Origin of the sequence: Rhodococcus sp. 05-2254-5 (genome assembly GCF_002258575.1) — a bacterium.
Classification (GTDB): Bacteria; Actinomycetota; Actinomycetes; order Mycobacteriales; family Mycobacteriaceae; genus Rhodococcoides; species Rhodococcoides fascians.
This window is the reverse complement of record NZ_NOZG01000032.1, coordinates 57,288-238,724: the sequence shown is the minus strand read 5'-3', so window position 1 is coordinate 238,724 and position 181,437 is coordinate 57,288. Positions and strand designations below refer to the sequence as shown.

Genomic DNA, 181,437 nt, shown 5'->3' with positions numbered 1-181,437 from the left:
GGCATCCCCGACACCGCCGCACCCGATCACGGCGACGGAATCCCCGCGGGAGACGTTCCCGGTGTTCATCGCCGCACCGAGTCCGGCCATCACCCCGCAGCCGAGCAACCCGACGACCGCCGGATCGGAGTCCGGGTCGACTTTGGTGCACTGGCCTTCGTGGACGAGGGTCTTGTCGGCGAACGCCCCGATCCCCAACGCGGGAGAGAGTTCGGTGCCGTCGGCGAGGGTCATCTTCTGCGACGCATTGTGGGTGTCGAAGCAGTACCAGGGGGTGCCTTTCTTGCAGGCTCGGCATTCCCCGCACACCGCCCGCCAGTTCAGCACCACGAAGTCGCCGACCTCGACATGAGTGACAGCATCGCCGATCGCTTCGACGGTGCCTGCGGCTTCGTGGCCGAGCAGGAACGGGAACTCGTCGTTGATGCCGCCCTCGCGGTAATGCAGATCGGTATGACACACCCCGCACGCGGCGATGGTGACCACGACATCGTTCGGGCCGGGATCGGGAATGGTGATCGTCTCGATCGAGACGGGCTCACCTTTGCTCTTGGCGACGACGGCGCGGACCTGCTGCGGCATGACTGGTACTCCTGGGTGAGGTGAAGGAGCGGCGTTCGAGGCCGCGACGGTGGTGGAATTGGCTTAATATATCAGTTACCGGGCAGTATCGAATGTTAAAAGCGAGTATCGAATTTGGACAACTTTCGGCATATGTACTCGCATAGTTGCTGTTCAGGGACGTTGTCCGTTTCGAAAAACCGTGATGAACGCGTCGAAATGACCAGCCATCTATTGACATAGCCCCTGGGTCGGCTCAGTCTTGTTCGAGTCCAAACAAATCGTAGTTGCGCAGAGAGCAACGAGTCGCGCACCTATCCGACCACCCACGCTGCGTGCACGGGCGACACACCTATTCGGCGAGAGCCGGAGGGAGAACGATGTGACAACGAACAGCAAACCCCGGGGCGACAAAACTCGCGTCGCTGCACCCGAGAAACATGCCCCTCATCATTACGGCCCCCTCGAGGTCTACCACCACGGAGAGGAGGGCAAGCCGCGCACCGACAAGGTGGTGTTCGGTATCACCGCCGCCATCGTCATCGCGATTCTGGCATGGGGCATCCTCGGCACCGAGAACATGAAGTCCGTCAACGCGTCGGTACTCGACTGGGTCGTGACCAACGTCGGCTGGCTGTTCATCTTCTCGGCCACCGGGTTCGTGATCTTCGCGCTGTGGCTCGCACTCAGTCGCTACGGAAAGATTCCGCTCGGCAAAGACGGTGAGAAGCCCGAATTCAACACCGTCAGCTGGATCGCGATGATGTTCAGCGCCGGCATGGGAATCGGCTTGATCTTCTGGGGAGTGGCCGAGCCCCTCACCCACTTCGTCACCCCGCCGCCCGGAATCACCGATTCCACTGTGGGAACGGCACTGTCGACGGCCATCTTCCACTGGGGACTGCACCCCTGGTCGATGTACGCGGTGGTCGGATTGTCCATCGCCTACGGCACCTACCGGATGGGCCGCAAGCAGCTCATCAGCTCCTCGTTCATTCCGCTGATCGGTCGCCGCGCCGAAGGCCCCATCGGCAAGGTCATCGACATTCTGGCGATCTTCGCCACGATGTTCGGCACCGCGGCATCCCTCGGCCTCGGCGCACTCCAGATCGGTTCCGGTATCGAGGTTCTCGGCTGGGTCAACCAAGCGGGGACGCTTCTGCTCGTGGCTGTCGTCGCCATCCTGACACTTGCATTCGTGGCCTCGGCAGTGTCCGGGGTTTCCAAAGGAATTCAGTGGCTGTCGAACATCAATATGGTGCTGGCTCTCGTGCTTGCGATCTTCGTGTTCGTCGCGGGCCCCACGGTCCTGATCCTGAATCTGCTGCCCACCACTCTCGGTGACTACGCCGCGCACATCGCCGGCATGTCGGCGCGCTCGGCGGCATCCGGTGGTCCCGAGACCGAGTCCTGGCTCTCGTCCTGGACGATCTTCTACTGGGCCTGGTGGATCTCGTGGACCCCCTTCGTCGGTATGTTCCTCGCTCGCATCAGTCGTGGCCGTACCATCCGCCAGTTCGTCATCGGCGTCATTCTCATCCCTACGTCGGTGAGCTTGGTCTGGTTCTCGATCTTCGGTGGAGCGGCAATCGGCGAGCAGCAGAAGGGAACCGAGGATCTGGTGGCCCTCGGTAAGCCGGAATCGCAGCTGTTCGCGGTTCTCGACCACTTCCCGTTGGCCGGCATCTCGTCGGTGTTGGTGATGGTCTTGGTGGGCATCTTCTTCGTCAGTGGTGCCGACGCTGCCTCGATCGTGATGGGCACCCTGTCGCAACGCGGCACCCTGGATCCGTCGCGTGGGGTCGTCGCCTTCTGGGGTGTCGTCACCGGCGGCATCGCGATCCTGATGCTGTGGACGGGAGGTTCGGACGCCCTCAACGGGTTGCAGACGATGACCATCATCGTGGCGGCACCGTTCGTACTGGTGATGATCGGTACGTGTGTCTCGCTGTACAAGGACGTCACGAACGATCCGTTCATCGTCAAGAACCCCAAGGCCCCGCCGAAAGTCAAGGCCGGCAAGTGAAGTGAGCGATGGTGCGGGATGCGAAACTCTGCGTCCCGCACCATCGGTATTTCGGGGGTTGACCACAACCATCCCTGCCCATACTCTTGATATATCAATCTCTGGTTAGTTGTCGTGCAGGCCGTGGACCGCTTCGGCCGAGCTCCATCTCTCCACCCCGATACGGAAGGACCACCATGGGTTCACCGAGAGTTGTCATCATCGGCGCCGGCATAGTCGGTACCAACGTGGCCGACGAGCTCACCGCACGCGGTTGGGATCGCATCACCGTGCTGGATCAGGGGCCGCTCCCTCTCACGGGTGGATCCACCTCGCACGCACCGGGTCTGGTGTTCCAGACCAATGCATCCAAGACCATGACCGAACTCGCCCGATACACGGTCGAGAAGTTCATGGGCCTCGAGGTGGACGGGCAGTGGTGCTTCAATCAGCTCGGCGGCCTCGAAGTGGCCACCACCGAGGAGCGACTGGCCGACCTGCATCGCAAGCAGGGCTGGGCCACGTCCTGGGGCATCGAAGGATCGGTCATCGACCCGTCCGAATGCGCCAAACTGCATCCGCTGATCGATCGTTCGCGGGTCCTCGGCGGTCTGTACGTCGAGACCGACGGTCTTGCCAAAGCGTCCCGTGCCGTCGTGGCACTCACCCGTCGCGCAGAATCGCGCGGAGCCGTGTTCCGTGGTTCCACCAAGGTCATCGGTATCGAACAGACGGGTGGCCGCGTCACCGGTGTGGCAACCGACAACGGCGTCATCGAGGCCGACATCGTGGTGTCCTGCGCCGGCTTCTGGGGCCCCGATGTGGGCGAACTGGTCGGCATGAAGGTGCCGCTGCTGCCCTTGGCGCACCAGTACGCCAAGACCGATCAGATCCCGGAACTGGTGGGACGCAACACCGAAGCGGCCGAGGCCGGCATGCCCATTCTTCGTCATCAGGATCAGGACCTGTACTTCCGCGAGCACGTCGACCGTCTCGGCATCGGAACCTACGCGCACCGCCCGATGCCCGTCGACACCAAGACCCTGCCCGGCGGAGACGGTGTGTCCGACGAGGCGATGCCGTCCATGCTCGACTTCACGCAGGAGGATTTCGCCCCGTCGTGGGAGCAGTCCAAGCTGCTGTTGCCCTGCCTCGAAACCGCCAAGATCGACCACGGCTTCAACGGAGTCTTCTCGTTCACCCCCGACGGCGGACCGCTGCTCGGTGAATCCCCGGACGTCAAGGGCTTCTGGATCGCCGAGGCCGTGTGGGTGACGCACTCGGCCGGAGTCGGCCGGGCCATCGCACAGTTGCTGGTCGACGGACGCTCCGAGGTCGAACTGCACGGATGCGACGTCAACCGCTTCGAGGATTTCCAGCTCGATCCCTCGTACGTCAGCGAAACCTCGCAGCAGAACTTCGTCGAGATCTACGACGTGCTGCATCCCTCGCAGCCGCGGTTGTCCCCGCGTGACGTTCGGGTCAGTCCCTTCAATGCGCGGCAGCATCAACTCGGTGCCGTGTTCCTCGAAGGCGGCGGGTGGGAACGCCCGCACTGGTACGAGGCCAATGCCGATCTGGTGCACCAGCTTCCCGTCGAGTGGCAGCCGCCCGAGCGCGACGAGTGGGCGTCGATGTTCCATTCGCCCATTGCCGCGGCCGAGGCGTGGAAGACCCGTACGTCCGTCGCCATGTACGACATGACCCCGCTCAAGCGTCTGCGCGTACGCGGACCCGGTGCGCTGGCACTGTTGGAGGGATTGACGTCCGGCAAGATGGACAAGACCGTCGGGGCCGTCACGTACACCCTTGCTCTCGATGAGAAGGGCGGCGTCCGAAGCGATCTCACCGTGGCGCGGTTGTCCGCCGACGAGTTCCAGGTCGGAGCCAACGGCAATCTCGACTTCGATTACCTCCGCCGCGAAGCGCCGAGTGACGGCAGCGTCACCGTCGACGACATCACCGGATCCACGTGCTGCATCGGCCTATGGGGTCCCCACGCCCGCGAGGTCGTGGAGAAGCTCACCCAGGACGACTTCTCGAACGAGAACTTCAAGTACTTCCGCTGCAAGCAGGTTCGTATCGGGGGAGTACCCGTTACGGCGATGCGATTGTCGTACGTGGGCGAGCTCGGGTGGGAGCTGTACACCACCGCCGATTACGGCCAGCGACTGTGGGACATGTTGTGGCAGACCGGTTCCGAGTTCGGGATCATCGCCGGCGGGCGCGCTGCGTTCAACAGCCTGCGCATGGAGAAGGGCTACCGGTCGTGGGGTTCGGACATGACCACCGAGCACAACCCCTACGAGGCAGGCCTCGGCTTCGCGGTACGCCCACAGAAGGGCGAATTCCGCGGCCGCGACGCCGTACTCGAGATGTCCGACGACACCGTCTCGAAGAAGTTGGTCTGCTTGAAGATCGACGACGGCACGTCGGTGGTACTCGGCCACGAGCCCGTCCTGGTGGACGGTGAACCCGCCGGCTACGTCACCAGCGCCGCGTTCGGTCACACCGTCGGTGCGCCGATCGCCTACGCCTGGGTTCCTGCCGGTAGCGCAGAACCCGGTGCAGCAGTACAGATTCGATACTTCGATCGGCTCGTGTCCGCCACCGTCGTGGCCGAGCCCCTCGTCGACCCCGAGATGGCCAAGATCCGCAGCTGACGACCCACCAGTACCAGGAGATTCGATGACCGAGAACTTCACCCTCACGCTCAGCTGCGGCCAGCGGCCGGGCATCGTCCGGGCCGTCAGTGCGTTCCTCTTCGACAACGACTGCGACATCGCCGAACACCAACAGTTCGACGACTCCACGGACGGCTCGTTCTTCCTTCGCACCTCGTTCGTGGCCAGCGGCACCACCGACATCGAGAAGCTGACCGAGAGCTTCCGCGAGGTGGCCGATCGATTCGCGATGACGTACACCTTCAACGGCTGCAGCCAGCCGCGCGTGCTCGTCATGGTGTCCAAGATGGGGCACTGCCTCAACGACCTCATCTTCCGTTGGCGCTCACAGAATCTCGGCGGCGAACTGGTGGCCGTGGTGAGCAATCACGAGGTGCTGCGGCCGATGGCCGAGGCTGCCGGGCTGCCGTTCGTCCACGTTCCCGTCACCCCGGGAACCAAGGCCGAGGCCGAGCAACGCCTGCTCGACCTCGTCGCCGAGTACGAGGTCGACCTGGTGGTGCTGGCCCGCTACATGCAGGTGCTCTCCGACGAGACGTGTCGAGCGCTGCACGGCAAGGCGATCAACATCCATCACTCGTTCCTGCCCGGCTTCAAGGGCGCGAAGCCCTACCACCAGGCATTCGACCGGGGCGTCAAGCAGGTCGGAGCGACGGCGCACTACGTCACCCCCGACCTGGACGAGGGCCCGATCATCGAGCAGCAGGTCATTCGTATCGACCACACTCACGACCCGTCTCGTCTGGCCACCGTCGGACAGGACGCAGAGGCACTCGCACTCTCGCGAGCGGTCCGCTGGCACTGCGAGAATCGCGTCCTGCTGCACGGACACCGGACGGTCATCTTCAGCTGAGCCGACACGCACGAGGGGCCCGTACCGAATCGGTACGGGCCCCTCGACGTTGTGTGGCGGTGGAGAAAGTTCTCGGCCTCTAGCACTCCACGAAGTTCACCGGCACGTTGATCGCGAGGCCGCCGCTGGAGGTCTCCTTGTACTTCGAGTGCATGTCGGCCCCGGTGGACCGCATTGTCTCGATCACCTGGTCCAGGCTGACGCGGTGGGTGCCGTTGCCGCGCAATGCCATCCGAGCCGCATTGATGGCCTTGCCTGCCGAGATCGCGTTGCGTTCGATGCACGGAATCTGCACCAGCCCGCCGATGGGGTCGCACGTGAGACCGAGGCTGTGTTCCATGGCGATCTCGGCGGCGTTCTCCACTTGTTCGGGTGTGCCGCCCAGTACCTCGGCCAGACCGGCGGCCGCCATCGATGCTGCCGAACCCACCTCGCCCTGGCAGCCCACTTCGGCACCGGAGATCGAGGCCATCTCCTTGTAGAGCGATCCGATCGCGCCGGCGGTGAGCAGAAAACGCACCGTGCTGCCGTCGGGATCGGCGACCCCCGCGGCGGTGTAGCGAGTGGCGTAGTGCAGCACGGCCGGGATGATGCCGGCCGCGCCGTTGGTGGGTGCCGTGACGATTCGTCCGCCGGAGGCGTTCTCCTCGTTGACTGCGAGGGCGACGAGATTGACCCAGTCCTCGGCGAATTCGCTCGAACGGTTCGGATCCTCGGCATCGAGCCGCAGGAACCAGTCCCGTGCTCGACGCCGCACTCCCAGCGCGCCGGGAAGGTAGCCGTCGCGGGAGATGCCGCGAACCTCGCACTCGACCATGACGTCACGGATGTGCAGCAACGCGTCCCGAATCTCCTCGTGTGTGCGGCGTTCGAGCTCGACCTCGGTCATGACGTCACTGATGCTGCAGCGCCGACGTTCACAGAGCTGAAGTAGTTCCTTGGCCGACGCGAATCCGTTCGCGGAGGCGAGGGGTGCGACGGCCTCGACGCTTTCGGCCTCGGTCACCACGAAGCCGCCACCGACGGAGAAGTACACTTCGCTGTGCAGTTCGGTCGAATCCGCCCTGCGCGCAGTCAGTTTCATCCCGTTGGGGTGGAACGGCAGTACCGTCAACGGACGCAGCACGATGTCGTCGACCGCTAGGTCGATCTCTCGGTGACCACCGAAGACGATTCGGCCGGTGGCCGCCATCGATGCCTGCCGTTCTTCCATGACCTCGGTCGTGATGGTCTCGGGCGCATGGCCTTCCAGCCCCAGCAGTACGGCGGTCATGGTGCCGTGGCCGGCTCCGGTCGCGGCCAACGAGCCGTACAGATCGACCGCCAGCTCTCGAACGTCGTCGAACGCAGACATGGTCCGCAGATCGTCGACGAATCGGGCGGCCGCGCGCATCGGTCCGACGGTGTGCGAACTCGAGGGGCCGACTCCGACGGAGAAGAGGTCGAACACACTGATGGTCATGAGGTCGTCCGCACTGCGCCGGTCGGCTCGCGCATGGTCAGGTCGTCGAACGACGAGGCCGCGGGAGTCAGGACGGCGAACAGCCAGCCGGCACCGAGCGGATCGGCAGCGACGAGCGACGGGTCCTCGCGCACAGCGGGGTTGACGATCGTGACCATGCCGCTCGCCGGGGCGTACACCGTGACCGAGCCGGCGGAGGTGTGGATGGTGCCGCACGCATCACCGGCGGTGAGCACGGTACGTACCGACGGAAGATCGACGCCGACGATGTCGGCGGCGTCGGCCAACGCTGCCGGCGTCACCCCCACACGGCTCGGAGTCTGGGCCGGTGAGCCGAACGGGTCGACGGCCATCCAACCGTGCTCGGCGCTGAAGAGCCGACGGGCGGAGGAGAGGGATGCGGTCATGAGGTGGCCTCGGCATTCGTCGTGGATTGACCTGGGTGTGAGGGCAGTACGTCGAGCGACCGCACTGCCCGCATCACGGCCAGTGCGTCGATGGTGGCGGCGACGTCGTGAACCCGCAGGAGTGACGCCCCGTTCTGGGCCGCGAAGATCGCGGCGGCGAGTGATCCGGCGAGTCGGCCGTCGACCTCTCGGCCGGTGATGGCACCGATCATTCCCTTCCGCGACAGACCCGCCATGATCGGTCGCCCGGCCGCGGTGAGCGTCCGAAGGCCCTGCAGCAGTTGCAGATTGTGCTCGAGCGTTTTCCCGAACCCGAATCCGGGATCGACCAGGATGCGGTACGCCGGGATTCCGGCCCGGAGGCATTCGGCGGCCCGGTCGTCGAGGAACTCGCGGACCTCTGCCGTGACATCGCCGTACCGAGGGGAATTCTGCATCGTCGACGGCTCGCCCAGCATGTGCGTCAGGCATACCGCAACGTCCAGTTCGGCAGCTGCGGCGAGTGCGCCCGGAAGACGAAGAGCACGAACGTCATTGATGACGCTCGCCCCGGCGCGTACCGCCTCTCGCATCACCTCTGGCCGTGAGGTGTCGACCGACAGCGGTGTCGAGGTGAGCCTGGACAGGGCGTCGATCACCGGTACGACTCGGGCGATCTCCTCGTCGACGGTGGGCGGGGTTGCCCCCGGCCGGGTCGACTCACCGCCGATGTCGAGCAGTTCGGCACCCTCGTCGACCATCGACAGAGCATGCGCCACAGCACGATCCGAGTCCAGGAAGCGGCCGCCATCGGAGAACGAATCCGGGGTGACGTTGACGATCCCGCAGACGACCGGATGCGAGGTCGTCAACCGGGTCAGCAGCCGGTCGCGGGCATCGGCTGCCCGGGTTGCCGTGGAGACGGTCGTGAGCACTGCGGTCACCTTTTCTCTCGCGTCGGGTTCGGTGGTCCGACTCAGCCGGCGTCGGTGTATTCCTCGGCCGCGTCGGTCAGCCAGGCAGCGAGATAGCGTGCGAACGACGAGCGCACCAGGATTCGATAGTCCGTTCCGGTGTCGTCACAGGCAATGAGGATCATGCCTGCCATCGCCAGCATCGTCTGTACCGTCGACCCGGCCGGGAAGACGCGAGGGTGCAGATCGATCGAGCACCCCTTCGCCAACACGTCGCGGGCCCGGGAACCGCTCAGCCGCAGACTGGTTCGCTGTGCGGACACATCGGTTGCCGCACCGCGATGCTCACGAACGGCCGAGCCGAGACGGTGTTCGAGTTCGACCGGATCGAGGCCCGCCCCGATCACCAGCCACTCCTCCGGGCCGAGCCAGATCGCGGTGGTGTTCGTGCCCTCGGCAACGCGTCCGGGGCCGGGCAGCTCGGTGCCGAGCTCGGCCGAGGCAGCGGCACCGCCCGGCCCGCTCGGGTCGACCCACAGGTCGATCCCGGCCAGGAACGGCTCCTCCACGATGCGGACAGCAGACGAGTCCGGCAGAACTGTTTCTGCGAGTGGGCTTCTGGCGGCGAGTCGGTCAGCCATCACGGCGGTTACCTTCCGGGTCGACGAGTACGGAGCCGGTGACTTCCACGGCGACGAGGGTGTCGCCCACCGGGACGTGCAGGATGTCGCCGAGTCGGTCACGCCCGGCCTCGAGCAGGGCCAGCCCGAACGGCCTGCCCAATTCTGCGCTGGCGTAACTCGACGTGACGTGGCCGAGCATCGGAACCGGAAGCTCGGGGAGGACGCCGCTCTCGGAGTGCTCGATGATCTGCGAGCCCTCGGGGAGGACGGTCTCCCGATCGACGGGCAGGAGCCCGACGAATTGCTTGCGCAACGGGTTCCGGTTCTCGGCACGGTCGAACGAGCGCTTTCCGATGAAGTCGAGCTTCTTCTTCGATACCGCCCAGCTCATACCGAGGTCCTGTGGGGTGACGGTCCCGTCGGTGTCCTGGCCGACGATCGGGTAGCCCTTCTCGGCCCGCAGCACGTGCATGGTCTCGGTGCCGTAGGGGGTGATGCCGTACTTCTCGCCCGCATCGATCAGCCGCGACCACAGTGCGTGGGCGTGCCAAGAATCGATGTTCACTTCGAAGGCCAGTTCACCGGAGAAGCTGATGCGCGCCACGCGTACCGGCACACCGTCGACCGAGGCGTCACGCCAGGCCATGAACGGGAACGCCTCGTTGGAGACGTCGAGCTCGGGGAAGATCTCGCCGACGAGGTCGCGGGAGCGCGGTCCGACGACGGGGAACGTGGCCCACTGCTCGGTCACCGACGTCAGCCGAACCGCCAGGTGCGGCCATTCGGTCTGCAGCCATTCCTCCATCCAGTCGAGCATTCCTGCTGCGCCGCCCGTGGTGGTGAACACCTGGAATCGGTCGTCCGCCAACCGCATCACGGTGCCGTCGTCGATCACCATGCCGTCGGCACCGCACATCACGCCGTAGCGAACCATGCCGACCTTCAAGTTGCTCATCATGTTCGTGTAGAACATGTCCAGCACCACACCGGCGTCGGGGCCCTGCACGTCGATCTTGCCCAGTGTCGAACCGTCGAGCATGCCAACGCTTGCACGCACGGCCGCGCACTCGCGGAGCACGGCGTCGTGCATCTCCTCGCCGGGCAGTGGATAGTAGCGGGGCCGCTTCCACTGTCCGACGTCCTCGAAGACCGCGCCGCGGGCGACGTGCCAATCATGAACTGCAGTAACCCGTTCCGGGTCGAAGGCCATGCCGCGGTTGCGGCCGGCCAACGCCGCGAACGCCACCGGGGTGTACGGCGGTCGGAAGGTGGTGGTGCCCAGGTTCTCCACCGGCTTGTCGAGCAGCTCCGCCACGATGCCCGAGGACACCACACCGGAGGTCTTGCCCTGATCGTGCGCGGTGCCGATCGTGGTGTAGCGCTTGATGTGTTCCATCGACGACATGCCTGCACCGACGGCGCGGACCAGATCGGCCACCGTCGCGTCACGCTGCACGTCGACGAACTGGCTGTCGGCTCCTAAGTCGTCGCGCACCCGCCACAGCACCAGCGACTCGCTGCTGGGCACGGATTCGACTGCTGGTGGCGACGTTTCGGTGACGTCGAAGCCGAGACGGGTCAGCGCACCTGCCGCGGCCGAGTTACCGTCGCGGAGGCATCCTGCCAGATCGAACACTCCCGAGGCCGACCCGGCGACACTGATGCCCTCGACGTCGTCCGCGGGAACGAACGCACCGAGTTCGCCGTCGTAGCGGAGCTTTCCGCGGGCCTGACTGAACAGGTGGACGGCGGGGTTCCAGCCACCGCTGACGAGCAGTACGTCGCACGCCACGGTGTCGGTGGCACCGTCGGCACCGGTCACCAATGCATGAGTGACGCGGGTGTCGCCGCGGGTGCCGGATACGACGCTGCCGGTGCGCACTTCGATACCGCGCTCGCGGCACGGGCCGAGCCAGTGTTCCGGTGCCTCGGAGCGGGCATCGACGATGCGCGCGATGCGGACCCCGGCGTCGTGCACATCGACGGCTGCCTTGTACGCGCTGTCGTTGGTGGTGAACACCACGGCCTCGGTTCCTACCGTCACGCCGTAGCGATGCAGGAACGTACGTGCACTGTGCGCCAACATGATTCCGGGTCGGTCGTTGTCGGTGAAGACGACGGGCCGCTCGTGGGCGCCGGTGGCCACCAGGATGTGACGCGAGCGAATACGCCAGACTCGCTGACGGCTCAGCGCTGCAGGAGCTTCCAAGCCCAGGTGATCGGTGCGACGCTCGAGGGCGAGCACGAAGCCGTCGTCGTAGGAACCGAACGCGGTGGTGCGGCGCAGCAACGTCACGTCGGGGAAGGTCGACAAGTCGGCCACCGCGTCGGCAACCCAGTCCAGGGCCGGCCGTCCGTCGATGACGTCGTCGGAGCCGAGCAGGGAGCCGCCGAATTCACTCTGATCGTCGACGACGACCACGCGAGCGCCACTGCGGGCGGCGACCAGAGCGGCCGTCAGACCGGCCGGGCCGGCGCCGACGACCAACAGGTCGGCGTGGGCGTGCATGGCGTCGTACTTGGCGGAGTCGGAGATCTCGGCGAGACGCCCCTGTCCGGGGATGCCCCGAGCGACCAGGCCGTCGTACAGCTCGATCGTCGTGGCGAGCAGCATCGGCTCGGGGAACGGCTCCTCGATCTGTACGAGTCCGCCGGTGTCCTCGGCCCATGCAGCGGTGAATCCACGGGGCCTGCCGAGCTTGATGCTGGTGGTCACCTGATGAATACCGTTGGCGAGCAACGCAGATGCCAGCGTGTCGCCCGGGTGGCCCTGCAGGGCCGAGCCGCCGAACGTGAAGTCGAAGGTGCTCGTGCGGTCGATGCGGCCGCCGGATGCGGTGCGGAATGCGGTCATGGGTTCACCGGCTTCGGGTCGTCGAGGCGATAGACACTGTGGATTCGATAGGTGGCGGTGTCCCGCACGGCGTTGAACCAACGCCGACAGCCCGCGCTGTGGCTCCACCGTTCCGCAAAGAGCCCCTTGGGGTTGTCGCGGAAGAACACGAAGTGCGCCCACTGTTCGTCGGTCAGAGCCGAGGGATCCTCGGGGTAGGCGATGTGCGCCTGGCCGCCGTAGTGGAACTCGGTCTCTTCTCGACTCCCGCACCACGGGCATTCGATCAATTGCATTGCCACTCCAAGATTTCTCGTTCGGGTGCTGCGTGTGTCGGGGCGGAGAAACTAGTGAGCCACGCCTGCGGCACCGTGCTCGTCCACCAGCGCGCCGGTGACGAATCGGTCCAGACTGAACGGTGCGATGTACTCGTGGACCTCGTCGTTGGCGATGGTGTCGGCCAGGCACCAACCGGCACCGGGGGTGGCCTTGAATCCGCCTGTACCCCAACCGCAATTGAGGAACACGTTGTCGAACGGCGTGCGTCCGACGATGGGGGAGGCATCGGGGCAGACGTCCACGATGCCGGCCCAGGTGCGCAGCAGGTGCGCGCGAGCGAAGACGGGGAACAACTCGACTGCAGCTGCCATCTGCCGTTCGATGATGTGGAACGCACCGCGCTGGCCGTAGCCGTTGTAGGAGTCGACGCCCGCACCCATCACCAGTTCGCCCTTGTGGGCCTGAGAGACGTACACGTGCACGGCATTCGACATGACGACCGTGGGATGCACGGGCTCGAGCAACTCCGAGACGAGGGCCTGCAGCGGATGGCTCTGCAGCGGAGTCTTGATGCCGAGCATGTCCGTCAGCGTCGAGGTGTGCCCGGCTGCGCACAGCGCGACCTGGCCGGTGGCGATGTCGCCACGCGTGGTCTTGACCCCGGTGACGCGGTTGCCGTCGGTGGTGAAGCCGGTGACCTCACAGTTCTGGATGATGTCGATACCGGCCGCGTCGGCGCGTCGGGCAAATCCCCAGGCGACGTAGTCGTGCTTGGCGATGCCGGCGCGTGGCTGGTACGTCGCACCGAGCACCGGGTAGCGAATGTCGCTGGAGATGTTGACGATCGGGCACAGCTTCTTGACCTCGTCGGGGTCGACCCACTGAGCGTCGATGCCGTTGAGTCGGTTGGCCTCGACGCGTCGCACGCTGTCGCGCACGTCCTGCAGACTGTGCGCGAGGTTGAGGACGCCGCGCTGGCTGAACAGGATGGGGTAGTCGAGGTCGTCGGCGAGCCCTTCCCACAGCTTCAGCGAGTGCTCGTAGATGCGCGCGCTCTCGTCCCACAGGTAGTTGGACCGGATGAGGGTGGTGTTGCGCGCCATGTTTCCGCCGGCGAGCCACCCCTTCTCCAGCACAGCCACATTGGTGATGCCGTGGTTCTTGGCGAGGTAGTGCGCGGTGGCCAGGCCGTGTCCGCCGCCGCCGATGATCACGACGTCGTACGACTTCTTCGGCTCGGGGTTGCGCCACAGGAAGTCCGGGTGGTCGGGCAGATGTGCGCCCGGAGGGGTTACGGGGGCGGTCATCGGTAGCCTTCCGTCAGGTCGGAGTAGAGGGGGAACTGCGCGGCGACGGCTTCGACCCGGATTCGCAGTGCATCGAGTCCGCGGTCGTCGGTGTCGGGACGCAACGCGTGGGCGATGACGTCGGAGACCTCGGCGAAGGCCGTGGCGTCCAGGCCGCGGGTCGCGAGGGCCGGGGTGCCGATGCGGACTCCGGAGCTCACCATGGGTGGCCGTGGATCGAACGGAACTGCGTTGCGGTTCACGGTGATTCCGACGTGATGGAGTCTGTCCTCGGCCTGCTTGCCGTCCAGTTCGGACTTGCGCAGGTCCACGAGAACGAGGTGGACGTCGGTGCCGCCCGAGACCACGTCGATGCCTGCGGCTGCTGCGTCGTCGGTCAACAGTCGATCGGCCAAGATCTTCGCGCCTTCGAGGGTGCGCTGCTGCCGTTCCCGAAAGTCCTCTTCTGCAGCAAGTTTGAAGGCGACGGCCTTGCCGGCGATGACGTGTTCGAGGGGCCCGCCCTGCTGACCGGGAAAGACCGAGGAGTTGAACTTCTTCGCCAGCGCGGCGTCGTTGGTGATGATGACGCCGCCGCGCGGTCCGCCGAGCGTCTTGTGCGTCGTCGAGGTGACCACGTGCGCGTGCGGTACCGGTGACGGGTGCAGTCCGGCGGCGACCAGGCCGGCGAAGTGCGCCATGTCCACCATCAGGTAGGCACCGACTTCGTCTGCGATGCGGCGGAATTCGGCGAAGTCGAGGTGGCGCGGGTAGGCGGACCAACCGGCCATGATCAGCTTGGGACGGTGCTCGTGGGCGAGGCGCTCCACCTCTGCCATGTCGACGAGATGGTCGTCTTCGCGGACGTGGTAGGCCGAGACGTCGTACAGCTTGCCGGAGAAGTTCAGCTTCATGCCGTGCGTGAGGTGTCCGCCGTGGGCGAGTGCGAGACCGAGAATCGAATCGCCCGGCTGCAGCAGTGCCGCCATGGCAGCGGCATTGGCCTGCGCACCGGAGTGCGGCTGCACGTTGGCGAACGACGATCCGAACAAGGCGTTGAGCCGGTCGATCGCGAGTTGCTCGATGACGTCGACGTTTTCGCATCCGCCGTAGTAGCGCCGGCCGGGGTAGCCCTCGGCGTACTTGTTCGTCAGTACCGAACCCTGCGCCTGCATGACGGCCAAGGGTGCGAAGTTCTCGCTCGCGATCATTTCGAGGGTGTTCTGCTGGCGGCCGAGCTCGGCACTGATCGCGCGGTGCACCTCGGGGTCGAGATCGGCGAGTACTCGGTTCGTCACGCCTCTCGGGTGCGGTGCCGTCGCTGTCGGTGCGAAGTCCTGCGTCAAGATGGCCGCCCTTCTGGAAGATCAATGATCTGGAACTGATATATCAAGATGCCAATAGAGTAAGATCACAAAGCAGAGCCGTCAAGGGCGGGGCGTCGACCGGGAGTGAGCAGACAAGATGACGATCGAAATTCAGCCGGTGATGGATGCAACGCAGTTTGTCGGAACCAACGCCGATCGAGCCTACGAAATAGTGCGTGAGCAGCTGATCATGTTGGAAATTCGTCCCGGTGAACCGATCAACGACGACCGCCTGGCCGAGCAATTGGGGCTGGGGCGCACACCGATTCGTGAGGGTCTGAAACGACTCGAACGTGAGCGCCTCGTCGTCGCGTATCCCCGACGCGGAACCTTCGCGACCGCCGTCGACATGACCGACCTGGCCAACATCTCGGAGATCCGCAAGCAGCTCGAGCCGGCGGCCTCGGCTCGTGCGGCGCGGACCGCGACACGGGCGGCTCGAGACCGGCTGGCCGAGCTCGCGGCCTCCATCGCGAGCATCGACGACACCGACGATTCACGCGAGGTGCTGCGCAAAGATGTTGCGGTGCATCGAGAGATCTATCGGGCGTCGGGCAATCCTCACCTCGAAGACATTCTGGTCAGCCTCGACGCGCACGCCACGCGCATCTGGTGCCTGTTTCTCGACCGACTGCCTAACGTGGCCGGCCATGTCCGTGAGCACGTCGTGTTGCTGCAGGCGATCATCGACGGCGATGCGGACACCGCGGCCGAACTGACCCTCGAACACGTCACCGGCTTCGAGAACGCCATCAGGGAACTGCTGTAGTCGCAGCTGCGATGCGCTCGGCCGCACCGCGCAATGCGGTCGAGATGGCATACATCGCCGGGGTGTACTGACGCCTGGCGAGTGACGCGATGTAGATGACGCGCGTCGGTACCCGATCCGTGTCGGGGAAGTCGATGGTGGTGACGTCGGGTCGATGGTGAATGACCGACAACCCGGGCACCATTGCGATGCCGACACCGGCAGCCACCATGGCCTCGATCTCCTGATAGTCGTGTGCCTCGTAGACGACGTCGGGCTCGAATCCTGCTACGCGACAACTGCGATAGAGAACTTCGGCAGCCGGGTGGTCGTTGCTGCGGATGATCCATCGCGCGTCACGAAGATCGTGCAGCGATACATCGTGCTGCACCCGATCGTCGTCGATCGGCAGCAGCAGCACGGTCGGGTCTTCCATCAGCGGCTCGAGTGACAGCGATCGTTCGGCCTCTTCCGTCCAGGCGTAGCTCCACAGCAGCGCCAGGTCGATTTCGCTCGAATGCAGCATGTCGAGCAACTGCGGGCGGACCGCCGATCGCACGCGGACGTCGACGCCGGGCCACCGCGAGTGGTAGTCCTTCAACGCGTCGGAGAGCAGCGACGCGCTGACCGTGGGAAACGAGCCGAGCCGCACCGAACCGCGTTCGAGCCCTCGGATCGCTTCGAGGTCGCCGCTCGCGGCGCGCATCTCCCGTCTGAACAAGCGGGCGCGGCTGGTGAGGATTTCGCCGGCTTCGGTGAGTTGTACGCCGCGTGGCAGGCGGGTCAACACCGGTTGTTTGATGCCGTGTTCGAGTTTGCTGATGCGCTGCGACGCCGCGGAGGGGGTCATGTTCGCCCGCTCGGCACCGGCCGTCAGCGATCCGGCCTCGGCGATGTCGAGAAGAAGAAACAACGTCACGACGTCGAAGGTGTGGTTCATGCGTCTATCTTTCAGCTGAGCTAAACGGCCAGGTAGCAAAACGATATTGTCCTAAAAGGCGGACGTCAATAATGTGACTGGGACAACGTTCGAGTGCGGATGTAACCGAGCACCTACCAGCCACCTGAAAGACGCCCATGACCTCCATCGAGATCCTCCCGCTCATCGCATTGGTTGCGATGTTCGTGATCGCAACCTTCTTTCCGATCAACATCGGCATCCTCGGCTTCATCGGTGCCTTCGTGGTCGGATACTTCGCGCTGGGATTCGACGACAAGGAAATTCTGAACGAGTTCCCCAGCTCGATCGTGTTGACCATCGTCGGAGTCACCTACTTCTTCGGCATGGCCAAACGCAACGGCACCATCGATCTTCTGGTCAACAGCTGCATCCGAGCGGTGCACGGTCGAGTGACGGTGGTTCCGTGGGTGTTCTTCTTCGTCGCCTCGGTCCTGACTGCACTCGGTACCTTCAGCCCCGCCGCGGTGGCGCTCATCGTGCCTGCAGCCATGGCTTTCGCAGCTCGAACCGGCATGAGCCCGCTGGTCATGGGCATCATGGTCATCAACGGTGCCCATGCAGGCGCGTTCTCCCCGATCTCCGTCTCCGGTGTACTGGTTCGCGACATCGTCGAGAACAACGGCCTCGCCCTGAACCCGTGGACGCTGTTCTTCGCCAGCTACGGCATCAACCTGCTGCTCTCGGTGCTGACGGTTGTCGGCTACGCGGCCCTGGCCCGCATGAAGGGCTTCGAGTACACCGCAACGGGGTCCACCGATCCCGCTCCCGGCAGTGGCCCCGTCGGCGGAACGCCGGTCAAGACGTCCGTCCCCACCGGCGGCGGCACCGGCGGCGGCAGCTCGGCAGGAGGCAGCACCCAGGTGCTCACTCGTCCGACCACAACCACACTGGTCGACGCCCCGGCCCCGGTCACGTTCGTCCAGAAGCTCACGCTCTTCCTCATCGGCGCACTCCTGGTACTCGTTCTCGTATTGCACCTGCCGATCAGCTTCATCGCCATCGGAGCCGGAGCGGTCCTGGCGTTCACGGATCTGAAGAAGCAGAACGAAGCCATCGCAGACATCAGTTGGTCGACGGTTCTGCTGGTCGCCGGCATGGTCACCTACATCTCGATCCTGCAAGAAGTGGGCACCATCGATCACCTGGCCGAAATGGCGATCACCATCGGTGCTCCGATCATCGTGGCCATCGTGCTCTGCTACGTCATCGGCATCACCTCGGCGTTCGCGTCCTCCACCGCTCTGCTGGCCGCCGTCATTCCGCTGGCCATGCCGCTGCTGGGAACCGGTGCACTGCCGGTCGTCGGAGTCGTCGCTGCTCTGGCCATCTCGGCCACCGTCGTCGATGTCTCGCCCTTCTCCACCAACGGTGCGCTCGTGCTGGCCAACGCGCAGAACATCGAGCGCCCGCGTTTCTACCGTCAACTGCTGCTCAATGCAGGGATCGTCGTCGCCATCGCGCCGGCCCTGTGCTGGTTGATCCTGGTGGTCGTGCCCGAGCTGTTCTGACCGGGACGCATGCGTTAAGCGCTCCTGCACGGCCTGAACATATTTCGTAATTGTGCTTGACCATCCTCTGTCGCAGGGTGGAAGCATCGGATCCTGATCGGAAGGCACACCAGATGTTCACTCTTCGTGGAACGTGGATGCGTGGAGGCACCAGCAAGTGCTGGCTGTTCAACGCGGTCGACATCGACCCGTACATCGCCGACGCCGGCGGTCTCGACAACATCCTGACCGCGGCCTTCGGATCGGGTGACCCGCGTCAGCTCGACGGTGTCGGGGGAGGCAGCTCCACCACCTCCAAGGCCGCCATCGTTCGACGCTCCAGCGCACCCGGTATCGATGTCGACTACCTCTTCGCTCAGGTCGCCATCGAGAACCGCACCGTGGAGTGGGGCAGCAACTGCGGAAACTGTGCGACGGCAATCGGCCTCTACGCCGTGCAGACCGGTCTCGTCGCCGTGGACGACCACGTCACCGTGGTCCGGATGCGCAACGAGAACACCGGTGCAATTCTGGCGGCGGAGATCGCGACTCCCGGCGGACGTATTCCTGCCGAGGGTGACGCGTCCGTCCCCGGCACCACGGCTCTCGGCGTCCCGGTGGGGTTGACCTTCACCGATCCGGCCTCGGACCGAGTGACGATGCTTCCCACCGGCGCAGAGGTCGATCGAGTCGCTCTCGGCGGCAACGAGTTCCGCGGAACGTTCGTTCGGGCGGGCGCACCCGCCGCATTGTTCGACGCCGCCGATTTCGGATTGACCGGGTCGGAGCCCAACGATGTCGTCGCCGCTCACGTCCCCACTCTGATCGCGCTACGCCGACAGGCCGCTCTGCGGATGGGGCTGAGCAAGCCCGAAGAACCTGTTTCGCATGCCATTCCGAAGGTCGGGATCGTCGGCCCGCCGCGGGAGTACGTGACGACGACGGGTGAGCACGTTGCCTCCGCCGACTACGACATCTCGGTACGCATGCTCTCGATGATGGCCCCGCACCCGGCGATCGGACTGACCTCCGCGGTGGCTGTGGCCGCAGCGGCAACGGTCATCGGTGGGGTCGTCACTGCCAACGCAGGGTCCGGCCGTCCGGGAACCATCCGAATCGGTACCGCCGCGGGAGTGCTCGAGGTCGACTACACGGTGGACGCCAACGGGTTACTGGAGTCGGTCACCCTGCACCGCGCAGTGCGACGCATCGCCACCGCAGACCTCTTCGTGGTGCCGATGCCGGCTCTGGTCGGTGCCCACGCGTTCTGAGCAGCTTCCCACGTGCGCGTTTTGCGTACCTGGAGGCGCGCAAAACGCGCACGACCGGAGCTACACACCACCGAGGACCGCGTCGACCAGACTTTCTGCGTAGACGCGGTCCTCGGTGTCGCCTCGATCGGCATCGGTGTGATGCGAGAAGATGACATGGCTGAGAACCGCTCCTGTCACGAGTTCGAGAATCCTGGTGGTATCGGCCGACTCGGGTAATTCGCCCCGTTTCTGGGCTCGGTGCACGATCAGCCGGGCCGCAACCAGTCGGCTTCGGTTGAGTGTGTCGATCATGTGCCCGAGTAGATCGGGGTGCACCCGCGCATCGAGGGCGACGCGCAGGCTGACGAGACCGGCCGTTCCTCGGTAGCCCTGCAAAAGCTGCACCGCCAATTCGACGAGATCCGCCCGCAGGTTGCCGAGGTCGATCGGTGTCGCGAGCGGACTTCGAGCTTCCAGCGCATCGACGACTAAGGCCCCCTTCGATTCCCAGCGTCGGTAGAGCGCCGCCCTGCCGACGGACGCGCGGCGAGCAACGGCGTCGAGCGTGAAACCCGACCAGCCTTTCTCCCAGTAGACCTCGAGCACTGCGTCGTAGACGCGGTCCTCCAGATCGGGATCACGCGGCCTGCCCCGTCGGCTCGTGGTTTTGTCGGTCACCCAGGGATTGTGGCACCTACCCGGCATTGCGGACAATCTGTGTCTGTAATAGGTTCCCGGTCATGAGTTCTGTACGCCACGAGGCGTCGACGGTGGATCCGAGACGTGTTCCGGTGATCGTGGCTATCGGTGAGACAAGCGGCCGCGGCGAACCCATGGGCGTCGAACCCATGGAACTGATCACGCGCGCTGCCACCGAGGCACTCCAGGATTCGCCGACGTCGGAGCCGTGGATTCGCAGAGCGGACAGCATCACGTTCTGCCATATCGCCAGCTGGGCTTACGCCAGTCCCGCCGCTGCGCTGGCCCGTAGATTCGGTGCCACCCCCACAGATGTGTTCGACGCGCCGATCGGTGGTCAGTGGCCCGCGCGCCTTCTCGACCGCGCAGCCTCGCGCATTGCGTCCGGGGAGTCGACGGTAGCGGTGATCGCGGGCGGTGAAGCGCAGGCCTCGATGGGCGCCTTGGTCAAGGCCGGGCGAGAGCCCGTGCGGGATGGGGGATGGAGCGCGGACCCGGGAGGTCCGCCCACCTTCGACCTCGATCAACTCGGAAGTGCCGCAATGCAAGAGGCCGGCCTCATCACTCCGGTTCGGATCTATCCGTTGTTCGAGAGCCGCTTCAGATTCGAGGCCGGACTGGATCCGGAGTCTCGACTGGTCGAGTGCAGCGACCTTTATGCGGAGTTTTCCGTTGTCGCCCAGAAGAACCCGTACTCGTGGAACGGGCGAGTGCGGACGGCTGCCGACATCGGCACGCCGTCGCCGAAGAACCGCATCGTGTGCGAGCCGTATCCGTTGTCGATGAACGCCATGCCCTTCGTCGACCAGGCGGCGTGCATCGTGGTGACCAGCTTGGCCGAAGCCCGAGATCGCGGTGTCCCCGAGGGCGACCTCGTGTTCGTCTGGGGCGGTGCGGGTGCCGAGGATTCGGTCGACATTCTCGACCGCAGCGATTTCGGCCGGTCTCCAGCGATGGAGGATGCGATGGACCGAGCCTTGCGCGCCGCAGAGATCGGAGTCGAACAACTCGACGCGGTCGACGTGTACAGCTGCTTCCCGATCGTGCCGACCCTCGCCACCCGACACCTCGGAACGCCGAAATCATTGGTACCCAGTGTGACCGGTGGTCATTCGTCCTTCGGTGGTCCCCTCAGTAGTCATTCGCTGCATTCGATCACCGCATCCGTCCGCGAGATTCGCGGCGGCAAGAACTGCGCACTGGTGCACGCGAACGGTGGCTATATGACGTATCACCACTCGGTGCTGCTCGGTGGCGACCAGCACCCACAGGGCTACGTAGGAAATCCCGAACCCGCAGTGCTGACGCCGGATTCACCGCCTCGTGCACCTGTACAGGACGGGACTCTCGTGGTGGAGACAGTGTCCGTCGAGCATTCTCGGCAGCAGGAACCGAACCAGGCGTTCCTCGTCGCGAGAGACGAACGCGGACGACGCGTCGCCGCACAGACGGCACCCGGGGACACGGCCAGCGCCCGTGCGCTGTCCCTGTATCGAACCGACCCGGCACGCGAAATCATTGGGACCACAGTCACTGTCGACACCATCGAGGGGAACATCCGTGTCCGAAGCAGCTAGCACCGAACCTGTCGTACTGACCAGGCGGGAAGGTCACGTACTCGTCGTCACCATCAACCGACCGCGAGCTGCCAACAGCATCGACGCCCGCGTGCACACGTTGCTCGGGGAGGCGTGGGAGTCCGCCGAGGCAGATCGAGACATCCGAGCCATCGTCCTGACCGGCGCGGGATCGGCGACTTTCTGTGGCGGTGCCGATCTGAAGGCCCTCGGCACCGGAGGACCCGGCGCGGTGACCCCGCCCGAGACCGAGCACTGGGGGTTCGCCGGCATTGTGCAACACCCGATCTCGGTCCCGGTCATCGCGGCCGTGAACGGGTCGGCGATGGGCGGCGGAACCGAGATCGCGCTGGTCTCGGACATGGTCGTCGCGTCGGACACGGCAGTGTTCGGCCTGCCCGAGATCCGGCGTGGTCTCATCGCTGGTGCAGGTGGCGCTTTTCGGCTGATGTCCGCGGTGCCGGAACACATTGCTCTGGAGATGATCTTGACCGGACAGCCGATCTCCGCGCAGGAAGCCGCACGGTGGGGATTGGTCAACAGAGTTGTGGCCCCGAGCGAGGTCCTCGACACCGCCCTCGAACTCGCTCGGCTCTGTGCTGAAGGCGCTCCGCTGGCGGTGCGCGCATCCAAGCGTCTGGCCCGACGTATCACCGACGGTGCCATCGCGCACGAGAAAGATTCGTGGGCACAGAACCGTCAGGAATTGGATCGACTCACCACCACGCAGGACGTCGTCGAAGGAATCACCGCATTCCTACAGAAACGCGATCCGACATGGACCGCGCAGTGAACGCACGGCCGTGAGCGTGGGAAATCCAAGCTTTACTCAGGCGGTTGCAGTGCGGGAGGCACCGTCGAAAGCCGAGTGATCCTCCCGCAGTGTTCCTCTATCGGGCAGTGACCTGCTCGTGCTCGTCGCTTGTGGGATTCTCGGTCCAGGGATTGGCTTCCCAGGCGAAATTCAGTCCGAAGACGACGCCCGCACCGACCAGAACCATCGATGCGGCTCGCCAGAGCGGGATGTCCCCGCCGACGCCCCAGAGAATTGCCAGCGCGACGATGGCACCCACGACCGGGCTCAATATCGCGCGTGTGGTGGCGTTCATGAAGTGCCTCCTGATTGTAGTCGTCCGGGCGGCTCGTTCGAGGTCGATTGAGCTCTCCGTTACGTACCAGAAGTAACGATAATGGAGCCGAAGGTTCCACGCACCCGCGTGGTCGGCTTTCGCAACCAGGCGCTCGAGCCCGCGAACAGCTGCTGGGCCGAAAGCGGAATGGAAGGCCGAGGGGCCAGTAGTTACGTACCCAGGTTCTGTGATCGCATGACCCCATGCGTACCTCGACAACCACCCGACTGATCACCGTGATCGCGGCAGCAACGTTGACGGCAGGCGTCGCGTGCTCCTCGACGGCCACTACCGAACCACCGCAATCCGCAGCGAGTACATCTCGGACCACGACTGATCAGGCGATGGCCGAACAGCCATATTCTCAGCTCGAGGCGAGGGACAGCGCTCGGCTCGGCGTCAGCGCACTCGATCTCACGTCCGGATCCATCCAGAGTTATCGCGGTGACGAACGTTTCGCGTTCTGCTCGACGTTCAAGGTGTACGCCGTCGGGGCCGTACTCGCTGCCGTCGACGCAGGCAGGCTGCAGCTGACCGACACCAGAACAATCGCCGCAGAGGACAAGGTGCCCGAGTCGGCCGTCGATTGGGCACCCGGCTCGGTCGTCACCATCGCAGATCTCGCCTCCGCAGCGTTGACGAAGAGCGACAACACATCCGGCAATCTGCTGATACGTGAAGCAGGTGGCACAGCGGCGCTCACCGACTTCGCGCGATCGCTCGGCGACACCGAATTCCGCCTCGATCGCATCGAGCCGGAGTTGAACACGGCCATCCCCGACGACCCTCGGGACACCACAACTCCGAATTCGATGGCCGCCGGCTATCGGACCCTGCTCGACGGCGACGTACTGACGCAGGCATCACGACAGCAGTTGCTGGACTGGATGGCGGGCACCCAAACCTCCACGGCTCGCTTCCGCGCGGGCATTCCCCCGCAGTGGACGTCGGCCGACAAGACCGGAACCGGTAGCTACGGTGTCTCCAACGACGCGGGCCTCATGCTCGGACCCGAAGGTCAGAGGATCCTGCTCGTCGTCCTCAGTGCTACGACGTCGGGCGCGGAGGACTCACCGGCCATGAACGCCCTTGTCGCCGATACGACTCGGACGGTCGTCGAACAGCTGGATTGACGTCAGTTCGCGGATCGGCGGACGGCGTCGACGAGGGGTACGAGGTCCGGTTCGCGTGCTGCTTCGTCGAGGGCCTCACGCAGGGCCGCGTCGTTGGTCGGCCGCGCTGCCTCGAGCAGAGCCAGGCCTTCGTCACTGACGTCGGTGTAGATGCCGCGGCGGTCGGTGGGGCAGAGGTACCGGGTGAGCAGGCCGCGGTCCTCGAGGCGGGTGACCAGACGGGTCGTTGCACTCTGGCTCAGGACGACGGCGTCGGCCACCTGCTTCATCTGCAGGTGTCCGCCCACCCCGTCGTGCTGACGTGCCAGGACGTCGAGCAGCCAATACTCGCGAGCGCTGAGGTTGTGGCCGGCCTGCAGAGCCTTCTCGATGCGGCTCTCGATGCGACCGTGCAGGACCGACAACGCCAGCCAGTTCTGGGCCAGCGCCGTCAGGGCGGGGTCCTTCGCCGTCATTGCTGCGCCTTCCGTGCCGATGCTCGTACAGCCACCGTACAGCGCCTGCCGTTAATCGGCGTCTGCAACTACATCGGTCGGCGGGCGACGATGCGTCGAGCATGGGCCAGCACCGGTGCGTCCACCATCTGACCTCGGAAGGCGAACACCCCGCGATTGTGCTCGACGGCGTCGAGTACGGCTGTGGCCCAATCGATTTCCTCGACCGTGGGCGCATAGGCCTCGCGAATGACGGGGATGTGACTGGGGTGGATGGCCACTTTGCCGTCGAAGCCCACGGCTACAGCGTCGTCGGCCTCGGCGCGGACGCCGTCGAGATCGGGAATGTCGAGGTAGACCGAATCGAGCGCGAACAGTCCCCGCGCCTTGGCGGCCAGCAATGTCTGCGACCGAACATGCTGTGCGACATCGCGGTACTGCCCACCGGTGTGTCGACTCGAATTCCCGCCCATCGCAGCGACCAGATCCTCGGCGCCCCACATGGCACCGATGGCATTGTCGGCTGCGAGTGCGTCGAACACCGTCATCGCCCCGAGGGGGGATTCGATCAGTGCGACGACATTCAGTGGGGCCAGAGCTGTTATCTGACCGGCAGATTCACACTTGGGCAACATGACGGTCGTGTACTCGGTGCGCTGCAACGCGTCGAGGTCGGCAGCCTGGTCCTCGGTGCCGTGCGCATTGACTCGAACGATGGTGCGCGACGGGTCCAGCGGTGTCGACACCACGGACTCGCGAGCGCCGGCTTTGTCCGCGGCACCGACAGCGTCCTCGAGATCCAGAATGACGACATCGGCTCGGGCCGCTGCCTTCTCGTATCGCTCGGGTCGATCAGCGGGACAGAACAGCCACGCCGGGCCAGGGGGAATCCAGGTCACGACGCGTCGTCCTCGGGCCGCATCCGGACGAGAGTCTTGCGGACGGCAATCGCTACGACGTCACCGTGCTGATTTCGACCGGTGTGGGTGAACGTCACGATTCCCTCGCCGGGGCGGGACTTGGATTCGCGCTTGTCCGAGATCACCGTCTCCGCGTAGAGGGTGTCGCCGTGAAACAGCGGCTTCGGGAAGGAGACCTCGGAGAAGCCGAGGTTGGCGACAATCGTGCCCTGGGTCAGCTGCGTCACCGACAATCCGACGAGGGTGGACACGGTGAACATCGAATTCACCAGCCGTTGACCGAAAGATGTTGTCTCACTGTAGGCGGCATCGAGATGCAGGGCCTGGGTGTTCATCGTCTGTGTGGTGAAAGATGTGTTGTCGGCCTCGGTGATGGTGCGGCCGGGGCGATGTTCGTAGACGGTACCGAGCTCCATCTCCTCGAACCACAGGCCGCGTTGCCGAATGCGCTTGTCGCTCACAGCCCCAAGCTCCGGGCGATGAGCATCAGCTGAACCTCGGTGGTGCCTTCACCGATTTCGAGGATCTTGCTGTCGCGGTAGTGACGGGCGACGACGTACTCGTTCATGAATCCGTAGCCGCCGTGAATCTGCGTCGCGTCGCGGGCGTTGTCCATCGCAGCCTCGGAGGCCACGAGCTTGGCGATGGACGCGGCCTTCTTGAACGGCTTGCCCGCCAACATCAGTGCCGCCGCGTCGTAATACGCCGTCCGTGCGGTGTGTGCGCGTGCCTCCATGCGGGCGATCTTGAACGAGATCGCCTGATTGCGGGCAATCGGAGCGCCGAATGCCTCGCGCTCCTTGGCGTACTTGACGCTCTCGTCGACGCAACCCTGAGCCGCACCGACCGATACGGCAGCGATCGCGATCCGGCCCTCGTCGAGGATGTGCAGGAAGTTCGCGTACCCGCGGCCTTCCTGGCCGAGCAGGTTCTCCTGCGGGACTCGTACATCGGTGAAGCTGAGCGGGTGTGTGTCCGAGGCATTCCAGCCGACCTTGTTGTACGCCGCTTCGGCCACGAACCCGGGAGTGTCGGTGGGCACGAGGATCGACGAAATCTGCTTGCGTCCTGTTGTCTCGTCGACGCCGGTCACAGCGGTGACGGTCACCAGTTCGGTGATGTCGGTTCCGGAGTTGGTGATGAACTGCTTGCTGCCGTTGATGATCCAGTCACCGCCGTCGCGCTTGGCGGTGGTCTTGGTGCCGCCCGCGTCGCTACCGGCACCCGGCTCGGTCAAACCGAAGGCAGCCAGTGCCTTGCCCGCGGTGAGCTTGGGTAGCCACTGCTGCTTCTGCTCGTCGTTGCCGAAACGGTAGACGGGCATGGCACCGAGCGAGACGCCTGCCTCGAGCGTCATCGCGACGCTCTGGTCGACCTTGCCGAGCTCTTCGAGTGCCAGGCACAGGGCGAAGTAGTCTCCGCCCATGCCGCCGTACTCCTCGGGGAAGGGCAGACCGAAGAGGCCCATCTCGGCCATCCCTGCGACCACCTCGTACGGAAAGGAGTGCTCGGCATCGTGTTTCGCCGAGACCGGCGCGACGACGGTGCGGGTGAAGTCCGCCACGGATTTGACCAGTTGCTGGTATTCGTCGGGCAGATTGGACGACGACAGATGTTCGGTCATGACTTGTCCTCTTCGGTGTCGGTGGGAACGATGCGGGCGAGGACCTGGTCGACGCGGACCTGATCTCCTACTGCGACTGTGAGTTCGACGGTGCCGTCGATGGGCGTGGTCAAGGTGTGTTCCATCTTCATCGCCTCGACGACGACGATGGCCGTGCCTGCGGTGACGGCGCTACCGGAGGTCGTTCCGATCGCGATGATCGAACCCGGCATCGGCGAGAGGATCTCTGCGTCGCCGGACTGCGTGTCGTCCTCGCGCACATTGGGTTCGGCGATTCGATCGATTCTCCAGGTGCCGCGTGAGCTGGATACCCAGGTGGACGATTCGTTTCGGGCTACGGTCATCGAATCGCGTCGATCATCGAGTACGAGGTCGATGGAATCCTCGGTAGCGGAGGCCCGCAGTCGGCGCGGTTCTTCGTCGTCGACGACGACCGTCGCCGCATCGAGGGTCCCGGTGATGGACACGTGCGCGGTCCGAGTGCCGGATGTCAGCCGGAGCTGGAACGGTGCGTGCGCTCCCACCCGCCAGCCCGACGGCGTTGCCCAGATGTCCTGGCCCGCCTCCTGCCACGTATCGAGCCAGGCGACGGTGGCTGCGGCGATCATCGCCTCGTCGGGGGCGTCGGCGGCAACGAAATCCTCGACGCGGCGGTCCAGTAGGCCGGTGTCGAGATTGCCGGCACGGACCTCGGTGTCGGCGAGCAGGAATCGAGCGAACTCGATGTTGGTGACGACGCCGAGTACCGAGGTATCGGCCAGCGCACGATCCAGGCTGCGCAGCGCTGTAGTCCGATCGGGGCCGTGCGCGATGACCTTCGAGAGCATGGGGTCGTAATTGCTGCCCACCTCGGTGCCGATGGCGAGACCGGAGTCGACGCGGATGCCCGTGCCGGTGGGCTCGCGTAACCCGACGACGGGGCCGCCGGTCGGAAGGAATCCGCGGCCGGGATCCTCGGCGTAGACGCGGGCTTCGATGGCGTGTCCGGTCAGTCGAATATCGTGCTGACTCAGCGTGAGTGGCTCGCCGGCGGCGATCCTGACCTGCCACTCCACGAGGTCGATGCCGGTGACCATCTCGGTCACCGGGTGTTCCACCTGTAGTCGAGTGTTCATCTCCATGAAAAAGAAGTCGTCGGGATGGTCGGCGGAGACGATGAACTCGACGGTGCCGGCACCGGAGTAGTCGACGCTGCGGGCGGTGTTGCAGGCAGCCTCGCCGATACGCGCTCGGGTCTGCGCGTCGAGCAGAGGGGACGGCGCTTCTTCGATGACCTTCTGGTGACGTCGCTGCAGGCTGCATTCGCGCTCACCGAGGTGGATGACGTTGCCGTGACCGTCGGCGAGGATCTGCACCTCGATGTGCCGGGGCCGCAACACGAATCGCTCGAGGAACAGCGTGTCGTCGCCGAACGACGAGGCAGCCTCGCGGCGGGCACTGGCCAGCGCGGCAGGCAGATCCTCGGCGCGCTCGACCAGACGCATGCCCTTGCCGCCGCCACCTGCGGACGGTTTGACCAGCACCGGGAATCCGACGTCGGGGGCACCGGCGACGAGGTCGTCGTCGGACAGTCCCGGTCGGGAGATGCCGGGTACCACCGGGACACCGAAGGCGCTGACCGCGGCCTTGGCGGCGATCTTGTCGCCCATCACCTCGATGGCCTTCTCCGGCGGCCCGAGGAAGGCGATTCCGGCTTCGGCGCAGGCCGCAGCGAAGTGGGAGTTCTCCGAGAGGAAGCCGTAGCCGGGGTGAATTCCCTGTGCGCCGGTGGCTTTCGCGGCGGCGATCACCTTGTCGATGTCGAGGTAGCTCTCACGTGCGCTGGCAGGGCCGAGTCGTACCGCGGTATCGGCTTCGCGGACGTGCCGGGCGTCGGCGTCCGCATCGCTGTAGACGGCGACGGTCCGAATGCCCATGCGGCGCAACGTTCGAGCGACGCGTACCGCGATCTCACCGCGGTTGGCGATCAGAATGGTGTCCAACATCGTGGTCATCTCTCTCACATCCGGAAAACGCCGTAGGAGACCGGCTCGAGCGGCGCATTGGCGCACGCCGAGAGTGCCAGTCCGAGAACAGTTCTGGTGTCGGCGGGGTCGATGATGCCGTCGTCCCACAGCCGGGCCGTCGAATAGTAGGGGTTGCCCTGACTCTCGTACTGGTCGCGAATCGGAGCTTTGAACGCCTCCTGGTCTTGCTCCGACCACGGATTACCCGACGCATCCAGTTGGTCACCTCGGACGGTGGCAAGGACGGACGCTGCCTGTTCGCCGCCCATCACCGAGATCCGCGCATTCGGCCACATGAACAGGAAGCGCGGGGAATACGCTCTGCCGCACATGGAGTAGTTGCCTGCACCGTACGAGCCGCCGATGACGACGGTGATCTTCGGAACGCGGGCGCAGGCCACTGCGGTGACCATCTTCGCGCCGTGCTTGGCGATGCCGCCGGCTTCGTAGTCTCGGCCGACCATGAAGCCGGTGATGTTCTGCAAGAACACCAGTGGGATGCTGCGCTTGTCGCAGAGTTCGATGAAATGCGCGCCCTTCATCGCAGATTCGGCGAACAGCACACCGTTGTTGGCGATGATTCCGACGGGATGGCCGTGGAGGTGGGCGAATCCGGTGACGAGTGTCTTGCCGTATTCGGCTTTGAACTCGTCGAATTCGCCTGCGTCGACCACCCGGGTGATCACCTCTCGCACGTCGTACGGGGTGCGTGGGTCGGTGGGGACTACGTCGTAGATCTCGCTCTGGTCGACGATCGGGTCGCGGGTGGGAACGGCATCCCATGGCCGCGGCGTGCGGGGCCCGAGGGTGGAGACGATCTTCCGGACGCGGCGCAATGCGTCGCGGTCGTCGTCTGCCAGATGGTCGGTGACTCCGGAGACCTTGGAGTGCAGGTCTCCGCCACCGAGTTCCTCGGCGGTGACGACCTCGCCGGTCGCGGCTTTCACCAGGGGCGGGCCGCCGAGGAAGATGGTGCCCTGATTCTTGACGATGATGGCCTCGTCGCTCATCGCCGGCACGTATGCCCCACCCGCAGTGCACGAGCCCATCACGGCGGCGATCTGCGCAATGCCCTTGGCGCTCATGGTCGCCTGGTTGAAGAAGATGCGCCCGAAGTGGTCGCGGTCAGGAAATACCTCGTCCTGGCGCGGCAGGAATGCGCCGCCGGAGTCGACGAGGTAGATGCACGGCAGTGTGTTCTGCAGGGCGATCTCCTGCGCGCGCAGGTGCTTCTTCACCGTCATCGGGTAGTAGGTGCCGCCTTTGACGGTGGCGTCGTTGGCAATGATGATGCACTCTCGACCGGCCACGCGACCGATGCCGGCGATCACGCCTGCCCCGGGGCACTCGTCGCCGTAGAGGCCGTTGGCCGCCAGCGGTGCGATCTCGAGGAACGGGCTACCCGGATCCAACAGCTCGTCGACCCGGTCGCGGGGGAGCAGCTTGCCGCGGGCGATGTGCCGTTCCCGGGACTTCTCGCTACCGCCGAGTGCTGCCACGGCGAGCTTCTGGGAGAGCTGCTGCGTGAGTAGCTGATGATCTGCGCGGTTGGCAGCGGTATCGATCGCCATGAGATGCACGCCTTCAGGGGTTGGACGTCGGTGTCACACAGGGTTCAGTTAATGGTTGATAACTGACATGATAGTAAACTACGATTAACCGAGAGTCCAGGTTCGAGGGGGTGGCTGTGCAGGAGATCGAGGTCAAGCCGGCCACGGTGCGTGAGCAACGCAAAGCCGAACGTCGGCAGCAACTGCTCGATGCCGCGGCCTCGCTGTTCGCCGAACGCGGGTTCACGTCGGTGCGGCTCGAGGATCTGGGTGCAGCCGTCGGCATCAGTGGACCGGCCGTCTATCGCCACTTCCCGAACAAGGAGGCGGTGCTCGTCGAACTGATGGTCGGAATCTCGGAGTATCTGCTCGACGGCGGTCGCGAGGTGGTCGGCTCGCGGAAGGTCGATGAGGAGACGGTGTCGGCCCTGGTGGACTTCCACCTCGACTTCGCTTTCGAGACACCGGCTTTCATTCGAATTCAGGATCGCGACCTGCAGAGCCTCCCTGAGGGAGCGCGACGCAAGGTGCGCCGCATGCAGCGCGAGTACGTGGAACTGTGGGTGGCGACCTTGTGTGCCGTCGACCCGGAATTGAACGAGGCCGATGCGCGCACCACGGCGCACGCGGTATTCGGACTCATCAACTCCACGCCCTACAGCGCGGGCCGCACTCCGTCGCGCAATGCTCGGCCGGTGTTGCGAACAATGGCACTGGCGGCACTGGGCGTATCGCACTGATCTGAGCGTCCACAATGGGCGTCGACGATCGCGATCCCGCCTGCAGACACGAATTGTGGACACTCAGCACACCTACTGTGCCGTCACACAGGAAGAGCAAATCGTCGTTATCGGAGACAATGATCGACATGACGACCCAACTTTCGCCCGTCGAGATCGGCCGACGGCAGAGTCGATTCACTCGTGACGAGGTGCCGCGACTGCTGGCGATGGCCGGCTTCATCGCCGCTCTGCATGTAATCGGTTGGGGCTTGTTCACCCACTACGACTCGATTCCCAGCATCCACGGCCTCACCGGAGCCGACGGCACTCTGGTTTACGCCGGAGCCGGCGTGCTGGCGTACACCCTCGGTCTCAGGCATGCGTTCGACGCCGATCACATTGCCGCCATCGACGACACCACCCGCTTTCTGCTGCAGAAGGGGAAGCGGCCGTTGGCAGTCGGGCTGTTCTTCTCGCTCGGGCACTCGACGGTCGTGTTCGTCTTCGTCGCCGCGATTGCCTTCGTCGCGTCGCAGGCGACGGCGTTTCAGGACGCGTTCGCCGGGGTCGGCGGCATCATCGGCACGTTGGTTTCGGGAACCTTCCTGTACCTCATCGCCGCGCTGAACATCGCGGTCCTCGCCGGCATCGTCGGAGTCTGGCGGCGCGCGAAACGCGGTGACGTCACCGAGGCCGGGCTCGACGAGCTGTTGGCCAAGCGCGGCTTGATGAATCGACTGTTCCGGGGCCGCTACGACAAGATGATCAACCATTCGTGGCAGATGTACCCGCTCGGCTTGCTGTTCGGACTCGGTTTCGACACCGCGACTCAGGTCGGTCTACTCGCGATCGCCGGCACCACCGCTATCGCCGGCGGGCTCCCGCCGATGGCCATCATCGCGCTGCCGGTCCTGTTCGCCGCGGGCATGACCACGATGGACACGATCGACGGCATCTTCATGTCCAAGGCGTACGGCTGGGCGTTCGTAACTCCGGTCCGCAAGATCTACTACAACATGACGATGACGGGCCTGTCGGTCTTCGTTGCGTTGGTGATCGGGACGGTCCAGCTGCTGACCCTGCTTGCCGAGCAGTTCGAGCTGACCGGTGGCTTGTGGGACGCACTGGCCGTCATCGACCTCAACCTCGCGGGCCAACTCGTCGTCGGCACGTTTTTCGTTGTCTGGATCGGCGCGGTCGTGTATTACAAGGTGGCGCGCATCGACGAACGCGGTGGCGCACACTCGAACGCAACGGAGACCCAGTGATTGCTCGTCGTCGGATCGGTGCCCTTGCAGTAGTTACGGCGCTGGCGTCGAGCATGGCTTCTGGCCTGCTGACCGCCCCTGCCTCCGCAGCGCCGACGATCACCCAGAACATCGGCGATGTCGTCTCCAGTCGCGCTCTACCGCAAGAATTCTGGATTCCCGGCTCGTCCTCGGCCGAGGTGCTCACCTACGTCACCACCGACACGTTCGGCGAGAAGGCCCTGAGCACCGGCACCGTCTTCCTTCCGCAGGGCACTGCGCCCGAGGGCGGTTGGCCGGTGATCTCGTGGGCTCACGGCACCTCCGGGCTCGGTGACTCGTGCGCGCCCTCGGTCGCGGGACCGGCGCTGGCCGAACGAGATCTGCCGTACCTCGGCAACTGGCTCGCGCAGGGGTACGCCGTTGTGGCCAGTGACTATGCCGGCCTCGGCACCGAAGGATTGCAGGCATATCTGGACGGGCGGACCACGGCGCACAACGTGGTCGACATGGTGAAGGCAGGCCGCAACTACAGCGATCAACTCTCGCGCAAGTGGGTGACGGTCGGTCAGTCCCAGGGCGGCGGCGCAGCGATCTACACCGCGCGCTACGCAACCGAATTCGGTGGATCGGATCTGGACTATCGCGGCGCAGTGGGCACCGGGACTCCCGCGTACATCGAGAAGCTCGTCTCGATCGGTGGACCGGGGATGCCGCCGGTGGCGCTCCCGGCCGGTCTGACCGCGTACGTCGCGTACATCGCTGCGGCTCTACGCTATTCGCACCCCGAGCTGGGCCTGGACGACATCCTCACTCCCGTAGGAAAGAAATACGTGGATCTGGCCGAGACGGCCTGTGTCGCGGACCTCGAGGAGCAGCTCGAGGGTGTCAAGGTCGGTGATTTCTTCACTGCGCCGTTGACCAGCCTGCTGAATTTCACCGCAGTTCTCGACGACTACATGGCCATGCCCGAGGCCGGCTTCGACAAGCCGTTCTTCATGGGCCACGGACTGCGGGACACCGATGTCCCGTTCCCGACGACCGCCGCGTACGTCGCCAGGCTCACCGCCAACGGTCAGCCGGTGACCTTCCGGCCCTACGACGCCGATCACAGCGGAGCGCTCGTGCAATCACAGGCCGACACGATCCCGTTCGTCGCAGGGCTGTTCCGTTAGGTCACCGGTCGCTTGGTGGGCAGTCCGTACGCCCGGGCGGTGAACTTCTCGAGCACGGTGCGCGGCAGCAGTCGCTGCGCCATGAACACCGCGGGAGCGTTGCTGCCGACGGCATAGAGGGGTCGAGTCTTCTTGTCCTCGACGGCTTTCAGGACCGTCTCGGCCACGGTGTCCGCGGAGATACCCTGTGCCTCTTTGGCGTCGAGGTGCGAGATCACTGTCGTGAAATCGCGGAGATACGGAGAATGCGGTCCGCAGTACTTGGTGCGGCGGGCGGAGAGTCCGGTGGCGATGGAGCCGGGTTCGACGGTGGTGATGTCCACCCCGTAGGGCGCGAGCTCGAAGCGGGCCGCCGTCGAGAAGCCCTTGATCGCTGCCTTGGTCGCGGCGTACGACGAGCGATAGGCCAACGGGAAGCTGGCCAGCATCGAGCCGATGTTGACGACCTTGCCCCGACGGCGTTCGCGCATCCCCGGCAGCACGGCTTGCATGAGCTCGACGGCACCGAACACGTTGAGCTGGAACAGCCGGGTGACCGCCTCGATCGGGAGTTCCTCGACGGGGCCGCACTGGCTTTCGCCCGCATTGTTGATCAGAACATCGATCTCCACGCCGGCAAGTCCGTCGACGAACGTCCGGATGGAGTCCGGGTCGGTCAGATCGAGATCTCGGTACTCGACCCCGGGGATGGGGTCGACCACGGTGGAACAACTGCGGCTCGTGCCGATGACGCGGTAGCCGCGAGCGAGCAGTAGTTCGGCGACGGCTTGGCCGATACCGGACGTGGCTCCGGTGACAAGTGCGGTGTTCATCTACGCCTCTTCGTTGCGGTGTTTCCGGTTCTCGGGGTGGCTACTGCCGCCGTGGGAGTGGTTCGATCGATTCGTCGCAACCTGGTGCTCGGAACTCGGGTGTGCAAGGCCGGCACCGACTTACCCGCCGCCATGACGGTTCGGTCCGGTCGTACGACAGCCGCTACCGCGTGACCGCGCCGCAACCACAGTCCGAGCTCGGAGGAGGCCGCGACCTCGACGACGACAGCGCCGCGACGATCGACCTCGCGTCGCTGTTCGACGGTCAACGGGGTCGTCGAGACGAAGAGAAACTGTCCCGGCGCGATGCTGTCCAGTCGGGTGCCGTTGTCCAGGGAGCTGTTGGGGCACAGCGCGCCTACCACCGAACGGATCTGCGCTGCCGGACGCTGGACGAAATCGGAACGGGTGAGCGGAGGAGTGGCGCTGTCGGACACCTTCGCTCCGATGAGGGGCAGGTGGCCGAGAGCCGGTGCGAGCGTGGTGCGCAGAATTCCGGTCAGTCGGCTGCCACCGGTCATTGTCCAGCCCATGGCGACGGCCATCCGAATCATGGCCGTGGCATGAGTCTTTCGCTCGATTTCGTAACTGTCGAGTGCCGAATCGGAGACGTGCCCATCCAGGGCCCCGACGATCTTCCAGACGAGGTTGCGCGCATCACGCAGACCCGCGCCCATTCCCTGTCCGATGAACGGTGGAGTCAAGTGCGCCGCGTCGCCGAGGACGAACACGCGTCGATCACGCCATCGGCCGGCGACCTGCGCCCGAAATGTGTACTCGGCGCTCCGAATCAGCTCCATGGCGGGGTCGTCGACGTGCCGCAGCCACGGCGCAATGAGCGGCCGGACGGCGGCGAGATCCTCGAACTCGTCGAGGGTTTCGCCGTCGAGCATCCGAAATTCCCAGCGGTAGCGGGTGGAGCCGATCCGCATGTACGTGGCGGATCGTTCGGAGTCGCACACCTGGTGAACGCCGTCCCACTGATCGAGTTCGGCATCGGTGGCGATATCGATCACCAACCACCGTTGCGCGAACCCGAGGTCCTCCATCTTCGACCCGATGGACCGGCGCACGATGCTGTTGGCACCGTCGCAGCCCAGTACGTAATCCGCGGTCACCCAGTGTGGGGTTCCGTCCTCGGTGGATGTGTACGACACTCGGGCGGCATCTTTCAGGTTCTGCACGTCGGTGATCTCGCACCCGCCGCGCATCTCGATCGTGTCGTATCGGGCGACGTGCGTGCGCATGAGGCGCTCGAGGTCCGGTTGATCGAACATGTTCGCCTGGGGGTAGCCGTGCGGTCTGTCGTCGGGATCGCGCTCGAACTCGGCCAGGGTGAGCAGATCTTTGGTGCACAGTCGCAGCCCGCGGCCGGGACGTGAGATGCCGGCGAAATCCTCCGCGACACCGATGTCGTGCAGAATTCGGTACACCTCGTCGTCGAGATGTACTGCGCGCGGCTGCGGATAGACGTCGGCCCAGCGATCGAGCACCAGGCAGGGGATGCCGTACTGCGCCAACAGCAGAGCGGCCGTCATGCCCGTCGGGCCGGATCCGACGATGACCACCGGGTGGTGGGTGCCGTCGGATTCGCGTTCGGTCATCGGTACGAGACCCGGGTGCGCTGCACTCCCAGGTCGAGGGATCCGTCGGGGGTGGAGCACGTCAGTTCGAGAACGTCGCCGTCCTGCAGGAAGTCGGGATTCTTGGCCTGCTTCTTGAAGAACACCTTCCACTTGAGCGCCGGCGGGATCAGAGATCCGATCATCTCGATCGGCTTGGCCGGAGCCTTCAGCGCAGTACCACCGGGAGTGCCGGTGAGCAGCAGATCGCCCGCGTCGAGCCGCTGGAAATTGCTCAGCGCCTTCAGCGATTCGACCGGCCGGTAAATCATGTCGGCCACGGTACTGTCCTGTCGCACAGTCCCGTTGACGCGCAGTGTCAGAGTCAGCTCGCCGAACCGGTCGAATTCTCCGGCCTCGAGAAGGAGCAGTCGTGGGCCGACCGGCGTGAACGTGGGGTACGACTTGCCCTCGTAGAACTGGGTTTTCGGTAGTTGGACGTCTCGCGCAGACACGTCGTTGGTGATGACGAGTCCGGCGACGTACTCGGCCACGTTGCTGGCGTCGATCTTGGTGCCGACGGTCAGCGTCTTGCCGAATACCAGGCCGATCTCGATTTCGTAGTCGAGGAGTTTCACGTGCGTCGGCTTGACGATGTCGTCGGTGGGGCCGCTGATCGAACCGGACGTCTTCCGAAAGAACGTCAGTGGCACCGTGTCGGGGTTCATACCCGAGTCCTTGACGTGTGAGACGAAATTGGTCATGTTCGCCACTACCCGGCATGGTGCGGTGACCGGGGAGACGAGCGAAAGCGTCTCCACTGCAACCACATCGGTGCCGGTACGCGCTGCGTCCACAGCGGCGCGATCGGCGAGAAGCTCGGCGGTCGTGGTTGCCGACGTGTCGATGCGCGACGCCCCGGCCGGGGTCTCGACCCACCAGGCGTCGGCGGTGCGTAGTACAGCGATGCTCATGAGGAAGCCACTTTCATCAGGCCACGAAGGCGTTCGGTGTCGAACTCGTTGTCGGTGCGTAGGGAGGACAGGATCGATTTGAGCTCGTGCAGAGAGGCTTTGCTCGGGGCGATACCGAGAAAGTCCTTCGATGCCGGTGGGCCCCACTGGGCGAGGCCGGATGCCGTCATCGGTGCCCAGCCAGGTTCGAGCGAGTTGTCGAACATGTCGCCGTCGCTGAAATGCTCCACCAGGAAACCGTCGGGATCACGCCAGTAGTCGAAGATCTGACTGCCCTGGATGTGTCTGCCGATGCCCCAGGAGTGCTTGTACCCACGCTCGGTGAGGAATTCGCCACCGGCGGCGATGGCGTCGATGTCGGTCACCTGGTACGCCGAGTGCACGTAGCGATTCGACGGGCCGAGAGTCATGGCGAGAGTGTGGTGATCGGACGGGATGCTGCCCCGATCGCAGCGGATGAAGCTCATCACCGGTCCGCGGTCGCGTTGGCCGTCGTAGTAGAGGAAATCGCTGACGATCAGACCCAGGTGGTGCAGGTACCAGTTCAGGTTCTCCAGGTAGTCCACTCGCTGCAGCACCACGTGCCCGAGCCGTTGGACGCGCGCGGGCTGACGCGGGGGCCTCTGGGTGGCGTTGATCCGGTTGCGTGGATCGCCGAAGTTGTAGGTGTGCGCGTCCTGGCCCGGGAGTTCGGGATGTTCGGTGTAGCCCGACACGATCTGCACAGGCTGTCCGCCCGGATCGGTCAGAGTGACGGCGATGCCGCCGAGTGTGTCGGGTAGCCGGTGCACCTGCTGCCCGGTGGCATCGGCGAGGCGGACGACGTCGGCGTCCTCGGCGGCAGCGAACGCCGCGCCGACGAACCGTGTTCGTCTGCCGCGTCGGATGATCACGCACGGCGACCCGACGTGCGTGCCGCGCAGGTGAATCTCCTCGGACGTGCGCAGTGAGACGGTGAAACCGAACGCCACCGCGAATGCCTCGGCCTTGGCCAGGTCGGGTTTGCGGAACTCGAGCCACGCGATGTCGCGCACCTTGATGATCGGGTCGGCGGCTTTTCCCGGGTGTTCGCCTGGAAGCGCGCCCTGATCCACATGCATGTTCTTGTGGCCGTCGACGTCGTGTCCCATCAGCCCTCCCTCGTTGGTGACACTATCGTCACCTATGACTAATCGGTCAGTCAAGAGTGTTGACAAATTCGTCAGCGGTGAGGAAGGGTCAAGGCGGCGACAAATGCACTCAGGAGTAGGGACCATGACCGAAACCCCGAATCGCCTCGAGCGACGCAAAGCGCGCACGCGCGGTGCCCTGATCTCTGCCGCGCAGAGCTTCATCGCCCGCGGCGAATTGCACGTGCCGATTGCCGAGATCACTCAGGCCGCAGACGTCGGCATGGGGTCGTTCTACAACCATTTCGAGAGCCGAGAGCAGCTGTTCCAGGCTGCGGTCGACGGTGCCCTCGAGCTGTTGGGCATCTACCTGGACTCGTTGAGCGACGACGAGGACGATCCCGCAGAAGCGTTCACCCGGTCGTTCCGCATCGCAGGCCGACTGTTCCGGCAACAACCGGATCTGAGCCGAGTGCTCATCCACTCCGGGCCCGAGTTGATCACCTCGAAGCACGGTCTCGGTCCGCGGGCCTCGCGCGACATCGAAGCCGGAGTACTGACCGGGCACTTCCGCGTGCAGGACACCCAGCTGGCTCTGGCCCTGGCAGCGGGGGCACTGCTGGGCATGGGGCAACTACTGCTCGAACAGCCGGAACGTAGCGACGTCGATGCCGTCGACAACATGGCGCACAGCGTGCTGCTCGCCCTCGGAATGTCCGATGCGGATGCGCGCGAGCTGTGTTCGCGAACCCTGCCTCCGCTGGACGCGGTTCCCAGCGTCGACGCGTAAGGGGCCCGTCCGGGTGTCAGTGCGCCCGGCTGTGTTCGAGGTCGCGAATGATATCGCCGACTGCGTTGTCACGCAGTAGCTTCCACTCCAGGATCGGGTTGAGGATCCCACGGAACCAGAAGTACGGTGCCCACACTGCAGGGGCGATCAGCCGTGCTCGACGCGTACGGACCGCGTCGACCAGGAGGTCCGCCGCCCGTGGGGACGGGAGTCGACGGCTCAACGGCCAGGGGAGAAATGCACCGATCCGCTGCCCCATCGGATCGTTGTCGAGGGTGTGGCGCGCCAGATCGGTGTCGACCACCCCGAAGTACGCCAGACCGGCCGATGCACCGACCGCTGCGAGTTCGATGCGTAGCGCGCGGCCCAGCTGTTCCACGGCTGCCTTGCTGACCATGTAGGCAGACCCGCCCATGCCGGGAGTGAATGCAGCACAGGACGATACGAGCAGAATGTGCCCACCACTGGTCACGATCTCGTCCGCCGCGGCGCGGACGATGGTGAGCACACCGCCGAAGTTGACCGCCATGACGGAGTCGAACACCGCGCGGTCGACGGTCCTGATGGTGGCAGGCGGCGGTGTGATGCCGGCGTTGGCGATCACGATGTCGATCCCGCCGAAGGCGCGCACCGTCGCCTGCACGCACTCCGTCATCGCCTCCGGATCCGTGACGTCCCCGGTCAACAGCAACACCCGTGCAGCGCCCGCCGCGTCGGTCGGGAAGCGAAGATCCACCACTGCCACGGATGCACCGGCGGCCACCAGTTTTGCTACGGTCGCGGCACCGATGCCGCGTGCACCGCCGGTCACCAGTGCGACCTTGCCGGTGAGGTCCATGTGGTTCCTCATGCGGACTCCTCGGTGACGGCGAGTGTGCCCGGCACATCGACAGTGGCACTGCGGCAGGAATAGTGGTCGAGTTCGATGGCCGACATACGACGGGTGAAGTTGCGTACCGAACCCGGCCAGTAGGTGACGTTGCGGCCCGATGGGCTCAGGTAGTAGCTGCTGCACCCACCCGAGTTCCACACCGAACCGGCCAACCGTTCGTCCGTGTAGTCCGCGAATTCCGTCTGTGCAGTGCGGGTGACGTCGATTGCGGCCAAGCTTTTGTCGTCCATCGCCCGCAGTGCTGCGAGAACGTAGTTCACCTGTGCTTCGATGGTGACGACCTGCGAGGTGTACACCACCGAGTTGGGGCCGAGCACCATGAAGAAGTTCGGAAAGCCGTGCACCGTCGTCCCTCGATACGACGACATCTCTCCGTCGGGCCAGGTCTGCGCCAACGACCGACCGCCACGACCGACGATGCGCCGAAAGCCTGAATGCCCGGCGACGGTGAAACCTGTTCCGAGAACGATGGTGTCGACCTCGTGGACCGTTCCGTCGGTCGTGACGACGCCCTCGGGCACGACGCGGGAGATGGCGGTGGTCTCGACGGTGACGTTGTCGCGGCACAGGGCGGGGTAGAACTTGTTCGAGAACGTCGGCCGCTTGCAGCCGAATGTGTAGGTGGGAGTCAGCTTCTCGCGGAGTACGGGATCCTTCACCTGTCTGCGTAGGTGAGCCCGGCCCAGTGCGGTCAACGGCGTCAGCAGGGCGCGGTGCCGAATCAGGCCGGGTACCAGAGCTTCCTGGAACAGATCGAACGTACGACGCATGGCGCGCTGAGCCGCCGGAAACTTCCTCAGCGCGGATCTGCCGGACTCGGAGATGGGACGGTCCGGGTGGGGAAGGATCCACGTGGGCGTGCGTTGAAAGAGCGTCAGATGTGCGGCCGACGGAGCGAGTCGGGGTACGAACTGCACCGCCGATGCGCCGGTGCCGATGACGGCGAGACGCTTACCCTCGGCCGAATGGTCATGGTTCCAGCGGGCCGAATGAAAGACGTTGCCTCCGAACGATTCCAGACCGTCGATACTGGGAGTGGCGGGTTCACTGAACGGGCCGAGGGCTCCGATCAGAATCCGAGAAGTCCATGTTCCGCCGCTCGTTCGCACGATCCAACGCGCCCGGTCGTCGTCCCACGTCGCGTCGAGCACCTCGTGTCCGAACCGGATTCGATTCCGGATACCGAACCGGTCGGTGCAGTCGTTGAGGTACTGCTCGATCTCGGGCTGCAGTGGATACAGGCGGGTCCAGTCCGGGTTGGGTGCGAACGAGAACGAATACAGCGCCGAGGGAATGTCGCACTGGGCGCCGGGATAGGTGTTCACGTGCCACGTCCCGCCGACCGCACTGTCACGCTCGAAGATCAAGAAGTCGCCGCGGCCTTCCTGTTCGAGCCTGATCGCAGCTCCGAGACCGCCGAAGCCGGCACCGATGATGGCGACGTCGATGTGCGCCGCGGCAGAGTCGTTGTCGGTCATGATGTGTGGCTCCTTCTACAGATCGAGAACGACGACGTCGCCGTCGACCGCGGCGCGTGACACGCACAGGGTGAGTGAGTTCTCGCGTTCGATGCTGCTCAGCACGCGATCGCGATGGTCGACGCGTCCGCCGGTGAGGCCGACGACGCAGGCACCGCAGAAACCTTGGCGGCACGAGAACGGCTGATCGGCACGGACTCGTCGGAGGGCGTCGAGGGCGGTCTCTTGTGCGCCGACTTCGACGGTGTCGCCGGACCGTGCGAGCTTCAGCACGAACGGACGGCCGTCGACCACGGGGGCGGGCGCGAACAGCTCGGTGTGGAACTCCCGAACCGCGGTACTTCGGGTGGCCTCCTCGCGCAGCCGGCGCGAGAGTGCCGCGGGGCCGCAGACGTACAGGGCCGAGGATCCCGTCCCGAGATCCACGATGTCCGAGGGACTCGGAAGTCCGTCCACGTCATCGGTTTTGACGATCATGTGACCGCGGGAGGTGAGCGCCAGATGCTGCAGTTCGGCGACGAACGGCAGGCTCGCGCGAGATCTCCCGTGGTAGTAGAGGGTCCACCGTGTGCGGTCGGCGACGGCTCGCTCGATCATGGACCGAATGGGCGTGATGCCGATGCCGGCCGCGACGAACAAGTAGTGCTCGGCGGCGGCCATGGGAAATGCGTTGCGGGGTCCACGGACTCGGAGGGTGTCTCCTGGAACGAGACCGTGTATCTCGGTGGAGGCCGCGCCGCCGGGGATCCTGCGGACACCGATGCGATATCGATCGCCTCCTGCCGGCCGACCTGCGAGCGAGTACTGCCGAACCGAGCCTGCCGGTGTGGTCACGTCGATGTGTGCACCGGGCAACCAGGTCGGCATTGCGCTTCCGTCGCTGCGACGCAGTAGAAGTGAGCGCACGTCCTCGGCCTCGTCGACGCTCTCGTCGATGGTGGTCTCGAATTCGTAGCCGACGCATCGGCGCGGTCGCGCCGGGGAGAGGGCGGTCACGACGGACGAGTCGGTGACCAGTCTTGCGTACACCCGAGACGCCGCAGCGATGGCTCGGAGACCACGGCCGGGGTCGGTCACCGTGATCTCACCCAGATGGCTGTGCCTCGAGGCTGTTTCGGTGGTCACTGCTGGGCCGCCAGTGCTGCAGGTGACGTCGCCAGGTATCGCACGGCCTTGTCGATGTCGCCCATCTTCGATGGGTGAAAACCCGGTCGGATGTACAGGGCGAGTTGGACGAACAGAAACGACAGGCCAGGTATCAGTTGCTTGCGGGATGCTCGTGCGAAGGCGAGAGGCCAGGGGGTGCGAAGTCGGCGCTTCCCGGTGCGCGGGGTGGCCACCGAGTTCTTGTACAGGTACGCGGCGGTGCTGAACCAGAGCACGGCCAACCCCGCGCTGGCTATCACCGCGGTGCGGGCGCGGCGAAACGCACCCCCGTCGACGTACTGGAATGCGTCGAAGGCAACGTTGCGGTGTTCGAGTTCCTCGGCCCCGTGCCAGCGAAGCAGGTCCAGCATCGTCGGATCGACACCGAGGCGATCGAATTCGGTGTTGTCCAACAGCCATTCGCCCACTACTGCGGTGAAATGTTCGGCTGCGGCGTAGATCCCGAGGCGCTCGTTCAGCCACGCTTTGCCTGCGCGGCCGGTGAGTCCGTGATCGCCGAACACGACGCCCACCGCGAATCGAATGCGCTGCAGGATCGGCTCGATGTCGACGCCGTGCGCGACGAGGTACGTACGAAAGCTCTCGTGCGAGGACGCGTGCGTGGCTTCTTGTCCGACGAAACCGACGACTTCCTCGTGCAGTCTGCGGTCGTCGATGTACGGAAGTGCGAGGGCGAACACGTCGGCCATCGCCCGTTCGCCCTCGGGCAGCACCAGGTGCATCACGTTCCAGAAGTGCGTGGCGTACCACTCGTGCGGAATGTACTGCAGCGGAACGCCGGTCCAGTCGAACGTCACTGCGCGGGCCACGATCGCGTAGGACTCGTCCAGGTGGCGCGCGTTCGGGTCGATCGCTCGGTCACGAGACATTCGAGCTCCATTCGTCGAGATGCTGATGAGCTGATGCTACATAGCAACAGGTAGTGTTGCAATGTTGCATTCAATCATCGAGGGTGCCGTTAAGATCGGACGATGCATCCAGACGGTGACGACGGGCCGATCCTCGATGCCGCGTTGGAGTTGTTCGGTGAGGTCGGCATCCCCAGAACGACCATCGGGGACGTGGCCAAGCGCGCCAAGATCAACCGGGTGACGGTCTATCGCCGCATCGGATCCAAGGACGAGCTGGTGCGCGCGGTCATGGCACGTGAGTCGACGAGACTGTTCGTCGCGGTGGCGGCAGCGGCCGCCGAACAATCGTCACGGGCGGATCGTGCCGCGCACGGATTCGCGACGACGATCGAGTCGGTGCGAACCAACCCCGTCCTGCTCAAGATGTTCGACTCCGAGAGTGCGCTGGTACTCGAACAGTTGACGACCAATGCATCGACCCTGCTCGCGTCCGCAATAGACGCTGCCGCCCAGATCGCCCGGGGAGGGCTGGACTCGGACAGTTTCGCAGTACCCGACGCCCCGGAAATCGTGGTCCGCGTCGTGCATTCGATTCTGCTGACTCCGGCAGCGGGCGCTGCACTCGAGACGTACGACGATCTGCTGGCCTTCGCGCACCGGAGCATCGTGCCGTTGCTTGTCGGCGGTGACCACCGCGGCTAGAAGTTAGGCTAGGCTGCCCAGTCATGCCTCGATTCTTCGTGTTCCACCGCCGTGCAACCGGCCGGATGAGACGTTCCGCCTCTGCCGGGCTGTACACGCTCGTCGGCGCACTCTCTCTGGCTCTGGTCGGATGCTCGAGCGCCACGTCGGAACCGTCCGGTCCAGCCGAGGCCGCCGGCACCAGGACGGTGCAGGACTACTTCGGCCCGGTCGAGGTTCCCGAGCGACCCGCCCGGGTCGTCGCCGCCGACCCCATCTCACTGGCACTGATGCTGTCGCTCGAGGTGAATCCCGTGGCCGCGTCCTTCAACCCGCTGGCGCTACCCGCGCACGTCGACGAGCGCATCGGCGACATCGCGAACATTGCGGGTGAGGGTGGCGGCTTCGATCCCAACGTCGAGGGAATTCTGGCTCAGGACCCCGACCTGATCGTGGTGGTCGCCGGGTACGACGGCGAAGGCGAGAAGGCCTGGAACAAGGAGATCTACGACAAGCTCGCGGCCAGCGGAGTGCCGACCTACGGCTTCGCCTACAACGACGGGGTGTCGCTCGAGGATGTCTCGCACGGGGTAGCGGCCGTAGGGGATGCGCTCGGAAAGCAGAGCCAGGCAACGGACCTCATGCAGGGGCTGACCGATCGCATGGCCGCGCTGAAACAGCGGGTTGCCGACGCGGGCCTGGCCGACAAGCCGGTCTCCGCTGTTCGATTGAGCGAGCGTGGGGAGTACTCGATTCGCGTCGGCACGGGTGAGAGCATCGCCTTCCGCGGTGTGGGCATGGCGCAGCCCGAGGGCCAGCAGGATCCCAGTGTGTTCCGTATCGACATCACCGACGAGACGCTGAACATTCTGAACTCCGCCGACACCCTGTTCGTGTACACCGACCAGGGTGCCGACAGTGAACGGGACGCGATCAGTGCTGCACCGCTGTGGTCGACACTGCCTGCGGTGCAGCAGAATCGGGTGCACTGGGTCTCGGCGAGCGTGTGGAATTCATCGGACCCGATCGGCCTGGGCAAAATCATGGACGACATCGAAAAGATGTTCATCGAGCCGGCAGAGCAGAGCTGAAGGCCTCGTCATGGCCGGCCGACGTGACGAGGGCGGTTACCTCACAGCGCGAGTAATCGAAGCGAACCGCTTGTCACCGTCGCTGATTCGCGTCGTGTTCGATGCTTCCGCTGCACGCGGGTTCGAGTCGAGCGGAGTGCCCGACGAAATCGTGCACCTGTACTTTCGGGCCGACGGAGAGGACGTACCGCCCGAGATGACCCGACGCGACGGCGTTCTCGCGCACCATGACGACGTGGTTCGTGAATGCCGCAACTACACCGTCCGGTGCTGGGACGAGAACCGGATCACGATCGACTTCGTGGACCACGTCGGCGGCGTGGCCGCGGACTGGGCTCGCTCGGCCGAGCCGGGTACGGCGCTGGGGATGTGGGGAACACGGTCGTGGTACGAGCCGCCCGCCGACACGGAGTGGATGTTGTTGATCGCCGATCTACCGGGGCTACCCGCTCTGTGCCGTGCTCTGGAGCAGCTGCCTGCCGGACTCCGCGCGCATGCGATCGTCGAGGTGGCTCACGACGACGACGTGTTGGACGTTCGATCGGCGGCCTCGGTGACCATCGACTGGCGGGTGGCCGGAAACGGGCGCGCACCATCGCAACTCGTCGATGCTGTGCGCACGTTTCGAGTCCCGACCGGAAACGGGTACGTCTGGTTCGGTGGTGAGGCGTCGGCGGGTCGAGGCGTACGTAAGTACTTCCGCAGTGAGATCGCATTCCCTGCCCGCCGCATGGCCGTCGTCGGATACTGGCGAGACGACAAGGAAGCATGGATCGAACGCTATGAGCGGGTCGCCGATTCACTGATCGACGACTACGAGCGCATCGCGTCCGCTGGCATGGGTGAGGCCGAGGCCGAGATCCACTGGGACGAGATTCTCGAGCGAGCCGGACTGTGACTCAGGGACTCGTCGGACAGCATTCACCGTCGCGTGATCACAGAACTGCGTCGGCCGCTTCCTTGGCGACGTAGGCGTCACGCAAGTCGCGCTTGAGGATCTTGCCTGCTCCGCTCATGGGTAGCGCCGTCACGAACTCGATGGTGCGGGGAGTCTTGTACCCGGCAACGTAGGTGCGAGTGTGCTCGCGTAACTCGGCTGTCGTGGGTGAGAGTCCCTCGGCCAGAACGACACACGCATGAACTCGTTCACCCCACTCCTCGTCCGGAACGCCGATCACGGCGCAGGCCAGAACGGCGGGATGACGACTGAGCGCACTCTCCACCTCGGCGCTGTAGACGTTCTCGCCGCCGGTGATGATCATGTCCTTCAAGCGGTCGACGACGAACAGGAATCCGTCGGAGTCGAGGTAGCCCACGTCGCCGGTGTGCATCCAGCCGTCTCGAACGGCGGCCGCGGTCTCCTCCGGCTTGTTCCAGTACCCCAGCATCACATGACCGCCGCGGACGCAGATTTCGCCGACGTCACCGGTGGCGAGCTGCTCGTCGTCCGGGCCGAGGATGCAGATCTCCGAGTGAGGGGCCGCGCGTCCCGCCGAGCCGATACGTTGTCCAACATGATGTTCCGGCCACAGCAGAGATGCGACCGGCGCGAGTTCTGTCATGCCGTAGGCCTGCGTGAGGCGGGCCTGTGGAAGCCTGGCGAGGGTCCGCTCGAGAACACCGGCGGAGATGGGCGATCCTCCGTAGAGCACACGGCTCAGTGACGAGGTGTCGAACTGGCTCAACGTGGGGTGGTCGACGAGCAGCTGAATCATGGTGGGAACCAGCAACACATCGGTGACGGAGTGCTGTGCGATCGCGCCCAGTACCGCTGTCGGTTCGAAGAACGGAACCATGACATGGGTGCCACCGAGCATGACCTGCCCTACCCATGCAGCCAGATCGGCGAGGTGGAACATCGGTGCGGCGTGGAGCAATACCGACGCGTCGTCGAGCAGCTGTCCGGTGGCCACCGTCCCCAGGCCGGAGGTCACCAGATTCGCGTGGGAGAGCATGACGCCCTTGGGGAATCCGGTGGTGCCGCCGGTGTAGAAGAGGCCGGCCAGGGCGTCGCCACTGCGTCGCACATCGGGGACGGGATCGTGGGATGCCACCAGATCCTCGTACGACACCATGCCGTCAGGGGTGGAGCCGTCCCCGCAGTAGACGACGGTGGCCAGGTCGGGACACGACGCGCGTAGAGCCGGAACCATCGCCCCGAAGGTGTCGTCGACGATGAGTACCTTGGTCCCGGAGTCGTTGAGTGCATACGCAACTTCGACGGGTGACCACCGAATGTTGACGGGATTGAGCACGGCATCGGCCCACGGGACCGCAAGCAGGTACTCGGAGTAGCGGTCACTGTTGAACGCCAGCATTGCCACTCGATCGCCGCTCTCGACTCCGACGGAATGCAGACCGGCCGCGAACCTCGCCACACGATCGATCTGTTCCGAGAAGGTGCGCACGCGATCGCCGAACACCGTTGCAGCGCGATCGGGCGTGGTGACTGCGGAGCGATGGAGGCCTTGAGTGAGATACATGGCGAGGTCCCTTGTGCGAGAGGGGGCGCGGTACGCCCGAGTGAATACGGTCACAGTTCCACCTTGTTGGCGTGGTGTCAATAGCGAAGCCGTGGGTGATCGACGGGATGTGAACCGTGAAAAGGATTGCCCAGCTACCGTTCTGGGGCGTTGTCGAGAGAGCGTGCGGTGGAGAGAACGGTGACGAGCACGTCTGTCAGAAGTGTTTCCACCTGGTCCCGGGTCAGCGTGCCGCGCACCAGCCACTCGCGACCTGCCGCCTTCACCATGCCGCCGAACGCCCGCACTGCCGACGTTGCGATGCGTCTGTCGCCGCGGTGTGTCTCGAAAGCCGTTGCGTCCAAGACGCGCTCGGCGGCAAGGTCGTCCGCCTCGTCCAAAATCTGCGCCACCTGCTGGTCCACGCCCGAGCCGCTCGCCACCGACACCCACGCCGTTCCGTGTGCCTCGATGACGCCCACCAGCCAGTGCACACTCCCGCGAGCCCTCTCCTCGACCGAGCCCGTGGGCAAGTGCACGTCCTCGATCGGCGGCACGGTGACCAGGAAACGAACACACTCGAGGTACAGATCCCGTTTGCTGCCGATGTAGTGATGAATGAGCCCGCGTGCAACACCCGCAGCCGCAGCCACGTCGGCCATGGAGACCTCGGCGTACGGCTTGTCGCCGAACAAGCGAACGGCGGCGGCCAGGATCTGGGTCCGTCGCTCGTCCGGTTCCAGTCGATTCCACTTGGGTGTGCTTGCAGCCGGCATGGTTGTCATGATCGCACCGAACCGAGCGAGCGCGATCTCAGAGGTACCGCTCGGTGCGCGCTCGCAGCGATGCCGGTACGACGAACCTGTCGCCGTATCGCGCCCGCAACTCGTCGGCTCGGCGCACGAATCCCGGGAGACCGCCGTCGAACTGATTGACGAACTGCAGCACACCGCCGGTCCAGGCGGGGAAGCCGATACCCAGAATGGAACCGACATTGGCGTCGGCGACGGTTCGGAGAACGCCCTCGTCGAGGCATGCGACCGAATCCAGTGATTGGGCGACGAGCATGCGATCCATCATGTCCTCGAACGGAATTCCGTGATCGGGGCGGTGGTAGTGCTCCACCAGGCCCGGCCAGAGCCGGACCTTGCTGCCGTCCTCGGCGTACTCGTAGAACCCGCGCCCCGCCTTGCGGCCCGGACGGTCGAACTCGTCGACGAGGCGATCGACCAGGGCGTACGAATTCGAGACGATCCAGGGGCGACCGTCGGCGCGAGCGGCCTCGGCCATGCCCTCGCGGATGTGCCGCGACAGGGTCAACGAAATCTCGTCCATCAGAGCCAGTGCGCCGGACGGGTAGCCGGCCTGGAGTGCGGCCTGCTCGACGGTGGCCGGATGCACGCCCTCCGCGACCAGCGAGATCGCCTCGTCCATGAATCGGCCGATGACGCGGGTGGTGAAGAAGCCGTGACTGTCGCCGACGACGATGGGTGTCTTGCCGATCAGGCGGACGAAGTCGAATGCGCGGGCAAGAGCGGAATCGCTGGTGTGTTCTCCCACCACTATCTCCACCAACGGCATCTTGTCGACGGGGGAGAAGAAGTGCGTGCCGATGAAGTCGCCGGTCCGCGAAACAGACTGCGAGAGTGCGGTGATGGGGAGGGTGGAGGTGTTCGAGCACAGCAGTGCGTCGGCGGTCAGATACTTGTCGACGGCCTCGAAGGCACCCTGCTTGACGGCGGGATCCTCGAACACTGCCTCGACGACCAAGTCGCAACCCTCGGCGTCGGCCGCGTCGGAGCTGGGGGTGATGAGCGCGAGCACCGCATCGGCATCGGCCTGGCTTGCGCGGCCTTTCGCGACAGCTTTACCGAGAACCGAACGTGCATAACTCTTCCCGCGCTCGGCGGATTCGATCGAGACATCACGGAGGATCACCGGAACCCCGGCCGAGGCGACGACGTAGGCGATGGCGGCACCCATCATTCCGGCCCCGATCACCAGCACTTTCTCGGGAACTCGATGTGGTTCGGCCGGAGGGCGGGAAGCGCCTTTGGTGATGGAGCCGAGATCGAAGAACATCGACTGGATCAGGTTGCTCGAGATCGGCCCGCAGGCGAGCGACGTGCAGTAGCGGGTTTCGACGAGCGAGGCGGCGTCGAAGTCGAGTACCGATCCTTCCACTGCCGCGGCAACCACTGCGATGGGGGCAGGCATCGGCGCGCCCTTGACCTGTTTACGCACTGTTGCCGTGAGTGCCGGCAGCTGCGCGGCCACAGCCGGTGCTGCCGCCGAACCGCCGGGGATCGTGAATCCCGCTCTGTCCCAGGGCTGGAGGGCCCCGGGATTGGCGCTGATCCAGGAACGTGCCAGCGCCATCATCTGCTCGTGGGTGTCGACGACCTCGTCGATGAGTCCGAGTTCGAGGGCCTGCGCCGGCCGATACCGCTGGCCCTGGCCCACCACCTGTGTCAGAGCCTTGACGATGCCGAACATGCGGACCGTCCTGGTGACGCCACCGGCCCCGGGGAGAAGCCCGAGGGTCACCTCGGGCAGCCCGAAGCGAGCCTTGCTGTTGTTCAGCGCAATTCGATGGTGGCAGGCCAGGGCGATTTCGAAGCCGCCGCCGAGTGCGGTGCCGCCCAGTGCGGCCACCACTGGCTTGCCGAGCGTCTCGAGCCGCCGAAACTTGTCCTTCGTGAAATCGAGCGCACCCGCGATGGCTGCATGGTCGGACGGACCGGCGTCGCGCAGCAATTCGAGGTCGCCACCGGAGAAGAACGAATCCTTGCCCGACGTGACGATGATGCCGTCGTACGCATCGAGTTCGGTCTCGAGCCAGTCGACGGTCTGCTCGAGCGATTCACCGAATGCCGCGTTCATGGTGTTCGTGGAATGCGCAGGATCGTCGATCGTCAGAACTACGATACGATCGGTACCGATCTCGCCGGTGATGGTGGAAGTGTGCAGTGCGGCTGGGTTGTTCATCGGATCCTCGGGTCGGTGCGGGTTCTACAGAGAGCGAGAGATGAGGTCTTTCATGACTTCGTTGGCACCGGCGTAGATGCGGGCGATGCGACCGTCGACGAACATGCGGGCGATGGGGTATTCCTCCATGTAGCCGTAGCCGCCGAAGAGTTGCAGGCAGCGGTCGACCACCTCGAATTGTCGATCGGTGGTCCAGTACTTGACCATCGCAGCCGTCGTCACGTCCAGTGATCCCGAAATATGTTGGGCCACTGCGTCGTCGACGAAGGTGCGGACGACGCGTCCGATGGTGGCGCATTCGGCGAGCTCGAACTTGGTGTTCTGCAGGTCGAACAGTGTCTTGCCGAACGCGTTTCGTGTCTTGGTGTAGTCGACGGTCTGCTGGACGGCGGCCTCGATCATCGCGGCGGCGGCAATACCGCAGATCAGCCGTTCCTGGGGAAGCTGCTGCATCAACTGCGCGAAGCCGCGACCTTCTTCACCCAGGAGGTTGGCAGCCGGAATACGTAGACCGTCGAAGCTGAGTTCTGCTGTGTCCTGGCCTTTCTGGCCGATCTTGTGCAGTACCCGGCCGCGGTGGAAGCCTTCGGTGTCGTCGGAGACCTCGGCCACGAGCAGCGATAGCCCACGGGCTCCGGCGGCCGGATCGGTCTTGGCGGCGATGATGATCAGATCGCAGTGAGCTCCGTTGGAGATGAACGTCTTTCCGCCCGTGACCACGTAGTCGTCCCCGTCGCGCACCGCGCGGGTGGTGATGCCCTGGAGGTCGGATCCGGTGCCCGGTTCGGTCATCGCGATCGCGCCGATCCACTCGCCGGAGCACAGCTTCGGAAGCCAGCGCTGCTTCTTCTCCTCGGGCGCGTACGCAAGGATGTAATGCGGAACGATGCCGCTGTGCACACCCAACTGCATGGCCGAGTCGCCTGCGCGGACCTGCTCCTCGAACAGCACCGCCTCGTGGCGGAAGTCGCCGCCGCCTCCGCCGTACCGCTGGGGTATCGACATTCCCAGGAGTCCATGGTTGCCCGCACTCCGGTAGACCTCGCGGCTGGGGCGTCCGGCCGTCGCGAATTCCTCGCGGTGCGGCGCGACCTCCTTCTCGAAGAAGCTGCGGGCGAGCTGTCGGACGTCGGCGAGCTCGGTGGTGACGTCGTCGGTGCGGTCTGCGAGTGCAGTCATGGAGGGTCCTCGGGTCGGAGCGTACGACGCGTTGTTGGCGCTGTGCCAATAACGATGCACCGACGTGGCCACGGATGTCAACCATGTGCTGCGACGGGTGAGTTCTCTAGCTGTCTGCGGAGCGGAGTAGTGCAACGTCCGAGACGAGGCGGATGTGCTCGGCCATCGCGCGTCCGGCCTCGACCGAATTCTGTTGTCGCACAGCGTCGGCGATGCGGCGGTGGTGTTCCAGTGAAGTCTGCGGACGGTTCGACTGCGACAATGATTCGATTCGAGTTTCGCGAATCAGGCCGGCGATTTCACCCATCAGTCGGGCGAGTAGCGGCGAGTGTGCGGCTTCGGTGATGGCGTGATGGAACAGCTCGTCGCCGGAGTCGCCGCGATTTCCGTCGGTGATTTCCGACGCCATCACCGACAGGGCGTGGTCGATCGCCGCCATTTCGGCGTCGCTGCGGCGGGTTGCGGCGAGCTCGGCGAGCTTGACCTCGAGTGCCTCGCGGGCTTCGATCACCTCGGGCAGTCGATCGGCGTGCTCGCGCAGGGCGCGAATGGCCATGTCTCCCACAGGCCGTCGCACCAGTACCGCTCCGTCGCCGTGGCGGACGGCCAGTATGCCCTGTACCTCGAGTGCAACGAGGGCCTGGCTCAGCGAGGCTCTACTGACGCCGAGGTGACCCGCCAGTTCACGCTCGGGCGGGAGGCGATCGCCGGGCTTCATGTCGCGATCGGCGATGTGTTTGCACAGCTGCTCCACGATGACCTCGTACAGCCGTGGTCGGGTCACCGGGCGAATTTGCTCAGCCACTGTGTCACTCGCTCTCTGCTCCTCTGGACCCCCACCTTAACCGTCGGGTAGGTAGTGGCTCGGGTCATAGCAACTGTTGACAAGTGATCCACTTCACTGGTTCAGTCTGTAAAGACTCAGTGGCTAGTCCAATTGGCCACGGAACCCGAGCGCCCGCTCGGGGGACAACCTCAGACGAACCGGAGACCTTCGATGTCGACCGAGTTGATACCCATCATTGCGCTCGTCGTCATGTTCCTCGCTGCGACCGTGTTCCCGGTGAACATGGGCGCGCTGGGGTTCGTGGCGGCGTTCTTCGTCGGAACCATTGCCGTGGGCATGGGCACCGACGACATCATCGCCGGCTTCCCGAGCAGCTTGTTCCTGACGCTGGTCGGTATCACCTACCTCTTCGCGATCGCCCAGAACAACGGCACTGTCGACCTCCTGGTCCGCGGTGCGGTGCGGCTGGTCGGTGGCCGGGTCGCCCTGATTCCGTGGGTCATGTTCGGTATCACCGGCGTGTTGACCTCCATCGGAGCGCTGGGACCGGCAGCCGTGGCGATCGTCGCACCGATCGCACTCGGCTTCGCGGCGCGGTACAAGATCAATGCCCTGCTCATGGGCATGATGGTCATTCACGGCGCACAGGCGGGCGGGTTCTCGCCGATCAGCATCTACGGCGTCACGGTCAACAACATCGCTCAGAAGGCGGGTCTGGTCAACAGCCCACTCACCTTGTTCCTGGGCAGCATGCTGTTCAACGCGGCAATCGGTGCGTTGCTGTTCATGTTCCTGGGCGGACGCGCACTTCTCGGACGTAGCGTGCACGACGAGGACGGCACCCGCCCCGAGGGAGATTCGGGCGGAGTAGGCGGGGGCGGCTCGAGGACTGTGATGCGCGGCTTCGGATCGTCGACGCCCAAGCCGTCCGGTCAGACGGTCACGGTCGAGAACGCGCCACCTTTGGCCACCGCCGTCAAGGCCATCACGTTCGATCAGATCCTCACGCTCGTGGGGCTGGCCTCGCTGGCGTTGTTCTCACTCGTCCTCGATCTCGATGTCGGCTTCGTGTCGATGACGGTCGCCGTGGTCGTCGCCCTGGCGTCGCCCAAGGCGCAGAAGGGTGCGATCAACCAGATCAGCTGGTCGACGGTATTGCTCATCGGCGGCGTGCTGACGTTCGTCGGCGTGCTGCAGGAAGCCGGCACGGTCGAGTACGTCGGTGATGCGGTTGCCGGCATCGGTATTCCGCTGCTCGTGGCTCTGTTGCTGTGCTACATCGGTGCCATCGTCTCGGCGTTCGCGTCGTCGACCGCCATCCTCGGCGTCACCATCCCACTGGCCGTCCCGTTCCTGCTCGCCGGCGAGGTCGGTGCCATCGGCGTCATCGTGGCCCTGTCCATCGCTTCGACGATCGTCGATGTCAGTCCCTTCTCCACCAACGGCGCCCTGGTTCTGGCCAACGCCCAGGACATCGATCGGGACGTCTTCTACAAGCAGATCCTGAAATACAGCGCGTTGGTCGTCGTCATCGGCCCGTTGATCGCCTGGGCGGTACTGGTCGTGCCCGGCTGGCTCTAGCTCTCGAGCTGCGCGGACGTCCGAGAACTCGATCTTGACTTCCCCTCGGATCGCTGGTCCAATAAAATTGGCTAGGCCACTGACCCAATGGGCCACACTGGCGATTCACCCCCTCATCGCTTTCGACGTAAGGATCAATTCGATGCCCCTCAACACGACAGGCAGAACCGGACCGCTCGACGGCACCGTGGTGGTGGATCTGACGCGCGCCCTGGCCGGCCCGCACGCGGCGATGATGCTCGGAGATCTCGGCGCGGACATCATCAAGGTCGAGACCCCCAAGGGCGGCGACGACACCCGGGTGTGGGGCCCGCCTTTCGTCACCCCGCGTGACGCGGAGCGCGAATCGACGTACTTCCTTTCGGCTAACCGCAACAAGCGGTCCATCGCGCTCGACCTCAAGACCGACGACGGCCGAGAAGCGTTGGAGCGCATGATCGAGCGAGCGGACGTTCTACTCGAGAACTTCCGCACGGGAGTGCTCGATCGGCTCGGCTTCTCGCCCGAGCGCATCGCTGAGATCAACCCGCGCACGGTCGTGCTGTCGATCAGTGGATTCGGACACGACGGCCCCGAGGGTGGCCGATCCGGCTACGACCAGATCGCTCAGGGCGAGGCCGGGTTGATGTCGTTCACCGGCTCCGGTCCCGACGATGTTCAGCGCGTGGGGGTTCCGATCGCGGACCTGCTGGCCGGAATGTACGGAGCGTTCGGCGTTCTCGCTGCGCTGCGCGAGCGCGACCGCACGGGCCGCGGCAAGGTGGTTCGAACGTCGTTGCTGGCCAGCGTCGTCGGGGTGCACGCCTTCCAAGGCACCAAATGGACCGTGGCAGGCGAGATCGGTGAGGCGCAGGGCAATCATCACCCGTCGATCTGCCCGTACGGCCTCTTTCCCACTTCCGATGGAGCCGTGCAGATCTCGGTGGGCAGCGAAGGACTGTGGCACCGCTTCTGTGAGGGCTTCGGTATTGATCCCGACCTCGAGGGGATGGCGACGAACCCGCAACGCGTCGACAGTCGCGACGACGTCGTCGAGCTCGTGTCCAAGATCTTCCGCACCTACGAGACCGAGCCGTTGTTGGCGCTCCTCGACGAAATAGGCGTTCCCGCAGGCAAAGTGCGCAACGTGCAAGAAGTGTACGAGTGGGAGCAGACCAAGTCTCAGGGACTGCTCATCGACGTCGAACACGAGACGCTGGGCACGGTGACCCTGCCCGGGCCGCCGCTGCGATTCTTCGAATCCGACGGCACGGAGGTCACCGAGAACCGGCATCTGGCACCGCCGGTTCTCGGAGCCGACGACGAACTCGTCCGCGACTGGTTGAAAGAAGCGATCCGATGACGAGGATGACCGCGCTCGAACTCCTCGATCTGGTGATCGATCCCGGAAGTTTCGAGTCGTGGGACAGCCCGGCTGCCGATTACGTCATCGACGACGAGTACGCGAACGAATTGGCTGCGGCGCGTGAGAAGACGGGTCTCGACGAATCCGTTCTCACCGGATCCGCTACCGTGCGCGGCCGCAAGGTGGCAATCTTGTTGGGCGAGTTCGCTTTTCTTGCCGGGTCCATCGGGGTGGTCGCGGGTGAACGCTTGGTCAGTGCGGTGCACCGATCCACCGATGAGCGGCTTCCGTTGCTCGCGTTGCCGACCTCGGGTGGAACGCGCATGCAGGAGGGCACTGTCGCGTTTCTGCAGATGGTCAAGATCACCGCGGCGATCACCGCACACAAGGCGGCGAATCTGCCGTACATCGTCTATCTGCGGCACCCCACCACCGGCGGCGTCTTCGCATCCTGGGGATCGCTCGGTCACGTCACCGTTGCCGAGCCCGGTGCGCTCGTCGGGTTCCTCGGCCCCCGTGTCTACGAGGCGTTGTACGACGCGAAATTCCCCGCCGGCGTGCAGACCTCGGAGAACCTGCAGGCGCACGGACTCATCGACGCCATCCGTCCGCCCGAGCAACTCGGTGAGATCGTCGACCGTGCACTACGCATCATGACCGATGTGCCGTCGTGTCGCGTCCGGCATTCCGATGCCCTCGAGTGGGAGATCGAGGACGTGCCGGCATGGACCTCGATTCTGGCCTCGCGCAGGAGCGATCGGCCGGGGGTGCGCGAATTGCTGTTCAACACAGCGGCAGACGTGTTACCGCTCAACGGAACCGGTCAGGGCGAGTCCGATCCGGGCCTCATTCTGGCGCTCGTCCGGTTCGGCGACATGCCGTGCGTTCTGCTCGGCCAGGACCGGAGGAGCCAGACGACGAAGACGCCACTCGGCCCCGCGGCTCTGCGTGAGGCCCGACGCGGCATGCGGCTGGCGCAGGATTTGAAGCTTCCCCTCGTCACCGTCATCGATACTGCAGGCGCAGCGCTCTCCAAGGAGGCGGAGGAAGGCGGCCTGGCCGGCGCGATAGCACGGTGCATCGCAGATATGGTCGACCTCGAAACCCCTACGCTCTCCTTGCTGTTGGGGCAGGGAACAGGCGGCGGTGCCCTTGCGTTGGTGCCCGCGGATCGAGTTCTCGCTGCTCAGCACGCCTGGCTCTCGCCGTTGCCGCCCGAGGGTGCCTCGGCCATCGTGCATCGCGACACCACCCACGCCGCCGAGATGGCGACCAAGCAGGGAGTGCGCTCGCTCGATCTCTTCCGGGCCGGTGTCGTCGACATCATCGTTCCCGAGTTGCCCGACGCCGCAGACGAATCACAGCAATTCTGTGATCGAGTGGGCGCGGTACTGCACCGAGAACTTGCCGAGCTGATCGCTCAGGACCCCTCGATGCGGATGATCGCGCGCGAAAAGCGTTTCAATCGAATCGGTTTTGCGGCTGCCGCTGTGTGATATCCGCCGAGCTCGAAGTTATGGACGGATTTCAGGCCGAATGTGTCCATAACTTCGAGTTCGGCGAGAATCAGGACTCGAGCCAGGCGGCGAAAGTAGTAGTGGACAGTTCGGCCCCATCGCCTGGAACCAGTTCACGGCCGTGCAACAGTGCGCCGAAGTACGGAGCCTGGTCGTCGGCGACGACGGTTCTGCTGTCGCCGCGTGCCTTCAGACCTCTTTCAACGAACTCGTTGAGCCCGAACGCTTCCGGGCCTCCGATATCGATCGTCTCGTTACGCGGTGCCTCGAGAGCGACACGAGCGACAACGGTCGAAACGTCGTGTGCCGCGATCGGCTGGACGAGACCCGAGCTCAACCGGACTTCGTCGCCCGTCGTCGCGCCCTGTGCGATGGCGGAGAAGAACTCGAAGAACTGCGTTGCGCGCACGAGGGTGTACGGAATCGACGATGCGCGAATCAGTTTCTCTTGAGCCACCTTTGCGCGCAAGTAGCCGCTGGCGGGCAGTCGGTCGTTGCCGACCACGGACAGTGCAACGTGGTGCTGCACGCCCGCACTCGCTTCGGCTGCGAGGATGTTGGTCGTCGCGCGTGTGAAGAAGTCCAACACGGCCGCGTCCTCGAACGACGGTGAATTCGAGACGTCGACAACGATATTCGCACTGACGAGAGCATCGGCCAGGCCCTCGCCGGTCAGAGTATTCACACCGGACTTGGGCGACGCCGCTATCGCATCGTGACCGTGCTCGGTCAACATGCTCACAACTGCAGAACCTATGAGGCCGGTTCCGCCGATGACAACGATCTTCATGAGAATCCTCTCTTCGCCGCAGGAGGGGTGCCTGCGAGACGAGCCGGTCAACTCTTGTCTGCTGCCGGTCGCAGTGTTGACAGGGCAGCGCTCCGATCTGTGACACCTAGCGCGGCAGCGCGTGCAGCTTGTCCGGATTCATCACCCACAGGACGGTCCCGATTCCGTCCTCGGTGGCATCGATCGTCAGCAGCGTGGTCACCGTCGACTCACGAACGATCAGTACGGCAGCCCTTCCGTTGACCTGGATGAACGACGTCGTGGTTCCTATCCAGAAATGCGAGGAGAACGCCGCAACGAATGCGGCGACTCGGCTGCGTCCGACAATGGGTATTCGGGCTGCAGCCTTCACCTTGCCGCCGCCGTCGGACAGGCTCACTACGTCCTGCGCAAGAATCTTTTCCAGAGCGGCCAGATCGCCCCCCTTGGCTGCGGCGAGAAAGGCGTCGAGCAGTCGATGATGGCGGTCGGAATCGACAGGGGTCGGACGAGCGTCGGCCACATGTCTGCGGGCGCGCGTCACCAGTTGACGCGCGTTGGCTTCGGTTGTCTCCACTATGTCGGCGATCTGGCCGTACGGATAGTCGAATGCTTCCCGGAGAACGTACGCGGCTCGCTCACGAGCCGGAAGTCGTTCCAGCACAACAAGAACGGCAAGCTCGACCGTGGCGTCGTTGTCTGCCACCGTCGCCGGATCGGCTCGGGTGTCGATCGGTTCGGGCAGCCACGGGCCGACGTACGACTCCCGCCGCACCCGCGCCGACTGCGTGACGTTGATGGCCAGGCGTGTCGTGACGGTGGTGAGGAAGGCGAGTGAATTACGGACGGTGGTGCGGTCGGTGGCGTGCCACTTCAGCCAGACATCCTGCACCACATCTTCGGCCTCGGCGGCGCTGCCCAGCATGCGATAGGCAATCCCGAACAATCGCGGGCGTGCCAGCTCGAATGCGGCGGTGCCGTCGTCGGTCATCGGCGTGGTCTCACTCTCTGTCTCGTGGGGACACTATCGTCCTTGGGGTGGCTGGCAATGCTCGGGACCCCGGAGTCTCGGTGGCTGCGCGCCTGCTGGCCCTGCTCGGTGTGTTCGACGAGAAAGCTCCGTCGCTGACCTTGACCGACCTGGCCGCCGGTGCCGACCTACCCATCGCCACTGCGCATCGGCTGGTGCGAGAACTGGTGGAGTGGGGCGCGTTGGTCCGGGGCGACGACGGGCGCTACGTCGTCGGTAGGCGGTTGTGGAAACTGGGCTTGCTCGCACCCGATCAGTCCGATCTTCGCGACATCGCATCACCGTTTCTGCACGACATCTACGGAGCGACCCTTGCGACGGTGCACCTGGCCATCCGCGACGGGTGCGAAGTGCTCTATCTCGACAGGTTGGCCGGCCACGCATCGGTTCCCGCGGTCAGTCGCGTCGGCGCTCGGCTGCCGCTGCACGCCACCGGCGTCGGCAAGGTGCTGCTGGCGTACGCGCCGCGGGAGGTGCAGGAGCAGGTGATGCGGTCCCTGGATCGCCTCACCCCGTACACGGTGACGCATCCTGGCCAGCTGGAGAGCGAGTTGTGTCGAGTGCGTCGCGAGGGCTTCGCGCAGACGGTCGAGGAGATGACACTCGGTGCGTGTTCGGTGGCTGTGCCGGTCCATGCCGGCGACGGTGTGGTCGCCGCATTGGGAATCGTGGTTCCCAAGCTGGGCCGCGATCGAGTGAGACTGGTTGCCGCGCTTCAGGTTGCGGCTCAGGGGATCGGACGAAGTCTCGGCGGGTAGTCGGCCGTTTTCACTCAGTGGAAGTGCGGTCTTGTTTGGGTCGAGATCCCGGGGTCTACTGCTTGCATGCGTACACAGGTTGCCATCATCGGTGCAGGGCCCGCGGGTCTGCTGCTGTCCCACCTGCTCGACGAGCAGGGGATCGACTCCATTCTGATCGAGTCACGTACTCAGGAATACGTGCTCTCCCGAATCCGGGCCGGAGTCCTCGAACACTCGACGGTCCAGTTGCTCGACGAACACGGACTCGGTGAGCGTCTGCACCGCGAGGGCGACGAGCATCGAGGCATCTACCTGCAGTGGCCGGAAGAGCGGCACCACATCGACTTTCGTGATCTCGTCGACCGGGGTGTATGGGTGTACGGGCAGACGGAGGTCACCAAGGACCTCGTCGTGGCACGCGAGAAGGCAGGCCAACAGATCTACTACGACGTCTCCGATACCGCGTTGCATGACGTCGAGTCCGACGCACCGTTCGTCACCTTCACCGATGCGTCGGGCAGCCCGGTGCGGATCGATGCCGACGTCATCGCCGGCTGCGACGGTTCCTTCGGGCCGAGCCGGGCGGCCATGCCCGATTCGGTGCGCAACACCTGGGAAAGGGTCTATCCCTACTCCTGGCTCGGGGTGCTCGCCGATGTCGCCCCCTCGACCGACGAACTGATCTATGCCTGGCACCAGGACGGCTTCGCGATGCACTCGATGCGGTCGTCGACGGTCAGCCGGCTGTATCTGCAGGTACCGAACGGAACCGATATCGACACGTGGTCCGACGACCGCATCTGGGATGCGTTGGCGTCCAGGCTCGGTCACGGTCAGGACGGGTGGACTCTGAACCCCGGACCCATCACCGAGAAGAGCGTGTTGCCGATGCGCAGCTACGTGCAGACACCGATGAGACACGGCAACCTGTACCTGGCCGGCGACGCCGCACACATCGTGCCGCCCACCGGGGCGAAGGGTCTCAATCTCGCGGTAGCCGACGTGGCTCTGCTCGCGCCTGCCCTGGCGCAGAAGCTGAAGGGGAACGATTCGCGGGCCGCAGACAGCTACAGCGACGACGCCCTTCGACGCGTCTGGCGCTGCACGCATTTCTCGTGGTGGATGACGACGATGCTGCATACCGGCGACGACCCCTTCGACGCGCAATTACAACTCTCGCAACTGAAATGGGTGGCGTCCAGCGAGGCGGGTGCCATGGGACTGGCGGAGAACTACGCCGGATTGCCGATCGGATTCTGATCGGCGGGCGGCGTGTGTACCGCAATGATTTGATCGCTCCGACTTATCAATGAGCTGCAAATAGGTCTTTGTCATCAATGGATTGCGGGCTTACTGTGGGCAGGGTCACGCCTGAGCGTGATACGAACCGACAGGAGGCAATCGATGGAACTGAGGCATCTTCATCAGTTCGTCGCCGTGGCCGAGACCTGTCACTTCGGTCAGGCAGCCAAACGCCTGCATCTGGCGCAGCCGGCATTGTCTCAGTCGGTCCGACAGCTCGAGGCCGAACTGGGCGTCACCCTGCTCACCCGAACCACGCGTCAAGTGAGCCTGACTCCGGCGGGGGAGTTCTTCTACCGCGAGACCGTCCGCAACCTCGACAATCTCGAACGCAGCAACCGCGGTGTCCGACGCATCGCCGATGGCCGGTACGGGTTGGTACGTATCGGCTTCACCGGCACGGCGGCATTCGATCAGTTGCCGCCGATCGCCCGTGCGATCAAGCAGCGCCTTCCCGGGATCGCGCTCGAAATTCACGGGGATCTGTTGACCCCCGCTCAGGTGGAGGGATTGCGGTCGGAGCAGCTCGACGTCGCGGTTCTGCGGCCACCCGTGGCAGGTGACGACCTCGTCGTACGCACCATCACCACCGAGTCGCTGCTGCTTGCGGTGCCCGTAGATCACCGGTACGCCGCCGAGGCAGCGCTCGGCATGGCCGACCTCATGTACGAGGACTTCGTGATGTATGCGGACACGCACTCGGTGATGAACGACGCCGTGGTGCGTAGTTGTCGCGCAGGGGGTTTCAGACCTCGTCGTGAACACGAAGCCCCGGACACCTCGGTTCTGCTGGCCCTCGTCGCGGCCGGGTTGGGTGTGGCATTGGTTCCCGAATCCGTCCGCGCTCTGCAGTTGAACGGCGTCGTGTTCCGCGAGATCGCCGGAGCGAGCACGATCGACCTGGCATTGGCGTGGCACCGCGACCGACCGTCGGCACTCGTCGATGCGCTGGTCGCAGCGTTGGAGGACGCGGGAGTGCTCCCTCCGCTCGAACTATCCGTACCGCCTGCTCAGTCGAAGGACGCGTTGTGAAAATCGTTGCTGTGGAGGCTATCCCGTACTCGATTCCGTATCGAAAGCCGCTGAAGTTCGCCAGCGGCGAGGTCGATGCCGCCGACCACGTTCTCGTACGCGTTCATACCGACGACGGTGTCGTCGGAGTCGCCGACGCTCCGCCTCGGCCGTTCACGTACGGCGAGACCCAGCGCGGGGTGGTGGCGGTAATCGAGACCCTGTTCGCGCCGGCCGTCGTGGGACTGCCGCTCACCTCGAGGGAGGTGGTCAATGCCAAACTTGCTCGTACAGTGGGTAACCCGGTTGCCAAATCTGCCGTGGACATGGCCATCTGGGATGCGCTCGGGCAGACACTCGACCTACCCGTCACCGAACTCCTCGGCGGCTACACCGACCGTATGCGGGTGAGCCACATGCTCGGATTCGACACGCCTGCAGCGATGGTCGACGAGGCGAGTCGGATGCGAGAGACATACGGCATCGGAGTCTTCAAGGTCAAAGTCGGGCGAAGGCCCGTAGAGCTCGACACCGCCGTGGTCCGCGCACTGCGAGAGGGGCTCGGTGAGACGGTCGAACTGTACGTCGACGGCAATCGCGGATGGACCGCTGCCGAATCTGCGCGTGCCATGAAAGAGATGTCGGATCTGGGGCTCACTCTTGCCGAGGAACTGTGCCCGGCCGACGACGTCCTCGGGCGTCGTTGGCTGGTACAGCAACTCGATGTTCCATTCGTTGCCGACGAATCGGCGACGACCCCGGCGGAGGTCACTCGCGAGATCCTCGGTGGGTCCGCAACGGCCGTCAGTATCAAGACCGCTCGCACCGGATTCACCCGCTCGCTCCGCACTCATCACCTGTGCGAAGGGCTCGGTGTCGACGTGGTGATGGGAAACCAGATCGACGGCCAGCTCGGCACAGCCTGCACCGTCGCCTTCGGCGCGGCCTTCGACCTCACCTCACGCCGAGCAGGCGAGCTGTCGAACTTCCTCGATATGAGCGACGACCTGCTGACCGAAAGCCTCGTCATCCGCGACGGCGAACTGCACGTCCTGCCGGGCTCGGGCCTCGGCGTGCGTATCGACCCCGACAAACTCGCGAAATACCGCACCGACCACTGATCTTCAGCCCCGAAGAACGCAACTGTGAGCCAAGGAGTTCTCCATGAGCATCGACCACGCACCCTCGACGGAATCCGCTACCGAGGTGGCCACCGCAGCCGCGTCGGGGGCGAACGCCACCGAGCGTTTCACCTCCGACAAGCAGGCAGCCGCCGACACCCCGCCGGAGCGAGTCAGTCTGCTTGCTCGACAGGTCATTTCGGCAGTCCATGACACGATTCGCGAACACAAGGTCACTTACGACGAGTACAACGCACTCAAGGCCTGGCTGATCAACGTCGGTCAGACCGGTGAATGGCCGCTGTTCCTCGACGTCTGGGTAGAGCACGTCGTCGAAGAAGTTGCCGGCGAAACCCGTGAAGGCAGCAAGGGCACCATCGAAGGTCCGTACTACGTTCCGAATGCCCCGGAGCTCGGGTCGGCCGCGATCCTGCCCACTCGCGACGGCGAACAGGGCACACCGCTGCTGTTCCAAGGTCAGGTCACGAGCGTCGACGGTAGCCCACTGCCGCATGCGGTCATCGAGATCTGGCACGCCGATTCCGACGGCTTCTACTCGCAGTTCGCGCCCGGAATCCCGGAGTGGAATCTGCGCGGCACGGTCACGGCAGACGATCAGGGCAACTTCTGGATCCACACGATGAAACCCGCCCCGTACCAGATCCCGACCGACGGGGCCTGCGGCAAGCTGATCTCCGCGGCCGGCTGGCACCCGTGGCGTCCTGCACACCTGCACCTCAAAGTTGCGGCTGCCGGGCATCAGCAGATCACCACCCAGCTCTATTTCCCTGGCGACGCACACAACGACGACGACGTCGCCAACGCCGTCAAGCCCGAACTGATCCTCGATCCTCGGGAAGTCGACGGCGGCCAAGAAGTGACGTACGACTTCGTACTCGACAAGGGCTGAGCCACATGCTTTTTGCCGTGAAGATGCACGTCGCACTGCCGCAGGACCTCGATGCGGACGTACGAGCGGACACCCTCTCCAGGGAGAAGGCGTACTCGCAGCGACTGCAGCGGGACGGGGAGTGGGTGAGCATCTGGCGCATCGTCGGCCAGTACTCCAACCTCAGCATCTTCGATGTCCGGGACAACGAGCGGCTACACGAAATCCTGTGGAATCTCCCACTGTTCCCGTACATGACGATCGAGGTGTCCCCGCTCGCGCAACACCCGTCGGACATTTCCGCGGGGTGATCGACCCCGCCGAACTCGAAGTTGGGGACGGAATATCCGCGGGATCCGTCCCTAACTTCGAGTTCGCGGGAAGATCCGGTCGACGACGCGTTCGGCGATCAGCTCATGCGTCGACTGGTCGGGGTGCAGCCTATCCGGCAACGGGTGGTCCTCGACATCGTTGTCTCCGTACAGTTCTCGGCCGTCGAGGTAATGAAGGTGGGGGTCCTCGGTGGCGCGCTCGGACACGATACGGGCGAGTTCCTCGCGGATCACGGTCAGAGTCAGCTTTCCGGCACGCACCTCGGCGGGATCACCCGTCGCCGCGAATTTCACGGTACCCGACGCCAATGCCGCCGGATCGAATGCACCTGGGCCGGGGGTGTTCTCGTGGATGGGGCACAGCAGCGCGGAGATCACGAACAGTGGGGTGTGGGGGTGACCGTCGCGGATGGTGTCGAGAAATCCGTGCACCGCGGAGGTGAATGCGCGTAGCCGCATCACGTCGGAGTTGACGAGGTTGATTCCGATCTCGAGGCTGATGAGGTCGGCGGGCGCGTCCCGAATGGCCTTCGCTACGAAGTGATCGAGCAGTGCGCTTCCGCCGAAACCCAGATTGCGCAGTTGCACATCGGCGGCCGTCGCGGCGAGTGCCGTCCAGGTGGTGCTGGGTCCTGTGGCGTTGGATCCCTGGCTGATGGAGCTGCCGTAGTCGATCCAGATCGGTCGGGTGTCGACGACGGGTGAGACAGCGGCGTCGGTACGCAGCGCGACCAGTTCGATGATTTCGTTGTGCGGCAACCAGATTTCGACGTGTTTGTCGGTTGCGGACAGCCCGGAGAACCGCGCGACACCAGTCGGCTCGACCTGATCGGTGACCGACCCCGTCGCCATGTCGATGGTCGTGGTGATGCCACCCGTCGTCGAAACGCGCTCGATGAGGACGCCGTCGATTCGCAGGTCGAACAGCCCGGCCGGCCGCGGCGGGAGGCCCAGGAATGTGCGACGGGTCGCCACCGCCTCGATCTCGATGATGGTGGCGGTCGTGGTGAAGACCAACCGAACTCCGGACGGCTGAGATTCCGCCATCGTGAGCTGGGGGTCGGTGAAGCGCTGACGAGCTGCGCGTGGCAGGCGATGAGGAAGCACGCCGTTGTCGGTTCGTTCCAGCTCGGCCGCGCCGTGCAGAAGTGTGTCGGAGATGTCGGTAGTGATCATGGTGGTCTCGATCTGTGGAGTGTCGGGCTGAGGTAAGGGCAGCTGGCGCACCTGCCTTCCTATATGAACCGTATATTTGCCTAATGCATTTAGGCAAACCGTTTCGCACACGGATTGGCCGCACGTAATTAAGGTGGCCACATGCGCATCGACGAGTATCGGACGTACGACGGCCTCGGGCTGGCCGAGTTGGTCTCCACAGGCGATGTCACCCCGCGTGAACTTCTCGATTGCGCACTGGAGCAGGCGAAGTCGGTGAACCCGGGTCTCAACGCGATCGTGCGCCCGATGCGCGAGGAGGCCGAGCAGCGGCTGGCCGGAACGCTGGAAGGCCCGTTCGCCGGGGTGCCGTTTCTGATCAAGGACCTGTCGCAGGATTACGCGGGGCTGCCCACGTCCAGTGGTTCGCGCGCACTCACCGAGCTGCCGATGCCCGAACACGCGACGGTGGTTCAGCGCTGGCTCGACGCCGGCCTGGTCATCTTCGGTAAGACGAACACCCCGGAGTTCGGTGCCAAGGGAATCACCGAGCCGGCAGTGTTCGGCCCGGCTCGAAACCCGTGGGACCGCAGCAGAACTCCCGGTGGTTCGTCGGGTGGCTCCGCCGCGGCGGTCGCGGCCGGGATCGCGCCGGTGGCGGGAGCGAACGACGGCGGCGGCTCGATCCGCATTCCGGCGGCCTGCTGTGGACTCGTCGGGCTCAAGCCCGGCCGCGGGCTGGTGCCGTCGGGACCGACGTTCGGCGAGCCGATGCACGGGGCCGCAGTACAGGGCGTGGTGTCGAGATCGGTCCGCGACACCGCCGCGATGCTCGATGTACTCGCCGGTGGTGAGCCGACGTCGGGATACTCGTCGACGCCGCCGCCCGACGGGTTCCTGTCTCGGATGGACACCGACCCGCGGCCGTTACGGATCGGCATGTACGCCGCGACCTCGGTGAATCCGTCTCCGGCCCCGGAGGCGATCGCTGCGATGGAATCGGCGGCAACGACGCTCGGCGAACTGGGCCATACCGTCGAACTCCTCGAGGCCCCGCCGTTCGACGACGCGGCGCTCAACCGCGAATTCCTGCTCGCCTGGTTCACGTACCTGGCGTGGGAAATGGAAGAGGTCAAGCGCAGAACCGGGTGCGGTGACGACGCATTCGAGCGGGACACCCGAATCATGGCCGCGCTCGGCCGATCCGCGAGCGGAGTCGACTACCTCGATGCGGTGGAGGGACGACACGTGCACGTGCGGGCCCTGGCCACCTACTTCGAGACGTACGACCTGCTGCTGACCCCGACTCTGGCCGAGCTTCCCCCGAAGATCGGGGCGTTCGAGCTCGCGAAGCCGCTGCAGTTGGCATCGGACTTGCTGTTGCGCAGCCGAACTGCGGGAATGCTCAAGTACACCGGCATCGTGGATCAAATGATCGACGAGAACATCTCGTGGATCCCGTACACCCAGACCGCCAACGTCACCGGGCGTCCCGCCCTGTCCGTTCCGCTGCACTGGACGAGCTCAGGTCTGCCCATGGGCGCACACTTTCTCGCCCCGCTGGGCGGGGAGGGGCTGCTCGTCCAACTCGCAGCGCAGTTGGAACGAGCAGTGCCCTGGGCTCATCGCTACAGCGACATCGGCTGACAGCTACATCAGCTGACAGACATCGACACCGGCTAGCGGGTCGCTCCGAGCTGGACCTTGCCTGCGATGCCGGACGGACGCTGTCGCACGGTGCCGTCGACGATGTCGACGACTCCGCCTGCCCAGTCGGGATCGGTGTCGGCTGCGGCCTGAGGATCGGCGTGTGCGTCCGTACCTTCCTCGGCTGCCACCGTGATGGAGCGTTCCAAGGCCTCCCGCACACTGAGCAACGTCGTATCCGGTTCTGCGAACACGTCCGTCGCGGCATTACCGCGTCGCACGACCATGTCGTGGGTCAGGCTCTCCACCAAAGAGATCACGGTGCCGGGCGGCATCGCGGTGATGACTGCGACCGCGCGGCCGACCAGCCCCGTCGGCAGCAGTGGCACCGGAATCTGTGCTCGGCGCAGACCGGCGACGCTGCCGTACGCCTGCAGGAGTTCCGGGTAGCTCATCGTCTCGGTGCCGCCGATGTCGAACGATCCGGGACGGGCTGTATCGCCGAGGGCGCGGGCGATGATGGCGACGACGTCCACGACGGCGATCGGCTGCACCTGCCTCCGCATCCACGTCGGAATCGGCGTCACCGGCAGTCGCTCGGTCATGCGTCGCACCAACTCGAACGACGTCGATCCGGAACCGAGGATGATGGCGGCCCGGAGGACGGTGGCATCGACGGAACTGTCGAGGAACGCCTCCTCGACCTGCAGCCGTGAGCGCAGGTGATCCGACAGTGGAGTGCCGTCGTCGGGAATCAGACCGGACAGGTAGACGATTCGTTGGAGCCCGTTGCGTTCCGCGGCAGCGGCCATCGACTGCGCGGCGTGGCGATCCTTCTCGACGAAATCGCCCTCGTCCATCGAGTGGACCAGGTAGACCACCGCGTCGACATTCTCGGTAGCGGAGTCGAAGCTGTCGTGGTCGTCGAGGTCGAAGTGCACAGCCGTCACGTGCGCACCCCAGGCGAAGCGCGACTTCTTCTTGGGGTCACGCATCGCGGCGTGTACCTCGTGGCCCTGTTCGAGAAGCACGGGGATCAGCCGAGATCCGATGTATCCGGTTGCGCCGGTGACCAGCACTCGCATGAGATTCTCGTTTCTGTAGACAGGGGTCATACCCTGTCCGGGCAGTCTCACTCCCCGCTTCCGGTGCCGGATGACACACTGTGCAGGTGAGTGCGCGTATCAGGAACAACGTGAAAGTCGTCGGAGCTGCCGACGGCCCGGTCGTGATGCTGGCGCACGGCTTCGGCTGCGACCAGACGTTGTGGCGAGGCGTCACCGAAATCCTTGCTTCGCGATTCCGGATCGTCCTGTTCGACCACGTGGGGGCCGGGGCAGCGGACCCGGCGGCCTGGGACGCCGAGAGATACGCCCACATGAGCACGTACGCCGCCGACATCGTGGAGATAGCGCAGGAACTGGACCTGACCGACGTCACGTTGGTCGGTCACTCGGTGGCGTCGATGATGGGGGTGCTGGCCGCCACCGCTGCGCCCGATCGATTCACCAAGCTGATTCTGCTGACTCCGTCCCCCCGGTACATCGACGACGGCGACTACCGCGGCGGCTTCAGTGCAGAGGACATCGACGAACTGCTCGAATCGCTGGACAGCAACTACCTCGGTTGGTCTGCATCGATGGCATCGGTGGTCGTGAACGCACCCGATCGACCGGAACTCGAGAACATGTGGACCGCGAGCGTGTGCCGAACCGATCCGGCGTGCGCACGGGTGTTCGCCCGCACCACCTTTCTGTCCGACAATCGGGCGGATCTGCCTGCAGTACCGGTGCCGACGTTGATCATCGACAGTGCGCGCGACTCGCTCGCTCCGCCTCAGGTCGGCCGGTTCGTGCACGAACAGATCCCGGGGAGCGTCCGCATCACGCTCGACGTCAGTGGCCATTGCCCGCAGATCACCGCACCCGAACTGACGGCCGAGACCATCGCGGACTTCGTGAGACCGTCGTGATCGATGACCTCGACGTCGAGGACCTGTACGAGAATGCGCCATGCGGGTACTTGTCCGTGCGCCCCGACATGCGGATCGCGCGACTGAACTCGACGCTGGCAACCTGGCTGGGCTTCGAGGTCGACGCGCTGGTCGGCACCGATTTCGGGGAGCTGCTCACCGTCGGTGGACGGATTCACTACGAGACCCACTTCGGGCCGATGCTGTTGATGAACGGCAAGCTCGACGGCATTGCGCTGGACCTGGTGACGGCAGATCGTCGACGGCTGCCGGTGTTCATCACGGCGAACGTCAAGATCGACGCAGCGGGCCGGCCGGTACTGATCCGCATCACGGCGCTCGACGCGCGCGATCGCCGCACCTACGAGCGCGAATTGCTGCAATCACGCACGCGTGCAGAACTGTTGGCCAAGACGCTGCAGCGGTCGCTGTTGCCGCCTGCACTGCTACCGCCGTCGGGGATGACCGCCGCGGCGCACTACCGGGCAGCGTCCCGCGACGAGGTGGGTGGCGACTTCTACGACCTGTTTCCGTTGTCCGACGACTGCTGGGGATTCTTTCTCGGCGACGTTTGTGGCAAGGGTGCATCGGCAGCCGCTGTGACGTCGCTGACGCGGTACACCCTGCGCGCGGCAGCGGTGTACGACGAGAACCCCGTCGCGGTGCTGCAGAATCTGGATTCTGTTCTGCGACAAGAGTTTCGGGACGCCAATGCGCAGTTCTGCACCGCAGTCTTCGGCATTCTGAGCCGAACGGACACCGGATTCGAGGTATCGATGGCCAGTGGCGGGCACCCCCCACCGCTGGTCCTTCGTGCCGACGGCACCGCCCACTACGTGACCATGACGGGCGGCCAGCTGATCGGGATACTTCGGCACGCTCGCTTCGTTCCGGCGACCGTCACGCTCGAAGCAGGGGACACCCTGATGCTCTACAGCGACGGTCTCACCGAAGCGCGAGTCGGCCGGGGCCGATACGACGACGACGGTGCCCTGCTGGAATTCGCGACGGCGCACGCTCCGGCGACTCCGGCAGCGATCGTCGACGATCTGCGGTTGCTACTGCGCAGCTTCGGCGACGGGCTGGCCGACGATGCCGCCGTGATGGCACTGGGCGTATCCCCGGCCCCCGACTCAGCCGAGGGCAGCGAGGGCTGACGCCAGGTCGGCGTGCAGGGTGAATTCCTGATCCAAGCCCATCAGCTTGATCGGCCGGCTGGTGGTCGGTCCGTCTGCGACGACCGAGAACGACAGGGACTCTCCGTGATCCTGTTGCGCCGTCGCGAGAACGGTCATGGCCGCCGAGGCCAGGAACGACACTCCGCTCAGGTCGACGATCAGTGCAGCCGGGCCGGTCGCGGTCTGTGCGGTGATGGCCTCGGACAGTGCCGGAGCGGTGGTGACGTCGAGCTCGCCCGCTACCGAGATGACGGCCGCGCGCCCGTCGTTGGAGGACTGGATCGAGAATCCTGCGGCGTTCGTGTCGACTGGCATCTGTACTCCTGAATCGTTACCCGCCGTGCTCGTCGACGGGGGATGCGGACCATTCAATCAGGCGGTGTCAGCGGAGCGTGACCTGAGTTCCTCGAAGCGCAGGCGCGCCCACCGTCGTGGTCCAGGAGGGGACGGCCTCCGGTGCGATTCCGGTGGCACCGCCGTAGATGACGGCCAGGGTCTGCTGCTCGGTGACCGAGCCCGCGTACGACGCGGGAACAGGAGAGAGCTGCGGAGCCGAGAGCACCGGGATGTTCTGTTCGCCCGGGTTTCTGGTCGGTACCTGGTACGAGCCGTCGTTGGGTGACCCACCCGGGTACTGCGGGAAGTAGTCGCCCGCATTGCGGTCGAGCGGGGTGTAGCAGCTCGGTCCGCGGGTCTGCTCGAACAGCCGTGGCTCGTCCTGGTTCGGCAGGTATCGACCCTTCGGATTGACGAACGGCATCGAGACGTTGATGCCGGGATACTCGTCGCCGACGCCGGTGACGATCCTGCCGCGTCGGGCCCCTTCGGCGAACTGCGCGACCGTGCAACCCAGGGCGGGGGAGAACTCGGCCAGCACTTCGAGTGCCTCGCGCGAATTCGCGGCGAGACCGATCAGCTGCGTCGAGTTCGCCTCGAGAAAGCCCGCCGTCGTGTTCGAGGCGGATGACACCGACGTGTACAGCGTCGCGAGCGCGGATTGCTTCTCGACGACGGTGTTGCCGGTGGTCCGCAGATTGTCGAGAGCGCTGACCAACTCGGGAGCTGCATCGGCGTAGGTCTGGGAGAAGTCCGCCAATCCGCGTAGGTCCTGCTGGATGGCGGGGAGTTCGGTGTTCAGTCCGGAGAAGATGTTCTCCAGCCGATCGATCGTCAGGCCCAGCTGTTCTCCGCGGCCGCTGAGCCCCTGTGCCAGTGCGCCGAGGGTGTTCGAGAGATCCTGTGGCGGCACGGCTTGGAGCAACGGCAGCAGGCCGTCGAGCAATTGCCCCACCTCGATGGCATTTCCGCTGCGATCCTGCTTCAGCACGGTGCCCTCGGTGATGGGCGAACCGGGCTTGCCGTCCGGCGGAATCAACGCGACGTACCGCTCACCGAAGAGAGTCTTGGGCAGCAGGCGAGCCGTGACGTTCGAGGGGATCATCGGCGCTTTGTCCGGCTCGATCGCCAGTTCCGAGGTGACGACGCCGTCGGTGGTCGTAGCCGATCGGACCTCGCCGACGATCATGCCGCGCACCTTGACGTCGGCATTGCGGGGCAGCGCGTTGCCGACGCTGTCGGTCTCGAGGGAGACGGTCACGACGTCGACGAACGTCTTGTTGTACGAGGTGACACTCCACCCGACGAACACCACGATGAGCACGACCAGTCCGATTCCGAGGAGACGGTTCTGCACCGGCGAAGGGGCGCCGGTCATGCGACGGTCTGTGCGACAACAGCAGTCATGACGCGAACCTTAGTGCTACATAGAGTCACACTTACTGCTCCGACGCCCCTTCTGAGATGCACCTATCAGTGCCCGGGTGATGCGATGCAGATCACACGCAGTCGGTGTGTCAGTCCGCGATCAGTTGCGTCGACGAGAACCAGCCGTCTCCGCCGCGTTCGCGCTGACGACCGATGACGTATCGGCCGGGTGCAATTCCGGTGGCTCCGTGTTCGGGGTGAATGAGGTAGGCGGTCTCCGAATTGCTCAGGATGCCCAGAGCGAGGCGTCGAACGTCGTGCACCGGACTCGACCACGTGCACCCGCGGCCGTCGGCGACGAGGCTGTGCGGATTGCCGCCCGCCGCACTACGGAGTAGTTCGATGCCGGACAACGGCACGGTCTCGTGTCGTGTCCGTTCGGTGGTGACGACGATGCCGTCGAGTACGGCGAGTGGGACGACGATCAGATCTCCCTGGGCCTGCGACCCGTTGACGACGGGCACCGATATCTCCTTGTCGAGGTAGTCGAAGACATCCAGACCGGTGCGGTCGGTGAGAGTGGACAGCGTGATGTTCGAGTTCATGGGGTCACCTGTGGGTAGTTGTGGGGTGGGTAGTTGTGGGGTGGTGCCGAATGGGGGTGCAGAGAGTCAGGTACGCCGGAGGAGCCGGGCGTAGTCGGCTCCGGCCAGACCGTAGGTCCAGCCTGCCGCGTCGACGGCGGAGGTGAAGGCGGCGGGGACCCGCAGCCCGTAGCGGCGCCGTCGACCGTCGCGTTCACGAGAACCGTTGACGGCGAGCAGAATTCGTCCCCCGTCCTGCCAGCCCTCCGGTGCTGCGTACAGCTCCAGGGTGCAGCCCGGGTTCCCCGGATCCTGACCGGTGTCGACGAGGCGTAGGCCCGCCTGCTCCAGATAGGTGTCCCAGCCGATCCGTTCGATGGCGCTTCGTCGCACTTCGACATTGCGTTCGACGGTGATGCGGTCGACCGTGGGATTGTCGATCACCCAGCTCGGAACGACGGTGCCGCTCAGTACGTGGACTGCGCTGCCGTCGGCGAACTGCACGGCCGGGCCCTTCGAATTGTGCAGCCGCACTTCACCGTGCGGTGAATCGGGTAGCGGTTCGACGTGTACGGAGGTGGGCCGTTCTGCCATCACTGCGATGTTCTCGAACGCCCACCACCAGCCCGTCGACTCGATGAGGGCGGTTTGGACGTCGAGTAGTTCGACGTCTTCGAAGGAGAACCGGGCGAGGCCGTGGCGACGGAAAGCGTCGTAGTAGGCGACGCGATGGGCTTCCTGTTGGCCGTACCAGGTGATGGAGCCGAACGGGCGGGGAGTGGTCGTGCGGATGGCAGTGGCAATTCCGTCGAACAGGCTGGTGTGCAACGACGTACGGACGGTCCGGTCGATGATGGGATCCGGGCTGACACCGGCGAGGGCCGCCTCGATCGGGGTACCGCGGGCGACGATGCCGCGGGCTCGAAAGTCGTTAGTGCCGTTGACCGTCGACCACCGGTTTTCCCGCGGCCATTCGATGTGGCGGCGCTCGATGATGCGGTCCATACGGTGCCGGGAGTCGGACAACATGGTCGCGATCGCGGCGTCCACCTCGGTACCGGCGGTGGATATCGACGGTGTTCTCGCCAAGTGTCTGCCGGCGATGAAGGTCGCTGCAGCCTGTGGTGACGGTACCCAATGGAATTTGGGCTCGTCGAACCCGGCTGATCGATACAGTTGTGCCACAGCAAGTTCCGCGACGGATCTGTCGGCTGGGCCGGCTTTCAGTCCGTAATCGAGCCACCGGTCGCGTTGTGCACAGACCGCGCGAATGTCTTCGGCGTAGGAATCGGGATCTTCGGAGAATGTGCCTCGACGGGGGAATGTCGACGGCATCGGCACGGCGCTCACTTCGGTGAGGCGGTGTCCGCCTTTCCTGTTGTCATGAACCAAGAGTGACACGAGAATCGGCCGAGCGCAAGGGTTGCCCACGTGCGCGGAAGTTCGTAGCAGGGGTCGAGTTTCCACTCACATGGGTCAGCGCGAGCGCAACACCAATTTCGCGGCGCTGATGTCGTCGATCACCAGATCGGTGATCAGGCCACCGCGCAGTGCGGCGGTAAGGGCGTCGAGTTTGGACTCTCCCGCCACGATGGCGACTCTGCGCGGGACGGCCTTGAGCCGATCGAGGCTCGGACCACTCGATCTGTCGTTCAACGCAATTCGGTTGTAGCTGCCGTCGGATCGGAGGAACACCGTGGCGATGTCGCCGACGACGCCGTCACGTTGCAGCTCGGCTCTGTCCTCGCGTTCGAGATAGCCGGCGCTGTAGACGTGACTCGGAACGGCTCCACTCATGACGCCGATGCTGAAGACGGCGAGGTTCATGCGATCCTGAAGTTCGAGCACGCGCCTGATGCTGCGCTCGCGCCACAGGTGCTGCCTCGTTTCCGGATAGTCGAAGAATGCGGGGACCGGAAATCCCTGTGCCGCAGCCCCGTACGCGTCGGCGAACGTCCGGATGATGTCGGTGGCATACGAGACCCCCGTGGTGCGCATGTTGGCTGCCCCGTTCAGTTGCACCACGCTCGAGTTGTGGGTTCGTTTGGGGGCGAGCTTGCGGCTGACGGCGCTGACGGTGGTTCCCCAGGCGACGCCCATCACCATGTCCGACTCGAAGAACGACGTGAGTAGTCGGCCGGCGAAGGTCGCGACCCGATCGAGACGCTGCAGTTCGTCGACCGTCTCCGCGACCGGCACCACGTGTGCACGAATGTCGTACAGATCGGCGAATGCACGCTCGATCCGTGGTGCCTGACCGAGTGGGGTGGAGATCTTGATTTCCACCAGTCCCGACGCCCGCGCGAACGTGATGAGTCGTGAGACTGTCGAACGAGATACGCCCAGCTCACGGCCGATGGCCGCCATCGTCATGTCCTGGAAGTAGTAGAGCCGCGCCGCCTGGGTGGCATGGCCGGTCCGCAGGTCGGATTCGGGAGTGATACTGGGGTCCGTCACCGGCACCAGTGTACGACCGAATTGCACATATGTGCATCAGCTGTGAAACGCAGTGCAGGCCGTCTACCGTGGCAAATGGCACGCAATGTGGCGTGTATCACTGACTGTGTGGAGGCTGAAAGATGGCACGTAAGGAACCGGAATGGGGGCTACCGGCGCACATGGCCGCGGAGTTCGCCGGAACCATGATTCTCATTCTGTTCGGTGTCGGCGTCGTCGCTCAGGTGGTCTCGGGTGGTGAGTCCGGCAGCCTCGGCGGTCACGACTCGATCGCCTGGGCGTGGGGGCTGGGCGTGATGTTCGGTATCTATGTCGCGGGCCGTATCACCGGCGCGCACCTCAATCCCGCGGTGACCATCACGTTCGCACTCTTCCGCGGATTCAGCTGGAAGATGGTTGCGCCGTACATTCTCGCGCAGACCGCAGGTGCCTTCGTGGCCGCCCTGCTGGTGCGCTGGAACTACAACGACATGATCAACGCGGTCGACCCCGGGCACACCACCGCCACCCAGACCATCTTCTCGACACTGCCCGGTAACGGGACACTGCCGGTGAGTGTGTCCTCGGCGCTGATCGACCAGATCATCGGTACCGCCATTCTGCTGTTCCTCATCGTGGCCGTGACCGATTCGCTCGGCACCGCACCGATGGCCAACATGGCTCCCCTGATCGTGGGCCTCATCGTCGTCGCCATCGGATTCGCCTGGGCCACCAACGCCGGCTACGCGATCAACCCGGCTCGAGATTTCGGACCTCGCCTGGCGTCGTACATCACGGGCTACGGTGGAGCGTGGCGAGATCAATACGGCGGCCTGTACTTCTGGGTGCCGATCGTCGGACCTCTCGTAGGTGGACCGATAGGAGTGTTCCTGTACGACCTGTTGATCGGGAAGAACCTACGCAAACAAGAAGGTTCGACGCCCGAGCCGCCATCACGACTCCCAGCAGACACCCAGACCACAGGAGAGAAGCCATGACCGAGTTCGCAGGAAAGTACGTCGCCGCGATCGATCAGGGAACCACGTCTTCACGCTGCATGATCTTCGATCACGCGGGCACCGTCGTCGCCGTCGATCAGAAGGAACACCAGCAGATCTTCCCGCAGGCCGGTTGGGTCGAGCACGACGCGTCGGAGATCTGGGATAACGTGCGCGCCGTCGCGGCCGGTGCCATGGCCGCAGCGGATCTGACGCGTGAGGACATCGCCGCAGTAGGTATCACCAACCAGCGTGAGACGGCGCTGGTGTGGGACCGCGAGACGGGCAAGCCGATCTACAACGCCATCGTCTGGCAGGACACCCGTACCGATCGCATCGCGACCGCACTCGGCGGCGGCGATGCCAACAAGTACACCGCCAAGACCGGTCTGCCGTTGGCCACCTACTTCTCCGGGCCGAAGATCAAGTGGATTCTCGACAACGTCGACGGTGCACGGGCCAAAGCCGAAGCGGGAGAGCTGTGTTTCGGCAACATGGACACCTGGGTGCTGTGGAACATGACCGGCGGAACCGACGGCGGATTGCACTACACCGATCCGACCAACGCCTCGCGCACGCTGTTGATGGATCTCGACACCCTGCAGTGGGACGAGGGCATCTGCGCCGACATGGGCATTCCGATGTCGATGCTGCCCGAGATCAGGTCGAGTTCCGAGGTGTACGGCACCGGCCGTGAACGCGGACCGTTCCGCGGTGTGCCGATCTCCGGCATCCTGGGAGACCAGCAGGCCGCCACCTTCGGGCAGGCCTGCTTGTCTCCCGGTGAGGCCAAGAACACCTACGGCACAGGCAATTTCGTGCTGCTCAACACCGGCACCGAGAAGGTCATGAGCAAGAACGGCCTGCTCACCACCGTCTGCTACAAGATCGGCGACCAGCCGACGGTGTACGCGCTCGAAGGCTCGATCGCGGTGACGGGTTCGCTCGTGCAGTGGCTGCGGGACAACCTCGGCATGATCTCCTCGGCTGCGGACATCGAGACCGACGCGCGTTCGGTGGACGACAACGGCGGCGCGTATTTCGTGCCCGCGTTCTCGGGTCTGTTCGCTCCGCACTGGCGTGCCGATGCGCGCGGTGCCATCGTGGGATTGACGCGGTTCGTCAACAAGGGCCACCTGGCCCGTGCCGTGCTCGAAGCCACTGCGTACCAGACGCGTGAGGTCATCGAGGCCATGAACGCCGACTCCGGCGTCGACCTCGAGGTGCTCAAGGTCGACGGCGGAATGGTCGTCAACGAACTGTTGATGCAGTTCCAGTCCGACATCCTGAACGTCGACGTGGTGCGGCCCGTCGTAGCCGAAACCACCGCTCTCGGAGCGGCATACGCGGCAGGCCTCGCCGTCGGGTACTGGGCGAGCGAGGACGACATTCGCCAGAACTGGGCCGAGGACAAGACATGGACACCGTCCATGGACGAAGACCAGCGGGCAAAGCTGTACGCCGGCTGGAAGAAGGCAGTGACACGTACTCTCGATTGGGTTGATGAAGAATGAGTTCCACCACAACGGCTTTGAGTCCAACCGCGCGCGCCGAGGCGATCGCACGGATGGAAGCCGAAGAGCTGGACATCCTGGTGATCGGCGGCGGCGTCGTCGGCGCGGGAACGGCTCTCGACGCGGTGACGCGTGGTCTGAAGGTCGGACTGCTCGAAGCTCGCGACTATGCGGCCGGTACGTCCAGTCGCTCGAGCAAGCTGTTCCACGGCGGTCTGCGGTACCTCGAACAGTTCAACTTCTCGCTGGTGTTCGAGGCCCTCAAAGAGCGTTCGCTCGTGCTGAACACGTTGTGCCCGCACCTCGCTCGTCCGGTGCCGTTCATCTATCCGCTCGAAAAGGTGATCGACCGTCCGTACGTAGGGCTCGGCATCGGCGTGTACGACGTCATGGGTGCCGGACGCGGCGTACCGAGTCATCACAAGCATCTCGGTAAGAAGAAGACGCTCGAATCCTTCCCTTCCGGTAAGCGGTCGGCTATTCGCGGTGCGGTGAAGTTCTACGAGGGCCAGGTCGACGACGCTCGGCACACGATGATGATTGCGCGGACCTCAGCGGCCTATGGGGCGTTGTGCGCCAACAGCACTCGCGTCACGGGCTTCCTTCGCGAGGACGACAAGGTCGTCGGAGTCGTGGCGAGCGATCTGGAAACGGGTCGTTCGTTCGAGGTGCGTGCCAAGCAGGTCATCAACGCCGCGGGTGTCTGGACCGACGAGGTCCAGCAGATGGTCGGCGGGCGTGGACAGTTCCAGGTTCGCGCATCCAAGGGCGTGCACCTGGTGGTGCCCCGCAACCGCATCAACAGCGCCACGGGCATCATCACGCGCACCGAGAAGAGCCTGCTCTTCGTCATCCCGTGGGGAAGCCACTGGATCATCGGCACCACCGATACCGACTGGAAGCTCGATCTCGCCCACCCGGCCGCGAGCCAGAGCGACATCGACTACATCCTGGGGCACGTGAACAAGCTGCTGGCCGATCCACTGGACCGCGCCGATGTCGTCGGGGTCTACGCGGGTCTGCGGCCGTTGCTGTTCGGAGAATCCGACTCCACCAGCACGCTCTCCCGCGAGCATGCGGTGTCCAGCCCGGTGCGAGGACTGACCGTCATCGCCGGTGGCAAGTACACCACCTACCGCGTGATGGCCAAGGACGCAGTGGATGCCGCGGTGCACGGGCTCGAACGGACCGTGCCCAAGTGCGTCACCGAGAACATCCCACTCGTCGGGGCCGACGGCTACCTCGGGGCGTACAACTCCCGCAATCTGACGGCCGAACGTACCGGCATGCGGGTCTCACGCGTCGAGCATCTGTTGGGTCGGTACGGCACCCTGATGGGTGAGGTGCTGGATCTGATCGACGCCGATCCCGAACTCGGGAAGCCTCTCGACAGCGCACCGGAGTACCTCAAGGCAGAGGTCGTCTATGCCGCGAGTCACGAAGGCGCGCAGCATCTCGAGGACATCCTCACCCGGCGCACCCGCATCTCCATCGAGGTTCCCGATCGTGGTGAAGCAGCAGCCGAGGAAGTAGCTCGGCTGGTGGCTCCTATTCTCGGATGGGACGATCAGCACCGGACGGAAGAGATCGAGCACTACCGTCTTCGTGTTCTGGCAGAACGGGATTCACAGCAACAGCCCGATGACGAGACCGCCGACGCGGCCAGGCTCGGGGCACCGGACGTGCGCGCCGGGGTGAGCTGACCCTCACAGCGGTTCGGTGAGGTAGCGCCGCAGGGTCGGGATCGGTGGTTGTGTTTTCCGATCCTGCGGCCGCGTTCCTCGTCGCACGGTACGACGCGCTTGTGGCGGAAATCGTCTGTCTTCCTGGGCGCTACGAGCCGTTCATGTCGATGCTGGACGGTGAAGGGCATGCAGCTCACCCGTCGATCCCTCCTCCGATATGCCGCTCTCGGTGCCGCTGCCACGCCTGTGCTGGCATGCAGCCCGGCGTTGGTTCGCACCCGGCCGGTGCTGACACACGGTGTCGCCAGCGGTGATGTGCGTGCCGACGGAGCGCTGGTGTGGGCACGTTCGGATACTCCGGCGACGATGATCGTCGACACGTCCGCGACGGACTCGTTCTCCTCTGTGACTACGATGCGGGGGCCACTGCTGACTCCGCAGTCGGACGGAACGGGAGTGCTGCGCCTGACCGGATTGCCTGCGGGACAGAAGGTTCATTATCGGGTCACGCTCGAGGGCGAGGACGGCGCGACGTCGGAACCCGTCACCGGAATGTTCTCCACAGCTCCTGACGGCCCATCCGACATCCGCCTGTTGTGGGGTGGCGACACCGCAGGCCAGGGCTACGGTATCAACCCCGACATCGGTGGTATGACCATCTTCTCGGCGATGGCCGACAGGCAACCGGATCTGTTCCTGCACAGCGGCGATGTGATCTATGCGGACGGCCCGCTCGAGGAGCGCGTGACACTTCCCGACGGTCGAATCTGGCGAAACACCATGAGCGAGGCCAAGTCCAAGGTCGCCGAGACGCTCGACGAGTACCGCGGCCAGTACGCCTACAATCTCACCGACGACAACTACCGCCGCTTCAATTCGTCTGTCGCCCAGATGGTCCAGTGGGACGATCACGAAACCGTCAACAACTGGTACCCCGGTGAGATCCTCGACCTGGAGCAATACACGGTGAAGGATGTGGACCTGCTGTCGCAGAGAGCGTTGCAGGCGTTTCACGAGTGGTTGCCCATCGCGCCCACAGAAGCCGTCGACGGCCGGGTGTACCGCAAGATTGCCTACGGGCCGCTGCTCGACGTCTTCGTCTTGGACATGCGCACGTACAAGGATGCGAACGGTGCGAACACCGCTGCGTCAGGGGAGATCCTCGGCTCGGCGCAGCGTCAGTGGTTGATCGAGGAGCTGTCCCGCTCCACCGCGACGTGGAAGATCATCGCGAACGACCTGCCCCTCGGACTCGTCGTTCCTGATGGGAAGGACGCGCAGGAAGGCGTCGGCAACGGCGACCCCGGTGCGCCGTTGGGCCGTGAGACCGACATTGCGCAGGTGCTCACCGCGATCGATCGGAACGACGTCACCGGCACCGTCTGGCTCACCGCTGACGTGCATTACACAGCAGCGCATCACTATTCGCCGGAGCGCGCGGCCTACCAGGAATTTCGCGAGTTCTGGGAATTTGTCAGCGGGCCGCTCAACGCCGGCGCGTTCGGCCCCAACGACTTGGACGGCACCTTCGGCCCGGAGGCAGTGTTCGTGCACGCGCCACCGGAGCCGAACGCGTCGCCACTCGACGCGTTTCAGCATTTCGGTGAGGTGCTCATCGACGGGGACTCGCGCGATCTGACCGTCAACCTCTGCGATGCGACCGGGGCCGTGCTGTTCACGAAGGTACTGCCTGCCGCCTGATCGCTCGGGTCCGTCGGGGTCAGGTCGGCGAGAGCGACTGCACTCGAACGGACATCGTCCGCCGTACCGACAGCGGCCCCGCCGTCCTCGTCCGGCCCGACGGATACATCGCGTGGGCCGGACGCTCCGAATCGGAGGAGTGGCTACAGATTCTCGAACGGTGGACCGATCAGCCTTGCAGCAACGTGAACGAATGCTCGCGAATCAGAATGGACGGTCCGCCCGCCTCGTACGCCTGATCCGGATCACTCGACGTCGACTGACTCCACTTGCCCTCCGGCAGCGTGAATTCGACTGTCGCAGGTGAGGCGTTGACCATCCAGGCGAACGCCGCGTCTCCCTCGCCCGCACGCATCAGGATGAGAATGCTGTGCGCGTTTCCGTCCGACCAATCCTCGTCGACCAGTTTCTGACCGTCGGCGCGGTAGAAGTCGACCGTATCGGGTCCTGCCCCGTCTTCCTCGGAATCGCTGTCGTGCCGGAACCAGGTGGGACGCAACGCCGGATGCTCGTCGCGCAGCGAGATCAGGTGGGTGGTGAAGTCGACGAGATCCTGATCGACCGTGCTCCAGTCGAACCAGGAGACCTCGTTGTCCTGGCAGTACGCGTTGTTGTTGCCGTTCTGCGTTCGGCCCAGTTCGTCGCCGCCGAGGATCATCGGGACGCCGGCCGCAAGGAGCAGTGTGGCAAGGTGATTACGCTGCTGGCGGGCGCGGAGTGCGTTGACGCCCTCGTCGTCGGTCGGGCCCTCGGCACCACATCCCCACGAACGGTTGTCGGATTCGCCGTCCTGGCTGTCCTCGCCGTTCTCCTCGTTGTGCTTCTCGTCGTAGGAATTGAGGTCGGCCAGGGTGAAGCCGTCGTGGGCGGTGATGAAGTTGACACTCGCCAAGGTTGGGCGCCGGGTGCTCTCGTACACGTCGGGGCTGCCGGTGACACGTTGCGCAAGAGCGGACAACGCGCCGTCCTCGCCGCGCCAGAAGTCACGAACGTCGTCGCGGAACTTACCGTTCCACTCCGACCACCTGGCCGGGAACCCGCCCACCTGGTAGCCCTGGGTGTCCCAGGGCTCGGCGATGAGTTTGACCGGCGCGAGCGTCGGATCCTGGTGTACGAGATCGAGGAACGCGCTGTGGACGTCGAGGCCGGAGTCCTGACGGGTCAGGGTGCTCGCGAGATCGAAACGGAATCCGTCGACGTGCATCTCCGTGACCCAGTACCGCAGCGAGTCCATGATCAGGCCCAGCGCCGCGGGATGTCCGACGTTGAGGCTGTTGCCGGTGCCCGTGGTGTCGTAGTAGGCGCTGCGGTCGTCGTCGACGAGTCGGTAGTGCGAGCCGTTGTCGATTCCTTTGAGCGACAACGTCGGTCCCAGGTGGTTGCCCTCGGCTGTGTGGTTGTAGACGACGTCGAGGATGACCTCGATACCGGCCTCGTGCATCGCCTTGACCAGTGCCTTGAATTCGTCCACCTGACCGCCGGTGTCGCCGGTGCTGGCGTACTCGTTGTGCGGGGCGAAGAAGCCGATGGAGTTGTAGCCCCAGTAGTTTCGGCGGCCCTCTTCGAGCAGGTGTGAGTCCTGGACGAACTGATGAATGGGCAACAGCTCCACTGCGGTGACGCCGATACGCTTCAGGTGCGCGATCGCGGCGGGGTGGGCCAGTCCGGCGTATGTCCCTCGAATGTCCTCGGGAACATCGGGATTGGTGGCGGTGAAGCCCTTCACGTGGACCTCGTAGACGACGGTTCGGTCCAGCGGAGTGCGCGGTGCCTCGTCGCCGGTCCAATCGAAGTTCGATTGCACCGCAACGGAATACGGCATGTGCGGCGCGGAGTCCTCGTCGTTGCGGGTCTCCGGCTCTGCATGCAGATGCGAGAACACCGACTCGTTCCAGTCGACCTGGCCGGTGACGGCCGTGGCGTATGGGTCGAGCAGTAGCTTCGCCGGGTTGTGGCGCAGTCCCGAGGCGGGATCCCACGGGCCGTCGACGCGGAGACCGTATCGCGTTCCCGGGGTGACGTCGGGCACCAGATCGTGGAAGACGTGACCGGTGCGAAGCGTCAACGGTGTTGTACTGCGCTCTGTTCCGTCGTCGTTCATCACGACGACGGACACCGAGTCGGCTGTTTCGGAGTAGACGGCGAGGTTGGCACCGTCGTCGGACAGACGCGAGACGCCCAGGGGATACGGGAGACTGGATGAGGTGGGCATGAGCCGCCGATTACCCCCGGCGCAGGTGAGCGAAACGCTTGTCCACCTGGCGCTCGGATAGAATCGACGAGGAGATTGCGCCCGTCCTTGACCTACGGCCGCATGTGACTAAGGACGAGGCCATGAATCCCGCAGTACCCGATCCCGGTTCGGCTCGGCTCGACGAGCTGTTTCCCGGTGACAATGCCACCGAGGCTCGGTTTCGCGAGCTGGATTGGAGCTCCACGGAGCTGGGACCGGTGGAGCAATGGCCGTACGAATTGATCGCGGCCATCCGCACGGTCATGCCGTCGACCATCCCGATGTTGATCTGGTGGGGGCCGCACCTGGTCCAGATCTTCAACCACTCGTACACCGATTTTCTCGGTGACAAGTTTCCCGCCGCCGCAGCGCAGCCGGCCAGGGACTGCTGGGCAGAGATCTGGGACGAGATCGGCGCATTGGCCCATCAGGTCGTCGACGGCGGCACTGCGGTGCACGGTGCTCGCCAACGGTTCATGATGAATCGGTACGGGTTCCTCGAAGAGACGTACTGGACCTTCTCGTACAGTCCGATTCACGGTCCCGAGCGCGCGGTCCTCGGCGTGTTCGTCGCGACGTCGGAGGTCACCCAACAGCTGCTCGGCGAACGCCGCATGCAGGCGTTGCTGAGTCTGGGCACGCTGACGGGCAACGACACCGACGGTGCCGTGGACATCTGCCGTGCGGCAGTGGGCGTGCTCGCGGCCGAAGCGTCGGAGTTCCCCCTCGTCGCCGGTTACCTCCGCGAAGATCTGAATGCGGACGGCCCGGTGGAGTGTGTCGTGACCGGCGGCGACGCCGGGTACGACGCTGCGACGTGGGAGTGCGCCGACATCTCTCGCGTTGCCGACGGCACGGTCGCCTGCGCGACCGTGCAGGTGGACGGCAACGTTCCGCAGGCCGTCGTCGTGCCGTTGACGATGGCCGGTCGGGTACAGCCGGTCGGGGCGCTGTTGATCGGAGTGAGCAGCCATCGGGTGATCGACGATGCCTTCACCTCGTTCTGCGTCGTCGTCGCCGAACGCCTGTCCACCGCACTGACGGCCTCGCACGCGTTCGAGATGGAGCGCAGCCGGGTGGCGGCCTTGGCCGACGCCGATGCTGCGAAGACTCGGCTGCTCGAGAACGTCGGGCACGAATTCCGCACCCCGCTGACGTTGCTGACGGGCCCGCTCGATTCGGTACGCGAGAACGCTGCTTCGGTGCTGGACGCGAACGACCGCGAATCACTCGACGTCGTTCATCGCGCGTCGATGCGGCTGCGCAGGTTGGTGGACGACCTGCTCGACATCGTCAATGCCGAGGCCGGCCGACTCGTCTCTCGACCCGAGCCGGTGAACCTCGGCTCGGTGACACGCGATTGCGCGACGATGTTCTCGGCCGTCGCGTCGGCGCAGGGGCTCGAGCTCGTCGTGGATGCGGCCGAGGACGTCGTGGTCCTGACCGACGCCGAAATGTGGTCGAAGGTGGTATTCAACCTCGTCGCCAACGCCGTCAAGTACACCCCGGCCGGACGGGTGTCGGTTCGTCTGGTCGCGGACGAGACCACCGTTCGGCTCGTGGTCGCAGACACCGGACTGGGAATTCCGGCCGAGGACCTGCCTCGAATCTTCGACCGGTTCCACCGCGTCGAACGAGAAGGCGCGCACAGCATCGAAGGGTCCGGAATCGGGCTTGCCCTGGTGACGGACTTGCTGACCGCCTTGAACGGGCGGATCGACGTCGACAGCGACGTGGGCCGGGGGACTACCTTCACCGTGCAGGTGCCGCGGTTGCCCGCAGAAGCTGCCGCTGTCGATCGACCCGGCGCTCCGGCCGATCCGATCTCGGCGATCTTCCCCTCGATCGAGCCCGTTCCCGAGACGACCGATCGCGCCGACGTCCTGCTCGTCGAGGACAACGTCGACATGCGCAACTACCTCGCGCGCCTGCTGACCGACGAAGGGTGGTCCGTCTCGACAGCGGGGGACATCGAGACCGCTCTCGATCGTGCCCGAGCGATGCTGCCGGGGCTCGTGCTCTCCGACGTCATGCTGCCGGGGCGCAGTGGTCTGGATCTGGTGGACGACATCCGCGGCGACGCCGACTTGAGACGAGTACCGGTCATCTTGCTGACCGCTCGTGCGGGAACCGACTTTGTGCTCGACGGACTCGGACGCGGTGCCGACGATTACATCGTCAAGCCGTTCCACGACCGAGAACTCGTCGCGCGCGTTCGCGTGCACCTCGAACTGTCACGGATGCGCGAGCAGCTGATCGCCGAGAGCGGCAATCAGGCCGCGACACTGCGTACGGCGCTCGAGACCCGCGGCACGATCGGCCGAGCCGTCGGCATCCTCATGTCGGTGTACCGCATCGACGCCGACGCCGCGTTCACGCAATTGACCGAACTCTCACAGAACACCAACCGCAAGACGCGGGATCTGGCCGTCATGATCGCCGACGACTTCACCGCAGGCCTCGCCCGCGAGCACTGACCGGGCGGTCAGTGGTTGCGGCGGTAGTTCTCGCGTTCGCGTTCGAGTTCCGCCGTTTTCTTCTCGCTTTTCAGGTCGGCGGGCAGTCCGTGAATCTCGAGACGACGGGCGCGGTTCTGGTCCATGTATGCGGCGGTGTAGAACAGCGCGAGCAGCAGGGCCAACAGGACCATCGAGGCACGTAACCAGATCGCGCCGGGAAAGAGCACGAAGAACCCGATGAAGATGGGAAGGAACGGGATCATCGAGCGCAGGATGTGACGCGGTGTCGCGCCGGGGCCGACGAGGTCGCGTCGAACCCAATCCTGCATGGGGTCGGGGAGTTTGCGGCCCAGGACGGCGTAGCCCAACCATTGGCCGGCGTTCGGACGGGTGCGCTGGGGTCGTGCGCTCATGTCAGTGCTCCTGCTGCGATCGCCGCGTCGTTGACGCGAGTGAGGACGCGGCGCAACTGCTCCAGTTCGTCGAGTGACGCACCGAGTCTCGCCACGACCGCGGATGGAATCTTTTCTGCCTCGGCGCGGAGAGCGGCTCCGGCGGGGGTGAGGGATACGAGCAGAATGCGCTCGTCTTCCGTGCTGCGTGTGCGAGTGAGCAGGCCCATCGATTCCAGACGCTTCAGCAGGGGAGACAGGGTGGGCGAGTCGAGTTGCAGCGCTGAGCCGATCGCTTTGACCGACATCGGCGACTCGCCCCACAAGGCCAACATCACCAGATACTGCGGATGGGTCAGGCCCATCGGTTCGAGCAAAGGCCGATACACCGACAGCACAGCCCGGTTGGTGACGGCCAGGGCGAAGCAGACCTGGCGATCGAGCGCGAGTGGATCCTCGGTGGTGGTCACGCTGGCCAGAGTATCAGAATTGATTAGTGCACGAATTGTTCGTGTGCGACTCAAAGGGCGAAAAAGGGCGGAGGTACAGGTTCGCCACCTCGATCGGGTATCGAGTCTGCGTCAGTGGTGAAAGTTTGCGCACAACGTGTTACCGGGCGCGCAATTGTGCAATGCTGCACCTCGATTCACCCTTACCGTGATAATCCCGAGAGGATCGCCATGCGTCGCCGACGCATCTCCACCACTGTCTTCGTCGCAGCGTTGTCCCTGTCGATCGCCTCGGGAGGTATCGCATCCGCCGAGCCGGCTGCCCCTTCCGCCCGCATCGTCGACACCGTCCTGACATCCGACACGCTGCGCACGCTGAAGGTCGACTCACCCGCTATGGGGGCCGTCGTCGAAGTGCAGGTGCTCACACCCGCGGCGAAAAGCGGACCGCGTCCGACGCTGTACATGCTCAGCGGCATCGGCGAAGAGGATCCGCACAACAGCATGTGGTTGCGGAAGGGGCAGGCAGCGGAGTTCTTCGCCGACAAGAACGTCAACGTCGTCCTGCCGTTGGCCGGGCCAGGAAGCTTCTACACCGACTGGCAGCGCGACGACCCGAAACTCGGCCGCTACCAGTGGGAAACGTTTCTCACCGAGGAACTGCCTCCGCTGATCGATGCGGCCGTGGACGGCAACGGCCGCAACGCGATAGCGGGACTGTCGATGGGCGCACAATCGGCGATGATGCTCGCCGCACGTAACCCGGATGTGTACTCCGGCGTGGCGTCGTACAGCGGCTGCTTCGCGTCCGCCGAGCCGTTGGGCCAGGCCAGTATTCGAGCCATCGTCGGGGCATTCGGCGGCAATGCCGACAACATGTGGGGCGGACCCTTCGATCCTGCGTGGGCCGAACATGATTCGGTGGCCAACGCCGAAAGTCTGCGCGGTACCGATGTCTACGTGTCGGTGGGAACCGGAGCACCCGGACGACACGAAAGCTTCGACACGGCAGCGGGATGGGACAGGGTGGTGGTCGGTGGCCTCATCGAGGTCGGGTCGAACTACTGCACACACCGACTTGCGGATCGGCTCGGCCAGTTGAACATTCCTGCAACGTTCGACTTCACCGAGACCGGAACGCACTCGTGGCCGTACTGGGTGGAGCAGCTACCGAAGAGTTGGCCGACCCTCGCCGGATCCCTCGGTATCTCGGGCTGACACTCGGTATCTCGGGCCGATTGCTCAGTGGGTCCATGGGCAGTCGAGAGGCTTCGTCAGGCCGAGGTGCTTCTCGACTCGCGTCACCGACTCGTCTCGGAGACGGCCGTAGATCCGGTACGGGTCGTGCAGGGTCCGTCCCAGAACGCTTTCCATCGCCTCCGCATCGAAGGCTGCCGCGGTGTTGTCGGAATTGCGGGTGCCGTCGGATTCGAGATTGGACCTGAAGATGCCCGCCGCCGACTTGGGCAGGAAGTCCTCGTACACGATCGGGTCGGCCGCGAGAACACCCGACCTGACCAGATCGACGAGGCCACCGTCCCGGTCTGCAGCGGACGGGTTGGTCCCGGTGACTCGAAAGGTGAAGTAGGCGAGGTCTTCTGCCATCCACTGTGTCTCGTCGTCCGGCACCAGCGACGACCACAGTGCGGACGCGTCCTCAGGTTCCTCGGTATCGAGTCGATCCAGATACTCGTCGTAGCGACGTCGTCCGAGTGCGGTAGCTGCCGCGCCCCTGGCTTCGACCTCGCCGAACCGCACCCGCAGATGGCCGGGTTCGACGTTGCCGTTCTCGTCGAGAAACATCCGCTGCTCGTCCAGCGCTCGGAACGACGTCTGGCGCAACAACAATCCAGGACCGGACGTACGAGGAGGCCCCTGGATGGTGTCGATCATTGCCACCCCGCGCTCTCCCATACGGCGATGCAGAAGATCGATGTCCAGAACCCTCGGTGTCAGATGATTGATGTGGGTGGAGGAGACACCACCGATGTCGGCGGCCACCGCCGAGACTGCCTCGAGTTCGCGATACCACGCTCTGTCGACAGGGTCGGTCGACAACGCGAACGCCGCCGTCGCGAGGTCCAGAAAGGTAGCGGACTCCTCCGCTGCGAGGCCGTTGCCCCTCTCGCACGTGGCTGCCAGCTCGAGCAGTAGCGGAGGGAACAGTGTTCTGCGGTCGAGGAATTCCGTCAGGCGACGGCCGAGATCCGGGTCGAAGAACCGTCGATCCGACGCCACCAGCATCGAGGTGAAGATCCGGAACGGGTTGATCGCCAGCTCGGCCGGATCGATCGGCCGGAACGCTGTCGACACCACCGGAATCGAACTCGACGCAGTGTCACGCAGATCGTAGAAACCCACCGGATACATTCCCATGGCACCGAATATCAGTGCCACCTGCGACATCTCACGTGCATTGCCGACACGAATCGCCCCGTGTCGCTCGGCGGTGACGCGATCGATGGAGCCGAAACGTTCCGCATCGGCACCGCTGGTGCGCATCGTGTCGGCATTGATCGACGCGGTGACATCCAACAGCGTCGTGTACGCGGGAACCTCCCGCCCGTACAGAGCCGACAGACGAAGGGCGAACTGCGCTCGCAATTGCGTCGGTGTCACGTTCACCACCTCATACTGCGCCTTTCCGTGCCGGCACGGAACCCGTTCGGCTGTCTGCTGCCTTCTCGCGACTGTGCGCATCTACCGCACAATGTGTGCGCGATCACACAAGACCGGCACGTTCGGTCGGGCGCAGTCTGGACCAGACATGCGAGAGGTGCCTGCACACGGCACCGTGAAGGAGCGAAAACACATGACCGCAGTACAGGAATCGGCCGCACCGTCGCTGCCGACCGGCACCGCCACCGAGCTCTACATCGCGGGGCAGTGGCACGGTGCATCCGACGGAGGAACCTTCACCGACCTGAACCCGACCACCGAGCAACCCCTGGCGGAGATTGCTGCAGCCACCGCGTCGGATGTCGATGCGGCGGTGCGTGCGGCCCGTGCCCAGCTCGGTGGCGAGTGGGGCGCAACGCCCGGAGCGGTCCGGGGCCAGCTGCTCAATCGGGTGGCCGATCTGATCGAGCGGGACGGTGACCTTCTCGCTCGACTCGAAGCTCTCGACGTCGGCAAGCCGGTCGGTCAACCGGCAATGCTCGACATACCCAATGCCGCAGCCACGTTCCGGCACTTCGCGGGCTGGGCCGACAAGATCACCGGCAGCTCCATTCCCACTGCGGGCTACTTCGGGCAGCCGACGCACTCGTACACCGTCCGTGAGCCCGTGGGCGTCATCGGCATGATCGTTCCCTGGAACACCCCGCTGATGATCGCGGCGTGGAAGCTCGCTCCCGCTCTGGCCGCGGGGAACACCGTCGTCGTCAAGCCGCCGGAGGATGCGCCACTGTCCATCCTGCATCTGGCTCGCCTGATCGACGAGGCGGGCGTACCTGCCGGAGTGGTCAATGTTGTTCCAGGACTGGGCGAAGTGACCGGCGATGCCTTGGTCGGCCATCCGGACGTCGACAAGATCAGCTTCACCGGCAGCCCTCGGGTCGGCAGAATCATCGCCAAGAAGGCAGCCGACACATTCAAGCGGACGACGCTCGAGCTCGGCGGCAAGTCCCCGCAGATCATCCTCGAGGATGCGGACCTGGAGGCGGCGATCAACGGAACCGCGATGGGACTGTTCTTCAATCAGGGCCAGGTGTGTGCCGCGGGGACGCGAGTGCTGGTGCACCGCTCGCTGTACTCGCAGGTGGTCGACGGATTGGCCGCTGCGGCCTCGGCTCAGGTGCTGGGCGATCCGTTCGATCCGTCGACGACCATGGGTGCCCTCGTCAACGCGACGCAGCGAGACAGCGTGTTGGGGTACATCGAGGCCGGACGCGACGGTGGGGCCCGAGTCGCAGCCGGTGGCGGACGTCCCGACGGTGCCGGCTATTTCGTCCAGCCGACGATCTTCGCCGATGCCGACAACGACATGAAGATCGCCCAGGAGGAGATTTTCGGACCAGTCGGAACGGTGATTCCGTTCGATACGGCCGACGAGGCGATCTCCATTGCCAACGACACCGTGTACGGGTTGGCCGCCTCGATCTGGACCCGCGACGTGTCGAGGGCGCACATACTGGCCGGGCAGGTCCGTTCCGGCGCGGTGTGGGTGAACGGCTGGGCTGCAATCGATCCCGCTCTCCCCTGGGGCGGCATGAAGTCCAGTGGCACGGGCCGGGAACTCGGGTGGGCCGGTATCGAGGCCAACACCGAGGAGAAGGTCGTCACCGTAGTTCTGTAGCCCGACTCCCTCGTGCAGCAACGAAACAGCAAGGACTGACATGCCGAAGAAATCGACCGACTACGTCGTCGTCGGAGCAGGATCAGCAGGAAGCGTCATCGCGAGGAGGCTCCTCGACGCAGGCCACACCGTCCATGTCATCGAGGCCGGTCCCGTGGACACCGATCCGGCGATCCACTCACCGCAGGGCTGGCCGACGCTGTTGGGCGGACCGCAGGACTGGGGACTGTTCACCACCCCGCAGAAGCACGCCAACGATCGGCGAATCTTCTGGCCACGCGGACGCGTCCTCGGTGGCAGCTCGTCACTCAACGGAATGATCTACGTACGTGGGCATTCCAGCGATTACGACGGGTGGGCATCGGCCAGCGGTGATGCCGGATGGTCGTGGGAGAACGTGCTGCCACTGTTCAAGCGTTCGGAGTCACACGAGCTCGGTGCCAACGAGTTCCACGGCGGCGACGGGCCACTGCCGGTGTCCATCATGGGTACCCCGCATCCACTGGCGGCAGCCTTCGTCGACGCAGCCGTCGAGCACGGGCACAAGCGCATCGACGACTTCAACGCCGACGAGATGGTCGGTGCCGGCTACAACCACACCACCACACGCGACGGTGAGCGGATGAGCGCCTGGAAGAGCTTCGTCGGCCCGGTGCTCGACAATCCCGACCTGACGTTGACCACCGGTGCTCTCGTGCACCGAGTGGTGCTCGAGAACGGCCGAGCGGTGGGCATCGAATACAGCCGCGGAGATGGCGAGCTGGAGCGAGCGTTCGCCGATCACGAGGTCATCCTGTGCGGCGGCGCTCTCGGATCTCCGAAGACTCTGCTGCTCAGTGGAATCGGACCGTCCACACATTTGGCCGAACTGGGAATCGACACCGTCGTCGACCTGCCCGGGGTGGGCGAAAACCTGCACGATCACCTGCTGCTCAGCAACATCTACGAGTCCCTCGAGCCGCTCGCAGCCGGTACGAACAACCTGCTCGAAGCGCAGCTGTACGCCCGCAGTACCGGATGGGCCGGTGCCGCACCCGATCTGCAGCCCCTGTTCATGCACATCCCCTACCCCGCCGACGGATACCCGGTGCCGGAGAACGGTTACACGATCGCACCGGGAATCGTGGCTCCGCGCTCGCGTGGCACGCTGCGACTGGCGTCCTCGGATCCTAATGAACTGCCGCTGGCGGATCCGAACATCCTGGCCGATCCGTACGACCTCGAGGCGATGGTCGACGCGGTGGAGATCTGCCGGGAGATCGGTGCCTCCGATGCCTTCGCGCCGTGGCGCAAGGCGGAGGTGGTTCCGGGACCGAGCGCCCGCACCCGCGACGACCTGCGGGCATACGTCCGACAGACTGCCGGTACGTACCACCACCAGGTCGGCACCTGCAAGATGGGAGCCGAGTCGGACTCCGATGCCGTTGTCGGAGCGGACCTTCGGGTCCGCGGGGTCGATGGATTGCGCGTGGCGGACGCGTCGATCATGCCCACGGTGCCGTCGGGCAACACCAACGCGCCGTCCATCATGGTCGGTGAGCGGGCCTCGGATCTGATCCTCGGAAAGTAGTTCGTGGTCGGGTGAGGGCGGCGTGCGCTCTCACCCGGCGCGATACTCCCGCGGCGACATACCGTACGTCTCCTTGAACAGCTTCGAGAAGTTCGAGGAATCGATCAAACCGTGACGCGCACAGACGGTTCCGATACTGTCTGCGGCGAAACGAGGGTCACGCAGATCGCGGTGGCACCTCTCCAGTCGCCTGGATCTGATCCAGCCGGCCACCGTGCGACCGTCCTGCTCGAAGAGCTTCTGCAAGTAGCGCGTCGAGATATGCAGGTGCGCAGCGAGAGACGCCGTGGACAGTGTCGGATCGGACAGCTGAGATTCGACGAGACTCTTGGCCTCGATCAGGAGTGTGGATCCCGGCGCATCGTGGGGAGCCGCGTCGTCGAGAGCGGCGCAGAGCAAATCGAGGACGGCGTTCTCGAGCATCGGTGTCGTCGGCAATGTGCCGTCGGCGGCGTTGCGACGCAAATTGAACAGGAACGGCGACACCAGCGCACCGACGCCGTGATCGCCCTCGATGCGACGCGCGGCAACGGTCGTCAAGTCACGGGAATCGATGCGGAGCGCGTCGCGTGGAAACATCACCACGAACATCTCGAAGTCCCCGGCGAAGTGCAGATCGTAAGGGGCACTGGTGTCGTAGACCGCGAAGTCGCCAGGATGGAGCACGGCCTCGCGCTCGTTCTGGACGATCGTGCCGCACCCCGTCAGTTGCAGACCCACCTTGATCAATCCCGGGTCGGACCGCCGGATGGTCGCGCGTGTGCGCCTGACGTCGACCTCCCGGCCGGTCACCTCGCTCAGTTGCAGCGCCCCGAGCGTCGACGACACCAGCGTGCCCTGGAACGACGACGGCCCGGTGGACACAGCGTCGAGAGGCACGAACGCCGTGGAGACGTTCTCGCGCCATTGCTCGAAATCCTGTGCCACCGGGCTCATGTCATACGGTCGGACGGTTGTCGATCAGACGGCGGGCCTTACCGATGGAACGCTCGAGGGCCGCCGGTGCAACGACGTCGACCGCGACGCTGACGCCGATCCGGTCCTTGACCAGCTTCTTCAGCGTTGCTGCGGCAATCGGATGCGTGTCGAGCGCGGCATCGGGTCGGGCTTCGACGAGGACGGTCAGTGAGTCCATGCGTCCGGCACGCTCGAGCACACACTGGAACTGCGGTGCCAGAACGGGAACCGTCAAGATCAGCTCCTCGATCTGCGTCGGGAAGAGATTGACCCCGCGCAGAATGATCATGTCGTCGGTGCGGCCGGTGACCTTCTGCATCCGACGCATCGTGCGAGCCGTGCCCGGCAACAGTCGCGTCAGATCGCGGGTGCGGTAGCGGATGATCGGCATCGCTTCCTTGGACAAGGACGTGAACACCAATTCACCCTCCTCGCCGTCGGGCAGAACCTCGCCGGTCACCGGGTCGATGACCTCCGGGTAGAAATGATCCTCCCAGATGTGGAGTCCGTCCTTGGTTTCGACGCATTCCATCGCGACACCCGGTCCCATGACCTCGGACAGGCCGTAGATGTCGACGGCGTCCATGTCGAGAGTCTTCTCGATCTCCTTGCGCATCTCCTCGGTCCAGGGCTCCGCGCCGAAGACACCGGTTTTCAGCGAGGTCTTCGCCGGATCGATGCCCTTCTTGACCATCGCGTCGACGATCGTGAGCATGTACGACGGCGTGACCATGATGGCGTCGGGCTCGAAGTCCTCGATGAGCTGGATCTGACGATCGGTCATACCGCCCGACATTGGAATCACCGTGCAGCCCAGACGTTCTGCGCCGTAGTGCGCGCCGAGTCCGCCGGTGAAGAGGCCGTACCCGTAGGCCACGTGCACCTTGTCCGACGGCTTGACGCCACCGGCGCGGAGGCTGCGGGCGATGAGGTCGGCCCAGTTACTGATGTCGTTCGCGGTGTAACCGACGACAGTGGGACGTCCGGTGGTGCCCGAGGACGCGTGGATGCGCGAGACCTTGTCCTGCGGCACCGCGAACATGCCGAACGGGTAGTTCTCCCGCAGGTCCTTCTTGGCGGTGAACGGGAACTTCGCCAGATCCGACAGATCTTTCAGATCGGTCGGATGCACCCCGGCGTCGTCGAATGCCTTCGTGTAGTGCGGAACGTTGTCGTACGCGTGCTGCAGCGACCATCGCAGGCGCTCCAACTGCAGCGTGGAAATGCGGTCCCGAGAGGCGAACTCGATGTCGGGGGTATCGGTGGGGGCGGACAGCACACTGGTCATGATCGGTCTCTCGTGGTCTCAGGCGTCGAAGTCGACGGTGACGGTGTCGCTGAGTGGGAAGGTTTGGCAGGTGAGCACGAAGCCGGCATCGACCTCGTTGTCTTCCAATGCATAGTTACGACGCATGTCGACCTCTCCGAAGGTCACCTTCGCGCGGCAGGTGCCGCACACTCCGCCCTTGCATGCGAAGGGGAGATCCGAGCGCAGCTGCTCGGCCGAATCGAGAATCGACTCGTCCTGCGGCAGAGCGCCTTTCACCTCGCGGCCATCGAGGATGATCGTGACCTCACTGCTGGGGCCGGTAATACCGGGCTCGCGGTGCTGCTCCTGCGGCGGCGGTACGTCGTCGACGTAGAACAGTTCGTGGTGAATGCTGCTCTTCGCGACGCCGAGTTCCTTCAGAACGTCCTGGGCATCGTTCACCATCCCGAACGGACCGCATAACCAGAAGTGGTCGATGTCCGGTGTTGCGACGACGGTGTCGAGTATCTCGCGAAGCCGGTCGGCATCGAGCCTGCCGCTGAACAATTCGACTTCCCGTGGTTCGCGAGACAGCACGTGAATGACGTCGAATCGACTGCCGTACTGATCCTTCAGGTCGGCGATCTCCTCGGCGAACATCACCGTTCGCGTCCGGCGATTGCCGTACAGCAGAACCACTTCGGAGTCGGGATTCGCCAGAACGGATGCCGCAATCGACAACATCGGGGTGATACCGGAACCGGCGGCGATGAGCACGTGCCTGCCGGCCTGGGCCGGATCAGCGTGGAAGGTGCCGCTCGGGCCCTGCACGTCGATGCGGTCGCCTGCTTTGACGTCGTGAACGAGCCAGGAGGAGAACAGACCGTCGGACACCTCGCGGACACCGACGCGGGGACGCGCACCGGCCGGGGCGCAGATGGAGTAGGAGCGGCGGTGCTCGACGCCGTCGACGGTGCGGCTGAGCATCAGTGACTGGCCCGGTCGAAAGTCGAACTCTTCGCGCAATTCTTCCGGGACGTCGAACGTGACAGCAACGGCGTCGTCGCAGAGGGATTCCACGTCGGCAACGGTCAATGAATGAAAAGGCTTGTTGCGTAGATTCTTCTGAACGGGCTCGGCGGTGACGGTCATCAGATTTCCTTCACGTGGTCGAAGGGCTCGAGGCAGTCGTCGCACCGGTACTGGGCTTTGCAGAGGGTGGCGCCGAACTCGGACGTGAGCCGGGTGTTGCGCGAGCTGCATTGCGGGCAGGTGAGCTGACGGGGTTTGACGGTCAAGGTCAGCGGAACCGGGCCGGATGTACGTTCCGGGGCCGGACCCGGAGTGGAGTAGCCGGTCTCGCGCAGCTTGCGCAGGCCCTCCTCGGAGATCCAGTCGGTACTCCATGCCGGCGTCAGGCTGGTGACGATCTCGACATCCGCGTAGCCGTGGTCCTGAAGCGTGTGAGCGATGTCGTCCCGCATCGTCGCCATGGCGGGGCAGCCGGAGTACGTCGGAGTGATCGTGACGAGCACGCTGCCGTTCTCGCGTACCTCGACGTCGCGCAGGACGCCGAGGTCGTCGAGGGTGAGCAGCGGCATCTCCGGATCCATGACGGTAGCTGCGATGTCGCGAGCCGAAAGTTCCATCGTTGTCACCAGACTCCCTCCGGATGTGCCCTCGCCACGACCTGCATCTCGGCGATCAACGGGCCGAAGGCCTCGGTGTGAATGCCGCGACGGCCACCGCGGCCGCCGATGGTGCCCACGGACTTGCCCTCGGGGGCGTCCAGCTCCGCGGCGTGCAGCACCTGTGCAAGAACCGAATCGAACTCGTCGCGAACATCGCGAGGGTCGACGGCGACACCGACCTTCGCGAGTGCGATCTCCTCGTCCGTCGGGATGAACAATTCCGAGACGTACGGCCAGATCCGGGTCACGGCGTCGCGGACGCGTCGCTTCGATTCGTCGGTTCCGCAGCCCAGGGTGACGACCCAGCGTGCCGCGTAATCGCGGTGGTACGTCAGCTCTTTGACGCCCTTGTTCGCGACCGCGGCAAGGACGGGATCACGGGATTCCTGCAGGCGGGTGAAGACGGCGAGACGCCACGTCGAGAACACCAGCAGCCGAACCAGCGACTTCGCGAAGTCGCCGTTGTCGAGCTCGGTGAGTCTGAGGTTGCGGAAGTCGGCCTCGTCGCGAAAGAACGCCAGCGCATCCTCGGCGGGTGCGGGTGAGGTGTCCGAAATGAACGGCACCACCGTCGGATCGGCTTTGGCGGCGCGGGCCAGCAGCAGCCGGGCCTGGCCGAGGAGGTCGAGGCCGACGTTCGCCAGCGCCACCTCTTCTTCCAGTTCCGGTGCGCGAGTGCTCCATTCGGCGAGGCGCTGCGAGCTGATCAGCGCGTCGTCGCCGAGCATGAGGCAGTATGCGGCAAGCGAGTTCAGGTCGACGTCGTCGGGAACGGTGGTATCGACGCCGGCGAGCGGGTCGTCGAAACTCGTCCCGAATGCCCACTGCCCGTGCGAGTCCTCGTCGACGAGGCCCTCGTAGGCGCTGTCGTGATCAGTCATGGGTGCTTGTCCTCTGGGAGTATGGGTCTCACATGTGGGGAACGTTGTCGGGGATCTCGTAGAACGTCGGGTGGCGGTACACCTTGTCGCCACTCGGTGCGAAGAACGGATCCTTCTCCGACGGCGACGACGCGACGATCGAGTTGGACGGAACCACCCAGATGCTGACGCCTTCGTTGCGGCGGGTGTAGACGTCGCGAGCATGCCGCAGGGCCATGTGGTCGTCGGCAGCGTGGAGCGATCCGACATGCACGTGGTTCAGGCCGCGCTTGCCGCGAAGGAACACCTCGTACAGCGGCCAATCAGCCTTGACTGCTTCCCGTTTCGGCTCGACCGGAACACCCTCGGTGGGCACGGCTCCGTGGCCGCCCTCGGCCGTGAATTCTGTCATGATGCTGCGTTCCTTTCGGCGAATGCGGTTGCGGCCTCACGGACCCAGGCTCCGCCGTCGTGAGCTGCGCGCCGGTTCGCGATGCGCTCGACGTTGGAGGCACCGTTGCCCTTGATCACCTGCATGAACTCGGACCAGTCGGGCTCGCCGAAATCGTGCGACTTTCGCTCCTCGTTCCACTTCAGGTCCGGGTCGGGGAACGTGACTCCGAGTGCCTTCGCCTGTGGGATCGACATGTCGACGAAGCGTTGGCGCAGTTCGTCGTTGGTGTGGCGCTTGATGCCCCACTTCATGGACTGCTCGGTGTTGGGGGACTCGTCGTCCGGCGGGCCGAACATCATCAGAGCCGGCCACCACCATCGGTTGACGGACTCCTGAACCATGGCGCGCTGTTCGTCGGTGCCGCGCATCATCGTGGCCAGCAGCTCGTAGCCCTGGCGCTGGTGGAAGGACTCTTCTTTGCAGACGCGGATCATCGCGCGTGCGTACGGCCCGAAGCTGCTGCGGCACAGGGGAACTTGGTTGCAGATCGCTGCACCGTCGACGAGCCAGCCGATGGTGCCCACGTCGGCGTACGTCAGGGTGGGGTAGTTGAAGATCGAGGAGTACTTCTGCTTGCCCTCGATGAGCTTGACCGTCAGGTCTGCACGATCTGCTCCGAGGGTTTCGGCAGCAGAGTAGAGGTAGAGGCCGTGGCCGGCTTCGTCCTGCACCTTGGCCATCAGAATCGCCTTGCGGCGCAACGACGGTGCGCGGGTGAGCCAGTTGCCCTCCGGCTGCATGCCGATGATCTCGGAGTGCGCGTGCTGGGCGATCTGGCGGATGAGCGACTTGCGGTAGCCGTCCGGCATCCAGTCGCGGGGCTCGACGCGATGTTCACGGGCGACGGTGTCGTCGAACCCGTCCTGCAGCGTCTCGGCGGACAAGGTGTTTGACGTGGTCATAAGTCCTACTTTCATTACCGAATGATCGGTTGGTAACCAGTATGCCTGGAAGTGACCCCGGGCACAAGAGCGGCGAGAGCGGCTTCGCCGCACGTGCGCGGAACTTCGTAGCAGGGGTCGAGTTTCCACTCACATGCCGACGAAGGAGGCTCTCGTCTTGTTCAGGAACGCGTCGACGGCGGCCCTATGGTCTGCGGTCTGTCCCAGAGCGGTCTGTGCCTGCGCCTCGCGGTCCAGGGCGTCGGACAGTCCGGACCGCGCGATCAGTGATTTGACCTGCTTGTACGCCAGGGTGGGTCCCGCAGCGAGCGTTGTGGCCAGCGTGCGCGCGGTCTCGAGAACGTCGGCATCGTCGACGACGCGATGCACCAGACCCCAGTCGAGGGCCTGCGCGGCGGTGACCTTGTCGCCGAGCAGCATCAGTCCCGCGGCCCGGCTCGCGCCCAGTGCGTCGACCAGCGTGTAGCTCAACCCCGAGTCGCTGGCCAATCCGATGCCGGTGAACGCCGTCGCGAACGACGACTTGGTGCCGGCCACTCGGATGTCTCCGGCGAGTGCAATTCCGAGACCCGCGCCGACGCACGCGCCGGGGATGGCCACGACTATCGGCACCTCGAGCGCTTCGAGCCCTCGGATGACCGGGTTGTAATGCTCGCCGACGGTATCCATCGCCGTGGCCGGGTCGGCTTCGAGCGCGGTGACGTGCTCGCCGAGGTCCTGGCCGACGCAGAAGTTCTTGCCCTCCGCGGTGATGAGCACCGCGCGCACGCTGGGTGCGGCGGCGTTCTGCACTGCAGACATCAGGCCGATTTTCGTCATGACGTCGAGGGCGTTGTGTGCTTCGGAGCGCGCGAGGGTGATGGTCGCCAGGCCGTCGGTGACATCGAACCGTACCGTCATGCGTTCGTCCAATCGTGAAAGCCGCGACCGGACTTGCGTCCGATGTCGCCGCGAGCAACCATGTCTCGCAACAACTGCGGGGGAGTGAACCTGTCGCCGAGGGTCGACGCCAGGTGTTCTGCGATGGCGAGCCGAACGTCCAACCCGACGAGGTCGGTGGACCGCAACGGACCCATCGGATGCTTGTAGCCGAGTTCCATGGCGCGGTCGATCGATTCGGCGTCGGCGACGCCTTCCTCCAGCATCCGGATGGCCTCGAGTCCGAGGCACACGCCGAGCCGGGAGGTAGCGAACCCGGGGGAGTCGTTGACGAGCACCTCGGTTTTGCCGAGCAGTGACACCCACTGCTGCACTCGCTGCACGACGTCTAGGGAAGTGGCCGGAGCGCGCACGATCTCGACGAGAGTCGACGCCGGAACCGGGTTGAAGAAGTGCATCCCGATGAAGCGGCTCGGATCACTCAGTGCTGCACCGAGTTCCGCGATGGAGATCGAGCTCGTGTTCGACGCGATGACCGTGTCGGGCCCGGCGATCTTGTCGACGAGAGCCAGTACCTCGACCTTGAGCGACGGGATCTCGGGTACCGCTTCGACAACCACGTCCAGGTCGGCAGCAAGATCCGCGGGGCCGGCGACGGTGGAGACCCGGGCGAGAATCGCAGCGGGGTCCTCGCTGAGCTTGCCGCGCTCGTGCGCCCGGTCCAGCCCGGTCGAGACTCGTCCGAGGGCTGCAGTCTGGTCGGCTGCTTCGGCGATGACGACGCTCGAGCCGAGGGCCGCGAACACCTGGGCAATACCCGCGCCCATCCGTCCGCCACCGACGACACCAACTGAGCGGGGAGCTGTCATTTCTTCTTCTCCAGAAATGCCGTCATGCGGCGTTGTTTGTCTTCGGTCTCGAACAGGACGGCCTGCGCGATGTCGTCGGCCCACGGGTGCGAACCGGGCGCATCGAGGATCTTCTTGGTGAGTTTCAGTGCCAGTGGTGCTTGCTTGGCAATGCGATCCGCGAGTGAATGCGCTGCGGCCAAGGGCTCGTCGACGACGTCCAGCACCAGGCCGGATCGGAGTGCCGCCTCTGCGTCGAGTGTCCGGCCACCGAGAAGCACCTGCTTCGCTACGGACACGCCCACCAGCGTCGGTAACCGGTAGCTGGCCCCGGCGGCAGCCATGATGCCCAGTCCCGGTTCGGGATTACCGAACACGGCCGTCGGCGACGCGATACGGATGTCGCAGGCGTAGGACAGTTCGGCTCCACCGCCGAGCGCGTATCCGTGCACGGCTGCGATCGTCGGCAGGGGCAAAGCTGCAATGCGATCGAACAGGTTTCGGTTGATGCCGCGCAGTGCGTCGTCGCGAGTGCGGGCCCGCAACTGGTTGATGTCGGCACCCCCGGCAAAATGCTCGCCCGCTCCGGTCAGGATCACGATCCTGGGATCCTGCTCCACGAGCGCGCACACCTCGTGCAACTCGCCGATCATGTCGGAATCGATTGCGTTGCGCTGCTTCTCGCGACTCAGGGTGACGACAACGCGGTCCGTCGACTCCTCCACGATGAGTGTGTTCACGGTGCCTCGATCAACATCGACACGCCTTGCCCGACGCCGACGCACAGTGTCGCGAGCCCACGGGAGGCCTTCTCGCGTTCCATCCGGCCCAAAAGCGTCAACAGAATTCGAGCACCCGACGAGCCGAGAGGGTGGCCGAGGGCGATGGCCCCGCCGTCGGCGTTGACGATGTCCTCGTCGAGCTTCAGCTGGCGGATGACGCCGAGGGACTGTGCCGCGAAGGCCTCGTTGAGTTCGACGGCACCGAGGTCGTCGATCGACCATCCCGCGCGCGTGAGCGCCTTCTGCGTGGACGGGACCGGCCCGAGTCCCATGATGTGGGGCGCGATGCCGGCGCTCGCGCTGGTGACGATGCGGCCGCGAACCTCGAGGCCGTACGTGCGCACGGCTTCTTCCGAGGCCACCACCAATGCCGATGCCCCGTCGGTGAACGGTGACGACGTGCCGGCGGTGACGATTCCGCCCTTTCGGAACACGGTCTTCAGGGTGCCGAGCTTGTCCAACGTGGTTCCGCGGCGCGGCGTCTCGTCCTCGGTGACCTCGCCGTTCTTGGTGCTGACGGGCACGATCTCGTCGGCGAAGCGCCCGGCATCCTGGGCGGCGATGGCACGCTGCTGACTGCGGAAAGCGAAGGCGTCGGACTCTTCACGGGTGATGCCTTCGCTGAGCGCGACCTCTTCGGCGGTCTCACCCATCGACAATGTGATCTTGGGGTCGGTCCCCGCGTCGTGCGCTGCGAAGGTCGGGTTGGTGAATCGCCAGCCGAGGGAGGTATCGAAGATCTCGCCGGGCTTGGCCCACGCCGTCCCGGGCTTGGCCATGACCCATGGCGCGCGCGTCATGGACTCGACGCCACCGGCGACGATGATGTCGGCCTCACCGCTGCGAATGGTGCTCGCGGCGTTGGCTACTGCGGTCAGTCCGCTCGCGCACAGGCGATTGACGGTATATCCCGGCACCGACTGGGGCAGACCTGCGAGCAGAACCGCCATTCTGGCCACATCGCGATTGTCCTCGCCTGCCTGGTTGGCCGCACCCAGAATCACCTCGTCGATTCGGTCGACGGGTACGCCCGCTCTGCGGACCGCCTCGGCCACGACCAGTCCGGCGAGATCGTCGGGGCGCACCGAGGCCAGGGCACTGCCGTAGCGCCCGTGCGGGGTACGTGCGCCGGCCACGAGAAATACTTCGCCCACTTCGAAAACTCCTTCGTCGGTTGCGTCATTAATAACCGAACATTCGGTCGTTTGGCAAGGTCTGCTGCCCGTGGTGCTGTGGAATCGTCCGCCGACTGCGAAGATGTGGCAATGACAACCGCACGCGCGCCGCGCAAGACCGGACAGCCAGGGCGGCCGGGATACGACCTGGATTCCCTCTTGGCCGTGGCGGTCAAGGTCTTCAACGACCGTGGGTACGACGGCACCAGCATGGAGATTCTGGCGAAGCGGCTCGGTATCACCAAGTCGTCGATCTACCACCACGTATCGGGCAAGTCCGAGTTGCTCGAACTCGCGCTGTCGAGGGCTCTCAATGCGCTGTTCGCCGTGACGACCGAGGATCGGGCGACCACCGGGCGGTACATCGATCGCCTCGAATACCTGGTGCGTCGCAGCGTCGACATCCTGTGCGCGGAACTGCCCTACGTGACGCTGCTGCTGCGGGTGCGGGGCAACACCGACGTCGAGCGGCGCGCTCTCGCCCGCAGGCGCGAATTCGACACGTTCGTCACCGGGCTCGTCGTCGCCGCCGCCGAGGAGGGCGACCTGCGTCCCGGTGTCGACCCGGCTCTGGCGTCCAAGCTCGTCTTCGGCACGGTCAACTCGCTCATCGAGTGGTACCGCCCGCGCACCGGCGGATCCGTCGAGGAATTGGCCGACGCCGTCGTGGCTCTGACCTTCGACGGCCTGCGCCGCACGTAGCGAGGGCATGCTCAGCCGGGTCGTTCCGCAGGCTCCACTCCTGGTCTTGACTTCTCGGCGTTCGGCGGCGATGGTAATTACCGACCGAACGTACGGTGAGATGGAGGCGTTGTGAGCAGACTTCTGGAAAGCTATGCCCAGGGCACGTGGTATTCCGCGACCGACGAGGGAACGCCGCTGCTGAGCGCCGTCGACGGCAGTGAGATCGCCCGGGTGTCATCCAGTGGTCTCGACGTCGCAGGCATGGTCGACTACGCCCGGACCGTCGGCGGCCCCGCGCTCGCAGCCCTGACGTTCCACGAGCGTGCAGCCCTGCTCAAGCAACTGGGCCTGACGCTGCTGGCCGGCAAAGAGGAGTTCTACCAACTCTCCCGGCACACCGGAGCCACCACCCGCGATTCCGGCGTCGACATCGACGGCGGTTTCGGCACCGTGCTGAGCTACGCGAGCAAGGCTCGACGTGAACTCCCCAACGAGACGGTCTACCTCGACGGCGCCATCGAGCAGCTCGGCAAGAAGGGCACCTTCCTCGGTCAGCACATCTACACCTCCCGGCGCGGCGTCGCCGTGCAGATCAACGCGTACAACTTCCCCGTCTGGGGCTTCCTCGAAAAGCTGGCACCCGCGTTCATCGCGGGCGTGCCCTCGATCGTCAAGCCCGCCAGTCAAACTGCGTACCTGACCGAGCTTGTCTTCCGTCGGATCATCGAGTCTGGGTTGCTGCCCGAGGGTTCGATTCAGTTGCTGTGCGGCAGTGCCCGCGGTGTCCTCGACCACCTCGGCGGCCAGGACTCGGTGGCCTTCACCGGATCGGCCGATACCGCTGCGACCCTGCGCTCACACCCCAACGTCGTCGGCGAGGGACTCCATTTCACGGCGGAAGCCGATTCTCTCAACGCGTCCATCCTGGGTTCCGATGTGTCACAGAGTGATCCGGAGTTCGATCTGTTCGTCAAAGGTGTCTTCACCGAGATGGCATCCAAAGCCGGCCAGAAGTGCACGGCCATCCGCCGCGTGCTGGTGCCGCAGGACTCGGTCGAACCCGTCATCGAGGCGCTGAAGGCCAAGCTCGACAAGGTCGTCGTCGGTGACCCGCAGGACGACGGCGTCACCATGGGTGCACTCGCCAGCATCGACCAGCGTGACGAGGTCCTCAAATCCATTCGTGGACTGATCAAGTCGGCCACCGTCGTCTTCGGTGATCCCGACTCCGTGGATTCACGGCCCGGTGCCTTCATGGCACCGGTCCTGTTGAAGGCCGGCGACAAGGGCGCACCCGAACCGCACGAGATCGAGGCATTCGGGCCCGTCTCCACCGTCATCGGTTACGACAGCACCGCAGACCTGCTCGACCTCGTCGCGCGCGGAAAGGGCTCTCTGGTCGTATCTCTGGTGACCAAAGATTCGGCCATCGCGCGCGAGATCGTGCTGGGCACCGCTCCGTATCACGGGCGCATCCTGGTCCTGAACTCCGAGGACGCCAAGGAATCGACCGGTCACGGTTCGCCGCTACCGGTACTGGTGCACGGCGGACCCGGCCGCGCAGGCGGTGGTGAAGAACTCGGCGGTATCCGCGGCGTCCTGCACCACATGCAGCGCACCGCAATCCAGGGAACCCCGGACGTTCTGACGGCCATCGGCAACAAGTGGGTCACCGGAGCGAAGCAGACGACCGGCGACGTTCACCCGTTCCGCAAGAACCTCGGCGAACTGCGACTGGGAGATACCATCGTCGGTGGCCCACGACAGGTCACCCGCGCCGACATCGATCACTTCGCCGAATTCACCGGCGACACGTTCTACGCGCACACCGATCCTGAAGCGGCAGCGGCAAATCCGTTGTTCGGCGGCATCGTGGCGCACGGCTACCTGGTGGTCTCGCTGGCCGCAGGGCTGTTCGTCGACCCGGCACCGGGCCCAGTCCTGGCGAACTTCGGCGTCGACAGCCTGCGCTTCCTGACGCCGGTCAAGGCCGAGGATTCGCTGACGGTCACGTTGACGGCCAAGCTCATCACACCGCGCCAAAGTGCCGATTACGGCGAGGTGCGGTGGGACGCAGTGGTCGTCAACCACGACGGTGACGCCGTCGCCACCTACGACGTACTCACTCTGGTCGCGAAGCCCGAGGTCGCGTCATGAGCGTGCGAGTAGCCGTCTGTTACGGAATGCCAGAGGACCCTGCCGCCTTCGATCGGCACTACACCGAGGTGCACGTGCCCCTCGCTCGCGCAGTTCCCGGCCTGGTCGACTTCACCTGGGGCACGCTCGACTCGCTCGACGAGTCCCCGCCGCCCTACTACGCAATCGCAAGTCTGTACTTCGCGGACGAGGCGTCGCTGAAGGCAGGATTGGGTTCGCCCGAGATGACAGCGGCAGGCAAGGATCTGCGGAACTTCGCAAGCGGTGGCGTCACGATGTTCACCCAGAACGAGCGTTCGGTGTTGCAGCCGTGACCGATTCGCCTATTGCGCGGGAGATGTTCGAGGTCGACGCCGCGTCCCGCAAGCTCGGTATCGAACTGATCGAGCTGTCACCCGGTCACGCGAGAATGTCGATGGTCGTGACCGAGGACATGGTCAACGGTTACGCCATCACACACGGCGGATACGTCTTCCTGCTTGCGGATACGACGTTCGCTATGGCCTGCAACTCGCACGAGGACTCGGCCGTCGCTGCCCGATGCGACATCCGGTACCTCCGTCCGACGAAGGCCGGTGACGTTCTCGTCGCCGACGCCGTCGAGCGTGCGAGGTTCGGCCGCAACGGTATCTACGACGTGTCGGTGACGTGCCGAGACGAGCTGATCGCCGAATTCCGAGGCGACAGTCGCACGATAGCGCGCTAGCGATCCGGCGCGTGGAAGTACTGTGAGTCGGTGACCACTGCAGACCTGTCGGCGCTGGCAGACGCCACCGCCACTGCGGTGGGTGGTGCTGTGTCGGTGATGGATCCGCAGGGCTATGTGGTGGCGTATTCGTCGGTGCCGGGGCAGCCGATCGACGACGTGCGACGCGACGGCATTCTGGGCAAGCAGGTCCCGGCTCGATACATGGTGCATCACATCGATCCGGACTTCCGGCGCAGCTCGACCGTGCACGTCGTCGATGTGGCCGGTGCGCTACCCCGTCTGGCAGTAGCAGTTTCGGTCGACGGTGAGTACCTCGGCTCCATCTGGTGCATTGCGTCCGGTGCCGGCATCCGTCCGCCGGCCCCTGCGGCAGTGGCTGCATTGACGCGTGCGGCCGCAGCTGCAGTGCCGTTGTTGTCGGCCCGACATCATCCGGCCGATGCCGACAACCCCAGGGTGCGTGCGTTACTGACCGATCCCGAGGTCGTCACTACGCCGGGAAAGCGCTACGCCGTTCTGGCCGCAGAAGTGGAGTCGCCGCGAGCGCAGAAAATGTTGGTGCAGCTCGCTGGTCTGCTGCAGCTCACGTTCGGCAACGCGGGCGACTCCGGATGCATCGTCGACGGGAACATCGTCCTGCTGGTGGTGGAGTCCGACGACGAACGCGCATTCGCTGCGGAGGCAGAGGAGGTTCGACGACGCGCAGAGGCGGCCTTCGGTGCTGCGGTGAGCTTCGCGATCGGTGGCCCGGACGCCCGTCCCGCGATGGCGCTCAGACATGCTCACTGGGTACTCGACGCGATCGAAACAGGCTCACAAACAACCACATTCGAGCAGAATCGGGTATCGGTCACTCTTCGGAGAGCGGGGGAGGCGCTGTCGGAGGTGTCGCTCGCGTTGCCTGCCGTCGAGCGGATGCTGTCCTGCGATGCCTCGGAAGGTACGGAATACGCCGCGACGGTGCTGGCGTTGTTGGCACACGAATCCAACGTCGCTGCCGCGTCTGCGTCGCTGTACCTGCACCCCAATACCTTTCGCTACCGACTCCGGCGTACCAAGGAGTTGTTCGGTCTCGATCTCGATGACGTGGACACCCGGTTGCTGGTGTGGATGTCGCTGCGGCTCACGACCGGGCGGTGAGGACCTTCCCTGGGTTGAGCAGGTAGTGCGGGTCGAGCAGCTCCTTGATGCCGCGCTGCAGTTCCGCTGCAACAGAATCGAGTTCGGTCTCGAGTAGATCGCGTTTGAGCAGGCCGACGCCGTGTTCACCGGTAATGGTCCCGCCCAGCGAGAGTGCGAATGCCGCGATCTCGTCGAACGCGCGGTGCGCGGCCGTCAAGGAGCTCGGGTCCATCGGGTCGACGATGACTGTCGGATGAATGTTGCCGTCCCCTGCGTGGCCGACGACGCCGATGACGATGCCGATGCGCTCGGCGATGCGTCCGACCTCGTCGATCATCGCGGCGAGCTGCGAAATAGGAACGGACACATCGTCGACCAACGGTGAGCCGAGACGCTCGAGTGCCGGGTACGCCAGTCGACGGGCCTGCACGAGCTGTTCCGATTCGACCTCGTCCTCGGCAACCGCCACATCGGTTGCCCCGGCTGCGGTGCACAGTGCGGCGATGGCTTCGAGCTCCTGCACAGAGCCTGCGCCGATATCGGATTGAGCGATCAGCACGGCCGCGGCGTCGGTGCCGAAGTCCATCCGGGCGTACGCGTCGATCGCGGCGATGGTGGTGCGGTCCAGCAACTCGAACAGGCTCGGAGTGATACCGGCGGCCCGGATCTGCGTCACCGCTTCACCGGCCGCGACAGTCGACGGGAAGGTCGCGGCCATGGTCAGCGGAGTGGCAGCCGGAAAGTCGAGACCTACGGTTGCCTCGGTGATGATTCCGAGTGTGCCTTCGGATCCGACGAACAGTTCGGCCAGGGAAAGCCCGGCCACGCCTTTGACAGTGCGTCGACCGACGAACGTGGCGCGCCCGTCGGCGAGTACGACGCGCAGACCACGGACGAACCGTGCTGTGACGCCGTATTTCACGCAGCACAGACCGCCGGCGTTGGTGGCGATGTTGCCGCCGATGGTCGACGCCTCCCAGCTGGACGGGTCGGGGATGTACGTCAATCCCTGCTGCAGGGCAGCATCTTTCAGCTCTTTGTTCGTGACACCGGGTTGCACGACGGCGGTGCGGTTGACGACGTCCAACTCGACGATCTTGTTCATCCGCCGGGTGTTGAGGGCAATGGCTCCGACGCTGGCGTTCGCGGCTCCCGCCAGGCCGGTCAATGCACCCTGCGGCACCACGGGAATGCGATGTGCCGATGCGATTTTCATGATCGCCTGTACGTCCGATTCGGTGCTCGGTAGCACTGCCGCCAGGGGTATGGCGGATTCGCACAGAGCGGCGGCGTCGTGCCGGAAGCTCTGCAGGATGTCCGGGTCGGTCACCACCGCGTCGGCACCGAGGGCGCGCATCAGTTCGTCGATGACCGGCGAATGGAGAACGAGGGTGGTCGGAGCAGCCATGGATTCGAGTATGTCGGGCGGCGCTGTCGATGTCTGCGTCGTTTCGGACGAAGCACGAGGTCTCGATCGGTAGTTTCCGACGAAGTGTGGGCAGGGCCTTGTTATGCACGCGACCACCTTGACAAACTACGGTGGCGCCGGTCACAGTAATTACCGACCGAATGGACGGTGAGTTTTATCCGGTTCGTCGGTTACCTGAATCCGCCGCTGTTCATACCCCACGTCACTCCGAACTGTCGCTCGCTCTCACGAGCGCCGGAGCCCGAACGAAACGAGATCGTCGATGACAACACAGGTCGAGACGCCCACCGGGGTGTCGCGTGAGCATCGCCGCGCCGCGATGGCCAGCATGGTCGGAACCACCGTCGAGTGGTACGACTTCTTCATCTACGCGCAGGCCGCGTCGTTGATCTTCGCTCAGCTGTTCTTCGCGCCCATGGGCTCGTCCGGACAGCTGGTCGCCTACGTGACCATCGGTATCAGCTTCGTGTTCCGTCCTCTCGGGGCCATCGTCGCGGGGTACTTCGGCGACAAGATCGGTCGCAAGAAGGTCCTCATCGCGACCCTCACCCTCATGGGCGCGGCCACCGTCGGAATGGGACTGCTGCCCACGTACGCGACCATCGGCATCTGGGCTCCGATCATCCTGATCGTGTTGCGCATCCTGCAGGGATTCTCGACCGGCGGCGAATGGGGCGGCGCGGCATTGATGGCCGTCGAGCACGCCCCGAAGGGCAAGCGCGGAACCTACGGTGCCGCAACTCAGATGGGTGTTCCGCTCGGCATGCTCATCGCGGTGGGAACGTTGGCACTGTGCACCGGTTTGCTCAGCGAAGAGCAGTTCGAGGCCTGGGGCTGGCGTATTCCGTTCCTCATCAGCTTCGTGCTGATCCTCGTCGGCTTCTACATCCGACGCCGCGTCGAAGAGACCCCGGTGTTCAAGGAGCTCGCAGAACGCAAGGAGCGCAACCACACTCCCGTTCGTGCACTGTGGCGCACCAACAAGAAGCAGGTCATGCTCGCCGCGCTGTCGTTCGTGGGTAACAACGGCAACGGTTACATCATCGTCGGTGGCTTCATCGTCGCGTACTCGACGAGGGAGCACGGGCTCGCCCGTGTGGACGTGTTGGTGGCCAGTTTGTTCGCCGCTCTCGTGTGGGGTGTGTTCACCCTGCTCGGTGCGTATCTGTCCGACCGCTACTCCCGGACCGCCATCATGAACCTGGGCAACGCATCGATGGTGTTGTGCGCCATCCCGTTCTTCCTGCTCGTCGATACCGGTGAGCTGCAGTGGATCTACGTGGCCCTTGGACTCTTCGCCGTCGGACTCGGCCTCGCCTACGGACCACAGCCGGCGCTGTACGCCGAAATGTTCCCCGCAGCAGTCCGATTCAGTGGAGCATCCATCGGCTACGCGATCGGTACGGTACTCGGTGGGGCCTTCGTCCCGACGATCTCCGAGGCACTGTTCAAGGGAACCGGTACCTCGATGTCGATCTCGATCTACCTGATGATCCTGGCCGCAATCTCTTTCGTTGCTACCTCGCGAATCAAGAACCGTAAAGACGAGGATCTGAACGTCTGAGTTATCTCGCTCCGAGGGCCCCGGAACCGCTCAGGTTCTGGGGTTTTCGCTGATTCTGAGCCTCACTGGCGATAGATTTCCACGTGGGCACCGGTGACCCCGCCGACGTTCGATGTGGGCATACCCCAACTCGAGCTGCAAGTGCCCGATGCCTGATCCGTCGGCACGAATGAGCGAGTCGAGGAGGTGTAAGGCCCCACCGCGTAGAACGGGAAGCGGTTGGGGATGCCGTGAAGACCCCAGCACTCGACAGCGAGGGTGTACTCAACAATCTAAGTCGTGGATTCATCTACCGCTGGACGCGAGCACGAGTCACGAACAATCTTGGCGGGCCGTATGAAACCCAGCCTGTTGCAGCACTTCTCGAACCGAGATTCGGGCAGATCGATCGGATTGTGTCCTGGCCCGAGATACCCTCCCCGTCACCTGCGCTGACAGTTGCCTCCTATGGAGACCGTCTCTGAACGTCCCGGACGCTGCGAGGGTCCACCCCGGCGGAACATGATCGGTCGGCGGACGATACGCGAGGTCGATGCTCACCGCGGCCAGGCCTGGACGCGCAGCACTGACATTGACACCGATATCCGACGCCGCAACCACCGACGCTGGATCGGGAACCGCATGCACGTGGTGTCCAGTCGGCACCAGCGAGTACTAACCATCGGGGACATCAACGTTCGCCGTGTTCACACTGTCCAAATCTACTGTGCACCGACTGACTCACTCAGTGAGTAGACCCGCAGGCGTCCTCTTCGACCTCAGCGGGTCAAAATCCTCACGACTTGCCCAGCGGCCACAGACCGGCTGTCTGCATGAAGGTCAGATCTGTCTAGACGGAGTACCGATGCGAACGGTTCCGTACAAGTTCTTACTGAAAACTGTTGCAGCACAGTATATGTAGACGTTTACCTGACATAGCCTCTATTGTCGGCGATAAATATTGTGTGCGTACACGGGGCTGACAGTGTGTCGACACTACTGTCCCGTGACAGAGGCTAGACATAGTCCAGCTTGCCGAGCTGCGGAACCACTAGAGCAGGTTCCTCGATGTTCCCATGGCCCGAACATCGCCCGCCGCGCACTGGCGTTGGATACCGCCACTGGTAGTGGTTGAGAGTGTTTCACCGTTCCAGTGCCACCGTTCCGGGATACTCGCAACTAGGACGAAAGGCAGTCGGCCTGAGAGACGGGTGCGGGCCACAACATGGGGGCGTCTGTGACTAATCGGGGTAAACCGCGCGTGGGTAAGTCGACAAAAGACCGGCGCCGAGACGCGCGGTCTGCGAAAGCACCGCATCGCGCGCCGCGGGCTAGTGGTCTGACTATCGAACATGGACCCACCCACATGTCTCCCGTGATCTCGGATCACGCCGGACTGTCGGCGATGAATTATGTGGATCGCCTTGAGTACCTCAGGCAATTCGACTCCAGCTCACTGCTTCGTACTCTGGCCAATATTCAGTCTCGGCTCGACGTCGCGTCGACCACTGACCAGTCAGAGGGCCGCGTGGAACGCAGCCTCCTCTCGGAGTCGCACGCCACCTGGGCTGGCCGTCTCACGATAATGGCCGGGGTCCCCCATCGCCTCATTCCGCCGCGGTCCATGACTCAATTGTTCCGCGAGGCTCTAGAGCGGGGCAGCAGCGATGTCGACTCCACGGTCCGAGATATCGAGATCGCCGACATACTCGAGTTGGTCATGTCCATCTCGACGGAGCACGCCGCCGCGGTAAATCCTCTTGATGCCGTCGCCAATCCAGACCCTGCCCAGCGCAGGGCGCAGATGGCTGTCGTCCAGGCCTATACCCCGGAAGAGAATGTGGCCGCCGTCCGCAGGGAGGCTCTCGAAGAGACCGTGAACCTGCAGAGCAACGAGCCTCTCAAGCTCGAACTCATCAAAGCCTCGACCTACGATCTCTGGTTCCGGCCCTGGCCGGGCCGAGTGACCGATACCCGTATAGGCACAACACCCGCAGACGCCTTCGAGATCGCAAATCATGTACCACTACTCGATGTCATGGTGGTAGGACAGATCATCACCGAGGCCATGATCGCGGGGCGGTTCGATTGGACCCGCGAACAGCTGATCCAGGCGGGAGCCACTACGGACGCAGTGCAGTTCGTGATCGACAACATGGCTTTCGACGCAGCCCGTTTCGAGCGGAGACTCCGTCGTGACCGCGCGAACGGCCCCGTTGCAGACCAGCGGTACGTCTTTACCGAACGACCCTTCCTCCTACCGGAACCCGACACACTGCTTGGACTGCGCTACCAGTGGGTCATCGACCGGTTCTTCGGCTCGCAGCTCTACTGGCAGACATTTTTTCCCTTCGGCGCAGTGGAACCAGGATCGACGGCGGAGGCGTTCAGCCAGGCCATCAACTACGCCTTCGAGCGGGTAGCCGGCGATATCCTCGAACGGATCACCTCTCACAGCTCCAAGATCACCCGGCTGGTCACCGAGACCGAGATGCAAGCCGAATGGACTCAGAGCAGAAATCACACACCGTCCGTCTGCGACTTCATGCTGGTAGCCGGTCGCGCCTGCTTTGTCATCGATGCAACGAACCACCATCTGAGCGCGAACTTGGCGCAGGGACTCGGCGACGTCGACACTTTCAACGCCGATGTCGAGGCGTCCTTTGTGACGACAAAATTCAAGCAGATTGCTTCCACGGCGAAGCGGGTCAGAGAGACGCTCCCCTTCGGTATCGAGGCCAATCCAGTCTTCTACCCCTACGTCGTGGTCCCGAACAATGGCCTGTCGAATACCACCGCTGTGCAGCTCGACTGGATGACCAGATCGAGACCGTCCTTCGAGGAGCTTCGGGGGTCGACCCGCACCCCTGTCCCCCTTCGGATCGGCGACCTTGCGCTCTTCGAGGGGATAGCAGAACGCTTCTCGCGCCCCGACAGAGACATAGCCGATCTGTTCGGTGGCTGGACAGGCCAGCAGCCGTTTCCAGTTTCGGTGCGCGAACTTCTTCACCAGGCCGGGATTCCCGCCGCCATCCCGCAGCGGATGATCGATGACCAGAAAGCCCTGGACCGGCTCATCCTCGACCGTCGCAGACGGTGACTGCGATCGAGCTCGAACTCTAGGACCTGATCGTCTGGTGATCCGCACGCCGTGCGGATCCACAGAGACGAGGAAGTCAGAAGATGGTCAATTGGTTTCCGTTGACACGCCGCACCCGCCGCGTGCGCATCCTGGGCGCGACCGGCGGCGCAAGCTCGTCCTGTTCCGCGGGCTTACGCAGGCGCACTCCTGCTTTGGTCGCGATCACCGCACGCACGTAGAGGCGATACGAATGCCGTTCGCGGCCGGCATCGCTGGTGCGGTCGTGCCACTGCGATCTCCAGGCCGAGCTTCCCGCGTCGGGAACGGCGACTGCTCGATCGGCTAACCGGTCAAGCAAGATGTCGAGCTTCTCGACGAGTATCTGTGCGAGTTCGTCGAGGATGCACTCAGGAACGCCTGCTACTCCCCCGGTCTCGTTCTCTCCCACGTGTGCAATGTAGTGGGCTCCACCGACACCACGGATGTCTGGCGCTCTTCGACGACGGCAAGAAGGATCAGGATGAAGATGACGATGAATTGCCGAACACCGACGAGCGGCTAGCGCTCGTGTCCGTAGTCCCGATTGACCGTGAACGTTGCACACGTGCTGCACTGAGCCCACACTGCTGATGCTCTCTACATCTACTGGCTTCGAAAATCAAACAAACGATTTCAATAAAACTCAGTTATGTTTGTACTCGCACTTCAGAGGTCAACCGAACAGGAGGTGGCATCATCGAGAAGATCTACGAACTGCACTCGACGGCGCTTCAAGTGCTGAGAAGCTGCGGCGTTCGGGTGGCAGCGGGAAATCCCACCGAACTAACTCTCGTTCTACCCGACGGGCGGTCCCGCACGGTGGCGGTCACCGTACGACGGAGCCCACCGCCCCCCAGCACAGTCGATCACATACGGCACCGTAGTCGCGGCACTCAAGCACTGATCATCACGCATCATATGACCCAGTACTTGCGCGATTGTGCGTTGGGAGGGTTGGTGGATGTCATCGCTGTGGACAACGAGATCGCCATCATTGCAGGCATCACGTTCACTCCACCTGCATTGCCCAGTTCGGCGGCCACGACTCCAGCACGACGCGGACCGAAACCATGGACGCGGTGGGCTGTCGAAAGGCTGCTTCTACTGACTGACGTGCCCAAGCCTCAGGCTCACCTGGCAGAAGAGTTGGCGGTGACCCAGCAGTCCATCTCACATGTACTGCGACGCCATCCTTTTGCCAGCCGACAAGGAAGTGGATGGGTGATCGACAGAAAGAACGACCTACTCGACCAATATTTGCTGGAGTATCCGGGTGCTGGGGGGCCGTCCACCTACTGGTTCGGCCTCGAACAGACGGTCCAGCAAGTAATGGATGCTCGGACCCTCACATCGGAACTGGCGGTAACTGCGCTGACGAGCGGAGACGTCGCTGCCGACACCTATGCGCCGTGGAGATTGCCCGCATACGCTGCCATCTACACCGCTGAAATACTCGACTTCACACCCGCGGGATTTACTCCCGCTCGCCCAGGCGAGCACACTTTACAGGTGACGGTGCCCGATGATTCGACTATTTGGAGAACAGCTGCAGCGCTCTTTCCGTCCAGGCACGGACAGGGGCTCGCTGACCCGATCATCACGCTGACCGACCTGCGCCGTAGTCCGGGCCCGGACGCAGACGAGGCATCCGAACATCTACGTCAGGCAATCGTGAGCGGTGAATGGCGTGTCTGATTCGATCGCTATAGAGATCTTTGCGGCGTCGAACGCCGCGGATCTTGGTTTGCGAGCCCTCGCCGACCTCGCGGCCGCGTCCGAGGGTCATCCGTATCGAGTGATCGGTGGACATATGGTTCACATCCTCACCCATGTGTATCCGACTCCGGACGCGGTCGCCCGTGTCACTGCCGATGCCGACGCGGGGATCGAGACGGTCGTCGCCGCTGGCGATGGATTGCACGAGAACCTCCTCGAGCGTGGCTACACCAGGGTCGAGGGGAACCATTACGAAGCTCCGTCCGGCGACGACCGAAAACCTCTGGAGATCGATCTGTTGGTGCCCTCGATGACGGGGAAGTCTCTGACCACTGTTGTGTTGGGAGAGCGTGGTTTCGACGCTATCCCCGGGTTGAGTTTGGCATTGGCGGCTCCTGCACTCGATGTCGCCGTGCAGGCCCAGCTATACAGCGGAGACGAACTGACCTTCTCGGTGCTGATACCCGATGTCGAGTCGGCCGTGGTACTCAAGGCACTCGCGTGGCGGAGTCGCATGGCAGACAAAGACGTCAGCGATCTCTGTTCGCTGTTCGCCATCACCCACCAGCACAAGGACCAATTGAAGAACGGTTGGAAGCTCGATACAGCGACAGGTGGGACGCGCCTCGACGCAAATCGAGCACTCCACGATCTCCTCGGAATCATCGACCGGTCCCAACCGCTCGGAGGTTTGACGATGGTCGCGCCACGCTTCGGTGCCCTGATTCGAGCCTATGCAGGCTCGCCTCATCCTTGAGCCAACACGCCGGCCCCGGCCTGTCGTACCACCAATGAGAAGGATGGCCGTGCAACTCGAACATCTGACCGCGACTACCTTCAGTCAGCACACGTGGAATCGAATGGTGTCCGCCGCGGCTGAGCGCGCACGCGTCCAGGAACGCGCGGTGATCTTGTCCGGCGATTTCGCCTTGTCGGTCGCCGAGCGCCTGGGTAATCCCCACTACGACGTGAGCCATCGTGTCAATGCACTGACCGTCGCGAAAACATTTTGCGGTGAAGACGGCAACGCTGAGATCGTTCTCAACTATCGACTCCTCAGCCGCGATGGACGTCGGATCGAAAGCCAAGGGTCGGCCGGGAGCTCATCGCGGTACCTCGCACACGAGTTTTACCACGCTGCAGTGCATTCCAGAGGAGAGCCCTCCGTGCGGCCTACACGCCCCTTGGCTACCGACGCTGCTTTCTGGCTGTCCAATGCGTGGAAGCTACTCGACGAACTACGAGTCGAGCGCGCACTCTATGCGGTCGACTGGCCGCAGGACATTGACTTCGTGGGCGAGCTCGAGTGCACTCTGGACGACTTCATGTCTGTGGTCCAGGACCCATCGGCGGACGTCGCTGGCTTCACGACGCGCCGAATGAACGGGTTGTGCGACCGTCTCGGCCACGCCGCTGCCACCTCACGACTCGGCTGTAGCCCCGTGTGGAACCGACACGGAGGCACCTGCCGCCACGAATTCCTCGAAGTCCTACGAGAAGTCCCCCATGCAGGGACAAGGAGCACGACGGGAGAACTCGTCGACCACGCGGACCGCATCGCACACTGCCTCAAGCACTGGTACGGCGAAGCGACCGGCTACAGAATCGAGTCCCCTGCGCCCGGATCTCTACTGTTCGTAAAAGATTGGGCTGCAACGAAAAGGTGACCGTACGGGAAGACTCGGTGCGTATGCACCCCAAGGCTGGTCGGACCACCACGATCGTCGTACGTGGCGGTTCTGCACATCCGAACTGACCCGGTGCGTGGTCACCTGCGGGCCTCGATGACGCACATGTAGCCTGCCGAAATGGAAGACGACGCCCAGTTCGACACCGCAGTCATTCACAACATGATCGAGATGTTCGTTGCTCCAGTATTCCGCAGCAGAGGCCTTCCAGACGACCCTCATACCGTCAGCCGATTTCTGGTCGAGCTACCAGCGAATGGTGACACTCCAGCGATCTACATAGACGAGGAGGTCGACGGCAAACTCCTAGTTACGATCTCGCGAGAGGACGACGGCCACCAGTATCTGGACCGCGTCGAGCCGCAAGAAGGCGTAGTGCAGCCCAGTAGCGGCTGGGTGGCGTACTGGCGGTCCGGTGCTGCCGGAGTCCTCGGGTTCGACTTTCGTAAAAATCTGGACCAGGTTGAAGAATTGGCTCTCAAGGCCGAAAAATATCTGACTGCAGCCAAATCTGTTGGCAAGGAAAACGTTTCTCCTGCACTGGAAATGCTCTTCGCGGCAGCCGAGCTGACAGTGCAGGCCTTGATGTTGCTCCAATCGCAGCCCACCCAGGATCACGGCGCGCGGCGTCGATGGTTACGGCAGTGGGCGGCTGCGCAGAACAGCCCCGCCTCTCATTCTCAGGTCCTCGATGATCTCGCATCGAAACGGTCTATAGCGCGATACTCACCGACGGATCCGAAACTCAAGATCGGACGCTTCGAGGGAATCGTGAACACAGTGCAGGCGATGATCGATCAGACTCGCACACATGCCGGTGACAATGCCCCGGCGGTGAACGTCGAGATTGCAAGTCAGTTCTACCGACACGAGGAACGGACCGGAAACCGTCCGACAACCACGTAGCCACCGGCCGGACCATCAAGACCAACGTCCACCAACAGTGAATTGTTCTACGGGCTATATAACTGCTAGCTCGATACCGTTTACTCCCCGGATCTCGCGATGTAACAGCTCTGCTTCGGTGTGAGGTTCGGCCCACCGTCGGAGCTACGGCCTCGGGCCGCGCCGCTGGTGTCCATGTTCGATGTTCTGCTGCGCGATGGTGTGGTGGTGCTCGATGTTCTCGGCCTCGCGCCGTAGTTGCTGCTGTTCTTCATGCTCGTCGCGTCGTTGCTGCTCGATGTGTTCGTGCAGGGTGTCGATGCTCGTGTGGACGGTCTTGTACGGCGCGTGCTCGGCCCGGTTCTCGGGTCGGTCGCCGGCGATCGAGGTGGTGTCGGTGACCTGGTAGCGGTCGCGGTAGGCGGCGATCTCAGCGGCGGTGCGATTCCATTCGGCTGCGAGAGCGTCGTTGTCAGGCCGCTGCTCGAGGTAGCGGGTGAACTCGAGCATGGCCTACATCGGTGCCCTCAACCTGTGGGACATGGCCAGGCCACACCTCGAGGAGTTGGTGGCCTTCACCGGCGAATCGTCGTCGATGGCCCAGCTCGACGGCTCCGACATCGTCTACGTCGCTCGCGTGGCATTGCCCAAGCATCGCGCTGCGAGTAGACATCGGAACCCGATTTCCTGCCATGGTGACGTCCCAAGGTCGGGCCCTTCTCTCGGCGATGGACCGGGGCGCGGTACACGAGCGCCTGTCCGCGCCGAGTCACTCGGGTGCACCTCAAATCCAGTTCCGTCGCAGATTCGCTGGATCGGTCATTTGGAAAGCGGCGTCGCTTCCCTGTCCGGACAATTAGTTCCGGCCCTGACGTGCGAGATCTCCGAGCCGGCGGGTATGTAGACATACTCGTCTTCGGAAACGTCGCCCTCTTGGGGGGTCGAATGAAAGTGCGCCAGGATTCGGTCCGGGTCTACATCGGAGACTTGCCATATACACGCAGGCCGCACACGGTCGGCAAAATGGAACTCAAAGTTAGCCGCTTCCTCTAGCCCGACTGTCCACGCCCAGCTGATCTCGCCATCGTGTTCGGCATACCGAAACAGAACTGTGGGTGTCTCGCACGCTGCTTGGGACTCGCCTTCATAGGACAGGTAGCCGACACGATCGAAAAGCTCCATCCATTCTGCAGGTGTCAAGCGATCAGGTGTTCGTCCGTCGTAACTCGGCAATTTCTCAATGGGCAGCGCGACGAGGCCCTCGTTCACATGAGTCCAGACGTCCTGGATTGCGTCGCTCAGAACTTCTACCGACATCTGGTCTCGTACATCCCACAGCAGGATCCGTGGCCAATCCGCCTCGCCAATGTCTGCCTGCTGCATCACCAAGTCTTTCCGCATCAGCCACCGATCCCATGTCATAGGAGTCGAAGCGGCGGCAAGGTGATCATTCATCCACGCAACGCTATTCGACGCTCGCCTGTATGGCGACAGCCGCGACCCCTACGATCTGGCTCAGATAGTCACGTCGCCACGCTCTGCCAGGTGACAGTCCGTGGATCGAGAACGAGCCGGGTGCTTGACGTTTGTGCACCGTCATCGGCACATTCCTCGTTGCTCACGAACAGCACACAACAGTCGACGTCGTCGACCACCGTCGACCGCCAGATGATGCCGTCGACCGGGCCACCGGGCAACGTGTACCTCAAGAACTCCGCGATGATCTGGGTCGGAATGTAGGCCAATTCATCGGTCGACGAGCCTCCGGGGAGAGTGGGTTCGCTGATGGACTCCACGAAGTCCCGCAGAAAGATCGTCGCGAGCCTCAGCTGACGCTGGCCTGTGTCGAACAGCGATGGCACCATCGGCGGCGTACGCAGGTCCACGACCCGTAGGCGCTCCACCGCCGAGAATTCTCCGATGCTGAGCATTCCGCCGGTGGCGTACTTACTTACCTCTCCGACCGCGCCATCGAAGGTAGAGGCCCCATAGAACGCTCCGATACCCGCTGGCGTCATTCGGTTACTCCGCGAGTACTGCACGGGCGGGGAACCGATGTGGGTCGCCGAGCTGACCTTTGCCCCGCCCTCGTTGTAACGAGCTCGGAACCAGCTACGAGAGGCAGGAAGGTCGATCACAAGCCGGGCCAAATGCACCGCATCGACAATCGCTGCAGGAACCTCGTGCACCTCGAACATGCCGACGTCGGTCTCGGCGGCCGGATCGGGTCGCAGGAATGTGAACCGTCGTTTGAGGAGAACCTCTTCACGGAACCGCTTCCAGCTCCAGGCCAGACCCATACCGGGTGGTGGCGCTGCCAAGTCTCGCTGGCACCAGAGTCCGTTGCGAACAGCACGGTCGATGGCGTCCAGCACGGCGGGGCTGCTGCTGACCTCGTTCTCCTCCAGCAGGTCTCGGGTGTCGACCGTGTCCGTCTGATACCCACCGTCGCGGGTGCTGTAGCTCGCTTCGTTGGCCGGGTCGTCGTACTCGGCCGAAAGCCCCTCGACTACCCGCTCGACCACACAATCGAGTCGCGCACGCTGAGCGGTCGACACCCCACAGAACGAACAGGGCCCCAATGAAGGGCCTGTGTTGTCAGCGACTACCTGTACCAGAGCTCGATCATCCAGACAGCGAACACAGACGATCTCGGTCGAGTCGTTCCAGCCGCGTGACTCCATGTCCTCCAGGCATCTCTTCGTGAACCCCATGTCATGACTATCCTCCATAGGAATAGACACGCGGCACGGACGTACCCGCCGGAAGGAACCCCACGATGCTGCGAATCTATCTCGATCAAGCCGAGTGGATCGACATGTCGAAATGCCGTACCGGGCACCGTGAGGGCGGTCGATTCCAGGACGCTTACGACCTGTCCACACGACTCGTAGAACAAGGCGATATCTCTTTCGTCATCTCTACTGCTCACTACTACGAAACGCAGCGCCGCCCGAACCCCAAAAGCCGCCGCGATCTCGGCCAAACGATCGCAGATCTGACGAAATTCCACTCGATTGCACCAAGCAGCGCGATCGTTCCTGCCGAGATACGGGCCTACCTCACCGGACAACCCCTGGCTTCGCAGATCCAGGTCTTCGGCGTCGGCTTCCGGCATGCATTCCACACCAGAATGACGTTGCCTGAACCTGATCCAGCGCTTTCGCGCCTGATGCCTCCAACGGAGTTCGCTCAGCTGGAGGAACGTGCCCGCTACGCGTCCGAGTTGTTCGTGCTTGCGGCTCCCCCAGAAGCGGAGGCAGCAGCCCATCTGATGTTAGAGACTGCCAACAAAATTCATGACTCCGCTCAACGGTTCGCAGATGGCCAGACCGCCCTCGGGGAGCAGATCAACGAACTCAAGGTACGCCACAAGCTGGCCGATGTCGTTGCGGTGAACGAGATCTCGAACTTCATGGAGTCGCTCATCATCGAGTGTGAGCAGCTGGGCGTCGACGTCGAGGACTTGCTTCGAACGCGGGAGACGATCCTCGATTTGTTGAAGAATCTGCCCAGTCGGTGGGTAGAGAGCGAACTTCGGCGAATACGTCTGCGTAATCCACAGCAGCCGTGGGTCAAGAACGATCTCAACGACATTCTCGTCCTGGCCATTGCCGTGCCTTACTGCGACATCGTGGTCACCGAGAAACAGTGGGCGAGGCGTCTGAACGACCTCGGGATCGCGCAGCGCTACAACACCGTTGTGCTGCACGATCTCGCAGATCTCCCAGAGGCGATCGTTACGGCGACTCGCACGGAGTAGGGGAGGCAGGGACGTTGGGTCGTGTCGTCTGATCGACCGACAAGCATCGGTGCACGCGATTGGCTGGCCGCAGCGGCCGCCTGGCAAGGTGCGCGGATCAGGCTTCAGTCTGGCGGCGGAGAAGACCTGACCAGAGCTCTTTACCGCAACTCACGGTACTCGACCGCAGAGATCGCGTGACCTACTATTCGGAATGTCGAACTAGTGGGCGTGTTCACGTAGCGCGTCGTCAAACGCACGTCATCGAACAAGGAGAAGAATAATGAGCCAGCCCATCGACTCAGACGCCCTGAGGGTTCAGATCGAGGCCATTATCGATGAGCGGCTCTACCCAGTCGACAACGCTAGCAAGCGCAAAATCATCTTGTCATTGGTGTGGGTCTTAGCCGGGCTGGCAGCAATCTCGATCATTGGAACCATCGTGCTGGCTGGAATGGGCGAAGACCTTGCTGTCGTCTCGTCGCTCGCGACCCTCATCATTGGTGGACTCATCGGCCTATTCGCGCCGAGTCCAACGGGCTCGTAGCGGTCCGGCTTTGGGGATACGACGAGCGCGACTCTGAGCCAAACAGTCGGATTCTTAGCGAAACCCAGCTCAACTAAAGCCAGCCGCGAGACGCCAGGCTGCCGTTGGCCACCACCCAGCGATCGGCACCCAACTGTCGTCGGGCATCAAATGCGGAAACAGCACTGTACTCAACAGCGAACCAACCACAGCTGTTAGGCCTCAACCTCCTCACATTTCTGAGGGTAAATAGACCGTAGTCGTTTCACGACTCCGGTCGGTCTTGATCAATACCTCGTGCGATTGACACCTATAATACGAATAAATGGCCCCACGTCGTTTGGCCTCGTCTTCTGGCAGATCTTCGAATTCGCGCCACAGTGCGTGCGAGTTGGCGTCTGCATCCTCAGGGTAAACGTCACCCCAGTCTCCCCGCTGGTGCCGTCCGATTGCGCATTCAACCTCGTGAACAAACTCGCCACTTTCCCTGGCGAGGCGGTCAACGCCAACAGTGGTCCGCACCACACCTAACCAAAAAAGCCATCCCTGCTGATGATTCGAGCTTGGTCGTTCGAAGGCAAACCCAGATAGCTCCAGCAATCCGGGAGGGACATCGAAGGAGAATCGCTTTTCCGTCTCGAATTGACGCAACCGGCCTACTATAGGAAAGTAAATATCACTAGCGCATTCGCCGGCCAAGCGCATTACCTCCTGATAGTCTCCGACGTTGGTCGCAGTCGAAGCATCTTGGCCCAAAATCTGGTCAATTTCAGTGAGCTTCGACGCCAGGATGATTGGAAGAAAGAGTTCAAGGCACTTTCCGCGTAATTCGAGGGCCTCGGCCGACCGGGCAGACGATTCAGATGTCAGACCCAGATCCGCATCGGTTTTCGCTATCATTGCGCGCGCGGACAATGCGAGGCGAGCGCCCACCACTCCCGCCACGGCACTCCATCCCCGTTTTCGTACGTGAGCATCGACGCATACTGTCAGTGCTCCAAATATGTCGCAAGCGACTTCGGCGAATAGCTCATCGCTCTTCTCCAAGTCGGACCGCACCACGGCGTGAGTAAGTACCCAATGGTCCAGGCTTTTTCTGAACGCAAGGCCCGAAATCCAAGGCCTCAAATACCAGGCGTATTCATCCAGAGAGCGTTCAGCCAACCTCGGATCGATTGGATCGCGATTCTCTCCCTCGTACAGGCCGGCAAAATCTCGGAGCGGCGAAGGTTTCGAAAGACCAAGAATTTCTACCCTCTCCATCATCTCCCGAAGAAGAGAAGTGAGCCGTTGAAATCCATTGATGTCATTGTGCTGAACGTAGTGCATCTGTTCGTGAGCGAGGATGAATCGTTCTTGCATTTCGGTTGTGAGCCAGACGTCGAACTGAGTCTCGGCATCAGCCATGTATTCGTGCCACCGGTCTATCTTGTTGTCACGCAGGACATCGTCAGCGTAGGTTGCGTGCGCGGTCGCTTCATCGACCCTTCCGGCCGTGAGAAGGCGAAGGGCGCACACTTGATGAAGATATGCGTCCTTGATCTCCTCTGATTGCGGATACTGCAGAAAGGACGAGAATTTGCTGAGTACTGTGCCAAGCCCAGCGTCCCACACGATTGTCGTGCTGCCACTGTGGATCAAGCAAGCCGGCAGTATTCGCGCACTGTGCACACCAACAATATTGGGTTCAGCGATGTCGGTACCGACCAGTTGTCGCAGCCACTGCCAGAGCGAACGATTCCGTTTACGAATCCGTTCTATCTCGTCGTCGTCGAGCGGTATCCCTATCGACGAGCGCCATCGGGCAGCGATAACCGCCTCGACGTTGTCCGTCACTACTTCTTCTTGGTGTTTTTGGTTTGTGCCTTCTGATGCTCCTCATCAAGGAGTGCGATGATCTTCATCGTATCTTTCGGCCCCATGCCCTCAATCTCGACTCCTTTGTACGTGACCCGGGTATGTCGGAGACGCTCTGCCCGCAGTTGGAGCCACGTTCGGAGAGTGTGCCAGCCTGCCGCAGAAAAGAACGAGTACTTCGCCAGCTCTATCCAAGGCTCACCATCGAAGTAGTGCTGCTCGGACAGCTCGCCCGCCAATCCCACCTCGGCAGCTAGTCGTTCGAGGTCGGCACCATCTACGCGCGGCACGCCAATGACTAGAAAGTCCTCCATGTGGCAATTCTACGCAGCACCCCCTGGCGGCGGGGAGTATTCATACGTTCGGACTACGCGCGTAGCCGTTGCGACGGCACAAACTGCTCCCGGGTCGCAGTAGCGCTGTCGGCGGGTCCACGTATACATGTATTTGAGATGCGTCGCGTCCCGACTTGCTCGCGTCGCGAGCTACCCGACACAGACCCTGCAGACCTGGATAACCGAGGCCGAGAAGGCGGCCTCACGAGCCGTAGCCGGCCCACTTGGCGCCGGCTCACCGGCCAACGCCTTGAAAACGGTTTTGGACGGTCACAGCAATTATGGGTGGGACGTGTTTGTAACTCCCGAGGTCGCCATGCAGTCTCCGCTTCCAGTGACGGGAGCAGCACGCGTCTGGGGCCTGAGGACTGGTCTGCTGCGAGTTTCGTATCATCGGAAGATGCTAACCGGATCAGCGCACTGCCCTCTGGCCGTGCCAGTTCGGGGCAACCTGCGGGCGTCCGGGCTCGCTTCCCCAGAAGTATGCGAGAGCACGCGGCTATGAGCTAGTCTGATGAAGTTCTATCGTCGATGAGGGTCACGGTCGAGCGTCCATCCAGCAACAGCGCTGCGCCACACCATTGTTCGGGTGTTGGTGCAATTATGCTGTGGGCTGGCCTACGCTCTGAGTGAAGGCCCTTCATGTCGATTCCTCACTCGCTCTCCCCCAACACTGACCACATCTCGTTCACCATCAACGGTGGTGAACGTCGATGACCACTCGATCTGCCTGGACCGCGGAGCTGCAGCGCCGCTCCCAGATCGCTGCCGCCGCCTACGAACGCGGTCGCCGCGCCACCTTGGCTGCCGAACGCCGCCGTAGCCTGCCCGACCGGGCGCATACCCGGCGCGAGGAGATCCGCACTCGGTCGCCCTCCTACGAGCCGCGCAGCGACAGTCGCGCATTCGGTCTGCTCGACAGCGACGTGTCGCTGGTGAGGGCGGCGGCATATCTCGCCGCGACCGGTGTCGCACAGGAGCTGATCACCGCACAGACCTTCACCGATCCCACCCAGCAGGAGTGGGCGAACGCCACCGTCAATCGCACGGCTGTGCACGAGCATGCGTGGCGGGAACGATTGGTCGACAACGGTATCAACGACGCAGTGCTCCGTCCTGGTCTGTCGATGATTGCTCTGGAGTTGCCCGCCGAGCTCGATGGCCTCGACTTCGACGACATCGCCGAACACACCCTTGTCGTGTCCTCCACCTCGCCCCACGTCGAGCCGATCCGTCTGGTTGATCTGATGCTTGAGACACCGCGCCAGGAGCGTTCGTCGGGCTCGGTCGTCGACATCACCGACTGGGTCGCGCAGGTCATCGAGATCGACCGCGGCGTCGACGCGGGCGTCGAGAGTGGTGTGGAGGCATGGTGACCAAGAAGGCGACCTCGAAGGGTGGAGGCACTTCCTCGTCGATGCTGCCTCTCATCGCAGTCCTGCTCGCGATCGCGGCTATCGCCCTGGCCTACGGGTCGCTGTGGCTCGGGCACGCGGCCAGCGACACCGGCCAGCAGATCCCCGCCAATCCGTTCGTTGCCTAGTTCTCCGTGGCCGGCGGACAGCTCACCTGGCCGGCCGTCTCGACATAGATCTTCGTGATCACGGTGATCATCGCCTCCGGTCTCACCGGGGTCGCCGCAGCGGCACGCGCGTCCGGAAGTGGCAAGAAAGACGATGCCGACGCCAAGGCCCGACTGATGGGTCCCACGTCCAAGCTCAGCGGGGTGACGGGCAAGCAGGCACGGCAACGGGCGAAGAAGCTGAGACCGCACCTCGTCGACCGGGACAAGCTGGACGACGCCGACATCGGGATCATCGTCGGCCGCACCGTCTAGGGCAATCAAAAAGTGTTCGTTCCCTGGGAAGACATGCTCTTCGCTCTCGCCGGGCCACGGATGGGCAATACCGCGGCGTTGGCAATCGACGCACTGTGCACCGCACTCGCGAACACTCCATACCTGGAGAATTAGGCGTGATCAGCCGAAAGTTGGGCGCAGGTGACGGAACTTGTTATCGCTGTTGAGATCTCCGGCCAACAGCTAGGTGAGATCGTGGCTTGCGCGGCGGATCAGGAGCCCAAAACGAAGCGGTGCCCGGAACTAGGTCTACAAAAACGAACCGGAACGGTGGCGCGACCCACTCGAAACTCTTTCAGCTGTGCGCGTGCAACGGCCGCCCCGACAACGTCATCACCGCTTCACCCAGTGCCTCGTTCTGAGTGGGGTGGGCGTGCACGAAGCTACCGACCTCGGACGGCAGTGCTTCCCATGCCACCGCGAGTTGTGCCTCGCCGATCAGCTCGCCCACGCGGTCACCGACGAGGTGGACACCCACAACAGGGCCGTCCTCACGTGCGCGAATAACCTTGACTCCGCCCGCGGTGGCCAAGATGCGACTCTTGCCGTTGCCGCCGAGGTCGTAGACCACCGAGGTCACGTTGCCGTACTTCTGCTCCGCGGCCTTCTCTGTGAGACCGACCGACGCGATCTCCGGATGCGAATAGGTCACGCGCGGAACGAGATCGCCGTCGATACGTGCCGGCGCGAGTCCGGCAATGTGTTCGGCAACGAACATGCCGTGCTGGAAACCGCGGTGAGCCAACTGATATCCCGCCACGATGTCGCCGACGGCATAGACGCCGTCTGCGGTGGTGAGCAGATTGTCGTCGACAGTGACGAAGCCACGTTCGGTGGCGATGCCCTGCTCGGCCAGACCAAGGTCATCGGTGCGGGGGCCGCGTCCGACGGAGACGAGCACGAGATCCGTCGAGAGGGTGTCGCAGGAGGACAGCGCCACCGCGACGTCGTCGGACGACTCGGTGACTGTCTCGACCTTGGTGCCGGTACGAATGTCGATGCCGCGTTTGCGCAATGCCTTGGTCAGCTGCTTCGAGGACCATTCGTCCTCACCCGGAACGATGCGATCGAGTGCCTCGACGACGGTGACCTTGGCTCCGAAAGAGGCCCAGATGCTGGCGAATTCGATACCGATGACCCCGCCGCCCAGTACGACGACGGACTCCGGTACTCGGTCGAGCGCCAACGCGCCGTCGCTGGTGAGTACGCGGGGTCCCACTTCGATACCGGGGATGGTGCGCGAATACGACCCGGTGGCGAGAACCAGCGAAGCCCCGGTGATGCGTCGACCCTCCACCTCAACGGTGCGAGGACCGACCACCTGACCACGGCCCGAGACGATCTCGATTCCCGGACGTTTCAACAAGCCCTTGAGTCCGGAGTACAGGCCGGCGACCACGCTGAGCTGATACTTCAGTGCCGCAGGCATATCCACACCCGTCAACGATGCCGTGACGCCGACGTGCGCCGCACCGCGGACCGCATCGGCAACCTCCGCCGTGTGCAGCAGAGCCTTGGTGGGGATACATCCACGGTGCAGGCAAGTGCCGCCGAGCTTGTCCTCCTCGACCAATGCGACCGTCAGGCCGAGTTGCTCGGCGCGCAGGGCACAGGAGTACCCACCCGATCCACCGCCGAGGATGAGGACGTCCACGTTGCTCATCGGACGGATCCCAATGCAACGACGGGGTTCTCGACGAAATCGGCCACGGTGCGCAAGAACCCGCCGGCCACTCCGCCGTCGCACACGCGGTGATCGAACGCCAATGACAGCTGCGCAACCTTGCGGACGGCCAATTGGCCGTCGACCACCCACGGGCGGTCGGTGATGCGTCCGATGCCCAGGATCGCGGCTTCGGGATGGTTGATGATCGCGGCCGAGCCGTCGACCCCGAACACTCCGTAGTTGTTGAGGGTGAACGTTCCGCCGCTCAGTCGAGCTGCGGGGAGGGAGCCGGTTCGCGCGAGTTCGGTCAGCTCGGCCAGCCGCTCGGAGAGTTCCTTCAGGTCGGCCTTGTCTGCCTGCGGCACAACGGGAACCATGAGTCCACGATCGGTCTGCGCGGCAATGCCGAGTCCGACGTTCTCGTACCGCAGGATCTCGCCCGCGGCGGTGTCGACGGTGCTGTTGAGCTCGGGGAACTTGGCCAGCGCGATCATGGTGAGTTTGGCGAGAACTGCCAGCAGTGTCACCTTCACTCCGTCGATCGAGGCATCGAGGTCACGTCGGGCTTGCAGCAGAGCCGTCGCGTCGACGTCGACCCAGACGGTCGCCTCGGGAATTTCCGCGCGACTGCGAGAGAGTTTGTCGGCGATGGTCTTACGAATCCCGGTGATGGGTATTCGCGTGACGCCCTCGGTGCTGGGAGTGCTTGAGGACAGTGCCCGTTCCACGTCCGCGCGGGTGATGACTCCATGACTGCCGGCGACATCGATAGACGCCAGATCCAGCCCACCCTGCAGTGCCATGCTCCGAACAATGGGGGAGAGCACCTTCGGTGCATGTGAGTGGCTCTGTTCGCTGGTCGCTCCGCTGGCTCCGCTCCTATTCGCAGCCTGGGTCGAGTTTCCACTCACGTGCGAAGCTCTTCTTCGACGGCCGGTCGGGCCGTGTCCCGTGCCATAGCCGATCAGCACATTTCCTGAGCCGGCGCGTTCTTCTTCGCGGTATCGCTCATGGGCCGCAGGGGTATCGGCGACGGCACCGCCGGTGATGCTGATGAGCGGCGCGCCGACGGCGAGTGAGGTGCCCTCGGCCGCATGCAGTTCGCCGACGACACCCTCGAACGGGCAGGGCACCTCCACGGAGGCTTTCGCTGTCTCGACTTCGACGACGACCTGATCGATGGTGACGGTGTCACCGGGCTTGACCTTCCACTCCACGATCTCGGCCTCGGTCAGTCCTTCACCGAGATCAGGGAGCAGGAACACCTGCATGCTCATACCGTGACCGCCTTGCTGAGGTCGGGAGCATCGTTCCACTGCAGTCGGTCCATGGCGTCGAGAACGCGGTCGGCGGACGGCAGGTGTAAGTGCTCGAGTTTCGGTGCCGGGTAGGGAATGTCGAGTCCGGTCACTCGGAGTACCGGAGCGTGCAGGTGATGGAAGCAACGCTCGGATACCCGCGAGGCGATCTCCGCGGCGACACCGGAGAAGCCCTGCGCCTCCTGAATCACGATGCAGCGTCCGGTCTTTCGTACCGAGACCGCGACAGTCTCGTCGTCGAACGGATTGATCGACCGCAGATCGACCACCTCGACGCTCCGGCCGTCCTCGGCCGCGAACTCAGCGGCCTGCATAGCCACCGACACGGTGGGGCCGTAGGCGAGAAGCGTGACGTCGGCACCGGCACGACGCACGACGGCGGTGCCGATCGGCTCGGTCTTGGTCAGCTCGATGTCGTCCTTGGAGAAGTACAGCCGCTTCGGTTCGAGAAAGATCACCGGATCCGGATCGGCGATGGCATCACGCATCAGCGAGTACGCGTCGGCGACGGTGGACGGCGAGACGACTTTCAGGCCCGGGGTGTGGGCGTAGTACGCCTCGGACGAGTCGCAGTGATGTTCGACGCCGCCGATACCTCCCGCGAACGGGATGCGGATGACCATCGGCGCGGTGAGTGATCCGCGAGTTCTGTTGCGCAGCTTGGCAACATGGGACACGATCTGCTCGAAAGCCGGGTAGGCAAAGGCGTCGAACTGCATCTCTACGACGGGCTTGTAGCCCGACATCGCCATCCCGATCGCGAATCCGACGATGCCCGACTCCGCGAGCGGGGTGTCGAAGCAGCGATCGTCACCGAAGTCTCGGGTCAGTCCGTCGGTGACGCGGAAGACGCCGCCGAGCGTGCCGACATCCTCGCCGAAGACAACGACCTTCTCGTCCTCGGTCAACGCGTCGCGCAGGGCGGCGTTGAGGGCTCCGGCCATGGTCATCGTGGTCATGACAGTTCTCCTGCTGCGATCTCGGCGGCGACCTGGTTTCGCTGTTCGATCATGTCGGGGGTGGGGGAGGAGTAGACGAACCGGAACAGATCCTCGGGGTCGACGTCCTGCTCGACGTTCATGCCCGCGCGAAGTGCCGCGGCATCGGCGTCGGCCGATACCGTCATCTGTTCGCGCAGATCGTCGGTGAGCAGACCCTGGGCTTCGAGGTAGGAATCGAGGCGCGAGAGCGGATCTCGGGCCAGCCAGCCTTCCACCTCGTCTGCCTTGCGGTAGCGCGTGGCGTCGTCGGCATTGGTGTGGGCGTCCATGCGGTAGGTGTGCGCCTCGACGACCACCGGTCCCTTGCCTGCTCGGACGTACTTCACGGCCTCGTCCATCACGGCCATCATCGCGATCGGGTCGTTGCCGTCGACCTGCTCGCTGCCGATGCCGTAGCCGACACCCTTGTGCGACAACGACGGAGCTGCAGTCTGACGCGCGAGGGGAACGCTAATGGCGAATCCGTTGTTCTGGACCAGGAAAATCACCGGTGCGCGGAACACCGCGGCAAAGTTCAGGGCCTCGTGGAAGTCGCCCTCACTGGTTGCTCCGTCACCGCAGAACGCGAGGGCGATGGTGTCTCGTCCCTGCTTGGCCTCGGCGTAGGCGAAACCGGTCGCGTGCAGCAATTGTGTTGCCAGAGGAGTGCATTGGGGAGCGACCTTGTAGGCGGTGGGAGCGTAGCCGCAGTGCCAGTACCCGGCGAGCATGCCGAGCAGCTCCACCTGGTCGACGCCTCGCGCCGCGAGAGCCATCGAGTCACGGTACGTCGGGAACATCCAGTCCTGCTCACCCAGGCACAGGGCTGCGGCGATCTGGCAGGCCTCCTGGCCGCGGGAGGACGGGTAGACCGCAAGCCGACCCTGTTTGGTCAATGCTGTTGCCTGCTGGTCGAATCGGCGGCCGTGGACCATCGAGCGGTACATCTCGAGCAGGCGCTCGTTCGACGGGTGTGCGTAGCGGGCTGCACTGTCCACGCCCGTCCCATCGGGTGCGAGGTACTGCACGGGACGGTCGGCAGGCATGAACTGTTGGTAGGACGTTGCCGGAACCTTCTCGACGGTCGTCATGGGGCACTCTCCTGAGATCGGCTTGTAGGGCGATTCTGGCCGATTCGGTGAGGAAGAAGTCCTATGGTCGTAGGATTGCAGACGTATTGCTGACATTCCCGGCGCGAACTGACTATCTGTCGGATCGGCGTAACGAACCACCAGGTAGGAGCGGACGAATGGACGACGTCTCGAGACGTGTGGAATTGGACGACACGGATCGTCGCATCCTCGCCGAGCTGACTGCCGACGGGCGGGTCTCGATGCGGGTGCTGGCCGATCGATTGAATCTCTCTCGGGCACATACCTATACACGGGTAGACAGGCTCAAGGATGCGGGTGTCATCGAACGGTTCACCGTGCAGGTGGATCACGGGGCGTCCGGGCTAGGGACCTCGGCGTTCATCGCGTTGTCGATCCGTCAGGATTCGTGGCGCAGTGTGTCCGAGGGGTTGCGGTCGATGGAGTTCGTCGACCACTTCAGTTTGCTCGGAGGGGATTTCGACGTGCTGGTACTCATCAGGACTCCCGACAACGAGAGCCTGCGGCAAGTCGTGCTGGAGGGCCTGCAATCGCTCGACGGCGTCCGGGCGACGCGCACGTGGTTGATCTTCGACGAGGACCGAGGTGGTCTGGGACGAACTGCGCCGCCCACCGAACGCTGACAGTGGGCGGCGTCGTTCGGGGTACGGGTCAGAAGTTGCCGCGAGCGTCCTGTTCACGTTCGATGGCCTCGAACAGTGCCTTGAAGTTGCCGATGCCGAAGCCGAGCGAGCCGTGGCGTTCGATCATCTCGAAGAACACCGTCGGGCGATCGACCAGCGGCTTGGTGAAGATCTGCAGTAGGTACCCGTCCTCGTCTCGGTCGACGAGAATTCCGCGCTTCTGCAACTCTTCGATCGGCACTCGGACCTTACCGATACGGGCTCGCAGTGCGGGATCCTCGTAGTACGAATCAGGAGTGGCGAGAAATTCGACGCCCGCCGCGCGGAGCGCATCGACCGAAGACAGGATGTCGTTGGTCGCCAGCGCCAGATGCTGTGCGCCCGGGCCGCGGTAGAAATCCAGGTACTCGTCGATCTGTGAGCGCTTCTTCGCGATGGCCGGCTCGTTCAGCGGGAACTTCACTCGGTGGTTGCCGTTGGAGACGACCTTGCTCATCAAGGCCGAGTAATCGGTGGCGATGTCGGCCCCGACGAACTCGGCCATGTTCGTGAAGCCCATGACGCGGTGGTAGAAGTCGACCCACTCGTCCATCTTGCCGAGCTCGACATTGCCGACCACGTGATCGAGAGCCTGGAAGATGCGCTTGGGAGCGCCCTCCGGTCGCTGCAACGTCGACGTGCGTGGCACATAACCGGGGAGGTAGGTGCCGGTGTAGCGGGATCGGTCGACGAGCGTGTGTCGGGTGTCGCCGTAGGTCGCGATGGCCGCGGTGCGGACCGTGCCGTGCTCGTCGGACATGTCGGTCGGCTCTTGTAGTACGCGCGCGCCCTGGGCTCGCGCATGCTCGATGCATCGGTCGACATCGGGTACGGCCAGCGCAATGTCGACGACGCCGTCGCCGTGGCGCGTGTGGTGTGCCACCAGTTCGCTGTCGGGGTCGACGGCTCCCTTGATGACGAAGCGCACTGCGCCGGACTTGAGCACGTACGCGTGGTGGTCGCGTTGGCCGGTGGTCGGGCCCGAGTACGCAACGAGCTCCATGCCGAACGCGGACTGGAAGAAGTGCGCGGTCTGCGTCGCGTTGCCGACCACCCACACGATGGCGTCCCAGCCACTGACGGGAAAGGGATCTCGCTTGTCGTCGTACTCCACGAGTCCGACGAGCTGCCGCAGCTGATCGGCGTCGAGATCGGCGAGCTTCTCGTCGTCGTTGAGGATGTTGTCGAGGCTCATGAAAGCTCCTGGTTGGTCCGAGTGAGGCACACTGTTCCGCCCAGCCCAACATCGCGGTGCAGGGGAGTCAATCGACGCCTGAATAGCTGTCCGTGCTGTGCAGATAGGGCAGGTTGTTCCGCACTTTGCTATACGATTCGTATAGCAAAGTGGAGGTGCGTTATGGAATCGACGTTGGACGAATTGGACCGGGCGATGCTCGCTGCGCTGCATGACAATTCGCGGATCGGCGTGCTCGAGCTGTCGCGAACGCTCGGTGTTGCACGTGCGACTGTGTCGGCCCGCCTGCAGCGATTGGAGGACAGCGGTGTCATCACCGGCTATCAGCCTCGAATCGGTTTGGCAGCAGCCGGTTACGGCGTGCGGGCGTTCGTCACATTGGAGATTGCCCAGGGTGCACTCGGTGACGTCGTCGCCGTCCTGGAGCAGATACCCGGAGTGTTGGAGGCATTCGCGACAACCGGCGTCGGCGATGTGTTGTGCCGGGTCGCCGCGGCGTCTCATGACGATCTGCAGCGGACGTTGATCGCGCTCAATCAATCTCGCACGATCGCGCGGTCGACCAGTGTTGTCGTACTCTCGGAATTGGTCGAGTTCCGGGCACTGCCACTGCTCAACAGCGCCGAGTCCGATCGAACCCCCAGAGCCCCCGCATACAGACGGACGCGCGAGTGATAGGCCTCAGGCCGGAACGATCCGGCCACGTACGTCGCCGAACCCGATGCGCGCACCGTTCGGCCCCGGAGCGCTGGCGGCGATAATGACGTCGTCGCCGTCCTCGAGGAACGTCCGGGTCTCCGATCCGAGTGACACCGGTTCCTTACCACCCCAGGTGAGTTCGATGAAGGCACCGCGCTGATTCTTCTCGGGTCCCGAGATGGTGCCCGACGCGAACAGGTCACCGGTTCGGGATGTCGCGCCGTTGCTGGTCTCGTGAGCCAGCATCTGGGCCGGCGACCAATGCATCGAACTGTACGGCGGACGGGAGACGACGTGGCCGTTCCACGTGACGGACAGATCGATATCGAGTGCCCAGGAACGGGATTCGCGGAGGTGTTCGAGCGGCGCGGGCTCCTGCGCCGGTGTCGACACCCGCGCCTGATCCAACGCGAGCAAGGGGACCACCCAGGGCGAGATGGACGTCGCGAAACTCTTGCCGAGGTTCGGCCCCAGCGGCACGTACTCCCAGGCTTGGATGTCGCGAGCAGACCAGTCGTTGACGATGACGGCACCGAACACGTGCTCGGAGAACTGATCCGGCGAGATGGGGCCATCCGCCGGAACGCCGACGACGAAGCCCATCTCTGCCTCGATGTCCAGTCGACGAGATGGGCCGAACGTGGGTGACGCCTCGTCGGGTGCCTTGCGTTGACCGTTCGGACGCTTGACATCGGTACCGGACACGACAACCGTCCCTGCCCGGCCGTGATACGCCACGGGCAGGTGCTTCCAATTCGGTAGCAGCGGTTCGGCATCGGGCCGGAAGAGTCGGCCGAGATTGGACGCGTGGTGCTCGGACGCGTAGAAGTCCACGTAGTCCGCAACTTCGAACGGCAGATGCATCGTGACGTCGGAAACCGAGACGATCGCTTCCGCGGGGGTCGTGCCACTGACGATCATGGCGGTGACGGACTCGCGGACCTCGACCCACCGACTGCGGCCGCGCGCCATGAAAGCATTGAGGCTGGGGGAGGCGAAAACCGAATTGTTGAGAGCAGCAGAAAGATCGATCACATTGTCGCCGTACCGGACTCCGACTCGAGCGTCCGAACCAGGAGTACTGAAAATGCCGTAAGGCAGGTTGTCGATTCCGAACTCGGAGTCGGCGGGGATGTCGATGTGCGTCATGAACGGCGCGCTCCTTGGTTCACTGAGGTGGGACGAGTCCGAGGCGGACGAGGTCGTCCAGGGGTTCGCGGATGCTGCAGGTGCCGAACGATGCGAAGGCGCGTTGACCCTCGATCCCGGCGACGAGACCGGCGAGGACGTCGGCGTCCCGGATTGCCAGGATCTTCTCGAGCTCACCGACGCGTGCGCCGCTGTGTGCGGCCTGCGCGGCGAGGATCACGTTGAGGAAACCGTGTTGCTCGAAACCGTTGTGGGGATCGGTGTTACGGGCGGCATGGTGCAGACCCGCGGTGGTTTTGAAGTGGACCTCGCGTTGTGCCGCCTCGTAGATGGACGCGGCAAGCTCCCGCTCGTCCGGGTACTCGTCGGCCGTGACGCCGCCGGTCCTGAATTTTGCACGATACCCGAACTCGTCGACTGCGTCGAAGATGTCGTCTCGTCGGGAGTCGCGGGGAATTTCGACATAGATGTCGATGTCCTGAGTGATGTTGCGCAAGGCGTCGATGCTCGTGCCCTCGGGTACGGCCACTTCGACGGCAACGACCGTCACGCCGGCGGTGCGGTCGGCGGCGCGTAGGCCTGCCTCCACGCTGCCCGGGCCGGCAGATGCGATCAGCGCGACCTCCATCCGAGCGCCCAGGACGAGCTCGTTCACCCGGTCCATCGGAACGACCAACGGGCCGACGAGGTCTGCGAAAGAACTCGCCCGGTACTCGAGATGTTGTGCTGCAGCAACATCGAGTGGTGTATTGCCGGGAGGAAAGACAGCGGCGTCGTCGCACAGGCGATGGAAGAACTTCGGGATCATCGGTTCGGCCCCCGGCCTGCCCACGTCCACGCATACCCGGTGTCCTCGCACGCGAGCGCTCCTTCGCCGAGTTCGAGGGGGCGGAAGGTATCGACCATGACGGCCAGTTCGTCGAAGAACTCGGCGCCGATACTGCGTTCGTAGGCACCGGGTTGCGGCCCGTGAGCATGCCCGCCCGGATGCACCGAGATCGATCCCTGGCCGATTCCGGAACCCTTGCGGGCCTCGTAGTCGCCGCCGACGTAGAACATGATCTCGTCGGAGTCGACGTTGGAGTGGTAGTACGGCACCGGAATTGCGAGCGGGTGGTAGTCGACCTTGCGCGGAACGAAATTACAGATCACGAAGTTGGCCCCCTCGAATGCCTGATGCGCAGGCGGCGGTTGATGCACACGGCCGGTGATCGGTTCGTAGTCGGAGATGTTGAACGTGTACGGATACAGGCAGCCGTCCCACCCCACTACGTCGAACGGGTGTTGCGGGTAGACGTAGCGGGTTCCGACGATGCCCGTCGAACCACGGTGCTTGACAAGTACTTCGATGTCTTCGCCGTCGGCGAGTAGAGGCTCGGTGGGGCCGTGCAGATCGCGTTCGCAGTAGGGAGCGTTCTCGAGCAACTGGCCGTACTTCGACAGGAACCGCTTCGGTGGTGCGATGTGGCTGTTGGCCTCGATGGCGTAGGCGCGCAGGGGGCCGTCGGGAATCCAACGGTGCGTCGTCGCACGCGGAATGAGCACGTAGTCACCCTGCTGCGCGTGGAGAGTACCGAACACCGTTTCGACGGTGGCAGAACCGGATTCGATATAGACCATCTCGTCGCCGATGGAATTGCGATACAGCGGTGAAGTTTTCGATGCGACGACGTAGGACAGTCTGACGTAGGCGTTGCCGAGAACGAGGCGTCGTCCGGTGATGACGTCGGTGTCCGCCACCGTGGATTCGGGAAACAGCTCGTGCAACTTCAGGTGCCGCGGCACGAGCGGATGGTTGGGCGTCGTCGATTGATCGGGCAGGTCCCAGACCGTGGCATCGACGATGGCCGACGGTATGTTGCGGTGGTACAGCAGAGACGAGTCCGAGGAGAAGCCCTCTTCGCCCATCAGCTCCTCGTAATAGAGGTTGCCGTCGGGAGTTCGGTGCTGGGTGTGCCGCTTCGGCGGAACCGATCCGAGCTGCCGGTAGTAGGCCACGTGCTCTCTCCTGAGTTCTGTCACCGCTTGTAGTAAAGACATTAACTACTTTGACGTGATCTACGCAACCTTCAGTTTCGCCCCCGGACGTCGAACTGGCTGCGGTTGGTGATCAGTTTGGTCAACAGCATCACCAGGATTCGCTGTTCGGGTTCGGTGAGCGCGCTGGCCCATGCGTTCTCCCGTTCGTTCTGTTCGGCGAACGCCTCGACCATCTCGTCGTGCCCCAGTGCGGTCAGGGCGAGGCGCACCGAACGCCCGTCCTTCTCGTCGGGCGTACTGGCGAGCAGGCCGCCGGAGATGAGTGTCTTGGACAGGTTCGACACGGCGGCGCGGCTCATGCCGGTCAATTCGGCTGCTCGTCGCGGCTCAATCGGGCCTGCCAGCCACGTGACGAACATCAGCCGAAACGACGACCACGACCAGCCTCGCGGGCGATGAACCGTCGACTCGAGGTCGTACGTGACGATGTTCGACGCTCGGTTCAATGTCAGCAGAACCTCGGTGGCCAGCTGATGCTCGAACCCGTACTCCCGGGCCAGTGTGGTGTTGGCGGTGTCGATGAACGACCAGAAATCGGGCTCGGGTGCGTCGGTCACGGATTCACTGTAGCCACGAACTCATCTGATCAACACCTTTACTACTCACGCAGCGAGATTCGTGTCCCACCGAGGAGGGGCCATGATGGACCCATGAGCTCGAAGAACCTGTTCGGTGGCCCCCGCACCCTGCTGATCGTGGCAGCAGTGGTCATCGTGATCGCACTCGTCGCTGCCGCCGCGACCCTGATCGTCCGCGCCGTGCTCGGACCGCCCGAGGGGGAGAACAAGTTCGAGATCCAGGGCTACTCCGTCGTACAGGTCGATCCGCAGGTCAGCGACCTCGCGCTCGCCACACAGTAGCCGACTCTGCACCGACCTTCGGGTCGTGTGTCTGCTGAAAGTTTCGTCCTCCGCGCGCGAATGTGCGTAGCGTCGCGGCGGGTACCTCGTGTTCGGGAACAGGCTCGCCGATCCACTCGCAGTCACGGACGAAGATCATGTTCGACGCCACCGCGTCGGCGCTGTGATCTTCCCGCAGTGGGCCGGAAATTCGGCCGAGGAAGTACTCGCCGTGCTCGGTTCGTGTCCAAACGAAAGATCGGTCCGCGACCTGCTCGAAACGCTCGACCCGTCGTAGCGAGCGTTCGTCGTCGGCCGACATGCCGCAGAGTCCGTAGGTGAGGGCACGCTCGACGCCATTCGGCATCGGGGCGCGATAGACATCCGGCATACAGCCGAGCCTAGGGCCCGAGGGGACTACATACCGCTTGGTCCGTTGCAGGATGTTCTCGAACAGCGGACGAATTCGACGAAATGGGGAGCATCGTGTTTTCGAGAAATAGAGTCCTTCGCCTCGTGGCGGCACCATTGGTGGCGGGAGCCCTGACGCTGGGGTCGGCGGGCATCGCGTCGGCCGCAACCACCACGGAGCTCAGGCCGGTACAGGCATTCGTCTTCTTGCAACACGGCGTCAGTTTCGGGTCGGGGCCGGTCGAGGCAACGGCGACGGTGATCGAGGCAGGGGAGGTCACGGTGACGACAGTGAGCAAGATTTCTGGTGCGGGTGACATGGGCTCGTCAGCGGTCGGCCTGCTGCCGGTTCCGGTGACCGTGGTGTGGACGAACATCGACAACGGCCGATCCGGTTCGGCGGGTGGGATATCGACCGAGCCGATCACTCTCGCTACCGGTGCGGGCCGTGTCGATCTCACGATCACGACGGACACGCCCAACCTTCCCGGTGGTGGCCGCGTCGTCGTGGAGTAGCCGTGTCCTCGGCGTGGAGCACTGACGTGAGCGTCCACAATTCGCTCTCACGAACGGGAAAAGGTATTTCAGCACTAATAGTGGGCGCTGAGGTCACCCACAGTGCGGTTCGGTCCAGACCGGCTGGTCCGATGTAGTCGTGATTGGACTCGAGTGGTAGGTTGAAGATTCAACTTAGGTACTTCGAAGGACCCGCCATGACTTCTGTGATGAACCCGCCCGTCGCGGGTGCCGCATTCGATGCGTTTCTCGCCGACGCAGCACCCGCGAGCCGGTCGCAGCAGATGTGGACCCCGCACGACGGGCCGATGCCCGCGCTGTACATCAGTCACGGTGCGCCCCCGGTGTTCGACGACGCGCTCTGGATGAACGAGCTATTCACCTGGTCGCAGTCGATGCCCAAGCCGAAGGCGATCCTGATCGTCAGCGCGCACTGGGAAGAGGCCCCGTTGAGCCTGTCCGCGACGGCGGCGGCGACGCCACTCGTCTACGACTTCGGTGGATTTGCGCAGCGTTACTACTCGATGGAATACCGGACTCCCGACGCTCAGGCGCTGGCCGCACGGGTGGCCGCGGCCATTCCGGCGTCGGAGAACCTGCATCGGCACACCGCGCGCGGACTCGATCACGGTGCCTGGGTCCCGCTGAAGGTCATGTATCCCTACGCCGATGTCCCGGTTCTGCAATTGAGCCTGCCGACGCACGCGCCCGATCGGCTGATGTCGATAGGCGCTGCGCTGAAGGAACTTCGGGCCGAGGGTGTGTTGGTCATCGGTTCCGGGTTCATGACCCACGGACTGCCGTTCCTGTCCCGCGAGAATTTCGCTACGAACACCGTGCCGACGTGGTCCGAGGACTTCGACCTCTGGGCTGCCGACGCCTTGTCTCGCGGTGACGTCGGGACTCTCGCCGACTTCCGCAGTGCCGCACCGGGAATGCCGTACGCGCACCCCACCGTCGAACATTTCACGCCGTTGTTCGTCACCCTCGGTGCCGCCGAGAATCCGGAAGCTCCGGTGACGACGGCCATCACCGGCTTCCAGTTCGGTTTGGCGAAGCGGTCTTTCGCCGTCGCGTGACGAACGGGAACTACTCCGTGCAATTGGGCTCGATTCAGTTCTGAATCATTTTCGGTTCGGGGATTGTTATCCACGCCACTTCGCTCTACAGTTCTGAGCACCATCTCGGACATCGGTGTCCAAGATCGTCGGATGCGCTGTACGAAATGTCGCCGGGCGCGCGTCCTGTGGACCCCGTTGTCCGGCGCGAAGGAGTACAGCTGTGTCTTCTGCCCGATCTTGGACGCTGCGGGTAGCGATCGGTGTGGCGACCGTAGCCGCCGCCGTTGCCGCTACGACCAGCCCCGCTTCCGCTGAACCCGAATCCAGCGGTCCGGCCGGTGTGGAGGTTCAGCCGCCTCTGCCGCCGCTCACGTGGCCGAAGATTCCCGAGTTCGACACCGACTTCTACCTTCCTCCCGCCGACGTGGTGGCAGCGGCCGCGCCGGGCCAGATCATCGCCGCACGGCCCGTCGAGCTCGCTACTCTCAACGTCATTCCCACACAGGTCGACGCGTGGCAGTTGTCGTTCCGGTCCAACAACGGGCGCGACGAGCCGATCGCCGCCGTGACCACGGTCATCAAGCCGCGTGGAGTGCCTGCGGCACCGCGTCCGTTGATCTCCATCCAGGTGGCCGAGGATTCTCTCGCGGCCTACTGCGCTCCGTCGTACGCGATGCGAGCGGGTGCCATCCCCTGGCCGGTGACCGGCGCGGTGACGTCGGGCGCTCAATTCCTCGAAGTGCAGGCAGCGTTGGCGCAAGGATGGGCGGTGTCGGTACCCGATCATCAGGGCCCGAACAATTCGTTCGCCGCCGGGCCGGTCGCCGGCCGGATCACACTCGACGGCATCCGAGCTGCCGAGAATTTCGCGCCGATGCAGTTGGCCGGGGAGGCCACCAAGGTGGGGATGAGCGGCTACTCCGGTGGCGCGATCGCCACCGGGCACGCAGCAGAACTGGCCGAAAACTACGCCCCTGAGCTCGATATCGTCGGAGTCACCGAGGGCGGCACCCCGGCCGAACTCGGGGCATTGGTCGACAACGCGAACAACACCCTGGGATCGGGCATCGTGGCCGCCGGCATCATCGGTGCCAGCCGCGAGAGTCCCGAGCTGGCCGCCTTCATCGACGAACACGTCGACCCGTTCGGTAGAACGTTGTTCGCGGCCAAGGACAACCTCTGTGTCGGCTACTCGTCGGCGCTGCTGCCGTTCGTCAACCTGAAAGGCTTGCTGCACACCGACGGCGACCCGATCCAGCAACCGGTGGTGAAGAAGGCCCTGTCTGCGATGCAGCTCGGCCGTACCACTCCGAACATGCCGCTCTACGTCTACCATTCCAACCCGGACTGGCTGGTGCCGATCGGGCCGGTCAACGCGATGGTCGAGTCGTACTGCAGCCGTCCGGGTGCCGACGTCACCTACACCCGCGATCATTTCAGTGAGCACATCAGCTTGGAGCTGATCGCGTTTCCGAGTGCGGTGTTGTGGATGCGCGACCGATTTGCCGGTGTTCCGGTGGAACCGGGTTGCCGGACGAACGATGTCGGCTCGATGGCGCTCGACACGCGTGCACACCCGACGTTCGTCGCGGCCGTCGGCGAGATAATCGCCGGATTGTTCGGGAAGCCGATCGGGTCGTGATGGAACCGATCAGCGGGGCTGCGAGCGGTGCGTCGCCTGTAGACTCCCTCGGTGACTGTCGCCGATGATCAGGGCCGCATCTACGCCGGACGATCCTCCGCTGTTCGGAAAGCCGATCGACGAGCTCGGTTCTTGCACGCGGCTATCGAGGTCATCGGGGGACGCGGGTACGCCGCCACCTCGGTGGCGGATATCTGCTCCGCGGCAGGCCTCGCGCGCAGTCAGTTCTACAGTGAGTTCGCCAACCGTGAGGCGCTGCTCGTGGACGTCTACGACCTGATCCAAGACGACGCGCTGGCCGCCGTCGTCGCCGCACTCGACGAGCAGGTCGACCGTGATCGTCGCTCTCTGGTCGTCGCAGCGATGACGGCCCTGGTCGGATCGATCGGAGGTGACCCACGTCGGGCGCGCATCTCCTATCTGGAGATGCTGGGTGTCAGCGATGCCGTCGAACAGCATCGGACGCGCCGTCGTGCGCAGTGGGTGGAGTTCTTCGAGAACACCCTGCGCTCGGAAGTCGGTTCCGATTTCGTTCCCCCGGGTGGATACCGCTTGGCCGCAACGGCATTCCTCGGTGCGCTCACCGAGATCGTCTCCGACTGGTCCCGCACTGCTCCGCCTCGTCCACCCATCGAGCAGATCGTGGACACGATGGTTGCTGTCCTGGCAGCGTTCGTTCCGGACCTGAACTGAACTGCAGCCGGCCGCGCAATACAGTGGACCGATGACAGACGCCACCGGTCCGCTCGCAGGCCTCGTGGTCGCGGACTTCTCTCGTGTGCTCGCCGGACCGTACGCGACGATGATGCTCGGCGACATGGGCGCAGACGTGATCAAGATCGAGCGGCCCGGCAGCGGCGACGACACCCGATTGTGGGGTCCGCCGTACGATTCTGCCGGTACCGCAACGTATTTCAACTCGGTCAATCGGAACAAGACGTCTCGGTTCATCGACCTGCAGTCCGAGAGCGGTGTGGCCGAGGCCTGTGAGATCGTCGCGGGCGCAGACATCGTGATCGAGAACTTCCGCGCCGGAACGATGGACCGGCTCGGTCTCGGCTATTCGGCTGTCGCGCAGACGAACCCTGGCCTGATCTACTGCTCGATCACCGGTTTCGGTACCGGCGGCGGTGCTGCTCTTCCTGGATACGATCTGGTGGTCCAAGCCGTCGGCGGGCTGATGAGCGTCACCGGGCCCGACGCATCCACGCCGACGAAAGTGGGCGTGGCGATGGTCGATATCGTCACCGGTCTGCACGCGCTGAGCGGAATCCTTGCCGCACTGCATCATCGATCGAACACCGGTGCGGGTCAGCGGGTGCACACCTCGCTGATGGCGTCGGTACTGTCCGCACTCAGCAACCAGTCGGCGGCATACCTCGGGGCCGGGGTCGTACCGGTTCCCATGGGCAACAAGCATCCGTCGTTGGTGCCGTACGAGGTGTTCGAGACCGCCGATCGACCGCTCGCGTTGGCCGTGGGCAACGATCGGCAATTTCAGGCGCTGGTCGACGTGCTGGGTACCCCGGATCTGGCTGCGATTCAACGCTTCTCGTCCAATTCTGCTCGCGTCGAACATCGAGATCAGTTGGTCGACCTGCTCAACACGGCGTTGCAGACGCGTACTGCGGACGACTGGTATCGAGAACTGATGGCGCGGCACGTTCCCGCCGGGCCGGTCAATTCCATCGAGGAGGCATTCGCGTTCGCGCAGTCGTTGGGTCTCGAACCACGCATCGAGGTTCCAGGGGCAGCGGCCGAGGGCGTCCGAAATCCGGTGGATTTCTCGGCGACCCCGGTGAACTACCGGCTGCCGCCCCCGCCGGCCGGCTGAGCCCGTGCGTGGTGGTCCTGCAACTTGTGCTCCACTCCCGGGCTCGAGTCGGCGAATCCCCGGTATGCAACCTCTTCAGTGGAGCAATAGTTGCAGCGGCAGTAACTCGCTGCGCTAGTTCAGCGCCCACTTCACCGACACGGACACGCTGACGGTCTGCTGTCCCGGTTCGATGGGCACTGCCGTGTCGAACGAAGCGGAGTCGCGAAAGCTCGTCGGCTGCTCCTGACCGGTGATCGATTCGGTGATCGACAGAACGTCACCGAGTTCGCCGCCTGCGAGCGACGCATACTGCTCGGCGCGATCGCGGGCGTCGGCGAACGCCCTGGACCTGGCATCGGTGATCAGTTCGGAATCGTCGTCGATCTTGAACGAGACCCCGGAGATTCGGGTCGCGTTGCCACCGGCGGAGGTGGCGTCGCCGAGGACTGCAGACGCCTTCGACAGGTCGCGCACCGTGACCTGCAACGTGTTGGTGGCCTGATATCCGGAGATGGCCGAGGTGCCGCCCGGCAGTGCTCCGGAGTACTGCGGATCGATCGAGACCTGCTGCGTCTGAATGTCCTCGCGCGCGACGCCGGCAGCAATCACTGCGTCGGTCACCTCGGTAACCGCAGCATTGGCCTGTTCGATGGCGGCAGTGACGTCCTCGGCTGTGGCCTGAACGCCGATCTGGGTCGTCAACGTGTCCGGTGCACCCTGGACTTCGCCCACTCCGTTGACGTTCACTCCGGGAGGTCCGTCCGGGGACGAGGTCGCCGGACTGCTGCAGCCTGCGGTCAGGGCTGCAGCCAACACCAAGGCCGATGCGCACGATCCGATCGTCCATCGATTTCGGTTCACCGCCGTAGTGTCCACCATTGCAGGTGAATTGGGAAGGCTCAGGGCTTGAGATACTCGGCGTCGAACGTGACGGTCACGTCGTCCGCCACCTTCATGGCTCCGAACATCTGCGAATACGGCGTGATCTTGTAATCCGTTTGACGCACGGTAGTTTCGGAACCGATCTGCCATCTGTCGCCGGAGTCGGTGACGTCCACGTCCACGGTGATTTCCTTCGAGACACCGTGTATTTCGACTGTTCCGGCCAACCGATATCCGGAGGCGACGGCAGTGATCTCCTCCGAACGAAATCGAATTGTCGGGTATCGGTTGGCGTCGAAGATCCTGAGTGCGTTAGCTTTTGCCACGATCTTCTCCGGCCCGATCAGCGGTGTCAGTCCGCCCTCACCGTGGATCACCTCGAGTGAGCCGACCTCGGCGGTCAGTGACACCGCGGTGGGGGCGTCCCCGGACCACCCGACCGTTGCGGTCCAGGAGGTCACCGCAATCGTGAGTCGATGCCCCATCTTGGATGCCCTTCCGGTGACATCCGTCCGAACAGCCAACTGCCCGCCGTCCGATGCGTCGAAAGCCCAGGTCTCGGTGGTCATCTTCGCGACTGTAGACGCGCGGCGGCCCGGCAGCTCACCGAAGCCGACAATAGAGGCTTAGTGTGAAGGAATGTTCTCCAATTCTCCTCGAACATTCGTCGCCGACGCCCTCCGCGGCTTCGTGGCCGCCACCGATGACGTCACCTGGCACGCCGATCCCGGATTCCTCACCCGTCGCTATCGCATCTCCGACGGTCAAGTCGCGCTGCTGTCCGGTGGCGGATCGGGCCACGAGCCGATGCATGCCGGATTCATCGGTCGCGGCATGCTCACCGGCGCGTGCCCCGGCCTGGTGTTCACGTCACCGAACGCCCTCCAAGTACACGAGGCATCCAAGGCCGTGGACTCCGGCGGCGGAGTGGTGCACATCGTGAAGAACTACACCGGCGACGTGATGAACTTCAAGATCGCCCGAGAGTTGTTGCAGGAAGACGGTATTGCGGCCGATGTCGTTCTCGTCGACGACGACGTGGCCAGCGAGAGCGAGGACGGCCCGGGTCGCCGTGGCACTGCCGCGACCATCGTCGTCGAAAAGGTGTGCGGCGCAGCGGCAGAACGTGGCGACAGCCTGCAGGCGGTGGTCACGCTGGGGCGTCGAACAGCGGAGAACGCACGCAGCATGGCGGTCGCACTGAACCCGCCGACGCTACCGGGTGCCGACGGCCCGTCGTTCGAATTGCCCAAGGAGGAAATCGAACTCGGCATCGGTATCCACGGTGAGCGCGGCACCGACCGGGTGTCCCGGCTGCCTGCTCAGGAGGTCGTCGAGAAGCTGACCGAGCCCATCGTGAGCTCGCTCGGCCTGAACTCGGGCGAATCGGTGATCGCCATCGTCAACGGGCTCGGCGCAACGCACCCGCTCGAACTGCATCTGCTGTTCGGGGAACTCTCGGAGTACCTCGCGGGTAAGGGCATCGAGATAACCCGCTCACTCGTCGGAAGTTTTGTCACCGCACTCAACATGGGTGGAGCGTCCATCACTCTGGTGCGCGCCGACGACGAGATGCTCGAGCTCTGGGATGCCCCCACCGATGCGCCCGGTTGGCCCAATGCCTCCAGTCGTGGAGCGAAGGAGGTGGGAGAACGCGGTGCTTTCGGCCCGTCCTACGAGCCCTCCGATTCAGGCGAGAAGTCGGCATTCGTGTCCGAGTGGATCGGGTCGTGGGCCCAGCGGGTACTCGACGAGGAGCCCGCTCTGACCGAATTGGATCGCAAGGCGGGTGACGGCGACTTCGGTACCAACATGGTGGCCGCACTGGAACAACTCGACCTCGACGCGATCAAGGAAACCTATTCGGCAGCAACGGTATTCGAAGCCGTGAGCGAGGCCTACCTCGGCCACGCAGGCGGTACGTCCGGCGCACTGTTCGGTATCTGGTTCCGCCAGTTCTACCGAACGATGCTCGAATCCGAGCCATCTGCCGCGGCTGTCGCAGCGGCCGCGCGGGCCGGACTGGACAGCATCACCGAACTCGGTGGAGCCCGCGTGGGCGACAAGACGATGATCGACGCCATTGCCCCGGCTGTCGACGCGCTCGAGAAAGACGGCGGCACCCTGCAGGATGCCGCCGACGCCGCGAAGACCGGAGCCGAATCGACCAAGGACATCACCGCCAACCGCGGCCGCGCCAGCTATGTCGGTGAGGCCGCGCGAGGCGTCGTCGACCCCGGTGCGTTGGTCATGGCCTGGTTCTTCGAGGCAGCAGCGTCTAGCTGATCGAACCGAGGAACACCGCCGCGATCGCTTCGAGGCCGGCCTGATCGTCGGCGTCGAAGCGATCGGGTATCGGGCTGTCCAGATCGAATACACCGATCAGCTTCTCGCCCTGGTACAGCGGAACGACGACCTCGGAGCGAGTGTTGGCATCGCACGCGATGTGGCCGGGGAAGGCATGAACGTCGGCCACTCGTTGTGTCTCGCGGGTGGTCGCGGCAGCGCCGCAGACCCCTTTGCTCAGCGCGATACGAACACAGGCAGGCTGGCCCTGGAACGGACCGACTACCAGTTCGGTGCCGTCGAACAGGTAGAAGCCGACCCAATTGACCTCGGGCAGAGCGTGATAGACCAACGCGGAAAGATTGGCGGCGTTGGCGATCAGGTTCGATTCCTCGTAGACGAGGCCCCTGGCCTGCTCGGCGAGCTGCTGGTACTGCTCTGCCTTGGACCCGTTCAGTGCTGTCGCGGTGAAGGACATGCGCCGAGTCTAAGCGCACACCCCAGCACCACCAGATACGCCGACATCCCGCCCACCTGCACCCGCTGAGCGATGCCGAGGCCGTGATCGCCGGGAAGGTTGTCGGCGATCAACAGCCACGCCGTGGCCAGGGCCGTGATGGCCAGCACCGCGACACCGAGCGTCCGAAGCAGGGGATAGGCCCGATAGCGGAATGCGGCGAGCGTGAACGCGATCATGACCGTGAAGATCGCGAACACCGCGATGGTGCTCGTCAGAGCATGAAGATGATGAAGCTGTGGGAACAACCCGCTGGGCTCGATCGGGCAGCTCGGATCGTCGGCGGCCACACACTCGAGTGGCAGTTTCGCGTCGGCGATGGTGGCGACACCGAAGATGCCCGACGCCACCCAGCCGGTGACGACGAGCCGTCGGCGAGGGCTGACGAGGAAACCGAGCACGGCGGCGAGAATCATCAGCGAACCCGTGACCACGTCTGCGGTGGAGAAGAATTCGCGGTACGGCTGATCGCGGGCATCGAGTTCGCTGAGGAACGACCGGGCCGGGTCGAGCCCGGTGTCGAGGAAGAATTCGGCCACCCACGCGGAGTACAGCAACCCGGCGAGGATCAGAAACACCACCGCGATTACTCGGCGGATATCCACACCTTCGGTTTTCGAGCGCACCGACCAAGGCTAACCAGTGAGCTCGTCGGCAGCTGCCACCGCCAGCGCGACGGCGGAGTCGCAGTCGTCCGCCATGACGGACAGCTCGGGAACCGTGCGGGCGTAATGCGCGGCCGAGTCCTCGTTACCGGGCAGGCCGAGAACGGGATTGCCCAATACGATGTCGGCCGAACACACCGAATCCGAGTCGCGGGTCTCGACGGTATAACCGCCCTGCCGGATCTTCTCGCGATCTGTCGAACGCAAGTCGCTGTCGTCGTAGGTGAGCGCGACGTCGAGCAGAACCAGGTTGTCCTCGAACGTCGCCGACGACGCCTCGAAGTGGCAGCCGTACGGATCCGCGGCAGGGTTCCATCGGTCGACCGTCCAGGTCTCGGGCAGATGCTCCAGAACGCTGCACGGATCCTTCGTGGCCAACGGCAGGTTGTACCTGGAATCGGCACGTAGTGGTGGATCGCTCACGAGGCCGAGTGCGGTCTCGGTGACGGATTTCGCTGCACTGCAGGCGTCTCCGTCAGCAAGATAGACGTCGATCGTGGCGAAACTACGACCCGATTCGGTGAGAACATCGTCCATGGGCCCGGAGGTGGTGCCATCGAACTCGTCGCGAAGCGGGAAGCTGACGCGACACGTCCCTCGGGAGGCGTCGTCGAGGTACACCTGTTCGTCGCCGATCGTGACTTGCTCGAAGTTCGGGTCGGCCGGCGTCGGCTGGTATCCGTTCAGCTTGATCGACACGGAGTCCGTGGCGTCCGATCGCCCAGGGTTGACTTCTGCCGAGCAGCTACTCAGTTCGCCGTCCGGTCGGAGCTGCACCACGGTGCCGAGGGCGGTGAGGTCGTCCTCGGTGAGGAAGCCGCAGGGATCGAGGCTGCGGACGAAGGCCGCCGAGTCGGCCAGATAGCGGTCTGCCTCCGACATCTCGAATCCGTACCGGTTCTGCCCCGCAGGCGACGCACTGCCGGCGGGGAATGCGCTGCCGAGCAACACCACCGCGCATCCACTGGTCGATACCGACATCGCCGCTGCCATCGCCGCAAGCACCCAACTTTTACGCACTGTCCTCATCCCCCGACTCGAATCGACCGATCATCAGGTTGGACGCGCGGGGAGTGCTGTGGGTTTCAGTCGGTCACTATCGGATCTGCAGCAAGATCATCGACGACGCGTTGGGCGGCGACGACCGGGTCCTCGTGTTCCCAGATCCGCACGACGCGCCAGCCTTCCTCGATCAGGCGGGTGTCGGTGTCGCGATCGCGGGCCACGTTGGCAGCCAGCTTGTCGGCCCACCACTGGGCGTTGTTGCGGGGTTTCGTCGCGTGGACGGGGCAACTGTGCCAGAAGCAGCCGTCGACGTAGACCGCCACTTTGCGACGGGGAAACACCAGATCTGCTCGACGCCGCATGCCCTTCAGCGGAGCGCGGTCGACGAAGTAGCGCAGTCCTCGTCGGTGCAACTCTCGACGCAGCGCCACTTCTGGCTTGGTGTCGCGGCGGCGTTGCTTACTGAGCCGTGCACTGGTTTTTGCGTCGGTGACGGGACGTGTCGCGCTCACACCGACACTCGTTGCGTGTACCCACCCATGCGCTCGAGGTGGGCGTCGAGGTCGTCGAGAAAGCCGTCGGCGAAGCGGAGGTTGCCGGCTCGCGCGCGCTTGAGGAACCCGGCCGTGGCTCGCGCCGACAGCAGGGTGGAGTCGTCCAGGAAGTCGATGAGGTCCTCGGGCGGTTCGTGCACCGGCATGGTCGAGACGGTTACCTTGAAGCTCGCGCGGTCTCGGCCCCACGCGGCCGTCGGCCAGGCCTGACCGGGCAGCAATGCGGTATCGCCTGCGACGTCGTAGGGCTTCGGGTCGTCGAGTGCGGCGGCGACCCACGACGCCATCCGCACACTGACGGCATTGCCGACGAGCTTCCAGCGATGCCCGGTACGCACTCCGGCGCGCTCGACCGCGGGCAGCGTCCAGTCCGGATCGAACCCCTGCAGCCGCTCCGCCCCGATGATGCCGGGCGTGACGATCTCCCCGGACGGCAACCGCACGGCCGGCGGACTGGCGATGCCGAGGGACGAGCCGCCTTTGAGGGTGGGGACGGCGTTGACTGCCCAGCCCAGTCCGCGGGTGCCCTCGGTCCAGTAGAAGCCGCAGGGCGCAGTACTCGGATCGCCGTCGGGCAACGGCCCGGCATCCTGCGAGAACAGCACCTCACGCGGATCGTCGGTGCGCGAGGCCAGCATCACCACGCGCTGTCGACGCTGCGGCAACCCGAACGCACGGGCGTCGACGACGCGGTAGGCCCACATGTAGCCGAGGTCCTCTAGCGCGTCGGTGATGTGTCGCATCGCTGCGCCACGTCCGAGTTGCAGCATGAACGGCACGTTCTCCATCAACAGCCACCGCGGGCCGCGGCGACGTGAGACCAGCCGGAACACCTCGTCGACCAGCCCGGAGCGAGCCCCGGTGATGCCTGCCGTCCGTCCGGCCTGGGAGAGGTCCTGGCAGGGGAAGCCGGCGGCCACGAGCTCGGTGCCGGTGGGCAGGCTGCGCAGTGTGGTGACATCGGTGTGCAGCGGAACGTTCGGCATGCGCGCCGACAGCACCGCGCCGGCACCCGGATCGATCTCGCACAACAGCTGAGTCGTCCAGCCTGCCTCGGCCAACCCCAGCTCGAGCCCGCCGATACCGGCGAACAACCCGACCATCGACCGTGTGCTCACGTGTGCCCTTCCCTCGCCCGACGGGTTCACGTTACTCGAGAGCCGGTGCGCTGAAGGTCCACAAGCTGAGCGTCGGTCGAACTTGACCTCGACCGTGCTCGAGGTTCCACACTGGAATGCACGCCGCCGAAAATCGGTTGGAAACTGAGCCTGAGCAATGAAATCATTCGGGCACCGCAATAAGGAGAACAACACGTGTCCACGGGTGTGCTCGACCCCGAAGCTCCAACCGTCGTTGAGTCGAACCCAAATGCTGCGCGGACACCCACGTCGCTGCAGCGTTTCGCGCCGTTCCTGGCCCCGTACAAGTGGTTCTACATCGGCTCCATCGTGGTCTCGCTCATCGCGACCCTCACCGGCCTCGTCATTCCGCTGGTGATGCAACGCGTCATCGACGGGCCCATCGCCGACCGCAACTTTTCCGCGGTGTGGTGGCCCGCGGCTTTGATCCTGCTGCTCGGCACCATCGACGCGGCCGGCATCTGGGTGCGTCGATACCTGGTGTCCCGCCCGTCGAGCCAATTCGAGATCAGTGCTCGGGCAACGGTATTCGACAAGCTGCAACGGCTGTCGGTCGCGGCGCACGAGAGTTGGGAATCGGGTCAGCTGCTCTCCCGTGCCATCGCCGATCTCGGGTCGCTGCGCCGGTTCATGGCGTTCATCGGTCCGTTCATCATCATCAATGCCGTCACGCTCGTCGTGGGTATCGGCGTATTGCTCGTTCAGGCATGGCAATTGGGTCTGATCATGTTGGTGACATCGGTTCCGCTGGTGATCGCCTGCACCAGGTTCGAGACGTTGTACCGCGTCGTCGCGCGTGATGCTCAGGACCAAGCGGGCGATGTGACGACGACGGTCGAGGAGTCCATTCAGGGCATCCGCGTTCTGAAGGCGTTCGGGCGAAGTGCACACCTGGGCAAGCAGTTTCTGCGTCAGGCCTACACTCTTCGCGGTACCGAGCTGAAGAAGGTGCGCTATCTCGCGATCATCTGGGCGGTGATCGTCGGACTGCAGCCGATCACCATCGGCGCGATTCTGGCCGTGGGGACCTACTCGATCGTGCAGGGCACGATGACGGTCGGCACACTCGTCGCTGCCATCGCCATCGTCACGTTCCTGCTGTGGCCGATCGAATCCTTCGGATACCTGCTGGCGGAGTTGAACAATGCGCGTACCGCAGCCGATCGGTACTGGGAGATCATCGACACCCCGGAGACCGTGACGGATCCGGACGACCCCGTCGAATTGCCCGACACGATCCGTGGCCGAGTGCAGTTCGACCGCGTCGGATTCACCTTTCCCGACGCGTCCTCGCCGCTGCTCACCGATGTCAGTTTCGTCGTCGAGCCGGGGGAGACCGTTGCGCTCGTCGGTAACACCGGCAGCGGAAAGACGGCACTGACGAACCTCGTTCCTCGTTTGTTCGACGCCACCGAGGGCGCCATTTCGATCGACGGTATCGATGTGGCGTCGATGCGGCTGGCCGATCTGCGCTCGATCGTGTCGGTAGCGTTCGAGGATCCGGTGCTGTTCTCGGCCAGTGCGCGGGAGAACATCGCGCTCGGCTCTCCCGGCGCGTCCGATGCCGAGATCACTGAGGCGCTGGAGATTGCTCACGCAACGGAATTCGTCGACCGGCTGCCGTGGGGCCTGGCCACGCGCATCGGTGAGCAGGGCATGAGTCTGTCGGGCGGGCAGCGGCAGCGTCTGGCACTGGCCCGTGCGGTGCTGGGCAAGCCTCGGGTGCTCGTGCTCGACGACCCGCTCTCTGCACTCGATGTGGACACCGAGGCGAAAGTGCAGAAGGAACTACGTCGCGTGCTGGCCCATTCGACGACGTTGCTGGTGGCACACCGACCGTCGACTGCAGCGTTGGCCGACCGGGTGCTGTATCTGGAGAACGGAAGAATTGTGGAGCAGGGAACGCACGAGGGACTGCTGGCGTCGTCGCCGCGGTACCGCGACGTGATGGGGTCGATCCATGGCTGAGCAGACCGCAACCGCAGATTGGCGGGGAGTGGGCGGCGAGGACTCGGAGGTCGACGCCACCGGAAACCTGGTGTTGGCCGGGCGTTCTCGGCGGTTGCTCGCCTCGCTGGTGCGCCCGTACAAGAAGCAGGCCCTGCTGTCTTTCGTCATCATCCTGATCGACAACATCACCTATGTGGCCGGCCCGCTGTTCGTCGCCTACGCCCTCGACAACGGCGTCGGTGCTGCCGGACAGCGTGATTGGGGTCCGCTGCTGTGGGCCGTGGGCGGATACACCGGCTTCGGCCTGCTCGGAATGTTCACCACCTACGCGTTTCTCACCGTCTCGGGCCGACTCAGTCAGAACATTCTCTACGACCTGCGTGGACGCGTGTTCGACCACGCGCAGAAACTGAGTCTGTCGTTCCACGAGAAGTACACGTCGGGGCGGTTGATCTCGCGGTTGACCAGTGACGTGGAGTCGTTGCAGACGCTGCTCGAAAGTGCGCTCAACGACGCGTTGACGGCCATCCTGTCGATGGTCTCGATTGCCGTCATCCTCGTGTATCTCGATGTTCCGATGGCGATGATCGTGCTCGCCGGCTTCGTACCGCTGGTGCTCGTCACCCGGTGGTCACAGCGACGCCAACGCCAGGGATACCGTCGAACACGGGTGGCGATCGCACGTGTGGTGGTCCATTTCGTGGAGTCGATGGGCGGTATCCGTGCTGTGCAGGTCTTCCGGCGTGAAGGTCGCAACGACGCGATTCTCGAGACCGAGGACTCGGAGTACCGGGACGCCACCACCGCGGCCCTGCGCGGCATGGCGAGCTACACCGGAATCGTTCGGTGGATCGGCAACGTCACTCTGGCGATCATCCTGGTGTTCGGTAGCTGGCGAGTGATCAACGGCCACATGGACGTCGGCGTGCTCGCCGCGTACGTGCTGTACCTTCGCCGGTTCTACGGCCCACTCGACGAGCTGGCGATGGTGTTCAATGCCTACCAGTCGGCCGCGGCTGCGCTGGAGAAGATCTCCGGCGTACTCGAGGAAGAACCGTCGGTGGTTGCCCCGAAGAACCCGGTGTCGATCGGAACGGTGAAGGGAGACATCACGTTCGAAGACGTGCACTTCTCCTACGGCACCGAGCGCGTCGTGCTGCCGGAGTTCTCGCTGCACGTGCCGGCGGGTCAGGTGGTGGCCATGGTCGGTGCGACCGGAGCCGGAAAGTCGACGCTGGCAAAGCTGTTGGCGCGCTTCTACGATCCGACCGCCGGATCCGTGCGACTCGACGGCATCGACATGCGCGACATCTCCGACGAGGACCTGCGCCGCAACGTCGTCATGGTGACACAGGAATCGTTCCTGTTCTCCGGCTCGGTGGCCGACAACATCCGCCTCGGACGTCCCGACGCGACGGACGCCGAGGTCCGCGCTGCCGCCGAGGCCGTCGGACTGACCGAGTTCATCGCCTCGCTCCCCGAAGGGATCGATACCGACGTGCGTAAGCGCGGAGGCCGATTGTCCTCGGGCCAAAGGCAATTGGTGGCCTTTGCGAGGGTGTTCCTCGCTGCGCCGTCGGTGATCGTGCTCGACGAGGCGACGTCGAGTCTCGACATCCCGAGCGAGCGGTTGGTGCAGCGCGCACTCGAAACGATTCTGCAGGGCCGGACGGCGTTGATCATCGCGCACCGCTTGTCGACGGTGGCCATCGCGGACCGCGTCCTCGTCATGGCGGACGGCAACATCGTCGAGGACGGAACCCCGGCGGACCTCATTGCGGGAGAGGGCCGCTTCGCACACCTGCACGAGGCGTGGGAGGACTCGCTCGTCTAGGTCCAGGGGGTGATCGGCGGTTTGACCCACATGATCTTCTCGTCGGCGTGCTGGGGCGTCGCCCCGTCGTGACCGGGGTGCTCGGCCGCCCACGCGGATTTGCGGTCGAGCAACTCGGCCACGATGGTCCACGTTTCCATCGTGCTCGGTGGATGCAGGTCGGCTGCGCGGGCCAGTTTTCGACGGGTGGCGTCGGTGAGATCGAGCAGTTCCGCGCCGCTGATGCCGCGCTCCCAGACGTAGCGCGCCAGAGCGGTCGCCTTGTCCTGTCGGCTCTTCGCGGCCTGCTCGGAATGCGCGAAATCGAACTGGCCGCCGCCTGGGTTCCCTGTCGTCACGGCCATCACCTTAGTAATCGTGAGCGAAATCGACAGGGCCCGGCCGCTGTAAGGCGTCGCACACGGTAGCGGGCCAGAAGTCGACGTCGACGGGGTCGGCCGAGGCCGAATGCAGCATGAACGGCCGGGTCGGTGCAAAGAAAAGTCGCGTCCGCTTGTTCTACAGGGGGCCCTGTCGCATACCGTAGGACCCGTGATCACTCAAGCATCGGGTGCAGAGCACGTCTCCGTTCCCGCAACCGCCACCACCGACGCGAAATCCTGGCCCTCGATCCTGACGTGGCGAGCGCACGACGTTCCCCGCATGGAGTCCGTGCGCGTCCAGCTTTCCGGCAACCGCATCAAAGCTGCCGGACGCATCATCGGTGCCGCCTGCAGTGATCATCCCGCCTTCAGTGCGTCGTACGACCTGGTGACCGACGAATACGGCGTCACCAAGAGGCTCTCGGTACGCACCTCGCTCGCGTCGGGCGACCGGCAGGCCTCGGTGAGCCGCGACGACGAGGGCTACTGGATGGTGGAGAACTCCGCCAACCACCAGCGCTCGACCTACAGCGGTGCCCTCGACGTCGACATGGTACTCAGCCCGTTCTTCAACACCCTGCCGATCCGACGATTCGGTCTGCACACCCAGGTCCAGGACCTCGAGGTGCCGACGGTCTACGTCAACCTCCTCGATCTGAGCATCCAGGAAGCGACCTTGACCTACAGCAGCGGCGCGCACGGTATCCACGTCATCTCGCCGGTCTCGACATCGTCGGTGACGGTCGACGCCGACGGCTTCGTCGTCGACTACCCGGGACTCGCCGAGCGGATCTGACGCACGACGCCGCCGCGTCGCCCCGCGTCCTGCAGGTTCTCTCGCCACCCCGGCTCGCCCGGGGTGACGTCGGTGATGTCGAATCGCTGATGCTGCTCGTACTGCAGTCGCGCTGCGTGTCCGGCGTCGACCAGCGTTTCGGTCGAGTTCTCGTTCAATTTTTCGCGCGCTGTGGTGAGCGCATGCAGCGCCTCGTCGAGCGCGGTTCGTAGCGCGGTCGCGTTGCCCTCGGTCATCGCACGGACGAGAGTCGGGGCCGAGGACGCCACCCGGGTGCCGTCGCGAAACGACCCCGCGGCGAGCCCGAGCGCCAACGGCCCGCCCGCAGCCCCGACGATCGCCAACGCCTCGGCCATCAGATGCGGTAGGTGCGAGATGCGGGCGACGGCACTGTCGTGCTCGACGCTGCCGGCCGGAACGACCACCGAACCGCAGTCCAGGGCCAGCTGGGCCACCCGGACCCACACGTGCGCGTCGACCCCGGGATCCGTGGACACCACCCAGACCGCGTCGGCGAACAGTGCCGGGTCCGTCGCCGACCAGCCCGAGTGGTTGGTACCCGCCATCGGATGGCCGCCGACATAGCGGGCCTGTAGTCCGCGAGCAGCGACGGCCGCGGCAACCTCGGCCTTGACGCTCACCACGTCGGTGATCGGGGCGGCGGGTGCGTGCTCGGCGATGGCCTGCAGAACGGAGTCGACGGCAGGCATCGGAACGGCGATGACGATGAGCGCATCCTCGTCTGCAGCCCTGGTCAGAGCGGCTGTCAGATCGGTGCCGACGTCGTAGCCATCGTCCGCAGCCCCGGCGATCGCGTCGGCCGATCGGTTCCAGCCCCACACCCGGCGACCGGCGTCATGCGTCGCCCGCAGAATCGACCCACCGATCAGTCCCAGACCGAGAACGCACACCGAAGAAGAAGTCACCCGATCAGATTGGCACAGGTGGGTGACTTCCAAGGGAGGTGGACTTCGAATACCGGCACCTACCGGACTACCGTTGCGCACATGGCCGCACAGCGCGCGAACAACAACCGTGCCTCCGCATCGGAGTACGACGACCTCGAAGGATTCGGCGTTGCAGTTGTCCGAGAGGACGGCAAGTGGACCGTGACGCCACTGTCCGACGACGCACTGACCAGCCTTTCGGCAGCAGAGACCGAATTGCGTGAACTGCGCAGCTCGGGAGCGGTGTTCGGACTGCTCGACGTGGACGAGGAATTCTTCGTCATCCTGCGTCCCGCACCCAACGGCACCCGCCTACTGCTGTCCGACGCGGTCGCCGCCGTCGACTACGAAATCGCCGCCGACGTCCTCGACGCACTCAACATCGAGATCCCCGACGTCGACCCCGACGAACTCGACGACATCGAACCCTACGAGGAAGGCGACCTCGCTCTCCTCGCCGACCTGGGCCTGCCCGAGGCAGTCCTGGGCATCATCGTCGCCGAGACCGACGACTACCCGGACGAACAACTGCAATCCATCGCCGAGCGCCTGGGCTTCGAGGACGAATTCGCCGCAGCGGTGAACAAGCTGCGGCGGTAACCGATGCCGCTGCCCGACGCGGACATGATCCGCGCAGCGCTGTCGGCCGCAGCCGAGGCATCGGACGCCGACGTCCCCGTCGGAGCCGTCGTGTACGACGCGTCGGGACGTGAGATCGCGCGAGCGTGCAATGCGCGGGAGGCGTCGGGCGACCCCACTGCGCACGCCGAAGTGCTCGCATTGCGTCGAGCAGCGGCCGTCCACGGAGATGGCTGGCGACTCGAAAACTGCACTGTGGCAGTCACTTTGGAGCCCTGCACCATGTGTGCCGGTGCTCTCGTTGCGGCCCGCGTCGGCACCGTGGTGTTCGGAGCCTGGGAACCGAAAACCGGGGCCGTCGGCTCGCTGTGGGACGTCGTCCGAGACCGTCGACTCACCCACCGCCCACAGGTGCGCGGGGGAGTGTTGGAAGCCGAATGCGCCGAAGTGCTGACGCAATTCTTCGCCCGCCAGAGATAACGATCTCGTCACGGGGTGGCCGGAATGTCCAACATTGGGGAGGGTGGAGGGCAGGGCGCAACGCTGCGCTCCGAACTTGCGAAGGAGACACTCATGGGACTCGACGACAAGATCTCGAACAAGACCGAAGACCTCGGCGGCAAGGCAAAAGAAGCCGTAGGTTCGGCAACCGGAGACAGGGACCTCGAAGCAGAGGGCAAGGGCGATCAGACCTCCGCCGCATTCAAAGACGGTGCCGAGAAGGTCAAGGACGCGGCCTCGAACATCAAGGACAAGCTCACCGGTAAGTAGTTGCCGGAGTGCAGCCTGCGGAATGACCCAAGGGATGCGCTCTGAGCAGGCGATTTAGCCTCAGGCCGTCATTCCGGTACAGTCTTCTGCGGTGGCGTGTCCGAGCGGCCTAAGGAGCACGCCTCGAAAGCGTGTGAGGGTTCACCCCCTCCGAGGGTTCAAATCCCTCCGCCACCGCCAAGACTCCCCACCCGATCCGTCGGGTGGGGAGTTTTTTGTGCGCGGGGTGGGGTGGTGGGGTGTTGCTCGGCAAACGCGCGCGCATTTGTCAGACGCGAGCGAATTTGCCACCGATTCGGGGTCTACTTCGCGCGCACCTGGCAAACGCGCGCGCGTTTGCGGGATCACCATGGCCCGGGCATCGAACCCCCAGGGCCCGGACGGGATCACCAGGGCCCAAGATCAGCAGGGCTCGGGCGGGATCGCCGGGCGGGTGTTTCGCGGCAAACTCGCGCGCATTCGTCAGACGCGAGCGAATTTGCCACCGATTCGGGGTCTATTTCGCGCGCACCTGGCAAACGCGCGCGCGTTTGCGGGATCACCAGGGCCCGGGCATCGAACCCCCAGGGCCCGGGCGGGATCACCGGGCGGGTGTTACGCGGCAAACGCGCGCGCATTCGTCAGATGCGTTCAGATTCGCCACCGATTCGGGGTCTACTTCGCGCGCACCTGGCAAACGCGCGCGCGTTTGCGGCGGTAGAGGGGCGGCGACCGACTCAGACGCTCAGCATTGCCCCGCGCCCGCGGCGTCGAGTCCCCGCAGAATTTCGCCTTGATCGGCCTCGGGCACCGTGGACCAACTCGGCGCGGTGGTCATTTCGCTGCGCAGACCCTCGACGGATTTTGCGCGATCGGAGATTCCGGTTTGCTCCAGTGCATCGATGGACGGGAGAAACTGGGTGCAGGTCTGACGGTAGAGATCGTCGCCGGTGACGCCTCCAGTTCCACCGGTCACCGCGGGGTCGGCTGGATCAGCGGCGGGCGGGGCCTCGGGAGCCGGGATGTCAGCGGGTGCATCGGCCGTCGGCGTGGCAGCTGCTGTGGTCGCCTGCGTCGTCGTAGCCGGAGCTGACGTGGCTTGAACAGACGTGGCCTGAACGGACGTGGTCGACGCGTTCTCGGTCGACGCGTCGTCGCCGCATCCGGCTACAGAGGTGGCCACGATCAGCCCGAGCAACCCGGTCGCGATCTTTCGTTTCATCGCCACTGTGTACCACCTGCGGCTCAGAGGAGTGTCTGCGCGCGCCCGGTGATGGTGCTCAATGCGGTGGACCAGGCGATGTGCTTGGGGTCCAAAAACGCTCCGTGTCCGGCTCCGGGCAGTACGACCAGCTCGGGGTCCGTGCTACCTGCGCGGGTGGCGGCGTCGACGTACACGCGGCTCTGGTTCACCGACACGGTCTGGTCCGCATCGCCGTGCAGCGCGGTCAACGGGACGTCGAGCGGGAGGTATTCGATGGGGGAGGCGATCTTGTATCGACCGGGAACGTCGTTGGGCATGCCGCCGAGGAATGCGGGCACGAACTTGTCGTTGCCGATGTTCGCCGCTCGTTTCATGTCGAACACCCCGGCCATGATGGTGGCACTGCGCGGTCGGATTCTGGGGTCCGCTCCCGGTGCGTCGATCGGCATCAGATGACGCGCAGCGACCCACGCGGCCAGCTGTCCGCCGGCCGAATGTCCGGCGACGTGCACTCGATCGAGGTCGAGTCGCCCGTCGGCGGCGTTCTGTACGACGGTTGCCAGTGCCTCGGTGGCGTCATCGACGTCGGTGAGGGTGTTGGCCCAATTGTTCGGACCGCGCCGATATTCGACGTTCCACACGGCGATGCCCTGGTCTGCGATGGCCTTGGACATCTGCTGGAAGTACGACAGATCGAGGTTCTCCTGCCATCCGCCGCCGTGAATCATTACCACCACAGGCAGTGACGTCGCAGTGTTGGCAGGCAGATACAGGTCTCCGATGTTGTCGGGTTCGTACCCGTACTTCAACCGTATGGGATCTCCGGTCGGTCCCGAAACGGGTTGCAGTGCAGCCGAATACGTCTCTGCTGTGCTCGGTGAGGATTCGGTGTCCGTGGAACTGCAGCCGACCAGCGTGACAGCGAGCAGGCCGGACAGGAAGTGGCGACGATTCACGTGCCCTGAGCCGTCCAATCGAGCAGCTCGGACAGCGACCAGGTGTTGATGACGCGATCGGCGGGAACGCCCTGGGCTTCGGCGCGGACACAGCCGTAGCCCTGCCAGTCGAGTTGGCCCGGTGCGTGTGCGTCGGTATCGATGGAGAAGAGGCAGTCGCGTTCGAGGGCGATGTCGATCAGGCGCTCGGGCGGGTCCTGGCGTTCGGGCCTGGCGTTGATCTCCACCGCGGTGCCGAACTGTCGGCATCCCTCGAACACCACCGGGGCGTCGAACGTCGACTCGGGCCGCTTTCCCCGGCCGCCCTCGACCAGTCGGCCGGTGCAGTGACCGAGTACGTCGACGTGCGGATTCGCGATGGCGGTGACCATGCGTTTCGTCATCGCCACAGAATCGGCCCGCAGGTTCGAGTGCACGCTGGCCACCACCACGTCCAGCTCGGCGAGCAATCCCTCGTCCTGATCCAGCGAACCGTCGTCGAGGATGTCCACTTCGATTCCGGTGAGGATGCGGAACGGCGCGAGTTGCTCGTTGAGCTCGGCGATGATGTCGAGTTGTTTTCGCAGACGCTCCGCACTGAGTCCGTTGGCGACCTTGAGCCGCGGTGAATGATCGGTCAGCGCGCAGTACTCGTGCCCGAGGTTCTTGGCGGTGCGCATCATCTCGTCGATGGGGCTGCCGCCGTCGGACCAATTGGAGTGGGTGTGCAGGTCGCCTTTGAGTGCGGCTCGTAGTGCGTTGTTGCCGATGGGTTCTGCGGCATCGCGTTGTTCGGCCAGGTAGTCCGGAACGTCCTGGGTCAGCGCCTGCCGGATGATCAGCGAGGTCTTGGCACCGATTCCGGCCAACGACGACCAGCTGTCCGCCTTCTCGTGCTCGGATCGCTGTGCAGGAGAGAGCGATTCGACGACATCCGCGGCTCGGCGGTAGGCCTTGACGCGATGGGTGTCCGAGCGCGAACGCTCGAGCCAGAAGCCGATCTCACGAAGTGCCTCCACCGGATCCATGAACTCCATTGTGCCTGGCACCACCGACACCTGCGCACGGGGTAATCGGACAAAATTCTCAGGGAGTTGCCAGGTCGCTCACTCCCCATGGGCTTGAAGCTGCAACTATCATCGTCGGTCATGACCAAGAAATGGTGGACAGTCGGCGTCGTTGTCGTAGTGCTCGTGGCCCTCGGGCTGTATTTCGGCCCCAAGATCTACGCGTCCTTCCAGGAGGACGACGCTCCGGCGGCGACCGTCGACACCTCCGGTGCGCAGGCCGCCACCACCGACGATCTGAACGGCACCTGGACGGTGACGGCAGGCGATGCGTCGAACAAGACCGCGGCCGGCTACACCGTCGACGAGGTGCTCAACGGATCGGACGTGACCGTCGTCGGGTCGACGCCCGAGGTCAGCGGCTCGGTGACCGTGGCGGACAATTCGTTGACCGCCGGTGAGGTTGTGGTGCAGACCAATTCGATCACCACCGACAGTGACCGTCGAGACGGTCAGTTCCGCGGCAACATCTTCGACACCGCCACATATCCGACGGCGACGTTCACCATCGACCAGCCCGTCGACCTCTCGTGGTTGCCCAAGGACGGCACCACCCAAACCGTCACGGCGGAAGGCACATTGACGCTCAAGGATCAGACGCGTCCGGTGTCGGTCGAGATGGAGGTGCTGCAGTCCGGTGACACGCTCATCGCGTCGGGTGCAATTCCGACGACGTGGTCGGACTACGGCATCGAGCCGCCGTCGCTCGGTTTCGTGACCGTCGAGGGTTCGGGAACGGTCGACTTCCTGATCAATCTGAGTCGGCAGTAGCCCGTTCTCGTGGGGCCGCCGGTGTCCATCCCGGCGGTCCGACGACGTATCCGACGCGTTCCTTCCATGACCTCGATGCCGCGACATCCCGTGCGATGTTGCGGTATTCGTGTGTTTGGAGCGTCCAGATGTTGAACGTGTCGACGGGCTTGGTCAGCCCGTAGTTCGGTCGCTGCACTTCGTCGGCGTAGCTGCCGAACAGGCGGTCCCAGACGATGAGGATGCCGCCGTAGTTCTTGTCGAGGTACTGCGGATCGCGACCGTGATGGACGCGGTGGTGCGAGGGCGTGTTGAAGACGAACTCGAACGGTCGCGGCAACTTGTCGATCCGTTCGGTGTGTACCCAGAACTGGTAGACGAGATTGATCGAAAAGCCCACGAACACCATCCACGGCGGCATCCCCAGCAGCGGCAGGGGCAGCCACATGATGATCTCGCCGCTGTTGTTCCACTTCTGCCGCAGCGCCGCGGCGAAGTTGAAGTACTCGCTCGAATGGTGAGCCTGATGGGTCGCCCAGATCAGTCGGGTTCGGTGCGCGATGCGGTGGTAGCCGTAGAACAGCAGATCGACGCCCAGGATCAGGATGACCCACGTGTACCAGGCATCGGCGGGCAGATGCCACGGCGCGATGTAGACGTAGATGGCCGTGTAGCCGATCAGGGCCAGCGCTTTCCACGCAGTCGTGGTTGCGATCGAAACCAAACCCATGCTCAGGCTCGCCCGTGCGTCCCGGGCCGAATACGCGCCGGGGGTTCCGTCTTCGAGTTTCTTCGCCGCGATCCACTCGATCGCCAGCAGTAGCGCGAACGCGGGGACGGCCAGGGCAACCGGATCCCGCAGCGGTTCGGGTAGCGAGTTCCACGCCGATGCGAGTTGGTCCCTCATGTGTACAGCCTTCCGTGCGTGACACTGCTGTTCGAAGTGTAACGACAGAATGGTGATCGTAGTCTCGACGCGTGAAAATTCGTAGCCGCCGTTCCGGGGGAATGGCGTTCTGTGTGACCGCGCTGGCGACGGTGCACGAGGCCGACGGGTATCCCGCACTGTGGCCCGAGGATCCGGCCGCCTGGTTGCACTCGGCAACGCAGGTCGCCGCATGGGTAGCGGAGTCGAATGACCGGATCGTCGGCCACCTGGCACTCGACCTGGTCGACGACGGGCTGATGGTCTCGCGATTGTTCGTTCGTCCCGAGTGCCGGGGCACGGGCGCAGCCGCGGCCTTGTTGGACGCCGCAGTGGCGTATGCGGCAGAACGGTCCGTTGCTATCGAACTGCACGTGGAGCAGGGCTCGGCTGCGGCGATTGCGTTCTACGAGAAGTCAGGTTGGATCAGGACCGGTACCGCGCCCGCGGACTGGGTGTTGCCCGACGGGCGCAGAGCCGTCGAACATCGGTACGTACCCGGTCGCTAATTTCCTATCAAAATGATAGGAATTGAATCGTGCACATCACGGCGAAAGCGGACTACGCGGTGCGGACTCTCGTCGAGCTCGCCGCGGTCGGCGGCCGAGCACCCGCCAAGGCCGAGGCGCTTGCCGCCGCTCAAGGGATACCGCACAAATTTCTCGAGTCGGTGCTCTCCGACCTGCGTCGCGCCGAGTTGGTGCGAAGTAGAAGGGGACCCGACGGCGGATACTGGCTCGCGCGGGAGGCGTCGAACATTTCCGTCGCGGACGTGATGCGTGCCGTCGAGGGGCCGCTCGCATCGGTGCGCGGGCAACGGCCCGAGGATGCGCAGTACGCCGGTCCCGCCGAGCCGTTGACGCGGGTGTGGCTGGCCGTCCGGGTCAATCTGCGTGCGGTTCTCGAATCCGTATCGCTGGCGGACATCGTCGACGACGACCTCCCGGATTTCGTCGGAGAGCTGATCAGCGAGCCGACCGCATGGTCCCGTCGATGACCTGAGTCACAGTCGGACGCCGATGTGGCGCGGTCGTCAATATTGCACAGCTCTGCAAACTTGCCGAGCTGTGCAACTTCCGTATGTTGGACAGGGTGACCACCCCGACCGGCCTTCGCGATCAGAAGAAGGCAGCCACCCGCGACGCCCTCGGCATTGCCGCGGTCCGTCTGGGAAAAGAGCACGGACTCGATGCCGTGACGGCCGACGCCATCGCACACGAAGCCGGAGTGTCGACCCGAACGTTCCACAACTACTTCTCCAACAAGGAAGAAGCGGTACTCCACAACATCGAGGCCTCGGCTCTGGAATGGTTCGAGCTGCTTCGCGCCAGACCCGAGGCCGAGCCCATCTGGGATTCGTTGCAGCACATCGCCGTCAACCTCGTCGCCGACCCCGGCCGCGACCTCGACGACACATTCGCCGCAGCACGACTCATCGAGGCCAACCCGGCGCTGATGGCACGCAAGCTCGAAATGCACCACTCGCTCACCCGCAAACTCGGCGAGGCAATCGCCGAACGCACCGGAACCGATATCGATTCCGACCTCTACCCCAACCTGCTGCAAATGGCAGTCGGCGGTGCCGTGACCGCCGCACTGAACCTGTGGATCAACGACCCCGGCGGAGAGAATACTCCGAAAGCACTCGTGGAGAACGCATTCCAACAACTCCGCGCCGGAATCCCCGAGCCTGTGGGTCATTCCGCAGGCTCCACTCCCGCGCCCGAATCTCGCCAGCACGTATCCGATAACAACCGAGGAGCCTGACAGTGGCCACCTATCTGTACCGAATCGGCAGATTCGCCTACCGCCGCAAGGGGGTCGTCCTCGGCCTCTGGCTCGTCATTCTGATCCTGGCCGGAGTGGGCGCAGCCACGCTGTCCGCGCCTACCGTCAACTCGTTCAGCATCCCCGGAACGCCTGCTCAGGCCGCATTGGATCTGCAGAAGGAACGATTCGGCGGAGCCGAGGATCCCCTTCAGGCCGTCAACGCCGAGTACGTGTTCCAGGCACCCGACGGTCAGTCGCTCGATACCCCGCAGTACACCTCGGCCATCGACGCCACGATCGCCGAGATCGAGAAGGTCGATGCGGCCAAGCCGGCGGAAGGCGCTCCGCCGCTTGCCGATCCGGTCGAGGCGAACAAGGCCATCGTGCAGCAGTACACCGACGCAGCCGCCGAGGCAGGAACGCCGGCCGACAAGGTGGCAGCCGACGCGGCAGCCACGTCGCCGTTGAGCCCCAACGGCAACGTCGGCACCGTCACGGTTCCGATCAACGTCGAGCTGGCCGACGTCACCGACGCGATTCGCAGCGATCTCGATGCCGCAGCGCAACCCGCGCGTGACGCAGGGCTGACCGTCATCCTCGGTGGCACCGTCGCCCAGGAGAACCCGTCGCCCGGTGGAAGTTCGGAGATCGTCGGTCTTGCCGTCGCCGCCATCGTGCTTCTCATCATGTTCGGCTCCGCCGCCGCTGCCAGCCTGCCGCTGATCACCGCGATCGTCGGTATCGGTATCTCGAGTCTGGCCATCACGACGGCCTCCGGGTTCGCGAGCCTGTCCTCGTTCACCCCGATTCTCGCGATCATGATCGGGCTCGCCGTCGCAATCGACTATTCGCTGTTCATCCTGGCGCGCTACCGGCACGAGCTCACGCTCACCGACAACCGCGAAGAGGCAGTCGGGCGGGCGGTCGGTACCGCCGGATCGGCTGTGGTGTTCGCCGGCGCGACCGTGCTCATCGCCCTCGTCGCCCTGCGCGTCGTCGGCATCCCGTTCCTGTCGCAGATGGGTCTGGCAGCAGGCTTCGCAGTGTTCGTCGCAGTACTCATCGCCCTGACGTTCCTGCCCGCCATGCTCGGCGTCTACAAGGGCAAGGCCTTCGCGGGCAAGCTCAAGTTCGTCAACACCACCGACCCGGAGGACCCGAACGCAACCCCCACCAACGGTCTTCGGTGGGCACGGTTCCTGGTCAAGAAGCCGGTCCTCGGCCTCGTCGGAGGCATCGTGCTGCTCGGTGTCATCGCGGGCCCGACCACCGGGCTGTCGCTGGCTCTCCCGTCGATCGCCACCTCGGACCCGTCCACGCCTGCCCGTCAGGCCTACGACATCACCGAAGAGGCATTCGGGCCGGGACGTAACGGACCGCTGCTCGTCATCGCCGACGCGTCCGACGTCGCCGAGGCAGACCGCACCGCGTCCTTCGGCAAGGTCATCGAGACGATCACCGCACAATCCGACGTCACGAACGCACAGATCGTCGCCGTCAATCCGGCGGGTGACACCGCGCAGATACTCGTCACCCCGTCGAGCACACCCAACAGTGACCAGACGAAGGCGCTCGTGACCAACCTGCGCGATGCCGAGAGCGGATTGCAGGAGAGCTCGGGCGTCTCCTACGGAGTGACGGGCGAAACCGCGATCGGGATCGACATCTCGGAGCGGCTGCAGAGCGCGCTGATTCCGTACCTGGCCGTGGTCGTCGGACTGGCGTTCGTGCTGCTGATGCTGGTGTTCCGCTCGATTCTGGTGCCGCTGACGGCAACGGTCGGGTTCCTGCTCAGCGTGCTCGCCACCTTCGGTGCGACGGTGTTCATCTTCCAAGAGGGCGGGCTCGGCATCATTTCCAACCCGCAGCCGATCGTCAGCTTCATGCCGATCTTCCTCATCGGTGTGGTGTTCGGCCTCGCGATGGACTACCAGGTGTTCCTCGTCTCGCGCATGCGTGAGGAGTTCGTGCACGGCGCGGCCGCCAAGGACGCCGTCGTCAACGGCTTCAAGTACGGCGCACGCGTGGTCACCTCGGCAGCGGTCATCATGATCTCGGTGTTCGCCGCCTTCATCGCCGAGCCGGACTCGTTCATCAAGTCCATCGGCTTCGCATTGGCCGCCGCCGTCTTCTTCGACGCGTTCGTCGTCCGTATGGTGCTGATTCCGTCGGTGATGGCGCTACTGGGCGACAAAGCCTGGTGGTTGCCGAAGTGGCTGGACAAGATCCTGCCCAACGTCGACATCGAAGGGGCCAAGCTGAAGACGGCCCCGGAGAAGCGCGCGTAGTACTCGCGTCGCAGCTGAGTGGCCGAAGATTGCTCGTAATACTCGAAACGGAGAGACTGTTATCCATGTGTACGAGTAATCTTCGGTCATCATGCTGATCCCCCTTCTGCGTAGGTTTCTCGCCCCGTACAAGCTGCCGATTCTCTGCTTGGTGCTGTTGCAGCTGATCGCCACCCTCGCCGCGTTGTTCCTCCCGAGCCTCAACGCGGACATCATCGACAACGGTGTGACCGTCGGCGACACCGGCTACATCCTGTCCGCCGGCGGCGTCATGCTGTTGATCTCGGCAGTACAGATCATCAGCTCTGCCGCAGCGGTGTTCCTCGGTGCACGCACGGCCATGAGTGTCGGACGCGACCTTCGCGGAGCAATCCTCGAACGCGTCGGCACGTTCTCCGCCCGCGAGGTCGGAAAATTCGGTGCTCCGTCACTGATCACCCGCAACACCAACGACGTGCAGCAGGTGCAGTTGGTGATCATCATGGGATTCACCATCGTGGTGATGGCTCCCATCATGTGCATCGGCGGAATCGTGATGTCGCTACGCGAGGACATCGGCCTGTCGTGGATTCTGCTCATCGCCGTGCCCGGCCTCGCGCTCGCGATGGGCCTGATCATCGTTCGTATGGTGCCGGCCTTTCGCTCCATGCAGAAGCGCATCGACGCGGTCAATCGCGTACTACGCGAACAGATCACCGGTATTCGCGTCGTGCGGGCGTTCGTTCGCGAACAGTTCGAGGTCGACCGTTTCGGCGCAGCCAACACCTCGTTGACCGAGACGGCACTCAAGGTCGGCCGGCTGATGGCCCTGATGTTTCCGACCGTCATGCTCATCAGCAACGTCACCAGTGTCGCCGTCATCTGGTTCGGCGGTCACGCCATCGACAACGGCACGATGCAGATCGGTTCGCTCACTGCGCTTCTGAGCTACATCATGCTCATCCTGATGTCGGTGATGATGGCGTCGTTCATCGCGATGATGGTGCCGCGCGCATCGGTGTGCGCCGATCGCATCAGCGAGGTTCTGGCCACCGAATCTTCGGTGGTGCTGCCCGAGAATCCCCGGACGTTCGTGTCCTCACCGGGCACGGTCGAGCTCGTCGGGGCCGAATTCTCCTATCCCGGAGCCGAATACCCGGTGCTGTGCGGGGTGAATCTGACTGCCGAGGCAGGCAAGGTCACCGCCATCATCGGTGGTACCGGATCGGGTAAATCGACTCTCGTCAATCTGATTCCACGGCTGATGGACGTCACCGGCGGCCAGGTGCGGGTCGGCGGTGTCGACATTCGCGAACTCGATCTGGACCTGCTGCGATCTGAGATCGGATTCGTGCCGCAGAAGCCGTACCTGTTCTCCGGCACCATCGCCAGCAATCTGCGGTACGGCAAGGCCGACGCCACCGACGCGGAACTGTGGGAGGCGCTCGAGATCGCCCAGGGAGCCGACTTCGTGCGCGCGATGCCCGACGGCCTGGAAACCGCCGTCGCGCAGGGCGGCACCACGGTGTCGGGAGGTCAGCGTCAACGACTGGCCATTGCCCGGGCGCTGGTACGCAAGCCCAAGATCTACCTGTTCGACGACTCGTTCTCCGCTCTCGACCTCACCACCGACGCGAAACTGCGTGCGGCGCTGCGGCCGGTGACGCGAGATGCATGCATGATCGTTGTGGCTCAACGGGTGTCGACCATCGTCGACGCCGACCAGATACTCGTGCTCGACGACGGAAAGCCGGTGGGCGTGGGTAACCACGAGCAACTGATGGCCACCTGCCCCACCTACGCCGAGATCGTCGACTCGCAGCGGCAAGTTGCAGGTGCACTGTGACCGACACCGACACCACCAAGGATTCCGCAGCCAAGCCCTCTTTGGAGAAGAAGAAGGGCAGTCGCGTCGCGAAGGCACTGCCGGCCACGAAAGCCAAGAACTTCAAGGGCTCGTTCAAACGCGTCATCGGTTTGCTTGCTCCGGAACGATTCCTGCTGAGCCTGATGCTCGTGCTGGGAATCGTCAGCGTGGTCCTCAGCGTGGCTGCGCCGACCGTCCTCGGGCACGCCACCAACCTCATCTTCAACGGAGTCGTCGGCGGAGATCTCGAACCGGGGCAGACGAAAGAGCAAGCGGTCGACGGCCTTCGGGCCGCCGGTAACGACACCGTCGCCGACCTCGTCTCGGGCATGGACGTGACGCCCGGTGCGGGAATCGATTTCGGTGCCGTCGGAACGGTATTGCTCTGGGTTCTCGCACTATACGTAGTGTCTGCACTGCTGGCATGGGCTCAGGGCTACATCCTCAACATCGCGCTGCAGCGTCGAATTCTGTTGCTGCGCGGCAGCGTCGAGGCCAAGGTGCATCGCCTGCCGCTGCAGTACTTCGACAACAATGCCCGAGGCGAGACGCTCAGCCGCGTCACCAACGACATCGACAACGTCTCGACCAGCCTGCAGCAGACACTGAGCCAGCTCATCACCGGCATCCTGACCGTGCTCGGCATCCTCGGCGTGATGATCTGGATCTCGCCGTTGCTCGCTCTGGTTGCGCTGCTGACGATCCCGGCCTCGTTCCTGGTGACCGCGCTGATCGCCAAGAGGTCGCAGCCGCACTTCGTGGCGCAGTGGAAGCACACCGGCAAGCTCAACGCGCAGATCGAAGAGACCTACACCGGCCACGAGATCGTCAAGGCGTTCGGTCGCCAGGCGGAGGTGGAACGCGAGTTCGGTGACCGCAACGAGAAGCTCTTCCAAGCAGGCTTCCGAGCGCAATTCATCTCCGGTCTGATCATGCCGATCATCATGTTCCTCGGAAACATCAACTACGTCGTCGTCGCCGTTGTGGGCGGCCTTCGCGTGGCGTCGGGAACATTGAGCCTGGGCGAAGTGCAGGCATTCATTCAGTATTCGCGGCAGTTCACTCAGCCGCTGTCGCAGGTCGGCGCAATGATCAACCTGATTCAGTCCGGAGTCGCGTCCGCCGAACGCATCTTCGAGGTGCTCGACGCCGACGAGGAAGACCCCGACGTCGTGCCTGCGTCCAGCCCGACGGAGCGACGCGGACGCGTCGTGTTCGACGACGTCTCGTTCAGTTATTCGCCGGAGCAGCCGCTCATCCAGAACCTTTCGCTCACAGCGGATCCGGGACATCTGGTGGCGATCGTCGGACCGACCGGTGCCGGCAAGACCACACTGGTCAACCTGATCATGCGGTTCTATGAGATCGATTCAGGCCGAATCACACTCGATGGCGTCGACACTCGCAAGATGACGCGCGACGAGTTGCGTTCGCGAACCGGCATGGTGTTGCAGGACACGTGGTTGTTCGGCGGCACCATCCGCGACAACATCGCCTACGGTGACCCGACCGCCAGTGAGGAAGAGATCCTCGAGGCAGCTCGGGTGAGCTACGTCGACAAGTTCGTGCATTCGCTGCCCGACGGATACGACACGATCATCGACGAGGAGGGCAACAACGTCAGCGCCGGTGAGAAGCAGCTCATCACCATCGCCCGTGCCTTCCTGGCCAAGCCGCTGATCCTGATCCTCGACGAGGCCACCAGCTCGGTGGACACTCGCACCGAACTGCTGGTGCAGAAGGCGACGGCAGCGCTGCGCAACGACCGCACCAGTTTTGTTATCGCGCATCGTCTCTCGACCATCCGTGACGCCGACACCATCGTCGTGATGGAAAACGGCAGCATCGTCGAGCAGGGCAATCACGAGGAATTGCTCGAGGCCAAGGGTGCGTATTACCGGCTCTACAGCAGTTAGGCGGCTGGCGCCGCACGTGAGTGGAAACTCGTAGTGGGCTACGAATTTCCACTCACAAGCGGCGAAGCCGCATACTGACGCGGTGAGTTCTTCCAATTTCGGCTTCGATATCGGCACCCGGCTCGACGGCGAGCTCGGCCGCACCGGCACCATCCACACTCCGCACGGCGACATCGCCACCCCGGCGTTCATTGCGGTGGGGACGAAGGCGACCGTCAAAGCAGTGCTGCCGGAGGCGATGAAGGAACTCGGCGCTCAGGCGGTACTCGCCAACGCGTATCACCTGTACCTGCAGCCGGGCTCGGACATCGTCGACGAGGCCGGTGGGTTGGGCAAATTCATGAACTGGGACGGGCCCACGTTCACCGACAGCGGCGGCTTCCAGGTGATGTCCCTCGGTGTCGGGTTCAAGAAGGTCATCTCGATGGACGCCTCACGAGTGGAGTCCGACGACGTCATCGCCGAGGGCAAAGAGCGATTGGCCCACGTCGACGACGACGGAGTCACGTTCAAATCCCATCTCGACGGCTCCAAGCATCGATTCACTCCCGAGGTGTCGATGCAGATTCAGCATCGGCTCGGTGCCGACATCATGTTCGCGTTCGACGAGCTGACTACCTTGATGAATACCCGCGGGTATCAGGAGAAGTCGGTCGACCGCACCCAGGCATGGGCGAAGCGATGCGTCCTCGAACACGAACGCCTCACCGTCGAGCGTGCCGACAAGCCGTACCAGGCGCTGTTCGGAGTGGTGCAGGGTGCGCAGTACGAGGACCTGCGACGCAAGGCCGCGCACGACCTCGAGACCATCACGGGGGACACGGGCCGTGGGTTCGACGGCTACGGAATCGGCGGCGCACTCGAGAAGCAGAACCTCGGCACCATCACCCGGTGGGTGAACGAGGAACTGCCCGAACACAAGCCGCGCCACATGCTCGGGATCAGCGAGCCGGACGACTTCTTCGTCGCGATCGAGAACGGTGCCGACACCTTCGACTGCGTCAATCCCTCACGGGTGGCGCGCAATGCGGCGATCTACGTGCCCACGGGCCGCTTCAACATCAACACCGCGAAGCATCGACGCGACTTCACCCCGATCGACGAGAACTGCGACTGCTACACCTGCGCGCACTACACCAAGGCCTACATCCATCACCTGTTCAAGGCGAAGGAGATGCTTGCCTCGACGCTGTGCACGATTCACAACGAGCGATTCACGGTCAAGCTGGTCGACGACATCCGTGCTTCGATCGAGCAGCAGCGATTCACCGAGTTCAAGACGGAGTATCTGGGCCGGTTCTATGCGTCGAAGACTGCCTGAGCTGATCCTCCAGCTCCGAAATGCGCTGTAGCAGTTCCTGTTCTCGCTCGGCGGCCTTGCGCTGGTAGACCTCGGAGAGGTCCGCGAGGTAGTTCGCGTCGTAGCGGGGAATGATGCTGCGGGTGCAGTTCCAGTCGAAGGCCTCGACGTCGATGACGACGCTGCGCTCGCAGGTGGCGGCGACGGTCAGGTCGCCGATCTTCCTCAGTCTGTCCAGTAGTTCGGGATCATCCGCGGCCTCGACGGTACGTGCCCGTCCGTAGAGCTTGAGGCGTTGGCGCAGAGGATAATCGACCAAGAACACGGCGACGCGATCGTCGTGATCGAGATTGGCCGCCGTGACGTACTGATGGTTGCCGGCAAAATCGGCGAAGCCGAGTGTGCGGTCGTCGAGGACTTGCAGGAACCCCTTCGGTCCGCTTCGATACTGAATGTAGGGCCAGCCGGTCTCGGCAACAGTGGCGATCTGGAACTGATCCACCGCGCGGATCATGGCCTTCTCGCGAGTGTCGAGAGACATCGGACCGTCGTCGGGTCGCTCGGTCTGTGAGCCGTAGGCGGTGTAGCTGCCGTCGACCTTCTGTCTGGCAATCGCAGCAGGACCGAACATCAAATGGTGATAGTGGTTGCTCTGCGGCATCTCACGGTGTCCTGGGATCGGTCAGCTCGGTCTGCATCGTGTTGACGAGCTCGCCGACGAAGCTCTCGAACTCCGCGAGCATGTCGGGTGGGTACCGGGCCATCATCGTGTCGAGACGGTTACCCAGGGGGCCGAAGAACTCGTCCGCCATCTCGTGCACGCTGGCCCCGCTTCGCAGTGTCACGGTACGTCGATCGGTGCCCTCTCTTGTACGCCGGACGTGTCCAGCCCGTTCGAGTCGGTCTATCAGTGTCGAGGTGGCCCCTGAGGTGAGTTGCACACGCTCTGCCAGTCGAGACGGGGACAACGGGACACCGCGTTCTTCGGCGTAGACGATCTCCATCAGCGCTTCTCCGTCGGTGGGATGCAGTCCGGACCACTGGGCGAACTGTCGGCTGAATTGATTGAAGGCGGATCCGTACATTCGCAGCGCCTCCATCAGGCGGGTTCGTTGTTCGGCAATCTCGGACCGATCGTCGCTCATCGAATCGCCTCGCTTCTCCGGCATGGTGCCCCGAGTGCACGGAGCTGCGTTGACAATCTACCGATCCTCGATATAGCTTCACCATAAAGTAACTTTACCGTGGAGGTATTGGAATGACGATGTCCCCTTCGTTGCGCCGTTGGCTCGGTCTGATCGCTATCGCGCTCGGTGTCGCGCTCATCGTGGTCGACACCACGATCGTCAATGTGATCGTGCCGTCGATCATCGATGATCTCGGCGTCGATTCCGGTCAAGCGCAATGGATTCAGGAGTCCTACGCCATCGTCTTCGCCGCGCTGCTCCTGCTGGTCGGCCGCATCTCCGACATCGTGGGTGCACGAAGAGTCTTTGTGACAGGCGTCGTTGTCTTCGGAACCTCGAGTCTGTTGGCCGGTGTAGCCACGAGTGGTGAGTTGTTGATCGGAGCCAGGTTCCTCCAAGGTGTGGGAGGTGCGCTGATCCTGCCGACGTCGTTGGCGCTACTGAATGCGACGTTCAGCGGAAAGGCCCGTGGCCAGGCGTTTGCGGTGTGGGGCTCGACAATCGGAGCTGCGTCGGCCCTCGGCCCACTCCTCGGTGGCTGGCTTGCGGAACACGCATCGTGGCGTTGGGCGTTCGGCATCAACCTCCCCCTCGTCGCCCTGATTCTCGTCGCTTCGCTGTTGTTCATCGATCGGTCACCGCGTGGCTCCGGACGAATCGACTCACTCGGTGCGGTGCTGTCGATCGCCGGACTCGGACTGTTGGCGTTCGGGCTCATCGAAGGGCGCACATACGGCTGGGTTCTGTCCACGGAGCCATTCGAGTTGTTCGGGGCAACCTGGGGTGTGGGCGTGTCCGTAGTGTTCGTTTCGTTGACGCTGTCCGTATTATCGTTGGCGGCCTTCGGTGTTCGACAGCGAGCCCTCAGCCGCGACGCTGATACGAACAAGGCCTTGATGGACACCCGACTGTTCTCCATCGCTTCGTTCCGCGGTGGCAATATCGCGACACTGCTGATCGGACTGGGTGAGTTCGGAATCATCGCCGTACTACCGTTGTGGCTGCAATTCACATTGGGATACAGCGCAGTCCAGGCCGGTGCCATGCTCGTTCCCATCGCTATCGGCAGCTTCGTCGCCAGCGGGGCGAGCTTCGCCCTCGCAGCCTCGCTGTCGCCGTTGAACCTGGTTCGGATCGGGCTGGGCCTCGAGGTGGTCGGGCTTGCCGGGCTGGGGTTCGTTGCGGCGGTGGATAGCCGGTGGTGGCATATCGCGATCGTGTTGTTCTTCTATGGAATCGGTGTCGGATTCGCAACTGCTCAGGTTACGAACGTCGTTCTCGATGACGTGCCCGCCGCCAGTGCCGGTCAGGGATCCGGAATTCAGAGTGCGTTCCGGCAACTCGGCTCCGCGCTGGGCATCGCGGTGCTGACGACGACCTTCTTCACCACTCTCGGCTCGCAGGTACGTGAATCGCTCTCGGGAGTTCCGGATGCCGAGATGCTGGCGCGGTCGATCAGCGACAGTGCAGGCGGAGCTATCGCCGGATTTGCGAGCCGCCCCGAAACGGAGTTCGTCGCCGACGCCGCACGCAACGCTATGACGCACGGGGTCAACCTGGGAGGTTTCATCGCAGCCGGATTCGTTGCGTTCGGACTGCTTGCCACCGCACTGATTCCGAACCGACCAGCGCAGTCGGTACCGCCGAGCGACGCGCACGAGGGTGTCACAGCATGACGGCGTCGGGTGGCGACGAAAGGGATGAGGATCAGGAAAGCGCTCGTCCGGCGACGTTTCTGGACATGTTCGTTGCAATGGATGCCGCCCTCCGCAACCCCGACAACGACGGGATCGAAAGCAGGACCCGCTGACCCGTGGTACTACTGAATGTGTAGTACTTCGTGATGCAGTGGGGGGGACCACCATGTTCGACGACGCCATACCTGTGAGTTCGTCCCAGGCCGACATCTGGCTGGCGCAGCAGTTCATGCCCGCCGTACCTTTCTCCATTGCGTACTTCGTGGACATCGTCGGTGCCGTCGATGTCGATGCCTTGGTCGCCTGCGGTAGCCGGGCGCATCGCGAGTTCTCGTCGTCGACCATGCGGGTTTTCGAGGTCGACGGCACTCCGATGCAGCGATTCGTGGCCGCGGAGACCGAGGCGGTGGAGATTCTCGACTGCCGTGGACACGACCGTCCGGAAGAGAGAGCCCAACAGTGGATGAACGACGACTGCCGAACGCCCTTGTCGATCTACGGCCAGCTGGTGAGACTGCGCGTCCTCCGCGTCGAGGACGATCGCGTGTTCTGGTACACCAGAGCGCACCATATTGCGCTCGACGGCTATGCCTCGATGAAGGTGCTCGAGCGGGCGGCGGCCCTGTATGCGGCCGTCTGTGACGGCGTCGAGCCGCCGCGGATCGATCCGACGACTCCGGCGGCACTGCTCGCCGAGGACGAGCGCTACCGCGCATCTGCCCGTGCCCTGCGCGATCGGGCGCACTGGGAGTCCGCTGACCTGGGCTACGGCGCACCGTGGGGCCGGAGTGCTCAGCCTGCGTCGGTGCCGATCGTCGTCGGGGAGGATCGGTCGATTTCTCCGACCGCTCGGGGTCATGCCACGTCGACCGTGGTGATCGCGGCGCTCGCCGCCTTCCTCTCGCGCATGAACGATGTAGACGACGTCGATCTGTCGCTGCCGGTCTCGGCGCGGCCGACAGCAGTGCTGCGCGGAGCCGGGTCGTCGTTGTCGCATGTGGTGCCGTTGCGGTTGCCGGGCGTCGGATCGGCAACGGTGAACAACGTGATCAAGTCGGCCGAGGTGGCGATCGGTGCCGTCCTCCGACACCAGCGCAGCAGGCCGCCGGTATCCGAGAGCGGGAATGCTCTGCACGCAGGGCGTTTCGGTCCGACCATCAACGTGATGATGTTCGCGAACACCGTGGCCGTCGGGGACTTCGACGGCGAGATCAACATTCTGACCACGGGCCCGGTCTCGGATCTTGCCGTCAACATCTATCCCGGTCGAGGCGGAGCTCGTCCGCGCATCGACTTCGAAGCCAACCCTGCCGCGTACACGCCGAGCGACCTCGCTCGCCACCACGAGCGGTTCCTGTACTTTCTCGATCGTTTCGGCGAATCCGGTTGCGGGGACACCGCGGTGGCAGACCTCGACCTGTTCCTGCCCGGAGAGCCCGATGCAGTGCCCGCATCGGTGGGCGCGACCGTGGTCGAGCGTGGATCCCTGAACGACGTGTTCTCGACGGCAATTGCACAGCACGGCAATCGAATTGCGATTCAGGATGCAGATGTCTCGGTGACCTATGCAGAGTCGGCCGCGAGAGTCGACACACTTGCGTCCATATTGCGTGCCCGAGGAATCGGTACCGAGGATCGGGTCGCCGTGCGCATCGGCCGGTCCGTTGCGGGGATCGTCTCGTTCTGGGCAATCGCACGAGTTGGCGCGGTCTATGTTCCGGTCGACCCGAATCACCCCCGTGAGCGAGCCCAGTTCGTGGTGCGGGACAGCGGTGCGGTGTTGGGCCTGTGCACGGGCGGCGGCGGCGAGTTCGGTGGCGTGGAGTGGCTGGACCTCGATGCCGTTGTTGCAGAGGGAGGCTTGGACGACGTTGCCGCGCCGACGGCACCAGGTCACGCGGCGTACGTCATCTACACCTCCGGGTCCACCGGCACCCCCAAAGGCGTCGTTGTCACCCACGGTGGCATCGCCGCTCTGGTACAACAGATCGGGAGCAGCTACCACCTCGACGTCGAGTCACGAGTCTGTCACCTCGCCTCGCCCGGATTCGACACCGCCATCGTCGAGGTGCTGGCCGCGGCAACCGCGGGCGCAGCAGTGGTGATCGCGCCGGCAGGCAGCTACGCGGGTGCCGAACTGACGGAACTGATTGCTCAGCAGGCAATTACACATCTGCTCATCACGCCCTCGGCGCTGGCCACGTTGGATCCCGCAGCGCTGTCGGGTGTCGGGACCATCATCATCGGCGGTGAGGCGGCGCCGCAGGACACGGTGGACCGCTGGTCGGTGCGTCGCCGACTGCTCAACGCCTACGGCCCCACCGAAACGACGTGCAGTGTCACGATGACCGCGCCACTGACTTCGGGTAGCGCGGACGGAATCGGTCGAGCCATGGTGGGGGCGGTGATTCACCTTCTCGATCGCACTCTGCGGCCCGTTCCGTCGGGAGCAGTCGGCGAGATCTACATCGAGACTCCCGGCGTCGCGCGCGGATATCTCGGCCGCACCGCGGACACAGCGGCACGCTTCGTTGCGAACCCGTTCGGCAGCAATGTGAGTCGGATGTTCCGCAGTGGAGATCGGGCGCGTCTGCGCGGCGACGGCACGCTCGAGTTTCTCGGTCGCACCGACGATCAAATCAAGATCCGGGGAAATCGCGTCGAACTGGGTGAGGTCGACGCGGCGTTGCGGGCTTGTCCGAACGTCGCTGCGGCATCATCGGCTTTGCGCCGCAGTCACACTGGAGATCTGCGTATCGACGGGTACGTGGTGGCCGCACCCCACGGACACTTGCTCGACACCGAGCGCATCCGCCAGGATCTCACCAGGCGCTTGCCTGCCCACATGGTGCCGTCGACGCTCTCTGTTCTCGACGAGATTCCGCTGACGATCAATCGGAAGGCCGACCGCGGCGCACTTCCTGCGCCGGACCTCACCACGTCGACGACCGGCGCCCGAACCGAGCCGGCCGGTGCCACCGAGGAGATGGTGGCGGCAGCGTTCGCGCGTGTGCTCGGCAGGGGCGGCATCGATTGCGCTGCTTCGTTCTTCGACCTCGGAGGCGACTCGCTGGCGGCGACCAGGGTCGCGTCGACGGTGCGGGCCGAGGCCGCGGTGGACATCGGTGTGCGTGACCTCGCCGGTGCCCCGTCCGTTCAGGCCTTGGCAGCATGCGTAGACGAGCGTCGACTCACTGGACGGCAGCAGAATTCCCGGCCCGAACGCGGAACGTCGGCGAGAGTATCCGCAATCCCACTCGCGCCGCAGCAACGCCACATCGATCGAAATGCGCAGCTACCTCTGTACAACCTGCCGTTCACGGTCACGATTTCCGGGGAGTTCCACTCGGCGGCGGCCTCGCAGGCTTTGACCGACCTGATCGATCGACACAGCACCTTGCGCACGCGGTACCCGGATGTCGACGGGGTTCCGGCGCAGTTCGTCGAGCCGGATTCGGCGAGGGCGGTACCGAACCTCGACGTTGTCGACTTCGACGACGCCGCAGTGGTGGAGACTCTCGAGCACCCCTTCGACATGCGCAACGAGTTCCCGATCCGAGCTCGACTGTTCGCAGTAGCGCCCGGTCATCACGTGCTCGCGTGCGCCGTCCACCACAGTGCAGCGGACGGTTGGTCGCTGGGGCTGTTGGCGTCGGACTTCGTCATGGCCTATCACGCCAGGATTGCCGGCAGCGCACCCACGTGGGCCGAATTGCCGCTCCAGTACGCCGATTACAGCGTCTGGGCTGCCGAGCGCGACGTGTCGGGCGATCTCGACTTCTGGCGCGCGGAGTTGGCGGACACACCCGGCTCGAGGGATTTGCCGTTGGACCGCCCTCGCATGCAGGACTGGAACTTCTCCGGCGCCCGCACCTCGCTTCGGTTCGACGCGGACGCCACCGAGAGAATGACCGATCTGGCACAGCGCTGCGGGACAAACCGATTCACCGTGCTGCGCGCAGCGCTGTTGATCCTGCTCGCCCAGACGACGGAATCCACCGACATCGTCGTCGGAACCCCGGTTGCCGGTCGAGACGACCCGAGACTCGAGCAACTCGTCGGTACCTTCACCAACACCGTCGCCATCCGGACGAACATCGCGGCCGCATCGACCGTCGAGGACGTCGTGCAGTCGGCCCGAGCGAGTGAACTACTGGCCTTCGACCATGCATCGGTGCCGTTCGAGGATGTCGTCGCCGATCTCGCTGCTGACTCGGTGGATGGGCGGCACCCGATCTTTCAGGTGGCGCTGTCGTTGGACGTTTTTGCGACCCAGACGCTCACTATGGGGGACGTTTGCTTCGAGATCACGCCTCGGCCGATCGACATCGCCAAATGTGACCTTCATTTCCACGTCACCGAACATCGAGACGGCGAAGATAAGACAGGAGTGGAGCCCGCGGAACGACCCAGGGGCGCTATCGAGACTGCGGTCGATATCGTGTATCCCACGGCATTGTTCGACGCGAATACCGTTGTCGCACTGGGGCAGCGGCTCGAGCATATCGTGCAGGCGATGGTCGCAGGACCGAGCTCGCCGTGGCGAGATATGACAGCACGCGAACCGTCGGCGCAACTACTACATGGTGTGTAGCATGTGCGGTGCGTGACGTGCACGCGACTTCGAAGCCAGCAGGAGAACGCATGTCCACCTTCAACGGCCTACCGGCCCACATTCTGCTCGTTCACTTCATCGTGGTCCTGGCACCGCTCACTGCGATCCTCGCTATCGCCGCCAGCATCTGGTCCGGTGTACGCAGCAGGCTCGTGTGGCTCATCGCAGCCCTGGCGGTGTTCACGCTGGTGCTGACGCCGCTGACGACCGAGGCGGGCGAGTGGCTCGAGAAGCGCGTACCCAAGACCGCGGCGGTCGAACAGCACACCGAGATCGGCGACTGGATGATCTACTTCTCCGTCGGCCTGGTGATCGTCGCCGCGGCCCTCGTGTTCCTGCATCTGCGTGAGCGTCGAGGTAACGCGCCCGTCCGGTGGCAGTCCATTGCGGTGGTGGTGTTGGCAGTAGTGATCGGAGCGACCACAATTGTCCAGGTGTACAGAATCGGTGAGTCCGGCGCTCGCGCCGCGTGGGACGACGTATCGGCGACGGCCGGCGATGAGTGAGCCCGAGCCGAGCCTGCACGAGCACGAACCGCACGGAGCTCTCTCCGGTCGACTGAACTGGTTACGGGCCGGGGTGCTGGGTGCCAACGACGGGATCGTCTCCACCGCCGGTCTGGTCGTCGGTGTCGCGGCCGCCACCACCGACCGTGGGTCGCTGCTGACCGCGGGCGTTGCCGGCCTTGTTGCGGGAGCGGTGTCCATGGCACTCGGGGAGTACGTCTCGGTGAGCACACAACGTGACGCCGAGCGTTCGCTGTTGATCAAGGAGCGCCGGGAACTCGACGAGCAACCCGAGCAGGAACTGGCGGAGCTCGCGGCACTGTATGAGGCCAAGGGCCTCTCGGCCGACACTGCTCAGACCGTTGCTCGCGAACTCACCGAACACGATCCGTTTGCCGCACACGTGGACGTCGAATTGGGAATCGACCCCGATGCGCTGACGAATCCGTGGCAGGCGGCCGCGTCGTCGGCGGTGTCGTTCATCAGTGGTGCGCTCTTGCCGTTGCTCTCGATCCTGCTTCTGCCTGCTTCGCAACGTATTCCGGTCACATTCGTCGTCGTGTTGCTGGCTCTGGCGTTGACCGGAACTATCAGCGCACGCCTCGGTGGCGCGCCGAGTCGCCCGGCGGTGACTCGAATCGTGATCGGTGGTGCGATCGCGATGGCCGTCACCTATGCGATCGGCCAACTGGCGGGCGTCGCAGGCATCTGACCGAGGTCAGCGGAAGATCGAGGTGGCGACTTCTCCGGTTTCGGGTGCCACCACATCTTGGACGACGTCGAACAACGCCGCCGAGATGACGGTGAACGCGAGGACGAGAACCATTCCGGCGGCGAGGATTCCGCGATCGGGGTGGTGTCGTGGTGGTTCGCTCAGTGCCTGTACGCGGCGCACGACGTCGCCGCCGGTACTGGCGAGAGTGTGGGTTCCCTGGTCGAGATGGCTCCGAAGCAGAGCAGTTCTGGCGATGGCAGACAACGCATCTCGACGGCCGAGCGCCGCGGCGCTCTCGTCTGCTTGACGCTCCGCCGCGTGCCGCACCTTGGCGGTCAACGGCCCGAGAATAGGATCGATCAGGGCTGCGATCTCGCACATCTGGATCCACACGCTGTGACGGTGCCGCAGGTGAGCGCGCTCGTGTTCGATCACCGCATGTAACTCGTTGTCCGACAGCGCTTCCGCCAAACCGGTGGTGATCACGACGGCACCTCCACCTGAGGGGACGGCAAAGGCGTCGGGAACATCGGAGTCGACCACGACGATGCCGCCTGTCGCCCGCGCCTCGTCACCGAATTCGGATGCGATGGACGCACCGACCAGGGCGCGTCGAACATGGCGAGCCACCTCGACCGAGCGCCAGAACATCCACGCGCAGATCACAATTCCCAGCGACACCCACACAACCTGAGCCGACGCGAGAAGAACCGCGGCAAGCGCTGCGAGGGAAGCGGCAACCGCAAACGCGGTGACCATCGACAGGATGGGGAGCAGAACCACGGCGGTCGACGGGTTGAGTCGGCGGTCGACGTGCTCGGCTCCGAATCCCAGCAACAGCGACAGCACCCACGGCAGCACGGCCACGACCAGTAGCAGGGTCATCGATGCTGCTCGGCTGCGTCCGACTTGGCCAGCAGTTCTCGCAGCGTGGCCTCGTCCTCGGGGTCGAGTGCGGCCACGAAGCTGGCCAGTACGTCGGCGCGTTCGGCTCTCGCGCCGAGTTCGGTGCGCATCCGCATCGCGGCCCGAAGTGCGGGGATTTCGTCGACCGGGGCGTTGAGGGTGTAGACGTACGACCGTCCTCGGCGCTCGCGATCGACGAGGCCTTTGCCGTGCAAGCGCACCAGAGCGGTCATGACAGTGGTGTGGGCGAGATCCGAGCCCAGATGCTCGCGCGCTTGGGCGACCGAGAGTTCCGTGTGCTCGCCGAGCAGATCGAGGATCGACTCCTCCAGCTGTCCGGACGCTCTTCGCACTGCGATTCCTCACTCGATTCGGCTACCTCGAGGATAGTTCAGCGGGCAGCGGTATCGACACCCGAATCGAGGTCGACTACCGCGGAGTCCAGATCAGGGCGACTCGGCCGTGGTCCTCCAGTGCGTCTTCTAGGTAAGGAGGTCTGCGTGGTCGGTGCTGCGGAGGAAGTCGATGACGGCATCGCGGCTTTTCTCGAGGCACACGATTCGGTTCTCCACCACCCGCAACTCACGCGCGAGCTCCTCTGCAGCCGCGCGACCACCCATCGTCGAATACTGTTTCGGCTCAGGAGTTTCGATGTCGAGGACGATCTTGATCATGCGCGTGGAAAGACCCGCCTCGACGAGCGCGCGCACGTGGCGTGCGTGCTCGATCTGCTCGTCGGAGTAATCGCGGTACCCGTTTGCCGACCGTGCAGCGTCGATGAGTCCCTGCTGCTCGTAGTACCGCAGCATCCGTGCCGGCGCTCCGATCGCATCCGCTGCCTCACTGATTTTCATGCCGGGGTCCTTCCGTCGGTGGCCACCGATTTGACCTTGACAGTGATGTCAACGTTTATGG

At 64.3% G+C, this 181,437-nt stretch carries 171 protein-coding genes and 1 tRNA gene; 82 read left to right on the top strand and 90 right to left on the bottom strand.

The annotated features are described in order from the left end of the window. The coding region (locus CH278_RS25165; protein WP_179274535.1) for an alcohol dehydrogenase catalytic domain-containing protein at nt 1-582 on the bottom strand (582 nt) is incomplete at its 3' end. A 361-nt stretch (nt 583-943) separates the two neighbouring features. On the opposite strand from CH278_RS25165, the gene CH278_RS25160 reads away from it, so the two are divergent. From CH278_RS25160 to purU, 3 genes are all read left to right on the top strand, one after another. Next, entirely contained in the window at nt 944-2,587 is a 1,644-nt protein-coding gene (locus CH278_RS25160) for a BCCT family transporter (protein WP_080729038.1), read from the top strand. A gap of 176 nt (nt 2,588-2,763) precedes the next feature. Beyond that, on the top strand, nt 2,764-5,229 hold the full coding sequence (locus tag CH278_RS25155) for a GcvT family protein (protein ID WP_094623145.1): 2,466 nt from the start codon (nt 2,764-2,766) through the stop codon (nt 5,227-5,229). A gap of 25 nt (nt 5,230-5,254) precedes the next feature. Then, the gene (gene purU, locus CH278_RS25150) at nt 5,255-6,103 is read left to right on the top strand and encodes a formyltetrahydrofolate deformylase (RefSeq protein WP_094623144.1); all 849 of its coding nucleotides are present in this window, start codon (nt 5,255-5,257) and stop codon (nt 6,101-6,103) included. A 79-nt stretch (nt 6,104-6,182) separates the two neighbouring features. Here purU and CH278_RS25145 read toward each other — a convergent pair whose 3' ends face one another. From CH278_RS25145 to glyA, 8 genes are read right to left on the bottom strand one after another with little or no spacing between them, the layout of a single operon-like run. Next, nucleotides 6,183-7,565, bottom strand: a complete 1,383-nt coding sequence (locus tag CH278_RS25145; RefSeq protein ID WP_027494735.1) for an L-serine ammonia-lyase — start codon at nt 7,563-7,565, stop codon at nt 6,183-6,185. After that, nucleotides 7,562-7,972 carry a glycine cleavage system protein H gene (locus tag CH278_RS25140; protein ID WP_045841503.1) on the bottom strand — a complete coding sequence of 137 codons (411 nt, stop codon included), beginning with the start codon at nt 7,970-7,972 and terminating at the stop codon, nt 7,562-7,564. Before CH278_RS25140 ends, CH278_RS25145 begins: the two co-directional genes overlap by 4 nt. Continuing rightward, on the bottom strand, nt 7,969-8,886 hold the full coding sequence (gene folP, locus CH278_RS25135; protein WP_256991923.1) for a dihydropteroate synthase: 918 nt from the start codon (nt 8,884-8,886) through the stop codon (nt 7,969-7,971). The genes CH278_RS25140 and folP overlap by 4 nt, the downstream gene beginning before the upstream one ends. A gap of 41 nt (nt 8,887-8,927) precedes the next feature. After that, nucleotides 8,928-9,506, bottom strand: coding sequence for a sarcosine oxidase subunit gamma (locus tag CH278_RS25130; protein ID WP_094623143.1), 579 nt, complete (start codon nt 9,504-9,506; stop codon nt 8,928-8,930). Then, on the bottom strand, nt 9,499-12,342 hold the full coding sequence (locus CH278_RS25125) for a 2Fe-2S iron-sulfur cluster-binding protein (RefSeq protein WP_094623142.1): 2,844 nt from the start codon (nt 12,340-12,342) through the stop codon (nt 9,499-9,501). Before CH278_RS25125 ends, CH278_RS25130 begins: the two co-directional genes overlap by 8 nt. Then, nucleotides 12,339-12,617, bottom strand: a complete 279-nt coding sequence (locus CH278_RS25120; RefSeq protein ID WP_027494732.1) for a sarcosine oxidase subunit delta — start codon at nt 12,615-12,617, stop codon at nt 12,339-12,341. Before CH278_RS25120 ends, CH278_RS25125 begins: the two co-directional genes overlap by 4 nt. 51 nt (nt 12,618-12,668) lie before the next feature. Then, entirely contained in the window at nt 12,669-13,907 is a 1,239-nt protein-coding gene (locus CH278_RS25115; RefSeq protein ID WP_027494731.1) for a sarcosine oxidase subunit beta family protein, read from the bottom strand. Continuing rightward, entirely contained in the window at nt 13,904-15,184 is a 1,281-nt protein-coding gene (gene glyA, locus CH278_RS25110; RefSeq protein WP_027494730.1) for a serine hydroxymethyltransferase, read from the bottom strand. The genes CH278_RS25115 and glyA overlap by 4 nt, the downstream gene beginning before the upstream one ends. Nucleotides 15,185-15,350: 166 nt before the next feature. On the opposite strand from glyA, the gene CH278_RS25105 reads away from it, so the two are divergent. Then, on the top strand, nt 15,351-16,022 hold the full coding sequence (locus CH278_RS25105) for a GntR family transcriptional regulator (protein ID WP_027494729.1): 672 nt from the start codon (nt 15,351-15,353) through the stop codon (nt 16,020-16,022). Here the strand turns inward: CH278_RS25105 and CH278_RS25100 are convergent. Next, the gene (locus CH278_RS25100) at nt 16,006-16,941 is read right to left on the bottom strand and encodes a LysR family transcriptional regulator (RefSeq protein ID WP_027494728.1); all 936 of its coding nucleotides are present in this window, start codon (nt 16,939-16,941) and stop codon (nt 16,006-16,008) included. The two genes, CH278_RS25105 and CH278_RS25100, sit on opposite strands and share 17 nt — an antisense overlap. Before the next feature lie 137 nt (nt 16,942-17,078). Here CH278_RS25100 and CH278_RS25095 point away from each other — a divergent pair, with 137 nt between their 5' ends. Both CH278_RS25095 and CH278_RS25090 read left to right on the top strand, forming a co-directional pair. After that, nucleotides 17,079-18,470: an SLC13 family permease gene (locus tag CH278_RS25095; RefSeq protein WP_032373557.1), complete on the top strand. Its 1,392-nt coding sequence runs from the start codon at nt 17,079-17,081 to the stop codon at nt 18,468-18,470. A gap of 113 nt (nt 18,471-18,583) precedes the next feature. Beyond that, nucleotides 18,584-19,720 (top strand): PrpF domain-containing protein, encoded by a 1,137-nt coding sequence (locus CH278_RS25090; protein WP_094623156.1) that lies wholly within the window; start codon nt 18,584-18,586, stop codon nt 19,718-19,720. A gap of 60 nt (nt 19,721-19,780) precedes the next feature. On the opposite strand, the gene CH278_RS25085 is transcribed toward CH278_RS25090, so the two are convergent. Then, the gene (locus CH278_RS25085) at nt 19,781-20,380 is read right to left on the bottom strand and encodes a TetR/AcrR family transcriptional regulator (protein WP_032367890.1); all 600 of its coding nucleotides are present in this window, start codon (nt 20,378-20,380) and stop codon (nt 19,781-19,783) included. A 62-nt stretch (nt 20,381-20,442) separates the two neighbouring features. On the opposite strand from CH278_RS25085, the gene CH278_RS25080 reads away from it, so the two are divergent. Further along, nucleotides 20,443-21,978 (top strand): acetyl-CoA acetyltransferase, encoded by a 1,536-nt coding sequence (locus CH278_RS25080; protein ID WP_256991922.1) that lies wholly within the window; start codon nt 20,443-20,445, stop codon nt 21,976-21,978. After that, nucleotides 21,962-22,771, top strand: a complete 810-nt coding sequence (locus CH278_RS25075; protein ID WP_094623140.1) for an enoyl-CoA hydratase/isomerase family protein — start codon at nt 21,962-21,964, stop codon at nt 22,769-22,771. Before CH278_RS25080 ends, CH278_RS25075 begins: the two co-directional genes overlap by 17 nt. Before the next feature lie 97 nt (nt 22,772-22,868). On the opposite strand, the gene CH278_RS25070 is transcribed toward CH278_RS25075, so the two are convergent. Further along, complete coding sequence (locus tag CH278_RS25070; RefSeq protein WP_027494722.1) at nt 22,869-23,087, bottom strand: hypothetical protein; 219 nt, start codon at nt 23,085-23,087, stop codon at nt 22,869-22,871. Nucleotides 23,088-23,311: 224 nt separating this feature from the next. Between CH278_RS25070 and bla the strand changes: the two genes are divergently transcribed. Then, on the top strand, nt 23,312-24,241 hold the full coding sequence (gene bla, locus CH278_RS25065) for a class A beta-lactamase (protein WP_094623139.1): 930 nt from the start codon (nt 23,312-23,314) through the stop codon (nt 24,239-24,241). Between the two features lie 2 nt (nt 24,242-24,243). Here the strand turns inward: bla and CH278_RS25060 are convergent, their stop codons facing one another. From CH278_RS25060 to CH278_RS25035, 6 genes are all read right to left on the bottom strand, one after another. Next, nucleotides 24,244-24,696: a MarR family winged helix-turn-helix transcriptional regulator gene (locus CH278_RS25060; RefSeq protein ID WP_032373551.1), complete on the bottom strand. Its 453-nt coding sequence runs from the start codon at nt 24,694-24,696 to the stop codon at nt 24,244-24,246. Between the two features lie 68 nt (nt 24,697-24,764). After that, the gene (locus CH278_RS25055) at nt 24,765-25,574 is read right to left on the bottom strand and encodes an HpcH/HpaI aldolase/citrate lyase family protein (protein ID WP_094623138.1); all 810 of its coding nucleotides are present in this window, start codon (nt 25,572-25,574) and stop codon (nt 24,765-24,767) included. Next, the gene (locus CH278_RS25050; RefSeq protein ID WP_027494718.1) at nt 25,571-26,056 is read right to left on the bottom strand and encodes a MaoC family dehydratase; all 486 of its coding nucleotides are present in this window, start codon (nt 26,054-26,056) and stop codon (nt 25,571-25,573) included. The genes CH278_RS25055 and CH278_RS25050 overlap by 4 nt, the downstream gene beginning before the upstream one ends. Beyond that, on the bottom strand, nt 26,053-27,219 hold the full coding sequence (locus tag CH278_RS25045) for an acyl-CoA dehydrogenase family protein (RefSeq protein WP_027494717.1): 1,167 nt from the start codon (nt 27,217-27,219) through the stop codon (nt 26,053-26,055). The genes CH278_RS25050 and CH278_RS25045 overlap by 4 nt, the downstream gene beginning before the upstream one ends. Next, complete coding sequence (locus CH278_RS25040; protein ID WP_094623154.1) at nt 27,216-29,213, bottom strand: acetyl/propionyl/methylcrotonyl-CoA carboxylase subunit alpha; 1,998 nt, start codon at nt 29,211-29,213, stop codon at nt 27,216-27,218. The genes CH278_RS25045 and CH278_RS25040 overlap by 4 nt, the downstream gene beginning before the upstream one ends. 5 nt (nt 29,214-29,218) lie before the next feature. Continuing rightward, entirely contained in the window at nt 29,219-30,796 is a 1,578-nt protein-coding gene (locus tag CH278_RS25035) for a carboxyl transferase domain-containing protein (RefSeq protein ID WP_094623137.1), read from the bottom strand. Between the two features lie 110 nt (nt 30,797-30,906). Between CH278_RS25035 and CH278_RS25030 the strand changes: the two genes are divergently transcribed. The 3 genes from CH278_RS25030 to CH278_RS25020 all read left to right on the top strand — a co-directional run bounded on the left by CH278_RS25030 (nt 30,907) and on the right by CH278_RS25020 (nt 33,919). Continuing rightward, on the top strand, nt 30,907-31,515 hold the full coding sequence (locus tag CH278_RS25030) for an SACE_7040 family transcriptional regulator (RefSeq protein WP_052074028.1): 609 nt from the start codon (nt 30,907-30,909) through the stop codon (nt 31,513-31,515). A gap of 128 nt (nt 31,516-31,643) precedes the next feature. Continuing rightward, the gene (locus tag CH278_RS25025) at nt 31,644-32,765 is read left to right on the top strand and encodes a HoxN/HupN/NixA family nickel/cobalt transporter (protein WP_051365299.1); all 1,122 of its coding nucleotides are present in this window, start codon (nt 31,644-31,646) and stop codon (nt 32,763-32,765) included. 53 nt (nt 32,766-32,818) lie between these two features. Further along, nucleotides 32,819-33,919, top strand: coding sequence for an alpha/beta hydrolase family protein (locus tag CH278_RS25020; protein WP_143536306.1), 1,101 nt, complete (start codon nt 32,819-32,821; stop codon nt 33,917-33,919). Here CH278_RS25020 and CH278_RS25015 read toward each other — a convergent pair. The 4 genes from CH278_RS25015 to CH278_RS25000 are packed head-to-tail and all read right to left on the bottom strand — an operon-like array spanning nt 33,916 to nt 38,397. Then, complete coding sequence (locus tag CH278_RS25015) at nt 33,916-34,731, bottom strand: SDR family oxidoreductase (protein WP_032400638.1); 816 nt, start codon at nt 34,729-34,731, stop codon at nt 33,916-33,918. The two genes, CH278_RS25020 and CH278_RS25015, sit on opposite strands and share 4 nt — an antisense overlap. Then, nucleotides 34,728-36,335, bottom strand: a complete 1,608-nt coding sequence (gene mhpA, locus CH278_RS25010) for a bifunctional 3-(3-hydroxy-phenyl)propionate/3-hydroxycinnamic acid hydroxylase MhpA (RefSeq protein WP_094623135.1) — start codon at nt 36,333-36,335, stop codon at nt 34,728-34,730. Before mhpA ends, CH278_RS25015 begins: the two co-directional genes overlap by 4 nt. After that, nucleotides 36,332-37,267 (bottom strand): fumarylacetoacetate hydrolase family protein, encoded by a 936-nt coding sequence (locus CH278_RS25005; RefSeq protein WP_032367881.1) that lies wholly within the window; start codon nt 37,265-37,267, stop codon nt 36,332-36,334. Before CH278_RS25005 ends, mhpA begins: the two co-directional genes overlap by 4 nt. After that, nucleotides 37,264-38,397 carry a VOC family protein gene (locus tag CH278_RS25000; RefSeq protein ID WP_094623134.1) on the bottom strand — a complete coding sequence of 378 codons (1,134 nt, stop codon included), beginning with the start codon at nt 38,395-38,397 and terminating at the stop codon, nt 37,264-37,266. Before CH278_RS25000 ends, CH278_RS25005 begins: the two co-directional genes overlap by 4 nt. A gap of 124 nt (nt 38,398-38,521) precedes the next feature. On the opposite strand from CH278_RS25000, the gene CH278_RS24995 reads away from it, so the two are divergent. Next, entirely contained in the window at nt 38,522-39,166 is a 645-nt protein-coding gene (locus CH278_RS24995; protein ID WP_027494706.1) for a TetR/AcrR family transcriptional regulator, read from the top strand. Between the two features lie 16 nt (nt 39,167-39,182). Here the strand turns inward: CH278_RS24995 and CH278_RS24990 are convergent, their stop codons facing one another. Genes CH278_RS24990 through CH278_RS24975 form a run of 4 tightly spaced genes read right to left on the bottom strand, consistent with a single transcriptional unit; the run spans nt 39,183 to nt 43,572 of the window. Then, nucleotides 39,183-40,016, bottom strand: coding sequence for an SDR family NAD(P)-dependent oxidoreductase (locus tag CH278_RS24990; RefSeq protein WP_032385876.1), 834 nt, complete (start codon nt 40,014-40,016; stop codon nt 39,183-39,185). Beyond that, nucleotides 40,013-41,536: a flavin-containing monooxygenase gene (locus CH278_RS24985; protein WP_052060919.1), complete on the bottom strand. Its 1,524-nt coding sequence runs from the start codon at nt 41,534-41,536 to the stop codon at nt 40,013-40,015. The genes CH278_RS24990 and CH278_RS24985 overlap by 4 nt, the downstream gene beginning before the upstream one ends. 15 nt (nt 41,537-41,551) lie before the next feature. Beyond that, nucleotides 41,552-42,661 (bottom strand): PDR/VanB family oxidoreductase, encoded by a 1,110-nt coding sequence (locus tag CH278_RS24980; protein ID WP_256991921.1) that lies wholly within the window; start codon nt 42,659-42,661, stop codon nt 41,552-41,554. Beyond that, nucleotides 42,658-43,572, bottom strand: a complete 915-nt coding sequence (locus tag CH278_RS24975) for a metal-dependent hydrolase (RefSeq protein ID WP_027494703.1) — start codon at nt 43,570-43,572, stop codon at nt 42,658-42,660. The genes CH278_RS24980 and CH278_RS24975 overlap by 4 nt, the downstream gene beginning before the upstream one ends. A 102-nt stretch (nt 43,573-43,674) precedes the next feature. On the opposite strand from CH278_RS24975, the gene CH278_RS24970 reads away from it, so the two are divergent. From CH278_RS24970 to CH278_RS24960, 3 genes are read left to right on the top strand one after another with little or no spacing between them, the layout of a single operon-like run. Then, nucleotides 43,675-44,256, top strand: coding sequence for a TetR/AcrR family transcriptional regulator (locus CH278_RS24970; RefSeq protein WP_027494702.1), 582 nt, complete (start codon nt 43,675-43,677; stop codon nt 44,254-44,256). Between the two features lie 23 nt (nt 44,257-44,279). Next, entirely contained in the window at nt 44,280-45,326 is a 1,047-nt protein-coding gene (locus CH278_RS24965; protein ID WP_094623133.1) for an ABC transporter substrate-binding protein, read from the top strand. 10 nt (nt 45,327-45,336) lie between these two features. After that, on the top strand, nt 45,337-46,224 hold the full coding sequence (locus CH278_RS24960) for a siderophore-interacting protein (RefSeq protein WP_094623132.1): 888 nt from the start codon (nt 45,337-45,339) through the stop codon (nt 46,222-46,224). Between the two features lie 37 nt (nt 46,225-46,261). Here CH278_RS24960 and CH278_RS24955 read toward each other — a convergent pair whose 3' ends face one another. From CH278_RS24955 to CH278_RS24935, 5 genes are all read right to left on the bottom strand, one after another. Further along, nucleotides 46,262-47,809, bottom strand: coding sequence for an acyl-CoA synthetase (locus CH278_RS24955; protein WP_094623131.1), 1,548 nt, complete (start codon nt 47,807-47,809; stop codon nt 46,262-46,264). 134 nt (nt 47,810-47,943) lie between these two features. Further along, entirely contained in the window at nt 47,944-48,573 is a 630-nt protein-coding gene (locus CH278_RS24950; RefSeq protein WP_306427547.1) for a TetR/AcrR family transcriptional regulator, read from the bottom strand. A 28-nt stretch (nt 48,574-48,601) separates the two neighbouring features. Then, nucleotides 48,602-50,776: a 3-hydroxyacyl-CoA dehydrogenase NAD-binding domain-containing protein gene (locus CH278_RS24945; RefSeq protein ID WP_094623130.1), complete on the bottom strand. Its 2,175-nt coding sequence runs from the start codon at nt 50,774-50,776 to the stop codon at nt 48,602-48,604. A 24-nt stretch (nt 50,777-50,800) separates the two neighbouring features. After that, a complete protein-coding gene (locus CH278_RS24940; protein ID WP_094623129.1) occupies nt 50,801-51,955 on the bottom strand; it encodes an acyl-CoA dehydrogenase family protein in 1,155 nt (384 codons plus the stop codon). Between the two features lie 106 nt (nt 51,956-52,061). Continuing rightward, nucleotides 52,062-52,760 carry a FadR/GntR family transcriptional regulator gene (locus CH278_RS24935; RefSeq protein ID WP_094623128.1) on the bottom strand — a complete coding sequence of 233 codons (699 nt, stop codon included), beginning with the start codon at nt 52,758-52,760 and terminating at the stop codon, nt 52,062-52,064. 192 nt (nt 52,761-52,952) lie between these two features. Here CH278_RS24935 and CH278_RS24930 point away from each other — a divergent pair, with 192 nt between their 5' ends. The 3 genes from CH278_RS24930 to CH278_RS24920 all read left to right on the top strand — a co-directional run bounded on the left by CH278_RS24930 (nt 52,953) and on the right by CH278_RS24920 (nt 57,164). Next, complete coding sequence (locus CH278_RS24930) at nt 52,953-54,323, top strand: SLC13 family permease (RefSeq protein ID WP_094623127.1); 1,371 nt, start codon at nt 52,953-52,955, stop codon at nt 54,321-54,323. A gap of 142 nt (nt 54,324-54,465) precedes the next feature. Beyond that, entirely contained in the window at nt 54,466-55,665 is a 1,200-nt protein-coding gene (locus CH278_RS24925; protein WP_032373533.1) for a CaiB/BaiF CoA transferase family protein, read from the top strand. Further along, nucleotides 55,662-57,164 carry a carboxyl transferase domain-containing protein gene (locus CH278_RS24920; RefSeq protein WP_094623126.1) on the top strand — a complete coding sequence of 501 codons (1,503 nt, stop codon included), beginning with the start codon at nt 55,662-55,664 and terminating at the stop codon, nt 57,162-57,164. Before CH278_RS24925 ends, CH278_RS24920 begins: the two co-directional genes overlap by 4 nt. A 70-nt stretch (nt 57,165-57,234) precedes the next feature. Here the strand turns inward: CH278_RS24920 and CH278_RS24915 are convergent, their stop codons facing one another. Next, complete coding sequence (locus tag CH278_RS24915) at nt 57,235-57,975, bottom strand: SDR family oxidoreductase (protein WP_094623125.1); 741 nt, start codon at nt 57,973-57,975, stop codon at nt 57,235-57,237. 106 nt (nt 57,976-58,081) lie between these two features. Next, nucleotides 58,082-58,945 (bottom strand): RNA polymerase sigma-70 factor, encoded by an 864-nt coding sequence (locus CH278_RS24910; protein ID WP_032392891.1) that lies wholly within the window; start codon nt 58,943-58,945, stop codon nt 58,082-58,084. 47 nt (nt 58,946-58,992) lie between these two features. On the opposite strand from CH278_RS24910, the gene CH278_RS24905 reads away from it, so the two are divergent. From CH278_RS24905 to catC, 6 genes are all read left to right on the top strand, one after another. Then, nucleotides 58,993-59,742: an IclR family transcriptional regulator gene (locus CH278_RS24905; protein WP_094623124.1), complete on the top strand. Its 750-nt coding sequence runs from the start codon at nt 58,993-58,995 to the stop codon at nt 59,740-59,742. Between the two features lie 66 nt (nt 59,743-59,808). Then, nucleotides 59,809-60,984: a 4-hydroxybenzoate 3-monooxygenase gene (locus CH278_RS24900; RefSeq protein WP_094623123.1), complete on the top strand. Its 1,176-nt coding sequence runs from the start codon at nt 59,809-59,811 to the stop codon at nt 60,982-60,984. A gap of 144 nt (nt 60,985-61,128) precedes the next feature. Further along, a complete protein-coding gene (locus CH278_RS24895; protein ID WP_094623122.1) occupies nt 61,129-62,058 on the top strand; it encodes a LysR family transcriptional regulator in 930 nt (309 codons plus the stop codon). Then, nucleotides 62,055-63,158, top strand: coding sequence for a mandelate racemase/muconate lactonizing enzyme family protein (locus tag CH278_RS24890; RefSeq protein WP_032384190.1), 1,104 nt, complete (start codon nt 62,055-62,057; stop codon nt 63,156-63,158). The genes CH278_RS24895 and CH278_RS24890 overlap by 4 nt, the downstream gene beginning before the upstream one ends. Nucleotides 63,159-63,201: 43 nt before the next feature. After that, the gene (gene catA, locus CH278_RS24885) at nt 63,202-64,068 is read left to right on the top strand and encodes a catechol 1,2-dioxygenase (protein WP_032384189.1); all 867 of its coding nucleotides are present in this window, start codon (nt 63,202-63,204) and stop codon (nt 64,066-64,068) included. Between the two features lie 5 nt (nt 64,069-64,073). Further along, nucleotides 64,074-64,358: a muconolactone Delta-isomerase gene (catC, locus tag CH278_RS24880; RefSeq protein ID WP_032367866.1), complete on the top strand. Its 285-nt coding sequence runs from the start codon at nt 64,074-64,076 to the stop codon at nt 64,356-64,358. A gap of 51 nt (nt 64,359-64,409) precedes the next feature. On the opposite strand, the gene CH278_RS24875 is transcribed toward catC, so the two are convergent. Continuing rightward, a complete protein-coding gene (locus tag CH278_RS24875) occupies nt 64,410-65,606 on the bottom strand; it encodes an SGNH/GDSL hydrolase family protein (RefSeq protein ID WP_306436710.1) in 1,197 nt (398 codons plus the stop codon). Between the two features lie 90 nt (nt 65,607-65,696). On the opposite strand from CH278_RS24875, the gene CH278_RS24870 reads away from it, so the two are divergent. After that, nucleotides 65,697-67,181: an amidase gene (locus tag CH278_RS24870; protein ID WP_032408374.1), complete on the top strand. Its 1,485-nt coding sequence runs from the start codon at nt 65,697-65,699 to the stop codon at nt 67,179-67,181. A 32-nt stretch (nt 67,182-67,213) separates the two neighbouring features. Here CH278_RS24870 and CH278_RS24865 read toward each other — a convergent pair whose 3' ends face one another. Further along, the gene (locus tag CH278_RS24865) at nt 67,214-68,296 is read right to left on the bottom strand and encodes an NAD(P)H-binding protein (protein WP_052060920.1); all 1,083 of its coding nucleotides are present in this window, start codon (nt 68,294-68,296) and stop codon (nt 67,214-67,216) included. A 56-nt stretch (nt 68,297-68,352) separates the two neighbouring features. Here CH278_RS24865 and CH278_RS24860 point away from each other — a divergent pair, with 56 nt between their 5' ends. After that, nucleotides 68,353-69,153, top strand: a complete 801-nt coding sequence (locus tag CH278_RS24860; protein ID WP_032368041.1) for an alpha/beta fold hydrolase — start codon at nt 68,353-68,355, stop codon at nt 69,151-69,153. Further along, nucleotides 69,153-70,310: a PP2C family protein-serine/threonine phosphatase gene (locus tag CH278_RS24855; RefSeq protein WP_371828202.1), complete on the top strand. Its 1,158-nt coding sequence runs from the start codon at nt 69,153-69,155 to the stop codon at nt 70,308-70,310. The genes CH278_RS24860 and CH278_RS24855 overlap by 1 nt, the downstream gene beginning before the upstream one ends. Here the strand turns inward: CH278_RS24855 and CH278_RS24850 are convergent. From CH278_RS24850 to CH278_RS24830, 5 genes are all read right to left on the bottom strand, one after another. Then, on the bottom strand, nt 70,287-70,646 hold the full coding sequence (locus tag CH278_RS24850) for an STAS domain-containing protein (RefSeq protein WP_032367862.1): 360 nt from the start codon (nt 70,644-70,646) through the stop codon (nt 70,287-70,289). The two genes, CH278_RS24855 and CH278_RS24850, sit on opposite strands and share 24 nt — an antisense overlap. A 67-nt stretch (nt 70,647-70,713) precedes the next feature. Further along, a complete protein-coding gene (locus CH278_RS24845) occupies nt 70,714-72,045 on the bottom strand; it encodes an MCE family protein (protein WP_094623120.1) in 1,332 nt (443 codons plus the stop codon). A gap of 139 nt (nt 72,046-72,184) precedes the next feature. After that, a complete protein-coding gene (locus tag CH278_RS24840) occupies nt 72,185-72,640 on the bottom strand; it encodes a hypothetical protein (RefSeq protein ID WP_027494677.1) in 456 nt (151 codons plus the stop codon). A 66-nt stretch (nt 72,641-72,706) separates the two neighbouring features. Then, a complete protein-coding gene (locus tag CH278_RS24835) occupies nt 72,707-73,969 on the bottom strand; it encodes a DUF6745 domain-containing protein (protein WP_256991920.1) in 1,263 nt (420 codons plus the stop codon). A 126-nt stretch (nt 73,970-74,095) separates the two neighbouring features. Beyond that, nucleotides 74,096-75,076 (bottom strand): sugar-binding transcriptional regulator, encoded by a 981-nt coding sequence (locus CH278_RS24830; RefSeq protein WP_094623152.1) that lies wholly within the window; start codon nt 75,074-75,076, stop codon nt 74,096-74,098. A gap of 122 nt (nt 75,077-75,198) precedes the next feature. Here CH278_RS24830 and CH278_RS24825 point away from each other — a divergent pair, with 122 nt between their 5' ends. The 5 genes from CH278_RS24825 (at nt 75,199) to CH278_RS28280 (ending at nt 81,192) form a co-directional block, all read left to right on the top strand. Further along, entirely contained in the window at nt 75,199-76,053 is an 855-nt protein-coding gene (locus CH278_RS24825) for an MIP/aquaporin family protein (protein ID WP_027494674.1), read from the top strand. After that, the gene (glpK, locus tag CH278_RS24820; protein ID WP_032367858.1) at nt 76,050-77,567 is read left to right on the top strand and encodes a glycerol kinase GlpK; all 1,518 of its coding nucleotides are present in this window, start codon (nt 76,050-76,052) and stop codon (nt 77,565-77,567) included. The genes CH278_RS24825 and glpK overlap by 4 nt, the downstream gene beginning before the upstream one ends. Further along, complete coding sequence (locus CH278_RS24815) at nt 77,564-79,270, top strand: glycerol-3-phosphate dehydrogenase/oxidase (RefSeq protein ID WP_094623118.1); 1,707 nt, start codon at nt 77,564-77,566, stop codon at nt 79,268-79,270. Before glpK ends, CH278_RS24815 begins: the two co-directional genes overlap by 4 nt. 168 nt (nt 79,271-79,438) lie before the next feature. After that, the gene (locus CH278_RS24810; protein WP_094623117.1) at nt 79,439-80,953 is read left to right on the top strand and encodes an alkaline phosphatase D family protein; all 1,515 of its coding nucleotides are present in this window, start codon (nt 79,439-79,441) and stop codon (nt 80,951-80,953) included. Continuing rightward, complete coding sequence (locus tag CH278_RS28280; protein ID WP_373557347.1) at nt 80,902-81,192, top strand: aromatic-ring hydroxylase C-terminal domain-containing protein; 291 nt, start codon at nt 80,902-80,904, stop codon at nt 81,190-81,192. Before CH278_RS24810 ends, CH278_RS28280 begins: the two co-directional genes overlap by 52 nt. Here CH278_RS28280 and glgX read toward each other — a convergent pair. After that, nucleotides 81,123-83,165 (bottom strand): glycogen debranching protein GlgX, encoded by a 2,043-nt coding sequence (gene glgX, locus CH278_RS24805; protein WP_094623116.1) that lies wholly within the window; start codon nt 83,163-83,165, stop codon nt 81,123-81,125. The two genes, CH278_RS28280 and glgX, sit on opposite strands and share 70 nt — an antisense overlap. Nucleotides 83,166-83,287: 122 nt before the next feature. Here glgX and CH278_RS24800 point away from each other — a divergent pair, with 122 nt between their 5' ends. Beyond that, the gene (locus CH278_RS24800) at nt 83,288-85,663 is read left to right on the top strand and encodes an ATP-binding protein (RefSeq protein ID WP_094623115.1); all 2,376 of its coding nucleotides are present in this window, start codon (nt 83,288-83,290) and stop codon (nt 85,661-85,663) included. A gap of 8 nt (nt 85,664-85,671) precedes the next feature. On the opposite strand, the gene CH278_RS24795 is transcribed toward CH278_RS24800, so the two are convergent. Together CH278_RS24795 and CH278_RS24790 are read right to left on the bottom strand one after the other, a co-directional pair. Then, nucleotides 85,672-86,058: a DUF5313 family protein gene (locus CH278_RS24795; protein ID WP_027494668.1), complete on the bottom strand. Its 387-nt coding sequence runs from the start codon at nt 86,056-86,058 to the stop codon at nt 85,672-85,674. Then, nucleotides 86,055-86,507, bottom strand: a complete 453-nt coding sequence (locus tag CH278_RS24790) for a MarR family winged helix-turn-helix transcriptional regulator (protein WP_027494667.1) — start codon at nt 86,505-86,507, stop codon at nt 86,055-86,057. The genes CH278_RS24795 and CH278_RS24790 overlap by 4 nt, the downstream gene beginning before the upstream one ends. Before the next feature lie 210 nt (nt 86,508-86,717). Here CH278_RS24790 and CH278_RS24785 point away from each other — a divergent pair, with 210 nt between their 5' ends. Continuing rightward, the gene (locus CH278_RS24785) at nt 86,718-87,704 is read left to right on the top strand and encodes an alpha/beta hydrolase (protein WP_027494666.1); all 987 of its coding nucleotides are present in this window, start codon (nt 86,718-86,720) and stop codon (nt 87,702-87,704) included. Between the two features lie 24 nt (nt 87,705-87,728). Here the strand turns inward: CH278_RS24785 and hglS are convergent, their stop codons facing one another. Continuing rightward, nucleotides 87,729-89,114, bottom strand: coding sequence for a 2-oxoadipate dioxygenase/decarboxylase (gene hglS / locus CH278_RS24780; RefSeq protein WP_256991919.1), 1,386 nt, complete (start codon nt 89,112-89,114; stop codon nt 87,729-87,731). Nucleotides 89,115-89,298: 184 nt separating this feature from the next. Between hglS and styD the strand changes: the two genes are divergently transcribed. Then, nucleotides 89,299-90,783, top strand: a complete 1,485-nt coding sequence (gene styD, locus CH278_RS24775) for a phenylacetaldehyde dehydrogenase StyD (RefSeq protein WP_094623151.1) — start codon at nt 89,299-89,301, stop codon at nt 90,781-90,783. Between the two features lie 40 nt (nt 90,784-90,823). Beyond that, the gene (locus CH278_RS24770; RefSeq protein WP_094623113.1) at nt 90,824-92,353 is read left to right on the top strand and encodes a GMC family oxidoreductase; all 1,530 of its coding nucleotides are present in this window, start codon (nt 90,824-90,826) and stop codon (nt 92,351-92,353) included. A 30-nt stretch (nt 92,354-92,383) separates the two neighbouring features. Here CH278_RS24770 and CH278_RS24765 read toward each other — a convergent pair whose 3' ends face one another. From CH278_RS24765 to CH278_RS24715, 11 genes are all read right to left on the bottom strand, one after another. Beyond that, nucleotides 92,384-93,289, bottom strand: a complete 906-nt coding sequence (locus tag CH278_RS24765) for a helix-turn-helix domain-containing protein (protein WP_057472487.1) — start codon at nt 93,287-93,289, stop codon at nt 92,384-92,386. Nucleotide 93,290: 1 nt separating this feature from the next. Beyond that, the gene (gene paaK, locus CH278_RS24760; protein ID WP_027494661.1) at nt 93,291-94,598 is read right to left on the bottom strand and encodes a phenylacetate--CoA ligase PaaK; all 1,308 of its coding nucleotides are present in this window, start codon (nt 94,596-94,598) and stop codon (nt 93,291-93,293) included. Nucleotides 94,599-94,616: 18 nt separating this feature from the next. Next, nucleotides 94,617-95,711, bottom strand: a complete 1,095-nt coding sequence (gene paaE / locus CH278_RS24755; protein WP_094623112.1) for a 1,2-phenylacetyl-CoA epoxidase subunit PaaE — start codon at nt 95,709-95,711, stop codon at nt 94,617-94,619. After that, nucleotides 95,711-96,208 carry a 1,2-phenylacetyl-CoA epoxidase subunit PaaD gene (gene paaD, locus CH278_RS24750; RefSeq protein ID WP_032385906.1) on the bottom strand — a complete coding sequence of 166 codons (498 nt, stop codon included), beginning with the start codon at nt 96,206-96,208 and terminating at the stop codon, nt 95,711-95,713. The genes paaE and paaD overlap by 1 nt, the downstream gene beginning before the upstream one ends. A 5-nt stretch (nt 96,209-96,213) precedes the next feature. Continuing rightward, entirely contained in the window at nt 96,214-97,131 is a 918-nt protein-coding gene (gene paaC, locus CH278_RS24745) for a 1,2-phenylacetyl-CoA epoxidase subunit PaaC (protein WP_094623111.1), read from the bottom strand. Nucleotides 97,132-97,159: 28 nt separating this feature from the next. Continuing rightward, nucleotides 97,160-97,522: a 1,2-phenylacetyl-CoA epoxidase subunit PaaB gene (paaB, locus tag CH278_RS24740; protein WP_032404451.1), complete on the bottom strand. Its 363-nt coding sequence runs from the start codon at nt 97,520-97,522 to the stop codon at nt 97,160-97,162. Next, nucleotides 97,519-98,466 carry a 1,2-phenylacetyl-CoA epoxidase subunit PaaA gene (gene paaA, locus CH278_RS24735; protein ID WP_094623110.1) on the bottom strand — a complete coding sequence of 316 codons (948 nt, stop codon included), beginning with the start codon at nt 98,464-98,466 and terminating at the stop codon, nt 97,519-97,521. Before paaA ends, paaB begins: the two co-directional genes overlap by 4 nt. Before the next feature lie 129 nt (nt 98,467-98,595). Beyond that, on the bottom strand, nt 98,596-99,366 hold the full coding sequence (locus CH278_RS24730) for an enoyl-CoA hydratase/isomerase family protein (protein ID WP_094623109.1): 771 nt from the start codon (nt 99,364-99,366) through the stop codon (nt 98,596-98,598). After that, entirely contained in the window at nt 99,363-100,214 is an 852-nt protein-coding gene (locus tag CH278_RS24725; RefSeq protein WP_094623108.1) for a 3-hydroxyacyl-CoA dehydrogenase family protein, read from the bottom strand. The genes CH278_RS24730 and CH278_RS24725 overlap by 4 nt, the downstream gene beginning before the upstream one ends. Then, a complete protein-coding gene (locus tag CH278_RS24720) occupies nt 100,211-100,933 on the bottom strand; it encodes an enoyl-CoA hydratase/isomerase family protein (RefSeq protein ID WP_094623107.1) in 723 nt (240 codons plus the stop codon). The genes CH278_RS24725 and CH278_RS24720 overlap by 4 nt, the downstream gene beginning before the upstream one ends. Then, on the bottom strand, nt 100,930-102,129 hold the full coding sequence (locus CH278_RS24715) for a thiolase family protein (RefSeq protein WP_094623106.1): 1,200 nt from the start codon (nt 102,127-102,129) through the stop codon (nt 100,930-100,932). The genes CH278_RS24720 and CH278_RS24715 overlap by 4 nt, the downstream gene beginning before the upstream one ends. 111 nt (nt 102,130-102,240) lie before the next feature. On the opposite strand from CH278_RS24715, the gene CH278_RS24710 reads away from it, so the two are divergent. The 5 genes from CH278_RS24710 to CH278_RS24690 all read left to right on the top strand — a co-directional run bounded on the left by CH278_RS24710 (nt 102,241) and on the right by CH278_RS24690 (nt 106,840). Then, entirely contained in the window at nt 102,241-102,852 is a 612-nt protein-coding gene (locus tag CH278_RS24710; RefSeq protein WP_027494651.1) for a TetR/AcrR family transcriptional regulator, read from the top strand. A gap of 111 nt (nt 102,853-102,963) precedes the next feature. Continuing rightward, nucleotides 102,964-104,991: a phenylacetic acid degradation bifunctional protein PaaZ gene (gene paaZ, locus CH278_RS24705; protein ID WP_094623105.1), complete on the top strand. Its 2,028-nt coding sequence runs from the start codon at nt 102,964-102,966 to the stop codon at nt 104,989-104,991. Next, nucleotides 104,988-105,305 carry an EthD family reductase gene (locus tag CH278_RS24700; protein WP_032367839.1) on the top strand — a complete coding sequence of 106 codons (318 nt, stop codon included), beginning with the start codon at nt 104,988-104,990 and terminating at the stop codon, nt 105,303-105,305. Before paaZ ends, CH278_RS24700 begins: the two co-directional genes overlap by 4 nt. 23 nt (nt 105,306-105,328) lie before the next feature. After that, nucleotides 105,329-105,697 carry a hydroxyphenylacetyl-CoA thioesterase PaaI gene (gene paaI, locus CH278_RS24695; protein ID WP_052056884.1) on the top strand — a complete coding sequence of 123 codons (369 nt, stop codon included), beginning with the start codon at nt 105,329-105,331 and terminating at the stop codon, nt 105,695-105,697. 30 nt (nt 105,698-105,727) lie between these two features. Then, nucleotides 105,728-106,840, top strand: a complete 1,113-nt coding sequence (locus CH278_RS24690; RefSeq protein ID WP_094623104.1) for a PucR family transcriptional regulator — start codon at nt 105,728-105,730, stop codon at nt 106,838-106,840. Here the strand turns inward: CH278_RS24690 and CH278_RS24685 are convergent. After that, nucleotides 106,824-108,230: an FAD-binding oxidoreductase gene (locus CH278_RS24685; RefSeq protein WP_094623103.1), complete on the bottom strand. Its 1,407-nt coding sequence runs from the start codon at nt 108,228-108,230 to the stop codon at nt 106,824-106,826. The two genes, CH278_RS24690 and CH278_RS24685, sit on opposite strands and share 17 nt — an antisense overlap. A 283-nt stretch (nt 108,231-108,513) precedes the next feature. Here CH278_RS24685 and CH278_RS24680 point away from each other — a divergent pair, with 283 nt between their 5' ends. Next, the gene (locus CH278_RS24680; RefSeq protein ID WP_094623102.1) at nt 108,514-109,815 is read left to right on the top strand and encodes an MFS transporter; all 1,302 of its coding nucleotides are present in this window, start codon (nt 108,514-108,516) and stop codon (nt 109,813-109,815) included. 1,345 nt (nt 109,816-111,160) lie between these two features. After that, a complete protein-coding gene (locus CH278_RS24670; RefSeq protein WP_094623101.1) occupies nt 111,161-112,894 on the top strand; it encodes a hypothetical protein in 1,734 nt (577 codons plus the stop codon). 76 nt (nt 112,895-112,970) lie between these two features. Here the strand turns inward: CH278_RS24670 and CH278_RS24665 are convergent, their stop codons facing one another. Then, complete coding sequence (locus tag CH278_RS24665) at nt 112,971-113,324, bottom strand: hypothetical protein (protein ID WP_094623100.1); 354 nt, start codon at nt 113,322-113,324, stop codon at nt 112,971-112,973. Nucleotides 113,325-113,872: 548 nt separating this feature from the next. Between CH278_RS24665 and CH278_RS27250 the strand changes: the two genes are divergently transcribed. The 4 genes from CH278_RS27250 to CH278_RS24645 all read left to right on the top strand — a co-directional run bounded on the left by CH278_RS27250 (nt 113,873) and on the right by CH278_RS24645 (nt 117,225). After that, complete coding sequence (locus tag CH278_RS27250; RefSeq protein ID WP_143538018.1) at nt 113,873-114,610, top strand: hypothetical protein; 738 nt, start codon at nt 113,873-113,875, stop codon at nt 114,608-114,610. After that, nucleotides 114,603-115,388 carry a hypothetical protein gene (locus CH278_RS24655; protein WP_094623098.1) on the top strand — a complete coding sequence of 262 codons (786 nt, stop codon included), beginning with the start codon at nt 114,603-114,605 and terminating at the stop codon, nt 115,386-115,388. Before CH278_RS27250 ends, CH278_RS24655 begins: the two co-directional genes overlap by 8 nt. Nucleotides 115,389-115,431: 43 nt before the next feature. Next, nucleotides 115,432-116,298 carry a hypothetical protein gene (locus tag CH278_RS24650; RefSeq protein ID WP_094623097.1) on the top strand — a complete coding sequence of 289 codons (867 nt, stop codon included), beginning with the start codon at nt 115,432-115,434 and terminating at the stop codon, nt 116,296-116,298. A gap of 141 nt (nt 116,299-116,439) precedes the next feature. Continuing rightward, nucleotides 116,440-117,225, top strand: a complete 786-nt coding sequence (locus tag CH278_RS24645) for a hypothetical protein (protein WP_094623096.1) — start codon at nt 116,440-116,442, stop codon at nt 117,223-117,225. A gap of 144 nt (nt 117,226-117,369) precedes the next feature. Here the strand turns inward: CH278_RS24645 and CH278_RS24640 are convergent, their stop codons facing one another. The 3 genes from CH278_RS24640 to CH278_RS24625 all read right to left on the bottom strand — a co-directional run bounded on the left by CH278_RS24640 (nt 117,370) and on the right by CH278_RS24625 (nt 119,888). Next, nucleotides 117,370-117,714 carry a hypothetical protein gene (locus CH278_RS24640; protein ID WP_094623095.1) on the bottom strand — a complete coding sequence of 115 codons (345 nt, stop codon included), beginning with the start codon at nt 117,712-117,714 and terminating at the stop codon, nt 117,370-117,372. A gap of 309 nt (nt 117,715-118,023) precedes the next feature. Next, nucleotides 118,024-118,659 carry a hypothetical protein gene (locus CH278_RS24630; RefSeq protein WP_143536304.1) on the bottom strand — a complete coding sequence of 212 codons (636 nt, stop codon included), beginning with the start codon at nt 118,657-118,659 and terminating at the stop codon, nt 118,024-118,026. 68 nt (nt 118,660-118,727) lie between these two features. Then, a complete protein-coding gene (locus tag CH278_RS24625) occupies nt 118,728-119,888 on the bottom strand; it encodes a HEPN-associated N-terminal domain-containing protein (RefSeq protein ID WP_256991925.1) in 1,161 nt (386 codons plus the stop codon). Between the two features lie 95 nt (nt 119,889-119,983). On the opposite strand from CH278_RS24625, the gene CH278_RS24620 reads away from it, so the two are divergent. Beyond that, complete coding sequence (locus CH278_RS24620) at nt 119,984-120,967, top strand: hypothetical protein (RefSeq protein ID WP_094623092.1); 984 nt, start codon at nt 119,984-119,986, stop codon at nt 120,965-120,967. 262 nt (nt 120,968-121,229) lie between these two features. Then, nucleotides 121,230-121,493 (top strand): hypothetical protein, encoded by a 264-nt coding sequence (locus tag CH278_RS24615; RefSeq protein ID WP_094623091.1) that lies wholly within the window; start codon nt 121,230-121,232, stop codon nt 121,491-121,493. Nucleotides 121,494-121,703: 210 nt separating this feature from the next. Here CH278_RS24615 and CH278_RS24610 read toward each other — a convergent pair whose 3' ends face one another. Together CH278_RS24610 and CH278_RS24605 are read right to left on the bottom strand one after the other, a co-directional pair. Next, the gene (locus CH278_RS24610) at nt 121,704-123,308 is read right to left on the bottom strand and encodes a hypothetical protein (RefSeq protein ID WP_094623090.1); all 1,605 of its coding nucleotides are present in this window, start codon (nt 123,306-123,308) and stop codon (nt 121,704-121,706) included. Further along, nucleotides 123,308-123,643, bottom strand: a complete 336-nt coding sequence (locus tag CH278_RS24605) for a hypothetical protein (RefSeq protein ID WP_094623089.1) — start codon at nt 123,641-123,643, stop codon at nt 123,308-123,310. Before CH278_RS24605 ends, CH278_RS24610 begins: the two co-directional genes overlap by 1 nt. A 734-nt stretch (nt 123,644-124,377) precedes the next feature. Between CH278_RS24605 and CH278_RS24600 the strand changes: the two genes are divergently transcribed. From CH278_RS24600 to CH278_RS24595, 3 genes are read left to right on the top strand one after another with little or no spacing between them, the layout of a single operon-like run. Then, nucleotides 124,378-125,040 carry a TraI DNA relaxase gene (locus CH278_RS24600; protein ID WP_094623088.1) on the top strand — a complete coding sequence of 221 codons (663 nt, stop codon included), beginning with the start codon at nt 124,378-124,380 and terminating at the stop codon, nt 125,038-125,040. After that, nucleotides 125,034-125,207, top strand: coding sequence for a hypothetical protein (locus tag CH278_RS27725; protein WP_179274534.1), 174 nt, complete (start codon nt 125,034-125,036; stop codon nt 125,205-125,207). The genes CH278_RS24600 and CH278_RS27725 overlap by 7 nt, the downstream gene beginning before the upstream one ends. A 54-nt stretch (nt 125,208-125,261) precedes the next feature. Continuing rightward, nucleotides 125,262-125,501, top strand: coding sequence for a hypothetical protein (locus CH278_RS24595; protein ID WP_094623087.1), 240 nt, complete (start codon nt 125,262-125,264; stop codon nt 125,499-125,501). Nucleotides 125,502-125,817: 316 nt separating this feature from the next. Here the strand turns inward: CH278_RS24595 and lpdA are convergent, their stop codons facing one another. Genes lpdA through pdhA form a run of 4 tightly spaced genes read right to left on the bottom strand, consistent with a single transcriptional unit; the run spans nt 125,818 to nt 130,578 of the window. Further along, entirely contained in the window at nt 125,818-127,185 is a 1,368-nt protein-coding gene (gene lpdA / locus CH278_RS24590) for a dihydrolipoyl dehydrogenase (protein ID WP_094623086.1), read from the bottom strand. Beyond that, the gene (locus CH278_RS24585) at nt 127,182-128,465 is read right to left on the bottom strand and encodes a dihydrolipoamide acetyltransferase family protein (protein ID WP_094623085.1); all 1,284 of its coding nucleotides are present in this window, start codon (nt 128,463-128,465) and stop codon (nt 127,182-127,184) included. The genes lpdA and CH278_RS24585 overlap by 4 nt, the downstream gene beginning before the upstream one ends. Next, the gene (locus CH278_RS24580; protein WP_094623084.1) at nt 128,462-129,466 is read right to left on the bottom strand and encodes an alpha-ketoacid dehydrogenase subunit beta; all 1,005 of its coding nucleotides are present in this window, start codon (nt 129,464-129,466) and stop codon (nt 128,462-128,464) included. The genes CH278_RS24585 and CH278_RS24580 overlap by 4 nt, the downstream gene beginning before the upstream one ends. After that, nucleotides 129,463-130,578: a pyruvate dehydrogenase (acetyl-transferring) E1 component subunit alpha gene (gene pdhA / locus CH278_RS24575; RefSeq protein ID WP_094623083.1), complete on the bottom strand. Its 1,116-nt coding sequence runs from the start codon at nt 130,576-130,578 to the stop codon at nt 129,463-129,465. Before pdhA ends, CH278_RS24580 begins: the two co-directional genes overlap by 4 nt. Before the next feature lie 158 nt (nt 130,579-130,736). On the opposite strand from pdhA, the gene CH278_RS24570 reads away from it, so the two are divergent. Beyond that, complete coding sequence (locus CH278_RS24570) at nt 130,737-131,222, top strand: Lrp/AsnC family transcriptional regulator (protein WP_032368670.1); 486 nt, start codon at nt 130,737-130,739, stop codon at nt 131,220-131,222. Between the two features lie 28 nt (nt 131,223-131,250). Here CH278_RS24570 and hppD read toward each other — a convergent pair whose 3' ends face one another. Next, nucleotides 131,251-132,456, bottom strand: coding sequence for a 4-hydroxyphenylpyruvate dioxygenase (gene hppD, locus CH278_RS24565; protein WP_048316976.1), 1,206 nt, complete (start codon nt 132,454-132,456; stop codon nt 131,251-131,253). A gap of 162 nt (nt 132,457-132,618) precedes the next feature. Between hppD and CH278_RS24560 the strand changes: the two genes are divergently transcribed. Then, on the top strand, nt 132,619-133,131 hold the full coding sequence (locus tag CH278_RS24560; RefSeq protein WP_094623082.1) for an Lrp/AsnC family transcriptional regulator: 513 nt from the start codon (nt 132,619-132,621) through the stop codon (nt 133,129-133,131). Between the two features lie 6 nt (nt 133,132-133,137). Here CH278_RS24560 and fahA read toward each other — a convergent pair whose 3' ends face one another. The 4 genes from fahA to CH278_RS24540 all read right to left on the bottom strand — a co-directional run bounded on the left by fahA (nt 133,138) and on the right by CH278_RS24540 (nt 136,901). Further along, the gene (gene fahA, locus CH278_RS24555) at nt 133,138-134,304 is read right to left on the bottom strand and encodes a fumarylacetoacetase (RefSeq protein ID WP_094623081.1); all 1,167 of its coding nucleotides are present in this window, start codon (nt 134,302-134,304) and stop codon (nt 133,138-133,140) included. Between the two features lie 19 nt (nt 134,305-134,323). Beyond that, entirely contained in the window at nt 134,324-135,142 is an 819-nt protein-coding gene (locus CH278_RS24550; RefSeq protein ID WP_256991918.1) for a hypothetical protein, read from the bottom strand. Continuing rightward, nucleotides 135,109-136,302, bottom strand: coding sequence for a homogentisate 1,2-dioxygenase (locus CH278_RS24545; RefSeq protein ID WP_094623079.1), 1,194 nt, complete (start codon nt 136,300-136,302; stop codon nt 135,109-135,111). The genes CH278_RS24550 and CH278_RS24545 overlap by 34 nt, the downstream gene beginning before the upstream one ends. Nucleotides 136,303-136,373: 71 nt before the next feature. Continuing rightward, nucleotides 136,374-136,901 (bottom strand): MarR family winged helix-turn-helix transcriptional regulator, encoded by a 528-nt coding sequence (locus tag CH278_RS24540; protein ID WP_032384151.1) that lies wholly within the window; start codon nt 136,899-136,901, stop codon nt 136,374-136,376. Nucleotides 136,902-136,994: 93 nt separating this feature from the next. On the opposite strand from CH278_RS24540, the gene CH278_RS24535 reads away from it, so the two are divergent. Continuing rightward, nucleotides 136,995-137,204: a hypothetical protein gene (locus CH278_RS24535; RefSeq protein ID WP_063216212.1), complete on the top strand. Its 210-nt coding sequence runs from the start codon at nt 136,995-136,997 to the stop codon at nt 137,202-137,204. Here the strand turns inward: CH278_RS24535 and CH278_RS24530 are convergent. Next, the gene (locus CH278_RS24530) at nt 137,176-137,574 is read right to left on the bottom strand and encodes a hypothetical protein (RefSeq protein WP_094623078.1); all 399 of its coding nucleotides are present in this window, start codon (nt 137,572-137,574) and stop codon (nt 137,176-137,178) included. The genes CH278_RS24535 and CH278_RS24530 overlap by 29 nt on opposite strands. A 125-nt stretch (nt 137,575-137,699) precedes the next feature. Here CH278_RS24530 and CH278_RS24525 point away from each other — a divergent pair, with 125 nt between their 5' ends. From CH278_RS24525 to CH278_RS24505, 5 genes are all read left to right on the top strand, one after another. Continuing rightward, the gene (locus CH278_RS24525; protein WP_032367820.1) at nt 137,700-138,110 is read left to right on the top strand and encodes a hypothetical protein; all 411 of its coding nucleotides are present in this window, start codon (nt 137,700-137,702) and stop codon (nt 138,108-138,110) included. 197 nt (nt 138,111-138,307) lie between these two features. Continuing rightward, nucleotides 138,308-139,189, top strand: a complete 882-nt coding sequence (locus CH278_RS24520) for a dioxygenase family protein (RefSeq protein WP_094623077.1) — start codon at nt 138,308-138,310, stop codon at nt 139,187-139,189. A gap of 202 nt (nt 139,190-139,391) precedes the next feature. Beyond that, complete coding sequence (locus CH278_RS24515; RefSeq protein ID WP_027494627.1) at nt 139,392-140,813, top strand: triacylglycerol lipase; 1,422 nt, start codon at nt 139,392-139,394, stop codon at nt 140,811-140,813. A gap of 51 nt (nt 140,814-140,864) precedes the next feature. Continuing rightward, nucleotides 140,865-141,506 (top strand): TetR/AcrR family transcriptional regulator, encoded by a 642-nt coding sequence (locus tag CH278_RS24510; protein ID WP_027494626.1) that lies wholly within the window; start codon nt 140,865-140,867, stop codon nt 141,504-141,506. Nucleotides 141,507-141,537: 31 nt separating this feature from the next. Further along, a complete protein-coding gene (locus CH278_RS24505; protein ID WP_094623076.1) occupies nt 141,538-142,647 on the top strand; it encodes a CaiB/BaiF CoA transferase family protein in 1,110 nt (369 codons plus the stop codon). 114 nt (nt 142,648-142,761) lie between these two features. Here the strand turns inward: CH278_RS24505 and CH278_RS24500 are convergent, their stop codons facing one another. Together CH278_RS24500 and CH278_RS24495 are read right to left on the bottom strand one after the other, a co-directional pair. Continuing rightward, nucleotides 142,762-143,490 carry an SIMPL domain-containing protein gene (locus CH278_RS24500; RefSeq protein WP_027494624.1) on the bottom strand — a complete coding sequence of 243 codons (729 nt, stop codon included), beginning with the start codon at nt 143,488-143,490 and terminating at the stop codon, nt 142,762-142,764. A 38-nt stretch (nt 143,491-143,528) separates the two neighbouring features. Beyond that, the gene (locus CH278_RS24495) at nt 143,529-144,080 is read right to left on the bottom strand and encodes a YceI family protein (protein WP_027494623.1); all 552 of its coding nucleotides are present in this window, start codon (nt 144,078-144,080) and stop codon (nt 143,529-143,531) included. Nucleotides 144,081-144,150: 70 nt separating this feature from the next. Between CH278_RS24495 and dhaL the strand changes: the two genes are divergently transcribed. Continuing rightward, nucleotides 144,151-145,797: a dihydroxyacetone kinase subunit DhaL gene (gene dhaL, locus CH278_RS24490; RefSeq protein ID WP_094623075.1), complete on the top strand. Its 1,647-nt coding sequence runs from the start codon at nt 144,151-144,153 to the stop codon at nt 145,795-145,797. On the opposite strand, the gene CH278_RS24485 is transcribed toward dhaL, so the two are convergent. The 5 genes from CH278_RS24485 to CH278_RS24465 are packed head-to-tail and all read right to left on the bottom strand — an operon-like array spanning nt 145,790 to nt 149,641. Continuing rightward, nucleotides 145,790-146,275 (bottom strand): GAF domain-containing protein, encoded by a 486-nt coding sequence (locus CH278_RS24485; RefSeq protein ID WP_027494621.1) that lies wholly within the window; start codon nt 146,273-146,275, stop codon nt 145,790-145,792. The genes dhaL and CH278_RS24485 overlap by 8 nt on opposite strands. Beyond that, nucleotides 146,251-146,940: a DUF998 domain-containing protein gene (locus tag CH278_RS24480; protein WP_256983406.1), complete on the bottom strand. Its 690-nt coding sequence runs from the start codon at nt 146,938-146,940 to the stop codon at nt 146,251-146,253. Before CH278_RS24480 ends, CH278_RS24485 begins: the two co-directional genes overlap by 25 nt. Before the next feature lie 9 nt (nt 146,941-146,949). Continuing rightward, nucleotides 146,950-148,008, bottom strand: a complete 1,059-nt coding sequence (locus CH278_RS24475; protein ID WP_143536303.1) for a hypothetical protein — start codon at nt 148,006-148,008, stop codon at nt 146,950-146,952. 56 nt (nt 148,009-148,064) lie between these two features. Continuing rightward, nucleotides 148,065-148,496: a very short patch repair endonuclease gene (locus tag CH278_RS24470; protein ID WP_032373321.1), complete on the bottom strand. Its 432-nt coding sequence runs from the start codon at nt 148,494-148,496 to the stop codon at nt 148,065-148,067. Continuing rightward, nucleotides 148,493-149,641, bottom strand: coding sequence for a DNA cytosine methyltransferase (locus tag CH278_RS24465; protein WP_179274536.1), 1,149 nt, complete (start codon nt 149,639-149,641; stop codon nt 148,493-148,495). Before CH278_RS24465 ends, CH278_RS24470 begins: the two co-directional genes overlap by 4 nt. Before the next feature lie 210 nt (nt 149,642-149,851). On the opposite strand from CH278_RS24465, the gene CH278_RS24460 reads away from it, so the two are divergent. Beyond that, nucleotides 149,852-151,645 (top strand): ABC transporter ATP-binding protein, encoded by a 1,794-nt coding sequence (locus CH278_RS24460; RefSeq protein WP_094623072.1) that lies wholly within the window; start codon nt 149,852-149,854, stop codon nt 151,643-151,645. Further along, a complete protein-coding gene (locus tag CH278_RS24455) occupies nt 151,638-153,461 on the top strand; it encodes an ABC transporter ATP-binding protein (RefSeq protein ID WP_094623071.1) in 1,824 nt (607 codons plus the stop codon). The genes CH278_RS24460 and CH278_RS24455 overlap by 8 nt, the downstream gene beginning before the upstream one ends. On the opposite strand, the gene CH278_RS24450 is transcribed toward CH278_RS24455, so the two are convergent. Next, on the bottom strand, nt 153,458-153,805 hold the full coding sequence (locus CH278_RS24450; RefSeq protein WP_032368652.1) for a hypothetical protein: 348 nt from the start codon (nt 153,803-153,805) through the stop codon (nt 153,458-153,460). The genes CH278_RS24455 and CH278_RS24450 overlap by 4 nt on opposite strands. 298 nt (nt 153,806-154,103) lie before the next feature. Here CH278_RS24450 and CH278_RS24445 point away from each other — a divergent pair, with 298 nt between their 5' ends. Then, nucleotides 154,104-154,619 (top strand): putative glycolipid-binding domain-containing protein, encoded by a 516-nt coding sequence (locus tag CH278_RS24445; RefSeq protein WP_027494613.1) that lies wholly within the window; start codon nt 154,104-154,106, stop codon nt 154,617-154,619. Here CH278_RS24445 and CH278_RS24440 read toward each other — a convergent pair. Continuing rightward, nucleotides 154,592-155,563: a prephenate dehydrogenase gene (locus CH278_RS24440; protein ID WP_373557346.1), complete on the bottom strand. Its 972-nt coding sequence runs from the start codon at nt 155,561-155,563 to the stop codon at nt 154,592-154,594. The two genes, CH278_RS24445 and CH278_RS24440, sit on opposite strands and share 28 nt — an antisense overlap. 63 nt (nt 155,564-155,626) lie before the next feature. On the opposite strand from CH278_RS24440, the gene CH278_RS24435 reads away from it, so the two are divergent. The 4 genes from CH278_RS24435 to CH278_RS24420 all read left to right on the top strand — a co-directional run bounded on the left by CH278_RS24435 (nt 155,627) and on the right by CH278_RS24420 (nt 157,096). Continuing rightward, entirely contained in the window at nt 155,627-156,166 is a 540-nt protein-coding gene (locus tag CH278_RS24435) for a tRNA adenosine deaminase-associated protein (RefSeq protein ID WP_027494611.1), read from the top strand. A gap of 3 nt (nt 156,167-156,169) precedes the next feature. Continuing rightward, on the top strand, nt 156,170-156,625 hold the full coding sequence (locus CH278_RS24430) for a nucleoside deaminase (RefSeq protein WP_094623070.1): 456 nt from the start codon (nt 156,170-156,172) through the stop codon (nt 156,623-156,625). A 93-nt stretch (nt 156,626-156,718) separates the two neighbouring features. Further along, nucleotides 156,719-156,916 carry a CsbD family protein gene (locus tag CH278_RS24425; protein ID WP_032399361.1) on the top strand — a complete coding sequence of 66 codons (198 nt, stop codon included), beginning with the start codon at nt 156,719-156,721 and terminating at the stop codon, nt 156,914-156,916. A gap of 90 nt (nt 156,917-157,006) precedes the next feature. Continuing rightward, nucleotides 157,007-157,096: transfer RNA gene (locus CH278_RS24420), tRNA-Ser, on the top strand. Between the two features lie 544 nt (nt 157,097-157,640). Here the strand turns inward: CH278_RS24420 and CH278_RS24415 are convergent. Genes CH278_RS24415 through CH278_RS24405 form a run of 3 tightly spaced genes read right to left on the bottom strand, consistent with a single transcriptional unit; the run spans nt 157,641 to nt 160,062 of the window. Next, complete coding sequence (locus tag CH278_RS24415; protein WP_094623069.1) at nt 157,641-158,117, bottom strand: hypothetical protein; 477 nt, start codon at nt 158,115-158,117, stop codon at nt 157,641-157,643. Nucleotides 158,118-158,140: 23 nt separating this feature from the next. After that, a complete protein-coding gene (locus CH278_RS24410) occupies nt 158,141-159,055 on the bottom strand; it encodes an alpha/beta hydrolase family protein (protein ID WP_032385942.1) in 915 nt (304 codons plus the stop codon). After that, nucleotides 159,052-160,062 carry a PHP domain-containing protein gene (locus CH278_RS24405; RefSeq protein ID WP_032367806.1) on the bottom strand — a complete coding sequence of 337 codons (1,011 nt, stop codon included), beginning with the start codon at nt 160,060-160,062 and terminating at the stop codon, nt 159,052-159,054. Before CH278_RS24405 ends, CH278_RS24410 begins: the two co-directional genes overlap by 4 nt. Before the next feature lie 120 nt (nt 160,063-160,182). On the opposite strand from CH278_RS24405, the gene CH278_RS24400 reads away from it, so the two are divergent. Continuing rightward, a complete protein-coding gene (locus CH278_RS24400) occupies nt 160,183-160,872 on the top strand; it encodes a YceI family protein (protein ID WP_094623068.1) in 690 nt (229 codons plus the stop codon). Here CH278_RS24400 and CH278_RS24395 read toward each other — a convergent pair. Then, nucleotides 160,853-161,758 (bottom strand): sterol desaturase family protein, encoded by a 906-nt coding sequence (locus tag CH278_RS24395; protein ID WP_032367804.1) that lies wholly within the window; start codon nt 161,756-161,758, stop codon nt 160,853-160,855. The two genes, CH278_RS24400 and CH278_RS24395, sit on opposite strands and share 20 nt — an antisense overlap. A gap of 71 nt (nt 161,759-161,829) precedes the next feature. Between CH278_RS24395 and CH278_RS24390 the strand changes: the two genes are divergently transcribed. The 7 genes from CH278_RS24390 (at nt 161,830) to tgt (ending at nt 170,917) form a co-directional block, all read left to right on the top strand. Beyond that, entirely contained in the window at nt 161,830-162,285 is a 456-nt protein-coding gene (locus CH278_RS24390; RefSeq protein ID WP_218828731.1) for a GNAT family N-acetyltransferase, read from the top strand. 29 nt (nt 162,286-162,314) lie between these two features. Continuing rightward, nucleotides 162,315-162,773, top strand: coding sequence for an RrF2 family transcriptional regulator (locus CH278_RS24385; protein WP_027494603.1), 459 nt, complete (start codon nt 162,315-162,317; stop codon nt 162,771-162,773). Between the two features lie 83 nt (nt 162,774-162,856). Then, the gene (locus tag CH278_RS24380; RefSeq protein WP_032408419.1) at nt 162,857-163,543 is read left to right on the top strand and encodes a TetR/AcrR family transcriptional regulator; all 687 of its coding nucleotides are present in this window, start codon (nt 162,857-162,859) and stop codon (nt 163,541-163,543) included. A gap of 2 nt (nt 163,544-163,545) precedes the next feature. Continuing rightward, a complete protein-coding gene (locus CH278_RS24375; protein ID WP_094623067.1) occupies nt 163,546-165,834 on the top strand; it encodes an MMPL family transporter in 2,289 nt (762 codons plus the stop codon). 91 nt (nt 165,835-165,925) lie between these two features. Beyond that, nucleotides 165,926-167,659 carry an ABC transporter ATP-binding protein gene (locus tag CH278_RS24370; protein WP_027494600.1) on the top strand — a complete coding sequence of 578 codons (1,734 nt, stop codon included), beginning with the start codon at nt 165,926-165,928 and terminating at the stop codon, nt 167,657-167,659. Nucleotides 167,660-167,700: 41 nt separating this feature from the next. Then, complete coding sequence (locus tag CH278_RS24365) at nt 167,701-169,596, top strand: ABC transporter ATP-binding protein (RefSeq protein ID WP_032368030.1); 1,896 nt, start codon at nt 167,701-167,703, stop codon at nt 169,594-169,596. Between the two features lie 82 nt (nt 169,597-169,678). Further along, nucleotides 169,679-170,917, top strand: coding sequence for a tRNA guanosine(34) transglycosylase Tgt (gene tgt / locus CH278_RS24360; RefSeq protein ID WP_032368643.1), 1,239 nt, complete (start codon nt 169,679-169,681; stop codon nt 170,915-170,917). Here the strand turns inward: tgt and CH278_RS24355 are convergent. Next, entirely contained in the window at nt 170,871-171,557 is a 687-nt protein-coding gene (locus CH278_RS24355; protein ID WP_094623065.1) for a pyridoxamine 5'-phosphate oxidase family protein, read from the bottom strand. The two genes, tgt and CH278_RS24355, sit on opposite strands and share 47 nt — an antisense overlap. A gap of 1 nt (nt 171,558) precedes the next feature. Next, a complete protein-coding gene (locus tag CH278_RS24350; protein ID WP_032368029.1) occupies nt 171,559-172,041 on the bottom strand; it encodes a MarR family winged helix-turn-helix transcriptional regulator in 483 nt (160 codons plus the stop codon). A gap of 113 nt (nt 172,042-172,154) precedes the next feature. Here CH278_RS24350 and CH278_RS24345 point away from each other — a divergent pair, with 113 nt between their 5' ends. The 5 genes from CH278_RS24345 to CH278_RS24330 all read left to right on the top strand — a co-directional run bounded on the left by CH278_RS24345 (nt 172,155) and on the right by CH278_RS24330 (nt 179,613). Continuing rightward, on the top strand, nt 172,155-173,759 hold the full coding sequence (locus CH278_RS24345) for a DHA2 family efflux MFS transporter permease subunit (RefSeq protein WP_032367798.1): 1,605 nt from the start codon (nt 172,155-172,157) through the stop codon (nt 173,757-173,759). Then, complete coding sequence (locus CH278_RS27720; RefSeq protein WP_155288368.1) at nt 173,756-173,893, top strand: hypothetical protein; 138 nt, start codon at nt 173,756-173,758, stop codon at nt 173,891-173,893. Before CH278_RS24345 ends, CH278_RS27720 begins: the two co-directional genes overlap by 4 nt. Before the next feature lie 74 nt (nt 173,894-173,967). Further along, nucleotides 173,968-178,374: an amino acid adenylation domain-containing protein gene (locus tag CH278_RS24340; RefSeq protein WP_256991917.1), complete on the top strand. Its 4,407-nt coding sequence runs from the start codon at nt 173,968-173,970 to the stop codon at nt 178,372-178,374. Between the two features lie 50 nt (nt 178,375-178,424). Next, complete coding sequence (locus CH278_RS24335) at nt 178,425-178,901, top strand: DUF2231 domain-containing protein (RefSeq protein WP_094623063.1); 477 nt, start codon at nt 178,425-178,427, stop codon at nt 178,899-178,901. Then, entirely contained in the window at nt 178,894-179,613 is a 720-nt protein-coding gene (locus CH278_RS24330) for a VIT1/CCC1 transporter family protein (RefSeq protein ID WP_032368639.1), read from the top strand. The genes CH278_RS24335 and CH278_RS24330 overlap by 8 nt, the downstream gene beginning before the upstream one ends. Nucleotides 179,614-179,619: 6 nt before the next feature. On the opposite strand, the gene CH278_RS24325 is transcribed toward CH278_RS24330, so the two are convergent. The 3 genes from CH278_RS24325 to CH278_RS24315 form a co-directional block, all read right to left on the bottom strand. After that, entirely contained in the window at nt 179,620-180,501 is an 882-nt protein-coding gene (locus CH278_RS24325; RefSeq protein ID WP_032368638.1) for a M56 family metallopeptidase, read from the bottom strand. Beyond that, on the bottom strand, nt 180,498-180,875 hold the full coding sequence (locus CH278_RS24320; protein ID WP_094623062.1) for a BlaI/MecI/CopY family transcriptional regulator: 378 nt from the start codon (nt 180,873-180,875) through the stop codon (nt 180,498-180,500). The genes CH278_RS24325 and CH278_RS24320 overlap by 4 nt, the downstream gene beginning before the upstream one ends. 129 nt (nt 180,876-181,004) lie before the next feature. Continuing rightward, entirely contained in the window at nt 181,005-181,376 is a 372-nt protein-coding gene (locus tag CH278_RS24315; RefSeq protein ID WP_032367789.1) for a MerR family transcriptional regulator, read from the bottom strand. Nucleotides 181,377-181,437 lie beyond the last annotated feature (61 nt).

Bases quoted from the DNA above. Each gene is read 5' to 3' on its own strand.
- CH278_RS25155 (WP_094623145.1), top strand. From the start codon at position 2,764: ATGGGTTCACCGAGAGTTGTCATCATCGGCGCCGGCATAGTCGGTACC.
- purU (WP_094623144.1), top strand. From the start codon at position 5,255: ATGACCGAGAACTTCACCCTCACGCTCAGCTGCGGCCAGCGGCCGGGC.
- CH278_RS25145 (WP_027494735.1), bottom strand. From the start codon at position 7,565: ATGACCATCAGTGTGTTCGACCTCTTCTCCGTCGGAGTCGGCCCCTCG.
- CH278_RS25140 (WP_045841503.1), bottom strand. From the start codon at position 7,972: ATGACCGCATCCCTCTCCTCCGCCCGTCGGCTCTTCAGCGCCGAGCAC.
- CH278_RS25130 (WP_094623143.1), bottom strand. From the start codon at position 9,506: ATGGCTGACCGACTCGCCGCCAGAAGCCCACTCGCAGAAACAGTTCTG.
- CH278_RS25125 (WP_094623142.1), bottom strand. From the start codon at position 12,342: ATGACCGCATTCCGCACCGCATCCGGCGGCCGCATCGACCGCACGAGC.
- CH278_RS25120 (WP_027494732.1), bottom strand. From the start codon at position 12,617: ATGCAATTGATCGAATGCCCGTGGTGCGGGAGTCGAGAAGAGACCGAG.
- CH278_RS25115 (WP_027494731.1), bottom strand. From the start codon at position 13,907: ATGACCGCCCCCGTAACCCCTCCGGGCGCACATCTGCCCGACCACCCG.
- CH278_RS25105 (WP_027494729.1), top strand. From the start codon at position 15,351: ATGACGATCGAAATTCAGCCGGTGATGGATGCAACGCAGTTTGTCGGA.
- CH278_RS25100 (WP_027494728.1), bottom strand. From the start codon at position 16,941: ATGAACCACACCTTCGACGTCGTGACGTTGTTTCTTCTTCTCGACATC.
- CH278_RS25095 (WP_032373557.1), top strand. From the start codon at position 17,079: ATGACCTCCATCGAGATCCTCCCGCTCATCGCATTGGTTGCGATGTTC.
- CH278_RS25090 (WP_094623156.1), top strand. From the start codon at position 18,584: ATGTTCACTCTTCGTGGAACGTGGATGCGTGGAGGCACCAGCAAGTGC.
- CH278_RS25080 (WP_256991922.1), top strand. From the start codon at position 20,443: ATGAGTTCTGTACGCCACGAGGCGTCGACGGTGGATCCGAGACGTGTT.
- CH278_RS25070 (WP_027494722.1), bottom strand. From the start codon at position 23,087: ATGAACGCCACCACACGCGCGATATTGAGCCCGGTCGTGGGTGCCATC.
- bla (WP_094623139.1), top strand. From the start codon at position 23,312: ATGCGTACCTCGACAACCACCCGACTGATCACCGTGATCGCGGCAGCA.
- CH278_RS25060 (WP_032373551.1), bottom strand. From the start codon at position 24,696: ATGACGGCGAAGGACCCCGCCCTGACGGCGCTGGCCCAGAACTGGCTG.
- CH278_RS25045 (WP_027494717.1), bottom strand. From the start codon at position 27,219: ATGACCGAACATCTGTCGTCGTCCAATCTGCCCGACGAATACCAGCAA.
- CH278_RS25040 (WP_094623154.1), bottom strand. From the start codon at position 29,213: ATGACCACGATGTTGGACACCATTCTGATCGCCAACCGCGGTGAGATC.
- CH278_RS25035 (WP_094623137.1), bottom strand. From the start codon at position 30,796: ATGGCGATCGATACCGCTGCCAACCGCGCAGATCATCAGCTACTCACG.
- CH278_RS25025 (WP_051365299.1), top strand. From the start codon at position 31,644: ATGACGACCCAACTTTCGCCCGTCGAGATCGGCCGACGGCAGAGTCGA.
- CH278_RS25020 (WP_143536306.1), top strand. From the start codon at position 32,819: ATGGCTTCTGGCCTGCTGACCGCCCCTGCCTCCGCAGCGCCGACGATC.
- CH278_RS25015 (WP_032400638.1), bottom strand. From the start codon at position 34,731: ATGAACACCGCACTTGTCACCGGAGCCACGTCCGGTATCGGCCAAGCC.
- mhpA (WP_094623135.1), bottom strand. From the start codon at position 36,335: ATGACCGAACGCGAATCCGACGGCACCCACCACCCGGTGGTCATCGTC.
- CH278_RS25005 (WP_032367881.1), bottom strand. From the start codon at position 37,267: ATGAGCATCGCTGTACTACGCACCGCCGACGCCTGGTGGGTCGAGACC.
- CH278_RS25000 (WP_094623134.1), bottom strand. From the start codon at position 38,397: ATGGGACACGACGTCGACGGCCACAAGAACATGCATGTGGATCAGGGC.
- CH278_RS24995 (WP_027494706.1), top strand. From the start codon at position 38,522: ATGACCGAAACCCCGAATCGCCTCGAGCGACGCAAAGCGCGCACGCGC.
- CH278_RS24990 (WP_032385876.1), bottom strand. From the start codon at position 40,016: ATGAGGAACCACATGGACCTCACCGGCAAGGTCGCACTGGTGACCGGC.
- CH278_RS24985 (WP_052060919.1), bottom strand. From the start codon at position 41,536: ATGACCGACAACGACTCTGCCGCGGCGCACATCGACGTCGCCATCATC.
- CH278_RS24975 (WP_027494703.1), bottom strand. From the start codon at position 43,572: ATGTCTCGTGACCGAGCGATCGACCCGAACGCGCGCCACCTGGACGAG.
- CH278_RS24970 (WP_027494702.1), top strand. From the start codon at position 43,675: ATGCATCCAGACGGTGACGACGGGCCGATCCTCGATGCCGCGTTGGAG.
- CH278_RS24965 (WP_094623133.1), top strand. From the start codon at position 44,280: ATGCCTCGATTCTTCGTGTTCCACCGCCGTGCAACCGGCCGGATGAGA.
- CH278_RS24960 (WP_094623132.1), top strand. From the start codon at position 45,337: ATGGCCGGCCGACGTGACGAGGGCGGTTACCTCACAGCGCGAGTAATC.
- CH278_RS24955 (WP_094623131.1), bottom strand. From the start codon at position 47,809: ATGTATCTCACTCAAGGCCTCCATCGCTCCGCAGTCACCACGCCCGAT.
- CH278_RS24950 (WP_306427547.1), bottom strand. From the start codon at position 48,573: ATGACAACCATGCCGGCTGCAAGCACACCCAAGTGGAATCGACTGGAA.
- CH278_RS24945 (WP_094623130.1), bottom strand. From the start codon at position 50,776: ATGAACAACCCAGCCGCACTGCACACTTCCACCATCACCGGCGAGATC.
- CH278_RS24940 (WP_094623129.1), bottom strand. From the start codon at position 51,955: ATGACTGCACTCGCAGACCGCACCGACGACGTCACCACCGAGCTCGCC.
- CH278_RS24930 (WP_094623127.1), top strand. From the start codon at position 52,953: ATGTCGACCGAGTTGATACCCATCATTGCGCTCGTCGTCATGTTCCTC.
- CH278_RS24925 (WP_032373533.1), top strand. From the start codon at position 54,466: ATGCCCCTCAACACGACAGGCAGAACCGGACCGCTCGACGGCACCGTG.
- CH278_RS24920 (WP_094623126.1), top strand. From the start codon at position 55,662: ATGACGAGGATGACCGCGCTCGAACTCCTCGATCTGGTGATCGATCCC.
- CH278_RS24915 (WP_094623125.1), bottom strand. From the start codon at position 57,975: ATGAAGATCGTTGTCATCGGCGGAACCGGCCTCATAGGTTCTGCAGTT.
- CH278_RS24910 (WP_032392891.1), bottom strand. From the start codon at position 58,945: ATGACCGACGACGGCACCGCCGCATTCGAGCTGGCACGCCCGCGATTG.
- CH278_RS24900 (WP_094623123.1), top strand. From the start codon at position 59,809: ATGCGTACACAGGTTGCCATCATCGGTGCAGGGCCCGCGGGTCTGCTG.
- CH278_RS24895 (WP_094623122.1), top strand. From the start codon at position 61,129: ATGGAACTGAGGCATCTTCATCAGTTCGTCGCCGTGGCCGAGACCTGT.
- catA (WP_032384189.1), top strand. From the start codon at position 63,202: ATGAGCATCGACCACGCACCCTCGACGGAATCCGCTACCGAGGTGGCC.
- catC (WP_032367866.1), top strand. From the start codon at position 64,074: ATGCTTTTTGCCGTGAAGATGCACGTCGCACTGCCGCAGGACCTCGAT.
- CH278_RS24870 (WP_032408374.1), top strand. From the start codon at position 65,697: ATGCGCATCGACGAGTATCGGACGTACGACGGCCTCGGGCTGGCCGAG.
- CH278_RS24865 (WP_052060920.1), bottom strand. From the start codon at position 68,296: ATGACCCCTGTCTACAGAAACGAGAATCTCATGCGAGTGCTGGTCACC.
- CH278_RS24850 (WP_032367862.1), bottom strand. From the start codon at position 70,646: ATGCCAGTCGACACGAACGCCGCAGGATTCTCGATCCAGTCCTCCAAC.
- CH278_RS24845 (WP_094623120.1), bottom strand. From the start codon at position 72,045: ATGACCGGCGCCCCTTCGCCGGTGCAGAACCGTCTCCTCGGAATCGGA.
- CH278_RS24840 (WP_027494677.1), bottom strand. From the start codon at position 72,640: ATGAACTCGAACATCACGCTGTCCACTCTCACCGACCGCACCGGTCTG.
- CH278_RS24825 (WP_027494674.1), top strand. From the start codon at position 75,199: ATGGCACGTAAGGAACCGGAATGGGGGCTACCGGCGCACATGGCCGCG.
- glpK (WP_032367858.1), top strand. From the start codon at position 76,050: ATGACCGAGTTCGCAGGAAAGTACGTCGCCGCGATCGATCAGGGAACC.
- CH278_RS24815 (WP_094623118.1), top strand. From the start codon at position 77,564: ATGAGTTCCACCACAACGGCTTTGAGTCCAACCGCGCGCGCCGAGGCG.
- CH278_RS24810 (WP_094623117.1), top strand. From the start codon at position 79,439: ATGCAGCTCACCCGTCGATCCCTCCTCCGATATGCCGCTCTCGGTGCC.
- glgX (WP_094623116.1), bottom strand. From the start codon at position 83,165: ATGCCCACCTCATCCAGTCTCCCGTATCCCCTGGGCGTCTCGCGTCTG.
- CH278_RS24800 (WP_094623115.1), top strand. From the start codon at position 83,288: ATGAATCCCGCAGTACCCGATCCCGGTTCGGCTCGGCTCGACGAGCTG.
- CH278_RS24795 (WP_027494668.1), bottom strand. From the start codon at position 86,058: ATGAGCGCACGACCCCAGCGCACCCGTCCGAACGCCGGCCAATGGTTG.
- CH278_RS24785 (WP_027494666.1), top strand. From the start codon at position 86,718: ATGCGTCGCCGACGCATCTCCACCACTGTCTTCGTCGCAGCGTTGTCC.
- styD (WP_094623151.1), top strand. From the start codon at position 89,299: ATGACCGCAGTACAGGAATCGGCCGCACCGTCGCTGCCGACCGGCACC.
- CH278_RS24770 (WP_094623113.1), top strand. From the start codon at position 90,824: ATGCCGAAGAAATCGACCGACTACGTCGTCGTCGGAGCAGGATCAGCA.
- CH278_RS24765 (WP_057472487.1), bottom strand. From the start codon at position 93,289: ATGAGCCCGGTGGCACAGGATTTCGAGCAATGGCGCGAGAACGTCTCC.
- paaK (WP_027494661.1), bottom strand. From the start codon at position 94,598: ATGACCAGTGTGCTGTCCGCCCCCACCGATACCCCCGACATCGAGTTC.
- paaE (WP_094623112.1), bottom strand. From the start codon at position 95,711: ATGACCGTCACCGCCGAGCCCGTTCAGAAGAATCTACGCAACAAGCCT.
- paaD (WP_032385906.1), bottom strand. From the start codon at position 96,208: ATGGAACTTTCGGCTCGCGACATCGCAGCTACCGTCATGGATCCGGAG.
- paaC (WP_094623111.1), bottom strand. From the start codon at position 97,131: ATGACTGATCACGACAGCGCCTACGAGGGCCTCGTCGACGAGGACTCG.
- paaB (WP_032404451.1), bottom strand. From the start codon at position 97,522: ATGACAGAATTCACGGCCGAGGGCGGCCACGGAGCCGTGCCCACCGAG.
- paaA (WP_094623110.1), bottom strand. From the start codon at position 98,466: ATGACCACGTCAAACACCTTGTCCGCCGAGACGCTGCAGGACGGGTTC.
- CH278_RS24730 (WP_094623109.1), bottom strand. From the start codon at position 99,366: ATGACGGTACGGTTCGATGTCACCGACGGCCTGGCGACCATCACCCTC.
- CH278_RS24725 (WP_094623108.1), bottom strand. From the start codon at position 100,214: ATGACAGCTCCCCGCTCAGTTGGTGTCGTCGGTGGCGGACGGATGGGC.
- CH278_RS24710 (WP_027494651.1), top strand. From the start codon at position 102,241: ATGACAACCGCACGCGCGCCGCGCAAGACCGGACAGCCAGGGCGGCCG.
- CH278_RS24700 (WP_032367839.1), top strand. From the start codon at position 104,988: ATGAGCGTGCGAGTAGCCGTCTGTTACGGAATGCCAGAGGACCCTGCC.
- paaI (WP_052056884.1), top strand. From the start codon at position 105,329: ATGTTCGAGGTCGACGCCGCGTCCCGCAAGCTCGGTATCGAACTGATC.
- CH278_RS24685 (WP_094623103.1), bottom strand. From the start codon at position 108,230: ATGGCTGCTCCGACCACCCTCGTTCTCCATTCGCCGGTCATCGACGAA.
- CH278_RS24680 (WP_094623102.1), top strand. From the start codon at position 108,514: ATGACAACACAGGTCGAGACGCCCACCGGGGTGTCGCGTGAGCATCGC.
- CH278_RS24670 (WP_094623101.1), top strand. From the start codon at position 111,161: ATGTCTCCCGTGATCTCGGATCACGCCGGACTGTCGGCGATGAATTAT.
- CH278_RS24650 (WP_094623097.1), top strand. From the start codon at position 115,432: ATGGCCGTGCAACTCGAACATCTGACCGCGACTACCTTCAGTCAGCAC.
- CH278_RS24645 (WP_094623096.1), top strand. From the start codon at position 116,440: ATGGAAGACGACGCCCAGTTCGACACCGCAGTCATTCACAACATGATC.
- CH278_RS24640 (WP_094623095.1), bottom strand. From the start codon at position 117,714: ATGCTCGAGTTCACCCGCTACCTCGAGCAGCGGCCTGACAACGACGCT.
- CH278_RS24630 (WP_143536304.1), bottom strand. From the start codon at position 118,659: ATGAATGATCACCTTGCCGCCGCTTCGACTCCTATGACATGGGATCGG.
- CH278_RS24625 (WP_256991925.1), bottom strand. From the start codon at position 119,888: ATGGAGTCACGCGGCTGGAACGACTCGACCGAGATCGTCTGTGTTCGC.
- CH278_RS24620 (WP_094623092.1), top strand. From the start codon at position 119,984: ATGCTGCGAATCTATCTCGATCAAGCCGAGTGGATCGACATGTCGAAA.
- CH278_RS24615 (WP_094623091.1), top strand. From the start codon at position 121,230: ATGAGCCAGCCCATCGACTCAGACGCCCTGAGGGTTCAGATCGAGGCC.
- CH278_RS24605 (WP_094623089.1), bottom strand. From the start codon at position 123,643: ATGGAGGACTTTCTAGTCATTGGCGTGCCGCGCGTAGATGGTGCCGAC.
- CH278_RS24600 (WP_094623088.1), top strand. From the start codon at position 124,378: ATGACCACTCGATCTGCCTGGACCGCGGAGCTGCAGCGCCGCTCCCAG.
- CH278_RS27725 (WP_179274534.1), top strand. From the start codon at position 125,034: ATGGTGACCAAGAAGGCGACCTCGAAGGGTGGAGGCACTTCCTCGTCG.
- lpdA (WP_094623086.1), bottom strand. From the start codon at position 127,185: ATGAGCAACGTGGACGTCCTCATCCTCGGCGGTGGATCGGGTGGGTAC.
- CH278_RS24585 (WP_094623085.1), bottom strand. From the start codon at position 128,465: ATGAGCATGCAGGTGTTCCTGCTCCCTGATCTCGGTGAAGGACTGACC.
- CH278_RS24580 (WP_094623084.1), bottom strand. From the start codon at position 129,466: ATGACCACGATGACCATGGCCGGAGCCCTCAACGCCGCCCTGCGCGAC.
- pdhA (WP_094623083.1), bottom strand. From the start codon at position 130,578: ATGACGACCGTCGAGAAGGTTCCGGCAACGTCCTACCAACAGTTCATG.
- CH278_RS24570 (WP_032368670.1), top strand. From the start codon at position 130,737: ATGGACGACGTCTCGAGACGTGTGGAATTGGACGACACGGATCGTCGC.
- hppD (WP_048316976.1), bottom strand. From the start codon at position 132,456: ATGAGCCTCGACAACATCCTCAACGACGACGAGAAGCTCGCCGATCTC.
- CH278_RS24560 (WP_094623082.1), top strand. From the start codon at position 132,619: ATGGAATCGACGTTGGACGAATTGGACCGGGCGATGCTCGCTGCGCTG.
- fahA (WP_094623081.1), bottom strand. From the start codon at position 134,304: ATGACGCACATCGACATCCCCGCCGACTCCGAGTTCGGAATCGACAAC.
- CH278_RS24535 (WP_063216212.1), top strand. From the start codon at position 136,995: ATGAGCTCGAAGAACCTGTTCGGTGGCCCCCGCACCCTGCTGATCGTG.
- CH278_RS24530 (WP_094623078.1), bottom strand. From the start codon at position 137,574: ATGCCGGATGTCTATCGCGCCCCGATGCCGAATGGCGTCGAGCGTGCC.
- CH278_RS24520 (WP_094623077.1), top strand. From the start codon at position 138,308: ATGACTTCTGTGATGAACCCGCCCGTCGCGGGTGCCGCATTCGATGCG.
- CH278_RS24505 (WP_094623076.1), top strand. From the start codon at position 141,538: ATGACAGACGCCACCGGTCCGCTCGCAGGCCTCGTGGTCGCGGACTTC.
- CH278_RS24495 (WP_027494623.1), bottom strand. From the start codon at position 144,080: ATGACCACCGAGACCTGGGCTTTCGACGCATCGGACGGCGGGCAGTTG.
- dhaL (WP_094623075.1), top strand. From the start codon at position 144,151: ATGTTCTCCAATTCTCCTCGAACATTCGTCGCCGACGCCCTCCGCGGC.
- CH278_RS24485 (WP_027494621.1), bottom strand. From the start codon at position 146,275: ATGTCCTTCACCGCGACAGCACTGAACGGGTCCAAGGCAGAGCAGTAC.
- CH278_RS24475 (WP_143536303.1), bottom strand. From the start codon at position 148,008: ATGAGGACAGTGCGTAAAAGTTGGGTGCTTGCGGCGATGGCAGCGGCG.
- CH278_RS24465 (WP_179274536.1), bottom strand. From the start codon at position 149,641: ATGGTCGGGTTGTTCGCCGGTATCGGCGGGCTCGAGCTGGGGTTGGCC.
- CH278_RS24455 (WP_094623071.1), top strand. From the start codon at position 151,638: ATGGCTGAGCAGACCGCAACCGCAGATTGGCGGGGAGTGGGCGGCGAG.
- CH278_RS24450 (WP_032368652.1), bottom strand. From the start codon at position 153,805: ATGGCCGTGACGACAGGGAACCCAGGCGGCGGCCAGTTCGATTTCGCG.
- CH278_RS24445 (WP_027494613.1), top strand. From the start codon at position 154,104: ATGGAGTCCGTGCGCGTCCAGCTTTCCGGCAACCGCATCAAAGCTGCC.
- CH278_RS24435 (WP_027494611.1), top strand. From the start codon at position 155,627: ATGGCCGCACAGCGCGCGAACAACAACCGTGCCTCCGCATCGGAGTAC.
- CH278_RS24430 (WP_094623070.1), top strand. From the start codon at position 156,170: ATGCCGCTGCCCGACGCGGACATGATCCGCGCAGCGCTGTCGGCCGCA.
- CH278_RS24425 (WP_032399361.1), top strand. From the start codon at position 156,719: ATGGGACTCGACGACAAGATCTCGAACAAGACCGAAGACCTCGGCGGC.
- CH278_RS24415 (WP_094623069.1), bottom strand. From the start codon at position 158,117: ATGAAACGAAAGATCGCGACCGGGTTGCTCGGGCTGATCGTGGCCACC.
- CH278_RS24405 (WP_032367806.1), bottom strand. From the start codon at position 160,062: ATGGATCCGGTGGAGGCACTTCGTGAGATCGGCTTCTGGCTCGAGCGT.
- CH278_RS24400 (WP_094623068.1), top strand. From the start codon at position 160,183: ATGACCAAGAAATGGTGGACAGTCGGCGTCGTTGTCGTAGTGCTCGTG.
- CH278_RS24395 (WP_032367804.1), bottom strand. From the start codon at position 161,758: ATGAGGGACCAACTCGCATCGGCGTGGAACTCGCTACCCGAACCGCTG.
- CH278_RS24380 (WP_032408419.1), top strand. From the start codon at position 162,857: ATGTTGGACAGGGTGACCACCCCGACCGGCCTTCGCGATCAGAAGAAG.
- CH278_RS24370 (WP_027494600.1), top strand. From the start codon at position 165,926: ATGCTGATCCCCCTTCTGCGTAGGTTTCTCGCCCCGTACAAGCTGCCG.
- CH278_RS24355 (WP_094623065.1), bottom strand. From the start codon at position 171,557: ATGCCGCAGAGCAACCACTATCACCATTTGATGTTCGGTCCTGCTGCG.
- CH278_RS24350 (WP_032368029.1), bottom strand. From the start codon at position 172,041: ATGAGCGACGATCGGTCCGAGATTGCCGAACAACGAACCCGCCTGATG.
- CH278_RS24345 (WP_032367798.1), top strand. From the start codon at position 172,155: ATGACGATGTCCCCTTCGTTGCGCCGTTGGCTCGGTCTGATCGCTATC.
- CH278_RS27720 (WP_155288368.1), top strand. From the start codon at position 173,756: ATGACGGCGTCGGGTGGCGACGAAAGGGATGAGGATCAGGAAAGCGCT.
- CH278_RS24335 (WP_094623063.1), top strand. From the start codon at position 178,425: ATGTCCACCTTCAACGGCCTACCGGCCCACATTCTGCTCGTTCACTTC.
- CH278_RS24330 (WP_032368639.1), top strand. From the start codon at position 178,894: ATGAGTGAGCCCGAGCCGAGCCTGCACGAGCACGAACCGCACGGAGCT.
- CH278_RS24325 (WP_032368638.1), bottom strand. From the start codon at position 180,501: ATGACCCTGCTACTGGTCGTGGCCGTGCTGCCGTGGGTGCTGTCGCTG.
- CH278_RS24315 (WP_032367789.1), bottom strand. From the start codon at position 181,376: ATGAAAATCAGTGAGGCAGCGGATGCGATCGGAGCGCCGGCACGGATG.